At 46.3% G+C, this 221,285-nt stretch carries 175 protein-coding genes, 1 tRNA gene and 1 other RNA gene (1 of these 177 only partly in view); 102 read left to right on the top strand and 75 right to left on the bottom strand.

All coding sequences use genetic code 11. From position 1 onward, the window contains the following. Positions 1 to 819 precede the first annotated feature (819 nt). Positions 820 to 1,416, bottom strand: a complete 597-nt coding sequence (locus AC1RR2_RS05115) for an imm11 family protein (protein ID WP_493221212.1) — start codon at positions 1,414 to 1,416, stop codon at positions 820 to 822. 210 nt (positions 1,417 to 1,626) lie between these two features. Beyond that, positions 1,627 to 4,413, bottom strand: a complete 2,787-nt coding sequence (gene polA, locus AC1RR2_RS05110; RefSeq protein ID WP_493221211.1) for a DNA polymerase I — start codon at positions 4,411 to 4,413, stop codon at positions 1,627 to 1,629. A 13-nt stretch (positions 4,414 to 4,426) separates the two neighbouring features. Between polA and AC1RR2_RS05105 the strand changes: the two genes are divergently transcribed. The 4 genes from AC1RR2_RS05105 (at position 4,427) to AC1RR2_RS05090 (ending at position 7,540) form a co-directional block, all read left to right on the top strand. Then, positions 4,427 to 5,164 carry an LOG family protein gene (locus AC1RR2_RS05105; protein ID WP_493221210.1) on the top strand — a complete coding sequence of 246 codons (738 nt, stop codon included), beginning with the start codon at positions 4,427 to 4,429 and terminating at the stop codon, positions 5,162 to 5,164. A gap of 118 nt (positions 5,165 to 5,282) precedes the next feature. After that, positions 5,283 to 5,801 (top strand): hypothetical protein, encoded by a 519-nt coding sequence (locus AC1RR2_RS05100; protein ID WP_493221209.1) that lies wholly within the window; start codon positions 5,283 to 5,285, stop codon positions 5,799 to 5,801. 21 nt (positions 5,802 to 5,822) lie between these two features. Further along, complete coding sequence (locus tag AC1RR2_RS05095) at positions 5,823 to 6,791, top strand: homoserine kinase (protein WP_493221208.1); 969 nt, start codon at positions 5,823 to 5,825, stop codon at positions 6,789 to 6,791. A gap of 5 nt (positions 6,792 to 6,796) precedes the next feature. Continuing rightward, entirely contained in the window at positions 6,797 to 7,540 is a 744-nt protein-coding gene (locus AC1RR2_RS05090) for a BPSS1780 family membrane protein (protein ID WP_493221207.1), read from the top strand. Positions 7,541 to 7,628: 88 nt separating this feature from the next. Here AC1RR2_RS05090 and AC1RR2_RS05085 read toward each other — a convergent pair whose 3' ends face one another. Beyond that, positions 7,629 to 8,093: an OsmC family protein gene (locus AC1RR2_RS05085; RefSeq protein WP_493221206.1), complete on the bottom strand. Its 465-nt coding sequence runs from the start codon at positions 8,091 to 8,093 to the stop codon at positions 7,629 to 7,631. Positions 8,094 to 8,825: 732 nt separating this feature from the next. Between AC1RR2_RS05085 and rplM the strand changes: the two genes are divergently transcribed. Next, positions 8,826 to 9,254 carry a 50S ribosomal protein L13 gene (gene rplM / locus AC1RR2_RS05080; protein WP_186890749.1) on the top strand — a complete coding sequence of 143 codons (429 nt, stop codon included), beginning with the start codon at positions 8,826 to 8,828 and terminating at the stop codon, positions 9,252 to 9,254. A gap of 9 nt (positions 9,255 to 9,263) precedes the next feature. Continuing rightward, positions 9,264 to 9,656, top strand: a complete 393-nt coding sequence (rpsI, locus tag AC1RR2_RS05075) for a 30S ribosomal protein S9 (RefSeq protein WP_186890750.1) — start codon at positions 9,264 to 9,266, stop codon at positions 9,654 to 9,656. 255 nt (positions 9,657 to 9,911) lie between these two features. Here the strand turns inward: rpsI and AC1RR2_RS05070 are convergent, their stop codons facing one another. From AC1RR2_RS05070 to AC1RR2_RS04940, 27 genes are all read right to left on the bottom strand, one after another. Then, the gene (locus tag AC1RR2_RS05070) at positions 9,912 to 11,618 is read right to left on the bottom strand and encodes an alkaline phosphatase family protein (RefSeq protein WP_493221205.1); all 1,707 of its coding nucleotides are present in this window, start codon (positions 11,616 to 11,618) and stop codon (positions 9,912 to 9,914) included. 230 nt (positions 11,619 to 11,848) lie between these two features. After that, entirely contained in the window at positions 11,849 to 13,174 is a 1,326-nt protein-coding gene (locus tag AC1RR2_RS05065) for an acetamidase/formamidase family protein (protein WP_493221204.1), read from the bottom strand. Positions 13,175 to 13,443: 269 nt separating this feature from the next. Continuing rightward, complete coding sequence (locus AC1RR2_RS05060) at positions 13,444 to 14,217, bottom strand: enoyl-CoA hydratase (protein ID WP_493221203.1); 774 nt, start codon at positions 14,215 to 14,217, stop codon at positions 13,444 to 13,446. A 13-nt stretch (positions 14,218 to 14,230) separates the two neighbouring features. Then, a complete protein-coding gene (locus AC1RR2_RS05055) occupies positions 14,231 to 15,130 on the bottom strand; it encodes an alpha/beta hydrolase family protein (protein ID WP_493221202.1) in 900 nt (299 codons plus the stop codon). Between the two features lie 195 nt (positions 15,131 to 15,325). Continuing rightward, complete coding sequence (locus AC1RR2_RS05050; protein ID WP_493221201.1) at positions 15,326 to 16,522, bottom strand: acetyl-CoA C-acyltransferase; 1,197 nt, start codon at positions 16,520 to 16,522, stop codon at positions 15,326 to 15,328. Between the two features lie 263 nt (positions 16,523 to 16,785). After that, positions 16,786 to 19,185, bottom strand: coding sequence for a 3-hydroxyacyl-CoA dehydrogenase NAD-binding domain-containing protein (locus tag AC1RR2_RS05045; protein WP_493221200.1), 2,400 nt, complete (start codon positions 19,183 to 19,185; stop codon positions 16,786 to 16,788). Between the two features lie 236 nt (positions 19,186 to 19,421). Further along, positions 19,422 to 21,212 (bottom strand): acyl-CoA dehydrogenase C-terminal domain-containing protein, encoded by a 1,791-nt coding sequence (locus tag AC1RR2_RS05040; protein WP_493221199.1) that lies wholly within the window; start codon positions 21,210 to 21,212, stop codon positions 19,422 to 19,424. Between the two features lie 62 nt (positions 21,213 to 21,274). Continuing rightward, on the bottom strand, positions 21,275 to 21,877 hold the full coding sequence (locus AC1RR2_RS05035) for a TetR/AcrR family transcriptional regulator (protein WP_493221246.1): 603 nt from the start codon (positions 21,875 to 21,877) through the stop codon (positions 21,275 to 21,277). Between the two features lie 371 nt (positions 21,878 to 22,248). After that, entirely contained in the window at positions 22,249 to 23,949 is a 1,701-nt protein-coding gene (locus AC1RR2_RS05030) for a methyl-accepting chemotaxis protein (RefSeq protein ID WP_493221198.1), read from the bottom strand. 166 nt (positions 23,950 to 24,115) lie between these two features. Then, complete coding sequence (locus tag AC1RR2_RS05025; protein ID WP_493221197.1) at positions 24,116 to 24,496, bottom strand: RNA-binding S4 domain-containing protein; 381 nt, start codon at positions 24,494 to 24,496, stop codon at positions 24,116 to 24,118. Between the two features lie 19 nt (positions 24,497 to 24,515). Next, the gene (clsB, locus tag AC1RR2_RS05020; RefSeq protein ID WP_493221196.1) at positions 24,516 to 25,676 is read right to left on the bottom strand and encodes a cardiolipin synthase ClsB; all 1,161 of its coding nucleotides are present in this window, start codon (positions 25,674 to 25,676) and stop codon (positions 24,516 to 24,518) included. Then, positions 25,669 to 26,496, bottom strand: coding sequence for an endonuclease/exonuclease/phosphatase family protein (locus tag AC1RR2_RS05015; protein ID WP_493221195.1), 828 nt, complete (start codon positions 26,494 to 26,496; stop codon positions 25,669 to 25,671). The genes clsB and AC1RR2_RS05015 overlap by 8 nt, the downstream gene beginning before the upstream one ends. A gap of 42 nt (positions 26,497 to 26,538) precedes the next feature. After that, a complete protein-coding gene (nudB, locus tag AC1RR2_RS05010; RefSeq protein WP_493221194.1) occupies positions 26,539 to 27,006 on the bottom strand; it encodes a dihydroneopterin triphosphate diphosphatase in 468 nt (155 codons plus the stop codon). Positions 27,007 to 27,408: 402 nt separating this feature from the next. Next, the gene (gene aspS, locus AC1RR2_RS05005) at positions 27,409 to 29,211 is read right to left on the bottom strand and encodes an aspartate--tRNA ligase (protein WP_493221193.1); all 1,803 of its coding nucleotides are present in this window, start codon (positions 29,209 to 29,211) and stop codon (positions 27,409 to 27,411) included. Between the two features lie 127 nt (positions 29,212 to 29,338). Next, the gene (locus AC1RR2_RS05000; RefSeq protein WP_493221192.1) at positions 29,339 to 29,968 is read right to left on the bottom strand and encodes a DUF502 domain-containing protein; all 630 of its coding nucleotides are present in this window, start codon (positions 29,966 to 29,968) and stop codon (positions 29,339 to 29,341) included. Between the two features lie 29 nt (positions 29,969 to 29,997). After that, positions 29,998 to 30,348, bottom strand: a complete 351-nt coding sequence (locus AC1RR2_RS04995; RefSeq protein WP_493221191.1) for an FmdB family zinc ribbon protein — start codon at positions 30,346 to 30,348, stop codon at positions 29,998 to 30,000. A gap of 155 nt (positions 30,349 to 30,503) precedes the next feature. Continuing rightward, on the bottom strand, positions 30,504 to 31,925 hold the full coding sequence (locus AC1RR2_RS04990) for a high affinity choline transporter 1 (protein WP_493221190.1): 1,422 nt from the start codon (positions 31,923 to 31,925) through the stop codon (positions 30,504 to 30,506). 488 nt (positions 31,926 to 32,413) lie between these two features. Then, the gene (locus AC1RR2_RS04985; protein WP_493221189.1) at positions 32,414 to 37,231 is read right to left on the bottom strand and encodes a PAS domain S-box protein; all 4,818 of its coding nucleotides are present in this window, start codon (positions 37,229 to 37,231) and stop codon (positions 32,414 to 32,416) included. Positions 37,232 to 37,417: 186 nt separating this feature from the next. After that, complete coding sequence (gene pcp, locus AC1RR2_RS04980; RefSeq protein WP_493221188.1) at positions 37,418 to 38,068, bottom strand: pyroglutamyl-peptidase I; 651 nt, start codon at positions 38,066 to 38,068, stop codon at positions 37,418 to 37,420. Between the two features lie 13 nt (positions 38,069 to 38,081). Then, the gene (locus tag AC1RR2_RS04975) at positions 38,082 to 39,083 is read right to left on the bottom strand and encodes a DUF979 domain-containing protein (protein WP_493221187.1); all 1,002 of its coding nucleotides are present in this window, start codon (positions 39,081 to 39,083) and stop codon (positions 38,082 to 38,084) included. Then, on the bottom strand, positions 39,080 to 39,820 hold the full coding sequence (locus AC1RR2_RS04970; protein ID WP_493221186.1) for a DUF969 domain-containing protein: 741 nt from the start codon (positions 39,818 to 39,820) through the stop codon (positions 39,080 to 39,082). Before AC1RR2_RS04970 ends, AC1RR2_RS04975 begins: the two co-directional genes overlap by 4 nt. A gap of 232 nt (positions 39,821 to 40,052) precedes the next feature. Next, on the bottom strand, positions 40,053 to 40,874 hold the full coding sequence (gene pxpA / locus AC1RR2_RS04965) for a 5-oxoprolinase subunit PxpA (RefSeq protein WP_493221185.1): 822 nt from the start codon (positions 40,872 to 40,874) through the stop codon (positions 40,053 to 40,055). Next, on the bottom strand, positions 40,867 to 41,856 hold the full coding sequence (locus tag AC1RR2_RS04960) for a 5-oxoprolinase subunit C family protein (protein ID WP_493221184.1): 990 nt from the start codon (positions 41,854 to 41,856) through the stop codon (positions 40,867 to 40,869). Before AC1RR2_RS04960 ends, pxpA begins: the two co-directional genes overlap by 8 nt. Positions 41,857 to 41,875: 19 nt before the next feature. Then, positions 41,876 to 42,538, bottom strand: a complete 663-nt coding sequence (pxpB, locus tag AC1RR2_RS04955; RefSeq protein WP_493221183.1) for a 5-oxoprolinase subunit PxpB — start codon at positions 42,536 to 42,538, stop codon at positions 41,876 to 41,878. A gap of 41 nt (positions 42,539 to 42,579) precedes the next feature. Continuing rightward, positions 42,580 to 43,314 carry a hypothetical protein gene (locus tag AC1RR2_RS04950; protein ID WP_493221182.1) on the bottom strand — a complete coding sequence of 245 codons (735 nt, stop codon included), beginning with the start codon at positions 43,312 to 43,314 and terminating at the stop codon, positions 42,580 to 42,582. Between the two features lie 146 nt (positions 43,315 to 43,460). Further along, positions 43,461 to 44,867, bottom strand: a complete 1,407-nt coding sequence (locus AC1RR2_RS04945) for an MBL fold metallo-hydrolase RNA specificity domain-containing protein (protein ID WP_493221181.1) — start codon at positions 44,865 to 44,867, stop codon at positions 43,461 to 43,463. Between the two features lie 81 nt (positions 44,868 to 44,948). Continuing rightward, complete coding sequence (locus tag AC1RR2_RS04940; RefSeq protein WP_493221180.1) at positions 44,949 to 46,649, bottom strand: thiamine pyrophosphate-binding protein; 1,701 nt, start codon at positions 46,647 to 46,649, stop codon at positions 44,949 to 44,951. 281 nt (positions 46,650 to 46,930) lie between these two features. Here AC1RR2_RS04940 and AC1RR2_RS04935 point away from each other — a divergent pair, with 281 nt between their 5' ends. The 20 genes from AC1RR2_RS04935 (at position 46,931) to lpxC (ending at position 71,473) form a co-directional block, all read left to right on the top strand. Next, the gene (locus tag AC1RR2_RS04935; protein ID WP_493221179.1) at positions 46,931 to 47,548 is read left to right on the top strand and encodes a chalcone isomerase family protein; all 618 of its coding nucleotides are present in this window, start codon (positions 46,931 to 46,933) and stop codon (positions 47,546 to 47,548) included. A gap of 428 nt (positions 47,549 to 47,976) precedes the next feature. Then, an RNA gene (gene rnpB, locus AC1RR2_RS04930) (RNase P RNA component class A) lies at positions 47,977 to 48,356 on the top strand. Between the two features lie 281 nt (positions 48,357 to 48,637). After that, positions 48,638 to 51,826, top strand: coding sequence for a bifunctional diguanylate cyclase/phosphodiesterase (locus AC1RR2_RS04925; protein ID WP_493221178.1), 3,189 nt, complete (start codon positions 48,638 to 48,640; stop codon positions 51,824 to 51,826). 530 nt (positions 51,827 to 52,356) lie between these two features. Beyond that, positions 52,357 to 52,785 carry a division/cell wall cluster transcriptional repressor MraZ gene (gene mraZ / locus AC1RR2_RS04920; protein WP_493221177.1) on the top strand — a complete coding sequence of 143 codons (429 nt, stop codon included), beginning with the start codon at positions 52,357 to 52,359 and terminating at the stop codon, positions 52,783 to 52,785. Positions 52,786 to 52,794: 9 nt separating this feature from the next. Further along, positions 52,795 to 53,751 carry a 16S rRNA (cytosine(1402)-N(4))-methyltransferase RsmH gene (gene rsmH / locus AC1RR2_RS04915; protein WP_493221176.1) on the top strand — a complete coding sequence of 319 codons (957 nt, stop codon included), beginning with the start codon at positions 52,795 to 52,797 and terminating at the stop codon, positions 53,749 to 53,751. Next, positions 53,751 to 54,026 carry a cell division protein FtsL gene (ftsL, locus tag AC1RR2_RS04910; RefSeq protein WP_493221175.1) on the top strand — a complete coding sequence of 92 codons (276 nt, stop codon included), beginning with the start codon at positions 53,751 to 53,753 and terminating at the stop codon, positions 54,024 to 54,026. Before rsmH ends, ftsL begins: the two co-directional genes overlap by 1 nt. Further along, positions 54,023 to 55,786 (top strand): peptidoglycan D,D-transpeptidase FtsI family protein, encoded by a 1,764-nt coding sequence (locus AC1RR2_RS04905; protein WP_493221174.1) that lies wholly within the window; start codon positions 54,023 to 54,025, stop codon positions 55,784 to 55,786. Before ftsL ends, AC1RR2_RS04905 begins: the two co-directional genes overlap by 4 nt. Next, on the top strand, positions 55,786 to 57,345 hold the full coding sequence (locus AC1RR2_RS04900; RefSeq protein ID WP_493221173.1) for a UDP-N-acetylmuramoyl-L-alanyl-D-glutamate--2,6-diaminopimelate ligase: 1,560 nt from the start codon (positions 55,786 to 55,788) through the stop codon (positions 57,343 to 57,345). Before AC1RR2_RS04905 ends, AC1RR2_RS04900 begins: the two co-directional genes overlap by 1 nt. Further along, positions 57,345 to 58,727, top strand: a complete 1,383-nt coding sequence (locus AC1RR2_RS04895; RefSeq protein ID WP_493221245.1) for a UDP-N-acetylmuramoyl-tripeptide--D-alanyl-D-alanine ligase — start codon at positions 57,345 to 57,347, stop codon at positions 58,725 to 58,727. The genes AC1RR2_RS04900 and AC1RR2_RS04895 overlap by 1 nt, the downstream gene beginning before the upstream one ends. Positions 58,728 to 58,770: 43 nt before the next feature. After that, positions 58,771 to 59,940, top strand: a complete 1,170-nt coding sequence (gene mraY / locus AC1RR2_RS04890; protein ID WP_493221172.1) for a phospho-N-acetylmuramoyl-pentapeptide-transferase — start codon at positions 58,771 to 58,773, stop codon at positions 59,938 to 59,940. A gap of 60 nt (positions 59,941 to 60,000) precedes the next feature. Continuing rightward, positions 60,001 to 61,509: a UDP-N-acetylmuramoyl-L-alanine--D-glutamate ligase gene (murD, locus tag AC1RR2_RS04885; RefSeq protein ID WP_493221171.1), complete on the top strand. Its 1,509-nt coding sequence runs from the start codon at positions 60,001 to 60,003 to the stop codon at positions 61,507 to 61,509. 83 nt (positions 61,510 to 61,592) lie between these two features. Further along, positions 61,593 to 62,726: a putative lipid II flippase FtsW gene (ftsW, locus tag AC1RR2_RS04880; RefSeq protein WP_493221244.1), complete on the top strand. Its 1,134-nt coding sequence runs from the start codon at positions 61,593 to 61,595 to the stop codon at positions 62,724 to 62,726. Next, a complete protein-coding gene (gene murG / locus AC1RR2_RS04875) occupies positions 62,723 to 63,820 on the top strand; it encodes an undecaprenyldiphospho-muramoylpentapeptide beta-N-acetylglucosaminyltransferase (RefSeq protein ID WP_493221170.1) in 1,098 nt (365 codons plus the stop codon). Before ftsW ends, murG begins: the two co-directional genes overlap by 4 nt. A gap of 12 nt (positions 63,821 to 63,832) precedes the next feature. Continuing rightward, positions 63,833 to 65,215, top strand: coding sequence for a UDP-N-acetylmuramate--L-alanine ligase (murC, locus tag AC1RR2_RS04870; RefSeq protein WP_493221169.1), 1,383 nt, complete (start codon positions 63,833 to 63,835; stop codon positions 65,213 to 65,215). Between the two features lie 55 nt (positions 65,216 to 65,270). Further along, positions 65,271 to 66,215, top strand: coding sequence for a D-alanine--D-alanine ligase (locus tag AC1RR2_RS04865; protein ID WP_493221168.1), 945 nt, complete (start codon positions 65,271 to 65,273; stop codon positions 66,213 to 66,215). A 30-nt stretch (positions 66,216 to 66,245) separates the two neighbouring features. Then, complete coding sequence (locus tag AC1RR2_RS04860) at positions 66,246 to 67,019, top strand: cell division protein FtsQ/DivIB (protein ID WP_493221167.1); 774 nt, start codon at positions 66,246 to 66,248, stop codon at positions 67,017 to 67,019. Between the two features lie 90 nt (positions 67,020 to 67,109). After that, positions 67,110 to 68,342: a cell division protein FtsA gene (ftsA, locus tag AC1RR2_RS04855; RefSeq protein WP_186891981.1), complete on the top strand. Its 1,233-nt coding sequence runs from the start codon at positions 67,110 to 67,112 to the stop codon at positions 68,340 to 68,342. A 182-nt stretch (positions 68,343 to 68,524) separates the two neighbouring features. After that, entirely contained in the window at positions 68,525 to 69,721 is a 1,197-nt protein-coding gene (gene ftsZ / locus AC1RR2_RS04850; RefSeq protein WP_493221166.1) for a cell division protein FtsZ, read from the top strand. 188 nt (positions 69,722 to 69,909) lie between these two features. Beyond that, positions 69,910 to 70,416, top strand: a complete 507-nt coding sequence (locus AC1RR2_RS04845) for a peroxiredoxin (protein ID WP_493221165.1) — start codon at positions 69,910 to 69,912, stop codon at positions 70,414 to 70,416. A 121-nt stretch (positions 70,417 to 70,537) separates the two neighbouring features. After that, entirely contained in the window at positions 70,538 to 71,473 is a 936-nt protein-coding gene (lpxC, locus tag AC1RR2_RS04840) for a UDP-3-O-acyl-N-acetylglucosamine deacetylase (protein WP_493221164.1), read from the top strand. Between the two features lie 27 nt (positions 71,474 to 71,500). Here the strand turns inward: lpxC and AC1RR2_RS04835 are convergent, their stop codons facing one another. Continuing rightward, a complete protein-coding gene (locus tag AC1RR2_RS04835; RefSeq protein ID WP_493221163.1) occupies positions 71,501 to 71,992 on the bottom strand; it encodes a DciA family protein in 492 nt (163 codons plus the stop codon). A gap of 66 nt (positions 71,993 to 72,058) precedes the next feature. On the opposite strand from AC1RR2_RS04835, the gene AC1RR2_RS04830 reads away from it, so the two are divergent. Together AC1RR2_RS04830 and secA are read left to right on the top strand one after the other, a co-directional pair. After that, positions 72,059 to 73,015 (top strand): M23 family metallopeptidase, encoded by a 957-nt coding sequence (locus AC1RR2_RS04830; RefSeq protein ID WP_493221162.1) that lies wholly within the window; start codon positions 72,059 to 72,061, stop codon positions 73,013 to 73,015. 232 nt (positions 73,016 to 73,247) lie between these two features. Further along, complete coding sequence (gene secA, locus AC1RR2_RS04825; RefSeq protein WP_493221161.1) at positions 73,248 to 76,013, top strand: preprotein translocase subunit SecA; 2,766 nt, start codon at positions 73,248 to 73,250, stop codon at positions 76,011 to 76,013. A gap of 101 nt (positions 76,014 to 76,114) precedes the next feature. Here secA and AC1RR2_RS04820 read toward each other — a convergent pair whose 3' ends face one another. The 5 genes from AC1RR2_RS04820 to purB form a co-directional block, all read right to left on the bottom strand. After that, on the bottom strand, positions 76,115 to 76,495 hold the full coding sequence (locus tag AC1RR2_RS04820; RefSeq protein ID WP_493221160.1) for a MarR family winged helix-turn-helix transcriptional regulator: 381 nt from the start codon (positions 76,493 to 76,495) through the stop codon (positions 76,115 to 76,117). A 138-nt stretch (positions 76,496 to 76,633) separates the two neighbouring features. Beyond that, the gene (locus tag AC1RR2_RS04815; RefSeq protein ID WP_493221159.1) at positions 76,634 to 77,203 is read right to left on the bottom strand and encodes a YceI family protein; all 570 of its coding nucleotides are present in this window, start codon (positions 77,201 to 77,203) and stop codon (positions 76,634 to 76,636) included. Between the two features lie 88 nt (positions 77,204 to 77,291). Further along, positions 77,292 to 77,903, bottom strand: coding sequence for a YceI family protein (locus tag AC1RR2_RS04810; RefSeq protein ID WP_493221158.1), 612 nt, complete (start codon positions 77,901 to 77,903; stop codon positions 77,292 to 77,294). A gap of 2 nt (positions 77,904 to 77,905) precedes the next feature. After that, complete coding sequence (locus tag AC1RR2_RS04805; RefSeq protein ID WP_493221157.1) at positions 77,906 to 78,445, bottom strand: cytochrome b; 540 nt, start codon at positions 78,443 to 78,445, stop codon at positions 77,906 to 77,908. Positions 78,446 to 78,626: 181 nt separating this feature from the next. Continuing rightward, positions 78,627 to 80,054: an adenylosuccinate lyase gene (purB, locus tag AC1RR2_RS04800; protein ID WP_493221156.1), complete on the bottom strand. Its 1,428-nt coding sequence runs from the start codon at positions 80,052 to 80,054 to the stop codon at positions 78,627 to 78,629. Between the two features lie 303 nt (positions 80,055 to 80,357). Here purB and AC1RR2_RS04795 point away from each other — a divergent pair, with 303 nt between their 5' ends. Further along, positions 80,358 to 80,966: a glutathione S-transferase N-terminal domain-containing protein gene (locus AC1RR2_RS04795; protein ID WP_493221155.1), complete on the top strand. Its 609-nt coding sequence runs from the start codon at positions 80,358 to 80,360 to the stop codon at positions 80,964 to 80,966. 93 nt (positions 80,967 to 81,059) lie between these two features. Here the strand turns inward: AC1RR2_RS04795 and AC1RR2_RS04790 are convergent, their stop codons facing one another. Together AC1RR2_RS04790 and asd are read right to left on the bottom strand one after the other, a co-directional pair. After that, a complete protein-coding gene (locus AC1RR2_RS04790) occupies positions 81,060 to 81,707 on the bottom strand; it encodes an energy transducer TonB (RefSeq protein WP_493221154.1) in 648 nt (215 codons plus the stop codon). A 295-nt stretch (positions 81,708 to 82,002) separates the two neighbouring features. Beyond that, a complete protein-coding gene (gene asd / locus AC1RR2_RS04785) occupies positions 82,003 to 82,842 on the bottom strand; it encodes an archaetidylserine decarboxylase (protein WP_493221153.1) in 840 nt (279 codons plus the stop codon). Positions 82,843 to 83,265: 423 nt separating this feature from the next. Between asd and AC1RR2_RS04780 the strand changes: the two genes are divergently transcribed. Both AC1RR2_RS04780 and AC1RR2_RS04775 read left to right on the top strand, forming a co-directional pair. After that, positions 83,266 to 83,814 (top strand): peroxiredoxin, encoded by a 549-nt coding sequence (locus AC1RR2_RS04780; protein ID WP_493221152.1) that lies wholly within the window; start codon positions 83,266 to 83,268, stop codon positions 83,812 to 83,814. Between the two features lie 250 nt (positions 83,815 to 84,064). Then, entirely contained in the window at positions 84,065 to 84,586 is a 522-nt protein-coding gene (locus tag AC1RR2_RS04775) for a carboxymuconolactone decarboxylase family protein (protein ID WP_493221151.1), read from the top strand. Between the two features lie 185 nt (positions 84,587 to 84,771). On the opposite strand, the gene AC1RR2_RS04770 is transcribed toward AC1RR2_RS04775, so the two are convergent. The 3 genes from AC1RR2_RS04770 to AC1RR2_RS04760 form a co-directional block, all read right to left on the bottom strand. After that, entirely contained in the window at positions 84,772 to 85,893 is a 1,122-nt protein-coding gene (locus AC1RR2_RS04770) for a beta-ketoacyl-ACP synthase III (RefSeq protein WP_493221150.1), read from the bottom strand. Positions 85,894 to 86,121: 228 nt separating this feature from the next. Next, entirely contained in the window at positions 86,122 to 86,745 is a 624-nt protein-coding gene (locus AC1RR2_RS04765) for a YitT family protein (protein ID WP_493221149.1), read from the bottom strand. Between the two features lie 207 nt (positions 86,746 to 86,952). Beyond that, positions 86,953 to 87,933 (bottom strand): tetratricopeptide repeat protein, encoded by a 981-nt coding sequence (locus AC1RR2_RS04760; RefSeq protein WP_493221148.1) that lies wholly within the window; start codon positions 87,931 to 87,933, stop codon positions 86,953 to 86,955. A gap of 366 nt (positions 87,934 to 88,299) precedes the next feature. Between AC1RR2_RS04760 and AC1RR2_RS04755 the strand changes: the two genes are divergently transcribed. After that, a complete protein-coding gene (locus AC1RR2_RS04755; protein ID WP_493221147.1) occupies positions 88,300 to 89,586 on the top strand; it encodes a hemolysin family protein in 1,287 nt (428 codons plus the stop codon). Between the two features lie 35 nt (positions 89,587 to 89,621). Here AC1RR2_RS04755 and AC1RR2_RS04750 read toward each other — a convergent pair whose 3' ends face one another. Together AC1RR2_RS04750 and AC1RR2_RS04745 are read right to left on the bottom strand one after the other, a co-directional pair. Beyond that, complete coding sequence (locus AC1RR2_RS04750; RefSeq protein ID WP_493221146.1) at positions 89,622 to 90,749, bottom strand: 6-phosphofructokinase; 1,128 nt, start codon at positions 90,747 to 90,749, stop codon at positions 89,622 to 89,624. Positions 90,750 to 90,847: 98 nt separating this feature from the next. Then, entirely contained in the window at positions 90,848 to 91,708 is an 861-nt protein-coding gene (locus AC1RR2_RS04745) for an MBL fold metallo-hydrolase (protein WP_493221145.1), read from the bottom strand. A 213-nt stretch (positions 91,709 to 91,921) separates the two neighbouring features. Here AC1RR2_RS04745 and AC1RR2_RS04740 point away from each other — a divergent pair, with 213 nt between their 5' ends. Beyond that, positions 91,922 to 92,740, top strand: coding sequence for a sulfite exporter TauE/SafE family protein (locus AC1RR2_RS04740; protein WP_493221144.1), 819 nt, complete (start codon positions 91,922 to 91,924; stop codon positions 92,738 to 92,740). A 29-nt stretch (positions 92,741 to 92,769) separates the two neighbouring features. Here AC1RR2_RS04740 and AC1RR2_RS04735 read toward each other — a convergent pair whose 3' ends face one another. After that, positions 92,770 to 93,135: an ArsR/SmtB family transcription factor gene (locus AC1RR2_RS04735; protein ID WP_493221243.1), complete on the bottom strand. Its 366-nt coding sequence runs from the start codon at positions 93,133 to 93,135 to the stop codon at positions 92,770 to 92,772. A 326-nt stretch (positions 93,136 to 93,461) separates the two neighbouring features. Between AC1RR2_RS04735 and AC1RR2_RS04730 the strand changes: the two genes are divergently transcribed. Together AC1RR2_RS04730 and AC1RR2_RS04725 are read left to right on the top strand one after the other, a co-directional pair. Next, a complete protein-coding gene (locus AC1RR2_RS04730) occupies positions 93,462 to 93,974 on the top strand; it encodes a DUF1269 domain-containing protein (RefSeq protein ID WP_493221143.1) in 513 nt (170 codons plus the stop codon). 304 nt (positions 93,975 to 94,278) lie between these two features. Further along, entirely contained in the window at positions 94,279 to 96,903 is a 2,625-nt protein-coding gene (locus AC1RR2_RS04725) for a M14 metallopeptidase family protein (RefSeq protein WP_493221142.1), read from the top strand. A 178-nt stretch (positions 96,904 to 97,081) separates the two neighbouring features. Here AC1RR2_RS04725 and AC1RR2_RS04720 read toward each other — a convergent pair whose 3' ends face one another. Together AC1RR2_RS04720 and AC1RR2_RS04715 are read right to left on the bottom strand one after the other, a co-directional pair. Continuing rightward, a complete protein-coding gene (locus AC1RR2_RS04720) occupies positions 97,082 to 97,447 on the bottom strand; it encodes a VOC family protein (RefSeq protein WP_493221141.1) in 366 nt (121 codons plus the stop codon). A gap of 19 nt (positions 97,448 to 97,466) precedes the next feature. Beyond that, positions 97,467 to 97,982 carry a response regulator gene (locus AC1RR2_RS04715; protein WP_493221140.1) on the bottom strand — a complete coding sequence of 172 codons (516 nt, stop codon included), beginning with the start codon at positions 97,980 to 97,982 and terminating at the stop codon, positions 97,467 to 97,469. A gap of 146 nt (positions 97,983 to 98,128) precedes the next feature. Between AC1RR2_RS04715 and ybiB the strand changes: the two genes are divergently transcribed. The 8 genes from ybiB (at position 98,129) to AC1RR2_RS04675 (ending at position 108,687) form a co-directional block, all read left to right on the top strand. Then, complete coding sequence (gene ybiB / locus AC1RR2_RS04710) at positions 98,129 to 99,148, top strand: DNA-binding protein YbiB (RefSeq protein WP_493221139.1); 1,020 nt, start codon at positions 98,129 to 98,131, stop codon at positions 99,146 to 99,148. A 92-nt stretch (positions 99,149 to 99,240) separates the two neighbouring features. Then, positions 99,241 to 100,455: a BaiN/RdsA family NAD(P)/FAD-dependent oxidoreductase gene (locus tag AC1RR2_RS04705; RefSeq protein ID WP_493221138.1), complete on the top strand. Its 1,215-nt coding sequence runs from the start codon at positions 99,241 to 99,243 to the stop codon at positions 100,453 to 100,455. Between the two features lie 136 nt (positions 100,456 to 100,591). Continuing rightward, positions 100,592 to 100,804: a 30S ribosomal protein S21 gene (gene rpsU / locus AC1RR2_RS04700; protein WP_186891961.1), complete on the top strand. Its 213-nt coding sequence runs from the start codon at positions 100,592 to 100,594 to the stop codon at positions 100,802 to 100,804. A 223-nt stretch (positions 100,805 to 101,027) separates the two neighbouring features. Continuing rightward, positions 101,028 to 101,474, top strand: coding sequence for a GatB/YqeY domain-containing protein (locus AC1RR2_RS04695; protein WP_493221137.1), 447 nt, complete (start codon positions 101,028 to 101,030; stop codon positions 101,472 to 101,474). A 140-nt stretch (positions 101,475 to 101,614) separates the two neighbouring features. Then, positions 101,615 to 103,417, top strand: a complete 1,803-nt coding sequence (dnaG, locus tag AC1RR2_RS04690; RefSeq protein ID WP_493221136.1) for a DNA primase — start codon at positions 101,615 to 101,617, stop codon at positions 103,415 to 103,417. A gap of 1,103 nt (positions 103,418 to 104,520) precedes the next feature. Next, the gene (gene rpoD / locus AC1RR2_RS04685) at positions 104,521 to 106,713 is read left to right on the top strand and encodes an RNA polymerase sigma factor RpoD (protein WP_493221242.1); all 2,193 of its coding nucleotides are present in this window, start codon (positions 104,521 to 104,523) and stop codon (positions 106,711 to 106,713) included. 234 nt (positions 106,714 to 106,947) lie between these two features. Further along, positions 106,948 to 107,025, top strand: a tRNA-Ile gene (locus tag AC1RR2_RS04680). A gap of 204 nt (positions 107,026 to 107,229) precedes the next feature. Continuing rightward, the gene (locus AC1RR2_RS04675; protein ID WP_493221241.1) at positions 107,230 to 108,687 is read left to right on the top strand and encodes a DEAD/DEAH box helicase; all 1,458 of its coding nucleotides are present in this window, start codon (positions 107,230 to 107,232) and stop codon (positions 108,685 to 108,687) included. Positions 108,688 to 108,801: 114 nt separating this feature from the next. On the opposite strand, the gene gluQRS is transcribed toward AC1RR2_RS04675, so the two are convergent. Next, positions 108,802 to 109,701, bottom strand: a complete 900-nt coding sequence (gluQRS, locus tag AC1RR2_RS04670) for a tRNA glutamyl-Q(34) synthetase GluQRS (protein ID WP_493221135.1) — start codon at positions 109,699 to 109,701, stop codon at positions 108,802 to 108,804. A 170-nt stretch (positions 109,702 to 109,871) separates the two neighbouring features. Continuing rightward, positions 109,872 to 110,741, bottom strand: a complete 870-nt coding sequence (locus AC1RR2_RS04665) for a sulfurtransferase (RefSeq protein ID WP_493221134.1) — start codon at positions 110,739 to 110,741, stop codon at positions 109,872 to 109,874. Positions 110,742 to 111,051: 310 nt separating this feature from the next. Between AC1RR2_RS04665 and AC1RR2_RS04660 the strand changes: the two genes are divergently transcribed. The 8 genes from AC1RR2_RS04660 to AC1RR2_RS04625 all read left to right on the top strand — a co-directional run bounded on the left by AC1RR2_RS04660 (position 111,052) and on the right by AC1RR2_RS04625 (position 124,255). Further along, complete coding sequence (locus tag AC1RR2_RS04660) at positions 111,052 to 113,256, top strand: protein kinase domain-containing protein (RefSeq protein ID WP_493221133.1); 2,205 nt, start codon at positions 111,052 to 111,054, stop codon at positions 113,254 to 113,256. A 508-nt stretch (positions 113,257 to 113,764) separates the two neighbouring features. Then, on the top strand, positions 113,765 to 115,990 hold the full coding sequence (locus AC1RR2_RS04655; RefSeq protein ID WP_493221132.1) for a protein kinase domain-containing protein: 2,226 nt from the start codon (positions 113,765 to 113,767) through the stop codon (positions 115,988 to 115,990). Positions 115,991 to 116,082: 92 nt separating this feature from the next. After that, entirely contained in the window at positions 116,083 to 117,438 is a 1,356-nt protein-coding gene (locus AC1RR2_RS04650) for a hypothetical protein (RefSeq protein WP_493221131.1), read from the top strand. 238 nt (positions 117,439 to 117,676) lie between these two features. Next, complete coding sequence (locus tag AC1RR2_RS04645; RefSeq protein ID WP_493221130.1) at positions 117,677 to 118,141, top strand: hypothetical protein; 465 nt, start codon at positions 117,677 to 117,679, stop codon at positions 118,139 to 118,141. A 176-nt stretch (positions 118,142 to 118,317) separates the two neighbouring features. Then, entirely contained in the window at positions 118,318 to 119,406 is a 1,089-nt protein-coding gene (locus AC1RR2_RS04640; RefSeq protein WP_493221129.1) for a phosphotransferase, read from the top strand. Continuing rightward, on the top strand, positions 119,406 to 120,449 hold the full coding sequence (locus AC1RR2_RS04635) for a T3SS effector HopA1 family protein (RefSeq protein ID WP_493221128.1): 1,044 nt from the start codon (positions 119,406 to 119,408) through the stop codon (positions 120,447 to 120,449). The genes AC1RR2_RS04640 and AC1RR2_RS04635 overlap by 1 nt, the downstream gene beginning before the upstream one ends. Beyond that, complete coding sequence (locus AC1RR2_RS04630; protein ID WP_493221127.1) at positions 120,446 to 121,732, top strand: lanthionine synthetase LanC family protein; 1,287 nt, start codon at positions 120,446 to 120,448, stop codon at positions 121,730 to 121,732. The genes AC1RR2_RS04635 and AC1RR2_RS04630 overlap by 4 nt, the downstream gene beginning before the upstream one ends. A gap of 336 nt (positions 121,733 to 122,068) precedes the next feature. After that, positions 122,069 to 124,255 carry a serine/threonine-protein kinase gene (locus AC1RR2_RS04625; protein WP_493221126.1) on the top strand — a complete coding sequence of 729 codons (2,187 nt, stop codon included), beginning with the start codon at positions 122,069 to 122,071 and terminating at the stop codon, positions 124,253 to 124,255. A gap of 100 nt (positions 124,256 to 124,355) precedes the next feature. Here AC1RR2_RS04625 and AC1RR2_RS04620 read toward each other — a convergent pair whose 3' ends face one another. Then, positions 124,356 to 125,969, bottom strand: coding sequence for a sigma 54-interacting transcriptional regulator (locus tag AC1RR2_RS04620; RefSeq protein WP_493221125.1), 1,614 nt, complete (start codon positions 125,967 to 125,969; stop codon positions 124,356 to 124,358). 482 nt (positions 125,970 to 126,451) lie between these two features. Here AC1RR2_RS04620 and AC1RR2_RS04615 point away from each other — a divergent pair, with 482 nt between their 5' ends. From AC1RR2_RS04615 to AC1RR2_RS04595, 5 genes are all read left to right on the top strand, one after another. Beyond that, positions 126,452 to 127,873: an NAD(P)/FAD-dependent oxidoreductase gene (locus tag AC1RR2_RS04615; RefSeq protein WP_493221124.1), complete on the top strand. Its 1,422-nt coding sequence runs from the start codon at positions 126,452 to 126,454 to the stop codon at positions 127,871 to 127,873. A 401-nt stretch (positions 127,874 to 128,274) separates the two neighbouring features. Beyond that, positions 128,275 to 131,706 carry a DNA polymerase III subunit alpha gene (gene dnaE, locus AC1RR2_RS04610; RefSeq protein ID WP_493221240.1) on the top strand — a complete coding sequence of 1,144 codons (3,432 nt, stop codon included), beginning with the start codon at positions 128,275 to 128,277 and terminating at the stop codon, positions 131,704 to 131,706. A 1-nt stretch (position 131,707) separates the two neighbouring features. After that, a complete protein-coding gene (locus AC1RR2_RS04605; RefSeq protein WP_493221123.1) occupies positions 131,708 to 133,006 on the top strand; it encodes an O-antigen ligase family protein in 1,299 nt (432 codons plus the stop codon). 10 nt (positions 133,007 to 133,016) lie between these two features. After that, complete coding sequence (gene msbA, locus AC1RR2_RS04600) at positions 133,017 to 134,753, top strand: lipid A export permease/ATP-binding protein MsbA (protein ID WP_493221122.1); 1,737 nt, start codon at positions 133,017 to 133,019, stop codon at positions 134,751 to 134,753. Between the two features lie 40 nt (positions 134,754 to 134,793). Then, positions 134,794 to 135,828, top strand: a complete 1,035-nt coding sequence (locus AC1RR2_RS04595; RefSeq protein ID WP_493221121.1) for a M28 family peptidase — start codon at positions 134,794 to 134,796, stop codon at positions 135,826 to 135,828. Between the two features lie 30 nt (positions 135,829 to 135,858). On the opposite strand, the gene AC1RR2_RS04590 is transcribed toward AC1RR2_RS04595, so the two are convergent. The 4 genes from AC1RR2_RS04590 to AC1RR2_RS04575 form a co-directional block, all read right to left on the bottom strand. Beyond that, complete coding sequence (locus AC1RR2_RS04590; protein WP_493221120.1) at positions 135,859 to 136,572, bottom strand: substrate-binding periplasmic protein; 714 nt, start codon at positions 136,570 to 136,572, stop codon at positions 135,859 to 135,861. 613 nt (positions 136,573 to 137,185) lie between these two features. Next, positions 137,186 to 138,691 carry a M61 family metallopeptidase gene (locus AC1RR2_RS04585; RefSeq protein ID WP_493221119.1) on the bottom strand — a complete coding sequence of 502 codons (1,506 nt, stop codon included), beginning with the start codon at positions 138,689 to 138,691 and terminating at the stop codon, positions 137,186 to 137,188. Positions 138,692 to 138,891: 200 nt separating this feature from the next. Then, positions 138,892 to 139,656: a substrate-binding periplasmic protein gene (locus tag AC1RR2_RS04580; RefSeq protein WP_493221118.1), complete on the bottom strand. Its 765-nt coding sequence runs from the start codon at positions 139,654 to 139,656 to the stop codon at positions 138,892 to 138,894. A gap of 149 nt (positions 139,657 to 139,805) precedes the next feature. Next, complete coding sequence (locus AC1RR2_RS04575; RefSeq protein WP_493221117.1) at positions 139,806 to 141,632, bottom strand: DUF885 domain-containing protein; 1,827 nt, start codon at positions 141,630 to 141,632, stop codon at positions 139,806 to 139,808. Positions 141,633 to 141,937: 305 nt separating this feature from the next. Between AC1RR2_RS04575 and AC1RR2_RS04570 the strand changes: the two genes are divergently transcribed. The 9 genes from AC1RR2_RS04570 to AC1RR2_RS04530 all read left to right on the top strand — a co-directional run bounded on the left by AC1RR2_RS04570 (position 141,938) and on the right by AC1RR2_RS04530 (position 150,687). Next, positions 141,938 to 143,086 (top strand): serine hydrolase, encoded by a 1,149-nt coding sequence (locus tag AC1RR2_RS04570; protein ID WP_493221116.1) that lies wholly within the window; start codon positions 141,938 to 141,940, stop codon positions 143,084 to 143,086. 226 nt (positions 143,087 to 143,312) lie between these two features. Then, entirely contained in the window at positions 143,313 to 144,200 is an 888-nt protein-coding gene (locus AC1RR2_RS04565; protein WP_493221115.1) for an HlyD family secretion protein, read from the top strand. 27 nt (positions 144,201 to 144,227) lie between these two features. Further along, positions 144,228 to 144,686, top strand: a complete 459-nt coding sequence (locus AC1RR2_RS04560) for a beta-barrel domain-containing protein (protein ID WP_493221114.1) — start codon at positions 144,228 to 144,230, stop codon at positions 144,684 to 144,686. Positions 144,687 to 144,860: 174 nt separating this feature from the next. Further along, positions 144,861 to 145,250 (top strand): hypothetical protein, encoded by a 390-nt coding sequence (locus AC1RR2_RS04555; RefSeq protein ID WP_493221113.1) that lies wholly within the window; start codon positions 144,861 to 144,863, stop codon positions 145,248 to 145,250. A 153-nt stretch (positions 145,251 to 145,403) separates the two neighbouring features. Continuing rightward, entirely contained in the window at positions 145,404 to 146,276 is an 873-nt protein-coding gene (locus tag AC1RR2_RS04550) for a hypothetical protein (RefSeq protein ID WP_493221112.1), read from the top strand. 248 nt (positions 146,277 to 146,524) lie between these two features. Beyond that, positions 146,525 to 146,914 (top strand): hypothetical protein, encoded by a 390-nt coding sequence (locus AC1RR2_RS04545; RefSeq protein ID WP_493221111.1) that lies wholly within the window; start codon positions 146,525 to 146,527, stop codon positions 146,912 to 146,914. 98 nt (positions 146,915 to 147,012) lie between these two features. After that, complete coding sequence (locus tag AC1RR2_RS04540; RefSeq protein ID WP_493221110.1) at positions 147,013 to 148,185, top strand: hypothetical protein; 1,173 nt, start codon at positions 147,013 to 147,015, stop codon at positions 148,183 to 148,185. Positions 148,186 to 148,197: 12 nt separating this feature from the next. After that, a complete protein-coding gene (locus AC1RR2_RS04535; protein ID WP_493221109.1) occupies positions 148,198 to 150,336 on the top strand; it encodes a peptidase domain-containing ABC transporter in 2,139 nt (712 codons plus the stop codon). Between the two features lie 81 nt (positions 150,337 to 150,417). Continuing rightward, a complete protein-coding gene (locus AC1RR2_RS04530; RefSeq protein ID WP_493221108.1) occupies positions 150,418 to 150,687 on the top strand; it encodes a hypothetical protein in 270 nt (89 codons plus the stop codon). Between the two features lie 53 nt (positions 150,688 to 150,740). On the opposite strand, the gene AC1RR2_RS04525 is transcribed toward AC1RR2_RS04530, so the two are convergent. From AC1RR2_RS04525 to AC1RR2_RS04490, 8 genes are all read right to left on the bottom strand, one after another. After that, on the bottom strand, positions 150,741 to 152,210 hold the full coding sequence (locus tag AC1RR2_RS04525) for an N-acyl-D-amino-acid deacylase family protein (protein ID WP_493221107.1): 1,470 nt from the start codon (positions 152,208 to 152,210) through the stop codon (positions 150,741 to 150,743). Between the two features lie 286 nt (positions 152,211 to 152,496). Then, positions 152,497 to 153,801, bottom strand: coding sequence for an amino acid deaminase (locus AC1RR2_RS04520; protein ID WP_493221106.1), 1,305 nt, complete (start codon positions 153,799 to 153,801; stop codon positions 152,497 to 152,499). A gap of 29 nt (positions 153,802 to 153,830) precedes the next feature. Beyond that, a complete protein-coding gene (locus tag AC1RR2_RS04515) occupies positions 153,831 to 155,153 on the bottom strand; it encodes a sugar MFS transporter (protein WP_493221105.1) in 1,323 nt (440 codons plus the stop codon). A gap of 118 nt (positions 155,154 to 155,271) precedes the next feature. Continuing rightward, a complete protein-coding gene (locus tag AC1RR2_RS04510) occupies positions 155,272 to 155,571 on the bottom strand; it encodes a hypothetical protein (RefSeq protein WP_493221104.1) in 300 nt (99 codons plus the stop codon). Between the two features lie 472 nt (positions 155,572 to 156,043). Further along, on the bottom strand, positions 156,044 to 156,829 hold the full coding sequence (locus AC1RR2_RS04505) for an SDR family oxidoreductase (protein WP_493221103.1): 786 nt from the start codon (positions 156,827 to 156,829) through the stop codon (positions 156,044 to 156,046). After that, entirely contained in the window at positions 156,830 to 158,020 is a 1,191-nt protein-coding gene (locus tag AC1RR2_RS04500; RefSeq protein ID WP_493221102.1) for a hypothetical protein, read from the bottom strand. Between the two features lie 336 nt (positions 158,021 to 158,356). Then, entirely contained in the window at positions 158,357 to 158,749 is a 393-nt protein-coding gene (locus tag AC1RR2_RS04495; protein ID WP_493221101.1) for a RidA family protein, read from the bottom strand. Between the two features lie 106 nt (positions 158,750 to 158,855). Continuing rightward, entirely contained in the window at positions 158,856 to 159,857 is a 1,002-nt protein-coding gene (locus AC1RR2_RS04490) for a 2-dehydro-3-deoxygalactonokinase (RefSeq protein WP_493221100.1), read from the bottom strand. A 490-nt stretch (positions 159,858 to 160,347) separates the two neighbouring features. Between AC1RR2_RS04490 and gcvA the strand changes: the two genes are divergently transcribed. The 4 genes from gcvA to AC1RR2_RS04470 all read left to right on the top strand — a co-directional run bounded on the left by gcvA (position 160,348) and on the right by AC1RR2_RS04470 (position 166,013). After that, entirely contained in the window at positions 160,348 to 161,232 is an 885-nt protein-coding gene (gene gcvA, locus AC1RR2_RS04485) for a transcriptional regulator GcvA (RefSeq protein ID WP_493221099.1), read from the top strand. Positions 161,233 to 161,432: 200 nt separating this feature from the next. Next, the gene (locus AC1RR2_RS04480) at positions 161,433 to 161,831 is read left to right on the top strand and encodes a hypothetical protein (RefSeq protein ID WP_493221098.1); all 399 of its coding nucleotides are present in this window, start codon (positions 161,433 to 161,435) and stop codon (positions 161,829 to 161,831) included. A gap of 98 nt (positions 161,832 to 161,929) precedes the next feature. Continuing rightward, positions 161,930 to 165,322, top strand: a complete 3,393-nt coding sequence (locus AC1RR2_RS04475; RefSeq protein WP_493221097.1) for a TIM-barrel domain-containing protein — start codon at positions 161,930 to 161,932, stop codon at positions 165,320 to 165,322. Between the two features lie 178 nt (positions 165,323 to 165,500). Further along, a complete protein-coding gene (locus tag AC1RR2_RS04470) occupies positions 165,501 to 166,013 on the top strand; it encodes a type II secretion system protein (protein WP_493221096.1) in 513 nt (170 codons plus the stop codon). Between the two features lie 174 nt (positions 166,014 to 166,187). Here the strand turns inward: AC1RR2_RS04470 and AC1RR2_RS04465 are convergent, their stop codons facing one another. Together AC1RR2_RS04465 and AC1RR2_RS04460 are read right to left on the bottom strand one after the other, a co-directional pair. Further along, on the bottom strand, positions 166,188 to 167,768 hold the full coding sequence (locus AC1RR2_RS04465) for a serine hydrolase domain-containing protein (RefSeq protein WP_493221095.1): 1,581 nt from the start codon (positions 167,766 to 167,768) through the stop codon (positions 166,188 to 166,190). Between the two features lie 409 nt (positions 167,769 to 168,177). Continuing rightward, positions 168,178 to 170,265 (bottom strand): S9 family peptidase, encoded by a 2,088-nt coding sequence (locus tag AC1RR2_RS04460; RefSeq protein ID WP_493221094.1) that lies wholly within the window; start codon positions 170,263 to 170,265, stop codon positions 168,178 to 168,180. A 225-nt stretch (positions 170,266 to 170,490) separates the two neighbouring features. On the opposite strand from AC1RR2_RS04460, the gene AC1RR2_RS04455 reads away from it, so the two are divergent. The 5 genes from AC1RR2_RS04455 (at position 170,491) to AC1RR2_RS04435 (ending at position 177,661) form a co-directional block, all read left to right on the top strand. Next, on the top strand, positions 170,491 to 170,859 hold the full coding sequence (locus AC1RR2_RS04455) for a GntR family transcriptional regulator (RefSeq protein WP_493221093.1): 369 nt from the start codon (positions 170,491 to 170,493) through the stop codon (positions 170,857 to 170,859). Then, a complete protein-coding gene (locus AC1RR2_RS04450; RefSeq protein WP_493221092.1) occupies positions 170,856 to 171,710 on the top strand; it encodes an ABC transporter ATP-binding protein in 855 nt (284 codons plus the stop codon). Before AC1RR2_RS04455 ends, AC1RR2_RS04450 begins: the two co-directional genes overlap by 4 nt. A gap of 68 nt (positions 171,711 to 171,778) precedes the next feature. Beyond that, entirely contained in the window at positions 171,779 to 172,735 is a 957-nt protein-coding gene (locus tag AC1RR2_RS04445) for a hypothetical protein (protein ID WP_493221091.1), read from the top strand. A 185-nt stretch (positions 172,736 to 172,920) separates the two neighbouring features. Next, a complete protein-coding gene (locus AC1RR2_RS04440; RefSeq protein WP_493221090.1) occupies positions 172,921 to 174,615 on the top strand; it encodes a S41 family peptidase in 1,695 nt (564 codons plus the stop codon). 244 nt (positions 174,616 to 174,859) lie between these two features. Further along, the gene (locus AC1RR2_RS04435; protein WP_493221089.1) at positions 174,860 to 177,661 is read left to right on the top strand and encodes a M16 family metallopeptidase; all 2,802 of its coding nucleotides are present in this window, start codon (positions 174,860 to 174,862) and stop codon (positions 177,659 to 177,661) included. A 98-nt stretch (positions 177,662 to 177,759) separates the two neighbouring features. Here the strand turns inward: AC1RR2_RS04435 and AC1RR2_RS04430 are convergent, their stop codons facing one another. After that, positions 177,760 to 178,431, bottom strand: a complete 672-nt coding sequence (locus tag AC1RR2_RS04430; protein ID WP_493221088.1) for a hypothetical protein — start codon at positions 178,429 to 178,431, stop codon at positions 177,760 to 177,762. A gap of 134 nt (positions 178,432 to 178,565) precedes the next feature. Then, on the bottom strand, positions 178,566 to 179,807 hold the full coding sequence (locus tag AC1RR2_RS04425; protein WP_493221087.1) for a CaiB/BaiF CoA transferase family protein: 1,242 nt from the start codon (positions 179,805 to 179,807) through the stop codon (positions 178,566 to 178,568). A gap of 42 nt (positions 179,808 to 179,849) precedes the next feature. On the opposite strand from AC1RR2_RS04425, the gene ugpQ reads away from it, so the two are divergent. The 8 genes from ugpQ to AC1RR2_RS04385 all read left to right on the top strand — a co-directional run bounded on the left by ugpQ (position 179,850) and on the right by AC1RR2_RS04385 (position 189,427). Continuing rightward, complete coding sequence (gene ugpQ / locus AC1RR2_RS04420; protein WP_493221086.1) at positions 179,850 to 180,602, top strand: glycerophosphodiester phosphodiesterase; 753 nt, start codon at positions 179,850 to 179,852, stop codon at positions 180,600 to 180,602. A 165-nt stretch (positions 180,603 to 180,767) separates the two neighbouring features. Further along, the gene (locus AC1RR2_RS04415; RefSeq protein ID WP_493221085.1) at positions 180,768 to 181,091 is read left to right on the top strand and encodes a hypothetical protein; all 324 of its coding nucleotides are present in this window, start codon (positions 180,768 to 180,770) and stop codon (positions 181,089 to 181,091) included. 308 nt (positions 181,092 to 181,399) lie between these two features. Continuing rightward, on the top strand, positions 181,400 to 182,092 hold the full coding sequence (locus tag AC1RR2_RS04410) for a substrate-binding periplasmic protein (RefSeq protein ID WP_493221084.1): 693 nt from the start codon (positions 181,400 to 181,402) through the stop codon (positions 182,090 to 182,092). A 188-nt stretch (positions 182,093 to 182,280) separates the two neighbouring features. Beyond that, on the top strand, positions 182,281 to 184,893 hold the full coding sequence (alaS, locus tag AC1RR2_RS04405; protein ID WP_493221083.1) for an alanine--tRNA ligase: 2,613 nt from the start codon (positions 182,281 to 182,283) through the stop codon (positions 184,891 to 184,893). Between the two features lie 251 nt (positions 184,894 to 185,144). Beyond that, entirely contained in the window at positions 185,145 to 185,372 is a 228-nt protein-coding gene (locus AC1RR2_RS04400; RefSeq protein ID WP_186890300.1) for a sulfurtransferase TusA family protein, read from the top strand. A 354-nt stretch (positions 185,373 to 185,726) separates the two neighbouring features. Beyond that, positions 185,727 to 186,479, top strand: a complete 753-nt coding sequence (locus tag AC1RR2_RS04395; RefSeq protein ID WP_493221082.1) for an electron transfer flavoprotein subunit beta/FixA family protein — start codon at positions 185,727 to 185,729, stop codon at positions 186,477 to 186,479. A 91-nt stretch (positions 186,480 to 186,570) separates the two neighbouring features. Next, entirely contained in the window at positions 186,571 to 187,500 is a 930-nt protein-coding gene (locus AC1RR2_RS04390; protein WP_493221081.1) for an electron transfer flavoprotein subunit alpha/FixB family protein, read from the top strand. Positions 187,501 to 187,636: 136 nt separating this feature from the next. Continuing rightward, positions 187,637 to 189,427: an acyl-CoA dehydrogenase gene (locus AC1RR2_RS04385; protein ID WP_493221080.1), complete on the top strand. Its 1,791-nt coding sequence runs from the start codon at positions 187,637 to 187,639 to the stop codon at positions 189,425 to 189,427. Positions 189,428 to 189,694: 267 nt separating this feature from the next. Here AC1RR2_RS04385 and AC1RR2_RS04380 read toward each other — a convergent pair whose 3' ends face one another. Both AC1RR2_RS04380 and AC1RR2_RS04375 read right to left on the bottom strand, forming a co-directional pair. Continuing rightward, entirely contained in the window at positions 189,695 to 190,699 is a 1,005-nt protein-coding gene (locus tag AC1RR2_RS04380; RefSeq protein WP_493221079.1) for an alpha/beta hydrolase, read from the bottom strand. A 72-nt stretch (positions 190,700 to 190,771) separates the two neighbouring features. After that, positions 190,772 to 191,188, bottom strand: a complete 417-nt coding sequence (locus AC1RR2_RS04375) for an NINE protein (protein ID WP_493221078.1) — start codon at positions 191,186 to 191,188, stop codon at positions 190,772 to 190,774. Positions 191,189 to 191,411: 223 nt separating this feature from the next. On the opposite strand from AC1RR2_RS04375, the gene rpsP reads away from it, so the two are divergent. From rpsP to AC1RR2_RS04345, 6 genes are all read left to right on the top strand, one after another. After that, the gene (rpsP, locus tag AC1RR2_RS04370; protein ID WP_186890295.1) at positions 191,412 to 191,663 is read left to right on the top strand and encodes a 30S ribosomal protein S16; all 252 of its coding nucleotides are present in this window, start codon (positions 191,412 to 191,414) and stop codon (positions 191,661 to 191,663) included. Then, entirely contained in the window at positions 191,664 to 192,263 is a 600-nt protein-coding gene (gene rimM, locus AC1RR2_RS04365; protein ID WP_493221077.1) for a ribosome maturation factor RimM, read from the top strand. 47 nt (positions 192,264 to 192,310) lie between these two features. After that, positions 192,311 to 193,066 (top strand): tRNA (guanosine(37)-N1)-methyltransferase TrmD, encoded by a 756-nt coding sequence (trmD, locus tag AC1RR2_RS04360; RefSeq protein WP_493221076.1) that lies wholly within the window; start codon positions 192,311 to 192,313, stop codon positions 193,064 to 193,066. Between the two features lie 161 nt (positions 193,067 to 193,227). Further along, a complete protein-coding gene (gene rplS, locus AC1RR2_RS04355) occupies positions 193,228 to 193,602 on the top strand; it encodes a 50S ribosomal protein L19 (RefSeq protein ID WP_186923650.1) in 375 nt (124 codons plus the stop codon). Positions 193,603 to 193,689: 87 nt separating this feature from the next. Continuing rightward, entirely contained in the window at positions 193,690 to 194,379 is a 690-nt protein-coding gene (locus AC1RR2_RS04350; RefSeq protein WP_493221239.1) for a CoA pyrophosphatase, read from the top strand. 91 nt (positions 194,380 to 194,470) lie between these two features. Further along, positions 194,471 to 195,430 (top strand): CobD/CbiB family protein, encoded by a 960-nt coding sequence (locus AC1RR2_RS04345; RefSeq protein ID WP_493221075.1) that lies wholly within the window; start codon positions 194,471 to 194,473, stop codon positions 195,428 to 195,430. A gap of 126 nt (positions 195,431 to 195,556) precedes the next feature. Here the strand turns inward: AC1RR2_RS04345 and AC1RR2_RS04340 are convergent, their stop codons facing one another. The 3 genes from AC1RR2_RS04340 to gloB all read right to left on the bottom strand — a co-directional run bounded on the left by AC1RR2_RS04340 (position 195,557) and on the right by gloB (position 198,277). Then, positions 195,557 to 196,132 (bottom strand): elongation factor P, encoded by a 576-nt coding sequence (locus tag AC1RR2_RS04340; RefSeq protein WP_493221074.1) that lies wholly within the window; start codon positions 196,130 to 196,132, stop codon positions 195,557 to 195,559. Between the two features lie 125 nt (positions 196,133 to 196,257). Next, positions 196,258 to 197,436 (bottom strand): elongation factor P maturation arginine rhamnosyltransferase EarP, encoded by a 1,179-nt coding sequence (gene earP, locus AC1RR2_RS04335; RefSeq protein ID WP_493221073.1) that lies wholly within the window; start codon positions 197,434 to 197,436, stop codon positions 196,258 to 196,260. Positions 197,437 to 197,488: 52 nt separating this feature from the next. Next, positions 197,489 to 198,277 (bottom strand): hydroxyacylglutathione hydrolase, encoded by a 789-nt coding sequence (gene gloB / locus AC1RR2_RS04330; protein WP_493221072.1) that lies wholly within the window; start codon positions 198,275 to 198,277, stop codon positions 197,489 to 197,491. Positions 198,278 to 198,354: 77 nt separating this feature from the next. Between gloB and AC1RR2_RS04325 the strand changes: the two genes are divergently transcribed. The 3 genes from AC1RR2_RS04325 to AC1RR2_RS04315 all read left to right on the top strand — a co-directional run bounded on the left by AC1RR2_RS04325 (position 198,355) and on the right by AC1RR2_RS04315 (position 202,998). Then, on the top strand, positions 198,355 to 199,083 hold the full coding sequence (locus tag AC1RR2_RS04325; protein WP_493221238.1) for a class I SAM-dependent methyltransferase: 729 nt from the start codon (positions 198,355 to 198,357) through the stop codon (positions 199,081 to 199,083). Continuing rightward, positions 199,070 to 199,507, top strand: coding sequence for a ribonuclease HI (rnhA, locus tag AC1RR2_RS04320; protein WP_493221071.1), 438 nt, complete (start codon positions 199,070 to 199,072; stop codon positions 199,505 to 199,507). Before AC1RR2_RS04325 ends, rnhA begins: the two co-directional genes overlap by 14 nt. A 221-nt stretch (positions 199,508 to 199,728) precedes the next feature. After that, positions 199,729 to 202,998 (top strand): ligand-binding sensor domain-containing diguanylate cyclase, encoded by a 3,270-nt coding sequence (locus AC1RR2_RS04315; RefSeq protein ID WP_493221070.1) that lies wholly within the window; start codon positions 199,729 to 199,731, stop codon positions 202,996 to 202,998. Between the two features lie 186 nt (positions 202,999 to 203,184). On the opposite strand, the gene tal is transcribed toward AC1RR2_RS04315, so the two are convergent. Further along, positions 203,185 to 204,120: a transaldolase gene (gene tal / locus AC1RR2_RS04310; RefSeq protein WP_493221069.1), complete on the bottom strand. Its 936-nt coding sequence runs from the start codon at positions 204,118 to 204,120 to the stop codon at positions 203,185 to 203,187. 40 nt (positions 204,121 to 204,160) lie between these two features. After that, positions 204,161 to 205,240 carry a selenide, water dikinase SelD gene (gene selD, locus AC1RR2_RS04305; RefSeq protein WP_493221068.1) on the bottom strand — a complete coding sequence of 360 codons (1,080 nt, stop codon included), beginning with the start codon at positions 205,238 to 205,240 and terminating at the stop codon, positions 204,161 to 204,163. Positions 205,241 to 205,711: 471 nt separating this feature from the next. Between selD and AC1RR2_RS04300 the strand changes: the two genes are divergently transcribed. After that, on the top strand, positions 205,712 to 206,923 hold the full coding sequence (locus tag AC1RR2_RS04300) for a cation:proton antiporter (RefSeq protein WP_493221067.1): 1,212 nt from the start codon (positions 205,712 to 205,714) through the stop codon (positions 206,921 to 206,923). Positions 206,924 to 206,993: 70 nt separating this feature from the next. On the opposite strand, the gene AC1RR2_RS04295 is transcribed toward AC1RR2_RS04300, so the two are convergent. Further along, positions 206,994 to 208,433, bottom strand: coding sequence for a DEAD/DEAH box helicase (locus AC1RR2_RS04295; RefSeq protein WP_493221066.1), 1,440 nt, complete (start codon positions 208,431 to 208,433; stop codon positions 206,994 to 206,996). A 632-nt stretch (positions 208,434 to 209,065) separates the two neighbouring features. Here AC1RR2_RS04295 and modA point away from each other — a divergent pair. From modA to AC1RR2_RS04275, 4 genes are read left to right on the top strand one after another with little or no spacing between them, the layout of a single operon-like run. After that, the gene (modA, locus tag AC1RR2_RS04290; RefSeq protein WP_493221065.1) at positions 209,066 to 209,833 is read left to right on the top strand and encodes a molybdate ABC transporter substrate-binding protein; all 768 of its coding nucleotides are present in this window, start codon (positions 209,066 to 209,068) and stop codon (positions 209,831 to 209,833) included. Further along, complete coding sequence (locus AC1RR2_RS04285; RefSeq protein WP_493221064.1) at positions 209,830 to 210,249, top strand: TOBE domain-containing protein; 420 nt, start codon at positions 209,830 to 209,832, stop codon at positions 210,247 to 210,249. The genes modA and AC1RR2_RS04285 overlap by 4 nt, the downstream gene beginning before the upstream one ends. Further along, a complete protein-coding gene (gene modB / locus AC1RR2_RS04280) occupies positions 210,246 to 210,929 on the top strand; it encodes a molybdate ABC transporter permease subunit (RefSeq protein ID WP_493221063.1) in 684 nt (227 codons plus the stop codon). Before AC1RR2_RS04285 ends, modB begins: the two co-directional genes overlap by 4 nt. After that, complete coding sequence (locus AC1RR2_RS04275; RefSeq protein WP_493221062.1) at positions 210,926 to 211,813, top strand: sulfate/molybdate ABC transporter ATP-binding protein; 888 nt, start codon at positions 210,926 to 210,928, stop codon at positions 211,811 to 211,813. Before modB ends, AC1RR2_RS04275 begins: the two co-directional genes overlap by 4 nt. 37 nt (positions 211,814 to 211,850) lie before the next feature. Here AC1RR2_RS04275 and fabI read toward each other — a convergent pair whose 3' ends face one another. After that, positions 211,851 to 212,633, bottom strand: coding sequence for an enoyl-ACP reductase FabI (gene fabI, locus AC1RR2_RS04270; RefSeq protein ID WP_493221061.1), 783 nt, complete (start codon positions 212,631 to 212,633; stop codon positions 211,851 to 211,853). Between the two features lie 1,080 nt (positions 212,634 to 213,713). On the opposite strand from fabI, the gene AC1RR2_RS04265 reads away from it, so the two are divergent. From AC1RR2_RS04265 to AC1RR2_RS04245, 5 genes are all read left to right on the top strand, one after another. Further along, complete coding sequence (locus tag AC1RR2_RS04265) at positions 213,714 to 214,382, top strand: energy transducer TonB (RefSeq protein WP_493221060.1); 669 nt, start codon at positions 213,714 to 213,716, stop codon at positions 214,380 to 214,382. A 92-nt stretch (positions 214,383 to 214,474) separates the two neighbouring features. Next, positions 214,475 to 215,350, top strand: a complete 876-nt coding sequence (locus AC1RR2_RS04260; RefSeq protein ID WP_493221059.1) for a MotA/TolQ/ExbB proton channel family protein — start codon at positions 214,475 to 214,477, stop codon at positions 215,348 to 215,350. A 111-nt stretch (positions 215,351 to 215,461) separates the two neighbouring features. After that, complete coding sequence (locus AC1RR2_RS04255; RefSeq protein WP_493221058.1) at positions 215,462 to 215,893, top strand: ExbD/TolR family protein; 432 nt, start codon at positions 215,462 to 215,464, stop codon at positions 215,891 to 215,893. A 12-nt stretch (positions 215,894 to 215,905) separates the two neighbouring features. After that, the gene (locus tag AC1RR2_RS04250; protein WP_493221057.1) at positions 215,906 to 216,334 is read left to right on the top strand and encodes an ExbD/TolR family protein; all 429 of its coding nucleotides are present in this window, start codon (positions 215,906 to 215,908) and stop codon (positions 216,332 to 216,334) included. A 252-nt stretch (positions 216,335 to 216,586) separates the two neighbouring features. Continuing rightward, positions 216,587 to 217,837, top strand: a complete 1,251-nt coding sequence (locus tag AC1RR2_RS04245; protein WP_493221056.1) for a tetratricopeptide repeat protein — start codon at positions 216,587 to 216,589, stop codon at positions 217,835 to 217,837. A 142-nt stretch (positions 217,838 to 217,979) separates the two neighbouring features. On the opposite strand, the gene AC1RR2_RS04240 is transcribed toward AC1RR2_RS04245, so the two are convergent. Next, on the bottom strand, positions 217,980 to 219,524 hold the full coding sequence (locus AC1RR2_RS04240; RefSeq protein WP_493221055.1) for a transglycosylase SLT domain-containing protein: 1,545 nt from the start codon (positions 219,522 to 219,524) through the stop codon (positions 217,980 to 217,982). Positions 219,525 to 219,826: 302 nt separating this feature from the next. Here AC1RR2_RS04240 and AC1RR2_RS04235 point away from each other — a divergent pair, with 302 nt between their 5' ends. Continuing rightward, positions 219,827 to 221,285, top strand: the 5' portion of a protein-coding gene (locus AC1RR2_RS04235) for an amidohydrolase (RefSeq protein ID WP_493221054.1). Its footprint extends 254 nt past the window's final position; 1,459 of the gene's 1,713 nt are visible here — the first part of the coding sequence; it begins with the start codon at positions 219,827 to 219,829; its stop codon lies off the right edge, out of view.

The raw sequence follows: 221,285 nt of genomic DNA, 5'->3' as shown, positions 1-221,285 counted from the left end.
AAAGAAAATAATGGATCACCATAATCAACGTTCATACGGCGCAATACGCCTGCGGCTATTGACGCCTTACGAAAAGATTACGCAGGGTAGTGGAGTAACAAAGAAAAAGATTCGTGCCGTGAGTAGGGTGTGAGGCAAAGCCGTATTACACCGTCCGACAGTAAGACGAAAAATGGCGAAGCAATTTATTTGCAATTCAAACGCATTAAAGGAAATGATGGTTCGCCATGCTCAAGGTTCATGCGGCGCAATACGCCAGCGGCTATTGACGCCTTACGAAAGGATTGCAAAGGGTGGTGGAGTAGCAAAGGAAAATATTCGTGCCGTAAGTAGGGTGTGAGGCGAAGCCGTATTACACCGTCCGACAGTAAGGCGAAAAATGGCGAAGCAATTTATTTGCAATTCAAACGCATCAAAGAAAATAATGGATCACCATAATCAACGTTCATACGGCGCAATACGCCTGCGGCTATTGACGCCTTACGAAAAGATTGCAAAGGGTGGTGGAGTGGCAAAGAAAAATATTCGAGCCATACGTAGGGTGTAATAGGCGAAGCCGTATTACACCGTCCAAGGGAAAGTCGCTCAACGGCAAAACAATTTATTGGGAATGCAAACGCACCAAAGAAAATAATGGATCACCAAGATCAACGTTCATACGGCGCAATACGCCTGCGGCTATTGACGCCTTACGAAAGGATTACGCCTTACCGAGTTACGGTCCAAAAAAGGTGAAAAGAATAGAGGGCAGGGGGAGAGGTGTTCGTCGACAAACCAAGCAATCCGCGTGGGCACAAAATGCGTGCCCACAAGGCTGCGTTAGCGAAGGACGCCCGGATAGCAATTTAGGTCTTTACCAAAGAAAAGGTCGCGCATAGTTGGTTTGGTCGGATCCCAAAAACCAAATCCAGTGAGCTTGTGCTCGACGACAGCCTCTGGAATAGCTACAGTACATAGGGTATCTGAGGAAAATCGTCTTGGCAGCTTAAAAAGTGGTCGAGTCGGCAAATTACGAAATGCAAACCTGTAAACGGAAACAATTTCGCCCGACTCTGATCGCGTCACTTCTGATGCAGCTTCATCGAGTATGTCCTCAGCGGCGAGGACGTTCATGACGAAATATGGCTTGCCACCAATCATTGTGAAAAATCTGTATTCTGCGCAGTTTGGTGCAACATCATTAAGAATTTTCACCGCGCGTTCGGAAAGCAAAGGCCCAGGCATGTTGGATGCAACGCAATCTGATGGTCGGTAGGATGCACCTCGAATATAGTGTGGGGGTGGTACCCAACCTTCGGTGAGGGTTTGTCCATTAAAATTGTCTTTGAAATAGCCCCTAGGATGTGCATTTTCTAGCCAAACCGATGGTCTGCGGATTGAGCGCGATTCCAACTTGTAGATGTGAAGAGAAGTCATTTAACCACTACGAAACGTAATTTAAAAATCCAAAGATACTAGACCGCCACAAAAAGGCAATGGATTTCAGCATTAATGCTGAAAGCATTGTTTTTCTATCCCAGGCGCCTACGATTTGTGAACGAATTAGACTAGAAGTTTAAGGAGCGAACGATAAACCTGGATTCTACGTAACACAAAAATGCTTACGATTCGAAAATGACATAGCAATCAATGCGCCTCTTCCCAATTCAATCCAACCCCCACCTCGGCCAACAGCGGCACCTTCAACTCAGCCACTCCAGCCATTAACTCTGGAAGGCGACGCTTCACCAATTCCAACTCCTCAGCCACCACTTCCAACACCAATTCATCATGCACTTGCATAATCATTTTGGATTGCAAACCATCCGTCTCTAACCAACCCTGCACCGCAATCATCGCAAGCTTAATTAAGTCTGCCGCCGTACCCTGCATAGGGGCATTAATCGCCGCACGTTCTGCGCCTTGGCGGCGTGGGCCGTTGGGGCTGTTGATTTCTGGTAGCCAGAGGCGGCGGCCGAAGACGGTTTCTACGTAGCCGTGGGCTTTGGCTTGGAGTCGGGTGTCGGCCATGTATTGAGCGACGCCTGGGTAGCGTAGGAAATATTTGTCGATGTAGCTTTGCGCGGCGCTGCGTTCTATGCCTAAGTTGCCTGCTAAGCCGAATGCGCTCATGCCGTAAATCAGACCGAAGTTAATCACTTTGGCGTAACGTCTTTGTTCGCTCGTGACGTCTGATAATTCGACACCAAAAATCTCTGATGCTGTCGCGCGATGTACGTCTTCGCCGTCGGCAAAGGCTTTTAATAAGCTCGCGTCGCCCGAGATGTGCGCCATGATGCGTAATTCGATTTGGGAATAATCGGCAGAGACGATGCTATTGCCAGGTGCTGCGACAAAGGCTTCGCGGATGCGGCGACCTTCGGCGGTGCGTACTGGGATGTTTTGCAAGTTGGGATCATTAGATGCCAAGCGACCTGTGACCGCCACTGCTTGCGCGTAGTTGGTGTGGACGCGACCGGTATCACTGTTGACCATTCTCGGCAATTTGTCGGTGTAGGTCGATTTGAGTTTGGCGAGGCCTCGGTATTCCAACAGCACTTTGGGCAAAGGATAATCCTCAGCCAGTTTTTGCAACACTTCTTCATCGGTCGATGGTGCGCCTGACGGCGTTTTTTTGACGACGGGCAGGCCGAGTTTGCCGAAGAAAATTTCACCGAGTTGTTTAGGTGAATTTAAGTTAAACGGTTGCTCTGCTAGCTCGTAGGCTTTTTGCTCCAGCTCTAATAAGCGATTGCCGATTTCATGCGACTGCGTGGCGAGTAAATCGCGATTGATCAAGACACCATTGCGTTCTATTTTTTGCAGAACGACTGATGTCGGTAGTTCGATCTTATCGTAGATGAAGCGCAGCTTGTCGTAAGGTTCGACTTGTGGCCACATCGCTTGATGCAATTGTAAAGTGATGTCGGCATCTTCCGCCGCGTAAGCGGTGGCGCGTTCAATCTCAACCTGGTCGAAACCAATTTGGGATGCGCCTTTGCCGCAGACTTCTTCAAAGCTAATCGTTTTGCGTTCCAAGTGGCGTAGCGCAAGGCTATCCATGTCGTGCGATTTGTGGGATTCAAACACATAAGATTGCAGCAAAGTGTCGTGCAGAATGCCGCGTAAATGCACACCGTGATTGGCGAAAATGTGCGTGTCGTATTTGAGGTTTTGTCCTACCTTAGCTTTGCTGGTGTCCTCTAACCAAGTCTTCATTTTGCCTAAAACGATTTCACGATTTAATTGTTCGGGTGCGCCGGGATAATTATGTGCGAGCGGAATATACGCTGCTATGCCCGCTTCGCAGCACAAAGAAATACCGACCATTTGTGCATTCATTGGTTCTAGCGAGGTGGTTTCGGTATCGACTGAGGTGAGGGCGGCTTGATTGATTTTATCTAGCCAAGTATCGAGCTGGGCTTCGGTCAAAATCATTTCGTAATGTGTGACGGCGGGCGCGGCTGGGATTGCTGTGGGCGTATTGCTTGTGACAGCATTGTTGGCAGTGTCGTCGCCAAACAATCCCCCTTGCGCTGGCGCGGCTTTAGCTGGCGCAGAACCTGCGACCGGATCAACACCAAACTCACGCAATAAACTCTTGAAGCCTTGGTGCTGCAAGAAGGCGATCATTTCTTCGCGATTTTCTTCTTTGGCTTTCAGTGATTCATCGATGGAAATATGATGACCGGCGAGATCGCAATCGGTCTTTACGGTGATCAAGACGCGGCCTTGTGGCAGCCAATCTAAAGCGGCACGCAGATTGTCGCCGACTACGCCTTTGATCTTGTCGGCATTCGCGATCACGCCATCTAAGCTATCGTATTCAGTCAGCCATTTAACCGCAGTCTTAGGGCCACATTTGCTCACGCCGGGAACATTATCGACGGTGTCGCCGATCAGGGTTAAGTAGTCGATGATGCGATTCGGTGGTACACCAAATTTGGCGAGCACGCCCGCTTCATCGAGCTTTTCATTGCTCATGGTGTTGATCAGAGTCACGTTAGCATTGACCAATTGCGCCAGATCTTTGTCGCCGGTGGAGACGATGGTATTCATGCCGCGTGCGGTGGCTTCCACCGCCAACGTGCCGATTACGTCGTCGGCTTCTACACCTTCGACCATCAAGATAGGCCAACCCATCGCCGCGACTGCCTGATGGATAGGTGCTATTTGTAAGCGCAAATCGTCTGGCATAGGCGCGCGCTGTGCTTTATATTCTGGATACAGGTCGTCGCGGAAGGTCTTGCCCTTGGCATCGAACACACAAGCCATGTAAGCTGCGGGATAATCTTGGCGCAGCTTGCGCATCATATTGACCATGCCATGTATCGCACCAGTCGGTTCGCCGCGCATATTGCGCAAATCGGGCAAGGCGTGGAAAGCGCGGTATAAATAGCTGGAGCCGTCGACTAATAACAGAGTTTTTTGCATAAGGATTTTAGGTATGAATGACAGCAGAAAAAGAATTTTGAAACTGCGCCAGATTGCGGATAAAGACAAAGCAACAGCCCTTAAGGCACGCGAATCGTGGCATATGTTCACGATTATGGCAGAGTTTATTGAATCCACCGAACGTCTATCGGCGCTAGGTCCGGCTGTGACCATCTTTGGTTCAGCCCGATTGCAGCACGATAATCCCTATTATCAAGATTGTGTCGATGTCGCCAAACGCTTGTCAGATGAAGGATTTGCCGTGATTTCGGGTGGTGGTCCCGGGATTATGGAGGCGGCAAACCGAGGTGCATTTGATGGCGCTTCGGCCTCAGTCGGTTTAAATATTGAATTGCCACATGAACAAAAAACCAATCCTTGGCAGAATATTTCTTTAAATTTTCGTCATTTTTTCGCCCGTAAAGTGGCATTCGTTAAGTATGCGGATGCTTATGTTATTTTCCCCGGTGGCTTCGGTACTTTGGACGAATTAATGGAAGTGTTGACCTTGATGCAAACCGGTAAAACCAAGCGTATCCCGGTGATCTTGGTGGGTACAAGTTTTTGGCAGGGTTTTTTAGATTGGATACGGATGCAGATGGCGGATAAAGGTCTCATCGAGGATAAGGACTTGAATTTGGTGCAGATCATTGATGAGCCTGCCAATGTTGTTGATGCAATTTTCGCCTTTTACGAGGCGCATGATATCGAGCCATCGGATGAAGAGCGTCAGCGTATGCTGTATTTGTAAGATGTCGTTTCGTGATGGAACGATATTGCTTTTTCTCCTTGGAAGTCACTTGCTTTGCTACAATGTCGGACAATTCGCTGTATCTTTCTCGTATTTAAATGCATCTAAAGTGAAAATCATGAAAAGCTCATTGAAGTTAATCGCCAGTCTTGTGGCGGCCTGTTTTGCTATCTCTGCATCGCCTTTAGTCGCGGCGCAGGAAAAGACTGCACCGCCACCACCACCGCCAAAATTAGAAAAATTGGAAGAAGGCCCAGATTCCGATGTCAAGCTGATTAAGCAGGAGAGTAATAAGCTGAAAACCGTAGAGCGTAAAGACAACGGCAAGGTAACCGAGGTGCAGGTTCGTACCGGAAAGAGCACTTATACCGTGAAACCTAACAATGCACCAAAAGGTACGCCTGAAGGTGACGCTAATCGTGCGGCGCAGTGGAAGGTGATGGAATTTGGTGGTAAGAAGCAAAGCAAGGAAGTCGAATCCTTGCCAGTATTACCAGTTGGTCCAAACTCCACATCGAAGATTGGTTCTGCTAAATCCTTGCCAGCAAGCGCAACTGCCAGCGCAGCAGCTAGTGCAGCTAGCGCGGCGAGTGCAGCCAGCTCGGACGCCAAGGCGACTACACCCGTTAAAAAATAATCCTCTTTACGTAGAATAGACATGGCTGTATTTACATCGGTAACATTGCAGGACCTGGCACCTTGGATGACGCAATTCCCCTTAGGAAAAGCGTTAGCTATTCGCGGTATTGCATCAGGCATAGAAAATAGTAATTTCTTTATTGATACCGAAAAGGGTGAATACGTCCTCACCATTTTTGAAAATCTGGATTTTGATCAACTACCGTTTTACTTAAAGTTGATGCGGCATTTGGCTGATCGTGGTGTCTTGGTGCCGGCACCCATCGCAAATCTGGAGGGTGAATTGTGTGTCGCTTTGCACGGAAAACCTGCCGCTATCGTCAGTAAGCTAGAAGGCAGTTCACAAATGGCGCCTGCACCTGTCCATTGTGCGGAAGTTGGTACCATGCTGGCACGTATGCATTTGGCGGGCCAGGATTTTTCCATCCGTCAGCCGAATTTGCGTGGGTTAGATTGGTGGCAAATCACGGTGCCCCAAGTGCTGGAATTTTTATCCGATTCTAATCGTAGTTTGATGCAAGATGAGATCGCATTTCAAGCTGCATTTGCACAGACTGCCACGTATCAAGCGCTGCAAAGTGGCCCTGTGCATGCCGATTTATTCCGCAATAATGTGATGTTTGATGGCGAGCACTTGACTGGTTTTTTTGATTTCTATTTTGCGGGTTGCGATACCTGGTTGTTCGATGTCGCTGTGACGATTAATGACTGGTGCATCGATGTGGCGAGTGGCGAACTCGATATGGCACGTGTGAATGCCATGCTCAACGCCTATCATGCGGTGCGTCCATTTACAGTGGCTGAAGGCGAAGCCTGGCAAGCGATGTTGCGCGCCGCGGCGTTCCGTTTTTGGCTGTCACGTGTTTATGATTTTTATAAGCCACGCGATGCCGAGATGCTGACGCCGCATGATCCCGGACATTTTGAGCGTATTTTACGCTTGCGCGTCTCCCAGCCTACGCCGGCTTTACCTATTGCTCCCCAATAATTAGTATGAACACTCCTCAGGCAATTGCAGGCTGGCATTGGATACAACAAGGTTTTTCAACCTTCAAGAAGAAACCATTTGAGCTTTTGTTTATGTTCTTTGGTTTGATTTTTGTGAACTTGGGTTTAAGCCTGGTGCCGTTTATTGGCGCGCTGATACCCTTCGTTTTTGGGCCGACCTTGGGTATGGGCATTATGCATGCCTGTCGCGATATTGATGAAGGTAAGCCTGTCACAACGGGATCTTTGTTCATTGCCTTTCGCTCACCAGCATTTCGCACTTTGCTGTTGTTGGGTACTTTATATACATTGGCTTTGGTGGCGGCGTTGGCGAGTTCCATTCCTTTCGATGATGGAGCGCTGTGGAATTATATTTCCGATCCTGCTAAGGCAGACCCCAAAGCCTTGGTGAAGTCGAATATAGGTACGGGTATGCTCATTTTCTTTGCTGTGTATACTCCAGCAGCGATGGGGTTTTGGTATGGCGGGCCTTTGGTTATGTGGCACGGTATGGGGGCAGCGAAGGCGATTTTTTATAGTTTTTTTGCGGTATGGCGTGCTCGCAAAGCGTTTTTGGTCTATCTACTGGCTTGGTGCGGGCTGCTCAGTTTGGTCGCGCTCTTGATGGCATTAAGTGGCGGTAAGTTGGGTGTGTTGATTTTGCCTTTGATGCTGAGTGTTTCTTTGGTGATGTATTGCACGTTTTATTTCAGTTATAAAGACGTGTTTAGTCGTGAGCAGAGTGCATAAGAATCTGTTGGAAATCACTTGAATTTCTCGGGTGAAAAATGTCAAATGCCGGATTGTTTCCGGCATTTTTTTTGGTGATTTTTTTCGCTTATTCGGCTTTCGCATTACGTTCGTGTTCTGATGGCAAGTTCAGATCATCGATTATTTCATAGCTATGCGTCATTTCGGCAGTCTTGCTCAGCATAATCGACGCCGAGCAATATTTTTCGTGAGACAAAGCAATCGCACGTTCGACCAGATTGGCTTTTAAATTGCGACCAGTGACGATGAAGTGGAAATGAATTTTGGTGAACACTTTAGGTTCTGTATTTGCACGTTCGGCTGATAATTTGACTTCGCATCCACGCACGTCTTGTTTGCCTTTACGCAAAATCAGTACGACGTCGTAGGCTGAACAGCCGCCTGTACCAAGTAAGACCATTTCCATAGGGCGAGGCGCTAAGTTATGCCCGCCACCTTCAGGGGCACCATCCATCAAAACCGCATGACCGGAGCCGGTCTCAGCCAAAAAACTCATGCCGGATACACCGGTCCAACGTACATTTGCTTCCATTGAAACTCCTGCCTTGTTAATGAGCAACTTTAAGAAATCAAACTTCGTTCTGATATCTCGATGCGAGCGAAATTCTGAATTCTTAGTGCTGCCCTGATTGCTATTGTGCTTAAGTGAATCGGATATTGTAACTGAGCTGCCCTTATTCTTGTTTGGGACTTTTGGGCACCTTGTCCTTATTCCTGTATTGAGATCTCTGCACGCGCTGCCGCTCAGGCTCAAACTTTGACTGTTTGCCAGGCATGTGCAAAGGCCTCTCTTTGCCTCATCTAATGAAATTCGAAAATTCTTTATGAGCTGTTTTTCTACTGATTACACGAGAAATCTTGATAAAAGTTCGCTTATTGCTATTTTCGGGCGCATTTTCTGCTACTTTCTAGATTGCATTAAGTTTTCCTGGCGCAACATGATTTCTTGACCTAGTATGAAGGCAGTTGTTTTCTTTGCCTTTACTCGTATCTCCTCCGTCACTCCTAGTGACTTAATCCCGAAGCAAGACTTCGGGTTTTTTTTGCCCGAGCAAAACATAACAATTGTCGATAAGTTCTTCAGGGAACTGCCTAAAACTTAAACAGTGCTTGCACTAAGTCTTTGAAAATACTATAATTTCCGACTCTCTGTTCGCCCAGGGGAGAATTTAACAAGGGAGCGTCTGCTAGGCGCGGTTAGTCTGAGCATTAGCAGAACCACCGAAATCAGGGTGTTTTTAATATTTTTTATTTAGGATTCAACATGAAAACCTTTTCCGCTAAGGGCCATGAGGTTCAGCGCGACTGGTTCGTGATTGACGCGACAGACAAAGTTCTCGGACGTGTTGCCAGCGAAGTGGCACTCCGTTTACGCGGCAAGCATAAACCAGAATTTACTCCACACGTCGACACGGGCGATTTCATCGTCGTAGTTAATGCAGCTAAACTGCGCGTGACTGGTACTAAAGCTCTGAACAAGATTTACTATCGTCATACTGGATACCCAGGTGGTATCTACGAAACGAACTTCCAAAAAATGCAAGCTCGCTTCCCAGGTCGCGCATTAGAGAAGGCTGTTAAAGGCATGTTGCCTAAAGGCCCGCTCGGTTACGCAATGATCAAGAAGTTGAAAGTGTACGCAGATGCAACGCATCCGCATGCAGCTCAGCAACCACAAGTACTCGATATCTAAGGAATAGCCATGATCGGTAATTACAACTACGGAACTGGCCGTCGCAAGAGCGCAGTTGCTCGCGTATTCCTGAAAACAGGTAGCGGCAAGATTGTTGTCAACGGCAAACCAGCTGACGAATATTTCTCTCGTAAAACTGGCTTGATGGTTATCCGTCAACCACTCGAGTTGACTAATCACCTCGAAACATTCGACATTATGATCAATGTACACGGTGGTGGTGAATCTGGCCAATACGGCGCGGTTCGTCACGGTATCACACGTGCTTTGATCGACTACGATGCAACTTTGAAATCTGAATTGTCCAAAGCTGGCTTCGTTACTCGTGATGCTCGTGAAGTTGAACGTAAAAAAGTTGGTTTGCGCAAAGCACGTCGCGCAAAGCAATTCTCCAAGCGTTAATTTGCTTATTGCAGATTTTTGCTGGAACAAAAAAACCGCCAAATTTTGGCGGTTTTTTTTCGCCCGGGATGAAGCTATCTTTCGCAGGACAGGGATGTGGATCATCGATACTCTTAGTTTGGCTTGCGATCTACCAAATCCGGAGTCAGGCGGTTTTGAATCGGCTCAAACATGGGTGGATGCCAAAATAGGAATCAAAAAAAAGCTGCAAAGCCTCGTCAGGTTTTGCAGCTTTTTGTTTGGTGTGAAGATCGATTACTTGAGTGTCTCTGTTAAAACCCGACCTTCAGCACCCGATGGCATCCTTATCCGTAACAGGTGCGACAGCGTTGATGCGATATCGACGACCTCGGCGTATTGACTATAGGCGCCCGCTTTAATCCAGGGTTTGCCCATGAACATCAAAGGCACATTGGTATCGTAGTTGTAAGGGGTTCCGTGTGAAGTGCCTGAAGGCGTACTGCCAAAATACCAGAACGGTTTTACCACGACCGTCACATCACCCGATAATTGTTTATTCCAGCCGCGTTGCATTAATCGACTGATACGGTCATTCGGTATCATGCCATTTTCAAATTGACTGCGAGTGTAAGCGTTGGCAATGCCTTTGTGGTTCAGTAAGAAGCGTGCCGTTGCATTTTCCAATTCGCTGCGGGTAATTCCTTTGGCTTCAGCGGCGCTATAGTTTAAGAAAAAATACGGTGCGGACCATTTACGGACTAATTTTTCTACGCCAAATTTTTCTTGTAAGTGTTGATTCAAAGCCTGCGACATTTTGCTGCCTTCGAGACGATATGCATCGCGCTTCATACTTTGTGAAAACTCAGGCACATTGGCAAAACCATGATCGGCTGTCAGTACCACCAAGGTGTTGTCGAGTCCGACCTTTTTGTCCACATCGTTTAAGAATTTGGCGAGTAAGCGATCCAAACGTTGCAGGTGATCGTGCGACATTTTGCTTTCTGGGCCCCAGGTATGATTGACATAATCATGGCTGGATAAACTTACGCCCAATACGTCGGTCACGCCAGCCGGATTATTACCAAGCTTTTCACCATCGATAGCCGCTCTGGCAAAATCTAAAGTCAACTCATCGACATACGGCCCGGTGAATAATTTCTCATAATATTCAGCATCGGGTTTGCCGGATTTACTGTCATAGGTATAAGGGAAACGTTTGCTGCTGGTCGTATCGGCAGGCGCCACAATATCGTCATGTGCGTCATCGTGATACGCCTGCTCTGGCAACATAGGCGTCCATTGCTTGCCATAAAAACGATCCTGCGGTTTATCAGCGACAAATTTCTGACGCCACTCGGGATAGTTTTGCATGTAGTAGGTGCTGCTGGCGAAGTTGCCGGATTTTTTCATCAGCATATAGGCCGTGCCAGTTTTGCCTGCCAATAAAATGGCACCACGATCTTTACCCGACACGGTAATCACTTTTGACTGATTGCCAGTGGCATAACGTAATTCATCGCCAACCGTGCTGACTCTCAAATTGGCTGGAGACGTGCCATCGCTGGCTTTGGTATCTTCGTTCAGGTAACTGTGTTGAGTATCTTCGGTGCAGTAGACCGAAGTCAGGGTTTGCGGATCTAACCAATTATTCCCTATGATGCCGTGTTGATACGGATAGGCTCCAGTTAACACTGCTGTATGACCGACCGCAGTCACCGTTATGCCATGTGCTTGATGCGCATTGCCAAACCATGCACCTTGCTCTAACAGGCGTTTAAAACCACCTTCGCCGAATTGATGACGATAGCGTTGCACCTGCTCATTCGGCAGGCCGTCAACGACTAATACCAAAACTAACTTCGGTGCTTTGGCGACCTTTGTGCCTGGCTCATTGGCGGCAAAAGAGGTTTGGAATGTACTGCTAAATGTAAGCGCAGCCAGGCTGGTGAGTAGAGTACGGCGCAGTTTAGAGTGGCGGTTAAGTGAAGTGGATTTTGGCATCATGGGCGCTGATTAAATTAGATAATCTGTAGAAAATCAAAGTAAGCCATAGGATACCGCAAGTGGGGGCTTAGTTCGATTCTTCACTAGCAAATTTATCGTAGTCACGCATGGTCAGTATGCTTGTCGTTTGCCTTATTATCATCTCTCCTAAGCGTCCATCATCGGCATAGCAAAGTGTCTGCACCGTCTTTACTGTGAACGAACTTATTCATAATCGGCAAGCAAATCTACTTCACATTTTGGGGAATGTTTTTTAGCAAGCGCCTATCCACTTTTGCAGCCAGTCCGACGCTACGTCCTGCCAGATTGACGACGCGATATTCCATCGATGCTCCCAGTATTTGCGCGCTTTCCGATAAGCTCAATCCGTAATCCTCAGCCAGCCATTGCGTCATCCCACTGGTGGCCAGCTTAAGCGCTTCATCTAAAGAGCCGGCTTGGCCCAAGCTCATGAGGTGCGTTGGTGAGACTACACGTGGCATGGCAATTTGTTTGTGCTTGATCACTTCCACACTAAATTCCACATCCATAGACGTTTCTAAAGCGTATTGCGAAGTTTCGCCATCACCTTGCAGCGCATGGGCATCCCCGAGGTAGAGCAAAGCGCCTGGTTGGTTAACGGGCAGATAAACCGTATTGCCTGCGACGACTTCATTGAAATCCATATTGCCGCCGAAGTTGCCTGCGTCGCCTGTCGAGATGGCTGGCATGCCGTTGCCTGGCGCGACCGCTAATCCACCTAGCATAGGTTTCACCGGGACTTTGAAATTCTTCAACTTTTCACTCGCACTATCTGGGCTGGCAAGTCCGTGTTGTAAATCGAGTTTCCAGCGTACGGCTTGCCCCAGTTCTGTACTGCGAGATGCTAAGCGCGTGGTTTGGGCTTTGTGTACGATCATGTCCAAGCTATCTGCGTAGTCACGATTGAGTCGCAGACGCTTAATATGAATCGCCAGTACATCGCCCACATCGGCATCGGCGACATAGAAGGGACCCGTTTGTGGATTGCCATACAGTGCTACCGTCACGCCATGTTCATCAACGCCGCCAGAATCGACAGTTTTTGTTTGAACCGTGTCGCCAGACCAGATAGTTAAGACTGGCGAGCGGTCTGGTGAAAAGGTGTTTGAATACGAAGTTGGAACGTAGTGGTACGTACGCGGATTGCCATCAGGACGAGCTGGAATCTTGTTCGCGCTAAATGGATGTTGAACCCGCACTAGTGGCTGATTACTATCTGGGAAATCAGCGCTGCCGCTTAAACCATCCGGGGTGATTTTGGCGCGATAAGTGTAAGTCGTCTTATCTGCGGCCGTCGCTGTGAAGAGGTAAGTGTCGCCTGTGCGAACACCAACCAAGGGATCACGATTAATACTCCCGCTGATCTTGCCACCTTGTTCGTCGAGTTCGAGGCTTTGATAAATCGTATTGCCCCAACGATCTAGTTTCATGACGTAGGAGTGATGCAGCGCGTTCGACACTTGTGATTGCGCGATATTCGTGGACAGAAGCGTGCAGACGAAGATGATTGGTAGGGCGAAGACAGAGCGCATAGTTGATGTTCCCGATAGTGGAGGTCTCGATGCGAGAATACTAATCGGGGTTTGTGGAGGAATTGTGGAGGGACAGGGGGAAGTGTGATGCTGCGCGAAATGCTGTTCCTGTCAAGAACTAGGCGCTTGCTAGTAGATATGTGGATGAGGGAGTATGGCCTTAAGCCGATGTGAAATTTCACATCGGCTTCTTCGACATAGGCCTTAAGTTTGACATTTGCAATCGCCGTGACCCCGGCACGTTTTTTTGTAGGGGGTGACGATAGACCTTAATTGAATTGTTTAAAGTCTGGCTTACGCTTTTGGAAAAACGCCATCATTGCTTCGCGTGCTTCAGGCTGCGATAACATTGCGCCGAAGTGGGCGTTTTCTTCGTTCATTTTTTCGCGAATGGCTTGCGGTTGATTCGCCTTCATCAAGCTCTTGGTCAGGCGTATGGATTTTGCTGGTAACGCGGCGATCTTCGCAGCTTGTTTTTCTGCGTAGGGTAATAATTCTTCGAGCGGGAGAACCTTGTTCACTAAGCCCATTTCATGCGCTTGTTGTGCGCTGAATGCTTCGCCTAATAAGAGCATTTCCGCTGCGCGTTGATAGCCTGCGATTTGCGGTAAAACCATACTGGACGCGAATTCTGGGCATAAGCCTAATTGCGTGAATGGCATAGAAAATTTCGCATTGTCTGCGGCGTATACCAATTCGCAATGCATCAAGAGTGTGGTGCCGATGCCGACCGCGCCACCGGAGACCGCAGCGATCACGGGTTTTTGTGCATCGTTCAAGGCATGCATGAATTGATACACAGGAGGCATTTCTGTCGATGCCAAACTGCCAGCGTGTTTCATGAAGTCTTCCAGATCATTACCAGCAGTGAAAATTTCTGGTTTGCCAGTGATCAAAATCACGCTGACGTTTTTGTCGTCGTTCGATGCATTGATGGCGTTTGCCATCGCTTCATACATGCCAAAGGTAATGGCGTTTTTCTTTTCTGGACGGTTGAAGTTGATGGTCAAAATACCGTCATTAATGTGGGTCAGAATTTCCATGATGTCTTTTGAATTAAATGATGCGTTGAATGGAAGTGGTGCTGTCTTGTTGGCTCAGCCATTGTAAAGCTTGTTGCCATAAACTATGACGAAATTCAGGACGAAAGAAACCAAAATGTCCTATGCGTTTCACTTGAATATCTTGTGGCTGTATATAGTGTCGTTCAACTTCGGCATGGGTAAAATAATCGTGCAGACCATCGATATTTTTGCGTCCCATCATTTCATCATCGGTGAAGCTCAGGCTTAAGATAGGCGCACGAAATTGATGGTGATAAGTTTGCATGGCATTGCCGGTTGCATCGACAAAATAGCGGTGATCTTTGCACCAGCGCGACCATTGATAAATTACGCCCTTGGGAAGATTGCCGACTTTTCGCAATTTTTTTCCGGGGAAGTAACCGCATATGCCGGTATACAAGGGAACCAGAAAATACCATAGCAACCAAACGATGCGTTTGAGTTGCGGCGCGTTGTAGCGCCAATAACCTGTTCCCGAACCTATCGTCAGCATGCCATCGATCAAATGATTATCCGGCAGCAAACCAGCGAGTTGGCCACCGAGAGAATGCCCAATCACCAGCAAAGGTACTTTGTCATGCCAAGCGCGCGCCGCCAGTAGTGCCGAGTTGTAATCGAGTTCCGCCCAATCACTGAGATCGGCATCAAAGCCACGCAAGGAGCGGGTAAACTGAGGCGGCAATGATTCACCCATACCGCGATAATCAAAACTCAACACCGCAAAACCATGCTCACACAAAAACTCTGCAAAAGGCGCATAAAACTGCTGCTTCACACCCATCGCCGCAGGCATTAACACAACAGCACGTACCGGGGCCGAAGGAGAATACTTACGCCCGACGAGGCGAGTACCATCTTTCGCAATGACTACAATTGTCTCAATCCTACTCATGGTAACTCCGTAAAAAAACCGCACAGAATTCGGTGTGCGGTTTAGTTTTTTGGGTTTTTGGGGGAAACAAAAAATTGCCCTCAGAAATTCAATTATAGGGATGCTGCGCTAGGCGCAAGACGGAGCAATATGTCGATATTGCGAGTACTTGCAACAACGCGCAGCGCCCTAGAATTGGATTTATGCGGGCAATGACTACATGCGTTCAAAAATACCCGCTGCACCCATACCCGTTCCCACACACATAGTCACCATACCGTACTTCAACTTATTACGATGTAAAGCATGGATAGTCGTAGCAGAACGAATCGCACCAGTAGCACCGAGTGGATGACCCAAAGCAATCGCCCCACCCATAGGATTCACTTTAGCAGGATCGAGGCCGAGGTCTTGTACCACCGCCAAAGATTGCGCCGCAAACGCTTCATTCAATTCAAACCAGTCGATTTGGTCTTGTGTGATGCCCGCAGCTTTACATGCTGCTGGAATCGCTTCTTTAGGACCAATACCCATGATTTCTGGTGGAACACCGCGTACTGCAAATGAGGCGAAACGTGCGAGTGGTGTCAGATTGAATTGCTTCAGGATTTTTTCGCTGACCAAAATCAAGGCACCTGCGCCGTCAGAAGTTTGTGAACTATTACCAGCAGTCACAGAACCTTTAGCAGCAAATACCGCTTTCAGTTTTGCCAAACCTTCGAGTGATGTATCTGGACGTGCGCCTTCGTCACGATTCACTGTACGGGTTTTGAGTTCGATTTCGCCAGTGACCAAATTAGGTACACGGTCGATGATTTCGAACGGTGTCGTTTCTGCGTCGAAGTAACCAGCTGCTTGCGCCGCCAATGCACGTTGATGCGATTGCAGAGCGAAAGCATCTTGTGCTTCACGGCTAACCTTCCATTGCGTTGCAACTTTTTCTGCAGTCAAACCCATGCCATAAGCGATACCAGCGTTTTCATCTTTCAGAATCGCCATGTTCATCGATGGATTGCTTCCCATCATAGGGACCATGGACATGGATTCCACACCCGCTGCGATCATCACATCGGCTTGGCCAACACGGATACGATCCGCTGCCATGGCGACTGCTGTGATACCAGAAGCGCAGTAACGATTGATCGTTACGCCGCCTATGGTGTTTGGCAAACCTGCCAGCAGGATGCTCATGCGCGCCAGATTCAAGCCTTGTGGGCCTTCAGGGAACGAGCAACCAACGATGGCGTCTTCGATCAGTTTAGGGTCAAGATTAGGCACTTGTGCCAATGCGGATTTCAATACACCGACCAGCAAGTCATCTGGGCGTGTGTTGCGGAACATACCACGGCCCGATTTACCAATAGGGGAACGAGTTGCCGCTACGATGTAAGCGTCTTGTAATTGAGTAGTCATTGTATTCTTCCTCGTAGAGTAGTGATGCTCAGTTCATCACGAAAACCATAAAACCTCTCAACACAGAGACACAGAGACACAGAGGGAAAACGGAGGAATCCGTTTCAAATTAACCGTGAAGCTGTACCGCTCGCCCTTGATAAAGTTTTGGTTTGATCAAATTTCTTACAACCTTACAACCTTGAATTACCGAGACTCAGAGAATGCCTTTTCAATTTGCTTTTTCTCTGTGCCTCTGTGTCTCTGTGTTGAGAGGTTTTCCTTTAGTTTCTAACTGGTTTGCCTGTTTGCATCATGCCCATGATGCGCTCTTGGGTTTTTGGATGATTCAACAATTCCATAAACGCTTTGCGCTCCATGTCGAGCAACCATTGTTCGCTGACCATGCTGCCATTGTCGATGTCGCCACCGCACACCACTTCAGCAATCATCTTGCCGAGTTTGAAGTCATGTGCAGAGATGAAACCACCGTCACGCATATTGATTAATTGTGCGCCAATAGTCGCGATACCGTGACGACCGGTGACTGGTACCAGCTTGCGCATCGCTGGACGATAGCCGGCGTCAAACATCGCGCGTGCTTCAACTTTTGCGACATGCAATAACTCATAGGCATTGAAGACGATCACATCGTTTTGATCGAGGTAACCCATCTTTTGTGCTTCTAAAGCTGATTTAGACACATTCGCTGTCGCTGCATTCGTGAAGTAGTTCTTCAAGAATTGCAACAGGTCAGTACCTTTCGCATCTTTGGCTGCGCGCACCGCGGCTTCTTTTAAACCACCACCGCCAGGAACCAGACCGACGCCAACTTCAACCAAACCGATATACGATTCCAAAGCGGCTACACGTTTAGCTGCATGCATCATCAGTTCGCAACCACCACCGAGTGCCAGACCTGCGACTGCCGCAACGACTGGAACATTCGCGTATTTCAAAGCTTGATGCGCGTTTTGTAATTGTGAAATGGCCGGTTCTATCGCCTTCACGCCACCAGACATAAACAATGGCAACATTGCTTGCAAATCTGCACCGGCAGAGAAAGCACCGCCTTCAGCGGCATCTGCATGCCAGATCACCAAGCCTTTGAAGTTTTTCTCAGCTTCTGCAATCGCTTTTTCCATGCCAGCGACCACGCCTGGTCCAATCACGTGCATCTTGGTCTTGAATGACAAAATCAAGACGTCGTCGTTCTGATGCCAGATACGAACGGAATCGTCTTCGAAGAAAGTCACACCAGCCGTCGCACCTGTTTCTGCGCCAGCACCCATCACAGGTGCGCGGAAAGCTTGACGCTCGTACACGGCCAAACTTGAACGCGGTGCGAAAGTATTACGGCTGATAGACCATGAACCTTCTGGAGTATGTACACCCGCTTTGTCAGCCACTGGGCCTTCAAATACCCACGCTGGCAATGGTGTTGCGCACAGTGTTTTGCCTGCTTCGATATCTTCTTTGACCCAAGTCGCGACTTGCTGCCAACCAGATGCTTGCCATGTTTCGAATGGACCGACATTCCAACCGAAGCCCCAACGCATAGCGAAGTCGATATCGCGTGCATTGTCGGCAATCGTTGCGCCATGAATCGCGATGTAGTGGAATGCATCACGGAAAATAGACCACAAGAATTGTGCTTGTTTGTTGGTCGATTCACGCAAAGATTTCATCTTCTTAACTGGATCTTTTTCCTTCAAGATGCGAGCGACCAAGTCATCCGCTTTGGCGCCGCCTGGAACGTATTCACCACTGGCGAAATCCAAACGTAGAATATCTTTTCCGACTTTCTTGTAGAAACCTGCACCTGATTTTTGACCTAAGGTGCCAGCTGCTACTAATTTCGCCAAGACTTCTGGTGTTTTGTAGACAGCGAAGAATGGATCATCTTGCAAGTTATCTTGCATGGTTTTGATGACGTGTGCCATGGTATCGAGACCGACGACGTCAGCCGTACGGAAAGTACCAGAAGAAGCACGGCCCAATTTTTTACCAGTCAAATCATCGACCACGTCAACGCTCAAGCCGAATTGTTCAGCTTGATAAATCGTTGCCAGCATACCGAAGATACCAACGCGGTTAGCGATGAAGTTCGGTGTGTCTTTAGCGTGAACCACGCCTTTACCCAAAGTCGTCGTCAAGAAACCTTCGAGTTGATCGAGGATGTCAGAACGGGTCGCTGCAGTTGGGATCAATTCAACCAAGTGCATATAGCGTGGTGGGTTGAAGAAGTGGACGCCGCAGAAGCGTGCTTTCAATTCTGCATCGAAGCCTTCAGATAAAGCCGTGATCGACAGACCTGAAGTGTTAGAAGCGAAGATCGCATTTGGCGCGATATGCGGTGCGACTTTTTTGTACAGATCGTGTTTCCAATCCATACGCTCAGCAATCGCTTCGATGATCAAATCGCAGCCAGCTAAAACGTCGAGGTTATCTTCGTAGTTGGCGACTTCGATCAAGCCTGCATCGTCTTTATCACCGAGTGGTGCTGGATTGAGTTTTTTCAGATTCTCAATGGCTTTGAGAACGATACCGTTTTTCGGACCTTCTTTAGCTGGCAAGTCGAATAAAACGACAGGAACTTTGGCATTGACACAGTGCGCAGCAATTTGCGCTCCCATCACACCAGCGCCGAGCACGGCGACTTTTTTGACGATGAAATTAGGCATTGGATAACCTTTACATTAAATTCAAACTTGGTTGGGGGTAGTTCAAAACAATTGACCTACATTTCTTGTTCCCCTCTCTCGCAAGCGGGAGAGGGGGGAGGGGTGAGGGACGTTCAGCAAATCAAAAGCAATATGTATCGTGCTGTTTGAGTTCGCGAGATAAAAAATTTCATCTTTTCTGAAGCACCCTCACCCCAACCCTCTCCCGCTTACGGGAGAGGGGGCTTAAAAACTATTTAAAACAGGTCCGCTTCCAACGACAACAAATTCGCAGAACCAGAACGCGCCTGACGGATGCACATGGCTGTTTCTGGGTACAAGCGCGCAAAGTAGAAACGGATAGTCGCTAATTTCGCTTTGTAGAAAGTATCGCCAGAATCTTGTTTAGCCAAAGCGATTTTCGCCATTTGTGCGAAGAAGTAGCTGTACACTAAATGACCAGCAACACGCAGATACGGAACCGCAGCAGCGCCGACTTCATCTGGATTTTGGAAGGCCTTCATACCAATTTCCATTGTCAGCTTGGTGACTTTGTCGCCCAGTTCTGCGAGTGGCGTGATGAATTCTGACATCGCTTCATCCGTGCCATTTTCTTCGACGAAAGCTTGTACTTTTGCACCGAATTTACGGAGTTTTGCGCCATTGTCTTGCAAAATTTTACGACCTAACAAATCCAAAGATTGCACCGTATTCGTGCCTTCGTAGATCATATTGATACGGGCATCGCGTACATATTGCTCCATGCCCCATTCGGCGATGTAACCGTGACCGCCGAATACTTGTAAGCATTCAGAAGTCGCTGTCCATGCGTTGTCAGTGATGAAGGCTTTGATGATCGGTGTCAGCAAAGCGACTTCGTCCGCGCATTCTTTACGCACTTCTTCGTCTGGGTGATTCAGTTCTTTGTCTAGTTGTAAAGCAACATAAGAACAGAAAGCACGACCACCTTCAGCCCAGGCTTTTGCCGTCAATAACATGCGACGTACATCCGCGTGAACGATGATAGGATCAGCTGGTTTGTCTGGTGCTTTTGGACCGGACAAGCTACGCATTTGAATACGGTCTTTCGCGTAGACCAAGGCATTTTGGTAAGCGACTTCGGTCAAACCCAAACCTTGCATACCCACGCCTAAACGTGCTGCGTTCATGAACACGAACATCGCGTTCAAACCTTTGTGTGGTTGACCGATCAAAGTACCGACCGCGCCATCCAAATTCATTTGGCAAGTGGAGTTGCCGTGGATACCCATTTTTTCTTCGATTGCGCCGCAGAAGATAGGATTACGTGCACCGAGGCTGCCATCTGCATTTGGCATGAACTTAGGTACTAAGAACAGCGAGATACCTTTAGAACCTTCCGGTGCATCTGGCAAACGCGCTAATACCAAGTGAATGATATTTTCTGCGCAGTCATGTTCGCCGGCAGAGATAAAGATTTTCGCGCCAGTAATTTTGTAAGTACCGTCGCCTTGTGGTTCTGCTTTAGAACGCAACATGCCGAGATCGGTACCGCAGTGTGGTTCGGTCAGGCACATCGTGCCTGTCCATTCGCCAGAAGTCAGTTTCGGCAAATACAAAGCTTTTTGTTCTGGTGTGCCATGTTCATGCAAGCATTCGTAGGCGCCATGTGACAAACCTGGATACATAGTCCAAGCCTGATTACCGGAGTTCATCATCTCGTACATGGAGTTGTTCATCACCAGTGGCAAACCTTGGCCGCCGTATTCCGGATCGCAAGAGAGTGCAGGCCAGCCCGCTTCTACGTATTGTTTGTACGCTTCTTTGAAGCCTTTTGGTGTAGTGACAGTGTGATTAGTTTTATCGTGATGACAGCCTTCGCGATCACCGGAGTGATTGATAGGGAAAATCACTTCTGAGCAAAATTTACCGCCTTCTTCCATCACCTGATTGATGATGTCGGCATCAATTTCAGCGTATTTTGGCAATTCTTTGAGTGCCGCTTCTACTCCCAACAATTCATGTAAAACGAATTGCATATCGCGTAACGGAGCGATGTATTGACCCATGATTTTCTCCTCTGGACTAAATAAGTTCTAAATAAGTTCTAAAAATTTGCATCTATATTGTTTTATACGCTGGATTTGACTGGCGCATAAGATTGAATCATTCTTTCAAAACCTCGTTCCGCACGGTTCACGCTACCTGTTTTTTTCAAAAAACGTGCATCGTGATGTAAAGCTAAAATCAAACCATACATTTCATAGACTATCTGTTCAGGATCGATATCTTGTTGCAGATGTTTTAATTCTATGGCCTGAACGCTTGCTCGTAATAGGGCGCCTTGCCAGGCATTAACCATCGCCACCAGTGCATCGCGAATCGGACCCTGTCTATCGTCATATTCAGTGGCGCCACTGATGTAAATGCAACCGGATGCAATTTCATGCGTCACTCTTTGCACCCACAAACTAAACATAGAACGCAAACGAGGTAAGCCGCGAGCTTCTTTCATACTAGGATAAAAAACTTCCTGTTCAAACGTATGGTGGTACAACCTGAGTACTTCAATCTGTAAATCTTCGCGTGAACCGAAGTGGGCAAATACGCCCGATTTGCTCATATTCATTTGTTCTGCGAGCAAGCCTATGGTTAAGCCTTCCAGTCCATTTCGACTTGCTGATTCCAGTGCTGTTTCCAATATTGCCGCTCGGGTTAATTCACCCTTGCGCATAAATTTCGAAGTGATATTCATTGTTGTAATTGATTTTTTCTGAATGGGTACCGCGATTTCTGGACACTGGAAAATAGTCTGAGCTGTAAAAAAAGCACGCTCAAGAAAATAATCGAACGACCGTACTATTCAACATGCGCCTTTAAATGTCAATCAGAAAAAACTCATTAGAATGGAATACCTACAACCATGTGCGCGATTACGACAATGCCTGCTGACAGTCTTAAATTGTTCACGCTGATCGCCTGAAAATTCAGGCAATGTAAAGGCGCTGGTGGTATGCGCACAATTGAAAGTCAGATAAAAACGCCATCTGTGCCTGAGTTTAGGTACAGATGGCGTTGTCTTTGGGGACCACACAGTGTGAGACTTTAGAACTCTTCCCAAGCATCAGCACTAGCAGGAGCCGCTTTTGGTTCTGCTTTTAGGCGCGCAGTTTGAGTGGGTCTATTGGTAGAAGGGGCTTTTTTGGCAGCGGGGCGGCTACTGGATCTGGTGGCGGCCTTAGGTGGGCTATAGGCTTGTTGATCTAGTTTAAATACACTGACCACTTGTACCAGGTTAGCGGATTGTTCTTGTAAAGTGGCCGCTGCGGCGGCTGCTTCTTCTACTAATGCCGAGTTCTGTTGCGTGACGCTATCCATTTGTATGATGGCTTGATTGATTTGCTCTATGCCGCTGGTCTGTTCCTGACCCGCCGCCGTGATTTCACTGATGATGTCACTGACCCGTTTTACGCTGTCTACCACTTCTTGCATGGTGCTGCCTGCGCTATCGACCAGGCGTGTGCCCTGACCGACTTTTTCTACGGAGTCATTAATTAATTCTTTGATCTCCTTGGCGGCACTGGCAGAGCGTTGTGCCAAGCTGCGTACTTCCGACGCCACCACTGCAAAGCCGCGCCCTTGTTCGCCTGCACGCGCGGCTTCTACCGCAGCATTCAATGCCAGAATATTGGTTTGAAAGGCGATCCCGTCAATGACACTGATGATGTCGACAATTTTTTTGGAGGATTCATTAATTGAGGTCATGGTCGCGACCACTTCCGAGACAACGTTGCCGCCTTTCTCCGCAATTGAAGTTGCAGTTTGTGACAGGATATTGGCTTGTCTGGCATTGTCGCTATTATGTTTAACCGTCGAGGTGATCTCTTCCATGGAAGACGCCGTCTCTTCTAGGGAGCTGGCTTGTTCTTCGGTACGGCTGGACAGGTTGAGGTTGCCGTTGGCAATTTCAATTGCGGCACTATTGATTTGTTCTGTGCCAGCCCTGACTTCGCTGACGACGGTGAGCAAGCTGGTGTTCATTTCTGATAGCGCACGAATCAATTGACCAGTTTCACAGGTGCTCTCGACTTCAACACTTCTGGTCAAGTCGCCGGCAGCAATCGATTGCGCCAGACTGACCGCATTTCTGAGTGGTGCAGAAACAATTCTAGCCAGCCAAATAGCCATGGAAAAACCTATTGCTATGCTGGCGATTATGGCGATGATGATCATCATGCGAGCATTGAGAAATAGCTTATTACTATTGCTGGTCGCTGTCTGTCCTGCAACAATTTGCGCGTCGACTATCTTGTCTAACATGCCGCGCATTTTTTTATTGCTACTAGACGACTCTGTACGCAGAACCGCAACGGCTTCCTTGGTTTTACCCTCTTTGGCCAAACTGCTTATTTTGTTTGAGATCTGAGCGTATTCATTAAATGACAGCAATAACTCATCCAGCGCTTTTTTGTCTTCCGCGGTGTCGGCTTTTTTTAAGAATGCAGCATGATTCTTTCGGAATGCTTCTACCGCCTCATTGGTGCGCTCCCCATATTTCTTGGCTTCTTCAGGATTTTCTGCAGTAGCAAGCTGAGCTTCTTGCGAGCGCATACGAGAGACGCTCTCTTTCATGCCCATACCCGCAATTGAGCTAGGCATCAAATCATTGCTGATTTCATCCGTAGATCGGTTCAGGTTGGTTAATTGGAAGATGGAAAATACACCAAGAAAACAGGTGAGAAGTAAGACCGCAATAAAGCCCAGTATCAGCTTGGCGGCTATTTTTAGATCGTAAAACGCTTGCATTTGAATCTCCTTGGAGGATCACTACAAAGTCTCAGATAACTAAATAAAATAAAATTGTTTCAATGAAACAATATACATCTAAAGCGCAAGTGAATTGTAGAAAGATATTAAAAATCTTGCTCGAAACCGCTAAGTTGAGGCGAGTTGTTGCTTCTTTAGCCTAAGCTTATTCCAAGTGGATATTGCTCAGTTGTCGTCGCTGCCGTTTGGTTGGACGTTCGCTGATTTGGGCCGCTGGCTCTTGTTGGTAGCGCCGGTTTTCCGCACGCTGCTGGCGTTTGAGTTGGCTTTCGGGAGTCTCTGCGTAAAGCGTTTGAGCAATGCTGGCAGCACCTCGTACATCAGATAATTTCAACACTTCAACCAGCCACACTTGTTCCCCTTGATGAATTTCTAACAAATCGCCTATCTTGACATTGTGTGCTGGCTTTACTCTCTGTTCATTCTGCAACACGCGCCCTAATTCGATAGCATTCGTCGCCAAACTACGTGTTTTAAAGAAGCGGGCTGCCCATAGCCATTTATCGATTCGGATAGAGAGTGTCATGTTATTGATGAAATTTTAATTAACGGTATTCACCTAATGTTGCCAGTCGCATCAAGCTGCGATAAAACCAGTAAGCGAGCCGGTGTTTAAACCGTTTGATCCAACTCTGCTTTACCACACAATGCGGATCTACCTGAATCGCATCTTTTAGGCCTTGCACTAAATGCTGCTTGAGCTGACTGGCGAAATTTTGATCGAGCACCACAATATTCGCTTCATGATTGACGAATAAGCTTAAGCCATCAAAATTACTGGAGCCGACGGTGGCCCAGCTGCCATCTATTACGGCGACTTTAGCATGCAGATTGGTCTTGCGGTATTCATAAATTTTTATACCACTCGCTAGAAGTTTAGGATAGTACGACTGTGTTACTGCATCCTGCCAGTCGAATTCTCCCACACCCAAAAGAAGACTGACATCGACACCGCGTTGTGCCGCGCGGATAAGACCGTTACGCATTCTGCGTCCAGGTGCAAAGTAGGGATTGGCTAAAATCGCAGTCTGACGCGCCGAACCTAGGGCTTTTAAGTAGGCTTTTTGAATGGTGCTGCGATTGCGCAAATTGTCGCGTACCACCATTGCAGCTTGAGTTAAATGTTGACCGTTGCTCTTGATTTGTGAGCGCAAATCGACAGTTAGCTTTAGCCTTTGCAATAATTGTAGTTTACCCATCTTCAGCCATTGCGTGCTGATCTCTTTGTGTATGTTCTGCACCAGATTGCCATTTACTAGCACGGCGAAGTCCCAGCGCGGGAAAGGCAGGGGCGTATTTTTGCCATCATCCGACCTACAATCATCGATGATATTGATACCGCCAATAAACGCGATAGCCTGATCGACGACGGCTAGCTTTCTATGCGTACGTGCCAAGCCTCGTTTAAACCAAGGGTTAAACAGACGACATTGCACGCCTGCATTTAGGAAGTCTGTTTGCAATTGCTGAGTATGATTACCACCGCCCAACCAGTCGATGATAACTTGTACAGACACGCCACGCTGCGCCGCCTGACATAAGGCAAGCGTAATGGTTTGGGCAATATGATCTGTCGCGTAAATATAGGTTTCTAATAGTATTTCGTGCTGTGCTTTGTGTATAGCGTCAATCAAAGCAGCAAAATATTGCTCACCTGTGTGTAGCAATTGGACTTGGTTGCCATCGCTGAAAACCAGCTTAGCCATGGCGCAATTGCAGATGATTGAGTTTAAGGTCGACACAAATGGGCACGTGGTCAGACAGTTGTGACCATGGTTTTCCACTCAAGACCTGGGCTTGTTCTACATGAAAGCCGCGCAGATAGACGCGATCTAAACTTAGCCACGGCAGGCCGGCGGGAAAAGTACGTGCATGATTTGATTTGGATTGAAATAAAGTCTTTACCGATGCCATAGCGCTGCGCTTTAGTGGCAATTCCGCGTGATGGTGAGTTGCGACATCGAATGCCTCTATAACGCCTAACTCTTTGTACAGAGTGTGACTCAGTCTTTGGCTCCAATCATTGAAATCACCGGCAATAATCAAGGCCTGATCGGGCTCGACCTGCTCTTGAATTTGTGCAATCAAGGCTTGAATCTGACGCCTTCGACTGGCTGCAAACAAACCTAGGTGTATCACAAAGCAATGTGTCAAGACCTGACCTAATTGCACCCTGACATGCAAAATGCCGCGCTGCTCATACGCATGATCGGAGACGTCATGATTGCTCGCATGCAAAATGGGTAAGCGGCTTAATAGCGCATTGCCATGATGACCATGCTGGTAAACCGCATTCATACCATAAGCCGATGTGTGAGAATCGCCTGCTAAAAATTCATGTTGCCCTTGCTCAGGCCAGTCCGCATGTTTTTTAGCATGATGATCGTGTTGACCTTGAACTTCTTGGAGAAATACCAGATCAGCATCGAGCAATTTGATAGCTTCTTTTAAGTCATGAATATGCGCCTTGCGTCCGAACGCACTCACACCTTTGTGGATGTTGTAGGTGGCAATACGTAGTTTCATGATCTTGCCTTTGATGGTGCGAATTGAATTTGGATGAGGAATTTAAATCTGCTTATCGCCATTGTTGCAGCGCTGACGCAATTGCAAAATCGCTTCGGCATTTGAGGCGGAAAAGCATAAGTCAGCCGCTTCTTGTAGTGGTAACCATTGATAGCGTAAATGTTCTCTCGGCGCTAGTGTAACCGAGGTGTTGCGTGGCACACAAAGGCCAAAGACATATTCTTTGTTGTGGGTCACACCCGGCGCATAACGATGACGCCAGGTTGGATAAATTTCATATACATTCGAGAGCTGCCAATCGCTTAAGTGGTGAGCTTGTGTATCTATCCCGGTTTCTTCCATCACTTCACGTTGCGCAGTCCATTCCAAAGCTTCATTTAAACTGTCTTTGGAGCCTGTGACGGACTGCCAAAAGCCAGGTTTATCGGCGCGTTCAAGTAATAGAACTTCGAGTTCTGGCGTGTAGATGACGACTAAAACGGATTCGGGGATTTTGAAAGTGCTGCTCATGATTTTTTTGATGATTGCGCTTGGCTAGATGTGTCCATAGTATGCCATAAAACCATCTGTTGATAGTTCAGGAGCGGTAAGAAGTCTAAGGCAATCACTTGAAGAAAATCATGAGAGAAATTTTTGAAAAAAACATGAAAATCCCAATAAAACCTCACCGCAGAGGCGCAGAGCACGGAGAGAAAAACTGCCTTTCTCTGCGCCTCTGCGGTTAGCACTTTTTTCATTCGTTTGATTCGCATTAGCTTCATACGATTGCCTTGGTACGAATTCGACTGATCGTTTGACTGTGCGTTCGATTGTGATGTGCATATAAAACGTCACAGGGCAAAAAAAACGGCAGAATGATCTGCCGTTTTGATTTGTCGCGACATACAGCGCCTTGACGCCGTTTTAAATCACTTAAACGACTTTAGGCTCCGCAGCACGCAAACGAATATGCAATTCTTTCAATTGCTTTTCGTCGACTTCAGACGGTGCTTGTGTCAACAAACATTGTGCGCGTTGTGTTTTCGGGAAGGCGATCACGTCACGGATCGATTCTGCACCGGTCATCATTGTCACGATACGATCCAAGCCGAACGCTAAACCGCCATGTGGAGGCGCGCCATATTGCAGAGCGTCGAGCAAGAAGCCGAATTTCAATTGCGCTTCATCGTCGTTGATCTTCAAAGCACGGAATACTTTGCTTTGTACATCAGCGCGGTGAATACGTACGGAACCGCCACCGAGTTCCCAACCGTTCAAGACCATATCGTAAGCTTTGGCGATACATTTGCCCGGATCCGTTTCCATCAAATCTTCATGACCATCTTTGGGTGCGGTGAATGGATGGTGGGTTGCGGTCCAGCGATCGTTTTCTTCATCGTGCTCGAACATAGGGAAGTCGATCACCCACAATGGCTTCCATGCGTCTTCGAACAGGCCATTATTTTTGCCGAATTCGCTATGACCAATCTTCACGCGTAAGGCGCCAATCGCATCGTTGACGACTTTCGCTTTGTCCGCACCGAAGAAAATCAAATCGCCATCATTGGCGCCAGTCAATTCCAAAATTTTTGCCAAGGCGGCATCGTGCAAATTCTTCACGATAGGCGCTTGCAAACCATCGCGACCAGCGGCTTTGTCATTGACTTTGATGTAAGCCAGGCCTTTCGCGCCGTAAATGCGAACGAATTGATCATAAGCGTCGATTTCAGAACGTGGCATACTGCCGCCGCCTGGAACTAACATACCAACGACGCGGCCATTGTGCATATTGGCTGCGTTGGAGAAGACTTTGAAATCCACGTCTTTCATGACTTCAGTCAAATCGGTGAATTGCAATTTAACGCGCATATCCGGTTTGTCGGAACCATACAGACCCATGGCTTCAGCGAAATCCATGACTGGGAATGGGTTAGGCAAATCGATATCCAAGGTCTTCTTGAATACCCCACGGATCATGCCTTCAAACATATCGCGAATTTCTTGTTCGTTCATGAACGAAGTTTCGCAATCGATCTGCGTAAATTCTGGCTGGCGATCCGCACGCAAATCTTCATCGCGGAAGCATTTGGTGATTTGGTAGTAACGGTCAAAGTTCGCCACCATTAATAATTGTTTGAACAATTGTGGTGATTGCGGCAAGGCGAAGAAATTGCCTGCGTTGACACGGGATGGCACTAGATAATCACGTGCGCCTTCTGGTGTGGATTTGGTCAACATCGGTGTTTCGATATCGATGAAGCCATTTTCATCGAGGAACTTACGCACTTCCATTGCGACCTTATAACGCAGACGCAAATTGTTTTGCATTTGAGGACGGCGCAAATCCAAGACGCGGTGTGTCAAGCGGGTTGTCTCAGATAAATTGTCATCATCGAGTTGGAATGGTGGCGTGACGGATGGATTCAGAATTTCCAATTCGTGGCACAGAACTTCGATTTTGCCTGACTTTAAATTATTGTTGATAGTGCCGTCTGGGCGATTGCGTACGATACCGGTGATGCGCAAACAGAATTCATTACGTACCGTCTCTGCATTTTTGAAGACTTCAGCGCGATCAGGATCGCATACGACTTGCACCAAACCTTCGCGGTCACGCAAATCGATAAAAATCACCCCACCGTGATCACGACGGCGATGCACCCAGCCGCACAGGCTGACGGTTTGGCCGAGTAATGCTTCAGTAGTAAGGCCGCAGTAGTTGGTACGCATGGACATAATTTCTTACCTGTCTTCTTAAAAGTTAATAGCTTTGATGTTAATTCGTCGAGTTTAATTTGCTAGTTTTAATTCACTATGTATTAATTTACTATGTATTAGCTTTGCTCAAGCTGCATTGCTAATCCTAGTTACAAATCTTATTTTGTGCCGCTGCTACTTGTTCTGCCACTTCTGGCGCGACGACACCCATAGAAACTACGTATTTGAGTGCCGTATCGACACTCATATCAAGTTCAATCGCATCCTTTTTGGGGATAATCAGAAAATACCCAGATGTTGGGTTAGGGGTAGTTGGTACGTAGACACTAATGAAGTCGCCATCGAGATGTTGAGCCACAGCATGGCCTGGTTTGCCGGTCAGAAAAGCGATAGTCCAAGAGCCTTCGCGTGGATATTGAATCAACAGTGCTTTACTAAAGGCATTACCCGATGAAGAAAACAGCGTGTCAGAAACTTGCTTGACGCTGGAGTAAATGGAGCTGACGATGGGGATGTGATTAAGTAATTTTTCCCATAAACTGACAACATATTTACCAATAAAGTTTTTGGTCAAAAGGCCGGTAAAGAAGATGATCAATACGGTAAGCACTGCACCTAAGCCAGGAATCTTAAAACCAATTAAGGCTTCGGGACGCCACTGTTCTGGCAATAAGAGTAAGGACTGATCCATGGTGCTGATGACGGCATGCAGTACCCACGCGGTGATGGCGAGTGGGACAAGTATCAATAAACCAGTAATAAAATATTTACGCATGGATCTTGGATCTTTTCGGTTTGATGTGCTTATGCTGCTTTGTTGTCGCTGGTGCTGCTAGTGCTGCTTGCTGAACTGCTGTCGCTACTTGATGAGCTAACCGCTGGTGCAGCGCTACTTGGTGCATCTGATGTTTTAGATTCACCGCTTTTATCTTCATTTTTTGCAGCGACACCGGTCGCTGCAGCATTACCTGTTCCACCACGGAAGTCGGTTACATACCAACCCGAGCCCTTTAATTGAAAGCCCGCCGCGGTGACTTGTTTTTTAAAGCTAGCCTGATGGCATTCAGGGCAAACCGTGAGTGGGTCTTCCGACATTTTTTGCAGCACATCTTTGGCAAAGCCACAGGCATCGCAGCGATAAGCGTAGATAGGCATTTTTATCCTTAGGAAAACTTGTAAAACCCTGAATTATAACGGTTTACCGGCAATTTTTGCAGAATTGCCTAAGGGCTTAAGAATATCCTAAGGATACTTGACTGGATTTGAATTCTAAATTGCCATGTAAAAGTGAATTCCTTCGGCGAATTTGTTTAATAGGCAATCTTGGTCTTAACTTGCGGTAGAAGTGAGCCGAACAGCATCCCCGCTAAACTCATTAAGACACCGACTAATTGGGGTGGCCAGAATTCTTCGGGTGCATTAATTTCCAATAAAATCCAGGAACTTAATCCCAAAACGATAGACAAAAGCGCCCCTTGTCGTGTTGCATGCTTCCAGTAAAGACCAAATGCTAAAGGTATGAACGCAGCGACTAAAGTGACTTTGTAAGCGTTTTCGACCATTTTGTAGATACTTGCCTCGGTATTCATTGCAAAATAAGTCACGATGACGGTGAAGACCAATACCACGGCTCGCATCATGAATAAGAATTGCTTATCGCTTTGCGCTGGTAATAAAGGCTTCAGAATATTTTCAGAAAAGGTCACCGATGGCGCTAGCAAAGTCGCGCTGGCGCAGCTCTTGATGGCTGATAGCAACGCACCAAAGAACATGACTTGCGCCAATAATGGCATTTTTGTCATGATTAAGGTGGGCAAAATCATCTGTGAATCTGTGCCTATCAATCTCGCCACCATCTCAGGATCAATCAAGGTCGCGGAATAGGCGAGGAACATAGGAATGAAGGCAAACAAAAAATACAAACTACCGCCGAGTACCGCTGAATTGGCCGCTGCGTTTTCAGAATGCGCTGAGGCCACGCGCTGGAATACGTCTTGTTGCGGTATCGAACCTAGCATCATGGTAATCCAGGCGGCGAAGAACCATAGCACCTCGCGTGAGGTCGGTGCTGGCCAGAATTCCATTTTGCCCGCATTCACCGCATGCGTAATGACAGTGCCGGCGCCACCCACCATGTTGGAGACTTCCCAGCCCATATACAACATGCCTATCATGATGATGATCATTTGCAGAAAATCAGTAATCGCCACCGACCACATACCCCCCATTAAGGTATAGATCAAAACGCTGCCGGCACCTATCATCATGCCCATATCCATGCTAACCGCACCACCAGAGACTACGCTAAATACTAATCCTAGTGCTTTGATCTGAGCCGCTACCCAGCCCAGATAAGAAACAACGATACACAGCGAGACCAAAATTTCGACAGTACGACCGTATTTTGCTTTGTAATAGTCGCCTATGGTTAGCAAATTCATGCGGTAGAGGGGGCGGGCGAAGAAGAGTCCAACGAAAATCAGACACAGCGATGAGCCAAAGGGATCGGCTACTACGCCTTTCAATCCTTCTTTGACGAAGGTAGAGGAAATACCCAAAACCGTTTCTGAACCAAACCAGGTGGCAAACACGGTTGCGGTGACGATATACATGGGCAGAGAACGACCCGCCACTGCAAAATCTTTTGAGTTCTTAACATAGCGGGCGGCATAAAGTCCTATGCCCACAGAAATAATCCAATACAGAACGACCAGCCAAAGCAAAGTATTCATGGGAAAAATCGTAAAAAAAAGGAAAAAGAATAAAAATGCCCGCGTCATTTTTGCGGGCATTATAAGACAATTCGCTTAGGATCAGCACAGTGTCAGTTCATGCCGAGATTCTATCGAAAAATTGTGTAAGTTGGTGTTCAACTGCCAACAAATGCTTTTAAATTAGGCAGGTTTAGGGGTAATGCCGTTCAGTGAAGACGAATATGAGGACATCTCAATGCGAAAAAGCGAGATTTTATCCGGAATAAAAAACCTAAACGGCTAGAATCTGAGGCGCGGAGATACGCAGAGAAACGCAGTAAAATCTTCGCCTTTCTCTGCACTCCTTATCGACTCTGCGTCTCGGTGTTGAGGGGTTATGACGCACAATTAAGCACCTTGTCCATTAACGATCATTGGTCCGATTTTTTTCCACGATACTGGTTTTGTAGAACGATTTTGCAGTCCTTTTAGAAAATGCTGACTTGATCAATGCAACGAAAGCTTTTTTAGTGTTGGCGTTTCAGTTTTTTCTCCCAGGCGATTTTCCAATCGATGAACTCATTCGCAGGCATTGCTTGTGCGACACAGAAACCTTGAATTTCATCGCAACCTGAGTCCGCAATGAAATCCCAATCCTGTTGTGTTTCTACGCCTTCAGCGACCAGATTTAAGTGAAATATTTTGCCCAGTTGTATGCTGGAATTCATAATGGCGCGGGCCGCTTCGTCATCCCCTGCACCATTGACAAAAGCGCGATCGATTTTCAATTCCGTAAACGGTAATTGCTTGAGATTTTCCATCGTCGAAAAGCCAGTACCAAAATCGTCAATGGACAGTCCGAATCCCTTCAGTCGCAAGCGTGTCAAAATTTCCAGACTGACGGTTAAATTTTCCATCAAACGAGACTCGGTCAACTCCAATATAAATTGTGAAGGACGCACTCCTACGGCTTGCAAAATCGCTTCAAATTGCTCGGGTAAATCCAGTTGATTTAGATTATCCATAGAGACATTGACGGCTAATTTGATCTGATGTCCTTGCTTATACCACTGACGTAATTGCAAGGCGCTTTTTTCTAAAATGATTTTACTCATCGTATCGATCAAACCATGCGACTCGATCACGGAGACAAAGGCAGCCGGGCCCAGCAGACCACGTATAGGATGACGCCATCGCGCCAGACATTCAGCACCGGTAATACGCTTGCTACTGATAGAAATTTTGGGCTGGAAATGAATTTCCAAGCAATCATCAATCAAACCTTTCTGCAACTCATCCAAAGAAAGTAAAGTTACTTTTGAGACCTTATTTGGATGGATGGGCAGCGAAGACTGGCGCGCTACCGTTTCCAGCATTTCTTCTTCAATTAATGGTTTGTGCAGTGAACCCAGTAAATGTAAGCCATACGCACGCACTAAATTCTCAGTAGCCTTAATGACACTACGATCTGCCGAACTCAGGATCACGATACCACCCTGATAAGCACTTTCTGCGACGATACGTAAAAAACTGACGCCGTCCATGCCAGGCATGGTCAAATCGCAAAAAATGATTTCGGGTTGGTAGGTACTCAGTACGGCGAGGGCCTGAGGCCCGTTTTGACAGTTGGAGATGCGATTGATACCCAGCTTTCGCAAAGTGGTACAGGCAATCTCCATATCGATAGGGTCGTCTTCTAAAACCAAGACATGTAAGTCTGGCTTTGGTGTGAAACGAAGTTCTGACTTTGGCTGAGCCTTAATCTTGACTGGACTGGCGACTTTTTGTTGATTGTCGTTTGGATTGAGATAATGTTGGATCTCAATGTCTATCTGTGCCAGCATAGGGCTTAGTTGGGCAATTAACTGATCTGCCTGGCTCAGCGTACCTGCATGCTGTAAGTTCTCCAACTGATGGCAAAGTTCACCGAATTGCATCGCGCCCACGGTACGTGCGCTCGATTTTAATCGGTGTCCTAAAGCTGTCAGCGCCGCAAGATTTTTTTCCTGTTGCGCAGCCTCAATTTCTTGCATGCCACGCTTGGCGGAGTCTAAAAATTTTAATGCGAATTTACCGATTTTTTCCGGTACATTGCCCACTAATTTTGCCAGTACGTTTAAGTCAATATAGCGAATTTCCGTCATGCCTTCAGATGACTTATCTAACCCGGTCTCATTTTCCTCCTCCTCACTGATAAGTGCCGTATCCTGATCCACCCAACGTAATAGCGTCGCGTATAAAAGATCGGGAGAGAAGGGCTTGGGGATAAAGTCATTCATACCCGCCGTCAGACAATGCAGGCGATCTTCTTTCATGGCATTGGCGGTGATAGCGATAATCGGTAATTCGGCAAATTCAGGCAAAGCACGAATCTGTCGAGTGGCTTCCAAGCCGTCCATCACTGGCATTTGTATATCCATCAAAACACAATCAAATTTCTGTGTTTTTTGTTTGACCAAGTTGACGGCTTGTAGACCGTCGGCCGCTAGTATCACAGAGCAGTTTGCCGATTCTAAAAGCTCGGTGCCAACTTGTTGATTGAACTCATTGTCATCTACAAATAAAATCTGAATCGCTGGCTGGTTTTGATTGATGGCTTTTAATCGTGCAAATGGATTGTATTGGTTGAGTTTGCGTGCCGCATCGATAGCCGGTAACTTGGTTTGTTCTAACATGGCGGAAAACCAGAACGTGCTGCCTTTACCAAGTTGACTGGAAACGCCTACCTCACCGCCCATGAGTAATGCCAGTTGTTTGCTGATTGCTAAGCCTAACCCTGTACCGCCAAACTTACGGGTGGTTGAACTGTCGGCCTGTTCAAAAGACTGAAATAATTTACTCTGCTGTTCCTCACTCATACCGATGCCGGGATCTTCGACCTCGAAACGAATCAACCATCCACCGGGTAAGTCTCGTACGCATTTAACCCGAATTTTTATTTCACCACGCTCGGTAAATTTGATCGCATTATTCGTGTAATTGATTAAGATTTGGTTGAGTCTATGTGGGTCGCCGTGCATTTGACGCGGAACATCTGCGTCCACATGTATATTCAATTGCAACTGACGTCCTGCCACCTTGGTGTTGACGAGGTTGAGTAGTTTGCTGAGCAAGTCGTCGAGACTGAAATCGACACCTTCTATCGTCATTTTGCCGGCTTCAATTTTTGAGAAATCCAGGATGTCGTCAACAATATGCAGCAGATGTTGCCCCGATAGGTGAATTTTTTGCAGATAGTCGCGCTGTTTGGGATCGGTTGCCGCTGCGAGGGCCAGATAGGTCATGCCCATCACCCCATTCATAGGCGTGCGGATTTCATGGCTCATATTCGCAATGAAATTACTTTTTGCCTGATTCGCCGCTTCTGCTAATTGTCTTGCGACCGCTAATTCCCTGGTGCGGCTTTCAACTAACTCTTCTAAATGATGGCGATGTTTATCCAATTCCTCGCCTAACTTTTTCTTTTCATTGATGTCTTCCTGGGTCGACACAAAATGGGAAATGATGCCATCGGCCTGACGTAGAGGAGAAATAGTGGCGTACTCGAGTGACAAGCTGCCGTCTTTGCGACGATTGATCAGCTCACCTTTCCAGGTATTACCGGCACGTATGGTTCGCCATAGCATGGTGAAGGTTTCTGGTGCGGTCTGACCCGAATTCAGTATGTTCGGGTAGCGACCTATGACTTCCGCTTTGCTAAACCCTGATTTCTTGACGAAGGTATCGTTGACATATTCGATTTTGCCTATGACGTCAGTGATAATGATCGCTTCGGTACTTTGTTCTACCGCTTGTGACAATTGATTCAAATGCGCTTCTGCACTCAGGCGTTGTGTGATATCTTGAATTTGGGTGACGAAGTTGAGTGGCGTTCCTTCGGTATCGCGCAATAAGGAGACATTTATTTGCAACCAGATCAAGTTACCGTCTTTGTGATAATAGCGCTTGTAGATTTCGTAACGCTCTATTTGACCACCTAACAATTGTTGTAGCAGGTGCTTATCATTTTGAATGTCATCTGGGTGGCTGAATTTTCGCCAGTCACAGCCTAAAAGTTCATCGACACGGTAGCCGAGCATGACACACAAAACGCGATTAACTCTGAGAAATTTTCCCTGAATATCAATTAATGCCATGCCTATAGGTGAGCTACCAAATGCTTGTTCCATCAAGGCGTGATTTAAGCGGCGTTCCTCTTCTTCCTGTTTGCGCTCGGTTATATCTTGTACCGTGCCGGTCAGGCGAATGATTTTTCCATGAGCATCCTTTTTCTTGCGACCTGTTTTAGCCCAAATCAGGCGTATGCTGCCGTCGGGTAAGAAGATACGATACTCGAAAGGATGATAGTCCTCTTTAGATTCAAAGGCTTCTTTGCACGTAGCAATCACAAGCGCTTGGTCTTCAGGGTAAACGGTGCGCTTGATCATCTCAAATAAATCGCCGCCAAATTCTTCAGGATCGCGCTGCCAGATTCGCTTCATCTCATTTGACCAAGCGATTTTGTTTGTCTCTGCGTCCCAAATCCAATGCCCCACATGACTGGAGTTTTCCGCTTCTAATAAATCTTGTTCACTTTGCCGTAATGCTTCTAAAGTGTTTTTTCTGTCGGTGACATCGCGGGTGATTCCTACAAAATGGGTTAATTGCCCTTGATCGTCAAAAGCTGGTGTTATGCTTAGTTCGTTCCAAAACGTACTGCCATCTTTGCGGTAATTGAGTATTTCACCGTTGTAGGCTTGTACCGCACTGAGTGCTTCACGTATAGCTAATCTAGATTCCTTGCTAGTTAAGGGACCCTGAATCAGGCTGCAGGTTTTACCCACGATGTCCTGACTGCTGTATCCAGTTTGTCTGGTAAATGCTTCGTTGACCGATAGAATGACTTGATCTGGGGTGGTGATGATCACACCCTGAGAAATAACCTTGAGGGCGAGGTCACTGATTAATAAGCGAGCCTCCGCTTTATGCTTATACAAAGCCATTTCGATCACAGTACGTAGCTCTTGATCGGAGAAAGGCTTGATGATGTAGCCAAATCCATTGGCTCGGGTGCTACGCTCTAATTCTTCATCGGAGCGTTGATTCGTCAAGAAAATCACGGGCACGGTGTAATGCTTGCGGATTTGCTCGGCCGCGGTGATACCGTCAACATCGCCCGCTAATTGTATACTCATCAAAATTAAATCAGGCTTTAACTCGCAGGCCAGACGAATCGCGTCTTCACCACGAGTTGCTTGTCCTATAGTTTGATAACCATATAGTTCTATTTTGAGCTGAATGAAAATCCTAACCAATTCGTCATCTTCGACAATCAGGATTTTCGGTTTATTCAACGAACCCAGCATGGTGGACTCCGCGATGACATGGACAGGGAAGAGTAGAAAGACAGCGAGCGTTTTCGGGCAGTTTCTATTGTACTGCCCAGCATGCTAAAAAGTCATAATAAAGTCGATTCCTATCTTTAGTTCGCAAACCGTTTATCCGATTTTTTGAAAATAATTGCACTAAATTTCTATCCATTTTTGATTGGACTAATGCGTGGCACCCGAGCCGAAACGAATGTCCTTTTCTTGAGAAATGCTGGTTTCTAAGAGGAGATGGAAGGCTTTTTCCAAAGAGTCTAGGGACATACTTGGGGCACCTGGATGGGCACTGGCCTGGCTGGGCAGGTAAGGAATATGCACAAATCCCGCACGTAATATATGAGCATTTTTGTTGGCATAATGCATCAAACCATAGAAAACATGGTTGCAAACATAGGTGCCTGCAGTCTGTGAAACGCTGGCCGGCGTACCGGCTTCTCGCAAATTTTTGACTATGGCTTTGATCGGCAATGTACTGAAGTAGGCGGCTGGTCCGTCAGGATCAATGCTCAGGTCTACCGGTTGTGCGCCAACATTATCGGGAATCCGGGCGTCATCAATATTGATCGCGATACGCTCCAGGCTGATGTCGACCCGACCACCCGCTTGACCTACGCAAATAACGATTTCTGGTTGAATCTGAGTGAGTAGTTTGGTTAACACGGTATTGGCTCTACCAAACTCACAGGGTAATTGTGCGATGTGGATAAGATGAGTTTGGCGGATTTTTTTGCCTTCGAATAGCTTTACTACTTCCCAGGCTGGATTGGTGGTCTCATTATTGAAGGGTTCAAACCCGGTGAGTAAGATGTGTGGCATAGCGTAGGTCAATTTAGACGATAAAATACATCAAGCCGATATTGCAGATTAATACGGCGATAGCAGTTGGGATTTGATACTTAATGACTTGGTATTTGTCTTTCAGCTCGAGTAAAGCAGCGGGAACAATATTGAAATTCGCCGCCATAGGCGTCATCAAGGTGCCACAGTAACCGGATAGCATGCCCATCGCTACCAGCGGTGCAGGATTCGCGTGATGCTGTTGTATCAAAAAAGGTAGTGCAATACCGGCCGCCATGACGGGGAATGCGGCGAAAGCATTTCCCATAATCATGGTGAACAAAGCCATACCCAAGCAGTAAATAATAATTAAGGCTAAACGACTATCCGGATTGACCATTAAGCTAACCAGAGTCTGTATCGACGCGCCTGTTTTGGCTGTGACAAATACACCGCCTAACATGGCGAGCATTAAAGGCAAAATTAAAGCCCAACCGATTGCATCAACCAGACGACGTGATTCTTGTATGGCGTTGACAGGTGTGCCGCCGGTAATTTTGCAGGCATACAAAACGCTGATGATACAGGCTAAAGTCAGGCAGGCGAGTGTCAGATTTTTAGGGTCGAGCAAAGCATAGTTTCCTAAGACCACATCTTTCCCCGCGATACTCAGGATGACGGTAATAATAGGAATACAGATGGCAGGTAAAAACAGTTTGTTGCCTAGGCGTTGCGCAGAAGCTGACTTGGCTGCATCGGCCGTGGCTTTATCAATGGTATTGTATTTGCCACCACCTAAGAGATTGAATCCGGCCAGCAAGGCCAAGAGCAAAACCACGATACCCTGCAGTCGATTGGTCAGCGTTTTGCCTAAATACATTAGCATCAGATCGCCGAATAAAAATCCTAAACCAAACAAAAACCAAAACAGCGCGGTCGTCAGGCGTTTAGGATTGCTAAGATCACGCCAGCTCATCCAGGCGATCGCCATGACGATGAATCCGATCAAATAAAAGATCAGGTTAATGCTAATTAAGGTCTGCGGTGAATTCATGATGTTTGCTCCGCGCTGTTGCTAAGTTCTTGCGAACTTGAGCGATTCCGGTATTCCTCAAGCTCACGCGCGATTTTTGCATCTAACAATGACAAACGGAACAAGTGAATAATTAAAGCGCAAAGTCCAGTTGGGATCGCCCACAAGCCGATCGCGAGTGGCTCGACATTGCTGATACCGTTTTCTTTGAGAAATCCACTCATGAGTAGTACCGCACCAAAAGCAATGAAGATGTCTTCACCAAAAAATAAGGCAACATTATCGCAAGCGGCAGCATGGGCAGCGATGCGGTCGCGTAATGCTTCCGGCAAATCGCCATATTGACTAGTTGCAGCGCCTTCTGCCATAGGAAATAGTAGGGGCCGCACCGTTTGTGCCTGGCCGCCCAGGCTAATCAAGCCCAGCGAGCAGGTGAACTGACGTAAGACCATATACAACATCAGTATGCGTCCCGTGGTTGCGCTACGAATTCCGGCCACCCAGTTTTGGGCTCTTTCTTTGAGGCCGAATTTTTCCAACAAAGCGATGACCGGTAAAATGAGCACGATGCTGGCAAGCTGTCGGCTATTCATAAATTTTTCGCCGAAGGTTTCGAGCAGTAAACCGAAATCCATGCCCACAGCCAGGCCTGTGGCTAAGCCCGCACTGACAACAACCAATAAGGGATTAAATTTCAGGGCGAAGCCCAGCACAATAATGGGAATGCCGACTAAGGGAAGTAAGGTTGCCAAGTCCATCTGTGTCTCCGTACGGTTTGTTGTTTGACTTTTTTTGTTTGTTTTTTACTAGTTACAGGTAAATGATGCGCCAATAGGGGAATCGTCAGGAAGTATTTTGAAGCAAACGAAAGACAAAAGCCTTCGCCGCAGAGACCCAGAGAGTGCGGAGAGCGCAAAGAAAGGCAAAGCCAAGTTTTTTCTCTGTGCTCTCTGCGCCACTGCGGCGAGATTTTTCTGAGGGCATCTGATTTCAATAATTTCGCTTGTGATTGTCTTCATGCGCTTGTGTTGAACTCGTGTTGACCGGACTCTTGACTTCTATATGGCGTTCATCAAATGCTGCTCTTAATGCCTGTATCGTCGCGAGTGCATGTACTCCATCGCCATGGACGCAGATGGTATCCGCCTGTACTTTAATTATGTCTCCGTCAGCGCAAACCAGCTGATGCTTTTCTATGAGTTGCAAACTTTGTGCTACGGCCTCGTCGCTTTGCTCTATGCAAGCATGCACTTGCGAACGTGGCACCAGGCTGCCATCAGATCGATACCGTCGGTCTGCAAATGCTTCGCGAATGACACGTAGTCCAGCAGCTTGTGCTCGTGCGACTATAGGACTACCCGCTAATGCGACCAAGGCGAGCTGAGGTGCGATTTCTTGCATGACTTGGATAACAATGTCCGCCAGAACCGGGTCGAAAGCCGCTTGATTGTATAAAGCACCGTGTGGTTTTACGTGCTGTAGTTGCGCGCCTTGTTCCGCAGTAATCCGCATCAACGCATTAATCTGATCGCGTAGATCTTGCGCCACATGATCATAGGGCGGCGCTTGAATTTTTCGCCCAAAATTTTCTCTGTCAGCGAAGCTGGGATGCGCGCCTATGGCAACACCATAGTGCTGCGCGAGTTGAACTGCGACACGCATACTGTCACCGTCACCAGTATGCCCACCGCAAGCGATATTGGCTGAGCTGACTAGTGCAAGTATTTGCGCATCACAATTCGCGCCTTCGCCCAAATCCGCATTTAAGTCAATGGAGTAGAGTTGTCTTGGGTTGGATTGCGGTTCAGGCATGAATAATCCAATCAATGCGAGCAAATTCTTTGCGCCATTTTTCCTGCGCCATAGTCGCTGTATCTCTGTCTACCGGGATAAAACAAAAACTATGACCGGGTGGAGTCTGCGCCACTTTCCACAGATCGGCTTCGATAACGCAAGCAATTTTCGGATAACCACCTGTTGTTTGCGCATCGGCTAATAAGATGATGGGCTGGCCGTTCGGCGGGACTTGTACCACGCCGGGCAAAACACCGTGCGATAACAAATCCTGCGACACCGTCCGTTGTAAAGCCACGCCTTGTAAGCGACTACCCATACGATTACTTTGCGGGCTGAGTTTCCACGCTTGCTGCCAGAATTGCTGGCGTGCGGCTGGGCTGAATTGTTCATATTCTGGGCCGGGGATGGCGCGAATTTCTGGCGACCAGATGCGCTGCTGCACGCCTATGGTTTTTTGTAAATGGTGTGCCGGACCTAATTCCAGAACATCTCCAGCCTTTAAAGCGCGCCCTTGATAGCCGCCGAAGCCGGCCTGCATATCGGTTGAGCGCGAGCCTAAGAGTGGAGGAACTTCTATGCCCCCATCAATCGCCAGATAGGCTCGGGCTTCTTTGAGCGCGCCTGATAGTCGCAGAATTTGACCCGCTTTGGCAAAGTGGCGCCATGCTTTGGCGACCGATACGCCGTCAAGCTGCGCAGCAAAATTAGCACCGCCTATGGCAAACCAACTATCGCGTAGATATTGAATTTCTACTGGTCCGATAAAAATCTCTAAGCCCGCACTATGCACGGTATTGCCGACTAATTTATTCGCTAACATCAGCGAATAGCGGTCAAGCGCACCGCTTTGGCTAATGCCTAAGTGCCGTTGTCCGTGCCGCCCCAAATCTTGCACCGAGGTCTGTATGCCCGCTTTAATGACACGTAGCTGATCCGACGGACCCTTTTTGCCAGAAGCGCTACTTGCATTTGCATTGTAGTGTGGGCTGATGGTCATAGGTATTCAGTCTGTCTTGTTAAAACTGGATGTGCTCGGCAACAAAACGAACGGTGTCACCCGGTTGCAAAAGCGTCGGTGTGTTCTGCTGTGTATCGAAAAGTTTGAGCGTCGTATGACCAATCAATTGCCAACCACCTGGGCTAGCAGCAGGGTAGATACCGGTTTGATTGCCACCAATTCCTACCGAGCCTGCCGGCACACGCAAACGCGGCTCGCTACGTCTTGGTGTTGCCAAATTTTCCGGCAAACCACCTAGATAGGCAAAGCCGGGTTGGAAACCTAAAAAATACACGACATAGTTAGCAGCACAATGTTGTTTGACGAGGCTTTCCGGTGTTAGCCGACAATGTTCAGCGACGAATGCTAAATCGGGTCCAGCATCGCCGCCATAATGTACTGGAATTGCCACTTCACGCCCGCCCTGAAATTCGTCTTTGCTACGCAGAAACAGAGCCTTCAAAGTGTGCAAAATCTCATCGCCAGAATGCTGTACCGGATCGAAAATCGCTGTCAGATTATTCATCCCAGGCACGATGTCGATGCAGAGATTCAGATCTCGCAATTGCTGCGCCACATGCCATATTTTTTTCTGATAAATCAGATCTATTTTGTCCGTATGGGCTTGCATGACGACAGCACGTTCGCCCAGACAAAAATAGGACATGGTTGGCGCAGACATAGTCGATGGCGTGGTTTAGATTGAAATAATCGACATCAGATTTACCAGCGAAAGCCTACTTTGACGCTGAGTGTATCGTTGTCACCGGTACGGTCCAGCTCAGCCGCCAGATTCACAAGGCCCAAATTGGCGTTAATGCCCGCGAAAAGTTTATTCGCTGTTGGTGATACTCTTTGTAAGCCCGCGACGTTCGGTGTGACAGCGCCCCAGACACGACCTATACCAACATAGGGCGTAAACATGACGAAACCCTTGGAGGCGAGCAGTTCTACACTTTTGGTATTTGCAGCGAATTGGCTGACACCAGACAATTTACTGTAAGCACCGCGTATGGCGACAGCAGGAATGGCAACGCCACCTTCGATTAAAGCGTAGCGCGCTTCCATACCGAATAATTTAATATCAGAATCAGGCACTGCGCTGAGCGAAGCGCCGACATCAATGTTAAATGGTAAACCTTTGTGCACGTGAATCTTAGGGACGAACAAAGTGGAGACATCGGCACCTGCTTTTTTCCAGACGGCGCTATTGTCTAATCGGGTGGAACTCAATTCGCCACCAATATCAAAGCCGGTGATGCCTAAGGGGGCAGCTGGCGTTACACCTTTATAACTGCTAAGCGAAGTAAAGTCGGTTGCGAGACGATGGAATTCGCTTTGACTCAAACTCTTCAATTGCGTGAAATCAGTACCGGCCAATGCAGGTGTTGCGACACCTGCCATCACACTAGTGACTAAGCAAGCGCACACGGTTTTGAAAATCGGTTTAGCTATCATTGTTACTCCAAAAAAGTGAGTGTCGTGCTGCTGAGGGGGGGCTAGCTCTGGCAGCAGTACAGGCAAAAATGCGATTTTACTCTGCGCTGGTGATTCCACCTAGTACTCCGCTAGGTATATGGCCGGGTGTTGAGCATTATTTGAGCCTAGATCTCATTGCCAAGTTCAAATACCTGAGATTTAGCGGGGATGATGACGTCGCTTTTGCTTGCCGCGTTGAGATTTTTGGCAAAAATATGCATCACTTCTTCTTCGCCGTGTACTAAGAAAGTTTTTTTCGCTTGCGTTTGTTGATGCCAGGCCAGTAACTCATCGCGGTCAGCGTGGGCTGAAAATCCATTGATGGTATAGATGTTGGCATTTACAGAAATATCTTCACCGAGAAAATGCACGCTGCGTGCGCCATCGATAATTTTGCGTGCCAAGGTGCCGTGTGCCGCGAAGCCAACGAATATCACACTGGCGTTTTTGCGCCACAGATGGTGCTTGAGATGATGCCGCACCCGACCACCTGTACACATGCCTGATCCAGCCATAATTACAGCACCGCTATTGATACGATTAATTGCCATACTATCGGCCAGATCGCGCGTGATATGCAAATTCGATAAATGAAATGGATCTCTGCCTTGTTTAAACAGCGCAGCGCTCTCTTCATCGTAGCATTCAGGATGCTGACGGAAAATTTGGGTTGCAGATATGGCCATCGGTGAGTCTAAGAACACATGCATAGATGCGGACAAAATGCCGCGCTCTACGCCTTCTCGCAAATACCAAAGGATCTCTTGTGCACGTTCTAGTGCGAAGGTAGGAATGATGACATTGCCACCATGGGAAAAAGTATCATTGATAGCTTGGTAGAGTTCTGCCACTGAATCGTCTAAGGAGCGATGTAAACGATCACCGTAGGTGGTCTCCATCACGACGATATCTGCTTTAGGCGGTTGGGCGGGATCGCGCAAAATCTTTCTGCCATTGCTACCTAGATCGCCAGAGAATAAAACACGTGCATGTTTGCCTTCTTCTTTTAGGTCCAGATAAACACAGGCCGAGCCTAAGATGTGACCAGCCTCGTAGAAGGTGGCACTGATCCCATGTGCAATATGGATGCTCTGTCCATATTCTGCCTCCCGGCCAAAATAGTCAAAACAACGGGTGGCATCATACAGCGTGTATAAGGCTTCTGGCGGCGGTGCGTCGCTGTGCCGTGCAAATTTTTTTGCTTGAAATTTTGCTTCAGATTCTTGCAAGTGGGCGGAATCGAGTAAGACTAAGCGCGCTAAATCTTTAGTCGCGGAAGTAGCAATAATCTCGCCACGAAAACCGCGTTTCGCCAATAAGGGCAAGCGTCCACAATGATCGAGATGAGCGTGCGTTAGCAGGACATAATCGATTTCGCTGGCAACAAAGCCAAAGTCTTCTGCATTCTCTTCAGATAAATCGCGACCACCTTGGAACATGCCGCAGTCGATTAAAATTTTTTTACCGGCACATTGAATTAAGTGGCAAGAGCCAGTGACATCCTTGTCTGCACCATGAAATGAAATTCTCATTACGTCCCCTCATTGTTTTTTGAAAACCGCTTGAGTGTAGTCTGCTATTTCGTGAATGCCTTTAATCTGGCGCAGGGAATGTCAAGTTAGATTTTTGTTCACCAAGGCTTGCTTTCGCAGAGTTTGCAGACTAGCACCGGGGGTAATTAAATTGCCGTCGTAGCGCAGTTCTATCAATACAGGTAAATTCTGCTCTCGCGTATGTGCCAATGCACGGGCTAAAGCTGGGGCGAATTCCTCAGTTTTTTCCACAATCTCGCCGCTCGCACCATAAGCCCTGGCTAAGGCGGCGAAATCAGGATTGTGTAATTCGGTACCAGACACGCGGCCAGGAAATTCTTTCTCCTGATGCATGCGTATGGTGCCGTACATGCCGTTGTTGAACACCACAATTATGACACCCGCTCGATATTGCACAGCGGTGGCCAGTTCTTGCCCATTCATCAGATATTCGCCGTCACCCGCGAATACGACTACTGTGCGTTCGGGTTGCACTATTTTTGCTGCAATCGCTGAGGGCATGCTATAGCCCATCGCACCCGAGGTGGGGGCTAGTTGGGTACGGAAACCACCATATTGGAAATAACGGTGTGCCCAGGTCGCGTAATTGCCCGCGCCATTCGTGATTATGGTGTCGGCAGGACAGGCTTGCTGGATGCTGCGGACAACTTGCCATAAATTGAGTGGTGCTTGTTCTTGGGTAAAGAGTGCAGGTTCGGTTTGCCATGCGCATAATTCGGCTTTGGCCTCGACCACGGTGTTGCGCCAAGCGTCGCTGTTGACCGGCTGCATTTGACTTAAAACCTCGGCGATCTGCGGCATACCGCTATTGATCATTAATTCGCCTTGATAAACCCGGCCTAATTCCAATGCGTCGCTGTGTATGTGTATCAGTTTTTGTTTGGGCACTGGAGCATCCAGCAAGCTGTAGCCGCTAGTCGTCATTTCACCTAAGCGTGGCCCTATGGCTAAAATCAGATCAGCTTCCTTAATCCGCTGTGCTAATTTCGGGTTAATACCAATACCAATATCACCGATGTAATTAGGATGCGAATTCGGCAGCAAATCCTGAAAACGAAAAGCACAGCCTGCGGGTAAGTGATTCGCTTCGATAAAATGAGCAATCTTGGCACAGGCTGCTGCATTCCAACCGCCACCTCCTAAAATCACAACAGGTCGTTTTGCTTCTGCCAAGTAATGTCTGATCTGTGCCGTTTGTGCAATTGAAGGGGCGGCTTGAATTGCTGTATAAGCACGGGTGTCGGCAACGCTGGCTTGCGCTGCCAGACAGTCTTCTGGTAAGGCGAGCACTACAGGTCCGGGGCGACCGCTGGTTGTGACCTGAAAAGCGTGGGCAATGTATTCAGGTATTCGGTCGGCGCGATCAATTTGTGCTACCCACTTCGCCATCGTTCCGTACATGCGTCGGTAATCGATTTCTTGGAATGCTTCGCGCTCGACAAAATCATTGCCGACTTGACCAACGAAAAGGATCATTGGTGTGGAATCTTGTTGCGCCGTGTGCACACCTATCGCAGCATTGGTCGCACCCGGACCGCGTGTGACAAAGCAAATCCCGGGTTTGCCTGTCAGCTTGCCGTAGGCTTCCGCCATAAACGCAGAGCCGCCTTCCTGCCGGTTGATGATGAAGCGGATAGGGCTATCATGCAGCGCATCGAGGACGGGTAAATAACTCTCACCCGGGACACCAAAAATAAACTCCACACCATGCACTTGCAGGGCATCGACGACTAATTGGCCACCAGATCGGGATATAGACATAGAGATTTTGAATTGTGATGATGAAGCGAAAAGGCGAAAAGTAATACGCTAACAGAATTGTAGTTGTTTCGACAAACTCGATGCAAAAGGCTGGGCTAAGATTATAGAAATTCGATAAAAATGATTTTTTACTACTTTTGGAGGGATCATTCGAAAATTCTGCTTTTCAGAATGATTTGCTTGCGTGTAATTGGGAATTTCACTATCTTTTACTAACGAAAAAATACGGTCGTTCGAAAAATATTTTTTTGAAATGACTTTTAAAAAACCTAGGAGACACCATGAACTTCGTATCATTCACCAAGCATCGTTTGACGCATCAGTTGGCACTACTCAGCCTTGCCTGCGCCGCTTTTTTATCCACGCCCGCTGGCGCTGACACGGTGACAGTATCCGGGATCAAACTCGACGAAACGGTACAGGTCGGTACTCAAGCCCTAAAGTTAAATGGTGCTGGCGTACGTTACAAAGTCTTTTTTAAAGTTTATGTGGCGGCGCTCTATTTACCCGAAGCAAAGTCAAGTACTTCAGATGTCTTGGCCTTGCCGGGCGCAAAACGCGTAACCCTGGTCATGCTGCGAGAATTGAGCAATGATGACTTGGGTCAGCGATTTATGGATGGTTTGAGAAATAATCTGGACATCGCCGAACGTTCAAAATTAGTGAAACCTATGATCACCTTCGGACAAATGTTCTCCTTGGTGCCGGTATTGAAAAAAGGCGATATCTTGACCTTTGACTGGATACCGGGCACCGGTATCGTGTGCCAGTTTAATGGCCAAAAAGTTGGTGAAACGATTAATGATGCCGCGTTTTATAATGCCGTTCTGAAGATTTGGCTAGGTAATGTACCTGCCGATGAATCCTTGAAGCAAAAAATGTTAAACGTGAAGAATTAGTTTTAGTATAGATGGGTTCTTAAGGAGCCAAGCTATGTTCTGTAATGCACTGCTTAGGTGGTAATGCCGTTCAGATAAGCGAACCAGGTAGTTAATTATGCTTCAAAACCCCTCAACGCCGAGACGCAGAGTCGCCGAGGAGCGCAGAGAAAAGCGAATATTGTACTGGGTTACTCTGCGTGTCTCTGCCCCTCAGCGCCTCGGCGTTGAGGGGTTTTCATTTTTGTCCAAAGCTACAAAGTCAATTCGAATAAATCTCGCATTTTCTCGCAGAGATGTTCTCATTTTCGCTTTAACTGAAAGGCATTACTGCTTCGACAGTGCATTTTTTCTTACATATATTATTTGATATAGCTATTGAAATATAGTTTTGTACTGATTGTTGCGATAGGTCGAGTCCACGCTTGCAAGCTGATACAATAGCGCCCGAAGCAGGCCAGACAATCGCTGGTTGCCGTGTTCGCACGGTGACGGGAGGAAGGTCCGGACTCCATAGAGCAGGGTGACGGCTAACGGCCGTACGTTGAAAGCTGAGGCGCAAGCTGAGGTATAAGACGAGGAATAGGGCCACAGAGACGAGTCTTTGGGGAGTAGCGGGCGCAAGCCTATGCTAAACCACAAAGGGTGAAACGCGGTAACCTCCACCCGGAGCAATTTCAAATAGGCACGCGTTGAGGTGGCTCGCTGAGCGTGCGGGTAGAAAGCTTGAGCGGCGGAGTAATCTGTCGCCTAGAGGAATGATTGTCATAGCGTGATGCAGCAATGTAAAGCGCCGTAACAGAATCCGGCCTACCGGCCTGCTTCAATTTTTATTCGCGATCTTGTATTGAACAAGATCCATCGCCAGTCCCACATACCCTAAGTTAATTCGAACCCTAGTTTTGCTCATTATCTCTTATGTTTGTTGGTACTCTGCAAATGCAGTGATACACTTTAACAAATAGATATTCTCCATATCGTTAGGCAATTTGTTGATATCCAAGGTTTATCAAGGATCACCAACAAGTCATGTCTATGCTTAAAATTACAAATACGCAAAATTGACTGAGTGGCATTCACAGGCCAAATTGGTTCAGGAAGAGGTGAAGCATGGCGAGTAGTAAGAAGAAACGCGAAGCTTGGGAAGTCCCGATTTGGGCTTTACTTTCTTGTGTCTTATTAATCGTTAGCGTCATAGTTGCGCAAACCTGGTGGTCGATAATTCAGGATAAAAGTCTGACCCTGGCGGCGGCCAATAGAAATAGTTTGCTTAGCGTTAGAATTTTAGAAGAGCATGCCAACCGCGTCTTAAACGATACGTCCAGAGTGGTGATCGCGATCGGTGAAGAATTACAGAGCAAGAATGAAAGCTTGCCACGTGACGAAGCTAGTGCACGTCAAATTCTCAGCCATCAGCGTCGTGATTCGCAGTTTATTTATGCACTTTCATTCATTGATCATCATGGGATGCTATGGGCATCATCGCTGCGCTTCCCGATTGATCCTGTCGATATGAGTGCGCAGACGCATATTGTCGCACTCAACAAAACGATGAATGCGTATCAACGCAACGTCCTTATCGGCCAACCTTTCGTGGTGAAGAAAACCAATCAATATGTGTTGCCAATGGCACGTAATCTATTCGATGCCAGTGGTCGACCCGTAGGGCAAGTGCAGGCTGATATCAGCCTCAGTTATTTTCAGGAATTTTACGAGCGAGTGGCAAAAGATGCCGGTGCCAAAATATCGCTCTACGATAAAGACGGCAAATTAATCGTGCAAGCCGGCAACGCCCACACCTCAAGCCGTGACCAAACTATAGATACAGCACTGGCGCAGAGTATACAAAATAGCTTTGCCGAAAATGGCAGAGTGGAAAATTCCCTATTGGGTAGCGATCAGGCGATGGCTTATACCTATCTGAAAATGAGTGATTTTTCTTTGGTGGTGGTGTTTGGGCGAGATCTGGACACGATACTGCTGGAGTGGCACAAACGCCTAGAACAAAAATTGCTGATCGCATTGCTGTCAATTAGTTTTACCCTGCTGCTTGCCTACCTGCTGTATCGCAAAGTAAATAGCCTGCGCTTGTCGCGCGAGAAGCTCAGTGAGAGTGAGCGTCGTTATCGTATGTTATTTCAGGACGCGCAAGATGGGATATTGTTGATTGATAAGAACTACAATTTTGTTGATGCGAATCAGAATGCATTAGAAATGCTTGCGGTCGATAGCAAAGCAGATTTAGTGATGCTCGATATTGGTGAGTTTTCGGCTGATCTGCGTTATACCCAACCCACTGTCGCCGCGAAAAAAGCGGAGTCGATTAAGAAATTTGTAGACTTGGCCTTTCAAAATAAGGTGCAAAAATTTGAATGGATTGCCCATAGGCGAGGTAAAGACTGGTACAGCGAAGTGACACTGAGCCGTGTCAAAATTGCGGTTGAACCTATGGTGTTTTGTGTCATGCGAGATATCTCTCAGCGCAAGCATGCTGAGCGCTTATTGCAAGGTCAAAATCAGCTCTTGCAACTGATAGGGAGCAGTGAAAGTCTGGATTCTATCTTGATTGACACCTGCCATTTTGTAGAGCGAAATAACCCGCACTGGCATTGCGGCGTGCAATTGTTGTCGCTGGATCAGAAAGTATTTACTGAGACAATTGGACATCATTTTCCGGAAATTTTACGACGTCAACTCACCGAAGCCCCGGTATGCTATGGCAATGGTGTCTGGAGTGAAGCCGTCATTGATGTGGTACCGGTCTGGACACAAGATATCCCACGCTCGCCTTCTATGGAATTTATCGCACAACGTAAGTTGCTGGCCAATTATGCAGCGGTTGGATCGTGGCCGATTATGGGAAAAACCGGATTAATTCTGGGCACATTCACCTTATTCTCCGAATCAACGGCAGCTTTGAGCAATGAAGACTTGAGCTTGATTAGTATTGCCACCGATGTCTCTAGTATCGCGATTGAGGGTAAGCGCGCAGAAGAAAAGGCCATACGTTTGGCACATTATGATGAATTAACTAAGCTGCCGAACCGGTTTTTGTTTAATCAGTATTTGTCCAAAGCCCTCATCTATGCTGAGGATACTAAGGGAAGTCTGGCGGTACTTTTGCTTGATTTGGATAGATTCAAGGCGATTAACGATAGCTTCGATCATGCAGAAGGCGACAACTTGTTGCGCGATGTTGCAATGCGTTTAAAGCAGAGTCTCTCTGAGTCAGATACGATCGCACGAGTGGGGGGCGATGAGTTCATGCTTTTATTGGATCGCTACAAGACGCCGCGTGAATTGACCGATATCGCGGATAAGCTTCTGCAGGCAGTCGTCACGCCCTTCGAGATCAATGGGCAAACATTGCAAATTAGCGCGAGTATCGGTATCGCGACGTTTCCTGAGGATGGTACCGAAGCCCAGGTGCTGATGAAAAATTCAGAAATTGCGATGTACCGGGCGAAACATAATGGCAAGAACAATTATCAGTTCTATGACGCAAATATGAACGTGCATACCACGGAGCGTCTGGCCTTTGAGTCGCAACTCAGGCGCGCATTGGATAATCGGGAATTCGTCGTACATTATCAACCCAAAGTGTGTATTCAGAGCGGGAAGATTGTGGGGGCGGAAGCCTTGGTGCGGTGGAATCATCCAGAAAAGGGCATAGTCTTGCCAAGCGAGTTTATTGGCTTTATGGAAGAGGCTGGGCTGATCGGCAAGATGGGTATGCAAGTTTTGGATATCGTTTGTCGTGATCTTGCCCAGTGTAAAACCAGCTCAGGCGAGTTTGGTCGAGTCGCAATTAATTTATCTGGCATGCAATTCAGTAATGAATTTTTATTGGATGAGCTGCAAAAAGTAATCGACTTTTGGCAAATTAAACCTGAAGATTTGGAATTTGAAATCACCGAGAGTATGGTGATGGATAATCATGAGCAAGTCATACAGCACATGCATGGCCTGAATGCTGCTGGTTATACTTTGTCGATTGACGATTTTGGTACTGGTTATTCTTCCTTGGCTTATCTGAAGCGTTTCCCAGTAAGTAGCTTGAAAATTGATAGGTCTTTTATTCAAGACATGCCTGCCGATTCTAATGACACGGCGATTGTTCTTGCTATCGTTGCTATGGCAAAAACTTTGGGCTTAAAAGTCGTGGCAGAAGGTGTGGAAAATGCACTCCAACTGACGACACTGGTATCGTGTCAATGTGACGAGTATCAGGGCTTCTTTTTTTCAGAGGCTATTCCTATCGATCAATTTATGAACTTGCTACTTAAAGAACGTAAATAAAGAGATAGGATCTTCATAGGTAGGGCATTCGTCGTTTGCGACTTGTACCTATAAGTTTCACGTAGATACTGAACTCATTATTGACTTGCACTTGTTCCTATCGGCATGCTTGGATTTGGCTTATCCAAGCACAGCCACAACGATAGCGCCATTTCCCTCGCTCCCCAATATTGCACATTCCTACTGGCGGCACTGTTATTAAACAGTGTGGCATTTATCGCCTTTAACGATATTCAGGGTCTATCCCTTAAACACATGGGTATAGCTGATGTCCTACTTTCAGTATCTTCCGTAAGTCCCTAATTTATTGAGATATTCTGTTCGTCTCTGGTTTAGCTATGTGCGCTAAGTCATTGACTTTATTCAATAATTTCGCATTTCACGTATAAATTTGCTTGACCATGCTCAAGTGATCCTCTAAAGTGGGGAAAAGTGTGAAAAAGTGTTTTTTTGTGGCATAAATTAGCAAGTCATGAAATAACTCAAATCTTCTAAAGGTATTTCTCGAAAGTAAGGATAAGGCCAAAACCGTGTTTCAAGGCGCGTCAGCACTCAATTTAGATGCAAAAGGCAGGATGTCTATACCGGCCCGGCATCGTGACGCGCTCGCTTTGCAATGCGAAGGTCGGGTGACTTTGACCCGTCATCCTCATGGCTGCCTCTTACTATTTCCTCGCCCAATCTGGGAATCGCATCGCGAACAGATCGCCGCCTGGCCTATGGCCGCGCGTGCTTGGCAACGTATTTTTCTCGGTAATGCTTCTGATGTGGAAATGGATGGTTCCGGTCGTATTTTGGTGACGCCTGAATTGCGTAATGCGGTCGGTATGGAGCGCGATGTTATGTTGCTCGGTATGGGTTCGCACTTTGAAATTTGGGATGCTGCCAAGTTAGCCGAAAATGAAGCGCAAGCCATCGCCGGTGGCATGCCCGAAGCACTCAGCAATTTCTCTTTCTGATAGCGCGTCATGACTGTGAATCATCAGGAAGAATTCATTCACCACACGGTGTTGTTGGACGATGCAGTTAACGCGCTCGAGATACAAGGTGTGCGTGCGAACGGGATTTTCGTTGACGGTACTTTCGGTCGCGGCGGGCATAGCCGCAAGATCTTAAGCCAGCTTGGTGCTCAAGGTCGACTGATTTCCTTTGATAAAGACTTATATGCGATCGCCAATGCGCAGCAAATTGCTGACGCGCGTTTCCACATCGTGCACGACAGTTTTGCCACTATGTCCGAAGCTTTGCAGGAGCAAGGCGTGGCACAAGTGGACGGTATTTTGATGGACCTCGGGATTTCCTCGCCACAGGTGGATGATGCGGAGCGGGGTTTTAGTTTTAGAAATGATGGCCCATTAGACATGCGTATGGATACGACACGCGGCATTTCTGCGGCGGAGTGGTTGGCGCAAGAGGATGAGCAAAAAATTAGGGAGGTCATAGAAAATTATGGGGAAGAACGGTTTGCTTTTCAGATTGCAAAGGCGATTGTTGCTCGCAGGGCGAGCGAGTCCATTTCAAGTACTCGGCAGCTTGCCGAACTCGTCGCACACGCCGTCAAAACTCGCGAGAAGGGCAAAGACCCGGCAACTCGCACCTTTCAAGCTATACGGATTTTCGTCAATAAGGAGCTTGAAGACCTCGAGATCGGTTTAGCAGCCGCCTATTCGAGTTTGGCTCCGGGCGGACGTATGGTGGTCATTAGTTTTCATTCGCTGGAAGATCGTATCGTGAAGCAGTTCTTCGCATCTAAAGCGAAGGTGGTACAGCCGGATCGTCGTCTGCCGATTCGTGAAGCTGATTTGCCTAAGCCTCAAATGCGCTTAGTCTCTCGAGTAAAACCGAGTGAGGAAGAAGTGCTGCGCAATCCGCGCGCACGTTCTGCCATCATGCGCGTTGCCGAACGTATTGCAGGAGACATGTAATGGGTGCGCGTTTGAATATCTTGTTAGGTGCCGCATTGGTAATTTGTGCCTTGACCTTGATTAATTCTCAGTATCAGGCACGTCGCTTGTTTATTGAGTTGGAACGCGCTCAGACTTTGAGTAAACAGTACGAAGTTGAATGGGCGCAGCTCAAATTGGATCAATCGACTTTTGGTAAGCATTCTCGGATTGAAGCGGTGGCCAATCAAGAATTGGGCATGGCACATGTGACGCCAGATCGCACGCAATACTTAACCGCCGAGGTGGTCAAGTGAGCCGCGTCAACTCAAATTCCCGTACCGCTGCTGGTAAAGGCGTTTCATTCTCATCGAATCCCGTGTTAGCAGTGAAATTGCCAGTTTGGCGTTCGCGCCTATTATTGTTCTTTTTGTTTGCAGCGTTTTTTGCACTGATGACGCGCGCCTTGTACTTGCAAGGTATGACGACCGAATTTTTGCAAAAGCAGGGCGAGAATCGGTACGCTCGCACCTTGGAGTTATCAGCAACTCGCGGCAAGATCACTGATAGACATGGTCAGGTATTGGCATCATCGGTGCCGGTAAAGGCTATTTGGGCGATCCCGGAAGATGTTTTGAATGCGCCAGACTCTAAGTTGCGTGAGTTGGCGACCTTATTGGATATGCCAGAAGCGGAGTTGAGAAAGAAGTTAGATTCAGATCGTCAGTTTGTTTACCTGAAACGTCAGGTGGAGCAAGCTGCGGCAGATAAGATAGTTGCACTCGGTATACCAGGCATAGAAACGCGTAAAGAATATAAGCGCTTTTATCCTGAGAGTGAAGTAATGGCACACGTCGTCGGTTTTACCAACGTCGAAGACAAAGGCCAGGAGGGCATTGAGCTCGCTTCTGAGAAGAATCTGGCTGGCAAGACGGGTAGTCGTCGTGTAATTAAAGATCGCCTCGGTCGTATCGTAGAAGATATTGAATCGATTCGTCCGCCGCATGATGGTAAAGATCTAAAGCTATCGATCGACAGCAAGATTCAATACATCGCTTATACGCATGTCAAAGAAGCGGTCGAAAAATTCAAAGCAAAAGCCGGTGCTGCCGTCGTCTTGGATGTACAAACGGGTGAAGTATTGGCGCTGGTGAATCTGCCTACCTACAATCCCAATGATCGTTCAGTTTTGACCGGTGCTCAATTGCGTAATCGTGTGATTACCGATACCTTCGAGCCAGGCTCGACGATGAAGCCTTTTACGATTGCTTTGGCATTAGAAACCGGTCGTGTCACACCAGAGACATTAATTCAAACCGCACCCGGCGCTATGACCATCGGTAGTCAAACGATACATGACGCGCATAAGCAAGGAACTTTGACGGTAGCGGGCGTCATACAAAAATCCTCCAATATTGGCACCGCAAAAATTGCATTGCAAATGCCACCAAAAGAAATGTGGGAAATGTTTGCAACCCTAGGTTTTGGGCAGCAACCCAATATAGGATTTCCTGGTGCGGTCGCTGGGCGTATGCGCAACTTTAAGACTTGGAAACCAATCGAGCAAGCCACTATGAGCTATGGTCATGGTTTGTCGGTTTCCTTATTGCAGATCGCACGCTCTTATATGATCTTTGCGCGCAAAGGGGATTTGATTCCACTCACCTTCCAGCAATCGAGCGAAATGCCGATCGGTACTCGTGTTATCTCAGAAGCGACCGCAATGAAAATGCGCGACATGTTGGAGAGTGTGACGCAACCTGGCGGCACAGCAACACAGGCACGCGTTCCCGGTTATCGTGTGGGCGGCAAAACAGGTACTGCGCACAAGATAGAAGGTGGTCGTTACGTGAATAAATATGTGAGCGATTTTGTCGGTTTTGCGCCTATGTCAAATCCACGCATCATTGTTGCGGTGATGTTAGACGAGCCAAGTAGTGGCGGCTACTACGCCGGTACGGTCGCAGGCCCGGTCTTCGCTGCGATTACCGCCAATGTTTTACGTTCTATGAACGTGGTACCAGATTCTTCAGTCATGAATATCATTCCTGAGCCAAGTGTGCCGGAGACATTGTAATGACGACTCAAATTATGATTCCAGTACAGATACAAGAAATAGTCGATTGGTTGCGCGCCAATGTGGCGGATGCAGCGAAAGCGCAATTAACGTCCGATTCCCGTGAGATTGGACCAGGCGATGTTTTTTTTGCTTTCCCTATTACTCCCGGTATCGCGGGTAAGGGGGATGGCCGTGCGTTTATTCAAAACGCTATAGAGCGCGGTGCTGCGGCCATTGTGTACGAAAAAACGGATGAACCAACAGCGCTGGAAATCAGCGTGCCGCATTTAGCTGTGGTGGATTTGATCAATCAACTTGGTGCAATTGCCAGTGCTTGGTATGGCAAACCTGATAGCGCCATGTTCAGCGTCGCCGTGACCGGAACCAACGGTAAGACTTCATGTTCGCAATGGATAGCAAAAGCCTTGTCCTTGCATAACACGCCATGTGCCGTAATTGGTACTTTGGGGGTGGGTACTTATCGTGACGGCATGGTCGCTAGTTTGCAAGAAACCGGATTCACGACGCCCGACGCATTGCAACTACAACGTCGCCTGGCAACATTGAAGAAAAATGGTGCAACTGGACTGGCGATAGAAGCCTCATCCATAGGATTACACCAAGGGCGTTTAAATGCCTTGCACTTCGATCTTGCTTTGTTCACGAATTTAACCCGTGATCATCTCGATTACCATGAGACCATGGAAGCCTATGCGGCGGCAAAACAAGCGCTGTTTCAATGGCCGGGTTTGCAAGCCGCGGTGATTAATGCCGATGATGTTTTTGGTCTAGAGCTAATACAAGGACTCTCTGCGAAGCAACCCGAACTTACATTGCTTGCTTACGGCATCGATAGTAGTTGGGAATTAAGCGTTCCGGCCCTGCGTGCGAGTCAATTGAAGACCACACACACAGGTACGCAGTTTTATCTGGAATCGCCATATGGAAACGGCGTAGTCAAAACGCAGACCATAGGTCGATTCAATATCAGTAATGTACTAGGTGTTCTTGGTGTGCTTTTGATACGCGGCATTGCTTGGGAACGCGCAATTTCTACGATTGAAAAATTGACTTCCGTACCAGGTCGTATGCAACAACTGGGTTCTGCAGGGCAGGCCATGGTCGTGGTTGATTATGCGCACACCCCCGATGCGTTGGAAAAAACTTTAACAGCCTTAAAGCAAGTCGCAGTTGAACGCCAAGGTAATTTGTGGTGTGTATTTGGCTGCGGCGGTGATCGCGACCCGGGCAAGCGTCCACAAATGGGGAAGATTGCGCAAATGGCTGAGCACGTGGTGGTCACCAGTGATAATCCACGAACCGAAGCGCCTGCAAAAATTATTCAAGATATTTTGCAAGGTATGAGTGGCACACCGCAAGCGATTGAGGACAGAGCCAGCGCAATCTTATTTGCAGTCAAACATGCCCAAGTCAATGATGTCATCTTGATCGCAGGGAAAGGTCACGAAACCTATCAAGACATCAATGGTAAAAAATGGCCGTTCTCCGATGAAGAACATGCGCTACTAGCACTCGCCACCGTCGCGACCAATAGCACTATGAGGAGAACAACGTGATTCGCTCTTCTCTATTAGCCCTACAAAAAGTGGTCGCGAATTCTATCGTGACGGCTGATGCGCAATTCAGTGGATTGAGTACGGATAGTCGCAAAGTTGAGCAAGGCAACATCTTCCTTGCCTTATGCGGTGAGACGTTTGATGCGCATGATTTTCTTAGTGAGGTTGTGAAGTCAGGCGCGGTTGCGGTGATTGCCGAACGTATTCCCGCCGATCTGTCTGTGCCAGCTCTGATAGTCCCCGACACCAAACTAGCACTAGCGGCCATCGCCACTTACTGGCGCCAACAATTTACTTTGCCCGTGATCGGTGTTACTGGGAGTAATGGCAAGACCACGGTGAAAGAAATGATCGCGTCTATTTTGCTTGCGCAGTTTGGCAGCGAACACATGATTTCTACCAAGGGTAATCTGAACAATGAGATTGGCCTGCCTTTAACTGTTTTTCGCCTAGACGCGCAACATCAGGCAGCCGTGTTCGAACTTGGAATGAATCATCCTGGCGAAATTGCCGTATTAAGCACGATAGCACAAGTTAATGTGGCCTTGGTGAATAATGCGCAGCGCGAACATCAAGAATTTATGCAAACTGTGGAAGCCGTCGCGATCGAGAATGGTGCGCTTATTCAAAGCTTGCCAACGGATGGCATTGCTGTGTTTCCGGCTGAAGATACTTATACCCCGATCTGGCGTCAATTTGCGGCGGATCGCCAGTGCATCACATTTGGCTTAAGCTCGACTTCAAACTCAACTTTAGGTAGTCAAGCCGAAGTACACGCTAGTTTTGTGCCACAAGATTTCGGTAGTGAATTACAGCTGTCTGTCCTGGGTGAAGTGATGACCGTGCAATTACGCGCAGCAGGTCAACACAATGTTCTCAATGCTTTGGCCGCCGCGGCATGCTGTAAAGCCATTGGCGTTTCAAATGAAAAAATTGTGGAAGGCTTACAAGCATTTGCGCCAGTGTCTGGTCGCTTGCAAGCCAAGCAGGCCGCGGCCGGTGCCTTGGTGATTGATGATACGTATAACGCTAACCCTGATTCCGTGAAAGCGGCGATTGATGTATTAGCTGCCGCAAAAAAAACAACGACTTTAGTGCTCGGTGATATGGGCGAAGTAGGTGCTGATGGTGCGGCATTTCATCAAGAAGTAGGGCAGTACGCAAAAACGCGCGGCATCAATTTTTTGTTCACGTTTGGCAACTTGGCATTGGCTTCGGCACAGGCATTTGGCAGTGGCGCACAGCACTGCGAAGACTTCGATCAGTTGCTAATGCAACTGAAAGACAAAGCACTAGCGGGTAATACGATTTTAGTAAAAGGTTCGCGCTTCATGAAAATGGAACGTGTCGTTGCGCATTTAGTCGCTGGCGAACCGGTTTAGAGATTTTAAAAAATAATTAGAAAAGAAATTAGGGAAAAATATTATGTTGCTTTGGTTGGCGGAACTTTTTAAACAAGACATCGGTTTCTTCCGCGTGTTCGGATTTATTACTTTCCGCGCGGTGTTCGCTACGATGACGGCGATCTCTATAGGCTTGATCGCGGGTCCTGCCGTGATTCGTATGTTGACACGTTTGAAGGTTGGTCAAGCGGTACGTACCGATGGTCCACAAACCCACTTGATTAAATCAGGTACTCCGACTATGGGGGGGGCTTTGGTCTTGATCTCGATAGGCATTTCCACTTTGTTGTGGTCAGACTTGAGTAATCGATTTGTGTGGGTAGTGTTGATTGTAACTTTGGGTTTTGGGGCAATCGGTTGGGTCGATGACTATCGTAAAGTGGTCTATCGTGATCCAAATGGGATGGCCTCACGCGAAAAATTTTTCTGGCAGTCTTTGATCGGTATTGTGGCAGCCGTATATTTGGCATTTTCCGTGTCGGCACCGACCAATACGAAAGTGATGGAATTGTTCGTGGCATGGGTGCAATCTGGATTTAGTATGGATTTACCACCCAAGGCGGATTTGATTATTCCTTTCTTCAAAACCTTTAACTATCCACTCGGCGTATGGGGTTTTATCGCACTGACTTTCTGCGTGATTGTGGGTACTAGTAATGCCGTGAATTTAACTGATGGTCTGGATGGCTTGGCAATCATGCCAACGATTATGGTTGGTTCTGCACTAGGCCTTTTCGCTTATCTGACAGGTCATGCGGGTTACTCCAAGTATTTATTGATTCCTTATATTCCAGGTGCGGGCGAGCTCTTAATTTTCTGTGGTGCGATGGCCGGTGCAGGTTTAGCTTTTCTGTGGTTCAACGCTCATCCTGCACAAGTGTTTATGGGTGACGTCGGTGCTTTGGCATTGGGCGGAGCGCTTGGTACAGTGGCCGTGATTGTGCGCCAAGAAGTCGTGCTATTTATTATGGGCGGCATCTTTGTCGTAGAAACTTTCTCAGTGATGTTGCAAGTGACTTATTTTAAATTCACTAAGAAAAAATATGGAGTGGGTAAACGTCTGTTTTTGATGGCACCGCTGCACCACCATTTTGAACAAAAAGGTTGGAAAGAAACGCAAGTCGTTGTGCGTTTCTGGATCATTACGATGTTGTTAGTGTTGTTAGGTTTGTCGTCATTGAAATTGCGCTAATCGCTCGTAGTAGGCGAACCGTAAATCAGGCTTGGATGTGGGTTGAAAATAAGGTTGAGCATGAATTCTTCGGATTTATTGAATAAGCAGGTATTGATCGTCGGACTGGGAGAATCAGGTCTGGCGATGGCACGCTGGCTGTCGCGCTGTGGCGCACATCTGCGCGTGGTCGATACGCGTGCGAATCCTGAGCGCTTGCCAGCTTTGAAGGACATGGCACCAGAGTCTGAATTCTTTGGTGGTGAATTTCAGGCGGAACATGTCGAAGGTGTAGATCTGATCGTATTGAGTCCAGGTTTATCACCGCAGGGTGAATTGCAAACAATTTTGCAGCGCGCACAGGAATTGGGATTGCCAGTCTGGGGTGAGGTGGAGTTGTTTGCGCAAGCCTTGGCTGAACTGAAATCGACTAATAGTTATGCGCCGAAAATGATTGCGATTACGGGCACCAATGGCAAAACAACGGTAACCAGCCTGACCGGACAATTGTGCGCTCGTGCTGGCATGAGTGTCAAAGTTGCCGGGAATATCAGTCCGGCCATGTTAGATGTTTTATGCGAATGCATCGCCACAGAAAGTCTGCCGCAAGTCTGGGTCTTGGAGTTGTCGAGTTTTCAGTTGCACACCAATTTAAGTCTAAATCCTGATGTCGCGACGGTATTGAATGTGACCCAAGATCATCTGGACTGGCACGGCGACATGAAGAATTATTGCGCTGATAAAGCTAAAATTTTCGGCGCCACCACTTTGCGCTTGCTGAATCGTGATGATGAACAAGTCATGGCGATGCAAGCTGCCGACGGTCACTTTTTAAGTTTTTCCTGTCACGCGCCACAGCACGATGGCGAATTCGGTTTGTTGAATGAGCAGGGTATGACTTGGCTGGCAGTTGCTACTGCAGATGAAGATGAGCAGCCCGTATCACGCAAACGTAAAAAAGAAGTAATCGAAGTTCCCGTCACGATTACCCGTCTGATGCCTGCCGATGCCCTGAAAATTCGTGGTCAACATAATGCGAGTAACGCGCTCGCTGCGTTGGCTTTGTGTCGCGGTATTGGTCTTCCCTTGGCACCCTTGTTGCATGGGCTGCGCGAATACAAGGGTGAACCGCATCGCGTTGAATTAGTAACGACCATCGCTGGTGTGGATTATTTTGACGATAGCAAAGGCACGAACGTCGGTGCCACTGTTGCTGCGTTAAAAGGTCTGGGCGAAGAAGCGGGTGGTGCGGAGAAGCGAATTATTTTGATCGCAGGTGGTGACGGCAAAGGCCAGGATTTTTCTCCTTTGGCAGAACCAGTGTCGCGCTATGTCAAAACGGTTTTACTGATTGGTAAAGATGCGCGTGAGATTCAAACTGCTTTAGAAATTACATCCGTAGACATGCGTAGTTTCGATAGTCTGGAAAACGCTGTGATCAGTGCCGGTGAAACAGCACAGGAAGGCGATATCGTCTTGTTGTCGCCAGCATGCGCCAGTTTGGATATGTTTAGAAATTACGCGCACAGAGCGCAGGTGTTTATCGATGCTGTGCGTGAGATTGCTTTAAATCGCGGTGAGATTTGCTGATGAAGCAGTTACTCCTGAATTTGAACCCATGGCGTTCGTCTGGCAGTAGTCAGAATGGAACTCATTTTGTACAACGTTCAAAAATGATGGAGTACGACCAGGCTTTAGTATGGGTGACTTTGATCTTGATGGTGTTTGGTATGGTGATGGTGTACTCAGCGTCTATCTCATTACCGGATTCGCCGAAGTATGCAAACTATAAAAACAATCATTTTTTAGTGCGCCAAGCGATGTTTGTCAGCTTCTCTATTTTGATGAGTTTTATTGTTTTTCGGGTGAGAGTGGAAGACTGGCAGAAAGCTGCACCTTACCTGTTCATATTTACTTTGGTTTTGTTGGTGTTGGTGTTAATCCCGGGCTTAGGCAAGGGCGTGAACGGCGCAAAGCGCTGGTTGTCATTCAAGGTGTTTAATCTTCAGCCTTCGGAATTGATGAAATTATTTATGGTCTTGTACGCTGCAGATTACACCGTGCGTAAACAAGAGTATATGCATAAATTGACCAAAGGTTTTTTGCCTATGATGGTGACGGTGGCGGTATTAGGCCTGCTTTTACTATTGGAGCCCGATCTCGGTGCTTTTGGTGTGATCGTTTGTATTGCGATGGGTATTCTATTTTTAGGTGGGATTAACGGTATTTGGTTTGGTGGTATTGCGACTACGTTAGTTGGGATTTTTGCTTCGGTCATTTTGCTTTCACCATGGCGTCGCGAACGTATTTTTGCCTATTTAAATCCTTTCGAAGAAGACAATGCTCTAGGCAAAGCGTATCAATTGACACATTCGTTGATTGCATTTGGTCGCGGTGAGTTATTTGGTGTCGGCTTAGGCGCTAGTGTGGAAAAGCTGCATTACTTACCGGAAGCACACACCGATTTTTTGTTAGCGGTGATCGGTGAAGAGCTTGGCTTTGTGGGTGTCGTTACAGTAATTTTTATGTTTTATTGGATAGTGAAACGAGCATTTGATATTGGACGTCAAGCCATAGTATTGGATGCGACTTTTGCGGGACTGGCGGCGAAGGGAATTGGTATCTGGATCGGTGTGCAAACCTTCATCAATATGGGCGTGAATTTAGGCTTGTTACCAACCAAGGGTTTGACTTTGCCTTTAATGAGTTATGGTGGTTCCGGTGTTTTAATTAACTGTATAGGTTTAACTCTGTTGCTCCGTATCGATTATGAAAATCGACGCATGATGCGTGGAGGGCGAGTATGACGAATTCAAATAGAGTGAAAAAAAATTTAATGATAATGGCCGCCGGTACGGGTGGACATATTTTCCCCGGCTTAGCGATTGCCGACGAAATGCAAAGCCGTGGTTGGAATGTGTCATGGTTGGGAACTAAGACTGGTATGGAATCCGAGATCGTCGCAAGGCACGGCATCTCCATGGATCAACTAGATTTTACGGGACTGCGCGGCAAAGGCTGGAAACATAGTTTGACTGGTGCTTATAAATTAGTGGCAAGTTTTTTTTCATGCATTGATATCGTCAGAATACGCCGTCCCGATGTCGTGCTTGGTATGGGCGGTTATGTGACTGTGCCGGGCGGTGTTAGTAGTGCGTTGATGGGTAAACCTTTGGTGCTGATGAATGCGGATGCTCCATTGCTTTTATCAAATAAGACTTTAAAACCATTCGCAAAAAAACTGATGTTTGGTTTGCCTTCCAATGCGCCTATGCAAGAACGCAAATTTGTATTCACAGGAAACCCTATCCGTCGCGAAATTTGTGATCTGGATTTGCCGCAGCAACGTTATGCACAGCATCAAGGGGCATTAAGAATTTTGGTGGTCGGTGGTAGTTTGGGTGCGCGCGTTTTGAATGAAGCTGTACCCGATGCATTGGCATTAATCCCTGAAGCGCAACGCCCGCTGGTTACGCATCAATCGGGCAAACAACATGTAAATGATTTGCGTCAGCGTTACGAAAAAAATGGCGTACAGGCTGAAGTGGTAGATTTTATTAATGACATGCCGCATCGTTATGCGGAGGCCGATTTGGTAATTTGCCGTGCCGGCGCCATCACAGTATCAGAATTGACCGCAGCGGGCGTCGCTAGTGTGTTGATACCTTTGGTCGCCTCAAGTACCTCGCATCAAAAAGCGAATGCAGAATGGTTGAGTGGTGCGGGCGGCGCGCTTCATTTGCCACAAACAGAATTAAACGCTGCGAGTTTGGCGCAGCTCATACAAAGTATGACTCGCGAACGTTGTTTGCAATTGGCTGCAAAAGCCTACGATTTAGGGAAACGCGATGCGAGTGCGACGATAGCAGCGATTTTAGAAGAACTAGTTAATAAGAAATAACAGAGAAATATTATGAAACATAAAGTGAAGCACTTACATTTTGTCGGTATTGGTGGCTCAGGGATGAGTGGCATCGCCGAGGTGCTATTGAATCTCGGTTATGTGATTTCTGGTTCGGATTTAAGTAGTAATGTGGCTTCACAACGTTTAGCGAGTTTAGGTGCAAAAGTAACGGTAGGTCATGCAGCAGAAAATATTGAAGGTGCGGATGCCGTGGTGACCTCAACTGCGGTCAAGTCGGACAATCCAGAAGTGATTGCTGCACGCGAAAAACACATTCCCATCGTGCCACGCGCTTTGATGTTAACCGAGCTGATGCGTTTAAAAAGCGGTATTGCGATTGCTGGAACACATGGCAAGACCACGACGACTAGTCTGGTCGCGAGTATTTTGGCTGAAGGTGGTCTGGATCCTACTTTTGTGATTGGTGGATTGTTGAACAGTGCGGGTGCCAATGCAAGGCTGGGTAGTGGTCAATACATTGTGGCTGAAGCGGATGAATCTGATGCATCATTTCTAAATCTTTTGCCGATGATAGAAGTGATCACGAACATCGATGCCGATCATATGGAAACTTATGATCACGATTTCGCTAAGTTGAAACAAGCTTTCGTCGATTTCACTCAACGCTTGCCGTTCTATGGCGTTGCGATGCTGTGCATGGATGATCCAAATATTCGCGAGATCATGCCGAGAATAACCAAGACCATCGTCACCTATGGTTTTCACGAAGAAGCCGAAGTGCGTGCAGTCAACGCAAGTGCTGCAAACGGCAAGATGCATTTCACCGTAGTACAAAAAGGCTATGAAGATATGCAGGTGAGTTTAAATCAACCTGGTATGCATAACGTACAAAATGCCTGCGCCGCGATAGCCATTGCGCGTGAAGTCGGCGTTGAAGATAGCGCTACACAAAAAGCCTTGAGTGAATTCAATGGCGTGGGACGTCGCTTCACTCGCTATGGAGAAATTGCATTGGAAAGTGGCGGTAGTTTTGCTTTGGTTGACGATTATGGTCATCATCCAGTGGAGATGGCAGCGACGTTGGCGGCGGCACGCGGTGCCTATCCTGGTCGTCGCCTGGTCTTGGCTTTTCAACCGCATCGCTATACCCGTACCCGCGACTTATTTGAAGATTTTGTAAAAGTGATTTCTACGGCTGATGCTGTGGTATTAGCCGAAGTCTATGCAGCAGGGGAAACAGCGATCGTCGCAGCTGATGGACGTGCCATGACGCGCGCATTGCGTGTGCTGGGAAAAGTGGAGCCTATTTTTGTCGAGCAAATGCAAGAAATGCCAGAAGCTTTGTTGGCGATGTTGCGCGATGGCGATGTACTGATAGTGATGGGCGCGGGTTCAATCAGTTCGGTGCCGGGAAAACTTGCGGGAAAATAAGGGTGAGCAGTGAAAGTAAGTCACTATAAAAATTATTGAATTGGATGGGTGCAAGATGAAAGATTTAGGCAAAGTTGGTGTGTTATTCGGCGGTCGTTCCGCCGAGCGTGAAGTGTCTAACATGTCAGGCACGGGTGTGTTGAACGCCTTAAAGAGTCGCGGTATTGATGCCCATGGCTTTGACCCTGCAGAGCGCAGTCTGGCAGAGTTAGCTGCAGAAAAATTTGATCGAGTCTTTATCGCATTGCATGGTCGTTATGGCGAAGATGGCAGTCTGCAAGGCGCGCTGGAACAACTAGGCATTCCTTACACAGGTAGTGGCGTGATGGCATCGTCGGTGGCGATGGATAAAATTTTTACGAAAAAAATATGGCTCTATCATCAGCTCACCACACCGAAATATGCAGTGTTGAGTGCCGACAGTGATTTGGCTCAAGTCACTCAGGAACTTGGACTGCCATTGATCGTCAAACCACCGCACGAGGGTTCTACGATAGGTATCACTAAAGTAAGTGCGGCCGAGGCTTTACCTGGCGCTTATCAATTGGCTGCGCAATTCGATGAAGAAGTGTTGGCAGAAGAATTTATTCAAGGTCGCGAATTGACCGTCGCAGTATTGGGTCGTGGCGCTGGTGCACGTGCATTGCCACTCATTGAAATCGTGGCACCTGATGGTAATTACGATTACCAAAATAAATATTTTACTGACGATACAAAATATCTGTGTCCAGCACCTTTGGATGAATCCTTGACCTTAGAAATTCAGCGTATGTGCGAAGAAGCCTATCGTGCCGTGAATTGTGAAGGTTGGGCACGTATCGATGTTTTATTACGAGCGCGTGATAACCAACCGTTCTTGATCGAAATTAATACTTCGCCCGGTATGACTGGACACTCTTTAGTTCCTATGGCCGCCAAGGCAGCTGGGATGAGTTATGAAGATGTTTGTGTTGAGATTTTAAAGACCGCGCGATTGAAGATCGCAGCAGATTCTCAATAATTTGTTGCCCGAAAGAGTGTAAAAGAATTTATGTGGCAAGACGCAAAATTGCTAAATGCAACCGCCAATGTTCTATTTAGCATCGTGTTGCTTGCCATGTTGGTGTCAGGTGTCTGGTGGGTGATTCATCGCCCTGTATTTGCCTTGCAGATAGTACGGGTGGAAAGCGAAAAAGCTGGCGTGAAGCAAACCGAGTTAAGGCATGTGAATACCTTAACGATACGAGATCAGGCTGTGCCAAAAATCACTGGCAATTTTTTTACGACAAATTTGGAAGAGGTGAAGCAGGCTTTTGAAGTAGTGCCATGGGTGCGCAAAGCGAGCGTACGACGAGTTTGGCCAGACACCTTAGTAGTACAGATTGAAGAACACGAAGTACTGGGAACTTGGGGCGAAGATGGTCGCCTGATTTCGGTGGCAGGTGATGTCTTTACTGCGAACTTGGCCGAAGCGGAAGAAGACGTGCAACTGATAGCATTTTCTGGACCCGATGGCAGTGAGAAGGAAGTCGTGGCGCAGTATCTGCAATTTAAACAGTGGTTCGCCAGTTTAAGTCTGGAGCCAGAAGCGGTGCAATACTCGAGTCGTTATGCATGGAGCGTCAAGCTGAACAACGGTTTGCAAGTAGAGTTGGGCAAAGTGCAGGACGCGACTGCTTTGAAGAGAAGGGTGGATCAGTTGATTAAGGTCTATCCGCAGTTAGTGACAAGATTGCAGGGCAGTATTGTCAGTGTCGATATGCGCTACCCGAACGGCCTGGCGTTAAAGACCAGTAATCAGTTCGTTGGACCAAGTCGTAAGTAATAGAAATAACAAAACTAGTAGCGCAAAAATAGAGTAATCAAGTGTCATTCGGAATGTAACGAGTACCTTAATATAAGTAAGTGGAAGACTATGACAAAAGACGCAAAAAACCTGATCGTTGGCCTCGATATTGGCACATCGAAAATTGTGGCGGTCGTTGCTGAAGTGATGCCAGACGGTCGTCATGAAGTAATCGGTTTAGGTCAACATGAATCGAAAGGTTTGAAAAAAGGCGTGGTCGTGAATATCGAAGCGACTGTCGAATCGATACAACGAGCCTTAGAAGAAGCCGAATTGATGGCGGACTGCAAGATACGTACGGTGTACACCGGCATTGCAGGGAGTCATATTCGCAGTTTTAATTCTAGCGGCATGGTCGCGATCAAAGATAAAGAAGTCACTGCGGCCGACGTATCGCGCGTGATCGAAACAGCGAAGGCCGTGAATATTCCTACCGACCAGCAGTTGCTGCACACTTTGCCGCAAGAATTTATCGTTGATAGTCAAGACGATGTGCGTGAGCCTATAGGTATGAGTGGCATACGGCTCGAAGTCAAAGTGCATATCGTGACCGGTGCAGTTTCCGCAGTTCAAAATATTGTGAAGTGTGTGCGTCGTTGTGGACTGGAAGTGTCCGATTTGATTTTGCAACCGATGGCATCTGCAGATGCGGTATTGACCAATGACGAAAAAGAATTGGGCGTGGTGTTGATTGATATCGGCGGCGGTACGACGGATGTCGCGGTATTTAGTGAAGGCTCGATTCGTCACACCGCAGTAATTCCGATTGCTGGTGATCAGATTACGAATGATATTGCAATGGCTTTGCGCACACCTACTTCGGAAGCCGAGGAAATTAAAATTCGTTTCGGTGTTGCGAAACAAGTGCTGGCTGATCCCGCAGATACCCTTGAAGTGCCAGGCTTAGGTGATCGTGGTCCACGTTCATTATCACGTCAGGCATTGGCCGCAGTGATAGAACCGCGGGTTGAAGAATTGTTCGCCTTGGTGCATCAGGTCGTGCGTGAATCCGGGTACGAAGACGTACTGTCATCGGGCATTGTGTTGACGGGCGGTTCATCCACCATGCAAGGCATGGTAGAAATGGCCGAAGATATTTTCTTGAAGCCGGCACGTTTGGGTATGCCAGCTTACTCAGGTCAGTTAGCTGATGTGGTGCGCAGTCCGCGTTATGCGACCGTTTTAGGTTTGTTGTTGGAAGCGAAGAAGCAGTACTTACGAGGTCATATCGTGACGCGCCAGGCAGGTTCGGCAAGTGCAGTTTGGCAGCGTATGAAAGAGTGGTTTCAAGGGAATTTTTAATTCCATCTTTTGTTTTGAAAAATAGTGTTTGTTTTATAGACGAAATGAGGCGATTTGCAGCAGATTTTTTACTATAATTTGCTGCAATCATTTTATAATGGTGTGAATTACAGTTTTTATTCGCTAGGCGTCACATAGGGTGAGGATTAGCGACTGAAAACTGCCTACTTGGGGGATTCATGATGGAGTTCGATATGGTCGATAACGCTACGCAAGGCACAGTGATCAAAGTCGTTGGTGTCGGTGGCGCAGGTGGTAATGCAGTTCAGCACATGATTAACAAAGGTGTTTCAGGCGTCGAGTTCATCGCTGCGAATACTGATGCGCAAGCGCTGACGCAATCTAATGCACATAATGTGATACAGATCGGTGAAACTGGTTTGGGCGCAGGGATGAAACCAGAAGTAGGCCGTCAATTGGCGGAAGAATCTCGTTCACGTATTGAAGACGCTTTGCGTGGTTCGCACATGGTGTTTATCGCTGCTGGTATGGGTGGCGGTACAGGTACTGGTGCGGCACCTGTGGTCGCACAAATCGCTAAAGAATTGGGTGCATTGACTGTTGCGGTGGTTTCCAAACCATTTTCTTACGAAGGTAAGAAATGCATGGACATCGCTGATGAGGGTTTAGAGGCACTGTCCAAACATGTCGATTCTTTGATCATCATCTTGAATGAAAAACTCGAAGAAATTTACGAAGACGACAGCATGATCGAATGGTTAGGTCATGCAGATAACGTGTTGAATAATGCGGTCGCTGGTATTGCAGAAATCATCAATGTGCCTGGTCATATCAACGTCGATTTCAATGACGTGAAAACGATCATGGGCGAACAAGGTAAGGCGATGATGGGAACGGCTACTGCTTCTGGTGTTGACCGTGCACGTATCGCAGCCGAACAAGCTGTGGCTTCACCATTGTTGGATGGTATCGATTTGTCTGGTGCGCGTGGCGTACTGGTCAACGTAACGGCCAGCCGTGGTTTGAAGGGTAAAGAAATCAAAGAAGTGATGGCAGCAGTGCGAGCATTTGCAGCACCTGACGCTTCTATCGCTCAAGGTATCGCTTACGATGAAAGCATGGGTGATGATATTCGTGTGACTGTCGTTGCGACTGGTTTGGGGCGCGGCAAGAAAAATATTCAATTGGTACAAACGCCGATGTTACGTACCGGTACGCATGATGAACCGATGATGATGGCAACGCCGGTAGCTGCCGCAACTTCGGGTAAAGCAAGTACTTCCGTCAGTGCTGGTTTTGATAGTTTGACTAAGCCTGCAGTATGGCGTCATTCTGCAACTGAACAAGTACGTGCCTTAGAAAAGAACGGCATGGAAACTTATGATATTCCTGCATTTCTGCGTAAGCAAGCGGACTGAGTAAGTAGAGCAAGCAGAGTAAGTAGTGTTTAATTGAGTTAAAGTAGGAATCAAGCAAAACGCCAGTCGATTGACTGGCGTTTTGCTTTCTGCAGAAATTTTTTGTTTAAGGCATACTTGCACACTTCCCTGCATCGCATTTGATCAGGTGAGAGTCCACTTATTATTTCATTTTTAGGGAGTTCGTTATGAGCATCAAGATTGGTGACACATTACCAGCAGGCAGCCTGGCCGAGTTTATTGAAGTGGAGTCTGAAGCTTGTTCTTTAGGCCCGAATACTTTTGATGTCGCCGAATTGACGAAGGGTAAAACCATTGCTATTTTCGGTTTGCCTGGTGCATACACACCAACTTGCTCCGCTAAACATGTACCTGGTTACGTAGAACATGCTGCTGCTTTGAAAGCAAAAGGCGTGGATGAAATCTGGTGTATCTCCGTCAATGATGCTTTTGTTATGGGTGCCTGGGGTCGTGATCAAAAAGCGACTGGCGTTGTGCGTATGATGGCCGATGGCAATGCGACTTTCAGTAAAGCTTTAGGCTTGGATGCAGATTTTAGTAAGTTTGGTATGGGCGTGCGCTCACAACGTTATTCACTGCTTGCTGTGGACGGTGTGGTAAAACATTTGAACGTGGAAGAGGGTGGTAATTTCGCGGTTTCAAATGCGGAAACGATGTTGGCACAGTTGGCATAATCGAATTTTGCTTAGTCATGAAAATGCGCATCGCTTGGTGCGCTTTTTTTTGAAATTTATTTTTAGTTGATCCGTTTTGTAATTTTCTGCGTAAATTGGCTTTGCGAATTATAATCTCGGGATGTTAAAACAAAGAACCATACAGCAAGAAGTGAAAACAATCGGTGTCGGTGTGCATTCCGGCACCAAAGTAACACTGACTTTGCGTCCCGCTCCCATTGATAGCGGCATCATTTTTACGCGGGTAGATTTACAACCTCCGGTGGTATTTCCTGCGACTGCTTTAAATATTGGTGATACCAAGATGGCATCTACGCTGACGATGGGCGGTGCCAAAGTATCTACCGTAGAACACTTATTGTCGGCCTGTGCTGGCTTGGGTATTGATAATCTATTTATTGATGTCAGTGCGGAAGAAATTCCGATTATGGATGGCTCAGCCTCATCGTTTGTTTATTTGTTGCAGCAAGCTGGTTTTGCTGAGCAAAATGCGGCTAGAAAATTTATCCGAATTTTAAAGCCGATAGAAATCCGCGAGGGAACGGGTAAGTCGGAAAAGTGGGCCAGACTTGAGCCATATGATGGCTTTAAATTGCATTTTTTCATAGAATTTAATCACCCCGCGGTCGACGGCACTATGCAAACAGCCGAGGTTGATTTTGAAAAAGTCTCTTATGTAAAAGACGTGGCGCGCGCCCGTACTTTCGGCTTTATGCAAGATGTGGAGATGTTACGCGGCATAGGTTTGGCGCGTGGTGGTTCTTTGGAAAACGCGATCGTGATGGACGAATATCGCATTTTGAATGCGGATGGTTTGCGCTTCGATGATGAATTCGTACGACATAAAATTCTGGATGCGATTGGCGATTTATATCTGATCGGGCATCCTTTCCTGGCGAGTTATACCGCGCATAAGTCAGGTCATGGCTTGAATAATCAATTGCTGCGTGTCTTGCTATCACAGCCAGATGCCTATGAGATCGTTACTTTTGATGAGGCCAGACAGGCACCTGTTTCCTATTTTGAGCAAGAGCAGCGAGAATGGGCACTTAACTAAGTTGGGCGTGACTCAAACATATACTTGCTAAGCATTTCTTCGTAAAAGCCGCTCTAGTGCGGCTTTCAAATCGGCATTCTGCGGCGTCGTCGGCAGACTGCTTTCCAGACTGGCAAAAGCTGAAAGCGCCTTGCTGCTTAATATTGCCTGTTTGACAGGTACCTGCTTTTCTACCGTTCGTTTGACTTGTACTTTAATCTTGATTGCGTTAATCTGCCAACCTCGCTGCTGCAGATGAGCTTGTAATTTAGGTAATTGCTGCTTGAGTTTGCTGGCAATTGAGGCATTTGGTGTGGAGAGAACTAGCTGTTCATCAGCCAAGTTCAATACTTCACAGCTATCAAAGATCGGTGGGAGTAAGCTCCCACATTCTTTTTGTAGCGAAAGATTTCGCTTAATAGTAGGTAATAGTGGAGAGAGTTTGTCGCTTTGTTGTAAGAAGGCAGCGACACCACTGGCATCTGTGAGCTTTTTGCCACGCTTGATATTTAATCGATAAGGTTGTTGAGGTGCTTGCATAGTCGGCACATTACCACAATTCATTCTTGTTGATCATGGGGGTATCAGTTAATGCAAGTGATTATTATGCATTCGCGTCTAACGCAAGCCAAGTCGCTTACGCTGACGTCCAAACATTTGGCGATTTTTATATCCTTATTTGTTTTATTCGCCTTCATTATTTCTGTTTCGGTCATTAATTTAACGGCTCGTTACAGCACCAGCGATTCACTGCTAGTTAAAGCCATATTGCCAGCTGCATTGCAAAATGGAGGGGGGCTTGGCCTCACTTCAAATGATAAATATTTGAAAGAAAATCTCGCTGCAATGGCAGTTAAGCTTGGTGAGATGCAGGCTCAACTTATACGTTTAGATGCTCTAGGTGAGCGTGTACAGGGCTTGGCCGGCGTAAAACCGGAAGAATTTAACTTCAAAGATTCGCCCGGGCGTGGTGGTGCCGAAGTGAGTGTGGCGGGGGGGAGAGCCGAGTCCAACCTCGTGGATTTTCAAGCCAGCCTGGATATGTTGGCAAAAGATGTTAGTTATCGTTCAGATTACTTTAACGTTGTCGAATCTAAATTGATGAGTTTTAAATTGCAGGCAAAACTTTTGCCGACTATTGTGCCAGTGAACGTTGGTTACAACGCATCGACTTTTGGTCGTCGTCTGGACCCGTTTTCGGGACGCACCGCATTTCACGAAGGTTTGGATTTTTCTGCGCCGAACGGCACCCCGATAGTGGCAGCAGCGGGCGGTGTCGTAGTTTCAGCCGAATATCACCCCGATTTTGGGAATATGTTGGAAATTGATCATGGCGGGGACATGATTACTCGTTATGCGCATGCGTCGAAGCTATTTGCCAAAGTCGGCGATATTGTGAAGCGTGGACAGCACGTTGCGAACATCGGATCCACAGGCCGCTCCACCGGTGCGCATTTGCATTTTGAAGTCAGGATTAAAGGTATTCCTCAAAATCCCCATAAATTTTTGAATGCCGGCAATGAGGGGGCTGATATTTCCAAAATTGCTAGCTTAGTACGCTAAGCAAGTTGAATCAAAGGCTTTCTAGAGGGAAATTCATATCCTTACTCTTGTTTTTGTCTGATTTAACACCAACTCCTATCTAATCTTCCTGTTGGCCGCTCTGGATTTTCTAGAAAGGCACGTCAGGCATGTTAAAATAAAAAGTTAATCACATTTGCTGCGTTTTGAATCTCATCCGAATACTTTAGATGAGATTGTCGCAGTGTTTAAGAACCCAAAACTCAATCAAAGCATGTCATTCCTGACCAAAATATTCGGTAGCCGTAACCAACGGCTCTTGAAACAATATCAAAAAACTGTGCGTGAAATTAACGCCTTAGAGCCAAAGTTGGAAGCTTTGACTGATGAGCAATTAAAAGCGAAAACTCCTGAATTTAAGGAGCGTTTGGCGAAAGGCGAAACCTTAGACGCCTTGTTGCCTGAAGCTTTTGCTGTTTGCCGCGAGGCCAGTAAGCGCGTCTTGAAAATGCGTCATTTTGACGTGCAGATGATGGGCGGTATGGCTTTGCATTTTGGTAAAATTGCCGAAATGGGTACGGGTGAAGGTAAGACCTTGATGGCAACTTTACCGATTTATCTGAATGCTTTGTCAGGTAAAGGGGTGCACGTTGTTACTGTCAATGATTATTTGGCGCAACGTGACGCGGATCAGATGGGCGAGCTGTACGGTTGGCTAGGTTTGACGACGGGTGTCAACCTGTCCCAGTTAGAGCACGATGCAAAACAAATTGCCTATGGCTCTGATGTTACCTACGGCACGAATAATGAATTTGGTTTCGACTATTTGCGCGACAACATGGTGTATGAAGCCAAAGATCGCGTACAGCGCTCTTTGAATTTTGCCGTGGTCGATGAAGTCGATTCGATTTTGATCGATGAAGCACGTACACCATTGATCATTTCTGGTCAGGCAGAAAATCATACCGAGCTATATTACAAAATTAATGAAGTACCAAAGCTCTTAACTTTACAAATTGGCGAGGAAACGCCGGATGGTAAGGGTGTGGTTGAGGTACCTGGCGACTATACGAAAGACGAGAAATCACATCAGGTTTTATTGACCGAAGCAGGCCACGATAAAGCTGAACGTATTTTGACGCAGATGGGTTTATTGCCCGAAGGTGCGTCCTTGTACGATGCCGCGAATATCTCTTTGGTACATCATTTGTATGCTGCGTTGCGCGCTCATGCGCTGTATTTCAAAGATCAGCACTATGTGGTACTGAATGATGAAATCGTGATCGTCGATGAATTCACTGGCCGTATGATGACCGGTCGTCGTTGGTCGGACGGTTTGCATCAAGCGGTGGAAGCCAAAGAAGGTGTTCGTATTCAAAACGAAAACCAGACTTTGGCATCAATTACCTTCCAGAATTATTTCCGTATGTACACCCGCTTGTCTGGTATGACGGGTACTGCGGATACTGAAGCTTACGAATTCCAAGAAATTTATAATCTTGAAACCGTGGTAATTCCACCGAATCGTCCTTCAGCTCGTAAAGATAGACAAGATCAGGTTTATAAATCTGCTGAAGAAAAATACGGCGCGATGCTAAAGGATATTCAGGATTGCTATGAACGTGGTCAACCAGTTTTGGTCGGTACGACCTCGATTGAAAATTCTGAATTATTGTCAGGTATTCTAGAAAAAGCGAAATTGCCGCATAACGTTTTGAATGCAAAACAGCATGCACGTGAAGCCGAAATTATTGCCCAAGCCGGTCGTCCAAAAGCGATTACTATCGCTACTAATATGGCAGGTCGTGGTACCGATATCGTCTTAGGTGGCAACGTCGCTAAGCAAGTGCAATTGATAGAAGCGTCTGAGTCCTTATCTGGTACTGAAAAGCAGATGCAGTCGCAAAAATTGCGCGATGAATGGCAATCTCTGCACGATGCAGTTGTTGCTGCGGGCGGCTTGCATATCGTCGGTACTGAGCGCCATGAATCACGTCGCGTTGATAATCAATTGCGTGGCCGTTCTGGTCGTCAGGGTGATCCGGGTTCTTCACGTTTCTATTTGTCTCTAGATGACGCCTTGCTGCGCATTTTTGCTGGTGATCGCGTACGTGCGATTATGGATAGATTGAAAATGCCGGAAGGCGAGCCAATCGAAGCTGGCATCGTCAGTCGTTCAATCGAGTCCGCACAGCGCAAAGTAGAGGCACGTAACTTTGATATTCGTAAGCAACTGTTGGAATACGATGACGTCGCGAATGACCAGCGTAAAGTGATTTACCAGCAACGCAATGAATTGCTGGAAGCGCAAGATATGTCTGAAATGATTGCCTCTTTGCGTGATGGCATGTTCCATGACTTGGTGCGTCAATACGTGCCGCATGAAACTGTCGAGGAGCAGTGGGATCTGGCTGGTTTAGAAGCCGTACTGGCAAGTGAATGGGCCTTGGATTTGTCCTTAGTTAGCTTGTTAGAGACAGAAAAGAATCTAACAGACGAAGATATTTTGGATCGCGTAGTGGCTGCGGCAAAAGCGGTTTACGATGCCAAAGTTGAAGTGGTCGGCAAAGATAGTTTCGCGGGATTTGAACGCAGTGTGATGTTGCAAAGCATTGATAGTCATTGGCGTGAACATCTGGCAGCACTGGATCATCTGCGTCAAGGTATTCATCTGCGCGGCTATGCACAGAAGAATCCGAAACAGGAATACAAACGTGAAGCCTTCGAATTATTTGGTCAAATGCTAGATATGATCAAAAACGAGGTAGTGCGTATTGTAGTGACGGTACGTATTCAATCGCGCGAAGAGATCGAAGCTGCTGAGCAACAGATGGCACAATCTCAAATAGAAAATGTCCATTATCAACATGCGGAGTTCGATGCCAATGCCTCACCAGAGGAAATGTTAGCGCCGTCACCTGTTGCTGGAAGCGATGTGCAGGAGCCATTTGTAGACCAAGGTTGGAAAATAGGTCGCAACGATGCTTGCCCATGCGGTAGCGGTAAAAAATATAAACAGTGTCACGGTAAATTAGCTTAGGCGGATATGAGCTAGTTCAATGAACTGTTTACGATGTGGTTAAAAAAAAGACGGGTTCGCCCGTCTTTTTTTTGTGGTTTACGTTGAGAGAATTTCAGTGATTAAGTGCGCGTTAGCGTTGCTTTCAACTTTAAGAGTTGGGCTTCTAGTGCGTCGAAATCTTCAGCTTGATATTCACTGAAAATGGCACGGCCTTGTTTCACGACCTCCGGAAATGCAGTGGCGAATTGTTGTTCACCTTCAGCCGTTAGCTTGATAAATAATTGACGCCTGTCCTCACCCCGTTCTCTTTGAATTAAGCCTTTTTGTTCTAGCCTGTCCAATACGCCAGTCAAGGTTCCTTTTGTAATTAAGGTCTTTTCACCCAACTCCTTGCATGTCATCCCAGGTGTGTTACCTAAGGTTGCGATGATGTCAAATTGTGAGTCGGTAAAGCCTAAAGAGCGTACTCGTTTGGAGGAGCTTTTTTCGAAGGATTGCATGCATTCTGAGAGTAAGCGAATGCTGCGTAAGTAGCGCTTTTCTAGCATGGGAGATAGTTTGAAACTGGTTACAGTTTGAAGAAGATTGAAATGGCAAAGGTGACTGACTAAAGTCAGTCACCGTGTGCAGAAGCAAGTTTAATTCATTTTGCTGGCTTCAACCTGAATTGATAATTTGACGTCAGGAGAGAAACCCCAGTTTAATGCGAAATTCATACCGAAATCGGAGCGCTTAAATTCTGCACTTGCATCGGCGCCACAAATTTCTTTTTTCGTCATACCATCTTCAATACATTTGAACTTGTTGATCGTCAAAAGCACAGGCTTGGTGACACCCAGTAAAGTCAATTCGCCCTCTACTGCAACCAGTTTGTCGCCTTCAAACTTCATCGATTTTCCGACATAAGTAATACTTGGAAACAGCGGTACATTGAACATGTCTTTGCTTTTCGCGTGATCATTCATTTTGGCGTGACCAAAATCCAAAGAGTTCGCATCGATGGTGATGTTCATAGTACCTGTTTTTGCTGCCCGATCTAAAGTGATGGTGCCTTCAGTCTTGGTGAACTTCCCGCGCCAGAAAGAAATGCCCTTGTGGTCGGCTTCAAAGCTCGGATAGGTATGGTTAGGATCGACTTTGTAAGTTTGAGCGAAACTTGGGGCTGCAACTGCGAACAATGCGATAGCGAGGATGTTGGATAACTTCATAGTGATGCTCCTGTAAAAGATCTGTAAATTAGAGATGTCGGGTACTACAGAGTGAATCATTGGTGCTTTAGATTGTTGCTTAGTAGAACTATTGCTTGGTGACGACTTTAAATTTGATAACAACTTCGTCGGCGATCATGTCAGTGTCTTTCCACTCACCTTCGCCAATGTTAAATGCCAGACGTTTGATGGGTAAGCTACCTTCAAAGCTGACAGATTTTCCTTCTGTTTTAATGCTTAAGGGAAAATTGGCGGTGATAGTTTTACCTTTGATGGTCAGATTGCCAGTTACATCTAATTTTCCCGGGCCAGAAGATTTCATCGCGGTTGAAGTAAAACTAGCTTTCGGAAATTGTGCTGCGTTAAACCATTCTTTTTTCAAAACTTCAGCGTTGTACTCAGGTGCTGGCAAATTCAAACTACCAGCATCAATCTCAACTTGTGCTTTAGAGTTTTCGGGTTTAGCGATGTTGTAGTCGATGTTTGCCGTAAATTTTTTGAATTGCGCTTGGACTGGCACATTCATTTGTTTGAAGACCACATGCACGGTGCTTTTTGCGGTATCGATTTGTACATTGGCAGCGTGACCAGAAGTGCTGCTTAAGCTGATAGCAGTCGCGATTATTAGCGTTGTTGTCAGGCTCGTGGCACTGAGCATCTCCGTAATCGGTAGTCGAATTGCTTGAGTAAGATTTTTCATGCTTATTCCTTGTTGGAGAAATCAGGCCACATTCTTTTTAAGATGTTGTCCTTGTTGATAAACTGATGTTTGAGCGCGGCTGCGATATGTAATAAGACGAGTAACAACATGCCATTAGTTAATACTTCGTGCAGCTCTTTGAAATTGTCTTTCATGTCAGGATCAGGCGTTATCAATGCGGGCAGTTCAATTAGGCCTAAATAAACCACAGGGAAACCTGCGGCGTAAGAGTAAAGATAGCCAGAAAGCGGTACCGCGAACATTAATACATACAGCGCAATGTGAGTCAGGCTTGCAAGCTGTTTTTCCCATGACTTCATACTGTCAGGATAGGCTGGCGCGGCACTGAGCAGGCGCACCAACAGACGAAGGGCAACCAAAGCCAAGACGGTCACACCTATCCATTTATGCCATGAATACAGTTTCAGTTTCGTGGGGCTGATTTTTAAATCGGTCATATAAGTACCCAAAGCAAATGCGGCAATGATCAGAACAGCGACCAGCCAATGCAATAAGACACTTTTCTTAGGATACGCTTGCATAAATTCTCCTAAAAAAGGAAATTAGTTCGAAGTAGAACTAATATAGCAAAAAAAAGCAAAGTCTGCACAACCGCATTGAAAAGCGACTTTGGTTGGTACAAAGACAAAAGTCCGCAGAATTGCTTCTGCAGACTTTTGTCTTGTTGAACATCATTGGCTTGAATGAGCCAAGTGAATTAAATTAGATCGCTTTTGCTAATTTCGCTGCTATGCCTGTGTAGTTTGCTGGTGTCATCGCTAACAGCAAGTCCTTGGCATCCTGTGGAATACTTAAACCGAGGATAAATTCACGCAAAGCTTCTTTAGAAATACCCTTGCCACGGGTTAATTCTTTTAATTGCTCGTAAGGATTCTCCACGCCATAACGGCGCATGACAGTTTGCACAGGTTCTGCTAAAACTTCCCAGGTATTGTCTAAATCTTCCGCCAGGCGAGCTTGATTAGTTTCTAGTTTATTCAAACCACGTACACAGCTGTCATAGGCTAATAGAGTGTAGCCAAGCGCCACGCCAATATTGCGTAACACCGTGGAGTCTGTTAGGTCGCGCTGCCAGCGCGAGATTGGTAACTTTTCAGATAAATGTTTGAGCAGGGCGTTCGCTAAGCCTAAATTGCCTTCAGAATTTTCGAAGTCAATAGGATTGACTTTATGCGGCATCGTTGAAGAACCAATTTCGCCTGCCTTAGTTTTTTGTTTGAAATAGCCGACCGAAATATAGCCCCAGATATCGCGATTTAAATCGAGCAAAATCGTGTTAGCGCGCGCGAATGCATCGAACATTTCTGCCATGTAATCGTGCGGTTCGATTTGGATAGTATATGGATTGTAGCTTAGGCCTAGGCGTTGTTCGATGACATTCTTGGAGAAGCTTTCCCAATCATGATTGGGATAGGCAGACAAATGGGCATTGTAGTTACCGACGGCGCCGTTCATTTTACCCAGGATTTCAACTTGCGCGATGCGTTGCGCCGCACGCTGCAGACGCGCGACCACGTTGGCCATTTCTTTGCCTAGTGTGGTTGGGCTCGCAGTTTGACCGTGTGTGCGTGACAGCATAGGTACGTCCGCATTGTCGTGTGCGATGTCGGTTAAGCGGGAAATCAATTTTTGCAATGCAGGCAGCATGACGCCATCACGTGCTGTTTTCAACATCATGCCGTGGGAGGTGTTGTTGATATCTTCGGAGGTGCAGGCAAAGTGGATAAATTCAGCAGCGGCTTTTAGTTCCGCTGTAATTTCAGGTGCAATGTTCAAGCTGCGCTGTGGCAGGTGATTGTAGCTTTCTGGAAGCGCCAAACCCACAGATTCTTTTAACCAGTATTCAACGGCTTTCACATCATGGTTAGTTACTGCTTCTATCGCTTTGATACGCGCCGCGTCATCTTCTGAAAAATCATTGGCAATACGATCTAACAATTCATTAGCTGCGGCAGAAAATGGTTTAATTTCCGCAAAGCTTGCTAAAGACAAAGCTTGCAACCAAGAGATTTCAACTTTAACGCGATGATGCATGAAGCCAGCTTCAGACAAAGTCGCGCGCAAAGCATCGACTTTAGATGCGTAACGTCCGTCTAGAGGGGAGAGGGCAGAGAGAGTAGAGAGAGACATGATGAAGAGTTGAATAGTTGAGGAAATTGAAGGGGAAATGCGTTTGGCTACTGAATTTACTGAAAGCAGTATTCTGTTTGCGTCAAGTGATCGTCATCTCGCGATGATGGGCTGTGAAAGGCAATGTCAGCCCTTAAATTTTCAGTTGAATCGAAATAAGCTGAGATTTTACCATTTTTAGACTCTTAATTCTTAGCTTAATTATTATCATTGTGATATTTATGTGGTGTGGTTTAGACTTTGATCTGGATCAGCAATGATATAATTTCCCTTGGTAAAAAACTTTGATCATGTGAAAGTACTATGAAACTCATTGGCTCCCTTGCAAGTCCTTACGTTAGAAAAGTTCGCGTGGTGATGGCGGAAAAGAAACTGGACTACGCTTTGCTGTTGGAAAATGTCTGGGCCGCTGATACTACGATCCAGCAATCCAATCCACTTGGCAAAGTACCGTGTTTATTGATGGAAGACGGTGGTGCGATGTTTGACTCGCGCGTGATAGTCGAATATTTGGATACCTTGACGCCAGTGGGTAAATTGATTCCACCACATGGACGTGAGCGTGCCGAAGTAAAGAATTGGGAGGCCTTGGCCGATGGTATTTTGGATGCCGCAGTGTTAATTCGCGCCGAACGCACGATGCGTGACCCTGCACAGCAGAGTGAAGCCTGGGTGAATCGGCAGTTGGATAAAGTGCATGCCGGTCTGAAATCCATGTCACAAGGATTGGGTGAGTCAGGCTTTTGCGTTGGTAATCATTTGACTTTAGCCGATATTAGCGTCGGTTGTTGTGTCGGCTGGCTAGCTTTCCGTTTTCCAGAAATCAAATGGCACGATGATTATCCTAATCTGGCTAAGTTGTTCGATAAATTGTCTGAGCGCCCTTCATTCAAAGAATCGATGCCTGAATAAATTACTCATCTCGGATTTTTAAAGCAAAAAAAAGCATGTGGTGTACATGCTTTTTTTCGACTTAGACTTAGATTAAGCGTTAGACCAAAGCGTTTATCCACGCAATGAAAAGTTGATGCTGGCCGTGGCAAGTACCATCGTTGCTTTGCCATCTTCAATATAGGGTTTGAACAGTGCGCGCAATAAAGCTGATTTAGCAGACTCGTCTAGGCGCGCAAAACCTGATGATTTCAAGATCTCTACTTTTTCAGCCCGACCCTTATCGTTAACCAAGACTTGCATCACCACCCGGCCTTCTTCGCCTAGGCGGCGTGCTATTGCTGGATACTCTGCTTGCGGTGCATTGATGTATTCCACAGCGCTCACTACTTTGGGACCGCTGGGTTCCGCTTTGGCAATTATCGGTGTGTTCACCACGGGCGTTGGGTTAGGTGGTGCTGGAGTGTCAGCAACTGCGGGCGCAAGCTGAATCGCATTCTCATTGTCACTTTTTATCGCCATCTGCGGTATCACAGGTGTCACCACATTCTTAGCCGGTGGTGTCTGTTCCGCTTTCGCAACGGGCACAGGTGGTTGCGGCAACATGCTTGGTACCATCATCACAATGGTTTCTTTTGCTTTGTTCTGGAGGCGTTCAACAGGATTTAATATGATTAAACCAAATACGACCAAGTGCGCGATTGCGATCAATGTTCCGGTCGCAAATTGACGAGGTAATGGTGCCTGTTGCAGCGTATTCATGATGTTCTGCCTTAGTGATAGGTGACTCAAGCCTGCTTGAGTATGGATTTAATCTAAATAAGAATAATTCGTATTTAGATTATGTATCAAATTGTGGCGAACTGCAAGAAATTTGTGCGCTGCAGAAGTTGATGTTTGTGATCGCTCAAAGGTAAACATTTGCTGCGATGCATGACTGTAGTTCAGAATAAAAGCAGCCGGTTAAGCTGCTTTATTGATTGCAGAGTTTGAATCTTGTAAGTCAAAACTGGGTTTGACTTTCATTGATTTATATTTTTTATAAATTTTAAGCCTTTCAACTACCCATTTCCTCACCCAAGCGAACTGCGCCGGCGGGCTTCCATGCCGGGTTAAATTGCATACTATCCTTGGCGAAAAGCATGACGACAGTTGAACCTAGAAGGAAGCGACCCATTTCTTCGCCTTTTTTCAATTGGATATCTTGATCGGTATAAATCCATTCTCGTACCTTATCGGTACGCGGCGGGTTGACGATGCCGTGCCAGACGGTTTGCATGCTACCAACAATGGTCGCACCTACTAGTACAAGGATAAATTCACCATGGGGCGAATCAAATACACAGACAACACGTTCATTACGTGCGAATAGACCAGGGACGCCGCGTGCAGTGGTGGGATTGACCGAGAATAATTCGCCAGGCACATAAATCATGCGTTTCAAGCGACCATCGCAAGGCATATGTATACGGTGATAGTCGCGCGGACTTAGATAAATATTGGCGAATTGACCGTCGTGATATTTTGCAGCGAGACTAGCATCGCCACCGACTAAAGCGGTGGCCGAAAAATAGTGCCCTTTTGCCTGAAAGATTTGTCCTTGCTCTATCGTACCGAATTCACTGATGGCGCCGTCGACAGGGCAAGCGTATTTTGAGGCGGAAATAGGGCGAGCATCGGCACGAAGTGGACGGGTAAAAAACTCGTTAAAGCTGGCGTAGCTGGCCGTGTCAGGATTGGCGGCTTCTTGCATATTTACATGATATTTTTTGACGAACCAATTGATCAGGCGGGTCGTGCGTTTGCCGCCTCGGTCATTGGCAACCAGACCCGCAAAAGCAGTTAATAAGTATTTAGGTAAAAAATATTGCGGTAGCACAGCTAAGCGGTCGGACACGGCGAACTCATTGTAGAAATAAAGAATCGCGATTATAGCCGCAGAGTGTTTGAGAAAAGCGGTTTTAGGCTTTGTATCCAATAATTTGTGAATCCACCACCTGTGCGGACAACATAGTCAGAATAGTTTTTTTGGAATTGAGTCAGCCAGAAAGAAAATTCAATCTGTCATAGACTTTTAGTGAATCTCAATTATGATGGTTCGGATTCATAGTTGTAGAGGAAAGCGCTGGGTAAAAATGGCGCATTAGCTGTTCCCTAAGAGATATTTAGAAATAATCTATTGGATTGTGGTATTTGATAGTGATAAGCTTCGTTTTAATGCAGTTCAAACGATGCTGCCGACAAATTCCTTGCTGGATTAGAGTATAAGATCCGGCGAGATTTAAACTGAAACACCCATGTTCATCATCAGGAGAAATCAATGAAAACAGTAGGACAAAAACTCGATGCATTTAGCGTACCAGCAGCTAAGCCAGGATTTAATCATCACGAAGAAAATGGCGTATCCGCTTTTGAAACAATTACTGAAGCGTCTTTCCCTGGTAAATGGAAAGTCATCTATTTTTACCCAAAAGATTTCACATTTGTTTGCCCAACTGAAATCGTCGAATTCGCAAAATTGGCGAGTGATTTCTCTGACCGTGATGCGGTTTTGATGGGTGGCTCTACAGATAACGAATTCTGCAAATTGGCATGGCGCCGTGAACACAAAGATCTGGACAAGTTGAATCACTATGCATTCGGCGACGCGACAGGTTCTTTGGTGGATATGTTGGGTGTACGTGATGTCAACGCAGGCGTGGCTTTGCGCGCAACTTTCATCGTTGATCCAGACAATGTCATTCAACACGTTTCTGTGAACAACTTGAACGTCGGTCGTAACCCAACTGAAATTCTGCGTATTTTGGATGGTTTACAAACGGATGAGCTCTGCCCATGTAATCGTACAGTAGGCGGTTCGACATTATAAATTCAATTGTAGGGGACATGGCATTGTTGCTTGTCCTCGCAATACTTGTGTATTGCTGTGGGAAGCGCCTAGCCCTGTCCTCCTAAAATTGAATTTCTAATTGCCGATCTGTTCAGCTTTGGTCGTCATTGCGACAAAGTCTTCGGATAGTCTGAAGTTATGAAGCACTTACTTTTAGCCGTTGCTTCAGCTAAAGTACAATCAACCCGCTCCGGCGGGTTTTAAAAACGCTTTTTGATAGGTGAAAACTATGGAATTTCTTACTTTGATTAAAAATAGCATTCCAGATTATGCTAAAGATATTCGTTTGAATGTAGATAGCACGATTGCGCGTTCTAGTTTAGAAGCTAACGATGCTGTAGCGGTTGCCTTGGCGGCGGCGTTTGCGACGAAGAGTAAAACCCTGATCGACTTGATCAAAAACTCAGGTCATATCGCGCCGGAAGAAGTGCAGGCGGCGATGACTGCGGCGGCGTTGATGGGTATGAATAATGTCTGGTATCCATTCGTGGAAATGGCCGATGATGAAGACTTGAAGTCTCAAGGTGCGCAATTGCGTATGAACGCCTATGCGACTAATGGCGGCGTTGATAAACGTCGCTTTGAAATGTACGCGCTGGCGGCTTCTATTGTTGGTAAATGTCACTTCTGTGTGAAATCGCACTTTGATTTATTGCGTAAAGAAGGCATGTCCACCACGCAGTTGCGTGATGTCGGCCGGATTGCCGCCGTGATCAATGCAGCGTCCCAAGTAATTGCTGCTGAAGGCTAATTTGAAGAGCTTAACAATAAGTATTAAGTTCGAATTTGCTGATGAAAGGAGCTGCCGAGATGCGATCAAATTTTGTTGCCTGCGTATTGCAGATATTGACCGAAATTGGTGGTGCTAAATAAAACAAAGCCGACACTTCGTCGGCTTTTGTTCACGCATACTGAAGTTCATACTCACTTAAAGAATTACAACCTCTTCACCACGACGCAGCCGATGGAGTAACCCGCGCCAAAAGAACAAATCACGCCTATCGCATCTTTGCTCAAATCATCTTGATATTTGTGGAACGCAATGATGGATCCGGCAGAAGAGGTATTGGCATAGGTGTCCAAAATGGTCGGTGATTCTTCTGGTGTTGCATCGCGGCCGAGTATGAGTCTGGCGATGAGCAAGTTCATATTTAGATTCGCTTGATGTAACCAAAAGCGTTGAATTTGACTGATTTCCAAACCAGAATTTTGCACGGTAGTCGTAATGGTTTCGGCCGCCATAGGACAGACTTCCTTAAATACTTTACGACCCTGTTGCCGGAATAATTTGTCCGGTTTGCCGATGCCTGTTTCATCGGCACGATTTAAGAAGCCAAAATTATTCCGGATATTATTTGAAAATTGCGTCTTGAGTTTCATACCCAAAATCGCGAATTGGTGGGGCGAAGTTGCCAGATCAGCGCGCTCCAATAAAATCGCAGTACAGGCATCGCCGAAGATAAAATGGCTATCGCGATCACGCCAGTTCAAGTGGCCGCTGGTAATTTCCGGGTTTATCACCAATACGGCACGCGCCTGACCGCTTTGTATTGCACTCATCGCGGCTTGTATGCCAAAAGTCGCTGAGGAGCAGGCAACATTCATATCGTAGCCATAGCCGTCAATACCAAGCGCATTTTGAATCTCTACTGCCATGGCTGGATAGGCACGTTGCATATTGCTGGCAGCACAAATCACTGCATCGACATCAGCTACCGTTTTGCCCGCACGTTCTAAAGCCTGAAAGGCCGCTGCGACTGCCATCTGGCACATAATCGAAGGCTCATCGTCAGAACGTTCTGGAATGCGCGGGACCATGCGATTAATGTCGAGCAAGCCTGCTTTATCCATCACATAGCGTGATTTGATGCCAGATGCCTTTTCGATAAAAGCGACACTGGAGGGTTCTAGAGCGGTCACACTGCCATCGCTGATCGCGTCCGCATGTTCGGCATTGAACTGCTCGACGTAAGCATTGAAGCTGGCGATTAGTTCTTCGTTAGAGATTGATTGTTCGGGTGTGTATAGGCCAGTGCCACTGATGACAACTTGATTCATCTGGGTTTCCTCGGTTGGATGTGGGTGAGGTAGATTGCGCTGCTTCTTATGCTGAATAGAAATCAAAAACTAATACTCTCTGATTGCTTCCTACTCAATACTGGCGACGCTTAGCCTTCTGATTCTACACAAGTCCAGAGTGTTTACTGTTGAAACACAAAAAATTTAGAGGACTTATTCCAACAAAATCAGCGTTCCTATTTGAGCTAAATCCGGGCTAAATCCGGGCTAAACCGCCATATAACGCCCAGGTCTGTGATTCAACATGATAGCCAGATTAAGCACAATAGCCCCCAGTATAGATGCCAGCATAGCCATAGGCGACACCACCATAAACGACGCCAACACGATACAAACATCCATGCCCATTTGTAATTTGCCAGCACGAATGCCGTGCTTGTCTTGCAAGTACAAACTCAGAATATTGATACCACCGAGGCTGGCTTGATGACGAAATAAAACAATAAAACCCACGCCCATCAAGGAGCCGCCAAGCAGGGCTACATAAAATGGTGTCAAGCTGCTTAGTTGAATTAATTTGGGATGTAATCCAGACAGAACAGAGACCAGCGCTACAGAACAAAAAGTCTTGAGCGTAAATTTCCACCCCATACGTTTCCAAGCGAACCAGTAAAACGGTATATTCAAGAGGAAAAAAACCAAACCAAATGAAAGCCCGGTTGCATAATGAATCAGGAAGGCGAGGCCGGCGGTGCCACCGGTAAATAAGCCCACTTGATTAAACAAGGCGACGCCAAGCGACACTAATAATGTGCCGGTAAGAATGGCGAGTACATCTTCGACTAAATTATGCGGAACGGCGGGAGTTGGGATAGGCATTGCAGTTTTCATACAAAAGTCGTTCTATAGCAGCTTGATGAGCCGAGAACACGATTGTAACTTTGCTGCTACTGCCAGAAGCGCACTCAGATGATTTATCTGCGCTTTGCTTGATGCGGCTCAAACACACTTGTTTGCAGGCAAAGCGAGATTGTCTGCAAACAAGTTTCATGTAAAGACGGGATTCTGCGGTGTCGCTATTGCCAAAATTACTTGTGTTTAAGTTTTTAACGATTTAATCAGGTCTTCTACTTCAGACTTGGTTTTTTTGGGTAATTCGGGTTTGAAATTTAGGGCTTTTTCAAACGCAGCCAAGGCTTTCGCTTTGTCACCTAACATCTGCCAAGCTTTTCCTAAGCGATAAAATATGCCCGCACTGGCATCGATCGCCATCGCTTTTTCCAAGTGAGGAATGGCTTCTTTAGCTTTGCCTTGTTCTTGTAGCGTTTTTCCTAAACCAAAATAGCCATGCACAGCATCGGGAAAGCGTTGCGTTACTTCGCGGAAAATTTTCTCTGCATCAGCAAATTTTTTCTCGTTAATTTGAGCATGGCCTATGCTAGCCAGAATGTTTCTTTGTTGACGCGCAAGTACCTCTGAATTACTGGTATTGACGGCCAGAGCACCAGAGGCGGCGCGGTCAATATTGTCGTCCTGCAGATCTAAGCTGGCCTGCAATAAAGCACCGGCAGCTGGGCTGAATTTGATGGTTTCTACGACCAGATCTTTGGCCTTGCCTGTGCCACCGCCAACAAAGCTGGGGGCTTGTAAATAGAACTGCATCAAAGAAGAGCGAGCGCTGAAATTACTTGGATCGAGCTCTATCGCTTTCTTGAACGAGTCACGGATCTTACCCACATAACTGATTGCCGACATAACGCCACCTTTTTGCGCTTTGGTGCCGAGTACATTACCCAGGGCTTCATGGCATTCAGAATTTTTAGGATGGGCGCTAATACATTGTTCTGCATATTTGCTCGCTTCGTCGAGACGGCTTTCCTTCCCTTCGATCAAAATAAGTTCAGTCTTCGCGAGCAGGGCGTCTGGATTGCTGGGTTCACTGGCTAACTTTGCCGCGACTGCTTTTTCGACTTCTGAGTACTTTTTTGCTTTGAGCAAAGCATCATATTCATGCGCCGAAGCGATGTTGCAAGTGAGGAGTGCGGCTAATATGGGTAACAAAGTCAATTGCGGTTTCATTGGCAAATCCTGTAAAAAAGAGAAAAATACATGAGGCGGGCAGAGTGTCACTTTTGCATTAACGATTGTCAATGAAAAAGCGATGACACACAATTTAACAATGATGAAGTGCTAAAAAAATGGCGCGAACGGATTTGTAATTTTGTGCTTCTTCTAGTGGCAATGATTTGAATTACCAGGAATGCATTGACTAAATACTATGTCAACAGACCCTGACACTTCGTAAAATTTTTTAGGCTTTTTGTATTGCAAATTGAAATTCTGAGAAGCTTTCGCATCGTTTGTCATAACCAAGCCTTAATTCTAAGGTAAAGTTATGACTTCTTCATTTCGGAAAGTTGGTCGTTGGATAATCTTCTTTTGATCATGGCAGCGCTGTTTTTGGTGTTGCTCAATGGTTTTTTTGTGGCTGCCGAATTTGGTTTAGTCAAGCTTCGTCAAACCCGGGTGCGCAGTCTGGCAAAGGTCAATGGCCTGCGAGGTCGCCTGCTTGCGACTGTTCATAATCATTTAGATGCTTATCTTTCAGCCTGTCAGCTGGGCATCACGCTTGCTTCATTAGGTCTCGGTTGGATAGGTGAGCCTGCGTTTGCCCGCATACTAGAACCAATACTCATACAAGTAGGTGTTGAATCGGCCAAGCTGGTACACGGAATTTCCTTTTTTTTCGCCTTCTTCGTTATTTCTTTCTTACACATCGTGATTGGCGAGTTAGCGCCTAAATCAATGGCGATTCGTATGCCAGAGCGCGTGTCGTTGTGGACGGCGCCAGCTTTGTACCTATTCTATTGGGCGATGTTTCCCGTTATCTGGGTTCTCAATAATAGTGCCAATACGATATTGTCGTGGCTGGGTTTAGATGCCAGTCATGGACAGGACGCCCATTATTCACCTGAGGAATTAAAGATGATTTTGCGTGGCAGTCATGCCAGCAAAAAACTCACGCCTGATGAGTGGAGCATCATGGCGCAGATGTTGGATTTTGGTGATTTGGAAATTTCAGATTTGATGCGTCCGATTAATGAAGTGGTCGCCATGTATAAGGATGCCTCATTAGAAGAAAATATGGCGACTGCTGCGCGCAATCGGTTTAGCCGTTACCCTTACATCGATAGTGATGGTGAAACGGTCTTAGGTACACTGCATTTAAAAGACTTATTTTTGGCGCAGCAAAGTGGTAAATCTTTGCAAGACTTGGGTAAACATTTGCGTCACGTTGAGTATGTACCACCGAATATGCCGGCATTGGAGTTGTTCCGCCGTTTCCGTAAAGGTGCGCCGCATTTCGCGATGGTCGGATATCGCGACAGCAAACCAGTGGGTTTTTTGACTTTAGATAATTTACTGAGTGCCTTGGTGGGACAGATTCGTGACGAATTCCGTCAGAATGATAACGACTGGACGCTATTGGATGACGGTACTTTAATTGGCAAAGGAAGTCTGCCTTTGTTCACTTTAGGCATCGCGCTTGGTATCGATTTGGATAGCGAAGAGGTTGAATCTATCGGCGGTCTGATTATGCACGTCTTAGGAGACCTACCAGAAGAAGGTCAGAAAATTGAATTTCCACAATTTGATGCCGTCGTCAAAAAAATGAACGGCCCTCGCATAGTGCTGGTTCGCATACATCCAAAAGCGGGTGAAGAAATGTAATCTGGCTTTCTTGCCGCTAAGTGTCAATGTCCAAATTAATCACCAAGACAGATGCCAATATCCCGTGCTGTTTGTAAGGTGTCGCCATCTAAAGGTACACCTTTCATGCGACCTGCGACTTCAGCCAGATTTACATATTTTACATTCGGAAAATCGAGTGCGACCATAATCCCTGAATAACCTTGCTGCAAAGCGCGGACAGCTGCAGCGCCAAAACGCATGGCCGACAGGCGGTCAAAAGCGGTAGGGCTACCGCCCCGTAAGAGATGGCCTAGCACAACAGCGCGTGCTTCTTTTCCAGTTTGCTTTTGTAATTGCTGTGCTAATTGTTCCCCGATGCCACCAAGACGTTCAACCGAACCTAATCCTGCTACTTGCTCCAGATGATGCTGTCCCTCTTTCGGTAGCGCGCCTTCGGCAGCAACGATAATGCTGTAATGACGTCCCGCCTTGGTTCTGGCTTCAATTTTCGCAGCGATTTTTTCCAGGTCATATGGAATCTCAGGAATCAAGATAGCATGTGCGGTGCTAGCCATGCCAGCATGCAGTGCTATCCATCCTGCATAACGTCCCATGACTTCTACCACCATAATTCGCTGGTGACTTTCTGCCGTGCTATGCAGTCTGTCTATGCATTCGGTCGCAAATGCGACCGCCGTGTCAAAGCCAAAGGTGGTATAAGTTTTGTCTAGATCATTATCAATTGTTTTGGGCACACCAATTACGCGCAAACCTTGTGCTATGCCGCGTTCATGTAGTGCATTGGCAATCGTTAATGTGCCGTCACCACCGACGCAAATCAGCGCATCAATTTGCCTAGATCTTAGTTGTTGAATGACCTCTTGGCCACGATCGACTTCTTTCTGTTCGCCATACTCATCCGTCACCACAAAACGCAAAGGATTGCCATGGTTGGTTGTCCCGAGTATGGTGCCGCCCAGATGACTGATGCCGCGTACCAAATCTTTGTCTAATGCGAAAACACCATTTTCAGGATAACGACCAGGGCACAAAATGCCATTAAATCCCTCCCGTATGCCAAAGCACTCCCAGCCAAGGCGGGTCGCTGCTAAAACTACAGACCGTATCACCGCATTGAGGCCAGGCGCGTCACCACCACCGGTAGAAATAGCGATACGACGTATAGGATTTTGGGTTTGCATATAGCGATGAATTTCCGTGTGAAGTCGCCTGAAGTCTGATTGAAATTAAAATTAAAACTAATTGATGGCTTCAGCTGGCGTGTTGTGTCACTGACTTTTTATATGCCGTTCAAAGGAATTTTTAAATAGCTGATCCCATTTGCTTCTGGCGGTGGCGGCATACCTGCACGTATATTAATTTGTACCGAAGGCAGTATTAATACTGGCATGTCCAATGTGGCATCACGTGCCTTGCGCATGGTAACGAAATCTTCTTCACTGATGCCATCATGTACGTGAATATTGTTACGTTTTTGTTCTGCGACACTGGTTTCAAATCGAATCGCACGACCATTAGGGGGATAGTCATGACAGATAAAAATACGTGTCTCGTCCGGCAAGCTCAATAATTTTCTTATAGAGCGATATAACATGTGGGCATCACCACCCGGAAAATCGCATCGTGCCGTGCCGACATCAGGCATAAACATGGTGTCACCGACAAACAATGCGTCCCCAATTTGATATGCCATATCCGCCGGCGTGTGGCCGGGGACATATATAGCTTTTGCCTTTAATGCGCCGATAAAAAATTCTTCGTCTTCGGCAAATAAGTGATTGAATTGCGAACCGTTGACGGCAAATTCTGATTCTAAATGGAATAATTTTTTGAAGACATTTTGTACTTGGTTGATATGGGCGCCAATTGCAATTTTGCCGCCCGCTTGTTGCTGCAGATAATGTGCGCCTGATAGATGGTCAGCATGTGCGTGGGTTTCTATAATCCACTCTAAGCTTAATTCTTGATCGCGTAAGGCATGCAGCAATTGATCTGCGCTTTTCGTTTTTGTGCGACCAGATTTGGGATCGTAATCAAGCACGGGATCAATAATCGCAGCATGGCCGCCAACTTGATCGAAAACCAAATGGCTAGCGGTGCAAGTGACAGTGTCAAAAAAACTTTGGATATGAGGAGTCATGGGAAATAGGGATGAGTAATACCAATTGACTTGCATAATATCAAACCATAAAATGAACGCAAGACAATTTCTGTTCAATGCGGTGTTATGACCCAAATCAGCTCGTAAAGCTAGGGTAGCAAACTAAACAAAACTAAGTTCGCCAAGTTTGCATTAGTGCTACATGTAAATGCTGAGTTTCTCCGCTTCTTTTCCCTCCTTTCAAGATTGATTATGACCATCATGGCCCTGCTGTTAGCTCTAGGTATTGGAATTGCTGTGGGCGTGATTATGGGATTGACTGGCGCTGGTGGCGGCATGCTAGCGGTACCTGCTCTAGTCTACAGTCAGGGCTGGAGCATGCAGCAAGCGATGCCGGTTGCTTTGCTTGCGGTGAGCCTTGGAGCCTTGATTGGCGCGATTGATGGATTACGTCGCAAGCAAGTGCGTTATAAGGCCGCCACTTTGATGGCCGTCGCCGGTGCGCCAATGACTTCGCTTGGTATTTTTGTCGCAAAAAGTATGTCCCAGCGCTGGCTGATGTTGGCGTTCTCCACCGTCTTATTGATTGTGGTCGTGCGTCTGATTTTTCAGGTCAGAGTGCAATCGGGGGGGGAGCCACAAGTCGCTGAGCGGCAAGATGCGCTGGCCTGCGTGAATCGTCAAACAGGGAAATTTGACTGGACTGTAAAAACTGCCAGCGTGATTAGTTTGATAGGTGCCTGTGCTGGTTTTTTTACTGGATTACTTGGAGTAGGGGGCGGCTTTATCATTGTTCCACTACTAAGGCATTTTACTAATTTATCGATGCAAAGTGCCGCTGCCACCTCTTTGATGGTAATTGCCTTAGTTGGTTCAGTCGCAGTCGCTTCGGCGATTTTGCATGGGGCTGAGATACCGCTGTTGTTTTCTTCGGTATTTGCATTGGCATCAGTTGCGGGTGTCTTGTTGGGACGACGTATAGCGAATTTATTACCGTCGGCGACAGTGCAAATGATTTTTGCCGGAATGTTAATTTGCGTCGCGATCAGCTTTTTGGTGAAAGCCTTGTGATTTATAGCTCAAGCTCAGCTTGGGTGAGTTTATTTTTTCGGCGCAGGTAAATTTGCCGGGCTTTGCGAACCCAAGGAACTTAGCAAGGCCGCCTGATTTTCCAACTGTCGTGCAACGTTGCCGCACACCAGATCGCATAAGGCATAAATACCGGAGTCTGCAATCCTGTAATAAACCGAAGTGCCGCGCCCCTCTCGTGCCACCAAACCGTGTTTGGCTAGGGTCGATAAATGACGTGATACATTCGCCTGGGAACAGGCGCAGGCTTCGGCCAGCTCGCCCACATTTTTTTCCCCGTCACGTAAATAGTTCAAAATACGTAAACGGCTAGGCTCTGCTAATGCAGAAAAATATTGAGCAACCTGGCTCAGTGCTTGTTCGGATAGACCTTCCATGTTTTCATTTGCCTTATTGATGTTGGGCATAATGTTACCTCTTTTATTCTTGCCTTGGGTCTTTAGCGAGTTTTTTGTTCGGGTATCTGATCGTAGAAAGTGCTCTTGGATTTGATTGCACTCAGGTTTGCTTTGTGTTTCGAACACGCCTGCCATTTTTTCTGTTTGCAGTTTGCGCAAAAATGACTATAACTAAAAGACAGGCACTCGCTAGTGCGGTCTGTTGTCTTGTTTGTATTGGCAAGTTATGAAGTTTTTATTCAGTCTTACCAGTTTATGAAAGCGCTGGTGTTTGCCTCCCGATAATCTTGAACTTGGAGGCAATAATGAAACGACGTTTATATTACATGCTGCCCGATGTGCCAAGCGCCCGGGCCATGTTAGATGAGTTGTTGTTAGCACGGGTGGAAATTGGGCGCATCCATTTTTGTGCTAAAGAAGGCAGCTTGCCATCAGATATGCCAGAAGCAAATTCATTTCAAAAAACCGATTTGGTGCATGGCGCAGAAGTTGGGATTTTGATTGGCGCAGTGTCGGGATTGATTGCGGCGTCTCTGTTTCTACTTTTCCCTTTAGATAGTTTGGAGTCGCGCTTAATTGGCTTTATGGCTGCTATCGGGATGGGGGCTTTCTTTGGATCTTGGGTCTCGGGTATGGCGGCCGCGGCGATACCGAATTCTAGCCTCAGCCGTTTTCAAGATCAGATCGCCCAGGGACAAGTTTTATTGATTGTGGATTTGCCCTACCATAGAGTTGCAGAAATCGAAGATATGATGGCAAGACGGCATCCAGAAGTAAATTTTGGTGGTGTCGATCCGCATATTCCTATTTTTCCATAAATTTACTTAAACCTATTCCTGATTTACTTACTAAAATTAACAGCTTCAAGGTTCTAGCCTGAAGCTGTTTTTTTATCCTCCCTCGCAATAATGGCATGAAGTAAGGCGAGGCGGGGACAAGTAGGTCAGCATCTAATTTGTGTAAATTACAATAAATTGTTTTTTTTTGAAACTGAGCGCTTAAACAAACTTCATAAGTTGAACTATTGACGTAAAACTTACTCCAAAGCAAATGGCTTAAGTCTTACAAAAACATAGTCCAAATCGGAATTCAATTTACACCCCCCAAAATAAGGATAAATTCATGTCCCCTAAAAAAATCGTGCAAGTGATAGGCCTCGCTTTTTGTATTTCTCTTAGTGCTGTGCCATCCTATGCCGCGACACCGGCTTCTGTATTGCCTGCGCATGCTCGTGCCGACAAAATTACGGCACCGGCAGCGAGTCTGGGATTTGAATTGGGGGAATGGCATGCGCGACCAGAACAATTAGTCTCTTACTATCAATTATTAGCAAGCCAGTCACCGCGGGTGCAGGTAAAAATTGTTGGCTACACCCATGAGCGTCGCCCGATACTGAATGTCATCATTACCAGCCCCAAAAATCAGGCCCGTTTGGCAGAGATAGAAGCAGCTCGCGGACGCGGTGAAAGTGATACGCCATTGGTTGTTTATCTTGGCTATAGCGTGCACGGTAATGAACCTAGCGGCGCAAATGCGGCGCCTGCCGTTGCATGGCATTTAGCGAGTTCCACAGATACTTCAGTGAGCGAAATGCTGGACCGCACCGTGGTAGTGATAGATCCCATGTTGAATCCTGATGGCTTAGCGCGGTTTGCGTCATGGGCGAATGCCTATCGAGGCCAGACCTTAGTCTCAGACCCGAATACTTTAGAACATAATCAAAGTTGGCCGAGTGCACGTGGTAATCATTATTGGTTTGATTTGAATCGTGACTGGTTATGGTTGCAGCATCCTGAATCACGTGCACACGTCGCAACTTTCCAAACTTGGCGTCCGCATGTATTTGGCGACTTTCATGAGCAGGGTACAGACGCTACCTATTTTTTTCAGCCTGGCGTACCTTCGCGCACACATCCTTTGACGCCACAAAACAATCAAAGCCTGACAGAAGCCATCGCAAAATTTCATGCGAAGGCATTTGATGCTCGCGGAGAATTCTATTTCAGTCGCGAAGGTTTTGACGATTTTTACTACGGCAAAGGTTCGACTTATCCGGATGTCCAAGGTAGTGTCGGTATCTTGTTTGAGCAAGCCAGTTCGCGCGGGCACGTCCAGGAATCTCGCAATGGCATTCTAAAATTCGAACACACTGTCGCCAATCAAATCACCACATCTTTAAGCACTTTGCAAGCAGCTGATGCGATGCGCGAGCAATTAATTTCGCATCAAAAAAACTTCTTTGAAGAAGCGAAAAAAATGGCTGCCGCCGACGCTAATCGTGCCATGTTATTTGCTGCAGAAGGCAATCCCGCACGTCTGCGTGACTTTGCCCATTTATTGAAACAGCATGGAATTGCCGTCCATCAGGTGAAGGGTAGCGTCAGCATCAATGGCCAGCGTTACGATGCACGTAATGCGATTGCGGTACCACTCAATCAGCGTCAAAATCGTTTGCTAGAAGGCATTACTGAGCTACGCACTCAATTTAAAGACAATACGTTTTATGATGTGTCGGCATGGAGTGTGACCAAGGCATATGACCTGGCAAGCGCGAAGAGTGCAGGCGATGTGATCGGTGAGCCAGTGCAGATTTTGCCAAAAGCAAATTTGAAAGCAGAATCGAATATTGCTTATGCTTTTGCTTGGGAAAATGATGATGCAGCACCTTTATTGGCGGAACTGAGCCAGACCGGTTTGCGCTTGCGTACGGTCACTAAACCGATGCGCATACAAACTAGCGAGGGTGCAAAGGATTTGGGAATTGGCAGTATCATCATTCCAGTCGCAATGCAGAGTATGTCATCGGCAAATGTAGCAGAAATCGTACGTAAAGCGACAGCCAATTATAGTGTCGATGTGATGGCATTGACTTCAGGTTCGGGCAGTACAGGTGTTGACCTGGGAAGCGCTAGTTTGAAGTCGGTAGAGCGCCCGCGCGTCGCCATGTTGACCGGAGCAGGTTTGGACTCGACCTCAGTTGGGGAGCTGTGGCATTGGCTAGACACACATTTGCATTTGCCGGTGACGCAGTTGAATCTGGATCGTGTCGCTAGCATGCAATTAGAGCGTTACACCCATATCGTGATGGCAGACGGAAATTATCGTATGTCAGATGAAGCGAATAAAAATATTGAACGTTTCGTTAAGCAGGGTGGTGTTGTGATCGGGGTAGAGGGCGCTTTGAAGTGGGCTAGCGGTCAGTCATATCTACATACGAAGTTGGTAAAAAATGAGGGCGCAAAAAAATCTGAGACTGATGATAAAAAATCTGATGATAAGAAGCCTGACGATAAGAAAGTGGATGACAAAAAAGCGAAAGACACCCGACTCGCTTACAAAGATCAGGACACAAACGCAGCAAAGGAATTGGTGGCGGGCGTGATTTTTGAAACCGATATCGATCGTAGTCATCCTTTGGCTGCAGGTATCCCACGCGATCAGCTGCCCGTATTTCGTGCGCAGGCCGATGTGTATAAATTAGAGGGAGATCGTTATGGAACGGTCGCTGCGTATAGCAGTAATCCAGTGATCAGTGGTTATGTATCGGCGGAGAATGCCAAACGAATTGCCGGTTCCGCCGCTTTCACAGCTGAGCGAGTTGGTAGTGGTAGCGTGATTTTGGCGAGCGCCGCTTTAGGTTTTAGAAGTGGCTGGTTAGGCAGTCGTCGCCTGTTGGAAAATGCCTTATTCTTTGGCAAAGCATTTGAAAAAGCAAGGGTAGAGGGTAACGAAGCAAATGAGGACTGAGCTACAGTTTAGATTTTTTGTGTCTGGTTTTTTTGTGTTGATTTAGTAAAAAATAGCCGTCTTATGCAAAACGCCTTTTCCAGCAAATGCTGTGAAAAGGCGTTTTGTTTTGTATGAACAGTCGGTTTATCGCGCACAGATTACAGGCAATTTTAAATTTTGATCTAGGCTAGCGAATTCAACGTACCGCACTTAAATCAAAATGTGGATTTTGAATTATGCCGAATCGATTACCAAATGGATCGGTAACTGCTGCGACACGAATTCCACCACCGACTTCGGTTACGGCTTCTAGAGCCGTCGCTCCTAGAGAAAGTAAGTGCGCGAAAGCTGTGTCTGCATCTGCCACACCCCACAAAGCCTGGCTGCCGGCAATGCCAGAAACGCCATCGGGTATTAAGCCTAATTCAAAACCACCAACGGCAAATCCCACATAGAAAGCTTCATCAAAGTAAGGAGCTTGTCCCAGCACTTCGCTATACCAAGCTTTCGCGGCCGCAATGTCATTGACGGGATAAATAGTAGTGCGTAAGCCTAAGATCATGGTTGCTCCTGTGTTTTCTCTAAAGCATGAAGCGTTTGAATAAACTAGGTTTATTCATTGGGTTGACTGTATTGGCTTTAACCAAATCTAACATCGCTATAATTTTGTCATGCGTGATAGGTTTTTCAAAGCTGGCATGTACTTTTAAGCCTTGAATACGCGCAATTTTTTCCGCGAAATTGAGAATCGGACCATTGTAATTGGAAAGCGATAAATGGTTGTCTACAGGCGGTATCAAGTTGTGTCCAGAAATTATCAAGATATCTGCCTGACATCCATCGAGCGCCAGATGGCTGAGCAATTCCATACCGCCTAATTGCGGCATACATAAATCGCAAATAATCAGGTTAGGTCGTTGCGTTGCCTGGCGATAGGCGTTCAATCCTTCCAAACCATTGTGTGCCAACTTGATCGAACCTACACCGAGATCGCGCAAGGCGACGCTCAGTAGCTCTAATAAAAACTGATCGTCATCGACCAGCAAAACATGTAAGCCCGAGTAATCCACATCGGGATTTAGGGTGGTGGTATTCATGATTTTTCTTAGTTAGGTGGGGTGTGTAAAGTATAGCGAAATTTCTACTAAATTAACAATATTTGCGATATGCGGTCTCAGTTTTACGATTTTCTGTTGCATAGCGATGTTTTGCCAGTCTGGCGGTCCCAGTGTAAGCTAGCGCTATGGAAAATAATTTACAAACGAATTTACAAGCCGCCCAGCCTCTAGAGTTTCGGGCAGCGCGTTTTATCAAAGAGATAGGGCGAGGTAAAGAGGGGGCGCGCAGTTTGTCGCGTCAAGATGCTTTTGACTTATACAGCGCGATGTTGGATGGCCGCGTTTCCGATTTGGAAATGGGGGGCATTTTGCTCGCGATGCGGATTAAAGGCGAATCGATCGATGAAATCAAAGGTTTTTTGGAGGCGGCTATTGCAGGAGCGGTTCTGCCCATGCAAGCGCCAACAGAAAGTGAATTTGCTCCTATTGTGATCCCTAGTTATAACGGCGCCCGAAAAAAACCAAATTTGACACCCTTGTTAGCGTTGTTGTTAGCGCAGGCTGGTGCACCCGTGGTAGTGCATGGCGTTATGCGTGATGTGGGGCGAGTTGCCAGTGCCGAAGTTCTGCAGGCCTTAGGTGTAGAGCCAGCGCAGAGCGTGGGGCAGGCGCATAGTCAGTTGCAGCAGAAGTGCCTGACATTTTTGCCCATACAAGTTCTGGCACCTAAAATGCATAGAATTTTGGCGATGCGCGCCGTGCTCGGGGTGCGTAATTCTACTCACACTTTGGTGAAGCTTCTGCAGCCATTCGTATTCTCCGGGCATCCCGCTCTGCGTTTGAGTTCGTACACGCATCCAGAATATCAGCTCATGTTAGATGCTTATTTGCGAACCCTGCATACACCGCAGCTTGGAGCCACTTTCTTGATGCGAGCTACTGAAGGAGAAGCCGTTGCCAGTACCGGTCGGGCTCAACAAATAGATTGCTATTACATGGGGCAGCACAGACGTTTGTGCGAAACTGAGGCACAACTAGGTACATTGATGGAAGATTTGCCATCAAGTGCGGAGGCTTCCGTGACAGCTGCCTGGACGCAAAAAGTCTTGGCTGGTGAGATCGCCGTTCCTGCCAATATTGCCCGTCAGCGTGATTTGTGTCTGCAAGTCGCAAGGGAAATTAAATTAGTCAAATTGATTTCTTAATCTATTCTATGACGTCTATTCGGATGTTTTGGCTAGGCTTAAATAAGCTTATGCCAGTCTTGCCGTTTTGAACAAGTATTTGAAACCATAATATGAATCAAGAAAATTCTAAGTCGCATTTTGATCTGATCGTTATCGGCGCCGGCGCTGCAGGTATGATGTGCGCAGCAACGGCAGGACAACGGGGCAAGCGTGTTCTATTGATCGATCATGCGGCGAAATTGGCGGAAAAAATCCGCATCTCTGGTGGAGGTCGTTGTAACTTTACGAACTTACACGCAGGACCTCTAAACTTCCTTTCAGAGAATCCACATTTTTGTAAAAGTGCGTTGTCGCGCTATACGCCCCAAGATTTCTTAAGCTTGGTGAAGCGTTATAAGATTGGATTCCATGAAAAGCACAAAGGGCAGCTATTTTGTGACGATAGCGCGGAAGATATTATCCGTATGTTGAAATCGGAATGCGATCTGGGTAAGGTGCAGTGGCGCATGCCTTGCTCGGTGCACACTATCGTAAAAGCAGAACAAGGATTCGAAATCCAAACAGATCAAGGAGCGGTGTCTAGTAAGAATGTTGTGATCGCAACCGGCGGCCTGTCTATCCCTAAGATAGGTGCAAGTGACTTTTCTTTCCGTGTCGCCAAAGAATTTCAATTGAAAGTGGTAGAGCCAAGGCCTGCCTTGGTGCCACTGACGTTCGATGCGAATAACTGGGAGCCGTTTGTGCCTTTATCCGGCATCTCTTTAGAAGTCGATATAGAAACGGGCGAGAAAAAGAACAAGGCCGTATTTCGCGAAGATTTGTTATTTACCCATCGCGGACTATCTGGACCAGCTGTGTTGCAGATATCTAGCTTTTGGCAGCAGGGGCAGGCCATTCGGGTGAATTTATTGCCTGAAGTCGATGTGGCGCAGGATTTGATCGATGCGAAAAGCACCACGAAGAAAAATCTGGCAAATTATTTGGCTGGATTTCTGCCGGTACGCTTAGTTGACGGTTTATTGTTGGCCCACGGATTTGATGGAAGTTTGAGAATCGCGGATATGCAGGATAAGCGCCTTCGTCTTTTGGGTGAAAAACTTAACCGGTGGGAGTTGTTGCCGAATGGCTCTGAGGGATATCGTAAAGCTGAGGTCACGCGGGGCGGAGTAGATACGCGCGAATTGTCGCAACAAAGCATGATGGCCAATAAAGTGCCGGGCTTGTACTTTATCGGCGAAGCGGTTGACGTCACGGGCTGGCTCGGTGGTTTTAACTTTCAATGGGCATGGGCATCTGGCGTGGCGGCAGGAGCGGCAATCGAGTAATTTGCCGGGCTGTCGTAAAAAAGCCGCAATAGTAAATCGACTTTTTGCGTAAGTTTTCATCAGTTAACTTCCCTATTTGCAAATTTGCTGTTATTATTTCGGTCTTCCTATAAATTTTTAATTGGTTCGAACTTACATGACCACAATTCGCCTTAAAGAAAACGAGCCGTTCGAAGTCGCCATGCGTCGCTTCAAGCGCACCATCGAAAAGACCGGTCTGTTGACCGAATTGCGTGCTCGCGAGTTTTACGAAAAACCAACTGCAGAACGCAAGCGTCGTTTAGCTGCTGCTGTTAAACGTCACTACAAACGTATTCGTAGTCAGCAATTGCCTAAGAAAATGTATTAATCCTTTTTGGCATTGAGTCGGTTTTAAATCAACTTAATGCCTGATAGAGTTGATCAGTTTTAGGTTTGCATGCCCGCTCCGGTGTACCGCAGCGGGCTTTCTTATTTATATTGTTTAATTTGTTGTTTGCTTCTTCTTGAGTTTTATGGCCTGTGATGGCAATTGTAGTTTGCGCACTTGCCTCAATATTGATGAGAGGAAGTCAGATTTTTTAGAGGATATTATGAGCTTAAAAGAACAAATCACCGAAGATATGAAATCGGCAATGCGTGCCAAAGATACGGCTAAGCTTGGAGCTATCCGCTTGATTACTGCTGCGATGAAGCAAAAAGAAGTCGATGAGCGGATTGAGCTTAATGATGCCATGGTGTTAGCGATCATAGAAAAAATGATTAAACAGCGCAAAGATTCCATTACGCAATTTGAAGCGGGTGGTCGTCAAGATTTGGCGGATATCGAAAAGGCTGAGTTAGTCATCCTCGCTGCGTATATGCCTGCTGGATTAAGTGATGCTGAGATGCAAGCTGCGGTTAACGAAGCGGTTGCTGAAGTTGGTGCAACGGGGCCGCAAGATATGGGTAAATTGATGGCGGTTTTAAAACCAAAACTGGCCGGGCGCGCTGATATGACGGTGGTTTCGGCGCTGGTAAAAGCAGCTTTGGCGAAGTAATTTGCTTGCATTTTTATTTTTCTTGGCGAACTTGAGTTTGTTGCCAAATATTTGAACGCTGTCTCTGATCTATCATAACGCGGCTTCGGAGGTTTGTTCTTCTCGAAGCCGTATCTGTCTTATTGCATGGGATTTTTTACGTGATTCCTCAAAGCTTCATTCAGGATTTGCTGGCCCGCGTTGACATTGTTGATGTCGTGGGTAAGTACGTGCAATTAAAAAAAGGCGGCGCAAACTACATGGGTTTGTGTCCCTTCCATAACGAAAAATCTCCTAGTTTTACGGTGAGTCCGACTAAGCAGTTTTATCATTGCTTCGGGTGCGGTGCACATGGTACCTCTATCGGTTTCTTGATGGAGTATTCCGGCATGAGTTTTGTCGATGCTGTGAAAGACTTGGCGCTAAATAACGGCATGATAGTGCCCGAAGATGATAGGCTTTTACCTGCCCAGCGCGCTGAAGTGACTGCGAAAAGCCTGGCTTTGAGTGAGGTAATGACTAAAGCTTGCGACTACTATCGTCAGCAATTGCGTGGTGCGGATACGGCGATTCAATATTTGAAGCGGCGTGGCGTGACTGGTGAAATTGCGGCTCGATTCGGGCTGGGTTATGCGCCTGATGGCTGGGATAGTTTGCGCTCCGTATTCACGGAATATAACGCATCGGCCTTAGCTGAGTCCGGCATGGTTATTGATAAAAGTGATGACGAAGGTGCTCATCGCAAGCGTTATGATCGTTTTCGTGATCGCATCATGTTCCCAATTCGTAATACAAAAGGACAGGTAATCGGTTTTGGTGGACGTATTTTGGATCAAGGCGAGCCTAAATATTTGAATTCACCAGAAACACCGCTCTATCAAAAAGGCTTGGAGTTGTACGGTTTGTTTGAGGCGCGGCAGGCAATTCGTGAAGCGGGTTATGTTTTGGTCACTGAAGGTTATATGGATGTGGTGGCTTTGGCTCAACTCGGATTTCCGCAAGCTGTGGCAACTTTGGGAACGGCTTGTACGCCGACCCACGTGCAAAAATTATTAAGACAAACTGACCACGTGGTGTTCAGTTTCGATGGTGATAGCGCAGGACGTCGGGCGGCGAGACGGGCATTGGATGCCTGTTTGGCTCACGTGAATGATAATAAAATCATCAAATTCTTATTTCTGCCTGTCGAGCATGATCCTGATAGTTTCGTCCGTACTTTTGGCGCGGAAGCTTTCGCTGCGGAAGTACAAGGTGCAATGCCGCTGTCCCAGTTTTTTATTAAAGAGGTCAGCGGCGAGAATGATTTAAGCACAGCGGAAGGGCGTGCCAAGACTCAATTTGATGCAAAGCCTTTGCTGCAACAAATGGCGCCATCTGGATTGCGTCTGCAATTAGTGCGAAATCTGGCACAAATTACCCAGTCGACTGCGGCAGAAATTGAGGCCTTGTTTGAGTTGACCCAGCCGGTGGCGCGAGTCAAAATTGCACCACCTAAGAGCCGGCGTAGTGCACCTGTTGGTTTGGAGCGACAAGTTTTGCGGATTTTGGTCGCGCATCCTTCGCTAGCTGTCATGATGACTCCAGCGATGATGGATGATGCAGCGAAAATTGCACCGGATGGTGCTGAAATGTTAAGACAGTTAGTGTTAATTGCGCAGCCTATGGGTGATCAGGCAAATTTTGCGGCTTTGGCGGAAAATTTGCGGGCGAGTAGTTCAGATTTTGATCCCTTAATTGCTGAAATTGCTGAGCAAACGGAATCGGATATCGATGTTGTGGCTATGGAGTTGGCAGGTGCTTTGCGGCAAATACGAACCCAGGTACTCAAGTTGGAAATGGAGCAGCTGGCACAGCGTGGTTTGCGTGAGGCGCAAGATATAGCCAGATATAGGGAGATTATGCAGTTGCAGGAGGCTATCCGGCGTGAGGCTGAAGTGGAAGCGGCGGGACGTCCTGTAAACTGATCGGTGGATAAGGTGCTTGGCTGAGGCTTGGCTTAAATCTTGCTAAGAATTTGCCTTAAATTTAAGCAGTAAAATGATAGTTAGTTTGTGTAAAAAGCTAAAAAAATTGCTTCAGTGAAATGCGTAATCTATAAGCATTTGATTGAGTAAAAGAGAGGCAAGTGCTATAATTAAAGGCTTTCGATTCAAGGTCTTAGGTTGTTTTCATTCTTTGTTGCGGCCATCAAGGTTGTTCATAACAGGAATGTGTTGTTTAGGTGAGCGTAGGCTCCTCCGAGTAACCCAAAACACCGATGCAAAGACAAGTGTGGTTTGAATGAAGAAATGTCGCGCTGTCCCGCAGGGTATTACTGTCGGCGGTGCTTTGTTTTTTTATATGATTCAACTATTTTGTTTGTGTCGGTTGGTTTGATTCAATGGCTAGTGCAATGAAGAAACCCGCGAAAAAACTGACACCCGTAGTTACGAAGAGTTCCACTAAAACGATTGCCGCAAAAAAAACGGTATCGGCTCCAGCTAAGCCAAGTGCTAAGCCAGCTAGTAAAGTCACCAAATCTGCAAGCAATGCAGCCAGTGTGAAATCGTCCGCTAAGCCTGTGGCGAAAAAAATAAGCGCAAAAGTTCCTGCAAAACCAGTAGCAAAAGCACCAACAAAGGTCACAGCAAAAGTGGCGCCAAAGCCAGCTGCAACAACGCTTGCTACAGCAAAGATCACAGAAAAGTCTCAAGTGAAATCGGAAAAAGCGAGCACGGGTGCGGCTAAAGTCTCTGAGAAAAAAGTCCTTGCGAATGGCGTTAAACCGCCTAAAGTAGAACTAAAGCCTACAAAATTGGCTGAGAGCAAGATTTCAAGTAAAGATGTAAAATTGACGGTGAGTAAAAAGGAAGTTGAAGTGCCAAAAACACGTGCCACAAAAAATGAACCTAAAGCGGAACCGAAGTTGAGCAAGAGTGTCGAAAAGAATTCTGCAAAACAAGTTGAAACGCCGTCACCTGCAACAAAGAAAGCCTCTGTGATTACCAAAGCATCAAACGCAAGCACTAAAACTGAAAAAGCCGATCACGCTGAAGAAAAAACAGCGAAAAAGTCAGCTAAGGCCGCAGTGAAAACTGAAAAGGCACCTGAAGTGCAAGAGATTAAATCCGGGTCTGCGCCAACAGTGAGTCAAACCACAGATGCTGCTTTGTTGGCGAGCATTGATACCTCTGGCTATGTGTTGCCAGGTGTTAAAGTGCCTGGGCGTCGTGGCCGCAAACCAAAAGAATATCAGCCTGAGAATGAAGAGATGGCAGCACTTAACGCGGTAGAACGCGCTGAGATGAAAGCCCTCGACAAAGCTAAGGCTAAAGACCGAAAGGCGAAAGAAAAAGCTTTATTAAAGGATGCTTTCTCTGCAGATCCAGAAGCGACTGCAGAAGAATTAGAGCGTCGTCGCCAACGTCTTAAAACCTTGATTAAGATGGGTAAAGATCGTGGCTATCTGACTTTTGCAGAAATCAACGATCACTTACCGGAAAACGTTGTCGATCCAGAAGCGATTGAAGGCATTATCAGTACGTTCAATGACATGGGTGTTGCGGTCTACGAACAAGCGCCTGATGCAGAAGCCTTGCTGTTGTCGGATAACGTAGTCACAGTCGCGAGCGATGATGATGAAGTTGAAGCTGCTGCTGAAGCTGCATTGTCTACGGTCGATTCTGATTTCGGCCGCACCACAGATCCCGTGCGTATGTATATGCGCGAAATGGGCACGGTCGAATTGTTGACACGTGAAGGCGAGATCGTTATCGCCAAGAAGATCGAAGAAGGTCTTAAAGACATGATACAAGCGATTTCCGCTTGTCCAACTACAATCGCAGAAATTCTCGCCCAAGCAGAGCGCATCGCCAGTGATGAAATTAAAGTTGACGATATCGTCGATGGTTTAGTCGATCCTAATGCGGAAACTGAAGAAGAAAAAGCACCGATTGTTGTTGCCGAAAGTGACGAAGACGAAGAAGAGGAAGAAGACGAAGACGAGGAAGAAGAGGAAGAGGAAGATAGCGCCGCAGTCGCTGCGGGTATCTCAGCAGAACAGCTGGAACAGTTGAAGCGTGACTCACTCGCCAAATTCGCGATCATCTCCGAAAACTTTGACAAGATGCGTAAGGCTTTCGAAAAAGAAGGCTACAACTCTAAAAATTATATTAAAGCGCAAGAAGCGATTTCCAGTGAATTACTTGGTATTCGTTTCACGGCCAAAGTGGTTGAAAAACTGTGTGATACTTTGCGCGGCCAAGTAGATGAAGTACGCCATGTAGAAAAACAAATTTTGGATGTGGTGGTGAACCGCTGTGGTATGCCACGTTCCCATTTCATCAAAGTTTTCCCTGGCAATGAAACTAATTTGGCTTGGGTTGATGGTGAAGTAAATGCAGGACATTCTTACAGTGCGATCTTAGGTCGTAATGTGCCTAGCGTTCAGCAATTGCAGCAAAAACTAATCGACTTGCAAGCACGTGTGGTCTTGCCTTTGCCAGACTTACGCGGCATCAATAAAAAGATGTCTGCAGGTGAAATGAAAGCGCGCAAAGCGAAACGTGAAATGACCGAGGCGAACTTGCGTTTGGTGATCTCTATCGCAAAGAAATATACCAATCGTGGTTTGCAATTCTTGGATCTGATTCAAGAAGGTAATATCGGTTTGATGAAAGCGGTTGATAAGTTTGAATACCGTCGCGGCTATAAATTTTCAACGTATGCAACTTGGTGGATTCGTCAGGCGATTACGCGTTCTATAGCAGATCAGGCTCGTACGATTCGTATTCCTGTGCACATGATAGAAACGATCAATAAAATGAATCGTATTTCGCGTCAAATTTTGCAAGAAACTGGCGCAGAACCAGATCCAGCAACTTTGGCGATCAAGATGGAAATGCCAGAAGATAAAATCCGCAAGATCATGAAGATCGCGAAAGAACCGATCTCCATGGAAACGCCTATTGGTGATGATGATGATTCCCATTTGGGCGACTTCATCGAAGATAATCACACTCTAGCTCCGGCTGATGCTGCTTTGCACGCCTCTATGCGGAATGTGGTGAAAGATGTTTTAGATTCTTTAACACCGCGCGAAGCAAAAGTATTGCGCATGCGTTTTGGTGTAGAAATGTCGACTGATCATACTTTGGAAGAAGTGGGCAAACAATTTGACGTAACGCGCGAGCGCATTCGACAAATAGAGGCAAAAGCGTTGCGTAAGCTGCGCCACCCTTCACGCTCAGATAAGCTGAAGAGCTTCCTCGAAGGGAATTGATCAAACTCAATGTCGCGAGCGAGTAAGAAGCTTGTCCGTAATTGAATGTGATAAAACCGTACAATTGAAAGATTGTGCGGTTTTGTTTTTTTGTGTAGAGCTCGAATTAAACCTAAGCGCATTTGAATTGCTCGAAGAATCGCGCTTTTATAGTCTGTAAGCCTTGTGTCAATTGCGCCTAATGTAATACAATGAGCGCTCATTTTCTGGGGCGCGTTCGCGCTTTAGCAAATAGGGCCTCTAGCTCATGTTGGTTAGAGCAGCGGACTCATAATCCGTTGGTACCGTGTTCGACTCACGGGAGGCCCACCAATTTATCGATGTTGTTAATGCGATACCGTCTAATTTTTAATCAATAATTCTTCGATTCTGCTTCGAAAAGAAGATATCAACACGCATAGTGTTATAATGCGCGTCTATTGAAATACACCCACGCCTTTACTTTTGCTGACGCAACATCACGAATTTCCTCACTTGATGCCGTGTTAGACCCACGGGAGGCACACTATGCAAAACATGACCGATACCCCGTTACAGACAGCCGCTGAGCCAGTCGCTGATACCCTTCGTTTTGATTCCTTTGGTTTGGCACCAGAAATTTTACGTGCCTTAAATGATCAGGGCTATGTACATCCAACACCAATTCAAGCGCAGGCGATTCCTGTCGTCTTGCAAGGTCGTGACGTTATGGGAGCGGCACAAACCGGGACAGGTAAAACAGCGGGTTTTTCTCTGCCAATAATTCAGTTGTTGATGGCACATGCAAATAATAGTGCATCGCCTGCACGGCACCCTGTGCGCGCTTTGATTTTGACACCAACTCGTGAGTTGGCGGATCAGGTCGCGGAGAATGTGAAGGCTTATTCGCGTCATACTCATTTGCGTGCGACGGTGGTGTTTGGTGGCGTAGATATGGCACCGCAAACTGCGATTTTGCGTAACGGTGTTGAGATCGTGATCGCGACGCCTGGACGCTTGTTGGATCATGTGCAGCAAAAAACCGTGAATCTGTCGCAAACGCAAATCCTGATTATGGATGAAGCAGATCGCATGTTGGATATGGGATTTTTGCCGGACTTGCAGCGTATTATTAATCTGCTCCCAAAGCAACGTCAAAATTTGATGTTCTCCGCGACGTTTTCGCCAGAAATCAAAAAACTGTCAGCCAGTTTTTTAAATGACCCTGTGACGATAGAAGTGGCACGTAGCAATGCGACCGCTGAAAATGTGACACAAGTTTTATACAAAGTGGCAGAAGACGAAAAACGTGATGCAGTTGCATTTATTATTCGTGAGCGTGGTTTGAAGCAAGTCATCGTGTTTTCAAATACCAAGATTGGTGCTTCACGGGTCGCGGTGCATTTGGTTAAGCAAGGTATCAAAGCGACGGCAATTCACGGTGATAAATCACAACAAGAACGGATGGCGGCATTAGAGGCGTTTAAACGCGGTGAAGTAGAAATCTTGGTTGCTACGGATGTTGCTGCACGCGGTCTGGATATTTCCGAAATGCCTTGTGTGATTAACTTTGATTTGCCATACAACGCAGAAGATTATGTGCACCGTATTGGTCGCACGGGTCGTGCGGGAGCCAAGGGTGATGCAATTTCTTTACACACCGATAAAGACGAACGTTTGTTAATCGATATTGAGAAATTGATTAAACAGAAAATCGTGCGTTTGCAATTAGCCGGATTTATCGCAACCTCGCTACATACTGAGCGTAAAGTCGTTTCGTTTGCCGACCGCAGTGACAGGGGTGATCGTAATGAGCGTGGTAGTTCAAGTAAACAAGTTGATCGTCCGGCACGCAGTTATCAGGCGCCGCGTGAAAAAGTTGATCCATGGTTTTTGAAGCCTTATGAGCCTAGTGCCAGTCCAGCGCAGGTAACTGTTGCTTTAGGTGCTAAGGCGGATCCTGCGAAACCGCAAAAGAAAGCCGCTCTATTGGGTGGATTTGGAAAAATGTCGTAATTGAATTTGATTTACTGTTACCGATGAGGACGCTATTGCGTTGGTATTAGTAATCGTCGTTTAAGAAGAACCGGAAAACCTAGTTTGGTTGCCGGTTTTTTTATGTCTTTTTGATTAATTACTGTGTTCAACATTGAGATATTGTAGAGACCAGGCTAAGGTCGCATCTCGCCAAAAAGTGTTCAGGTCTTTGCTACAGGTCGACAATTGCAATCCGAGAAATTGCGCGGCAGGGAGCAAAGCGTCTTTTAATAAATCATTGTTGCCCTTATCAAATGCCAAAGCGCCGGTTTGCTTGGATAATTTTTCTCCGGCTTGATTGATGACCACAGGAACGTGTAAATAGCTGGGAGTTGGTAGTTGCAAAAGTTGTTGCAAATAGATTTGTCGGGCGCTGGAGTCTAATAAATCTGCGCCTCGCACAATGGCGTTAATTCCTTGTGCTGCATCATCTACCACGACCGCTAGTTGGTAAGCCCAAAAACCGTCGGCACGCTTTAAAACAAAATCTCCTACCTCACGACTAAGATCCTGGCTTTGCATACCTAACAGGCGATCATGAAATTGAAAGATGGCCGCATCGCCATCTGGTACCCGCAGGCGAAATGAGCGCGCAGCCTTGCCATTCTGTATGCCGGCACGGCAAGTGCCAGGATAGATTTGACTCTCCTCTAAACCTGCACGCAGACGTGAATCTGCAATTTCTTTACGTGAACAGCTACAGGCAAAAACCTGCGTGCTCAATTTGTCTAATGCTTGTTGATACAAAGTTGTGCGTTGACTTTGCCTGGTAATCTCGCCATTCCATTGCATGCCACAACGATGTAGCGAAGCGATGATGCTTGTATCTGCGCCAGGTACATTACGATCAAAGTCGAGATCTTCGATGCGTAATAGCCATTCTCCATGATGGGCTTTGGCATCCAGATAGCTTGCCATAGCTGCGACCAAAGAACCGAAATGCAGAGGGCCAGTAGGGGAGGGGGCAAAACGGCCGCGATAAGTGACTGGCATGCAAGTGAGTGATGACTATGGAATGAAAGGACCTAAGCAGTAAGTCTAACAAAGGTTTGCACGCGCTTTGCTTACTCGTACATTTAAATTTCTTGAATACAAAAAAAGGCAGCCATGAAGTTCATAGTCGCCTTTTTTTCAGTATTTATTACCTAGTTAGGCTAAAGCACTTATTCTGATGGCACTGTCTCTCTGCTCATTTTCTTGCAGTGAGGACAGGACTTCGCTTCAATATACCAAGGAGACAATTGTTCGCGTGGCGTAACAACAGCGCGGCAGGCAAAACATTGCTTGGTATCGGTTGCTTCGAGTTTTGGGTTCAAAGCGGTGCGGTAGTCAAACACAAAGCAGTCGCCATGGTAATGATCGCCACCGACTTCCTCAAAGTATTTCAAAATGCCGCCTTCAAGTTGATAGACGCTCTCGAAGCCGACGTTTTGCATATGAATCGCGGCCTTCTCACAGCGAATGCCACCGGTGCAGAAGGTGACCACGGTTTTATCGTTTAAGGCATCGCGGTTGGCTTCGATTACGGCGGGGAATTCTGTGAATTTACTAATCCTGTAATCAATCGTGTTATCAAAGCTACCGACATCGACTTCAAAATCATTGCGCGTATCAACCATGACGACTGCTTTGCCATTGTCATCATGGCCTTGATCCAACCAGCGTTTCAGCGTCTTTGCTTCGACAGACGGCGCACGTCCATCTTCCGGCTTAATCAAAGGCATACGCATGGTGATGATTTCAGGCTTAATTTTTACCAATAATTTAGTAAAAGGCTGATGGTCTGAGAAACTTTCTTTCGCGACGATATCGGCAAAACGAGCGTCACTGTGTAACCAGTCCATGTAGGCGTCAATTTCGTGGCGTAATCCGGCCAAAAACATATTGATGCCTTCAGGTGTCAAGAGTACGGTGCCTTTCAGATTTAATTCTTGGCATTTCGCAATAAATTCAGGTCGTTTTTCTGCTGTATCGCTAAATGTGATGAATTTGTAGGCAGAAATATTAACGTAAGGAGTGGTAGCAGATTGCATGAGAAACTTTAAGTGAAAAATTAATTAAGTCTTTGATTTTCCAGCATTATAAGATGAAAGTAGGCGCTTAGTCATGCATGCTTAGGTGGATGCTTACGATACTTTGCTGAAACCTTATAAAAAACGAGGGGTAGGTTGGTAAAGTAATCTTGCTAGTCAGTACTTTTATCTGAATGACATTTTTTCTGAGAACTATTTTTTTAAAAGCGACATAAAGGATGGGCAGGATCACTAGTTTCTCAGGTGTAAGTTCATTTTGATGGTAAAGTTAAAAACTTGACCTTCGGCAATAAAAATGTAGTGCAAAAAAATGAATTCAAATTCTACTCTTGATGATATCGCTGAAAAACCTGCTGGTTATGCAGGCTTGGAGTCGGGGGCGATTAAACACTATGAGTTGCGCGCTTGTTTGAAAGTCACGTCGTCGACGCAAGTGTTTGAAGCTTGGGATACGCAGTTGCACCGAACGGTTGTTATCAAACACATCAAATATGCTCATTTGTCTCCAACGGCACAACGGATGTTGCTTCAGCAATTGCGTTTGTCCGCCTCCTTAAAGCATCTCGCTTTTGTCAAAATACACGCTATCGACGAGGATGGAGATAGTTTGTTTATTGTGATGGAAATGGTGACCGGGCTTAATCTAAAAGACTGGGTGCAAGCTCACCGTGGTAATGAGCGCATGGCTCTAAGGCATATTGTGAGTTTGCTGGCAGCAATGCAGGAGGCGCATCTACTAGGCTTGGGGCAAAGTGAAATGAAGCCCACTGATTTAATCATCGATAGCTCGGGAAAGATTCGCATCTTGAACTTCGGCTTAGAGACGCATGCTGAGTTTCAAGCAGAGAATCAGTCAGGAACGAGCACCTCCACAGATCTAACTATCGCCGATAGCTGTATTGCGTATAGGGCGCCAGAAAGATTGAAAGGAAACGCTGTTACCCCGGCGACTCATGTATTTACTATCGGTAGTATCTGGTACGAAATGCTATGCGGAAATTTGCCTCATGCTGATTTGCAAGGTTTAGCCTTGATCGTGGCCTTAGTGCAGACTCCTTCGGATCAATGGCCTTGGCCGCCATCAGTTTCGCCTGAGTACAAGCGCCTCATATTGGCAATGACCGCACAAGAAGCTACGCTGCGATGTACAAATGGATATGTGATCGAGCAAATCAAATTATTGACTGCATCTGATCCCCTGTCTCAAAGTGCGGATTTGACGGAATTGATAGGGCTAGGTCAGCAATTAAACGCGCGTAAAGCCAAGCTTCGTTACTACCTGTTAGCGGGCATTATCGCTCTGTCGCTGGTCGGTGGCTTGAGCATATGGCAGTTGAATCCGAATTGGAATCAGATCACCAAGACACTTATGCCCTTCTCAGTGTCACAGCAACTTGAGTTGGGTATGCAGGCTTTATCCCAATATGACAAGCCCAAAATGTTGGATAAAGCGGCAACTCACTTCAATGCTGTGTTGCAACGCGATCCCGATAACGCGCGTGCGGTTGCCGGATTGTCTATCGTCTATGGGCACCATTTTCGAAGCAGCAATCGTGACGAAGTATGGCGCGAAAAAGCATTAGCAAGTGCGCAGCAAGCGATCAGTTTGAATCCTGATATTGGAGTTGTACAAACTGCCTATGCTCTGGCTTTAGATCCTCAACAAAATTTTGAAACCGCCATGAAGGCAGTTCGACGAGCTAAAGAACTTGAGCCGAATAGTTTGTTGGTGTGGCAAAGTGAATTAAGGATTTTGCTTTATGCGCGTCAATTTGCTGATGTAATTTTGATTGCGGATCAGGCATTAGAACTATTTCCAAACGATTGGTTAATTTTGAATCTTAAAGGCATTGTTTACTTGAACCAAGCCAAATACCAAATGGCGGAAAATATTTTTAGGTCCAGTGTCCAGCACCATCCTGAGGTAACGCTATCTTATAGCTCTTTGTCTATGGCTCTGGAGTCGCAGGGGCGTATCGAAGAGTCCCTGCAGGTCTTGCAGCAAGGCTTACAGATCCGACCTGATGTAAATCTGTATAAGAGAATTGGGCAAATCAAATTTAGTCAGGGCGACTATCAGGCGGCAGTCGATATTTTAAGAAGTGCGACGCTTAGTAGTCCGGGACAATTTGAAGTTTGGCATTCGTTCGCTGATGCCTTGATGCAGATTCCGGGAAAGGAGAACGAGGCACTATCAGCCTATCGCAAGACTCAAGAATTGCTGGAGATTGTGCATAAACGACGCCCAAATGATGGTTGGTTTGTGGCGACATTGGCGCTTGTCGAAGCGCGATTGAAAAACCTGAGTTATGCGCGAAAATTAATTCGTCGCTCACTGGAGTTGACCCCAAATAACCCTAATGTGTATGTGCTGGCAGCAAGTGTCTATGAATTAAATGGACAAAGAGCTGAAGCGCTCGCTGCGCTACAAACTGCACGTAAGTTAGGGTTTAGTGAGGCGCAGTTGCAAGCAGATCCCGTGTTCAAAGAATTACGAAAAGACCCGGCTTACTAGGTTCGCCCGAATCGTTGCTGGTGTTTGTCTATTTTGTTTGTCTCTGATTGAGATTAAACCGGCACAGAATCGCGCCGTAAATGAACAGTGAAAAAAGATTTTGAGGGCTGAGATCGCTCGCCATAGCTAACTCTTCATATCTAATGCTACAGTGAAAAATAGCTCTACGGTAATGAATCCAGTTTTCGCTGAGCTCGAATTAAGGCGCCGCTCACCCGCTGCATTTGCTTCGCCAGCACAAAAATAGACCTTACAGTTGATGCATGAAAAGTGATGAAATCACTTGTTGCCTCTACGTTCAAGTCAAGAAGTCGAATGTGAAAGCAAGCATTGAGCGTCGAGAGAAAAAGTTATTTGCAGGTTTTTACATGTCAAACTAAAAGGAGTTTATTTGTAAAAAACACAGTGAACATGTAAAGTAAGCTGGAAAAGCATGGAACGATCACTTTTGCTGTTAAAGTCGACTTAAGTCTAAAACTATAAAAAAATTGAATGAACTGCAGAAATAATGAGCTTAATGAATTCCGGTCATAGTCAAGTTGCACAAAACGAGGCAGGCGATAAAGTGATCTTGGGCGTATTTAAGCACTATGAGCTGCGATCACTTCTAAGTACGACCACACATACTCAGGTGTATGAAGCTTGGGATACACAATTGCATCGTGTGGTCGCCATCAAGCAGGTACTACAAACCGATCAATCCGCAGAATCAATCGCAGCACAAGAGCAACTATTAAAAGAAGCACGTCTGGCTGCAGGATTGACGCATTCTGCTTTCGTAAAAATCCATGCACTTGAAGAGGAACAAGACAGCTTATTCATCGTGATGGAATTGGTGGCAGGGACAAGCTTGAAGGATTGGATAGCCGAACATCATGGCAAAGACCGCTTGGCTCTTGGACAGGTATTGCAAATTGCTAATGCAATGCAGGAAGCCCATGCTACTGGATTAATGCATGGTGATATGAAGCCGTCCAATTTGCTTGTGGATAGTTCTGGAAAAATTCGCATCCTCAACTTTGGATTAGCGAGTCATCAAGAGAAAGCCAGATCTGAATTGCCGGATTTTACGGATCCGAATACGAGTATTCCTTACATGGCACCAGAGCGATTTACACAAGCCCATGCGAGCACGGCCGGTGATATTTTTGCATTAGGGACGATTTGGTATGAAATGCTTACAGGGGTATTGCCGCATGCAAAGTTGCAGGGATTAGCCTTGGTAGCAGCGCAAGTGCAAATAAGCTCGGAACAATGGACATGGCCTAAATCAATTGCTGCTAGCCAGAAACAATTGATACTTGACATGACGGCGCGAGCAGTGGAAAAACGGCCTACGAGTGCGCAGCTCGTGGCCGAAATTAAATTATTGACGGCAAATGATCCACTTTCAAATAGTTCCGCCTCTTTGGGTTTGAGCACATTGCTCGAAGAAATTGCAAAGAAAAATCAAAAGAAGCGTAGGAATAGGGTAGTACTGTGCGTTCTGCTGTTTGGCCTCTTTGGCATTGCAGCTTGGCAGGCAAAGCCTTCCTGGCCGAGGATAGTAAAAGCACTTAAGCCCTATTCCGAATCTAGAGAAGTAGAGCAAGGGGCTGAATATTTAGTTCAATACACCATCAATAGATCGAATGACACGCTCGACGCAGCGAGCGCTCATTTTACGACAGTGTTGGAGCGCAACCCTGAACAAGCCAAGGCGGTAGCTTGCATGTCATTGATTTATCTGTTTCGTTATAACGCAGAAAAAAGAGATGAAATTTGGCTGCAAAAAGCGAAAGCAAGTGCACAGCAAGCACTGAAAATTGATCGTAATTTGTCATGGTCACAAATTGCGGATGCGCAGATATTGATTCATCATAATAAGTTACCGCAAGCACTAGAAGCAGTGGAGAAAGCACTTTTTCTAGAGGCGAAAAATGTCGTTGCCTGGCAAACGAAAATGACGGTCTTATTATTGCAAAAGCGTTTTGAGGACGCGATACAGTGGGCAGATCGTGGTGCGCAAGAATTTCCTAGAGATCGCTTTCTATTGGAATTAAAGGCGGCGATTCAGAATCAACAGGAAAACTATGTTGGCGCCGAGCAGACTATACGTCAAGCTTTGCTGAGACAGCCGGACTCGTCAAATGCTTACGCTATTTTGGCTGCGGCGCTACAGGGTCAAGAGCGTATTTCCGATGCATTGCAGGCATTGCAGCAAGGCTTGCAAATCCGTCCGTCAGCGATGCAGTATTCGATGATGGGAGGAATAAAATTACGACAAGGTGAATACGGCGCCGCAGCAGCGGCATTCAAGAATGCCGTATCACCGAATCAGGGTGTTTCAGGGAGCTATTTGCGTTGGATGCAATATGCGGAAGCATTGATGTGGACCAGCGACGGCCATGATGAAGGGATGAAGGCCTATCAAAAAGCGAAAGACCTTTTAGAGCTGCGCCTTAATCGTGCGCCAGACGATGCCAATTTATTGATGCATATGGGACAGATTGTGTTGAGACAGGGTGATCATAGTGCTGGTCTTAACTATACCAAACAAGCTTTGGAAATCTCACCAGATAGTGGTGAAGTCTTGGTCGGTGCCGCAATTAATTACGCCTTAATAGGGGATAAAAACAAGGCCTTACAGTTGATAGCGCAAGCGAAAAAACACAGAATTGAGTCGAGTTTGTTCTCGCATCCCATTCTGACTTCATTAAAAAGCGAAGTACACGCTAGGGTTGAGGGAAAGTAGGCGGCGTGGTCTGACCTTACGAGCGAATGGAAATGGCATACTAATTGCTATCTTCGCATCAATACAATTTTTTGAACAGGATACTCGAGGAAATGGCTACGCTTAATCATTCTAAGATTCGTTTTATTGGTTATGCTGTTTCAACTTTTCCCGCTCATCTCGGTGATGGATATGGGGGCGGCACCTACCTTGGCAATTCAGATATGGCGGTCGATATAGCATCGCGAATTGCCATTTTGAAGAATGCGGTTGATACCGCGCAAGCCCAGTTACCTGCCGATCAAAATGACGATGTGGTCACCAATGTTTTTATGGCGCCTGAGTTCTTTTTCCATGGGCCACAAGGGCCATACATTTATCCTAGTGCTGATAAGGACCCGATTGCCGAAATATTAGATGCGTTGCTAGCGACCTTTAATGCCACTGCATACCCAAATTGGACATTCGTATTTGGTACTGTGTTGACTGCTCAGATTGCCAATCCGGAGAAATTGTTTCTTTCTGAAAGCGTGAAAGCACGTAACGAAGTCGTAAAATTCTTAGTCGCGCAGGAGAAGAAATCGGCGAGTGGCATTGCCTTGGTCGTGTCGAATACACTAAAAAGTTTTATTCGCGATTGTCAAAATTATCCCGATGTGATTGTTCGTGACAGAGCACTGATCGTGAGCAATATTCCGCTCGACTCACCCACTAAGTCATTACAAACGAGGCAGATGACTACCGAAAAATATTTCATTTCGGGCGAAGATTTTGTTTTGTTTGATACCGAAGGTAAGCATAATGTCGTCACCGAACAGATGGTGGCATATCGCCATATAGATTTGTCGAATGGCGATTTGAAACAACGTCCTGATGATTCGTATGCGATTTTTAGGCAAAATTATGGCGCCAATAATTTTCCGAATCATGTCGATTTTGGTGTGGAAATCTGCCTCGATCATGATGATGAACGATTGCGTTTAAATTTAGGTCAAGAGCCCTTTCCTGAGCCAGATGATGCCGTGCATGTACAGTTAATTCCTTCCTGTGGATCAGCGATCGCAGGGCCTAGCGTAGTCACCGACATGTTTGGTTTTGTCTTCAATTGTGATGGGCAGTACCCGTTAGATGGGACGCATGATCAAGTTCAGCAAGGTAGTGTGGGTGGCGTGCAAAGTGTCTATGTAAATTACAATCCCGACCCGTCAGGCGCTTATAATTATCATTCAGCACACACACAGTTAGCGCGCGTACAAAATCCAGCCCTAGGCAATAATCCAAATCTCAATTCCGCCAGTTTTCTTACTTTGGAAACGGGCGATATAGCGAGTGTCGCCGTGCCAGAACCCAAATTGGCCGTAGGTACATTTAGTGATTATTTTGCGGGAGGATATGGTGCTGTACATATATATGGTTTGAGTCAAGCTTACGTGTTGTATCCAAATACAGATACAGATGCGGTCAGTTGATAAATGGGGTAAGGTAAAAAAAATTGGAGAACTTGGCATGTTGTTTGCTTTTGACTTTAAGTCGGCATTCTGAGATTATTTTTCTTATCGATACTTTGGTCATTTAGACGCAGTAAGGCTAAGATTCAATAAATTTCAGGTATTCGGGTCAATGTTTGTGTAAGTCACTTTGCCAAGCAAAAGATTGATTTAATTCCTATCACTAGTATTTTACAGTTCGTACAACGGAGATCAAATTATGACAACGCAAGATTCAGGTAGTAATACGAAAAACGCTCCACCGACCGCCGACACGACGCCACAATGTTGTAATCAGCAAAGCACGCTCGCTGTGCCGCCGACAGCCGATACCACGCCACAATGCTGTGGCAATAATAGTTTGCATGCGACGGCACAAATGCCGCCCACTGCCGATACCACGCCACAATGTTGCGGGAACAATGTGGTGCACGCAACAGCGCAATCTGCACCCACAGCCGATACCACACCACAATGTTGCGGGAACAATGTGGTGCACGCAACAGCACAAACAGCACCAACCGCCGACACGACGCCACAATGTTGCGGCAATACTAGCGTGCACGCGACTGCACAATTGCCTCCGACCGCAGACACCACACCTCAATGTTGCAATCAACAAGCGGTGCATCCAACGCCGAAATCGATGCCAACTGCCGATACAACGCCACAGTGTTGTGACTAAATAGTCCTCGCCATTGGGTGGATGTTTTGAATTTTAGTGAGTATTCAGAACTAGGTATTGATCATTTGTATAGTTATAAATTGCAAGGCACTTTTACTAAGTGTCTTGCAATTGTTTTGTTCGTTTTGATATAGCGGACGTAGCAATGCTTTTCGTTCTGAAAGTCCTCAATCTATATGTTCTTAACCGCTTCGAATCTGGTTCACTATTTAATTGAGCGGGACACGGTCGATATAAACAGCCTCATGGACGGTCAGTTTATGGTGATAGAGGCTGGACGGCGCAATCGCAATTTTAAGGTCTTCCAAAAGGCCGACCTAGGTTTGTTTATTAAGCAAATTAAGGCGATTGATCCGATTGAGAATGCGACCTTACGACGGGAAGCTGAATGTTATCGTTTGGCGCAACAGTATGCTGATTGGTCTGCATTGATGCCACGTTTCGTCGATCACGATCCAGCGCGTCATTGTCTGACTATAGGTTTGCTCGATGCAGCCGAAAATCTAACGGAGTTTCACTGGCGCTTACAACAATTTCCGACGCCTACAGGCGAATTGTTGGGAGATGCCCTAGGCCGTTTTCATCAAATTACTAGTGACCAGCTCGTTGAGTCCGTTGCGCGCACTTTTTTCCCAAAACGCATTCCCTGGATTTTTGCATTTCATCGTGACAACAATCGAGTCAGTGAAGCGGTAATTTCGCTCGGGGAGATCGTTAGAAAAAATGAAAATTTGCATTTGAGTATGGATCGATTGCGTGATCAATGGCGATTTAGTGGCGTGATTCACGGCGACACTAAATGGGATAATTGTGTTGTCTATATGAACGCAAGCAATCAACAATGCCTAAAAATTGTTGATTGGGAGTTGGTCGATTTTGGTGATTGTGCTTGGGATTTTGGCGGTGTCTTGCATTCCTATCTGGCGCATTGGATTGCCATGATGCCGTTCGCTGAAACAACTAACAAAGAAGAATTAATACAAGGTTCGAACGTCATGCTGATGCAGATGCAGCCGGCGATGCAAGCATTTTGGGCAGCTTACTCCAAGACTTGTAATTTAAATGGATCAGCTCAACGAGATTTTCTCAAACGCGCTTTGGATTACGTCGCTGCGAGATTGTTGCAAACGGCATTTGAGTATTCTTATTACGCTTCTCAAATTTCTGAACACGTATTGATGTTAGTGCACATTAGTCAAACCATATTAAATGATCCGAAAACGGCTGCGCAGGAATTATTTGGATTTGAAATGGAAAATGTTTAATGATCACCGCGACGATCATAGAGGAAGTTGAGCAGGTCTGTCGTGATCTGCAAATTTTCAATCAATCTGCCTATGCGTTTCGTGGGGAGGTAACACAACTTGAGGATCATAGCTCGGATATTCAAATCAGTTCTCCGCAAGCAGGTTTCACGAAACAGAGTGTGGACGATACGCTCGTGAATAGCTTACGGGATTTGTTTTACAACAAATGCTATGTCAGAGATTACGTACTTGATGTTGCTACTTTGGTCGAGCCAAATCATTTTTTAGTGGAATTGAGACGCGCGAATAATACTTTGGACACTTGGGATGAAGGCTGGAAAATTTATCAAATGGATCCCAATGGGCGAGTCTCAGTACAGAAGGCGGAACGTAGTCGTAGTGCCAATCCTGGCGAATTTACCAAACATCGTTATACGGGACAAGCATTAAAAATTGGTGACATCGTGAGCCTGCGGGTTTATCCAGGATCGAGCGATATGAGTGACAATTTTTATTTTGCTTTTGGTGCCACCTTAACGGATCAATTTGATGAATTTTCATTGTTACGATTTTATTTTAATGTCGCCTCAGAACATGCCGCTGATCTGCTTGCTTGCTTGAGTCGAGCTTTAAATTATTATGCCATTCCATACCGCTTTAAGACACTGTCCATGCCCCAATTGTACCGACGTGCCGATGGTGCTGTGCTATATGTGGCGCGCCGTTACTATCCTATTCTAGCGTCCTTATTGAGTGAGTTAGCGCCAGACTTAATGCCTAAATTGAGAGCACAAGTTCCCATGTTTTGTAAAACGTTTTTACCTGGCATAGGTTTGGCGGAAGATCCTCGCAATGGAGAAAGTTTTGGCATGCACCGATGCCGCTTGATGGCTCTCGGCATATTGAATGCTTGGCGCGCAGATACGCAAACAGTCGAATCACGTCTTGCCGCAATACGCGATAGTTTTTCGTGCCAAGGCATTGATTTGGAAAGACCTTACTTGAACTCGCGTTCCTCAGAGTTGCAAATGCCGGATGTGCTGCTGGGGAGTGCAGTATGATGGATAGTTTGTGCATTCAGAAAAATCAGTCAAATAAAGGACATTTTCTCGAAGCTGCGGATAAGATAGGCCGAAAATTATGCCGCGATGCCGTCTGGAATGCTGGTCGTTGTACTTGGTTGGGCTGGTCGATTGAAACCGTAAACCATCAATGGGTGACGGTCTACCGATCTTTGCGTCATGACTTATATGGCGGAACTAGCGGTGTCGCTTTGTTTTTAGCAGAGCTCTACCAGTTCACGAAGGATAAACAGCAGCTGAAAGTAATTGATGGCGTACTCAAGCAAATTTTCTCGCATATCTCCGCGACATCTTCGTCTCAGAATTACGGTTTCTATGCGGGTCCTGCAGGTATAGCTTATAGCTTAGTGCGCATCGGTCACTTGTTGCAGCGAGAGGATTTTGTTATCCGTGGTTTGAATATGATGGAAGAACTCGCTGTCGTAGCGCCAAGCGATGCTCAACTGGATGTGATTAGCGGCAGTGCAGGCATGATTCCTGTTTGCTTGACTTTAGCGAAAACTTATCAGCGACCGAGGCTATTGGAGATGGCGGAGCGACACGGTACACATTTATTGCGGTGTGCGCAGCAAAGTGACACTGGTTGGTCTTGGGATACGATGAAAGTGCCTGGCCAACAGAACTTGACAGGGCATTCTCACGGTGCTGCAGGCATTGTGACTGCGTTTCTCGAATTAGCTGAGGCGACCGGCGATGTGGCTTTTCGACATGCTGCGATGGAAGGTTTGCGCTATGAGCGACATTTGTTTAATCCGGAAGTCTGCAATTGGCCCGATTTGCGCATTATGCCCAATACTAATCAAACTGCAAAAATGCCAGCTCAAAATTATTACATGGGTTGGTGTCATGGTGCTCCAGGGATAGGTTTGTCAAGGCTAAGAAATGTTCAATTGCTGCCTGATTGTGTAGAAATTAGCGAAGACCTAGAAGCCGCCTTAAAATCAACTGTGGCGTCATTTACCGAAAATTGGACGGCAAGCGATTGGAACTATTCTTTGTGTCATGGTGCGGCGGGCAACGCTGAGTTACTGATATTAGCTGGACAGCGCTTTCAGCGCCAACCACTTATCGACATTGCGGAAAAAATTGGTCAGTATGGTATTGATACTTACGCCAAACTAGGTGTGCCTTGGCCGTGTGGCAATGGCGGCGCTGGTGAAACGCCAAATTTGATGTTGGGTACAGCTGGCATTGGTCATTTTTATTTGCGTTTGTATGACAGTGCCGCCGTCCAACCGATTTTGATTATCATGCCTCAGTAGCGGAAAACGCCCCATTAAATGTCTAATGAATTTCGTTGGCTAGCCCCTAGCGCTTGATGTTCATGAGATAGAAGTGTTCCCTGGTGGCGGGAGCAGACGCTGTGATGGCGAGGCTATCAATATGAATCAATGAAATTTAAACTGTTGTATTTGCTTCCTTAATTATTTATTTTTTGATATACCTTGAGGCCTGCAATAGCTAAGGTGACTTAGTTTTTATCTGCGAAAAACTACTGAACTGTTCCTGATTCGCCGAATCGTCGTGTCTGGATTACACAATCCGAGTTAGAATAAACCTTGCGTCGTATTAACTCGGCTTTTGTATTGAATGTCCTCATGTCCGCATCAACAGACAATGTCACCAACACGAAACAATTATTGCATTATCAACTAGGCGAAAGCCTGGGTGAGGGGGGCTTTGGTCAGGTATTTCGTGCATGGGATACCAAATTGCATCGTCAGGTCGCTATTAAATATCTGAAGAACGTTGCTGCTGGTGTTGATCTGGTAAAAGAAGCTCGCTTGGCTGCCTCATTACAGCATCCAGCTTTTGTAAAAGTGCACGCCCTGGAACAGGCAGAAAATTGCCAAGCCATCGTTATGGAGTTGGTGCCTGGCAGAACTTTACGTCAATTGATGGAGATGCAGCCTCCAGGAATTCCAGAAATATTGGATATCGTCCGACAAATCGCGCAAGCAATGCAGGAGGCGCATAGCGCCGGTTTAATTCACGGCGATCTTAAACCTTCAAACCTGATGCAAGAACCTGGCGGTGTGGTACGTATTTTGGATTTTGGTTTGGCAACTCAAGCCGATAGAGATGCAACTACCTCTCTGGTGCAGTCCGATCCTCAGGGAACGATTGCTTACATGGCACCGGAAATTTTAACCGGTTCGTCATTGCGTCCAAGTGCAGATATTTATGCCTTGGGAGTGATTTTCTATGAATTATTGACGGGTGGGCGGCCATTTTCTCATTTGTCTGGTTTGGCACTGGCCGCGGCCTTAATGCAGTCAAATTCTGATCAGTGGCCCTGGCCCGATCATTTGCCTTTTTCATTGCGTCAATTGGTGCGCGTTATGACTGCCCGTCAAATGGATCAGCGTTTGAATAGTATGCAGGAAGTCGTGCTCCAGTGCGCACACTTAGCGGCGCTGGATCCGCCCTCGCTCAGTTCCATGTCGCTTGACTTGAAGTCGCTCAGATTAGCCGCCTTGCCTAATCCTGCGCCACGCGAAATAGATTGGCAGCAATTACGTAAGCCCTTACGACGCGGTTTGTTAGGATTTTGTTTGATCGCTGGACTGATGGGGCTTTGGTATTCTCAGCCCTATTGGCAGCAAATTGCCGTTAATCTCCAGCCCTATTCCGAGGCGCAAGAAATGCAGAAAGGTCTGCAGGCTTTAGAGTATTTTGACCAACAAGATATGATCGAACAAGCAGAGCAGCATTTCGCTCAAGTCTTATCTCGTTCGCCAGAAAATGCCGCAGCGATGGCAAGCATGTCACTCATTTATAGTTCTCGTTTTGCCAACAGCGGACAAGACATGGTTTGGCTACAAAAAGCAGAAGCCAGCGCACAGCAGTCCTTAAAATTTAATGATTTTCTCGCGCTAAGCCATATTGCAAATGCTAAAGTATTTTCGCTACGCGATCAGTATTCTCAAGCGCTAGCAGAATTGGAGCGAGGACTGGCGCTGGATCCAAATAGCCATTTGGCTTGGAGCTTGAAAGTAGACGTGCTGATTCGTGCCAAGCGCTTGGACGAGGCCTTGCAATTAGCAGCGCAGGGCGCACAACGGTTTCCGCAAGAGCGACTGTTCCCGGGACAGATAGGCCAGATATATGCACTTCAAGGAAACTACAAAGATGCCATCGATGCCTACGCATTGAGTGTTAAGTTGAAACCTGATGCCAGCTTTGCGTATATAGGTTTGGCTCAGGTTTTCATGCGTCAGAATCGCGCCGATGATGCTGTCCAAACTTTACAGTCAGGATTGAAAGTGCGTCCCAGTGCCGAGTTGTCGGCCGCTGTTGGTAATGTTTTGTTTTCACGTGGCGACTATGTTGCTGCAGCGGCGGCATTTGAAAGTGCTGTGACTGCAGGAAAAGGCAATCCGAATGATGATCTTGGTTGGGCAAGGTTGGCTGATACTTTATCGTGGTTGCCCGGTCGAAGTGATGCCGCCAACAAGGCTTATGATAAGGCCCGTTCCCTATTGGTGCAGAGAATAAATCAATCGCCCAACAACGTCGATTTATTGTCGCGTTTGGCTTTGTACGCTGCCAAATTGGGTGATGCCGCTGAGAGCCTGGCAAAGTTGCAAAGAGCATTGACATTGGCGCCAGAAAATGCGGAAGTGCAATTTCGTGCGGCGGTTAGCTATGAAATTTTAGGTAAGCGCAAAGAGGCTTTACTTGCGCTGGCAAAAGCAAAAACTTTAGGATACTCAAATAAATTGATCGAAGCTGAGCCCGAGTTGTTAGCGCTCAGGCGCGATCCTAAATATCTGCAATCTTGAGCGTTATCGCCAAAGCAGACCGCATCAAAACCACATTGACCTATCGGCCAAGTTCGCAGCTGACAATCACATTAAATTCAACTTCGCTTGAACGGTTAAGCTAAGCAATCCAGCCCAGACCTTTCAGGTGACGACGTAAGGCTTCACTTGGCGTCTTTAATCGCGATGCACATTGCTCGACATGATTATTTGCTAGCTGTAATTGCTCGCGGATTTCGTCAATTGGGATTTGCTCTATGCGGCGGATTTGGCTATTGCTTTCTATGAGCTTATACATAGAAGGACGTGAGATACCCAGATCGTCAGCGGCATATTGTATGGTCCAACCGTGATTGTCCATCGCATTGACGATATCCTCTTCTGTCAAGTCGCGGATTTTTTTACGCTCTACTGGTGCTGCATCATTTTCCTTGCCAGTGTTATTCAGGCTGCTGATGCTGTTAGTATTGCCGCTAGTTGGTGCAGAACTTGTCATTGAAGCGAGCATGTCGGATGGTGCTGCATCGCGTGTTTGGCGTAGAGCTGCACTGACGCCCGCCGTCATTTTGGGACGCTCTATGATATTGGCGAGTACAGGAAATTCTCCTAGTTGTATCGATAATAGGGCGCGTTTAAATGCATTACCTAATTGACGGACATTGCCTGGCCACTCAAAGTTAAGCATATCGCTGATCAAGCTTGATGGGATTTGATTAATTTCAATATTCGCTAATTTATTGTCTTTGAAAAGATGCAGGATAAGTAGCCCTATGTCTTCTCTGCGGGCGCGCAAGGGGGGGATGCGGATAATAAAACTTTCCAGGCGACGCAATAGGGCGTGATTAAAAGTTTCATCATAAAGATCTTGGTCGGTTGCTGTGACCAAACGCGCATTTGAACGCGTATCGCGCGCGGCACCCAGTGGACGGTATTCCCCGTTTTCTAACACGCGCAATAACATAGGTTGTATTGCCGCAGGCGTATTGCCAATTTCATCTAGAAACAAAGTGGAGTTTTGCGCTTCGCTGAAAAAACCATCGCGTGTCGTTTGCGCGCCCGTATAAGCACCTCGTGTAGCGCCAAACAAATCAGCCGCAGCCAATGATTCATTCAAGGCGGCCATGTTGACTGATACCATCTTGTGCGCATTGCGTTTACTTAGATTGTGTATGCCTTGTGCCGCAACCTCTTTCCCCGTGCCTGTTTCGCCAAGTAATAAAACCGCATTGTCATTCGTGGCGGCGAGACGTATCAAATCGCGGGTTTGTATTGCACTGCTACCTACACCCAGGAAACCATCTACAGGATTGTTTTTTGGGAGGCATCGCATCCAGTGCAAACAGATAAAAACTGCACGCCCTAAGCCGAGTATGGCACCCGCTTCAATTTGTGCTGCGCTCAGAAAAGTCGGATTTTGTACTTCCTTACCATTGATCTCAACCACCATCCTGCTGTTTGGTGGGCAAATAGTGACGCCATCATTGGCGTCGCGCACAATTTTTACTGGGTCTCGCGAAATTCCGCCATGACCGATAGGCAATGCCTCGCCATTTAATGGCTGAAAAATAGGAGTGAAGCGACTCAACTCAATTGCCGCAGCTTCGGTACTTCCTATGTATTGATCACCGATTCGCGTCAAATCAGGATGCCAGGCAATGGTCAAACCTAAAAGGTGGCGGCTGTTCTGTGTGGTCAGCGCAACCGGAGAGGTAATGGTGTAATCAACTGTGCTCATTGGTGACCGTAGGTGTAATAAAACTGGTTATGGGTTTAAATTTTACACGTAAAAGAGAATTTTACATGTGCAGGTTTTTTGCTTCAGTTTATCGATCATTATCGCTCGAATCTTAGTATATATGAAAGGTATTTGTAGCATTTTTTGTCTTTGCAAAAAGCAGGCTACAAGTGAGTTTATATATCTCTGCTTTAGAAAATTTGCAGCCCTGCTGTACGCACACTTTGGCTAACTTATCTTTCGGCAAGGGTCACGCCATGCTAGGCAAATTTGTATGTAAAACACAACAGCGAGCTGACGGCCGTAGGTCGAAATTCTGATGATGCCAAGGGTAGTAATTCAAAGTGAGGTGAGCGCGGACATCAATCGGAGCGTGTAAAAAACTTGATTTTAATTGTATGAGGAAGATTGGCACGCGAATTGCTTTATCTGGATTGCGACACCTCTTTTCACTCTAATTTTTTTTGCAAGCAAGGGTCTTCATGGATACGCCAAATACACTTAGCTCTAGCTATATCAAGCACGTTGATGTCTTGGTACTTGGTGGCGGCCCTGCCGGCAGTTCTGCTAGTTTGAATTTGTTGAAGCGCGGCGATCTGAGTGTAATGATGGTCGAACGTGGAGACTATTCAGAAGCCAAGTTCGGTGAATCGATTTCTTCTGGCGTACGTTCGACTTTGGAATATTTGGGCATTTGGGACGACTTCGCAGCATCTCAGGATTTGAGCGCTTTTTATAGCAGTGTGGCATGGGGAAGCGATTTGCCCAAGCAGATTTCTTACATGTTCACCCCGAATGGCACAGGTTGGAATCTTGATAGATTGTGCTTTGAACGAATGTTGGCCGATCGATTTGTCGCATGTGGCGGAGAGTTATTGTGTGACAGTCAGGTGGTCACCTGTGTGCGCCAGAAGCAGCGCGGATGGGAAGTAGAAGTAAAGTCAAAAAATCAAGAAATACAAACCGTTTTTTGCAAATACATCATAGATGCCTCTGGTCGGCGCGGAGTTATGCGTACCAATTTGAATTTGGCGTTGAGTGTACATGATCGTTTGATCGGCGTCGGTTGCATAGGTGAACTAAGTACAAACTCAAAAGTAAAAATTGAAAATCAGGTAGAAGCTTGCGAATACGGTTGGTGGTATATCACTGCCATGTCCGATAATCGGGTTTCTGTGGTTTTGATGAGTGACCCCGATATCGTGAATAAGATGCAGGCATGCCATCTCGACGTTTGGCGTGCCCTGCTGTCGAAAATAACCAACCTCAATCCTTCAATACGGAGTGCAGTTTTCAGCGAAAAGCCCCGGTCTTTTCCTTGTTATTCATCGTATTTGAATGAAGCTGGTGGGAAAGATTGGGTTGCCGTTGGCGATGCTGTGGCGTCTTATGATCCAATCTCCTCTTCTGGTATTCCTCGCGCTCTGTCTAGTGGCATACATGGTGCATTTATTGCTGTTGATAGTCTATTTTCCAGAGGTGAGTTGCTGGCGACCTACGCTCAGGCGATAGAGCAGGATTTTAAACAATACCTACAAACACAGTGGCAATATTATCAACGAGAAACTCGCTGGCCAGAATCTGTTTTCTGGGCGAGACGAAGAGCAGTAATAGGAATTTCAAAAGAATCGACAGTACGCTTGACGCATTTTTATTCACAAAGAATTAACCGCATGCCGATACATTTGAAGGCGAGCGAGGAACAAGAGTTGTGGCTTTTGTGCGAGTCTGGCAAGACCTTAAAACAAGTAATTGCCGAATTTTCAGAGCAATATATACATTTGCCAGAATCGAAAATTATTTTGGGTTTGCAAGAACTGATCGAATCGGGTTATCTGGAAGTCTCTATAGAAGAGGAAGAAGATTGTGTGTTCTTTAATACCGATCGCCTTTACTTTAACTAAGTTCGACTTATTCAAGCTAACTTCACTTGAAGTTGTCTGAAGTTGCCCAACAACGAAACGCTAATTTACGATTTTTATGCAACACGATTAATTTCAAGCACGATGTAATAACAGTTGAGAGTTGCTAGACTTGTCTTGAGTGTAGGTTTTAGGTTTCCTATTCTCAGTTCTCCCCCAGAACTAGCGCTCCTTTTTAGCTGTTGGCATTGAAACCCAGTGTTGCAGCTTTTTATTCGGAAAGTGTCCTGTGGGCACACGCTAAGTACGCTACAAAGTGTAGTGCAACACGGTAAAATAGCGGGATGAATACAGAACTCGCTATTAATCTCCAAATTGCCCCAGAGGCAAATATTCTCAAACCAAATCCGGCAACTGCGTTTCCTCAGTTTGTGCATTTGCGTATGCACTCCGAATACTCGATAGTGGACGGCCTGGTACGCATAGACGATGTCGTTAAAGCCGCGGCTAAAGATAAGCAAGCAGCGCTAGCTCTGACCGATTTGGGTAACTTATTTGGCTTGGTTAAATTTTATAAAGCAACGCGCGGCAAAGGCGTCAAACCAGTGGCAGGCTGCGATGTCTGGATCACTAATGAGAACGACAGAGATAAACCATCACGCTTGTTATTGTTAGTCAAATCGCGTCATGGCTATCTGCGGCTATGTGAATTACTGGCAAGAGCTTGGATAGAAAACCAACATCGCGGTCGCGCTGAGATCAAATTTGAATGGCTGCAAGAACTGTTCGAAAACGATACAGAACAAGGCCTGATTGCGCTGTCTGGCGCGCATTTTGGTGATATTGGCATTGCTATTGATAATGGGAATTTGGATCTGGCAGAGCGCAATGCACAGCGTTGGGCAAGTATCTTCCCGAATCACTTCTATATCGAAATTCAAAGAGCCGGTCAGCCGAATATGGAGCCGCATGTCAAGCACGCGGTGAAGCTGGCACAGCGTCTGAGTTTGCCGGTGGTTGCCACGCATCCTATTCAATTTTTAAGCAAAGACGATTTTACGGCGCACGAAGCGCGTACCTGTATTGCCGAAGGCGAGATGCTGGCGAACGGTAGACGTGCGCGCAAATTCAATGATCAGCAATGTTTTAAGTCACGAGATGAGATGCTGGCTTTGTTTGCTGATATCCCCGGCGCCCTGGCCAATTCGGTGGAAATCGCTAAGCGTTGCAATTTGAAATTAGAACTCGGTAAGCCGAAGTTGCCAGATTTTCCAACGCCCGAAGGCATGACAATTAATGACTTCTTGGTGTTTGAAGCGAAGCGTGGTTTGGAATTCCGTTTAGAAAATCTGTTCCCAAATCCAGAAAAGCGCGAACAAAATCGTGAACGCTATGAGGCACGCCTGAAGTTTGAAACCGACACCATTATCAAAATGGGGTTCCCCGGCTACTTCCTGATTGTTGCGGACTTTATTCAATGGGCAAAAAATAACGGCGTGCCGGTAGGGCCAGGCCGTGGTTCTGGCGCAGGTTCCTTAGTTGCTTATGCACTCTTGATTACCGATCTCGATCCGCTGCAATACAATTTGCTGTTCGAACGTTTCTTGAATCCAGAACGCGTTTCCATGCCCGACTTTGATATCGATTTTTGTCAGGAAGGTCGTGATCGTGTGATTCAGTATGTGAAAGATCGTTACGGTAAAGAAGCGGTGTCGCAGATTGCCACCTTCGGTACCATGGCGGCCAAAGGTGCGATTCGTGACGTCGGTCGTGTGCTTGATTTTGGGTATATGTTTTGCGATGGCGTGTCGAAATTAATTCCCTTCAAACCGGGTAAGCAAGTCACGATAGCCGAAGCGATCGTCGAAGAACCTTTGCTGGCTGAACGTCAAGAAAACGAAGAAGAGGTTAAAACCTTGCTCGACTTGGCGCAACAAGTCGAAGGTATCACGCGTAACATCGGTATGCATGCCGGTGGCGTTTTGATTGCACCAGGTAAGCTGACCGACTTCTGTCCTTTGTATACTCAAGGTGGCGATTCGGGTGTGGTGTCGCAATACGATAAAGACGACGTCGAAGCCGTTGGTCTGGTGAAGTTCGACTTTTTGGGTTTGACCACGCTAACGATTTTGGATCGTGCCGTACGCTACATCAAAATGCTCGATCCAGCCATGGCAGATTTTGATTTATCCAAATTGCCGTTAGACGACAGAGCTTCATACGAGTTACTCACCAAAGCGAAAACTGTCGCCGTCTTCCAGCTAGAAAGTCGCGGCATGCAAGGCATGTTGAAAGACGCGCGTCCTGATCGCTTTGAAGACATTATTGCGCTGGTGGCTTTGTATCGCCCGGGTCCTATGGATTTGATTCCTGACTTCTGTAAGCGTAAGCACGGTGAAAAATTCGATTATCCTGATCCGCGGACTGAAGGCATTTTGTCTGAAACCTACGGCATCATGGTGTATCAGGAACAGGTTATGCAGATGGCGCAGGTGGTCGGTGGCTACTCACTTGGTGGCGCGGATTTGCTGCGGCGTGCGATGGGTAAAAAGAAAGCCGAAGAGATGGCCGAACATCGCCAAATTTTCCGCGATGGTGCGGCCAAAGATGGCTTGCCACAAGAAAAAGCCGACGAGATTTTCGACTTGATGGAAAAGTTCGCGGGCTATGGTTTTAATAAATCCCATGCTGCTGCATACGCTTTATTGTCGTATCACACCGCGTATCTGAAAGCCCATCATCCTGCCGCGTTTATGGCTGCCAATATGTCGCTGGCGATGGATGATACCGACAAGGTGAAAATCCTGGTCGAAGACGCGATTGATATCTGCAAGTTGAAAATGTTGGCTCCGGATATCAATCAATCCGACTATCGTTTTATGCCGGTGGGCGAAGCGGGCAAAAAGGCGACGCAAATTCGCTACGGCTTGGGTGCAGTTAAAGGCTCGGGACAAAATGCAATTGAGAGTATCGTTACTGCTCGTAATAATGGTGGCCCATTCACCGACTTATTTGATTTCTGTAAACGTGTTGATAAACGTCAGGTTAACCGTCGCACCATAGAATCTTTGATACGTGCTGGTGCAATGGATAGCTTAAAACAAGATAGAGCGGTGCTGTTGGCAACTGTGGATTTTGCTTTAACCGTGGCGGAGCAGGCGGAAGCCTCGGCGAATCAGGTTAGCTTATTCGGCGACGATGATGACATGATTCCGCCGCCAGAGTATGTGAAAGCTGAACATTGGTCTGATCGCCAACGTTTGCTGGAAGAAAAACAGGCACTTGGCTTCTATTTGTCTGGCCACTTATTTGACGCTTATGCACCCGAAGTACGGCAGTTTATTAAAACGACTTTGGCAAAGGTAGAACCTTCGCGTGACTTGCGTTTGATCGGGGGCGTGATTGCTGGATTGCGTACGCAAATGACGCAGCGTGGACGTTTGTTGATTGTGACATTGGATGATGGTACCGCTGTCGTCGAAGTCACGGTATACGGCGAATTGGCAGAAGAATTCAAAGGTATTTTTAAGGAGGATGAATTCCTCGCCGTGATGGGTAAGGTGTCGGAAGATAGATTCAACGGCGGCTTACGCATCACCGCTGAAAAAGTGATGGACATAGGCAGAGCACGTGTGCAATTTTCTCAGGGTTTGCGTGTGAAACTTGATGCCAAGGCAGATACCAAAAAACTCGCCGAGATCTTACAAGCGCATTTGAATAATGAAGGTTGTCCCGTATTGATCGACTATGCAAATGCAACTGCAGCAGCTGAATTATATTTGTCAGACGCTTGGCGCGTGAATCCCGACGATCAATTGCGAAAAAAACTCGGAGATTGGCTAAGCCCAGCGAACGTGAAGATAGAATATAACTGATATGTCCATGCCAAAAACCATCGCGAGTCCTGATTGGCGCCAGCAATTGCCAGCGCTAATTTTAAGTTACTTGCCGCTCAGCTTATTTTTTCAAGTGGGCTTAATGTATGCAGGATTGGCCTTGTTTTTATTAGCCTGGACTGTGTCCGGTGATTGGCAGAATAAGTTAGCTCGGTTTAGATCTTCGAGCTTGCTTTGGCCAGTCCTTGGCCTAAGTTTTGTTTCAGTACTGATCAGTCTCATTCATCCACATCCAGCTGGCGAATTCGCGGCCGCGTTCTCGCATTATCAGACGTATTGGTTTTTGTTTCCTATGTTGAGCGTAGGCAGTGGCGCGTGGCAACAAAAAGCCGTGCGCAATTTTTTCTTGGGTGCAGTGATCGCCGCTAGTTTGTTTTATTTGAATAGTCTGGGCGCGCTGCCTGACATTAAGCTGTTTAGAAGTTATGTTTTGTATGAAGGTAATAAGTCCATCTTATTGGGTTTGCTACTAGCGATAGCGGCGGCATGGATGTTGCACGAATGGCGCTTGCGTAAAAACTTCGCTGTGTGGCGTGCAATAAGCTTTGTGTACGTGCTGATTGCCCTGGTCGTATGCACCAAATCGCGTACGGCTAGTTTGTTGTTTGTAATCTTGTGTGGCTTGCTGGTGTTCCGGAATTTTAGTTTCCGCTGGTGGCAAATGGCCACAGTGGCAGGTCTCGTGTTCCTGGCGATTTTAGCAGTGTCGCGCGTTGCGCATTTACCTGCGCCGGTAACTTGCCTGGCGAAAGAAATGAACGATGTGTACAAGATGAGTGGCGCGCAAATTTTGCTTAATCGCGGTATCTGCACCGTGCATCAGGTACGTGACTTTGGTCAGGCTAAGCAGGTGACAGAAGACGGCATGCGCTTAGAACTGTATATGAATACCTGGCAAATGATCACGCTAAGCCCTTGGGCCGGGCACGGCATCGGTAATTGGCTACCTATGTATCAGCAAAAAGCCCAAGGACAAATCAGTGCAAAAATGACGACACCGCACAATGATTATTTGCTGTATTGGTTTGAACTTGGCATTACTGGTTTGCTGGCATTGCTAGCGATATGGGGAACGCAACTGCGGATCGCCCGTCAAATGGTCATCGGTGAACATCACGAACGTGCCATGCTGTTGGCGATGTTGACAGTAGGAATGATGTTCGCTGCCTGTTTTAACGCGATATTGCGCGACGGCGTGTTTGCTTTTGCGATGTTGATCTTGCTAGCAATACCCTTAGCAGGCATGGGTGATCATGCAGTGCACCGTACAACTAATTGAATAAAAATACATGGCTAAATTAAATACTCCGATTTTGAAGCGTCTATGGACTTCGGTGATTCAATATCGTGCCTATCTGACACTGACGGTGTTGACGATGTGTGGCACTGCATTGACCGAAGTTGCCTTGCCTTGGGGATTGGGGAAATTACTGGACCATGGGTTTAAGGGCGAGCAAATGGATTTTCCGCTGTGGTACGTGCCGGCAATCTTGATCGGCATCTTCGTCCTTCGCGGTGCCTGTACTTTCACCACCAGTTATTTAATGAGCCGCATTTCGGTGAACTTATTGAACGAATTAAGGGCGAAAGTTTTCGATAAATTGTTGCATGTGCCAGTCGGTTTTTATCATGCCGAATCGAGTGGGCGCATCATCAATACCATTATGTTTGAAGCGCAACAAATCGTCGAAATGGTGAAGGTATCGATCACGACTTTGTTCCGGGATTCACTGACGGTGGCTGTCTTGATGGGGTATCTGATTTGGTTGAATTGGAAGTTGACACTGGTGACCCTCATCCTGATTCCGGGGATGACCATTCTAGTGCGTGGCGTTAGCAAACGTCTGCGTAAGCTCAATCATCAGTCTTTAGAAGTCAGTGGCGAATTGACACAAGTGATAGAAGAAACGACGCGCGCCCATCAGGTGATACGTATTTTTGGCGGACAAGATTACGAGCAACAACGTTTTGAAGCCAAGAACAAAAAGCTAGGTAGCTATACGATGAAGAGTACGGTAGCAGTTTCATTTACTACGCCACTCACACAAATTCTGGCCTCACTGGCAGTTGCCATCGTCATCATGCTAGCTTTGGCGCAAGCACGTAAGGATGCCACCACGGTAGGCGATTTTGTGACCTTTATTACTGCCATGATGATGCTCTTGACGCCACTTAAACGCCTGGCGGATTTGAATGGCCCATTGCAACGAGGTATGGCCGCGGCCGAATCTGTGTACGGCATGGTCGATGCGATTCCTGAAGACGAGAGTGGTCAGGTAATTGCTGGACGAGCCATAGGACAATTGGAGTTTAAAAATCTAAATTTCACGTATCCGGGGCAAGAGCAGCCGGCTTTAACCGATATTAATTTGCAAGTGCAGGCTGGTGAAACGATAGCGCTGGTCGGCATGTCGGGTGGTGGCAAGACTTCCTTCGTTAATCTGGTTCCTCGATTTTATGAGCCTAGTAGCGGACAGATTTTGCTAGACCGTGTTGCACTCGCAGAGATCTCGCTGAAAAGTCTAAGGCAGCAAATAGCAATGGTCAGTCAGAATGTGATTTTGTTTGACGATACGGTAGCCGCCAATATCGCTTACGGAGATCCAACGCCAGACGCGACACGTATCTCATATGCAATTCAAGCCGCACATCTACAAGATGTGGTTAATGAAATGTCTGAGGGCAGCAATACCATGATCGGTGATAACGGCATGCGTTTGTCAGGTGGTCAGCGTCAACGTTTAGCGATTGCCCGCGCTATTTATAAGAACGCGCCGGTATTGATTTTGGATGAGGCGACATCGGCTTTAGATAGTGAATCCGAACGCGCGGTGCAGGCTGCTTTAGATGAGTTGATGCAAGGTCGCACCACTTTGGTTATCGCACATCGTTTGTCGACGATTGAACGCGCCAGCCGGATTGTGGTCTTAGTAGAAGGAAAGATCGTTGAGGTAGGCACGCATGCCGAATTATTGGCCAAAGAGGGTGCTTATGCGAATCTTTATCGCTTACAGTTTGCTGTATAAGTTTGCCGTCTAAGTTTGCTATATAAATTAGGGAGTTTGCATGTCTAAGTTGTCTGGTTCCTGGCTCATAGCTTTGTGTGTTGGTGCTGCTTTTACTGTACCTGCGAGCGCGGCGCCGTTCGAAAGTAATTTGGATAGTTCAAAGAATGTAGAGCAATTCAGTGTCACAAATATTGCTCAAGCCATGCAGCGCTTTACTCGTGTTGCGCACCCTATGGCCAGCAGTGAGCAGAAAAAGCTCGCTTTAGAGATTAAAGCGGGTTTAGTGAAGCAAGGCTGGGACACGCAGATTCAAAAATTTAAAACCAAAATCCCTAATTTGGCGCACGATAAGTTAGGTGGTAAAGATAAAAATGCGGCACCGGTGAAAGAAGTCGAGGGCGAGAATATCATTGCGGTTTCTAAAGGCAGTGAGCGTTGCATGTTGTTGATAGGCGGGCATTACGACACGAAGATTTTTAAGGACTTCAAATTTGTTGGCGCCAATGATGGAGGGTCTTCTACTGCCGCGATGCAGGAGTTAGCACGGGTAATTAGCCAAATTCGTAGACAGGAATCGGGTATGAAAGCCGCCATGCCTGAGACGGGACGTTTTCTTGATTGCAGTATCGGGCTCGCTTTCTTTGACGGCGAAGAAGCGACGCTGCCTGAATGGAGCGACGGTGATCGTTTGTTAGGCATACAGGATAATATTCACGGCTCACGGGCATTTGCTGCGACATTAGAACGCAAGTTTGATGGGATTAGTTATCAGGGTTTGCCAGTGAAAGCGGTGTTGGTGCTTGATATGATAGGACACAAGAATCAAAATCTGTTCATCACCAATGGTTCTCATCCACAATTGGCGCAGAAATTTTTAACACAAAAAACGCTGACTAAAATCGCCGTGGCTAATGTGGCGATAGAAGATGATCATTTACCATTCGCTCAGCTTGGACTGCCTTTTCTGCACATCATAGACTGGACGAATTTGTCAGAGTGGCATACGCCTAAAGATACTTTGGACATCATTTCGAATAAAAACATTGCTGATTTTGGCGATATGTTGGTGCGATTTTTAAAACAGAAACGTTGATGAGCAGGTGCCAGTCGATCATTTCGACGACTATCTGCTGGGATTGAGAATACGATTAATTTCACCGTTTTTCTTACCACGAGCAAGGGCGATGTTGATCCGTTTTATCAAGTCGCCATATTTATGTAAGCTCACGGCAAAATGTAGTTCATCGATACGCAGAGGTTTGCTTAGTACCGTGAACTCCGATTCAGATGTGTCCAATACATGTGAACGATCGACGTTTTGCATATGATGTAGTAGCGCTTCGACCTCAATTGAATTAGTCTGCCTAGCGCCAAACAGCATAGCGTCCATGCGTTTCATCGCTAGCTTTTTTAGACGCGCTACATGAGAGGCTGTATCTTCCTCCACAGTAAATACCTCATTCTTCTTTTGATCAAACTCGTCACCGTAACTGACGCCGCGCATCACTCCTATCGTTTTTCCTTTTAGGTCATCGATAGTCGCGAACGGAAAGACATTATTTTTACGCGTCACTATCCATACGTAGTTTGCGTAAATCGGCTCAGAAAAGCGCATTGTTTCTAAACGCTCGCTATTTTTCGAAAGGCCAAAGCCGAGGCCGTCACCATTTTTGACCTGACTCAGCAAGCGCGCCATGGGATAGTATTCAATCTTAAAGCTGACATTCGCTTCGCGTTCCAAAAATAGCAAGAGCTGGCGGATATCCTCTTTAATCGGTATCACATCGCCTTTATCGTTGCGTAACTCGCGTATCAGCAAGCTGACTTTTTCAGGCATGATGGCGTGGCAATTGGGACTACCGCTGAACGTAAAAAAAATGAGACAAAATAAGGCAGACAGGCTTACGCACAGTTTCCCGCGGGTGCAGTGATAGATCTGTGAAAAAGTAATTTTGTACACAGTCGGCTGTCTACTTGAAATTGCCACTTACGCTGAGGGCGTATCCTGAGCTGATTTGATTTAACTGCCGGGCGAAACGTGTTTCTGTAAGAAAAGTATAGCGATGTTTGAAAAGAAGTCCAAAGTATTTACCGAGTAGCCTCAAATTAAAGCCAAATCAGAGTCAAAAAAAATCGTCATCGCAACCGAGGCTGAGATGACGAAAAAGGGAGGTTGAAACAATGCCTAGTTGCCAGAGCTGGACTTACACTAGTATTGAGACAAGGCTAGTTTGCTTTTCTTTCTGGCATTGGGCAATGACTTTGGGATAAACGGCAGTTTTTTCGGGCTGAACTGCAGGAAACTGGACGCGAATCTCATCTCGATTTTGTACAAACTAAGGTTTTAGCTCGCATCGCCAATAGAGCAACAATAAAGCAACAATAAAGCAACAATAAAGCAACATTAAATGCTGCGATGCGAGATCTCTAACTCGAGTGGCCGTAGGAAATTAAAAAGCTTGCCCGAAGATTGACTGAAAACGTTTTTGGTCTGAGGGCTTGGCCTTCAGATCTTTTAGCAAAGTGTGCTCCAACAATAAGTACTGTTCTAAACGCAGTCCCAAAGCGCTAAAGCTGGGCTGTAGATCAATTGCCGTTTTGCTTTGTACCAATTGCTGAAAAATGATGTCGAAATTCTTTCCGGTAAGCTGCTGTGCAATTCTTTGCAAATCGCTTAATTGATAGCTTTTTCCTGGCTTTGCAAATTCCGCGTAAACCGCTTGCATGAATTCTTGAATTCCGATTTTCTCATTGCTGGCACGTCGCAATTCTAAGTCTAAGGCCAGACCAGCAATGCTGCCGCCGCCATATACTAACAACCAGTTTTGATGTTTATTTTTTGCGGCATCCCTAACGCTATCTTGTATACCTTGAGCACGACGCGCCACCATTTGTCCGCGACTTAAATTTTCTAACCATTGCTGTAAGTAGTTTTTATCAATGAGTTTATTTCTGCTCATGGTCATGATAGTTAAATAGTCGGTGACGCCTTCTTTAAACCATTCTTCCTGATCAGAACTGGGTATCAAGGACAAACCATTCCAGAAATGCAGTAATTCGTGTGCGAGCACTCGACCCCAGATTGGGCGTGTTTGTAATTCCGCATCGCCGCGCAAGAATTGACTGAAGCTACTCGAAAAAGCACCGCCATCACCACTATCACCTTGGTTGATAATAATTAGGTAGCGAGGCGCCAATGGTTTGTTACCAAACAAGTCGAGATAAGTCTGTAATTGCTTGGTGAGTAGTTGTTTGAACATAGCGCGTTGTGGCCAGTAGCGCTTGCCTAGAACTAGCGATAATTGTAGCCCGCCAGCTTCAAATTGCTCTGCTTGAGCAGTCCCAAAAAATAGCGCATTGCTGAGTAATTCACGACGGGTGTGCGCGATAAATACGGGTTTGCTTGAGGTGCTTTCTTTCGTCAGATGTTCTAGTGCCGTGTTGGCGCGCCATCCTTCTGGGAGGCGGAATTCAACTTTGATGTCACCTGTCATTTTCTCTGAAGGCGCGAGAAACAGACTAAAACCAGTCAGCATTATTCCTTCTTCGGTGTGGTAAAGAACCTCTTCATTTCCCGCTGGCCAATTGAGCTTGTCGTGCTCTAAGCGTACTTCATAGCTGAGGTTGACCAATTGATTGCCTGCCAGTTCATAATCGCCTTCGCCTTTATTTTGCACAGGCAAGATTTGGCCTTTGCTGTCCCTTACCTGAATTTTTTCGATGAAGTCCGCCTGTCCATTCGGATAGCCGGGCATGGGATTGACGTTGAATAGACTGAGTTGATTTCCTTCAAGATAGAGCTGAGCTTCGACAAGTGCTTTGTTAGTATTCTTATCGATGCTGACCCGATAGAGATGCTTGATGTTTTCTTGTGCAAAACTGCTAGCAGTAGTGAGGGCGAGCAGCAATCCTAGCGTGATATTACGTAAGTTGATGCGACATAGATGACGGGCCATAAATTCCTCCTGACGATACGATATTTTGTGTTGGACTTATTGTGTCGGGCTTGCTGTTCTATCTCAAACGCAAGCCAGATTTCGGACTTTAATAGGCTTAAATAGTCTATGCCAAGCGCCGTGCGATAGGATGACAAAATCGGGGAATAGTCTGCATCGCCTAAATGGGCTAGCGGGTAGGAATCTTGCTGTAGCGAAATTTATTTGTAACTATCAATAATCTTTTGATAGCTGCCATTTGCGCGTATTTTTTTTAAGCCTTCGTTGAATTGATCGCGCAATGCCGCTTGGTTGAAAACAACGGCGTAGCTGGTTTTTGACTTAATCAAATCGTGATAGGTGAGTGGGACTGAGGTGTCGAATTCTTTACTCAATATGCTTTTATGATGTTCGAAAATGGTCTTGTCAATGATGATCAGTTGCACTCTATCGGCCCAAAACATTTTGTTTTGACTTAATTGATTAAATGCCTGATTGTAGTTTTTGGGAAAAATCCCGTTTGCGTCTGGGCGATATTCGGCTTCAAAATCGGGTCCCAAATTGCGCCAGCCATCTTGCCAGATAATGAAGCTGTAATTCTTCAGTTCGCTCATAGACTTGAGCTTGATATCGTGCTTTGCCTTGCTGATGACGGTGTTTTGAAAATCGAGATAGCGATCAGAAAAAAACAACTTGTCGTCACTGATTTCTTGTACCGTTGCTCCTGCATCGACTTCTTTTTCTCTAACGGATTTTATCAGGCGGATTTTTGGTATGGTGACGACTTTCACCGTATGTCCCGCATTGCTCATAATGAGTTTGACTAAATCGATTTCTATGCCGACATCTTGACCATTTTGCCGAAAACTAAATGGCGGCCGATCTCCCGCGAATGCGACAATAATCTCCGCTGCGTAGCTTGATTGCACTGGCACAGCACCTAGCAGCACCAAAGCACTAAGCAACAGACAATTAATGTGTCGCATTCTCATGTTTCTGCCGTTTTCGGTTTGAGAAAGAAGGGAAAGTGTATACCTTCATTTCTTTCTCCGCTGCCAGATAGGTGCACTGATTTATTCATTACAGCCTTATACTTTCCAGTATCGACTTACTCAGATAACTAGCGCTAAATCGTTTACTTCGCGGTGGCGATCCAACGATCAACTTGTGCTTCCAGGATAGGCATAGGTAAAGTGCCATCGCCGATTACGATTTCATGAAATTTTGCCAGACTAAATTTCTGACCTAAGGCTTTCTCTGCTCTTGCACGTAATTCTAAGATTTTACGTGCGCCGATTTTGTAGGCCAGTGCTTGTCCAGGCAAAACCATATAACGTTCTATTTGATTCTTCGCTCTGGCTTCACTATAGCCTAAATTCTTCTGCATGTAGCTAATTGCTTGTTCGCGCGTCCAGCCTTTGGCATGCATACCAGTATCGACAACCAAACGCACCGCGCGCAATAGTTCATCATTCAAGTGTCCAAAATAATATTCTGGATTGTCATACAGACCTAGTTCTTTGCCCAAAGTCTCGGAGTACAAAGCCCAGCCTTCAGTGAATGCTGCGCTGTTCAGATTTTCAGTATTAAATTTTCTGTATAAAGGCAGGTCGATTTCTTTTAAAAGCGCTGCATGCAAGTGATGTCCTGGCTGACCTTCGTGCAAGAATAAAGTCGCCATGCCAACCCGGCTGTATTTTTTAGGGTCATTTACTACTGGCCAAAAGATACCAGGCACTGAGCCATCTGCCGCCGGTGGTGTGTAGTGATCGGAGGCGGTGGCACGACTTAATTCGGGTTCCAACTGTAACTCTAATTTTCCTTTCGGTAGCAAGTTGAATAATTCAGGCAATTTTGCACGTACTTTTGTGTCGATTTGGCGATAAGCTTCTAGCACTTCGGCATCGGTCTTGAAGGATTTGAACTTATCTTGTGCCTCTACCCACTGTGGTAATTCAATCGCGGGTCCGGTATAGCCTAGGCGTGGTCCAAGTTCTGCCCATTGCTGTTGAATACGCGCTACTTCTTGCAAGCCCAAAGCATGAATTTGTTCTGGTTTTAAATCGGTGGTGGTGTGGTCTTTGATGCGCATCGCATACCAAGCAGCACCATTAGGTAAAGCACTATACCCAGTGCTATCACGTCCCGCTTTCAGGTAGTCAGTTTCTAAGAAGTGCAGTAGTTGGCTTAATGCTGGATTGAGCTTTGTTTGTATGGTTTGCTGATAGGCAGCAGTCAGTTTTTGTTTATCGTCAGCAGAAAATTGGGCCGGGAAATGCTTGATCGGCGTGTAGTAAATACTTTGTTCTGCGGTCTTCGCAACCAGTTGCCTAAATTGCGGCAACATAGTTTGAATGATCGATTTCGGATGTACGATGCCACGACGTATACCTTCTTGCATATTGGTTTTCGCTTGTGCTATCCAGACCGGTAAGAGTTCTAGACGTTTTAGATAGGCATAATATTGCGCCACGGTCGTCAATGGTTGGGCACCATCACCACTGGCAAAGTTCGCCAAAGTGCTGGGTACGTTATCCATCTGATTGATAGGCAACAGATGTTCAGGGAAGTGCTCAAAATGCAGTGCGCTGTCGAGTTCGAAAGCGAGCAGATCATAATTGAGCTGATCTTTTTCGGCTAAATGATTGCGTTTAATTTGCTTCAACTGTTTCTGCATTTTATGCATCAGCGCAAATTGTCTAGCGCGATTTTGTGGCGCGATATTGATGCCGAGTTGATCGTTGAAACGACCATCACCATTGATCGTGGCGAACTGCAAAGGATCAAATTTAACGCGGGCGCTATAAAACGCGTCGGCTAATTGTTCAAGTTGCTTTTTGCTCTTGATGACTTCTTGTACCTGTACCACATTTGCTGCCATGCTGACTGGTGCGAACATTACCGTACTGCTGAACAGAGCTGCGGTCAGACTGCTTAGTTGTAAATATTTTTTGAAAGACATAATCATATCCAGTTGAAGATGAAAAGAAATTGTTTTATACAAGTGCCATTTAATTGCAAAACGCGACGAGCCTAGAATACCGTAAATTGTAGTGGTATGGCATGAAAACCAGCCTTCGACTAGACATGGCACAACAGCTTGCTAGGTATTGCTAAGTGATATGGGGGCGTTAATAAGCCTGAATAGAAGTAAGTGTTGGTAAATAAGTGTTCCGCGCTGTAATGATTTGTAAAAAATCATGCCGCACAGTATTTCATGATTTAACTTTTAGTTATATCAACCACTGTATTGACGCGGGACTCATCATGCAAACTCAAACGCATCTCAAACTTGCTAAGGCATTTGCTCACTCGTGGCCGGACAAACTCGCTCGAGTATTTGCTACGATCTTGAGTGTTAGCGTGTGCAGTGCTTGCGGTGGCGGTAGCGATAGTACTGCGAGTGCAGCAAGGGCGGTCAACTCGCCGGTGACAAACTGTTCTGTCACGCAGTTAGAAACTGAGATGAATAATCAACTCGCTCAGCTCAGTACCGATACCGATTTCTCTTTTGCGGTGGAACGCGATGATGGACGGCGTTATATGTATCAACGTGGCAGTTCACGGATGCAAACTTTGTATGAATCGGCATCGACTTCGAAATTAGTTAGTGCGGTCATTATTTTACGTCTGGTGGAGCAAGGCTACTTGAAATTAGAAGACAAACCGCAAGATCGCATCAGCATTTGGCCGATAGCAACCGAATCAACCTTAGCGGCGATGAATCTGGCGAATCTGCTCAGCTTTACTTCTGGCTTGACCGAAGAACCCATGTGCATCAATACGGGATTCATGAATTTCGAATCCTGTGTGAACACGATTGCGAGTACAAATGCGAATAATCAAATCGTGCCTGGCACCGAATTTTATTACGCCAGCACACATCTACAAGTCGCAGGCTTAATGGCTATCAAAGCGCGCGGCGTCGCCTCTTGGCAAGACGTTTTTAGCGAATTTAAACAGCAGACCGGCTTGTTCAAAAATGCCAGTTACGATTTACCGTCATTGAACAATCCGCGTCTAGCCGGTGGCATGCATTGGAGCGGTGAAGAGTATTTAGATTTCTTATCAGCCTTGAAAAAAGGACGATTGTTAAACGCCGCATCGATGGCACAACTGCTGACCGATCGCACCGCCAATGCCAAACTGGTGTACTCGCCAGCGGCAGCTTTGGGTGAGGTTTGGCATTACGGTTTTGGCTCCTGGCATGAATGTCAAAGCAGTAGTTTTAACTGCACACCAGCGACGCGTATTTCCAGCCCCGGTGCGTATGGCGCTTATCCCTACTGGGATAGAAACAAGTCCTATGTTGGCATACTTGCGCGTCAGGGGGACTTAGGGACGTTCACCAAAGGTGTTGCGGTAGAGCGGGCAATACGGCCTAAGGTTGAGGCTTGGTTGACTTGTTCTGCTTGATTAAACTGTAACCGGATGTCGACTTAGGATGATCGGATTGACCTCTGGGACACAAATTTTGAATGTAAATTGCAAGTATCCATCAACGAATTTTTTGTTCTGTATTCAATATTCGATTTTCATATATTTATTGTGTGAATTAATAATTTTAAAAAAAATAGTCTTTTTATTAAATTTATGATTTAATTCAGAAAGTGAAGCATCGCTAACTTTCTTTGAATTAGAAATGAATTCAATAATGACTGCACAGCCGTCCACACCTGAGCCGAAAACGAAGGCGCTTGAAAGTCCACTTTTTCGTTCCCAAGTCACCGCCGCCTTGGGCAGTAATTGGATGGGCGCTATTCGTTTGGCGCAACCTGTTTCCTCTTGGCTGATTGCCAGCATTGCACTTATCCTAGCTTTTGCTCTGATTGCCTTCTTGAGTCTGGGCAGTATGACGAAGAAGGCTCGGGTTACGGGCATCACTGTACCAAGCGCAGGCAATATCAGTATCGCCGCGCCTAATGCAGGTGTATTAGCCCAAAGTCATATCAAAGAAGGCGATGTTGTACAGGCAGGACAAGTTTTATTTACTTTGTCCACGCAAAGACAAAACAGCCAAGGTGAAATCACCGCTCTGATCGCCAGCCAGCTTCGTTCTAGGCAAGTTACTTTGTCGACGGAACAGCGCTTGCGTGAAAGCGCAGCACAAGAGAGGAAACTGGCTTTGCAGCAAAGGCTCGCCAATCTCCAGGTCGAATCAGAACAAATTGATCAAGAGATCCTGCTTGCCAAACGTCGTTTACAGTTGTCGCAACAAAGCATCGATAAATTCCAAACACTACAGAACAGCGGCTATGTGTCAGCCGCCCAGACACAGCAAAAAATAGAAGAAAATATCGATCTCTCTACACGGCTAAGTAGTCTCCAGCGCAATAAGACCCAACTACAAGCGAATCAGTTCAGTGTGCAAGCAGAAATGAACACGCTAGCAAATAGTCTCGCGACTGAGCTAGCGCAACTGAACCGAGCCAAAGCCGGTTTGCAACAAGAAATCGCCGAAAATAATAACCGTCATTCCAGTCAAATCGTGGCACCTCAAGCAGGTATGGTCACCGCCATCACCAATTAAACCGGACAAAACATCAATGGCGGACAGGTGCTGGCCACACTCATTCCTACTGTGGACAGTAACGACTCAAAAGAGCAGCAAGCCTTAGAAGTGCATCTGTATGCACCGAGCAAAACGGCTGGCTTCGTGAGTGCCGGACAGCAAGTCCTCATACGCTACAACGCTTACCCCTACCAAAAATTTGGACTGCAGGCAGGGACGGTGATCGATGTGAGCAAAACACCGTTTGCGCCGAACGAATTACCGCAGCATCTTGCCAGCACCATCTTAAGTAATGCTCAGCAAAATATCCTTGGCTTTAACAGTAACGAAGCCTTGTACCGCATCAAAGTACAACTTAAACAACAAACCATCAACGCCTATGGACAAGCGCAAGTAATTAAACCAGGCATGACTTTAGAGGCAGACGTGGTGCAGGACAAACGCAAGATTTGGGAGTGGATAATCGAACCCGTGCTGGCGGTAACAAAAACGGCAGCGCTCTGAAACAAGTTAAGTAATGAAAGAAATTGGCGCTAATCAAAATTTGCAAGTGAGTGAGCATAAGCCCACTCACCGCAAAAAACCGTACACAGGTCACTACACCTTGTACGGAGGCAGTAAAACCCATCGGTATAGGATCGATGGGTTCAACTTAACCATGTATAGGAGTAACACAAAATGCGTTTAATTACAAATGAAGAGTTGGGCAATGTCAGTGGTGGTGCGACAAAATTAACTGGTGCTCAAACCACAATTAATGCGGTAAAGGAAAGCGCTGTTGAAATCTGGAATAGTTTTACTAATTGGATTAGCGCCTCCTCCGATTCAAGTGGCGGTGGAGTGAATAGTCCAATCGAAGATCTTCGCGAAAAAATTAACTATTCAAAAACTGTCGCGGGAGAAGCAAACGCTGTTGGATGCAAAGCATTCGTCTCATTTGCGGGAGATACCAGTGCTTTTTCTGTTAATGCTGGCGGCACAGTTGGTACAGCAAATTCTGCCAATGGAGGAGCTGCTACCACGCGAAGCTCGCAGCGGCCTAGTGTGACTATTGATTGTAACCAATAGAAATAAGACTTTGTGGCAAGTCGGCAATAAGGTAACGACTTATTTTCACTTTCTAAGTTTGAGCCTCAATTTCCTTAACTATGGATTAAAGGTGAAAGCTTTATTGCCGTCCATCTACAGAGCTAATGTTACCAAGAGAAAGATCTATATTAAATGAAAAATCATATTAATCCATCTTACTTGAAGTGGTTCTTAGGCGCTCTTTTTTTCTTGATGGTTTTTTCTTTATGCATTGCATATACAAGGATTAACCAAGATGTTTCATTGGTAAAAAAAGATATTTTGCCTTTTCAAGATCAAACATTGATTTTTGTAACTAAATCCCAAAAGCAGATCAGATTGATTGGAGACATTTATCCATCAAGTGTAGAAATTCTAATAAAAATACTTATTGAAAACACGGGTGTTAGAGAAGTGTCGGTAGATACCGCAGGTGGTGACGTTAAAAGTGCATTGAGAATCGCCAAAATATTGAGAACCAAAGATCTGATGTTGGTTGTGAATGGAAAGTGTTTTTCGGCCTGCGCACTTTTTTTATTTCCGTCAGCCCCTAGAAAAAAAATTATGCCTCAGTCCTTGGTTGCAATTCACGGATTTCGATATTGGATAAATAAAGATGGCATTAGACAGGAGATTCAAACAAATGAGTTACATGATATGGCGAGTTCGATTGCGGAGGCGCAGCCTTACCTTGAGTATAAGAAAATTGTGGAAGCTTTAAACGAATTTTATTCTCTCTCAAAAATAAATGTCGGTTACATAAATTCTTTCAATGATTTCTTAAGTCGAAAAAAAAGTTACTTTTTAACGCTGAGAAACACCGCTGAAGATGTAAAAAACTGTCCAGATATCGAATTTTGGGGTATGGATCAAAGAAAACTTGAGGAACTTGGAGTTAGAGGAATTATGCTTGCTTGGTATCCCAACAATGCGCAAGAAAAGGATGAACTATTTAAGAAATTAAATTTGGATAAAACCCAATTTTTTTGGGGTGAAAAAGAAGAAATTGATAATTTTTGTCGATGAGTTAAATGCAGATTTTTCTGTCGGATTTAAAAATTTGAAAGCCAAGCCATATTCTAGGGGCGAAAGAGACAGGCGAATGAGTCAAATAATGCAAGTAATGTAAGAATTTTAAAATTTGTATGTGAATGAGCAAAGCCCACTCACCGCAAAAAACCGTACACAGGTCACTACACCTTGTACGGAGGTAGTAAAACCCATCGGTATAGGATCGATGGGCTCAACATAACCATGTATAGGAGTAACACAAAATGCGTTTAATTACAAATGAAGAGTTGGTGTTTGTGGCGGGCGGTTCAACGGTAGAAGGGGGAGACGGTGGGGATTTTGAAGAGGATGGTGATGTCGGCTTCGATAGTCCAGATGGCCCACCAAAAACAAAACCTAGGCGTGCGGACTCTTCAGGTGGTGGCTCAGCAACAGTATCGACACCGACGGGATCTGGCACGGTTGAGTGCCCGTCCGGTACTGTTCCAGTTATCTCGTCCTTTACTACTACGACAACTGGATCGGGCGGTGGAATGTTATCTTTTGGTACGATTGCAACACAAGGTAGCGCATCTGGACAAGGTTCAGGTAGCTCGACAAATAGTAAAACTGAAGCGACTTGTATTCCAGGTACTTCAGGCAAGAAGAAGTAATTAATTACTAGTCAATCGATGTGGAGCGACTAAGTGTCACTATATGCTTAGTCGCTACTAAGAAATCGTATGAAAATGCAATTAGGCCGCTTTAGCAAATGAAAATTCTCACGATCTTGTTCTTAATCTTTGTCAGCCCATTGGTTCTTGCAAAGCAAAAAACACTTTTTGTAAAATCGCGTTATGGAGGATGGGTAACTGAGGTCTCGGTCGCCTTTCCCAAGAACACGCCTATAGTCAAGGGTTTGGTTGTATTGATCCCCGGTTCAGAAAGTGTAGGGGAACCTGCAATTGAGGATGCCTTGGGGAAAAATCCAAAATTAATTAGCCAAATGTCTGTAATGGGACAGGCCATTCTTGATGATGGTTTTGCCTACGCTTCGTTCAACACACGCGGCATGCACCCGTTGCGTACCTGCCTTGATGAGCGTGATATAAAGAATCGTATCGATGCTTTCATTAAAAAATGCATCGATCCGCGTATCAGAACCCATCTCGATTGGATTAATATCGAATCAGATATCGTGGATATTTATGAAGCATTGAAAAGCCAAAAGGAATTTAAGAACACTAAAATCATCGCATTAGCCCGATCCGAAGGGGGAATGCATATCAGCCGATTAATACGATTAAAAAAAATACGTCCAGATGCCTTGGTTGGCTTAGGTGTGCCTACAGAATCACCTTTTGAGAATACACGCTTACAATCGACCTTATCCATCTATCTGGCGAGAATCGTCGATGACATGGAAAAATTTAAGATGCCTGAATTTAAAAGGGAACGTTTAAAAGAAATTTTCCCCTCGACTTTACCCGCGCATGAAGCAGCTCTCCAACAATTGATTGGTAACGGAGGCCTAAGCATGGAAAGGTTAGAACAGTATAGTGCTACAGCGAAAGGAGATTTTTCTTTGTATGTTGACCGTGTTTTCAAGGCGAGGCGCTCAACTCCTGCAGACGGCAATGTTATGGGAAAGAGAATTGCGATTTTTGGATCTGCAGGATGGTGGGCCGACGCGCTATCCGATAAAATCGACCTATCCACATCAATCAAGGACTATCCGGGCAAACGCATTTTCTTTTTTGGAGAATATGACTTTTTGGTTGCATACAATCGACAAACTGCATGTGGTTCGTCAGAAGATACTCACAATTGCGCACTGCGCATTATTCCAAAGGCAGGGCACTCATTGGAAGATACCAAGGATGGTTTTTTGAGCAAAGCGACGGCAAGTGCAATTGTGCAAGCGATCAATGAAGTCATTCAATGAAGTGACTCAAAAATGACCCCCATCCTCCAAACCGAATCCAGCGAATGCGGTCTAGCCTGTCTAGCCACGATCGCCAGCCACTTCGGCCACCACACCGATCTAGCCGACTTACGCCGTCAATTCTCCATCAGCTTAAAAGGTGCGACGCTAGCACAATTGATGCGGCATGCGTCTGCTATGCATCTCAACTCTCGTCCTTTGCGACTGGAGTTAGACGAAATGGCAGAGTTAGCCTTGCCATGCATTTTGCATTGGAATTTGAATCACTTTGTGGTGCTAAAAAAGGTCAAAAAAGATTTGCGTGGTCGTATCACTTTGGTCTTGCTCGACCCGGCGGTAGGTGAACGTAGAGTCTCTTTGGAGGAGGCCTCTCAGCATTTCACTGGCGTGGCCTTAGAGCTGAGTCCTAACCCTGAATTCAAAGCCAAGGACGAACGTAAGCAAGTCAATCTGCGTGATCTAACGGGGCCTATCGTTGGCCTGCGTCGTGCGATTGTGCAAGTGATTGCTTTGGCATTTGCTTTAGAAATTTTCGCCATCATGTCACCTTTGTTTAATCAGTTCGTGATTGATGATGTGATCGTCAGTGGTGATAGAGAATTGTTGGTGGTGTTGGTGTTTGGTTTCGCATTGTTGATGGTGACACAAACGGCGATTGGTCTGGCGCGTAGTTGGTTTCTCATGCGCTGGAGTATGGATGTGAGTATGCAATGGTCGGCACGCGTATTGGCACATCTGGTGCGTTTGCCTGTCAGCTATTTTGAGAAGCGACATTTGGGTGATGTGGTTTCACGCTTTGGTAGCATAGGTGCGATTCAAGGTACTCTAACCAGTATGTTTTTGGAGACGGCACTGGATGGCCTCATGGTGCTCATGGCGCTGGTCATGATGGTCATGTATAGCGTGAAGTTGACTTTGCTGGTGGTAGCTGCTGTGTTTATTTATGCGCTGTTGCGTTGGGCGTTTTATCAACCGTTTCGCGAAGCATCGCAAGAGCGTTTGGTTTTATCAGCGAAAGAAAGTAGTCATTTTTTAGAAACCATGCGAGCGATCACGCCTTTGAAATTGTTTGGTCGAGAAACCGAGCGTTTAGCGCGTTGGCAAAATCTGAAAATCGACGTGCAGAATCGCGATATTAAAACGCAAAAGTTGTCGATACTATTTAGCGTAAGTAATACCTTTATTTTTGGTGTACAAGGTTTGTTACTGTTCTATATCGGTGCCGGTCTGGTGATGCAGAACGCGCTCACGGTCGGTATGTTGATGGCGTTTTCTAGTTACGCCAGTACTTTCACAGGGCGTATTTCTAACTTAATCGGTTTATTTGTTAGTTACAAAATGTTGAGTATGCATAGTGAACGTCTGGCCGATATTGTGTTGGAAGAGGCGGAAAGAGATTCTCCATTAGAAACTGACGTATCGAGAATACAAGCAAGTATCACGCTGAAGAATGTGAAGTTTCGTTATGCAGATGGTGAACCTTGGGTCTTAAATGGCGTGGACTTAAGCATCCCTGCGGGTCAAAGCATTGCTTTAGTTGGTCCGTCAGGCTGCGGTAAAACAACTCTGTGCAAAATCATCTTAGGCTTGTTAAAGCCGACCGAGGGTGAAGTGTTGATCGATAACATCCCGATCACGCAATTGGGTTTAAATACCTACCGCCAGTTGGTAGGAACGGTGATGCAAGAAGACGTTTTGTTGGCTGGATCGATCAGCGACAACATCGCTTTTTTTGATAGTCATAGTAATCAGACGCAGGTCGAGCAATGTGCACAAGCTGCTGCGATTCATCAGGACATTGTGACTATGCCTATGGGTTATCAAACCTTGGTCGGCGATATGGGAAGTAGTTTATCGGGTGGACAAAAGCAGCGGGTCTTATTAGCGAGAGCTTTGTACAAGCAACCGAGAATCCTTGCACTAGACGAAGCGACCAGTCATCTCGATATTGAGAATGAACACAAGGTAAATCAAGCGCTGGCGCAATTGTCTTTGACGCGCATTATGGTGGCGCACAGACCGGAGACGATCAATGCGGCAGAGCGTGTTGTGATGTTGAAGGAGGGACGTGCGACTGAGATTCGTGCGGCTGTAAACTCGCTTGCAAATTGTCATGTTGCGAAAGGCGAAGACGAAGTTCTGGTAGCCTGATAAGGTCAGGTAGATGACTGTTCAACTACAGAGAATTGCGTCATTGTCAGTGAATTCTGATTGGTGATAGTTAAAATTAAAATGAACGAAACTATTTTTATGGGCGTGCACTCCTTGATGGGCTTTCTATTCCCAATGTGTTTGCTACCTTGGCTACTTAAACGAGGCCATTGGGTCTTGTCGGTGATACTCCCTATAGGTGTTTTTTTGATTTTGGCACAGCTAAATCCAAGTAATTTCGATTTTATGCAACGGCTTTGGCGTGGATTTGCCATCGGGGGCCTTAGCGTGACATTGGGTTTCGCTTACTACTATCTATTGAAACGCACACCGAAAAATTCTAAGTCGTAAAAACGCGAAGCAAAGCTTGTATGAAGTTAGCTTGCTGTAGCTTCTAATTCAATTTACGCCGGATAGCGTTCGCTTTGTCTATCCAAGAAGCGACCAGTGCGACCAGCTCTGTTCGCATTCGGCTTACCATTCGCCAGCGCAATCGCGCCGTTGACCAAGACCCAATGTATGCCAGTAGCCGCCTGTTTAGGCGAAGCAAAAGTGGCTTGGTCGGAAATTGTAGCTGGATCAAATACCACCAGATCGGCCCAGCAATGGAGTGCGATCCGTCCGCGTTGTTTTAAACCAAAATGATCGGCAGAGAGTGTCGTCATGCGGCGTACCGCTTCGGCTAAGGTGAATAATTTTCTCTCACGACTGTAATGCCCCAATACTCGTGGAAAAGCGCCCCATAAGCGGGGATGTGGATGGCTATCATGCGGCAATCCATCCGAACCTATCATCGTATGTGGATAGCTTAAAACACGTTCCACATCATCTTCACGCATTTGGAAATACACGGCTCCGGCAGGATGTAAGCGGCGTGCTGCTTCTTTCTGATCGACTTGCCATTCGGCTGCGATGTCAGCCAGATCGCGTCCTTGCATTTCTGGATGTGGCTGTGAAAAACTGATCATGATGCGAATCACACCATCGACATAATCGGGATCGAGTACGGTGGAGCCCGCGGTGTAGGGATAGGCATCGAGGCCGATGGCTTGGGTTTTGCGGCGTTCGGCGACGTAGGCCAAGGTTTCTGTCGTCCGTCCCCAGTTCGCCGGACCTGCGCATTTATGATGCGACAAGATGACCGGTAATTGCGCTTCTTTGCCCGCATCGCAAGCTTCGGCTAAGGCATCAAGTACGCCGTTGTATTCGTCGCGTATATGCGAGGTGTACACGCCCCCTGCGGCGGCACTGATTTTTGCTAATGCGATGACTTCAGCATTGTCTGCGGCTTTGCTGGTTTGATAGAACAAGCCTGAGCTAAAGCCTAATGCGCCTGCATGCATGCCTTCGGCTAGCAAGTCTTGCATGATTTTGATCTCGTTCGCATTCGCGCCGCGATTCAAATCGGCGACGGCATTCACACGCAAAGTCGAATGCCCGATCAGCATGCCAACATTCACCGCGGGCTGCGCTTGTTTGACCGCTTTGGCGTAATCTTGGACGCTGGCATAGCGGTAGTCTTTTTGCGTGCCAATCAAGCTCAGTGGTGCGGGCGGTGCTTTGTCTGCCTGCCATGGCGATAAGCTGATGCCGCAATTGCCAGTGATGACGGTGGTCACACCTTGCGTCAGTTTTGGCAGCATCGCTGGTGCATCTAAAACTTCTCTGTCGTCGTGGGTGTGGACGTCGATGAAGCCGGGTGCGACCGCCAGACCGGTGGCGTCGAGTATTTCATAGCCATGCAAACTCAGCGCTGGTGCGATCGCGACGATTTTTTGGTCGGCGATTGCGATGTCGGCGCGATACGGCGCAGTGCCGCTACCGTCGATGACGTCAGCGTTGCGGATGATGATGTCGTAGGTTTGCGTTTGCATGGTTTTGTAGGGCGGGTGCAACCCGCGCAGTGGTTGATAAAGTGTGGCGGCGCGGGTTTCTTCCCGTAGGCGCTAACCAAAATCAGAAAGTCGAAACCAAAACCTCTCAACACAGGTAAGCAGGATGCTGCGCACCACAGGCGCAGAGAAAGGCAGGAGAAGGCTAATATTATCCAATTTTCTTCAGCTAGACATTTCCTCTGTGCTTTCTCTGTGTCTCTGAGCCTCTGTGGTTAGTGGTTTTAGAATTTGCTTAACGCCTATGGGGTTTCACCCGTCCTACATTTTAGAAAAATGTATTGATAGCGGATTGCACTTGGTAGTCATCATCAACTACCAAAATCACAGGCCATTTATCAAAGGTAGTACATGGATGCGAAATGCCACAAGCAATCAAATCACCAACTTGCAGAGTTTCGCAAATCGCACTTGCTCTCGGTAAGCGCAAATAAGCGTGCTGGTCGTTCATTTTTTCTATCTTGCAGCCTGCGGGTAAATTGTGCGGTGTAGATGCGCTGCCCGGTCTGTGGGTTTGTACTGGGAAAGGTAGGTCGATGTCGTACGAAGCATCGCGTTTACCCATGGTCAGGATCGCCAAATCTGCTTCCGGACGCGACTGCACCATGCTCCAGACTTCTAAGGCCGGACGCAGATTGTCGATTTCAACGACGCTTTCCCGCGCCTGCATCTCGTGCAATAAGTGATGGTAAAAGCCATGGTCATGGGTCACATAGCAGCCGCTACGCAGAATGGCAGTGACGGGGCGCGAGAGATGCAAAGTCTGCTCAAAACCACGTCCTACCAGATCAAAATAGGCTGAGCCGCCAGCCGACAATAAAATATTTTCGCTGCCAAATAGACCTTCGACATCGGCTTGCTTTGTGAGTGTGATTAAGTCATTGATGAAAGCTTTAACGGCGACCAGATCTTGATCTCTATGCTTGCCGACGAGTAGACCTTCATAGCCTTCTATGCCTGCTAGTTGCAAGTAGGGACTTTGATGAATTGCGCGTGCGACCGTTAAGGCCTCGACTTGACTACGGCAGCCAGTACGACCACCTGCAAAGCCCAGCTCAACTAACAATGGAAGAGGGCGATCTAAACCTGCTGCTTGCACTTGTTCCGCCATGCGCTGCACACCTTCCAGCGAATCAGTCAATGCGAAAAATTCAAATTGTGGATCCGCTTTCATTAAGGCCAGCACCGCTTGTGTATCACTGCGACTGATGAGTTGATTTGCCAGTAATACGCGTTTTACGCCAAAGCGATGGGCGATCAAAGTTTGGTTGACTGTAGCGAGCGTAATTCCCCATGCACCGTTTTCTAATTGCATGTCAAAAAGCTGCGGTGACATCGTGGTCTTGCCGTGAGGTGCAAGTACCACGTGCATGGTGTCGCAGAATTTTTTCATCCATTGCAGGTTGTGTTGCAAGGCGGATTGTTTCAACACGGCGACCGGAAAACTGGTGTCGGCATTTAGCATATTCCAATGTTGTCGGACAATGTCCTGTTGCTGCAAAGGCTGGCTTAATGCCAGGCCTTTGGTGCCGGGTAACAGGGTTTGCTGAACTAATGTGCTGAGATTTAACATGATGCTTAAATTGAGTAAAAAATGAGAGATTATTTCCAGCTACTGATTTTGTGACCTTTAAGCGCATAGAACAAGATCATCGCATAACAAGGCAACATGACCCAGTAGGCGCTTTGTGCGCCGCTGGAATCAGAGAAGTGCCCGTAAGCCATAGGCAAGATCGCACCGCCTGCAATGCCCATGATCAGCAAGGCGGAACCAGCTGCAGTGTATTTGCCCAAGCCTTCGAGTGCGAGCGGCCAAACCGCAGGCCAGACCAGTGCGTTGGCGAAACCTAACATGGCCAAAAACATGACTGAGTTTGGCACCACAGGAACACCAGCCCAGCCTACCAAGGCTTGTGCGATGCTACTGTCGGTGGAAGAGCTATTGATGACCCCAAGGGCAAAAAACAAACCGCATGCCGCCGACAAAAATAGCGCATTTTTTTGCGACAAAAATTTAGGAATCGCGACCGCGCCCAACAAATAACCCAAGACCATAAAACCCATCGTATAAGAAGTGAGTTTCAAAAAATGTTGTACGCCCAGATGTTGTCCATATAGACCAATTGTGTCACCTGCGATGACTTCGACACCGACATAAGCAAACAGCGTGAGCGCACCGAAAACCAATTGTGGAAATTGCAGAACCCCAAAGCGCGTGGTGCTGCTTTGATCTTCATTTTGTAAATCTAAATCAGGTAAAGAAGAGAAATGGATGATAGCCATAAAAATCACCAAACCGATTGCCATCACGATATACGGTGTCACCAAACGTGATGCCAGATCGGCTCGCAAAGCTTCACGCGCTGCTTGATCCATCGCTGCCAGTGCGGCGGTAGAAGTTGAGGATTGATCGATACCAGACAAGATTAAAGCTGTGAACACCATAGGCACCACGATGCCCGCCCCCTTGTTGAATAAACCCATAATACTAATACGCATCGCCGCACTGTCGCGTGAACCTATACAAACGATGTAAGGATTAATTGCCGTTTGCATCAAGGTCATGCCCGTTGCAAGTGTGAATAATGCGAGTAAAAACAAGCCGTAATAACTGGTTTTTGCCGCAGGGATAAACATCAAAGCACCCACTGCCATCACACCGAGGCTGGCGGTCATGCCGTTCTTGTAGCCGATTCGACTGAGCACCGCGGCGGATGGTAAGGCCATGACGGTGTAGGCGATGTAGAAAGCGAAGGTGACCCACAGTGCTTGGAAATCATTTAGGTTACAAACGATTTTGAGGAAAGGAATCAGAGAACCATTGAGCCAGGTGACGAAGCCTAGAATGAAGAAGAGTAGGGCGATGAAGAACATGGCGACTACGACTTGTTTTTTTGATTGTGATGCTGGTGCGTTGTGGGTCATGGTTTGTCCGTTTTTTGTTAATGGTGTCTCGTTGGATTGAAACGGTCTCTTGTGTTCATTTTTGTTCATACATCCTGATTGTCTCTATAATTTGTTATTTTTGTAGGGTGGGTTAGCGCTAGCGTAACCCACCGCTCAAGGCTCCAGCTACTTTTATCGTTTGCTTTACTGTTTGTGAACCAGACGCTGAATTTTCTGTTTCAAATTTACCTTCAAACATTTTTATCGTTCGCAGGTCGGGTGTGGCCCGACAGCCAATTACCTTTTTTGCTTCGCCAAAAAAGGTAACCCAAAAAAGGCGACCGTAGACTCGCCCCTGCGGGGTGCTTACGCTACGCTTCAGCATAATTTGTGCATCACAAAAAATGGGAAAGTGTTGAAACTCGCTTCGCTCAAACAGCAACACTTTCTTATCCATTTTCTGTGACGCACAAATTACATCGTCTCGAACGGGGGCAGGTAAAAGGCAGAGTCAAAAACAAAAACAAAAACAAAATCAAAGTCAAGGTCAAAAGCAACGACCTACTACTGCTATAAGAAAAATGAACGACCGTCGGTACTGATTGTTTTGGTGTTGCCGTTGCTTTTGATCTTGTTTTTGATTTTGACCTTCATCCACTTCTGACACTGCCAATTGTGCAGGACAGAAAATGGATAAAGAAAGTGTTGTTGTTTGAGCCGAAGGCGAGTTTCAACACTTTCCCATTTTTTGTCCTGCACAATTGGGTAGCCGAAGGCCAGTGGCAGCGTGGTCGCCTTTTTTGGGTTACCTTTTTTGGCGAAGCAAAAAAGGTAACTGGCTGTCGGGCCACTCCCGACCTACAGACCCATCAGAAATCAAAAACATCCAAAACATCCAAAAAGCAAACAACTCAAAACAAACAAAAAACCTAAATCTCCTCCTGCGTCAATTCCCGAGCAAACACCTGATTCCCCGCCATCAAACCACCATCCACCGGCAACACCACCCCAGTAATCACCCTAGCCGCATCAGACGCTAGAAACATCACAGCATCCGCAATATCTTCAGGCGTAGCAAAATCGCGCAGCGGATACCATTTCTTCAAATCCTCAAACACCTGCGGATTCTTATCCACGCGCGCTTGCCACGCTTGGGTTTTTACCGTGCCAGGGCAAACCATATTTGTCCGTATCCCAAACTTGCCAAACTCCATCGCCAGTGCTTTGGTATAACTGATCAAGCCTGCTTTCGCCACGCTATATGCCGGATGCCCGAATGAAGTCATGCCATTCACGCTACCGATAATCACAATATTACCTTTGCCAGCAGCCTGCATCGCCGGGCGCACCGCTTCCACCGTATGGAAAGTCCCATTCAAGTTGAGATCCATATCTGACTTCCAGCTTTCTTCTGTTGTGCTTTGTAAAGTTAATGCCTGCGCTGCACCTGCATTGGCGACTAAAACATGCACCTCGCCGTGTAACGCAACGACGCTACTTAAGGCTTGTTTAAGTTGATTGGCATCAGTGATATCGGCCACTACTGCGCTGCAATTATCTGCACCCAACTGCGCAACTAATTCCGCTAATTGCGTCGCTTCACGATCTTGTGCATAGACGAAATCGCCAGCGTTGACAAAGGCTTGGCAAAGTGCGCGACCTATGCCGCCGCAAGCACCGGTGATGAGAATATTACGTGTCACTGTATTGGCCATTTAAAAGGTTTCCTTTAATGTCTTTGCCAGATGATCAAGCTGATATTGCGGTAGTAAACCATAGTTATAAAACGCAAAATCCTTGATACCTAATGCTTGTATTCCAGCCATCGCCGCGCCTAGTTCTGCGCCTTGATTTAAGTCTGGCAGGCCTGGCCGTAAAATGGCGCGTACTTTTTCTGGATGGCCGATTTGGCGCAAGCTTTCCCAGGCATCGGCAATCGCACGATTTGAGTTGGGTTCGTAGAATGGGATTTCTATGTAATCTGCTACTTCAGAGAGGGCTTTCAGATCACTGCCCTCAGTCCAGCAAGCTGAGGTGGGTCTTTGTACTGTCGGGATCACAGCGAGTTGACAACTTGCTGGAATCGCTGCGCGAATCTCTGCAACTAACTGGGTAACGCGGTCTTGACGCATGCTGATGAATGCCAGTAAATCAGCATCGCTGAGTAAATCCGATTGCGTCCAGCTGGCTGCTTGATCGGCATTCGCGTCGGCAGGTAAAGCCAGATAGTTTTTGATATTGTCTTGTATGCGTGTTTGCAAAGCGTCGATGGCGATGCCTTTTTCTTTCGCGGCAGTTTTGCAGGCATCGCAAAAACACATGCCCAGCATATTGTCTAACCAAGCGTTCGTGGCGACTTGTGCGAACTCGTGATGATAGCCGTGACCATAGGGTTGCCAGCCTGGTGATTCTAAGATAATGCTACTCATTGCATGTTGATGTGTGAGATCTGCACATAGATTAACGGCGTAATCGAACACGGCAGTTTGCATGGGGCAGAGGCTATACACATAGCCATCACCAAAGGCATTCTTGACTGTGTATTGGGGAAATGCCGCGCCAAGACGCGTGTTATGTAAGAGCACAGTCCAACCATGCACTTTGACTCTGCCATCGTTCAATAGCGCTGGCAATATCGCACGAATCGTATCTTCGCTGTGCGCTTGTGGTTTGATGTCGCCATAGCGACTGAAATCAGGATCGAAGTAGGTGACTCCATCTTCAGGGAAAACCACATAAGGTGGTTTTTTTGCATGCGGGCGAATAAATTTGCCGGCATGATAGGCGGTCGCCAGGGTCACATCGGTAATACCCATGGCGAGCACTTCGTCAACAAATTGTGTGACGCCGATATCGGCGATGTCCCATGCGTAGGTGTAGAGTGAACGGTAAGCGGGAAGTGTCATTGCATCCTCATAACTAAACTGCTAGCGTAAGTATTTGCATCAGGTGAGCGAAGTTTTACGCGCGATTGGCCCTACGTTTTTCATCCTTAATTTAATTGCCGCGAACTACATTAGCGCGGGATCATTTATTAAGGTTTTCTGTTTAAAGCTCCCTTCTCCCGCAAGCGGGAGAAGGGTTGGGGTTGAGGGGCATTCAGACTCGGATAAAATTGCTAAGGGCGCAAATTTGTATCTTGATTTATGGTGCCTAAAGGCTTTCGCGTTTCTGAATCACCCTCACCCTAGCCCTCTCCCGCGCCTGCGGGAGAGGGGATGTTATCGTACTAATATGGCTCTTTACACTGGCTTATAAGCCGTCACTTCTATCTCCACTTTGCAATCCACCATCATCGCCGATTGCACGCAAGAACGTGCTGGTGGATGGTCGCCAAAGTATTCTGTGTAAATACGATTGAAGGTCCAGAAGTCGCGCGTGTCGTCGAGCCAGACGCTGACTTTGACGACGTCGCTTAGTTCACAGCCTGCCAATGCCAGTACTTTCTTCACGTTTTCCATGGTGCGGCGGGTTTGTGACTCTATACCGCCTGTTTCGATTTCACCGTTTTCTTTCATCGCGACTTGACCTGAGCAAAATACAAAATCCCCAGCTCGTACTGCGGGAGAAAATGGCAAGCGCTGGCCGCCAGCGCCTGAGGGAATATTGCCGAAGCGGGTGATGTCTTTAGTCATGTTGTACTCGGAAGTTCTAGGTTTATGAATTTGGGTAGTAGCCGAGACTAAGCATACTTGTCCCGCATTGGATAGTCGTATGGGTATATTCCCTTATTTACTTCATTTACTTGATCAAGCCGCGTGCAGTAGCGACCAAGATCGCGCCTTGTCCCGCCAGATGTGCTTGCGTTTCATCTGATACGACCGTGATTTTTCCGGAAAAGTAATCATCGTTTTTGATCAAAATCGCCAAGGCTTCTTTCATAATCGGTTTGCCGCAGATCACGACCGGTGTACCTGGCATCATCTTGATTGCGGTACTGTTTTTCAAGGTCAGCAAATCCGCACCGAGGATGGCGCCGAGTAAGAAGTTGGCGCGGTCGTTTCGTTCGTAAATCGTAAATTGATCGAGGGTGCGCACATTGAAACAAGTACGACCAAGGCCTATCGTTTGCGCGGATTGTGCACCCGCTAATAACATTTCTTCGTTGATAGATGTCGCAAACTGTGAATCCAAAGATTGCGCCAAAATTGTATTGTGCGTGATCACGTACATCAGTTCGCCGGCTAAGGTCGTGACACAACCTGTGATGCGATTTTTATCGTCGATGCAGACAAATTTGGAATGCGAACCTGGCATCACCATCATGGCCGGACCTGTGATCGCCAATTGTTCAATCACGCTCATGACTTCGACTTCTTCGCCGCGCATCATGTCCATGGCTTCGCAGTTATGCAAGCCGATATTGTCGACCACATTGCGCACACCGGGCACAAACCAGATCGGCTTAGCGAAGACTTCGGGTATCGTTACCGATACCATGCCGCGCGCTAATTGTTGTAAGCCAGCTGGTGCCAATACATGGGGTAATTCAAACAGACCAACGTTGGAGCTGATCATGCCCGAGCCTATGACCAGATCGATTTGCTCTTCAGTCACTTGGGCGGCGGCCAGTGTTTTGTTAATCGTATCGCGTACGCCGTTTTGTAGTTTTTCGCGCTTACCAGTAATCGCGGTATCGCGCACACCCACTTCGCATGCTTGATGTGCCAGCACGACGCCGTCCTGCCACAGCGTTACGCGGGTATTGGTCGTGCCTGTATCGATAGTAATAATATGAGTCATGTCAAATAAGACCTAAGTGAAATTTTGGGTGACGCACGGAAGAAGCCGATTTGAATGAATGTTGACGCACACGTATTTCCCATTGTTTGTTGGTGTGTATAGAGAGGCTACAGCGGAGAGGCTACAGCGATCATCAATGACATCTTCATTCAAGCTGACTTCAACAGATTGATCGCAGCTTAACGGGCTAGGGCGGGCTGAGCAAGCGAGGAATATTTGAGATGTCATTAAAAAATATTTGAGGAGAAAATTTTAATTTACTGATTATTTTGATAATTATCTCGATTTTTCGCTGATTGTAAGCCTTGATCAGGGCTCAATTTAGGATTTTCACAAGAGCCGATTTTTCTGATTTGAAATAATTATGATCAAAATGTTAGCACCATTGGGGGTATCTTAGGCTGCATTCGCACAACAATTAAATTTCAAGCTTTCATTAAGTTTTATTAAATGAACTTCTGATATGGTATCGTTTTTCAATGAGGGTACTATGTCCAAACGTCTTCCACCACTAAACGCATTAAAGGTTTTTGAAGTCGCGGCGCGACGCTTGAACTTCACGCGTGCGGCGGAAGAATTGCATGTGACGAATGCGGCGGTCAGTCATCAGATTAAGTTGCTGGAAGATTTTCTCGGTTTAGACCTGTTCCAGCGCAGTAATAATGTCTTAAAACTGACAGAGGCGGGCGAGCGTTATTTGCCACGTATACGCGAAGGTTTCAAAATTTTTCAACAAGCAACGGACACGCTGCTTAATGATAATAATGTTTTGTTGCGCGTTGGCGTGCCACCTTCGTTTGGTTCTAAATGGCTAGTACCTCGCCTCTATCGTTTTTTAAATCGCCATCCGCAGGTTCGTGTTGAGATTGTGTCGGAGGTGGATCGTAGTTATCGCGATTGTGATATTTCTATTGATTTTCGGCGTACGCAATTTGCTGATTTTCGGATTGAACCTTTCATCGTGACTGAAGTATTTCCGGTGTGCAGCCCTGCGATTGCTAAGGCGATGACCACACCAGCGGACTTGAGCAAACAAACTTTGTTGCACGAAGTCAGTGCCATGAATGATCCCGATTATCCTAGTTGGCAATCCTGGTTTTCTACGCTGGGCGTGAATGATAAAGATGTGCGCAAAGGACCCTTGTTTACGCTGGCATTAATGGCCTTGCAGGCCGCGATTGATGGACAGGGCGTCGCACTCGGACAGTCCTTATTAGTCGAATACGATATTGCCGCCGGACGTCTGGTGCGCCCGTTTAATGTAGAGACGCCATTGCGCCTTGATTACTACTTAATTTATGCCGCGGACATGAAAGAAAACGCGGCTTTTCTCGCTTTTCATCAGTGGCTAATTAGTGAAGCGCAAGCGCGTTAAGTCTGCACCATCGTATGAGAAAAATCAGAAAATAAATCGTTGATCGAGAGTGAAAATTCTAATAAAACCTGCCGCAAAGGCGCAGAGAGCGCAGGGAATGGCAAGAGCCAAAATTGTCTTTGCGTCCTCTGCGTCTCTGCGGCTAGCACTAAGTTTTAGGTTTTAATTTTTCTACGACCGAAAAGTTTCAAATATTTTTTATGCCCCTATTTCAAAAAGATGTGCTGTTATTGAGTAGCGAAAAAGTTTTACTCGAAACTTTTGGCGCAGGTTTTTCTAAGGATCAGTTACGGCAAGAACTGTGTTCAAAGATTTTGAATGTGAGTTTTTCTAAAGAGTCTGCGACTCATCGTTGTGTGGTGTTCGCCTTACCGAAGAGTGCAGACAAAATTTCTACAACGCAGGCGCAATTCGAAGAGCTCGCCTTTTTCGGTGATAGCCAGCAATGTGTAGATTTGGCACTCGCTTGTGCAAAACAAGCAGAGAAAATCATTGTGATCGGCACACGTTCACGTGAAAACGTTTCGCGTATGACCCAGCATTATGTACATCGTCTGTGTGGCCCTCAAATATCGAAGTTAAAAAGGCTAGACCTTTAGTTCAATTTGATGAGCATGGAAAAAAATGTCGCTGTTGATAATGTTCGTTTCGTTTTACAGTTTAAAGACTATTCATCTTCTTTACCTTAAATCTCAATATGTCCGCAACTACCCATTTATTTACACGAAGCCTGATGCAAGTTGCAGTCGCGGCTGTATTTGCTACGAGCGTTGTCCTGCCAGCGAATACGTATGCCGCAGCAGTCGGCAATCTGCGTCAGATTGAAACACCCGCCAACGCTAGCAGCATCAAGATAAGCACCGACAAAGGCCATTTATTGGAAATTAATTTGCTGCGTCCAGATATGTTTCGTGTGTGGGCTGGCAGCGAAGGCAAGTTGATCGGTGCTGGCGATAAGGCCGCGCCAATAGTACTTAAGAAAGACTACGCTAAGGTTGATTATCAACTCAGCGATAAGGGTGATTACCAATTATTGCAAACCGCCAAAATGGCTTTGCGTATCTACAAAAAGCCGCTGCGTTTAGCCTTGTATAAGGCCGATAACAAGACGCTGTTATGGCAAGAAATGCAGTCACTGGACATCGCCGAGAAAAGTAGTTTTCAAACTTTATCGACCACGCCGGATGAAGTGTTTTTTGGCGGTGGTCAGCAAAATGGCAGCTATGCTTTTAAAGGAAAAACTTTAGAAGTGTCGTACTCAGGCGGCTGGGAAGAGAACGACAGGCCAAGTCCCGCACCGTTTTATATGAGTAACAAAGGCTATGGCGTGTTACGCAATACTTGGAGTAATGGCAGCTACGATTTTCGTGCCAATGATTTCATCACCACCAGTCACAATGAAAAGCGTTTTGATGCCTATTACTTTGTTGGCGATAACATCAAAGACGTGTTGAATGCTTACACAGAATTAACTGGACGCGCCAAGATGTTGCCGCGTTGGGCTTACGAATATGGCGATGCCGATTGCTACAACGATGGCGACAATATTAAGAAACCGGGCACGGTGCCAAAAGGCTGGAGTGATGGCCCAACTGGCAAAACGCCAGATGTGATTCAGTCGGTCGCAGCGAAGTATCGTGAACACGATATGCCCGGCGGCTGGATATTACCGAATGATGGTTATGGCTGCGGCTATACCGATCTCGAAGGCGTCGTTGCTGGCCTAAAGAAATTTGGTTTCCGTACCGGTCTCTGGACAGAAAACGGTGTCGATAAAATTAAGTGGGAAGTCGGCACCGCGGGTACACGTGCGCAGAAGCTTGATGTCGCTTGGACCGGTGCTGGTTACCAATTTGCACTCGATGCAAATCAAGCCGCCGCGCAGGGTATTTTGGATAATTCCAACTCCCGCCCATTTTTGTGGACGGTGATGGGATGGGCTGGTATGCAACGCTATGCTGTGACCTGGACTGGTGATCAAAGCGGTAGCTGGGATTACATACGTTGGCACATCCCGACCATCATCGGGTCTGGCTTGTCGGGGCAAGCGTATGCGACCGGCGACGTGGATGGTATCTTTGGCGGTAGTCCAGAAACTTTCACGCGTGATTTGCAATGGAAGACGTTCACTCCGGTGTTGATGGGCATGTCAGGCTGGTCGCAAAATTCACGCAAACATCCTTGGGCATTCGACGAGCCGTATCGCAGTATCAACCGCGATTACCTAAAACTCAAAATGCGCTTGATGCCGTACATGTACACCTTGGCGCAAGAAGCTGAGCAAACCGGTGCGCCGCTAGTGCGTGGTTTGATGTGGGATCATCCACACGATGCGAATGCCAATAACGAAGCCTACAAATACCAATTTTTCTTAGGAAGAGATTTGTTAGTCGCACCTGTCTATCGTAGTCAGGCTGCGAGTAAAGGCTGGCGTAAGGGGATTTATTTGCCGCAAGGGCAATGGATAGATTATGCCGATGGACGTGTACTCGATGTAGGTGCTCAGGGTAAAGTGATTGATTATCAGGTGAGCTTGGATCGCTTGCCCGTATTCGTGCGTGCAGGCGCGATTTTACCTATGTACCCTAGTGCTTTGTATGATGGCCAGGTCGCCAAAGATGTTTTGACCTGGGATATTTATCCACACGGCGATTCGATTTATACCTTGTATGAAGACGATGGCGAAAGCCGTCAATATCAGCAAGGTGAAAAAAGTACGCAAACTTTACGCGTGACTGCACCGCGTGGGGCAGCGGGTGACATCACTTTGCAACTTGAGGGCGTGCAAGGTCAGTATCAAGGCATAGAGAAAATACGGGTACAAGAATTTCAAATTCATACACGCGTAAAACCTCAGCAAGTGTTCTTACAAGCGCAAGAATTAGCTGAAGCAAAGTCACGTGCCGAATTTGATGCTGGGAATGCAGGCCTGTGGTTTTACGACGCAACTCAAAAATACGGCGTGGTGTATGTAAAAACGAGTAAGCTCGATATCCGCCAAAGTGTACAAGTGCGATTGGCGATAGCCGCGAATGCAAGCCTTGCAACAACAGATGACTATCCTGCCGCACCAACTAGCGGTGACGTAGTGGCGACAGATACTTTGATCGTACTGAATCGCCCAGCCGAAGAACCTGGTCATCCTTTAGAAAACGCTTTCGATGGCAAACCTGGAACCTGGTTCCGCACCTTGCGTGATCAATCGCAAAAAACCGGTGCGCATGAATTCACGCTGGCATTGGGTGAGCGCCGCATGATCAGAGGTTTTGAAATCGCGCCACGTAATGACAAACATTGGGAAGCAGGTCAGGTCAAAGACTTTGAAATTTATCTGGCCGATACTAATGGTGAATGGGGTAAGCCCGTATTCACCGGGCGTTTGAAAAAACAAGAAGGCAAACAACGTGTTGAATTTGCTGCCAAGGCGGGGCGTCTATTTAGATTCCGTATTTTGAGTACGCATGATCAGGATGAAGGCGGCAATGCGCAAGATCCCATGGTCTTAACGAGTAATGATGCCGCGACTGCGCCACGTGCTTATAACGCCTTTACACCATTGGCAGTGCCGCCGATTACGATTTCTGAATTTGCCTTATTAGAACAGCAGAGCCCCGATCAACCCGTGCTGCAATTGTTTTTGTCAGATCAGATTGCGCAGCTATCCAAACGCGTGCAAAAACAAAGCGCAGTGTTGAAAGACAAAGTGAACAGCAAAAAGCCAAGTAATGCCGAAGGCATGATGCAAATGAATGGCTTGAAGTTCCGTAAAGGTTTAGGCGTGGCTGACGCCAGCGACATCACGTATCGCTTGCAAGGTAATTGGCAAACATTCCGCGCTGATGTCGGTATTGATGATGCCTGTCGTGACAATGGTGGCTTGCAATTCCAAGTCTATGGCGATGGGCGGCTCTTGTTTGATAGTGGATTGATGGTCGCGCCGGCTGTGGTTAAGCCTGAATTGGATATTCGTGGCATTGAGTATTTACGTTTGACAACGACAGGCGTGAAGAAAAAATCTGGCGCGGCCGTGTGTGCAAATTGGGCCAATGCGAGCGTGATAGGATTTCGTGGAGATAAGTTGCTGAAATAGAGTGCCACAATAGAGTGCCACATCGTTTGCAATACAAAAACGCTGATCGACTTATGATCAGCGTTTTTCTTTGCGCTTGTTATTCTTTGCTATGTAAGAGATACTGGAAGCAAATAGTAAGGTTTTCTGTACTTATAAACATATGTGGTAATTCAATAATTTTTTAATATTTATAAAAATGAAAAATAATTTAAGCTTAAACAAACAGTCTGGTTTTACGCTCATCGAATTGATCGTCGTTATCGTCATTCTTGGCATACTTGCCGCCACTGCCTTACCAAGATTTGCCGATTTAGGTAAAGATGCACGTATCGCTTCCTTAAATGCCGTGCGTGGTTCGCTCAATGCGGTGTCTGTCATGGTGAAAGGCAAATATCTGCTCACCACGCCTGTGCCAACTACGGTGACTTTGGAAGGCGTCATTGTGACCTATTCTAGTTCCGCGTCCGGTTATCCAAAAGCTGAAACGAATTTAGGTACTGCCGCGGGTTTGAGTAGTGCGGACTACACGACAGTGGCACCGAGTAGTGCTGCTACGGCAAATTCGCCTGCGACCACGGCGACTGAGATTGCCTTTATTCCTGTGAGTGTTGCCGGATCGCCCAAGGGGCTGACTTGTTATGTGAAATATGCCGAGCCGGCATCGGCCTTACTTAGCCCGACGGTTGTTGTCGTCACTTCCGGTTGTTAAAAATAATGTTGCCCAAAAAAGCCAGATTTTGATCTGGCTTTTTTTACACCGTAGTTATCTAAATCCAAATTCAACTTGCTTTGCTCAAGCCTCTGTACATCCGCCGCTCGTAGTCGAGGTTTGGATCAAGAAGCGCAGCTGTTCGAGCTCTACATACCCTAGCGCTGTGGTGTTTTAGGGACGATTTGTTTTGCTGATATTGATAAATTGTACTTTAGGGTCTGGCTCTGGTGTGAGAGTGAACGACACGAGTAACACACCGGATTCGCCTTTCACTTCAAAGCTGCCACGCAATTGATTTTCGGCTTTGATTTCACCCACGCTCAGAATTTTTCCTATCGCATCTAGGTGTTTTTTGCTTTCTATCATCCAGTCTTCGCGGCTGCGATCCATAAACAAATTTTCAGCAGCGATGGTTTCACTCAAGCTCTTATCCCAAGTTTGAATTAATTGCGCCACCTGGCTCTGCCGCTTTAATAAGATTGCTGAGGCTTGTGTACTTCTGGCGGGTAAAGCTGCTTTTTCAATCAAGAGATTGAGTGCCTTTCCTGTTAGGGCATAGACCGGCCCATAACGCAAATTACTAAATGCTATGACGGCTATGCCGTGGTCCGGTGCGAAAAAAAATTGACTGCCATAACCAGGCAGGCCGCCACCATGGCCGACCGTAATCACATTCTGGCCATCACGTGTTGTGCGTAATCCATAGGCGTAGGAGATAAAACGAGGGTTAGGTGTGACCCCATCTAACATGGTTGCTTTTGTTTGCATACCTGCAAAAATTTGCGCTTGCTGCATTTCACGCAAACTGGCGCGTTTGACAGGCGCATGATCGGCCTCATTACGTGCTGGCCACGCTGAAAGATGCAAGGCGGTGTACAAGGCGAAGTCTTCTATGGTGGTGATTAAGCCGCCCATTGCGGCAGCGTCACCATCGTGCAAAATCGGCTCGGCTTCCCATTGATTGTTACGCCATTGGTAGCCCAGTGCAAATTGGCCGACTGGCGCTTTCGTGTATTCCCAAATAGTATCTTTCATCCCTAGCGGTAGCAGGATGTTTTTGCTTATGTAATCTTGAAAGCGCATCTTGCTTACTTTAGAGATGACTTTACCTAATAGAACGTAACCAAGATTGCTGTACTCAAAAGTGCCGCCCGGGACATTTGAAAAAGACAAACCGCCGCCAACAAATCGCTCCAGACTAGGATTGTTCAAAGCCATTTGGCGGTCACCCCAAGGATTATCTTCGGGCAGACCTGTTGTCATCGTCATCAAGTGTCGTATCGTAATAGCGGGTGAGTCTATGGTCGGCAAACGGACATTGCGTAACTCGGGTAAATAGAGACTCACAGGGTCATCGAGTTTTAATAATCCTTGATCTCGAAGGCGCAGTGTCGCCATCGTGGCAAAGCTCTTGGTCATGGACGCGATTCGAAATTGGGTTTTACTTGTCACAGGCGTTTTGCGTTCCAGATTCGCCATACCTTGCGAGTAAGTATGAATCAGTTTGCCATCCATCACGATGCCATAGCTTAAGCCGGGTAAATGTTCGGCACTTGCCAAGTCTACATAAAGCTTATCGACCTCGGGGATTAATGCCATGACTTTTTGTAGTCGGTTTGTATCTTTGAATTCTGCGGGTGCGTAAGTTTGTGTCGGTGCTTGTGCAGTTGCGGCGAGCGGTGTTAGCCAGCATGAAATCGCTAATGTCAGTGTTAGTAGACTCTGCAATTGATTGGGTGTAAAAGAGGACATCGAATTTCTCCGGTTGAGATTAGGGCCTGTTAACATTTAAATTGGGAGTGCGAATGCGGAAAAACGGGCACAGGGCTAGGCGTCAAGGCGCGCCTCAGTGCGAGCACTGTAAGCGACTTGCAACAACGCCATGTGCCCGTTTTACCCATTCCCGAAGGGTTCAAGCCAAAAGGCGCGATGGACAGCGTTGCAGCTCTTGCCGAGGCATCAGCCTCGGCGGCGAACTACGCCTTGCCATCCCACCTTTTGGCTTGAACGCATCTCCCGATTTAAATGTTAACAGGCCCTAACTTTCTGTGATCGATCTTAACACCGACTTTCAGTCGATTTACTAACGTTTCTCCCCTCAATAGCAATAAAAAAAGGGAGCCAATTAATCGCTCCCTTTTTTAAAACTCATTAAAGCTAATTATCTAGGCAAATATTTCCCCATCCAATTTAGCACAGTGTGATGCCAGAACAGGGAATTTGCTGGTTTCAAGATGTGATGATTCTCATCTGGGAAGGTCAGCAGTTGACTTTCAATACCGCGACGCTGCAAGGCCGTGAATGCGCCAAAAGATTGCGTACTTGGAATGCGGAAATCCATTTCACCTTGCGTTACTAACATCGGCGTTTTCCAGTTTTTTACATAGCTAACTGGATTGAACTTTTCATGCTTGGCTGGAACGTCGTAGTAGGTGCCGCCATTTTCCCATTCGTTGAACCACAGTTCTTCGGTCGAGTAATACATGGCGCGGGTATCAAATACGCCAGCGTGATTGACGATGCACTTGAAGCCATCGTTCCAGTTGCCTGCAATCCAGTTCATCATATAGCCACCGTAGGAGGCGCCTAGTGCACAAGCATTTTTACTGTCTATCCAGGAGAATTGTTTGGCGGCAGCAGCCATACCTAATTTCAGATCGACCAACGGTTTACCACCCCAATCTTGACTGATCGCATCGGTGAATTTTTGACCATAGCCGAGTGAGCCGTGGAAGTCGATAAACACCACAGCATAACCAGCGCCTGCGTAGACTTGCGGATTCCAACGATAACTCCAATTATTGGCAAAACTGCTTTGGGGCCCACCGTGAACGATGAAGGCGACAGGATATTTCTGACCTGCTTTCGCGTTCCATGGCTTCATCACGTAGCCATACACTTTTTCACCTTTGGCACCAGCATAGCTAAATTGTTCGTATTCACCGAAACGCACATCAGCTAAGGCCTGTTGGTTGACGGCGGTGACCGGCTTCCACGCAGCTTGGTTGACATTGGTGGTGAACAGTTGCGCACCAGAACCGAGATCGGCCTTGGCAATTACCGCAGTGTTGCCACGTACATCATAGCCAGCGACCGAACCTTTATCGCTTAGCGCTTTGACCGTGCCATTGTTTGCGTCAATTGCGAACAGTCGTAATTGACCGAGATCGAAGGCGCTGGTGTACAAGGTTTTGCCATCTTCTGACCACGTCAGCTTGCTTGCGGAGCGATCCCATTTTTCCGCTAAAGCCTGTTTTTTGCCAGTTTTCACATCCATCAACATGATTTGGAAACGATCAGCTTCAAAGCCTGGACGTTTCATCGCCAGATAAGCGAGTGTATTACCGTCAGGTGAAAACGCTGGTTTCGCATCCCAAGCTGGATTCTCAGCAGTCAGATTCTGTGGCGCAGCACCGCCTGTCGCGGGTACTTTGAAAAGGTCGAAGTTGGTGGACCAGGACTCGGTTTTTCCAGCGATACGTGCTGAGAATACGACGCTATTGCCGTCAGGGGTGAAGGCGTAATCTTCCTGATCGCCATCGGGCTTGGAATGAACGTCGGCTTCTAAAGCGCCCGATAAGCTGACTGGCGTCTTACTAGCGACATGATTCGCATCTAAGCTGGCGGAGTACAAAACATTGCGCCGGCCATCAGCCCAGGTATCCCAATGACGGATAAATAGTTTGTCATGGATCTTACCAGTCGCTTTGACTTTGGATTTGGCTTCTAATTTATCCTTGGTGCAAGCCAAATCAGCGCAATCGCGAAATACTTCTATCGCCATGGCGATGCGATTTTCAGTAGGCGAGACTTTGAAACTTTCCACATCGAGTGGTAAGTCCGTGACTTTTTGTGCTTCACCACCCGCCACGGCTAAACGCCAGACCTGACCGCTACCAGAACGGCTAGAGATAAAATAAATTGCGTCACCCTTAGCCGACCACTGCGGACCGGAGTTATTACCTTCATTGTTGCTAGCAAGGTTGGTGAGTTTTTTTGGTGTTGGTGTCGCATCTGTCAGATTGATCATCCACAAATCCCAGCGCCCGCGATTCTTGTCTAAGTCTGTCGTACGCTGTGCATATACGACTAATTTGCCATCGGGTGAAACTACCGGGCTGGCAACGCGTTCCATTTTGACCAAATCTTCAACCGTGAAGCCACGTTGATCTGCAAGGGCGACGGAACTCATGTTAATGCTAGCCAATGCCAAGGCGGCTGCGCTCAAAACAAAATTTCTTATTTTCATATCTTCTCCTGTGGGAATACTTGCCCGCTGCTTAGGCTAAATTGCGCGGGACGCAGCATTTTAGCCCTAAGGCTTGGTTTTGACTTTGAGGAGATATAAATATTTTGTAAAACGATGTGTATTTTTTTGAATGTTAGTGTTATAGTTAACTACAACAGTGATTTTATGATGTTTTTTGAAATCATCGTTTAATTTTCCAGCAAGCAAAGAAGCAAAGGACGCCTTATGGCAACAGCATGGAATGACAATGCGCCGATATATCGGCAATTGAAGGAACAAATCGTGGCAATGATTTTGGACGGTCGTTTAAAGACCGGCGACGCTCTGCCATCAGTACGTCAGATCGCTGCGGATTTTCAATTGAATCCTATCACTGTGTCACGTGCTTATCAGGAACTAGTCGACGAGAAAGTCGTAGAAACAAAAAGGGGACTCGGTATGTTTGTACTCGATGGCGCCAGCGATAAATTGCTAGCCAGTGAACGTGAACGTTTTCTAAACGAAGAATGGCCAGCGATGTTGCAACGTATCGCTCGTCTGGGTTTGACGGTAGAGAAATTGATCGCCGATAAAGCGACTAAGGAGGATGCATGAGCACCATTATTTCTGCTCAAGGTTTAGGTAAAAAATACGGTGCTAAGACCGTACTTAATCAAGTTAATTTTGAGATTCAGGCTGGACGTATCGTGGGTCTGATTGGCCCCAATGGGTCTGGTAAAACCACAACGCTCAAGGCGATCTTAGGATTGACTGCTTTTGATGGTGAGTTGTCCGTCTTGGGTATGAATCCACGTACGCAACGCGACGCTTTAATGAACGATGTTTGCTTTATTGCCGATGTCGCGATTCTGCCGCGTTGGTTGCGCGTCAGTGATGCGATTGATTTTGTGGAGGGTATACATCCAAAATTTAATCGAGAAAAAGCAGAGCGCTATATTGCGGCGACCAAGCTACAAGCTTCTATGAAAGTGAAAGCAATGTCCAAAGGTATGGTCGTGCAATTGCATCTGGCCTTAGTCATGGCAATTGACGCCAAAGTGCTGGTCTTAGATGAGCCGACTTTGGGCTTGGATATTCTGTATAGAAAGATGTTTTATCAGAATCTGTTGGAAGACTATTTTGACGAAAACAAAACCATCATTATTACCACGCATCAGGTAGAAGAGGTCGAACATATTTTGACCGATTTATTACTGATACGTGAGGGTGAAATCGTTCTCAACACATCGATGGATGAAGTCGCGGGACGCTTTGTTGAGGTCTTGGTAGACGCTGAGCATAAGCAGGCTGGCTTGGAATTAAAGCCCTTGGATCAACGCAGTGTATTTGGCAAAACCATCATGCTGTTCGACGGCGTGTCACCAACACAATTGGCACACTTGGGCGATACCAGAACGCCAGGTGTCGCAGATTTATTCGTCGCTTTGATGAAAGGAACTTACTGATGACTACGCAGGCAATCACAAATCATTCTCACGCAAAGAGCGCTGCTTCCACTAATGGATTGAACACCATGCGATGGTTAATAAAGCGTGAGTTTTGGGAAAATAAAGGTCTGTTTGTTTGGGGACCTGTTGCAATTGCAATTAGCATTTGTCTTGCTTATTTTGCGACTGCAATCATTGCTAGCCCGTGGAAAATGCAAGCAGGTATTTTAAGTAACGCGAAGTTAATGGAGCGAGACCCTCATGCCGCCTTAAGTTTCGCTACTTACTTTATCGCGACGATGAAAGAGTCAATTCCCTTGACCTTGCAAATGCTGATCTTTCTGATGCTATGTGTTGGAGGATTTGTTTCGATTATCTATTTGATGAGCACATTACATACGGAGCGAGCCGATCGCAGTGTTTTGTTTTGGAAATCCCTACCGATCTCTGATTGGCAAACAGTATTTTCTAAGAGCTGTTTTCCGCTATTCATTTTGCCATTGATGTTGTGGGCCATCGCTAGCTTACTATTTTTCATCTTCATTTTTTTGTACGCAATCGTATCGACATTTACTTCATTAAATTTATTCGGCGCTTTGATGCTCAATCCTGATCTATATGCTTTGCCGTTCCGGGTGTTAGCTTTGTTTCCGGTTTATGTGCTTTGGGCTTTGCCATCGGTAGGTTGGTACTTGATGGTCTCAGCATGGGCAAAATCGAGGGTGTTTCCGTTTGCGATAGGATTGCCAATTTTGACAGTGGTGATTTCACTTTTCTTAAATAAGAGTTTTCATCTTGAATGGGATGTGCGTTGGTACGCGACGCATATCGTGGCGCATCTGGTTGGGGGCGTTTTTCCCGCTGGTTGGTTGCTTGAGCAAACGAATATAGATTTACCTCAGCACTTCTTCACATTGGAGAATATTTCTAAGCAGGCTTGGCTGGCATTACAAGGAACGGGAATCTGGCTAGGCGCAATCGCAGGCGCCTTGATGTTGGCTATCGCCATCCGCATACGCCGCTTTGGTGATAGCGACCGTTAACTAGTTCGCCCTGCGGGCACCGGTTAGTAGTGAAGAACTGGTGCTCACCATGCGCATTTAAGTAAAATCGGAAAAACACTTTATCTGGGAAGCCATGCACTACGCAAGGCTCGCAGTAGTTCGTCTTTCAACTTTAAAAAAACAGTTTAATTTTCTGTCGAGAAACTTATATAAAAGGAGTCTATATGTCGGTCGTAAAAAAAACAAAAAATCTAGTTGTCTTCATGTCTTTGTTTGCGGCAGTCAACGTGAGCGGCTACCCGCAAGAGCCAGCACCTAGCACAGCCATCTCGCAAAAAAACGACAATATTAGCGTGCAGGATTTAATGCAGTTAGCAAAGGAAGCGCTTGCGCAAGAAAAATTTGCAAGTGCCGCCAATTACTATGTGCGTCTGGCCAGTATCGATACACTAAATGTGAATCATCACTACAATGCCGCGTGTGCCTTCGCTATGGATGGGCAACGTGATTCTGCGTTTACTTGGTTAGATAAATCAATTAAAGCGGGATATCTTGATTTAGAACATCTGAAGAAAGACACAGACTTAGTGTCACTGCATAAGGATGGCAGATGGCAAGTTTTACTCGATACGCTGAACGAAAAACGGAAGAAAGACGCTCGTCTGTGGGACTCTGACGTTTGGAAAATACCTTATAGCGATCAGCTTAGCGAAGATCAAAGATTAGCAGGACTGGCGAAGTTGTGGTCTGAAGTTAAGTATGGCTTTGTCTTTACCGAGAGCCTTAAAGAGCTAGACTGGGATGCGCTATTTTTTCAATATCTCCCTAAAGTCAAAGCAGCCACCAAGACAGAACAGTATTATCGATTGTTAATCAGCATGGCAGCCATGTTGAAAGATGGGCACACTCGTGTGATCCCACCAAAAGAATTGATTGATCAGTCTTTCGCAATGCCCTTGCTACGTGCTAGCTTGATCGAAGATCGTGTGATTTTGACGGAGGTCGCTGATGAGCTATTGCGCACTCAAGGTTTGGCGGTAGGTATGGAAGTACTACAGGTAAACGGTGAACCAGTAAAGCAATATCTGCAGCAACATATAGCGCCTTTTATCAGTGCTTCTACGCCGCAAGATATGCAACGACGCTTGTATGTCTCGCAGTTTTTGATGGGGCCCTTGAATGAAAGAATTGAGCTAAGCGTTCAAGATCAACACGGCAAGAAGGCGAAATACCTGGTACCGAGAGTTGATACAAAAAAGCGATCAGAATTGATGCCGGCACTGCCCGCTTTCTCCTGGCGTATGTTAGACAACAATATTGCCTATGTGGCTTTGAATTCATTCGGGACTGACGCTGCAGCGCGAGAATATCTGTCGGCTTTTCCACAAATCGCAAAAGCAAAAGCGATTATTTTTGATGTACGTAAAAACGGTGGTGGGAATGGAAGTGTGGGTTACCGAATCTTAAGTACACTGACGAATCAGCCATTTGAGGTTGGCGCGTCCAGCACCCGTGACTATAAACCCGCGATCCGTGCTTGGGGACGCACTGAACCGGCTTTTAAATTTGAAACCCGCAAAATACCCGCTGATGCGCAACTTCATTTCGCTGGCAAAGTAGTGGTCTTAAGTGCTGCGCAAACATATTCAGCGGCTGAAGATTTTTTAGTGGCTTTTGATCTGATGCAGCGAGGTATGATTATCGGGGAAGCATCGGGCGGAAGCACTGGTCAACCATTGCTCATCAATCTTCCAGGAGGGGGAATGGCAACGATCGTTAGCAAGCATGATACCTATCCAGATGGCAAAGCTTTTGTTGGCGTTGGTGTGCAGGTAGGCCGTCGCGTCTTCCACAACCTGAAAGATTTTCGCGCGAATCGAGATACGGTGCTAGAAGCTGCGATTGCTGAACTTAAGTAGTTGGTGTTTGACGCATTTTTAATCGGCAGTGTTTGCGTAAGTCTTTTGATCCCGCTTTATCTAAATTTCGTCCTCAAAAAAACTATTTTCATCTGAAATCACCTCAGAGTATGTCAATTTTGATATGCTAGAAACTTCGTTTTATTAAACGAACGATAAGAAATTTATTATTTGACATAGAGCAACAAAATAGTCGTTTTATATAATTTTTAAATGCCACAATTTTTCTACCAATGGGAACAATATGAAACTTAAACCCGTCTGTCTCGCCTGTGCATTGGCGTTTGGTTCTGCTTCTTTATCTATTTCAACTTTTGCGCAAGACGCAAAAGCGCCAGCTGCAAAGGCAGTAAAAACAACGAAAGCCGCGCCAGCTGCCACAATTCACACCTCAGTTGAAGGTATTACTGAATATCGTCTCGCAAATGGTTTGCGCGTCTTGCTGGCACCGGATGCCTCCAAGCCAACGACGACTGTCAATGTGACCTACCTGGTCGGCTCACGTCATGAAAGCTACGGCGAAACCGGGATGGCGCATTTGCTCGAACATTTATTGTTTAAGGGCACTAAGACCAGCGGTAATTTGATGGACCAATTGAGTAAGCGTGGTATGCAGTTTAATGGTACGACCTTTTATGACCGTACCAACTACTATGAGACTTTCCCAGCCAGTGAAGATAACTTGAAATGGGCATTGAACATGGAAGCGGATCGTATGATCAATTCCAAAATCGCCCGCAGTGATCTGGATACTGAGTTTTCGGTGGTACGCAATGAGATGGAAATTGGCGAAAATAATCCTTTCCGTGTGTTGTGGAAGCAATTAGCCGCCGTCACTTTTGATTGGCACAATTATGGTAATAACACCATAGGTGCGCGTGCTGACGTTGAAGGCGTCAAGATCGACAATCTGCAAGGTTTTTATCGTAAATTCTATCAACCTGACAATGCAGTATTGATGGTGGCCGGTAAGTTTGATACGACGGCGACTTTGGCACTGATAGAAAAAACATTTGGTGGGATTGCAAAACCTAGCCGTCAACTTGAAAAAACCTGGACGCGCGAACAAGCGCGTGATGGCGTCCGTGAAGTGACGGTTCGACGTGTAACTGACCAACAAATGGCAGCAGTGTTGTATCCAACAGCTGCGGGTAGTCATGCTGATGCAGCAGCCATTGCTGCTTTGGGTGATATCTTGGGTTCCGCACCAAATGGACGTTTGCATAAACAATTGGTGGAAACTAAGCAGGCGGTAGGCGTGGCCAATGTGACCTTCCAGTTGGCCGAGCCAGGCTATGCGATGTATTTGTCGATTCTGAGTAAAGATCAAAATGTTGATGCCGCGAAGAAAACTTTGATAGAAACAGTGGAGGGCTTGGAGAAAAATCCAGTCACGGAAGCAGAGCTAAAGCGCGCGAAAACAACGCTCTTGAATGAATTAGAAAAGACACTAAACGATCCACAACGCTTGTGCGTCAGCATGTCAGAATCGATAGCGATGGGCGATTGGCGTTTATTCTTTATTCAACGTGATCGTATTGAAGCATTGACGTTGGCAGACATTGCGCGCGTCGCGAAGAATTACTACAAGCAAGACAATCGTAGTTTTGGTCAGTTCATTCCAGTGGCAACACCTGATCGTGCTGAAATTCCTGAGGTGCCAGATGTTGCGAAATTAGTCGACGGTTATAAAGGTCGTGCTAAGGTTGAAGCGGGTGAGACTTTCGAAGCAACGCCAGCGAATATCGATAAGCGTACCGAGAAATTCACCTTGGCTAATGGTGCGAAAGTGGCATTGTTAAGTAAGAAAACACGTGGTGAAACCGTCAGTGGCCGTTTGAATTTACATCTGGGCGATGAAAAATCTTTGTTCGGCAAAGTGGTTCCTGCCGATATCGCTGCAGATATGTTGATGCGTGGTTCGAGTAAATTTAGCCGTGCCGAGTTGGATACGAAATTGGGTGAATTAAAAGCCAAATTGTCTGTATCAGGTGCTGGGCAAAACGTGATGATCAGCTTTGAAACTGTCCGCGCCAATTTGCCAGCTTTGTTGGACGTTATACGTGAAGTTCTACGTGCGCCAAGTTTCCCTCAATCTGAATTTGATTTGCTGGTGAAGGAAAACTTGTCGGGTCTAGAAAGTTCCCGTAATGAGCCACAAACTGCTGCTTCTGAAGCCTTGAAGGTCAAGAAAAATGCACCGTACAAAAAAGGTGACGTACGTTATGCCGCGAGCATTGACGACGGCATTGCTGAGTACAGTGCAATTAAGCTTGATGCGGTTAAAGATTTTTATAAGAACTTCTATGGCTCGAGCGCAGCAGAGTTTAGTTTAGTCGGTGATTTTGACACGGCCTTAGTGAAAACTAAATTGGCAAGTCTGATTGGTGATTGGAATAGCCCAACAAAGTTCACCCGCGCGCCGAACTTATCTGTAACTGCAGAAGCTGCTGTAGTTAAGTTGGAAACGCCGGATAAAGCAAATGCCTTCTATCTGGCCGATTTACCATTTGAATTGAATGATCAGGCCCCAGAATATGCGGCCTTATTAGTCGCTGATAATGTGCTGGGCGGCGGTATTAAATCTCGTTTGTTTGGACGTTTGCGTCAAAAAGAAGGTATCAGCTATGGCGTAGGTAGTGGCGTATCTATTCCTGCCCTAGATAAAAATGCGAGTTTGACTTTGTATGCGATGTTTGCACCACAAAATTTAGAGCGTTTGCAAAACGGCTTTAAAGAAGAGTTGGCATTGTTTGTCAAAGACGGTATCAACGCAACAGAATTGGCTGATGCAAAACAAGCTTTGGCACAGACTTTTGCCTTACGACGCGCGCAAGATCCCGCTTTGGCAGGTGCTCTGCGTAGTCAATTGTTCCTCGGTCGCAGCATGGCCTTCGACGCGGAATTAGATGCGAAGATTGCTGCGTTGACCTTAGATCAAGTTAACGCGGCAATTCGCAAATTTATCAAGCCTGAAAGTATTGCGCATTACTACGCCGGTGATTTCGCCGGTGCTGCTAAGAAAGCGGCTGCAGCAGCTAAGTAATTTGTGAGATTTGGTAAGTAAGTTGTAGCACAAAAGAAAACGCGGTGGGAGAAATCACACCGCGTTTTTTATTGAATACAAAGAAATTTTTGGCGTTTTTACATAATCACTAAACGTCCATTTTGATTCGCCACTCTGACTCGGTCACCAACGCGGAACTGCCCTGGATTATCCATCAACACTGCTTGCGTTCTGCCGTTGGCTAAGCGCAGAGTGATTTCGGTGCGCGAGACTTGTTCAGATGAAGAACGATCAACTTCGTTCCCAATCAGGCCGCCGATAATGGCACCACCGACCGTTGCTGCAGCACGGCCGCCCTCATCGTTGCTATGACTGCGACCATAATAACGACTATTGCCTCGACGGTCATAACGTGAACTGCGAGAGTGATGGTCATCGCCGCGTGCCAATTGATTGCCTATGATACCGCCTAAAATGGCACCGACGACGGCACCACCGCCGCCAGTCTCGCGAACTTGAGCAATATTTCGGATTGCTACGATTTGCGCGATATCCGAATTGTTTTGATAACTTGAATTGTAATTGTCTTGATAAGCGTAGTTATCCTGATATTGCCTTGATACCTGAGGCGCCTGCGATGCATATGGATCCCGATATACTTCTTGATATTGAGTTTGATTGGCGTATTGATTACTGTAGGCGTCGTTAGCGTTGTAATTTCTCGCAGCCGAGCTGTGATAACGATGTGCAACACAGCCTGTCAATTGGCTAAGTATCAGTACCGCAGCAATTATGATGATTTTTCGCATGATTTTTTCCTAAGAGAGTAGCGGGATAGCGCTATATGCCAACAACGCGCTCGCGATGACCGCAGTTGACGCTTATCCCCGGTATATCCCTAATCGAACTTACACAGTATTGCGCTACGCACTGCACAGTCGCTTTAAATAATCCCACTTGCCTTTAAGTTGGCTATTTTTGCATCATCGAAATTGAGCAAAGTGCGCAGGCAATGCTCGGTGTGCTGTCCTAATAGTGGCGGCGCTTGTTCATATTGCACGGGTGTTTTTGATAACTTCATTGGGCTGCCGACCAGGCGCACGCTGCCCGAACTTGGATGCGCCATCTCAACTTGCATTTGACGTGACTGTACTTGCGGGTCGTGAAATACTTCATCTAAATTATTGATGGGGCCGCAAGGGACACCTGCTGCCTCTAGTGTGCTGATCCATTCCGCTTTTGTTTTAGTTTTTACCATGTCCGCTAAGATGGGAACTAACACGTCGCGGTGTTCGACCCTTAGTGGATTGCTTAGAAAGCGCTTGTCTTCAGCTAACTCCCCGCGACCACCTATTTGTACGAACTTACGATACTGCGCATCGTTACCTGCAGCGACGATAATATGCCCGTCTGCAGTAGCAAACGTTTGATAGGGGACGATGTTTTGATGTGCATTGCCCCAGCGTTGCGGCGCTTTACCGCTGTGTAGATAATTGGCGCCCATATTGGCCAGCATAGCAACCTGAACATCGAGTAATGCCATGTCTATGTATTGACCTTCACCTGTTTTGTCTCTGTGCGTGAGTGCGGCTAAAACGGCAATCGTGGCATACATGCCGGTCATCAGATCGGTGATGGCAACGCCGGCTTTTTGTGGCCCACCACCCGGTAAGTCATCACGCTCACCAGTTAGAGACATTAAGCCTCCCATACCTTGGATAATGAAGTCATATCCAGCGCGTTGGGCATAAGGGCCGTCTTGTCCAAAGCCTGTGATGGAGCAATAGACTAGGTCAGGTTTAATTTGTTGTAACGAGGAGTAATCCAGTCCATATTTTTTGAGCTGACCAACTTTATAGTTTTCCAGCACCACATCCGATTGCATGACCAGAGCACGAATAATTTCCTGACCTTCGGCTGTGGAAATGTCGATAGTAATCGCCTGTTTGCCACGATTGGCCGCCAGATAATAAGCGGCCTCGCTTGTGTCTTTGCCTGCACTATCTTTCAAATAAGGTGGTCCCCAACTGCGCGTGTCATCGCCACAACCTGGACGTTCGACTTTAATCACTTCAGCCCCCAGATCCGCCAGATTTTGTGAGCACCAGGGGCCGGCCAGAACGCGCGTCAAATCTAATACTCGAATATGTCCCAATGCGGTCTTGTGTTGTGGGGAGTTCTGCATATATGCTGTCTTCATTTCACTGGATTGTTGAGGGAGTATCTGATGTGGCCATATCCTAAAATCGTAGCACACCGTGGTGGTGGTAGTTTGGCACCGGAGAATACCTTGGCTGCGATGCAGTGTGGCTTAGATTATGGTTTTCGTGCAGTCGAGTTTGATGTGATGTTATCAAAGGATGGCGTGCCTGTGCTAATGCATGATCCTGAATTTGGCAGAACAGTGGCAGGAACAGGCGCGGTGGCAAGGACCTTGGCGCAAGATTTAATGCAGATGGATGCTGGCTCTTGGTTTGCTTCGCGTTTCGCGCAAGAGCGTGTACCTAGTTACGAAGCGGTCTTCTCATTTTGTCAGGCACATCAGATTTGGATGAATGTAGAGATTAAACCAGCGCCGGGATTTGAAAAAGAGACGGGTCAGGTTGTTGCTAGTCTGACGAGAGAATTACTTCAAGCAGGTGACTCTGCTTTGGTGCCGCCCTTATTTTCTTCATTTTCTTTTGACGCACTGCTGTCAGCAAAGCAAGCCGCTCCTGAAATCGCCCGTGGCTACTTATTAGATGACTATGAACTCGACTGGTTAAATTCCTTACGTGAATTAGAGGCGGTCGCCTTACATACGAACCAGAAAAAACTAACACCAGTGTGGGCAAAAGAAATTAAAGAAGCAGGCTATGGATTATTTTGTTACACGGTGAATGCGCCTGAACGAGGACGTGAAATTATGTCTTGGGGTGTCGATGGATTTTGTACTGATCGTATTGATTTGATCGGGGCTGATTTTGCTGAACGTACCTAAGAGTGTTTCTCCGTACTTACAAATGCTTACTTTCCTTACAAAAATAGGGTCATCATTTCATCGATAGTCGCGTTATAGTTTTCATCAGCAAAGTGCTGAAATTAGAAGTCAGAAATGAGAATACTCTCTATCACTTAATTTCATATTGATGAAAAAGGAAAGAACATGAAAATGACAAACAGTATTGTATTGTTACTTGCAAGCGCACTCACTATCCCAGTGTTCGCACAAACAACTGCAACGCAGCATGTAGGTAAGCGCCAGGTGGCGCAACAAAAACGAATTGCTGATGGCGTTCGGTCTGGTGAATTGACTGCGAGAGAAACCGCTCATTTGGAAATGCGTCAGGCCAAGATTCAAGCGGATAAAAAAGCCGCTAAAGCCGATGGTGTGGTGACGGATGCTGAACGTGCGAAGCTACAGTCTGAGCAAAACCGCGCCAGTAGAAAGATCTACAACAAGAAGCATAACGGGAGAAATTCGCAGTAACTCCGGTTTCGTTTTACGGTTTCTTTGTTTGCTTAAGTGCTCAATACAAAATAGGCGGGCTATTTGTATTGAGCGCGTCAGAGCGGCATGTGTCGTCGAATTGGCGACACAAAATTGCCAAAAAAGGCACAATAGTGCCGTATCGTAATATTTCAATTGACCAATAAAATAAACGGTTCATACTTCCCGCGTACAGTCAGAACTGATTTTTTCCTATGTCAATATTGCGATTTATTCGTGTTTGTTCACTTGTCTTTATTGCTCAATGTAGCGCGTCTTCCTTTGGGCAGACTGCGCAGAGTGTTAATTTGTACTACCCGGAAGTTTTGGATGCAAAGGGCAAAGCGATTCCACTGACGCCACAAGTGAACAAAGTGTTTCAATATTTTGAGCGAGAAGCGGGTCTGAAATTTTCCATTGTTTTTTTGCCATGGAAACGTGCTCAACTAGAGGTCTTAAAGGGCAATGGCATCATTTACGGTTTTTCAAAATCCAGCGAACGACTTGAGTCATTTCGGTTCTCTTTACCGGTAGTTCATTTGCCCGTATGGGCTATTTCTTATGGCCCAGAAAACGCGAAATTATCGGAATTAAAAGATTTAAAGTCTAAGGTGGTAAGCGCCAATGTGGGAATTACGCATGGCATTGAGTATGACAGAGCGCGCACTACGATTTTTACAGTGCAGGAAGATTTATTGTCCTATCAAGAACGATTTAGAAAATTGATTTCACGGCGCAGTGACATCATCTTTGTGCCATTTACGATCCATGTCAGTCGCGAGCAGATAGAGGAGGCGATCAATCGAAAAGTTGTGCCGAGTTTTAATGATCCTGAGCTTACAGGTCGGACTTTTAATGTTTCGCTCAATCCTATTTTTCTCGACACTATTCATTTCGCAAGTTCTAAAACACGACAGCAAGATGTGATGGGAAAGATTGATGCTGCAATAGAGCGGGGTGTGAAAAATGGGTCTTTGCCTAAATTGTTGATCGATTATTAAAATTCGACCGCCACCTATTGAGCCTACGTTGTTGAATGTTGAAAACCGCAAGTCGAAGATAAAAATGAAACCCGCTGGAGTGTGCGCACTAGGCGGGTTTTTTGTTTTGGCGACGAAAATGCCTGCGTCTTCACGTATAATCAAAGGTTAAATTCACTTTTTGCATGGCCTTTGCCTCTATATAAACTATGAACTCGTCAGAAATTCGCGAAAAATTCCTCAAATTCTTTGAATCTAAAGGACATAGCATTGTCCGCTCTTCCAGCTTGATTCCGGGCAATGATCCAACCTTGTTGTTTACCAATTCAGGCATGGTGCAATTTAAAGACGTGTTCCTGGGACAAGATAAACGCAGCTATACACGTGCAACGACTGCGCAGCGTAGTGTGCGCGCTGGCGGTAAACATAATGACTTAGAAAACGTCGGTTACACCGCACGTCACCATACTTTCTTTGAAATGCTGGGTAACTTCTCGTTTGGCGATTATTTCAAACGCGATGCGATTAACTACGCTTGGGAATTGTTGACAGTCACTTATGGTTTGCCAAAAGAGAAGTTGACTGTCACTGTGTATCAAGAAGATGACGAAGCCTACAACATCTGGAAAGATGAAATCGGCGTACCAGCTGAGCGCATTATTCGCATCGGCGACAACAAAGGCGCGCGTTACGCATCGGACAATTTTTGGCAGATGGCAGATACTGGCCCTTGCGGCCCTTGCAGCGAAATTTTCTATGATCATGGGGCAGAAATTTGGGGCGGCCCTCCGGGTTCTCCTGATGAAAATGGTGATCGTTTTATTGAAGTATGGAATCTGGTGTTCATGCAATTCAATAAAGATGAACAAGGTGTTTTGCATCCATTGCCAAAACCATGCGTCGATACCGGCATGGGTTTAGAGCGTATTGCAGCGGTTCTGCAGCACGTACATTCCAACTACGAAATTGATACCTTTCAGGCTTTGATCAAAGCGGCTGCACGTGAAACTGGCTGTGCCGATTTGAAAAATAACTCTTTGAAAGTGATCGCTGACCATATCCGTTGCGCAGGTTTCCTGATTGTCGATGGCATCATTCCAGGCAATGAAGGTCGCGGTTATGTGTTGCGCCGTATTACCCGTCGTGCGTTGCGTCATGGTCATAAACTCGGTCAAACCAAACCATTCTTCTACAAGTTGGTGGCTGATCTCGTAAAAGAAATGGGCGTTGCTTATCCCGAATTAGCAGAGGCAGGTGAGCGCGTTGCACAAGTCTTAAAGCAAGAAGAAGAGCGTTTCGGCGAAACGCTGGAACACGGGATGAAGATTCTCGAAGGGGCACTGGCCAAAGATAGCAAGAATCTGGATGGCAATACGGCCTTCACTTTGTACGATACTTACGGCTTCCCATTAGATTTAACGGCCGACATTTGCCGTGAACGCAATGTAGTGTTGGACGAAGCGGGCTTTGATGCTGCAATGGCCAATCAAAAACAAATGGCACGTGCTGCTGGTAAGTTCAAAATGAACACCGCAATTGAATACAACGGTGAGAAATCAAAATTCGTCGGGTACGAGCAATTAAGCTATGACAGTAAAGTCATTGCCTTGTATGTCGATGGCGCAGCGGTACAAAAGATTGACGCAGGCCAGGCCGCGATTGTGGTGCTGGATGTAACACCGTTCTACGCTGAGTCCGGTGGACAATGTGGCGACGCTGGTGTCTTGCAAGCGGCGAATGGTGTGGCTTTCGACGTCGCTGATACACAGAAAATTCAAGCTGATGTGTTTGGCCATCATGGTGTGTTAGCCGCTGGTAGCATGGCTGTTGGCGATGCAGTCAGCGCTCAAGTCGATAAAGTATTGCGTGGACACACTATTCGCAATCACTCTGCAACCCACTTGATGCACAAAGCTTTGCGCGAAGTTCTGGGCGCACACGTTGCACAAAAAGGTTCTTTGGTCGACGCAGAAAAAACCCGTTTCGATTTTAGCCACAATGCACCGATGACCGCTGAAGAAATTCGTCAAGTTGAAGTCATCGTGAACCGTGAAATTTTAGCGAACGTCGCGACTCAGGCGCAATTGATGTCCTTCGATGACGCGGTAAAACATGGCGCAATGGCTTTGTTCGGTGAAAAGTATGGCGATGAAGTACGCGTCTTAGACATAGGCACGTCACGTGAATTGTGCGGTGGTGTACACGTGCATCGTACTGGCGATATCGGCTTATTCAAGATCGTCGGTGAGGGTGGTATTGCGGCTGGTATTCGTCGCGTTGAAGCGGTGACTGGTGAGGTTGCATTCAAGTTGGTACAAGATATGGATGCAAGTATCAGTCAAGTTGCAGCAACGATGAAAGTGCAGCCAGAAGACATCGGTTCACGCCTGAGTCAGTGGCAAGATCAAATGAAGTCGTTGGAAAAAGAAGTCGCTGCATTGAAATCAAAATTGGCCTCTAATCAAGCGGATGCAATGTTGTCACAAGCACTGGATATGAATGGCGTGAAAGTCTTGGTCGCGACTTTTGATGGTGCAGATGCGAACGCTTTGCGGGATTCCGTCACGCGCTTAAAGGATCAATTGAAGACCGCGGTAGTTGTTTTGGCCTCAGTGATCGACGGCAAAGTGAGTTTGACTGCAGGCGTGAGCGCAGATTGCACAAGTAAAGTTAAGGCTGGTGATCTGGTGAATTTTGTAGCGCAACAAGTCGGTGGTAAAGGTGGTGGTCGTCCGGACATGGCACAAGCAGGTGGCACGCATCCAGAAGGCTTACCAGCTGCTTTGGCGGCAGTTCCTGCCTGGTTGGCAGCAAAGCTGTAAGCCAGAACAATAGTCATAGCGTTAAAGCAGTGAGGGAGCACTTGAAGAACGTGCAAATACAAGTATTTAAGTAATCCCTTGTATTAATTATTATTGTTATTACAGTTAAAGTAGATTAGAAGCAAAAGTAAAACATGTTTTGCTTGTTGCGTTGCACAATTCGTGGGAATTTCCGGTAGAATTACTCGCATCAAGTTTTAACAGTTTATTGGTTTCTTAAAAGCTATTTTTATTTTGTAACAGGTAAAATCATGCAATTCAATAAAGAACTGGATGCTCGTGGATTAAGTTGCCCGCTTCCTATCTTAAAAGCAAAAAAAGCTTTGGCCGAAATGATCACGGGCGAAGTCTTGCGCGTGATTGCAACTGATCCGGGTTCGGTACGTGATTTCAAAGCTTTTTCCAAGCAAACTGGTAATGAATTGTTGTCGCATATTGAAGTCAGCAATGAATTTGAATATTTCTTGAAGCGCAAATAGATCAGGCGATCTGCACAGAATATCTACTTAACATAGTGTTATTTGAGTGTTTGAAATAAGTTCAAAATGACAAAGTCTTAAAAAACCACAAATATTTTTGTGGTTTTTTTTTATCAAAACCCAAGGATTTCATAGAAGAATTCATCAGTTTTCAAAAAAAGAACGAACGTTCTAAAAATGCAGACGCGTTTCCTGTTAACATCTATAATCATCTACTTTACGTTTACGTCAATTAGCGAGTTTTAGTCCGAACTCAGCGTAGACTAGCAACAGCATTCTTAGGTTTTATTATTCGTTTTTCATCTTATTTATTTTTATCTTATTTACCCTAGCAAGCACAGTAAAGGCAAAACTATGAAAGTCTTAGTACCAGTTAAGCGCGTGGTTGACTATAACGTTAAAGTCCGCGTCAAATCCGATGGCTCTGGCGTTGATGTTGCCAACGTCAAAATGTCGATGAACCCATTCGATGAAATCGCTGTAGAAGAAGCGACCCGCTTAAAAGAAGCTGGTGTGGTGACTGAAGTGATTGCTGTGTCTTGTGGCGTATTGCAATGTCAGGAAACGCTGCGTACTGCGATGGCGATTGGTGCTGATCGCGGTATCTTGGTCGAAACCGACGCAGAACTTCAACCTTTAGCAGTGGCTAAATTGCTCAAAGCTTTGGCAGATAAAGAACAACCACAATTGATTATCTTGGGTAAGCAAGCGATTGATGACGATTGCAATCAAACGGGTCAAATGTTGGCAGCCTTATTGGGCTGGCCACAAGCGACTTTCGCATCTAAGGTGGTAGTCGCGGATGGCAAAGCAACGGTGACACGTGAAGTGGATGGCGGCTTGGAAACTTTGAGCCTGACATTGCCAGCAATTATCACAACTGATTTGCGTTTGAATGAGCCACGTTATGTGACTTTGCCGAACATCATGAAGGCGAAAAAGAAGACTTTGGATAACGTCAAACCAGCCGATTTGGGTGTCGATGTGACTTCCCGTATCAAGACTTTGAAAGTCACAGAACCAGCAAAACGTTCTGCCGGCATTATTGTTCCTGACGTCGCGACATTAGTTAGCAAACTAAAAAACGAAGCTAAAGTGATCGGCTAATTCTTCGTTTGTGAACTTTTTTCCTTATTCATTTCAATCAAATTTTTAAGCAAATTCATTTGTGAATTTGCGGAAACAAGTGGAAACCATCATGACTACACTCGTCATCGCTGAACACGATAATGCTAGCCTCAAAGGCAGCACACTCAACACCATCACTGCCGCGACTCAATGCGGTGGTGACGTACATGTTTTAGTTGCAGGTCACAACGCGGCAGCAGCAGCACAAGCAGCAGCGCAAATTGCTGGCGTAGCAAAAGTATTGCACGCTGATGCAGCTTACTTCGCTGAAGGCTTGGCAGAAAATGTTGCCGAACAAGTTTTAACCATTGCTTCAGGCTACAGCCATATTTTGGCGCCAGCAACAGCCTACGGCAAAAACATTTTGCCGCGCGTCGCCGCTAAATTGGACGTTGCGCAAATTTCTGAAATCACCAAGATCGATAGCCCAGACACTTTTGAGCGTCCGATTTATGCAGGTAATGCGATTGCCACTGTGCAGTCGACTGATGCCATTAAAGTGATCACTGTCCGTACCACAGGCTTTGATGCGGCAGCAACTGGCGGTTCTGCTGCGGTTGAAACACTGGCAGCAGTTGCTGATAGCGGTAAGTCAGCTTTCGTCTCACGTGAAGTTGCTAAATCAGATCGTCCAGAATTGACAGCAGCGAAAGTGATTGTCTCCGGTGGTCGCGGTATGGGCTCTGCCGAAGCGTTCAAAGTATTGGAGCCATTGGCAGACAAACTCGGTGCAGCGATGGGTGCTTCTCGCGCGGCGGTTGACGCAGGCTACGTGCCAAATGACTGGCAAGTCGGTCAAACAGGTAAGATCGTTGCGCCAACTTTGTACATTGCAGTTGGTATCTCTGGCGCGATTCAACATTTGGCTGGTATGAAAGATTCCAAAACGATTGTTGCGATCAACAAAGATCCAGAAGCACCGATCTTCTCCGTTGCTGATTACGGCATCGTTGGTGATCTGTTTGAAATCGTGCCGCAATTAGTTGCTGAGCTGGGTTAAGCGCTAGTTTAAGAAGATGCTGTGAAATTCAGGCACAAAAATTCGTGAACCGCAGAGGGCGCAGAGAAAATAAAGACATTCTCTGCGCCCTCTGTGCCTCTGCGGCGAAAAATTATTTTTTATATTTGGAGATAGTATGAGCTACGTAGCACCATTAAAAGACATGCTGTTTGTAATGAATGAACTGGCAGGCTTGGATGAAGTAAGTGCTTTACCAGGTTGCGAAGACGCGACTGCTGAAACGGCCGAAGCGATCTTAGAAGAAAAGGCACGTTTTACCAGTGAAGTGATCGCGCCTTTGAATTGGGCTGGCGATCAAGAACCTAGTTATTGGAAAGATGGCCAAGTCTTCACGACTAAAGGATTTAAAGAAGCTTTTAAGATGTTTGCTGAAGCAGGCTGGCAAGGTGTGCAGCATCCTGCTGAATTTGGTGGGCAAGGCTTGCCAAAATTGCTGGCAACACCTTGCATAGAAATGCTGCACGCAGCCAATTTGTCTTTTGCGTTGTGTCCTTTATTAACGGATGGTGCGATTGAGGCTTTGTTGACTGCCGGTAGTGATGCAGATAAAGCGACCTACTTGCAAAATCTGATTTCAGGCAAGTGGACAGGCACCATGAATCTGACTGAACCACAAGCGGGCTCCGACTTGGCGATGGTGCGCACCCGTGCAGTGCCGCAAGATGATGGCACTTATAAAGTATTTGGCACGAAGATTTTTATCACATATGGTGAGCACGATATGGCTGAAAATATCGTGCATCTGGTGTTGGCGCGTACGCCAAATGCGCCAGAAGGCGTAAAGGGTATCTCGCTGTTTATCGTACCGAAATTTCTGGTCAATGCGGATGGCAGCCTTGGTGCGCGTAACGACGCACACTGTGTATCGATTGAACATAAGCTCGGTATCAAAGCCAGTCCAACTTGTGTCTTGCAATTTGGCGATAACGGTGGCGCGATTGGAACTTTGGTCGGTGAAGAAAACCGCGGCTTGGAATACATGTTCATCATGATGAACGCAGCGCGTTTTGGTGTTGGTATGCAAGGCGTGGCGGTGGCGGAACGCGCTTATCAAAAAGCCGTGCAATACGCAAAAGATCGCGTGCAGTCGCGTGACTTGGCAGGTTCTGCGGGCCCGGTGAGCATCATTCATCATCCCGACGTACGTCGCATGTTGATGTCTATGCGTGCGCAAATCGAAGGCTCGCGTGCTTTAGCCTATGTCGCGGCGGCGATGAGTGATAAAGCGCATCATCATCCTGATGCAGAAGTGCGCAAACAAAATCAGGCAGCGTACGAATTCTTGGTGCCTATCGTGAAAGGTTGGTCAACCGAGTTGTCTTTGGATGTGACTTCAACGGGCGTGCAAGTGCATGGTGGCATGGGCTTTATCGAAGAAACTGGCGCGGCTCAACATTATCGTGATGCGCAGATTTTGACGATCTATGAAGGTACGACGGCGATTCAGGCGAATGATTTGGTAGGACGTAAAACCTCTCGTGATGGTGGTGCAGTGGCGAAACAATTCATCGCGCAAGTGCGTGCGGTTGAAGCAGAATTGAATGCGACTGGTGATGCCAATCTGAAAGCGATTGCAGCGCAATTAGCTATCGGTGCGAAAGCGATGGAAGATGTCGTTGCCTTCGTTGTCGCTAACTTTAAGTCTGATATCAAAGCGGTGTTCTCTGGCAGCGTACCGTATTTGAAATTGGCAGGCGTCGTATTGGGCGGCTGGCAAATGGGTCGTGCGGCTCTGATCGCTCAGGCGAAATTGCAAGCGGGTGAGGGTGATACTAGCTTCAATCAAGCGAAAGTCGCAACAGCACGTTTCTTCGCTGACCACGTCTTAAGCACAGCGCAAGGTTTGCGCTCTTCTATTGTTGATGGCAGTGCGGGTGTGTTGGCTCTGACCGAAGATCAATTCTAAGATTTTGTTTTAGACTTGGTAGTCAAAATGGCGCGAAGTGTCTCACTTCACGCCATTTTTTTTGGGTTTTGAAAAGCGCTTAGCCGTATGCATTATCAGAATGCAGTGCGTAAATGAGATTAGTTGAATGTAATTGCACGCATGTGCTTAATTGTGCATATATTTAACTTTGATGAGTCAAAGTGAGTATTTGTATTGTGTACGTAGACACGGGTTTGGCAATTTTCGTATGTGCTATACGTGCGATTATGCTTTGCAGCTACAGTGCTAGTTTTTCGATGCCTTTTGTAAAGGTGGAAGTACCTCAATCGCCTCAAGCCATTTTTCTACAAGGGAAGGCCAAGATGAAATGGGTTGTTGCTTGCTCCGCAGGCCGAAAGCATGCCCTCCCTTTGCAAATAAATGAACTTCGGCTGGCACACCTGCAGCGCTTAAGGCTTTTGCATACATGGTGCTGTTGCAAATATTGTCTACGGGGTCGTCCCATGCTTGCAATAAAAATGTTGGCGTCGTTTGATCCGTTACTTTGATTGATGTATCAAATGATACACGATTACGGCAAAGATGGCCGGGGTAAAGTGCTATTGCAAAGTCGGGTCTGCTGCTGATTTTATCGATCGCATCCACCGGTTTGTAGGCAGGCTTAAAGATATTGCTCGTTTGCGCGACCAGATAGCCACCTGCGGAGAATCCAATTACACCAATCTTTTTGGGGTCGATGCCGAGATCGTTTGCCTTGGCACGAAGCAGTTTAATTGTTCTTTGGGCGTCTTGAAGAGCGAGGGGGAATTTAGGTGTTATATGACATTTACAATCTTTGTCCCAATAGTGGTTCCCTTTGGGGACTCGATACTTAAGTAGAATGCAGGTAACGCCTCGTACGGTAATCCAGTCACAAATTTCACTGCCTTCAAGATCGATTGCAAGTATCCGAAATCCTCCGCCAGGGAAGACCACCAAAGACACGCCCGTATTTTCACCTTTCGGTGGGAATATAGTGATGGTTGGCTTTGAGACATTGAGTATTTGCGTGTACTCTCGACCTGGGCTCACTTCAGGCGGTTTCTTGAGTAGAGTGGTTTCAATAACAGGTATTGCTTGAGGTGAATTCGGAGCATTTTCTGGCCAGATGGGAATTTGTTGAAGTCCCGCAGGCGGCTTCCATGCTTCCAAAACTTGCTCTTTCATCTGAGTTTGAAGTGCTGGTACTGCATTTGCAAGGCCGGCGCCAAAAGTTAGAAGTATCGGTAAGATCAGTTTTAGTAATGACATGCTTAGCGCGGGCGGAACCTATTGATTTGTTAAAATGATGCTGAATGTGAGGTCGGCAGGTGTCGTGCCCGATTACCCATAAGCTCCACCGGTATAAAGCAAATCAAACGCCCGTGCCATGATGCCGATTAAGACAATCGCGCCACTGGCCACTGCGAACACTAAAATCAAAGCTAAGAACCAGTGAGAATTACTTTTTTGTGCTGACTCCGCGTTAAATTGCGCATCCCATTTCTCATCGGATTTTAATCCCAAGACCAAGCTCATAAATAGGGCGGCTAGTAATGACGCCAGCCAGGGACCGTAGGTAACGAAACCATTTAGATTGAAATAGAGCTTAGATAACATGAATGAGATAGGCAGGCTTAAGGCGTGTAGCCAGGCGATGGGGTCACGTTTGCCATACAAATAAAAACGATGTGCGCCTACACTGCCAAGGCTGAAACTTAAGAAGGTGGCAAGTGTTTTGTTTTTGTGCGGTGTTGTCATTTTGAATCAATTTAGGCGCGGAAAGGGCTGATTCTAGCCGATTTTTCTCCTGAGATAGACTTCCATTGGTATTTCAAGGAGAAAAGGACGCGAAAGTAGCGTCAATTTCGCGTAAAATACGGGCTCTTTTCTTAGTGCGTGTCGGATAAGCCTTGCAAGAAATTGGTTTTGCACGTTATAATTTGCGGCTTTTTCCGTCCTTTGACAATTTTTTGGAAATATTATGGTCGTTATTCGTTTAGCTCGTGGTGGTGCAAAAAAGCGCCCTTTCTACAATATCGTTGCTGCTGATTCACGTAATCGTCGTGATGGTCGTTTCATCGAACGTATCGGTTTTTACAATCCAGTAGCTACTGGCAATGCTGAAGAAGTTCGTGTTGCTGCAGATCGTTTGGCTTACTGGCAAGGCGTAGGTGCTCAATTGTCACCAGCTGTTGCTCGTTTGGTTGCTCAAGTAGCAAAAAAAGCAGCTTAATTGTCTGCTTTAACTGAAGTAGGGCAGGCAGTGCAAGTATCTGCAAATCAATCTGCTCCTGATGATTTAGTCATAGTTGGCTATGTCTCAGGGGCATTTGGTCTTCAAGGGTGGGTAAAAATTCGCCCTTATTCGACCACGGCGGATGCCTTGTTGGATGCACCTTCGTTCTGGCTGGAAAGTGCGGCGCAAGCTGGCATTGCTTCGAATCTACGTGAAGTCAAACGTCTGAGCTCTAAGATTCATGGCGAAGATGTGGTGGCGAGGTTAGATGAAGTGCCAGATCGCACGGCTGCAGAAGCCTTAAAAGGTACTGTGGTGAAAGTCTCGCGTCAGGCATTCCCGGCGCTTGAGCAAGACGAGTATTATTGGGTCGATCTGATCGGCTTAGCAGTACAGAATTTACAAGGTGAAGACCTTGGCGTTGTCCGCGCATTGATGGATAACGGTGCGCAATCAATTTTGCGGGTCGCTGCTAGCGATGTGCCTGAAACAGAATTGATGAAGCATGAACGCTTAATTCCTTTTGTCGATCATTTCGTTAAAGAAGTGGATCGCGAAGCGAAAAAAATCGTGGTTGACTGGGGCAGTGATTATTAAGTCCCTGTGTAAAGAATCGCCGTTGTTCGCATTGTGGAGCGTGATGGATGCAATTTGATGTCATTACGCTGTTCCCCGAAATGTTTGCTGCGATTACCGAATCCGGTGTGACGCGACGGGCATTTGAGCAAAAGAGATGTGCATTGCAGTTTTGGAATCCGCGTGATTTCACGATAGACAAGCATCGTACCGTGGACGACAGGCCGTATGGTGGTGGTCCTGGTATGGTGATGATGGCCAAGCCTTTACAGATGGCACTCCATGCGGCGAAAGCCCGGCAGCAGAATCTGGGATTGGTAAAGCCTAAAGTGCTGTATTTATCGCCGCAAGGCAAGTCCATGAATCACACGCGTGTGATGGAGTGGGCGCAGCAAGATGGCTTGGTTTTGTTGTGTGGTCGTTATGAAGCTGTCGATCAACGTTTGCTGGATCGTGAAGTTGACGAAGAAATTAGCCTCGGTGATTTCGTTTTGTCCGGCGGTGAATTGCCGGCAATGGCCTTGATGGATGCAGTGATACGTCAGTTGCCAGGTGTTTTGCATGATGAAGCGTCGGCAGTCGAAGATAGTTTTGTCAATGGTTTGCTGGATTGCCCGCATTACACCAGACCAGAAATTTTTGAAGATCAGGCTGTGCCGGCAATTTTGATGGGCGGCAATCACGCAGAGATCGCGAAGTGGCGACGTCAACAATCCTTGCTGGTGAGTTGGCAAAAACGTCCAGAGTTAATAGAGCAAGCACGTCAAGCGGGTTTGCTAAGTAAGGTGGATGAGCAATTTTTAAAAGTGCTCGATCCTAAGTAAAGAATTCGTGACTTTATGTACGAGTAAGCATGCTGAAATAACGCATGTGTTTAGAGTGAACCGATGTAACAAGGAGTTCACATGTTTAACCCCATCCTCTACTGAGCGAGTTTGTGTAAGCAAACTTCGACGTCAGCAAGATGGTATCTGGAGTGATAAAAATGGATTTGATCCAAACATTAGAGCAAGAAGAAATTGCTCGCTTAGGTAAAAATATCCCAGCGTTTGCGCCTGGTGATACAGTCGTTGTTAACGTTAATGTCGTTGAAGGCACACGTAAGCGTGCACAGGCGTACGAAGGCGTTGTTATTTCTCGTCGTAACCGTGGTTTGAATTCGAACTTCATCGTTCGTAAAATTTCTTCCGGTGAAGGCGTTGAACGTACATTCCAATTGTACTCACCATTGATCGCTTCTATCGAAGTGAAACGTCGTGGTGATGTACGTCGCGCTAAGTTGTACTACTTGCGTGAGCGTTCAGGTAAATCTGCTCGTATTAAAGAGAAATTGCCAAACCGCAAAGCAGCAGCTGTTTAATCATAGCAATGCTTGTTTTGTGAGTCTTAAAGAAGGGGTGCCAGCGGCATCCCTTTTTTGCTTTTGCCCACCTTTATTGTCTTGATTATCGTGACCACGAGCTTTGATCCTCAGTTGTTGGTAATTCATTCTTATGCAGACGAGCCAGTTTTGCCATCTGCCAGAATCTCACTGGATTTTTTGCGCTTTCGATTTCAGCAAGATATTCTTTGGTTACCTGAAAATACTGAGGAATCCAGTTTATTCAAGGGGGATGCTTCTAGACCCGCTTCGGTACTCATGCCCATTATCGCGCGTCAGCACGGTTTGCAAGTATTGCTAACGCAAAGAGCGGCACACTTACATCATCATGGTGGGCAAATCAGTTTTCCCGGTGGTCGGGTTGATGCGGCAGATACATCGGCAGAGCATACTGCTTTGCGTGAGGCACAGGAAGAAATAGGTTTGGCTGAGGAGCAGGTGGAAGTCTTGGGCCGCTTGCCACAATATTATACAGGTACCGGATTTGCAGTAACACCGGTGGTGGCACTGGTGCATCCTCCTTACGAATTTAGATCGGATCCATTTGAGGTCGCATCAATTTTTGAAGTGCCTTTGGATTTTCTGATGAATCCACGTCACCATCAACGCCGTCAGATTGATTTTCCTGGCGGTAGCGGCAAGCGCAGCTTTTATGCCATGCCTTACCAAGAATATTTTATCTGGGGTGCCACCGCGGGCATGCTGCGTAATTTATTCCATTTTTTACGCGCTGATCTGCCTGATCTACCTGATTGAGGTTCCGACCTACTTCATAAACCTCGCAATTCAGTTTACACTGGAGTTCTTTTCTAAGTCAGCCCTCAATCGGGAAGTTTGAAGACCCACTATGACATTTCTCTCCATACTCTTCGCGCTCTTGATTGAGCAACTCAAGCCACTGAGAGTGGATAATCCGGTATATACCCAAGTGCAGCAGTTTGCGATCAAGGTAGAGAGCTGGTGTAACGCAGGTAAGGCGCATCACGGGCGTACAGGTTGGTTTATTGTGGTGGGTGCATTGACGATACCGACCGCCTTGGTTTATTGGTTATGCTTGCGCTTGAATCCTTTTGCAGCCTTTATCTGGAATGTCATTATTGTTTATCTGACCTTGGGATTTCGTCGCTACAGCCATTATTTTACCTCGATACAAATTGCTTTAAATTCGGGTGATGATGATGCAGCACGTAAGCATTTGTCGGATTGGATTAATAAGGACTGTTCTGGCATGGATGCTACTGATATTGCCCGTAGTGCCGTTGAACGATCCTTGATTGCCTCGCATCGCAATGTATTTGGTGTGTTTTTTTGGTTCTTGATGCCAGTCGGCCCAGCTTGTGCAGTGATGTATAGGATGTCTGAATTCTTGTCGCGTGAATGGTGCGAGCCTGAACATATGCAAAATGAAGAATTTGGACAGTTCGCAAAGAAAGTTTTTTATTGGATCGATTGGGTGCCAGCGCGACTGACAGCGGTCGCTTTCGCTGTGGTGGGTAATTTTGAAGATGCGATTTATTCTTGGCGTAATTACGCCAGTCGCTGGACGGATGAGTTGCTGGGGATTATTTTGTCTGCGGGTGGTGGCGCAATCGGCGTGCGTTTGGGCGAGCCAGAGGCGAAGGCGCTCGTGGTCTTGAATGCGGATGCTAGCGCAGTTGACGTCGACAGTCTTGAGATGGAAGCTCAACCTGGAGTGGAAGCGAGTCCACGTGCTTTGCAAAGTGCAGTGGGTTTGGTCTGGCGAGCTTTGTTGCTGTGGATGTTGTTGTTATTACTTTTGTCTTTTGCGGTTTGGTTGCCGAACTAGCCTATTGAAATTTAGCACCAGAAGCAAAAAAAAACGCCGATGATAAATTCATCGGCGTTTTAATTTGAGGCGTAAAAAAGCCTCGATCAACTGGTGCTGATCGAGGCTTTTTGCTAGGCCGCTAAATTAGTTGCGTACTACGCGCTTGTATTCATTAGTGCGTGTGTCGATTTCGATGATGTCATCTTGGCTCACGAATAAAGGCACTTGCACGATATGGCAGTGTGCTTCAATCGCATTTTCGATTTTCGCTTCTTTCAATACGTTGCCAGAAGTGTTGCCTTTAACAGCAGGCTCAGAATAGATAACTTGGCGCGCAATTGTTGTTGGCAATTCTACCGATATTGCTTTGCCATCGTAGAAAACCGCTTCGCATTCCATACCATCTTTTAAGTAATGTAATGCATCACCCAAGTTTTCTTCTTCGATTTCGTATTGATTGTATTCGGCGTCCATGAATACAAATAATGGATCTGCGAAGTAAGAATAAGTGACTGGCTTTTTGTCCAATACAACTACGTCAAATTTGTCGTCACCGCGGAAGACGTTTTCTTGTGGGCTGTTCGTCAACAAGTTTTTCATTTTCCACTTGTAAGTGAAGCCAGTACGGCTAGAACCGTTGACGTCAGAGCGGAGAACGATCATAGGCTTGCTGTCGACCATAATAATGTTGCCGACGCGAATTTCTTTTGCAGGTTTCATAGTAAATATAGGTAAAAAGTAGGTTGCTTAAAAATCATCTGTTGCCTACTGGCCTATTCTTAAATAGTGCCCTGCAAGCTTACGTTTGATTGAATTGAAAATACATTAAAAATTAACCGCACATTTTAACCTATTTTTTGCTGTATTGATCGTTTCATGTTGACGAAGCTCAATAAATTTGATGCCAAATCACCAATTGTATTCATCTTCGCTAGCCAGCCTGTGCTTAGTACTTCTATCGTGCTAAGGTCGGCATCCAAACCGGACCACAAGCTTGACCAATCTTGAGCTGTCTGAGCGCCATTCCATGATAGTGAAAGTGCGCGACTGCTGTCGGTCGCCGCTTCGTGAGTTTGTAAAAATGCCTTTAATTTTTTGTGATGTAAATTGTCGTCTTGCGGATAAATGTGCCAGATGAAAGGTTTGGACGCCCATTGTGCTCGCACGAAAGAATCCTCGCCGCGCACAAAATTAACATCGCAAGACCACAGTAGCTTGTCATAATCAGCCTGTGGCATAAATGGGATTACACGTACTGTCAGAGAACCTCGCTGATACTGATTGCCCGCGACGAGAGCGGTACCAGAAAATTTATGTAGTGCCTCGCTTGCAACTCCCTCAGGTACCAGACAGAGTACGCGCTGTTGATGGCAAGCCCACGCTCTAAATAGTTCTTCGACCGGCGCATGCGGATAGCAGAATAAAGAGATTTTTTGCGACTGCATTTCTTCAGGCAAAACACCGAGTTGAGTCAAGAAGTTGGTTCTTGTTTGCTCATCTGCCAGAAAGTCGAGTCGTTGCTGATCTAATGCGCGTTCATGCAATAGACCGCCGGTTTTTGCGTTAAATCCGGGAAAGAAGAAATATTTTGTCAGCGGAAGAGTGGGATGAGGGGAGGCTAGGGTGTGGCATCCTTCTACCCATTCTTCAGCGCTTAAACCCTCTAAATTGATCCAGACAGGCGCGCTATCACTTTGCGCCATCGCAGCAATATGGCCGGGTGGAATGTCACAAGCAAAAAACTCAATGACAATGTCGGCGATGGCTTCCTTAGTAAATACACCATCTTGATTGAGCCAATGTTGTACCTGAACACCTTCTATCATCTGCAAATCCTGATCAGTTTGCACCTGAGGACAAATCCTCTGAAAACTGAGCAAATCATCCACCCATAAATGCACCTGAATATCATATTCATCAGTGAGCTGTCGCGCCAGGCGCCAACAAATGCCGATGTCGCCATAGTTGTCCACGACTTTGCAAAATAAGGCCAAAGAGGTGCTGGTGATTTGATTTGCGGACATAATAGATTTTCAATGAGACGGTGCGTGTTCGCAATTTGTGCAATTAAGCGCTTCAGCGGTAATTATTTTTCCATTCACGCAAAGCAGCAAAATTGCTTGCATCATCTTGGCCTGGCATTATTTTTCCGGCGGCAAGCAGACGCTCTAGTACCGTAGCTTCGCGTATGCGCAAGAATGGATTGGTCTGCTTTTCCAAACCAATTAGACTTGGTACTGTAGGAATATTCTGCTCACGTTTTGCCTGCTCACTTTGTACGCGCAGCGTTAAATCCGGATTGCCAGGTTCAACTTCTTGGGCGAAGCGCAAATTTGACAGCGTGTATTCGTGCGCGCAATAAACCGCAGTATTGTCAGGTAAGGCAGCGAGACGATCTAGAGAATTTAACATTTGTGCTGGCGTCCCTTCAAACAATCGACCACAGCCACCCGCAAATAAAGTATCGCCGCAAAACAACCAGGCGTGCTCAGCTGAAAAATAGGCGATATGTCCCAAAGTATGACCAGGCACAGCGATGACTGTTAACCGCAAATCCAGTTCAGCGATGTCGATGCTGTCACCATCATTTAATGCATGGTCTATGCCCTTAATTCCATCATTTGACGGTCCATACACAGGGACTTTAAATTTTTCAACTAAAGCAGGCACGCCACCGATATGATCAGAATGATGATGTGTCAATAAAATGGCGCTTAATTGTAAGTGATGCTGAGTCAAAGCTTGTACAATCGCTTCGGCATCACCCGGATCGACTACGACGGCATGTTGGCCATTGTGTGCCAGCCATAGATAATTGTCGTCAAATGCAGGTACAGTCAATATACTTAAGGGCTGAGTCGTCATGATTGCTAAAGTGAAGTGAAGAAGTGAACGTATTAAATTCTACGCAAGCGCCCATTATAGACCTAGGTGAGTGGTTGATGCAGCCAGAGGGGTGCTATATCCGTGCTTGGGAGCAGGCGCAGTTTGACTTGCTAACGGCGGATATTTTTGGCTTCCATGCCCTGCAATTAGGCTTGCCCGAGCTACCTGCGCTTGCGGCAAGCCGCATGCCGCATCGTTGGCAGACCGCTAGTAGTGTACCGAAAAATAAATCGACTTTATCGCAGCAAGTCGTCTTGGTACACGATTTTGCCGAATTGCCATTTGATAGCCAAAGTATCGATCTCCTTGTCTTGCCTCATGTATTGGAATTTGCCGCGGAGCCGCATCAAATTTTGCGTGAAGTCGATAGGGTTTTAATACCAGAAGGGCGGGTCATAATCAGCGGCTTAAATCGCACCAGTCTTTGGGGTGCAAGACAAGTATTGGGGCGCCATACCGGGCATCATTTCTTGCCTGAAGAGGGCGAATTTATCAGCCCGCATCGCTTAAAAGACTGGTTGAAATTGCTTAGTATGGAAGTGAGTCAAACCAGATTTGGTTGTTATGCCTTGCCGGTTCGTAATGCACAGTGGCTGGAGAATTCGCGTTTGATGGAAAGTATGGGACAGCGCTGGTGGCCTTATTTCGGTGCAGTGTATATGTTTGAGGCGGTCAAACGGGTACGCGGTATGCACTTGATCGGTCCTGCATTTAATCGAAAAGCAGTTAAGCGCGGCAGTGCAGTGCCAGTGACCAATAAAATTAAAGAACATGGACAAAATTAAAATTTATACCGATGGTGCCTGTAAAGGAAATCCAGGCGTGGGTGGTTGGGGCGCTTTGTTGATCGCCGGACATAAGGAAAAGGAGTTATTTGGTGGAGAAAAAGACACCACGAATAACCGTATGGAATTGATGGCGGTGATCCAGGCTTTGGGTGCATTGAAGCGCCCCTGTGAGATTGCTTTGCATACGGATAGCCAGTACGTATTAAAAGGAATTACCGAATGGATAGAAGGCTGGAAGGCCAAGGGCTGGAAAACCGCTTCTAAATCTCCGGTCAAAAATGTCGATTTGTGGCAAGCATTGGATGCAGCAAAAAACACCCATAAGATTGAATGGATCTGGGTACGTGGACATGCTGGGGATATTGGGAATGAGCGTGCCGATCAGTTGGCAAACCGGGGTGTTGACTCGGTGCAGAATTGATTTCGTTCTAAGGGCGTTGAAACATGCAAAAACAGGCATGGGTATCTGGATTGATGGCATCGCCAACTTATCAAAATGTTGTATTCAGTAAGCATTGGTGGAAGTTTTGTACAGAGAGTAAGAGTTTCGAATATTTCAATGGTAAATTAGGGTTCTGCTGTCGGACTGATAATTAATTTCCGATATTTTGAATTTTAATGAGGTAACTCAGGAGCTTTTGCATGGGTCTTTTGCGCAATGTCTTTGCTCAATTACAGCATTTTTACTCGCCCCTACTCTTCGCCTTTAGCGCGCTTATTTTTGGATTAACTTGTGCCCCTGTCGGTGCATCCAGTGCCACAGCGGATCTGCCTATACTTGGCGCCCCGTTCATTCGTAATTTTGATTCGAAACTGTACAAAGCACACAGTCAGAACTGGGTCGCTTTGCAAGACCGACGTGGGGTGATGTACTTTGGAAATTCCGATGGCATTTTGGAATACGATGGGCAGCGTTGGCAAAATATTGTGGTGAGTGGTGCTGCCACGGTGCGATCTATGGCGATGGCGACGGATGGCACGATTTTTTATGGTTCAGTCGGCGATTTTGGATTTCTAAAAGTATCCGAATCTGGAAAAGTGATGGCGGTTTCTCTTAAGCATCTGGTCGCAAAAGATGAAGCTGTCTTCAACGATGTCTGGCAAATCGAAAATACTAATCAAGGCGTCGTTTTCTTAACGCGTAGTCGCATATTTCGTTTTTTTGATGGCAAAGTGACTGCAATTGCGGGCAAATTCGCCCCCTCACAAGCGACCGTGCTCAATGGCGTTCTGTTTTATGCTGATATAGACAAAGGAATTAGTTTACTGGATGGCGATAAGGTCGTGCCCATTCCTCAATTAGCAGGTGTTTATGATAATAAGCGGGTCGTCATGACCGCAGCTGGAAAACATGAGATTTTGATAGGGCGCATTTCTGGCGACTTTCGCCTATTGAATCTAGCTTCCCTGTGGGATCCCGCCAGCCAGAGCTATCAAGTATCACGAACGGCTGATAATTTAATACAAGCCTTTCCTACCGAATTAGATACGCGATTAAACGAAAGTCGCATGTATTTGTACAAATTGATCGCTTTGAATGCGGACAGATTCGCAATCAGTACCATCAAAGCAGGTGTGATAGTGTTTGATCGTCAAGGCAAAGTTTTAAGAGCCTTCAATAAAAACAGCGGCTTACTTGATAATACCGTCGCCGGTATCACGCTCGACCGCTCGAATAATTTATGGGCTGCCACCAATTCGGGTATTTCACACATAGAACTCAGCGTGCCTCAGTCTATCTTCGGTGCCAAAAATGGCTTGGAAGGCGTCTCAATCGCGAGCACTTATTATCAGGGCCGATTCTATGTCAGCACTTTCCAAGATTTGTATTATCAAACGCCATTTAATTACGACATAAAAAATGACATACCGCAGTTCTCGCCTATGCGCGAAAGTACCAGTGAAGTCTGGCAGTTTATGGAAGTTAGTGGCGATTTAATGGCGGCCTCGGGGCGTGGTTTGTATCGCATAAAGGAGGATGCCGCATTTAAGATTCCAGACTCTTCGGGCAATGCGTATTGCCTGGCAGTTTCTCCGCTTTGGCCAGACCATCTTTTCGTTGGACTGATGGGCGGGGTTGAAGTTTTTAAACGTGAGGCTGGTGTTTGGAAGCTTGTCGGTCGCATGGATGGAGTGAAAGATAACATCCGTAGAATTACGACTGACACCAATGGGCAATTATGGCTCAACACTGAAGTGCAAGGCGTCTTGCGCGCCCAATTCACCGGTGACAAAGCTACTCAGGTTGAAACCCATCGTTTAGGTTTAGAGCATGGCATACTTAATTTGACCGCTAGTCATACGACTTTAGTTGATGGTAAATTGTACTTGTTAACACCAAAAGGTTTGCGCCGCGCGAATATCGCGAAATGGCAATCAGGCGTCGGTGATGCAACACAGTTTTCACCTGAACCTGGCTTTGGTACGCAATTTTCTGATGGCAGCCTCGAAGTTAACGAACTGATGTCAGACCAACTTGGCGGATATTTTATTAAAACTTCTCAAGGAGTATTTCAACTAAAACCTAAGAAGACCGCATCTGAATCCGGTGTAGCAAGTGTTACTTATGAAATCGTTAGCGGTGCTTTTAGAGGATTAGACATTCCTGATGACAGTTTCTATGTGCATCCGCAAGGTGGCGTCTGGTTCCCCGGCGAAAATCTGATACGGGTTGATACCAATGCGAGGAAAGACTATCAGCAAAGTTTTGAAGTCCTGATACGTAGAGTCAGTAGTGGTGGTAAACATAATTTATTTGAGGGGACACATGCTGAGCCAGGCAAAACAGTGGCAGGCATAACGACGGTGTTTAAACCTTCGCAAAGTAAAGAGGCAATTCCTAAATTGCCTTATGATCAGAACGCTTTAGTGTTCGAATTTGCCGCAGCATTTTATGAAAAAAGCAGTGCGACACGTTTTCAATATCAGTTGGAAGGTTTTGATAAAGCCTGGAGTGAATGGGATAGCGCTTCTTCGAAAGAATACACCAATGTGCCTGAAGGAAAATATCGTTTCCGAGTCCGTGCGAAAAACGTGTATGACACTTCGGGGCAAGAAGCGGTCTATGCGTTCGAAATTTTGCCACCTTGGTTCCGCACCTGGTGGGCTTATTTGATCTGGATTGCGGGTGCATCGCTTAGCTTACTCGGCATCGTACATTTTTACACCTTGCGTTTGAAACGTGAAAAAATTCATCTGGAAGAATTGGTCGCGCAACGTACCCAGGAATTAAAAGATGCGACCTTGACCGACCCTTTGACAGGCTTGCGTAATCGCCGATTTATTTCAGAAGTTTTGCAGACTGATGTGCTGGCTTTTGCGGGCTACAAAAACTACATCATGAATTCAAATAATCATCGTGAGGGCTTGACGGGGGAGGAAGTGTTTGGTGTGTTCTTGCTTGATATGGATCATTTTAAACAAGTGAATGATACTTATGGACACGATGCTGGTGATCAGATTCTGAAACAGTTTGCTGAAATTCTTAGTGCCTCAGTGCGTAAAGATGATGTGATCGTTCGCTTAGGTGGCGAAGAATTCTTAGTCGTATTGAAAAAAACCAAACCAGACTATATTCATACTTTCGCCAAGAAATTATTGGAGACTGTTGCGGAAAAAGAGTTCGATATTGGTGATGGAACTATCATTCGTAAAACCTGTTCTATTGGTTATGCGCATTTCCCATTTTATGCTGAACAGCCTAACCTGATCACCTTTGAACAATGCATTGCAATTGCAGATATGGGCATGTACCACGCTAAACATACAGGACGCAATCGCGCGGTACTCTTGTGTGAAAGCGCATGTATCCCCGCGGATGAAGATATGTTGAGAAAAGCCAGTAGCTCGTTCGAGTTTGCCTTACAGCGAGGGTTTCTCCAAATTGGACGCGTACAGACATTGGATGAGTGAGTCGCCCTAGGACGTGTCAACCTATATTTTAGGCAGGCAAATGAGCGCAAATGAGCACAGAGAGTATCGCAGATTCAAAATTGGGTCGCGTACTAGTATGTGCAGAGCGCTCTCTAGCACAATTGAAATGTAAAAAAACCGCATAGATGATGCATGCGGTTTTTTTATCGCGATTAGCTGATGGAATTAGCGCATGCCAGCAATCATCTGCTCCAACTTGACCGTATCGGCACAGAATAGTCGTATGCCTTCGGCTAATTTTTCCGTCGCCATGGCATCTTCGTTTAAAGCGAAACGGAAGGATTTTTCGTCGACTTCTATTTTTTTCAAATCACTGGCCAAAGCTGCCTCTTTATTTAATTTCGCGCTGACGGCATTCGTCGAATCGCTGAGTTTTTGTAAGAGGTCGGGGCTGATGGTTAGCAAGTCACATCCAGCTAACTCTAGGATTTGTGACGTGTTACGGAAACTAGCGCCCATAATCTCTGTCTTGTAACCGAACTTGCGATAGTAGTTATAAATCTTCTTGACGGATAAAACACCAGGATCTTCTGCACCAAAAATTTCTTGACCGGTCTGCTTCTTGAACCAGTCATAAATACGACCGACAAACGGTGAGATCAATTGCGCACCTGCTTCAGCGCAAGCAGCAGCCTGTGCCAGGCAGAATAGTAAAGTCATGTTGCAGCGTATGCCTTCTTTTTCCAAAATTTCTGCAGCCCGTATGCCTTCCCAAGTTGATGCGATTTTGATTAAGACACGTTCGCGTGAAACACCTGCTGCCTCGTATAAAGCAATCAATTGACGGCCTTTTGCGACGGTCGCTTCAGTGTCAAACGATAGCCTTGCATCCGTTTCAGTAGAAACGCGACCAGGTACGATCTCCAAAATTTTTAGGCCAAAACTAATCAGTAATTGATCGATGATTTCGTCGCTAGATTTACCGCCATTTTGCGCCACAGCTTGTGCAAGCAAGGGTTGATATTCTGGCTTTTGCACAGCTTTCAAAATCAGCGATGGATTGGTCGTCGCATCACGTGGCGTGTAGGCCTGCATGGATTGAAAATCGCCGGTGTCAGCAACCACGGTGGTGTATTGTTTCAGTTGTTCGAGTTGGTTCATAATGGGTATGAGTTAAGGATCGCAAAAAGTAAGTAAAAAATTAGCGGGACAAGACTTGAATTTGCGCAGGGCCAGCGACGATTTCGCCTATTACTGCAGCATCTTGAAAATCACTCTTATGAAATATTTCCAATACTTGTTCCAGTGCTTCGGGCGCGCAGGCCACTAAAAGTCCGCCGGAAGTTTGTGGATCGGTTAATAAGGCTTGCGTAATGACATCTTCATGGCTGAAACGCACGTCTTCACCATAGGCTGCAAAATTACGGGCAGACGCGCCCGTGACACAGCCTGCCGCTGCCAGTTCTTTGACTTGCGGTAGAAAGGGAATATCAGCGACGCGCAGCGTGGCGCCAACTTGCGCACCACGGCAGATTTCTAATAAATGCCCTAGCAAACCAAATCCAGTCACATCCGTCATTGCGTGCACAGCATCGAGTTGCGACAGCGCCTGACCTGGCTTGTTTAGTTTGGTGGTATTGGAGATCATGCTGGCATAGCCTTCAGCATTTAATTGTTGCTTTTTTAAGGCCGCAGAGAGCACACCGACTCCCAGCGGCTTGCCCAATATTAATTGATCGCCGACGCGCGCGCTGGAGTTACGTTTAACCTTGGACGGATGGATCAAGCCCATCACCACTAAGCCATAGATAGGTTCGACTGAATCGATGCTATGACCGCCCGCAATCGGAATACCAGCTTCGCGACAAATACTTTCTCCGCCTTCAATAATTTTGCCGATAACATCGAGTGGAATTTGATTGATAGGCATGCCAACCAACGCCAGCGCCATAATCGGTGTGCCACCCATCGCATACACGTCCGAGATTGCATTGGTCGCTGCGATACGGCCAAAATCATAGGGATCATCAACAATGGGCATGAAGAAGTCGGTCGTGGCGATTAAGGCTTGCTCTTCATTGAGTTTGTAGACGGCCGCATCATCCGAGGTTTCTATGCCTACCATCAGTGCAGCAGGAATAGGGAAGCCTGTGGATTTTTTGAGTATCTCAGCTAGTACACCCGGCGCTATTTTGCAGCCGCACCCACCACCATGGGAAAGCGAAGTCAATCGAATTGGGTTTGCCTTAGTGTGAATGTCGGTGCTGATGCTATCGTTCATGAAAGTGTCTGACAGTTGGTTGTGAATAGTTGATTATAGAATACTGCTGGGAAGCTGGAAGTTTAAATTGAGCTATTGGCTTAGTAAGTTCCGGACGAAAACAGAACCAGATCGAATAATTTTTAGCATGAAATCAGTTAATCTAAAAGCAGAAAAACAATTATCACGTATTTTGTCTAAACCTATGGCTTAAGTCTAAAAATTTTTGTAAGCTCAGTTTTGCTATTTACTAGGGGTTGTTGACATCCCGCATTTTGATTGGAAGGCTTGCCTAAAATATAGGTCAACAGGCTCTAGCCATGCAGCTAATTTTATTTTTTCGTTTGCATTTCAAAATAAATGCTGATTAAATATGGAATCGTTTCCAATGTGTTTTTGGGAAGACAAAAAAATTGCTAAAAAATCAGTGAAGCACAAGTAAGGGCCAGACAAGAGCAATGAATAATTATTTTAGAAGATGGGGGAGCACTTATGCATCAAACAATGACGACTACCGAAATTTTTTTATTGGCAATGCTGCTAATTTTCACCATCCCATATTTGATATGGCGAATCTGCAAAACTGATTATTATGCGCCACTGGTTGTCGTTCAAATTATTACAGGCATTTTGTTAGGGCCTGGCGTCTTAGGTGCTGCGTTTCCTGACTATTATCAATTCGTTTTTAATCCTGCGGTGATTCAATCATTAAATGGTATAGCCTGGTGGGCAGTGATGATTTTCGTTATGATTGCCGGCATAGAGCTAGATTTGGTTCAGGCATGGGAGCACCGCTTTGAAAGTGGTGTTACTGCGGGTTTAGCTCTGGGCATGCCTTTGTTATTTGGTTCTGCGGTGGCGCTCGGTATGTTGGGGTATGTCGGATGGATGGGGCCAGGCGCGCAAAGTTGGCAATTTGTTCTAGGCGTGGGAATGGCGTGTGCCGTTACCGCTTTGCCGATTCTAATTTTGCTGATGGAAAAATTAGAAATTTTGCGTCAGCCTATCGGCCAGCGCATTTTGCGCTATGCCAGCGTTGACGATATTGCGATTTGGGGTGTGCTGGCGCTGATTATGCTAGATTGGGATAGAGTTGCGCGCCAAATTGGATTTTTACTGGTGTTTGGCGTCGTCACGATATTTTATCGACGAATCATGGCCAAGCTACAAGAAAGTGATCGCTGGTATGTCGGTTTGATCTGGTTAGCGGCTTGCAGCTTTGGCGCAGATTGGGCTGGATTACATTTTATGGTCGGTGCTTTCTTAGCTGGTGCTGTGATGGATGCGCATTGGTTTAATCAGGAGAAAATGGACTTGATGCGCCATCACGTATTGCTAGCGATCATGCCAGTGTTCTTTTTAAGTACCGGTTTGCGCACTAATTGGGCCATGGGTGGATCGGTTGTTTTTATTGTGGCAGCAGTGCTCTTAGTGGCATCCGTCAGTGGTAAATTAATTGGGATACAGCTCGCTGGAAAAATTTTGAAATGGGAAAAAGGTGAAGCGAGCATCATAGGTTGGCTGTTGCAAACCAAGGCTTTGATCATGATTATTTTTGTGAATATTTTGCTCGACAAAAAAATCATTACCAGTGAAACTTTCACCGCTCTGTTGTTGATGGCAATTGCCAGCACGATGTTGACCGTGCCTATTGTCGCGCCGAAATTGCAGCGCATGCGAGAGATTATTTTCAGATCCAAATAGTCGATTGCATACAAAAAAGCGACCCATGCAGGTCGCTTTTTTTCAAGTCTACTCAGCTACAGTCGCTAGATTAACGATCGCCAAAACTACGACGATTGCCATTTGCATCACCAAAGCGTGATTTAGCAGCACCGCCGCCGAAACCGCCACCTTCACTGCGCGGAGCAGCGTTTGGTTTACTGAAACTACGTTGGCCTGGTTTGCTATTACCAAAACTATTGCCTGTCGTGCGCTTGTCGCCTGGTTTCCAGCCACTTGCTTTGCGTGCTGGTGCACGTGCAGCCATAGCGGTTTTCTTAGGCTCAAAACCTTCGATGACATCGACTGGAATCAATTGCTTAGTAAAACGTTCGATGCGTTTCACGTTCATGCTTTCCGCATGATTCACCAAAGATACTGCCAAGCCTTTACGACCTGCACGCCCAGTACGACCGATACGGTGTACGTAATCTTCTGGGAACTTCGGCAAATCGTAGTTGAATACGTGGGTAATGCCAGGCACGTCGATACCGCGTGCAGCGACATCCGTTGCTACCAAAACGCGTACTTGACCGCGACGCAGGGAATCTAAAGTGCGGTTACGTGCACCTTGATGCATGTCGCCATGCAAAGCAGCTGCTGCGAAACCAGCGATATTCAAACGGTCTGCAATGGTATCCGCATCACGTTTAGTCGCGGTAAATACCACCGCTTGATCCAAAGAGTCATCGCGCAACAAATGATCGAGCAAACGATTTTTGTGGGATAAGTCATCGACGAAATGGACTTTTTGTTGAATATTTTCATGCTTGGTTGCAGAACCAGCGATTTGAATAATCATTGGGTCTTTGGTGATGCGACGCGCCATATTGCCAACGACGCCATCTAAAGTGGCAGAGAACAGCATGGTTTGACGTGTTTCTGGTGTTGCCGCAACGATTTTTTCAATATCGTCGATAAAGCCCATGTCCAACATGCGATCAGCTTCATCTAATACCAAAATTTGTAATTCGGAGAAATCAATCTTACCGGATTCCATATGGTCTATTAAACGACCTGGTGTTGCCACGAGGATTTCTGGATTACGCGATAGAAGTTGCATTTGTTTTGGGTAAGGCATGCCACCCAAAATGGAGACTGCCTTGACGCGACGTGAGTACGCGCTATATTTGTCAGTGGCTGTCGTTACTTGCAATGCCAATTCACGTGTCGGTGTCAACACCAGCATTTTTGGCTTCGCTGCTTGAAAACGTGGACGATCGCCACGGGCTCGAGCGGCCTGGCGTTCTTGATTCGGTGTTTTAGCGGATGCGTTAACATCCATTACTTCTGCCGCTGCAGCAAATTTGTGCAAAGCAGGTAACATAAAGGCGGCAGTTTTGCCTGAGCCTGTTTGTGAGGACACCAGTAAGTCACGACCTGCGATAGCAGCAGGAACTGCTTGTTCTTGAACTGCTGTTGGTGTTGTATAGCCAGTATCAGCAATTGCGCGCAGAATGGACGTATGGAGGCCTAGTGATTCAAAAGTCATTTAATCTATCTTTCGTTGTAATTCAAATAGCTTATTGAAACGACCATTGCATCGCATAGTTTTTGGCTATGCCGCACATGATTGCGTTTGAATACGCTCTGAATAAATTAGCGCTAAGCTAAAACCTAGCGCGCTAAAAAGCAGCGTCAACCAAACGAAATGAACAAAGAAAACCAGTACCAAGATGGTACAAATGAGGTATGCGATGAAATTTCGGCACAAAAGCTTTGCGCCGGGACGATGTCTATGTGTGAAACCAGACATACAGGGCGGGAGGGCTTTACATTGCAGTATCAGCAGTTCTCGATACGCAAGGGCTACGGTGCTACTTGTTACTAATTTGTTTCTTAATTATGCAAGGCGATATTTATATTGCAGTGCAAAAACGAGACTATACAGGAAATTTCTTGAGCTTGCACTAGATTATTGATTTAGTTCAAGTCGTTTAAAAAAATGCTTCGGTTGAATCCGATTTTACGATTTAATAATATGCTTATAAGAAATACGAGAAAATTAGAGCTATTTAGAATAGCTTTAGCTGCCATGTACTGCGATATTTCTGGTTTGTATCGCAGATAAATTCGCCCAAGTGCGGGGGCAACAAAAAGCAGGGAATAAAGAATGAGGATGCAATGAAATCGAGAGTCACGAGCCAAACACTATTTTTTGTCAGTGCTCTATCTTTTTTTAGTATGTCTGCGAATGCCGATACGCTTTCGGTCGCGGTCGCTGCCAATGTGCAATACGTATTTGACAATTTGCGTGCAGAATTTAAAAAAGAGAGCGGTCACGATCTGCAGGCTGTCTTTAATTCCTCAGGTAAGTTTGTCAGCCAAATTAGTAATGGCGCCCCCTTTGATGTGTTTATGTCGGCCGATATGGAGTATCCAACCGCGCTATATCAGCAAGGTTTGACCAGTACTCGCCCGAAGATTTATGCCTATGGTGCGCTGGTGTTATGGACCATGAAAAATCTCGATCTGACACAATGGCAAAGTTTATTGCAAAGTCCTCAGATCAATAAAATTGCGGTGGCCAATCCGAAAACAGCGCCCTATGGCCGAGAAGCAATCAAGTTACTCAAGTACTTTCAGATCGAACAGCAAGTGACTGATCGTATGGTGTTTGGTGAAAGCATTTCACAAACCAATCAGTATATTTTTTCCGGTGCAGTTGATATTGGTTTTACTGCGAAATCAGTCGTCATGTCGGAAGAAATGAAGGGCAAGGGGCGTTGGATAGATATGCCCGCAAATGCCTATGCGCCAATTGCTCAGGGGGTCGTGATACTCAAGCATGGGCAACAACGTGCACCGCAATTAGCACAGCAATTTTATGATTTTCTGTCCAGCCCTAAGGCGAAAGCCATTCTTCAAAATAATGGCTATGGTGTTCCGTGAATAGCTTACCCGGTGTATTAACTGAAATAGAGTCTGAGGGTAGTATCGCCTTGTTAAATGTGATGGTGGGCGAACAGGCATTTAGTGCCACTCTATTGGGAAACCAGGATGATTTTTCTGATTGGCAAAGCGGAATGTGTGTACGACTATCGTTTAATGAGATGGAAGTGGCGATCGCCAAAAATCTTCAGGGACAAATCAGTTTACGTAATCGACTTCCTGGCGTAATTCAACATATTGAAGTGGGGAAAATATTGACCCGTGTTCATTTTTTGATGCAAGCGTTCACGATCTCCGCTGTCATCACGACCCGTTCTGCACGTGCGCTTCAGCTAGTCGTCGGTGACCATATTGAAGGCCTGGTGAAATCGAATGAGATGAATGTAATGCGGGTCAATAAGGAGGCGAATTTATGAGTCTTTTTGCCTATGATTGGCAGCCTTTATGGCTGACATTTCGTCTTGCTTTGCTGACTGCAGTGATTCTTTTAGTCATAGGAATTCCGATTGCTTACGCTTTGGCTTTTTCACGCAGCCGATTTAAGCCTTTATGGGAAGCTATGGTAAGTATGCCATTGGTCTTGCCGCCTTCAGTGTTGGGTTTTTACTTGCTCATCGCATTTAGTCCAAATGGATACTTAGGCTTGACTCTTCTACAGCATTTTGATGTGCGACTGGCTTTTAGTTTTGCCGGGTTGGTTATTGGCTCCGTTATTTTTAGTTTGCCATTTATGGTGCAGCCTATTCAAGCTGGTTTGCAAGCCTTGCCATCCGATTTAAGTGACGCAGCATACACTTTAGGCCAATCAAGATGGCAGACTTTATGGCGTGTCCTTTTGCCGAATATTAAACCTGCCTTGCTAACGGGTTTGGTATTAAGTTTCGCTCATACTATAGGTGAATTTGGTGTGGTGTTAATGATAGGTGGGAATATTCCCGGACTCACCAAAGTTGCATCGATCGCGATTTACGACGAAGTTGAGAGTCTGAATTATGCAGCAGCACATTTTTATTCTGCGGTGTTGGTGATGGTGAGCTTTATCGTTTTATTGTTGGTTTATCTAGGGCGACGCCGATTTCCGGAGCGCATGTTATGAGTGCTAAGCCAGTATTAGAAGCCTACGTGCGCAAGCAATTGCAGGGTGCCCGAGGGACTATGGATTTAGATGTTCAATTCGAATTAGCACCAAACGATCTATTGAGTTTGTACGGTGCATCAGGTGCAGGCAAAACAAGCATTTTACGTATACTGGCAGGATTGGCTGAGGCTGACGCTGGGCGTATTATTTTTGATGGAGAAGTTTGGTTTGATTCCGAACGCCAAATTAATGTGCCGCCACAAAGACGTTCGATTGGTTTTGTGTTTCAAAATTATGCCTTATTTCCTCACCTCAATGTCCGTGAGAATATTGCATTTGCGGCGAAATCAGAACCGCGTGCGTGGATTGAAATGTTATTGTCCTTAACCGATTTGCAGGACATGCGAGATCAGTCGGTAGCACAGCTTTCAGGTGGACAAAAACAAAGAGTGGCATTGGCGCGCGCCTTGGCACGCAAGCCCCGCTTGCTGTTGTTAGATGAGCCTTTGTCAGCACTTGATCAAAGCACCCGAACTGGTTTGCAAGATCAACTTTTGCGGCTGCATCAAGAGCTAGGATTAAACACAATTTTGGTGAGTCATGACTTAGGCGAAATTTTTAAAATGTCACAAAAAGTTTTACACCTTGACGCTGGAAAAATAATTGCAAATGGCGTCCCGAATGAGGTCTTCTTGCAGCAAGCTGTGCTTGGAAAATTAAATTTACAGGCGCAAGTTTTGGCGATTCGGGCTGAAGAAATTGTTTATGTTTTGTCGCTGCTAGTCGGCCAAGAAATTATCGAAGTGATCGCCTCAGAGGATGATGTAAAAGGGCTGAAAGTTGGAGAGAGAATTGCAATCTCAACCAAAGCTTTCAGCCCTCATATCTTGCGTACTTCTTAGAAAATTTTGCCTACTTAAGACGTCTGGAATGTATAAATTAGTCCGGTGTCAAACCCATGACATGTGAAAATCCACCATCAACATAAGTGATTTCACCTGTGATGCCGCTGGCTAATGGCGACAATAAGAATGCAGCAGTATTACCAACTTCTTCTATCGTTACGTTGCGGCGTAAAGGCGCGTGTTCTGCAACGAAACCTAATAAAGTACCAAAGTCTTTAATGCCACTGGCAGCTAATGTCTTAATTGGGCCAGCAGAAATACCATTGACCCGTATGCCTTTTTTACCGAGATTTTCAGCCAGATAGCGCACGCTCGCTTCTAAAGATGCTTTTGCTAAACCCATAGTGTTGTAGTAAGGGATCGCACGGATCGCGCCGAGATAAGACAAAGTGAGCAAAGAAGAATTTTCATTCATCATAGGTAATGCTGCTTTTGCTAAGGCAGGGAAGCTGTAGGCTGAGATATCGTGTGCGATACGGAAGGCTTCACGTGAAAAACCATCTAAGAAGTCGCCAGCAATTGCCTCACGTGGCGCAAAGCCAATAGCGTGTACAACGCCATCTAATTTATCCCAAGATTTTGCCAAATCGGTGAACACCGCAGCAATTTGCTCATCGCTACTGACGTCGCAATCAAATACCAATTCGCTATTGAATTCTTTAGCGAATTCAGTGATGCGGTCTTTAAATCGTTCGCCGACATAGGTGAATGCCAACTCAGCGCCTTCGCGATGACAAGCTTGAGCGATGCCGTAGGCAATTGATCGGTTTGATAATAAACCAGTTATTAGAATTTTCTTGCCTTGCAAAAATGCCATATTAACTCCAGGTGTTACCGTAAAATTAGCCTCATCTCTGTACTATATCGCACAGCGACTACGCTCATGTTACGCTAAGGTTGTAGATGAAAGTGACCGTCAACTTTTGCTATCGTGATTAGACTGAGCTTACTTATTTTTTACTTACTTATCGAGTTGAACAATTTATCGTAAATATTGTCAATCAAAGTGTAATTGCTCGAAATAGCACAGTTGCGGAATTTACTGACAGGTCGGAATTGTAGTTGCTCATGCACGTTAGGGCAAATAATAACTAGCAGCATGGCAGGCCGTACCCAATTGGAAGCTTTAATATATCTATTTAAGTAAATTCTGTTGCGATGCGGAAATAATTAATTTCATAACGCAATTGAAGATAATTTTCAAGTATTTTTGCGTAATGTGATGCATTTTAGCAAATCCCACACGTTTTAAGTATTTCCCATTAGAATCATTGCCTCGCTTGGCTAAATGGTTTATTTGCTGATTGATTGTGTTGTGTTGAACGCTTAATTTAGTGTTTCAACATAGCCAAAAATAATTGCTCGTTTTGATACGGTAATATGATTAAATAAGCATAGTGAAAAACAAAGTGCTTGCTGAGTTGTAAATTTTATGCTGCAAAGCAGCATAAAAGCAACTTCCAATCTGCGCTTTGTTTGTGTCAAAATAGACGCTGTTTTTCGGAAAGATTTTAAAAAAACAATGTTTTGTTGGAAGCTATTTGGGGTAGGTTTTCTGAATTTCAAGTGACAAAGCAGCCGCTTCAATTTTTGTAGTATCTTTTAAGATATAAAGTTGAATTTGTCGTTGGCTCTATACAGTTTGGGCAAACGTCTAAAGGTGACTAAACGATTTGTAAGTAAATAAATACCCACATGAGTATGTTGAGACCAAGGTTCTGACAGTTCAGCGTGAGTATGGGGGGGCAAGCAATATCGGTGCTGTTTTGCTGATGAGCGGATTGGCTGCTTTTTTGATTATTTGAATCGGGTTTTGTAATTCCGGGAAAATGATTGATGGCTCAAATCTCGTGCGTTTGAACCTAATTGAAATTGTTGTGGTATTGGAGGAGTAGGTATGGATTTTTCAGGACGCCAACAGGAACCGGGAAAGAAATTTTTTGGTTTAGGTGTGGTAATTGTTTTTCACATTATTCTTGGCTGGGCGTTGATGAACGGCTTAGGTAGTAAGTTAGTTAAGTTTGTTCAAAAGCCGATGGAAGCAGTAGTGAAGGAGACACCTCCGCCACCACCGCCACCACCAGATACACCGCCACCGCCGCCACCAAAATTGATGACGCCGCCGCCACCGTTTATTCCTCCTCCAGAGGTTCAGGTTGCGCAGCAAACGCCATCACCAAATGCGATCTCTACGGTGTCGAACGTAAAGCCTGATAGCAATACGATGACAAAGACGGTAGCACCGGTAACCGAAGCGCCTAAAGCTGCTGCGGCACCCGTTTATGTTGCTGCAAAGATCGACTTTGAACAAGCTGGCTGTAAGCCAGAGTATCCACGAGCTTCGTTGCGTAATGAAGAAACAGGTGTAACCACATTGTCTGTGACCACAGGTGCAGATGGCTTGGTGACAGCAGTAAATATTGTCAAATCTAGTGGTTTTAGAGGTCTTGATAATGCAGTTAGAGCGCAGTTGTTGTCTGGTTCTTGCAGAAACAAACCAGGTACGATTGACGGTAAGCCTCAAGAAACTACGACTCAAGTTCAATACGTTTGGAAGCTTGATTAAAACAGAGCCAACATGCAACAAGAGTCATAAAAAAGTAACGTTTTACTCACAACCAACGTAAGTATTAAATTTTTTTTAAAGGAAGTATCTACATGAAAACCCGCGCTAAAGTAAGCACATTCCTGGCGGCAATTTTATTTGCATTAACAGCCACAATGACAACCGCACCTGTATTCGCACAAGAAGCATCTGCATCCGCATCTGCAACGACAGAAGCTGCTGCCAGTGCTCCTGATACTGCCGCAGCGCCTGTTGCTGATGCATCATTGCCAGCTGCTGAACCGAAACCAGCAGTAGAAGATCCGTACAGCTTGGCGCATTTGATCAAACATGGTCATTTGGTCGATCAAATTACATTGGCAATCATGGGTTTGATGTCTATGTTCAGCTGGTACATCTTGATTACTAAAGTAATTGATTTGGCTAAACTGAGCGGCCAAGCTAAAGAAGCTCGCAAGTTCTGGAAAGCGGCAAACGTGTCAACTGGTTTGTCTACTTTGAAAGAAGGCAGCCCATACCGTTTCATCGCTGAATCTGGTTTGAATGCTAGCGAACACCATGAAGGTGCTTTGTTAGAGCAGATCGATTTGAATTCATGGGTAACTATGTCTATTCAACGTTCAGTTGATAAAGTTCAAAGTCGTTTGAGCGAAGGTTTGACATTCTTGGCGACAGTAGGTTCTACAGCACCATTTATCGGTTTGTTCGGTACGGTTATGGGTATTTATAACGCCTTGGTTGCGATTGGTAGCTCAGGTAACTCTTCTATTGATAAAGTTGCGGGTCCAGTGGGTGCCGCTTTGATCATGACGGCGATCGGTTTGGCGGTAGCGGTTCCAGCAGTTTTGGGTTACAACTATTTGTTGCGTCGTAACAAGTCTGTTATGGAAGATATCCGTGCATTCGGCGCTGATTTGCACTCTGTAGTATTGTCTGGCGCGATGAGCAAAGCTAACGCAAATAAATAATCTAGGTAATTAAGACGACTATCGTTTTTATTATTTCAATTCTGTCCCATCAAGTAGGTGCTGGCACTTACTTGATGTTCAGTGAATAGAATTAACCGAAGAGAAACAATTATGGCAATGCAAATCGGCGGTGATAGCGGTGAAGATGAAGTCAACAGCACGATTAATACCACGCCACTCGTGGATATTATGTTGGTGTTGCTGATCATCTTTATCATCACGTCACCCGTAGTATTAAACTTGACAAAAGTTACTCTGCCTGCAGAGAAAAATGATCCATACAATCCTGACGCAAAAAACGTAATTATCACAGTCAATAAAGATGGTGATATTTATTGGCAAGGTTACCGTACGCCAATCGCTTCTGATGAAGAGTTGTTTGATAAGATGTCAAAAGAAGCAGTGAAAGTGCCGCAACCTGAAGTGCATATTCGTGGCGACCAAAATGCGCGCTATGAGTCTATCGGTAAAACGATTTTGACGGTGCAACGGTCAGGCATTGCAAAAGTTGGTTTCGTTCTTGAACCGCCACCAAAAAGCTAAAAGGAGAATCGCATGGGCATGAATATGAGCTCCGGTTCTGGTGGTGATCCAGAACCGATGATGGAAATGAATATGACACCGATGATCGACGTTATGTTGGTATTGATCATCATGTTTATTACGACATTACCAATCGCCAATCACGCGGTGAATTTGAATATGCCGCAAAATACGAATCAACCTCCGCCAGATGTTTTGCCTACTGTGGTGAAAATCGATGTGGACTTTGACGGTACTATGACATGGAATGGTGAAGTTGTTAGCCGTTCCCAATTAGATGATCGTTTTGTGGCAGCTGCTGCGATGAATCCGCAACCCGAGATTCATTTGCAACCAAATCGTTTGGTTGCTTATCGTTCAGTTGCGGCAGTGATGGCATCTGCGCAAAGTCGTGGCATCACCAAGTTGGGTATGATTGGTAACGAACAGTTCTTGAAATAAGACCATTAATTTGAATTAAGATTTTTCTTAAATTCGGATAGATGTTTAAAGAAAGAGGGCAGGGATTTCCCTGCCTTTTTTTGTATTATGCGTTATGCTTAAACTTAAATCGTTTAAATCGTTTAAATCGTTTAAATTGTTTAAATCGTTTAGATTTTGGTATGAGTGAAATCACTCAGTGAGAACACGTAAGCAAACTCTTTAGTTTGTTAAGCTTAAATTTATTAATTTTTGTTGATTGAGAGATCAAATATGAAGCACCTACGCTTATCACAACTGGCAATTCTTATCGCTGCTATTGGTTGTGCAACAGTTCCTGAATTAACTGGTGTTGCTGGCAATATGGCTTACGCACAAGAAGCGATGCGCGCCGAAGTCGGCAAAATCGTCCAGCAAGCAGGCGATTTGTATAAAAGTAGAAAGTTCCGCGAAGCGCTTACAAAATTGCAAGAAACGGATCGTGTAGGTAATAAAACGGTCAATGAGACTTTCACGATTGAGCGTATGCGTTTATCGGTCGCTTCAGCTGCTGGTGATAATGAAGCAGTGATTCGTTCAGGTGAAATTATCGTTGCTGCAAATAAATTGCCAAGCAAAGATCAGTTGCAACTGATCTTGGTATTAGCAAACTCTTACTTCAAGGCGAACAACTACGCTAAAGCAGCAAAGATGTATGAGCGTTATTTCAGTGAAGGCGGTACTGATACCTCGGCTCGTCAATATATGATTCAGGCAAAATCCTTAGGTGGCGATAGTGCTGGCGCATTGAAGGAAACTAAAGCAGAGATTCAGGCTGCTGAAAAAGCAGGTCGTGTGCCAAGCCAATCTACTTTGGAAACTTATGCTTATGCAGTGCAAAAGAGTGGCGATAAGACGGCTTACTTAGCGACTTTAGAAAAACTCGTGATGTACTATGGTAAGAAAGAATATTGGGTTAATTTGCTTAATAGCGTAGAGCGCAAGCAAGATTTTTCCAGCCGTTTGACCATGGATCTGTATCGTTTGAAGTTGGCAGTAGGTCAATTGAATAAGACTAGCGATTTCATGGAAATGGCACAGATTGCGATTCAAGATGGCAATTCCGCAGAAGCCTTAAAAATTATTGATCAGGGTTATAAGGCGGGTGTATTGGGTACGGGTGCAGAAGCAGCACGTCATGGCCGTTTGAAAGACTTAGCAACCAAGCGTCTGGCTGAATCTAAGGCAGCGCGTGCCGCACTTGAAGCAGATGCTTTGAAAAATAATGATGGCATGGCTTTGGCAAATTTGGGTTTTTCCTACGTGACTGGTGGTGAATACGATAAAGGTATTAGCCTGATGGAACAAGGTGTGAAAAAAGACAATCTGAAACATCCGGATGATGCTAATTTGCACCTTGGTATGGCTTATCTGATGGCGGGTAAAAAAGCGGCTGGCTTGAAAACTTTGAAATCAGTTCAAGGTAAAGATGGCACGGCGGACTTGGCTCGTTTTTGGACTATCTATGCAAATCAAGCGAAGTGATGATTGGTTTGAGTGATTTGATTTGTTAGTTTGATTTGAATTGAAAAAAAGCAGCCGATGGCTGCTTTTTTTTGTGATGCATTTCAGTGCCTATGTAGGTGGCTAATCTTCACTAGGTCATTGACTAAGTCCACCTCAGCAATTAAACATTCTTTTTACGTTTTTTGTTGTCATTGCTAGAAGCCAGGCGTTTCGCGTTCTTCTTATTTAGCTGGGTTGAATTGTGCGTGATCAAACCGCGTTTTTGAGCATTTTTGGTGGCAGTTGCTAATTGCCTGGTTTTACCTTTAATTGGGATTTGCAAAGCGAGTTTAGTACCTGGTGAAACTTGATCTTTGCGTAGATTATTCCATTCTTTGATATCGGCAACGCTAAGCTTGTAGCGCTTTGCAATTGTTGCCAGATTCTCTTTTTTGCCCAGCTTAACGTAAATTTTACGTGTGCCAGCGCTACCTTTTTCTATGGTGAGTTGAGCTTGTTCTGCTACTTGGGTCGGGATGTTTTCTTCGCTAGAACGTGCTGATTTCGGGACTAGAATTGTCGAGCCTGCTTTGACATACATCTTGGCTGGAATCGCATTCACATCTCTGACTACGTCTGGCTTGAATCCAAAACGGGTGGCTAAGGATTCGACGCGTTCAGTCTTGTTGACATTGAGTGTGGTCCAAGAAGATAGCGGACCTTTCCAAGTCAATAGATTGTTTTGAAACATGGCCGCATTCTCGATTGGCAACAGTATCGTTGTGCGATTGCCGCCGGTAATGACAGGCCGGTTAAATTGCGGATTGAGGGCCTTGAATTCACTAATTGGAAGTTCTGCTAATTGCGCAGCTAGATTAACGTCGATATCGCGATTTTTCTTGATGCTGGTGAAATAGGGAACGTTGTCCAGGCGAGGGAGATCAATATTAAACTGTTCTGGGTGTCCGATGATGTTCTTTACAGCCTGTAACTTGGGGACATAATTTTTGGTTTCGCTAGGCATATGCACCGATAAACTATCAAAATCGATCGGTAGTCCTAAAGCTTGCTGTTTCTTGATGGCACGCTGTACTGAGCCTTCACCCCAGTTATAAGCGGCAAGTGCCAACTGCCAGTCGCCGAACATATTGTAAAGTCGCTGCAGATAATCGAGGGCGGCCTCAGTTGAGTCCAAAACACCGCGTCGGTCATCTTTGAATATCGTTTGTCTTAAATTAAAATCACGACCCGTTGCCGGCATGAATTGCCACATGCCAGAGGCTTTTGCTGAAGAGATTGCTTGTGGGTTAAACGCGGATTCAATAAATGGCAGTAAGGCCAAATCGGTAGGCATGCCACGTTTATCTAAGGCTTCGACGACGTGATACAGATAACGAGATCCGCGCTGTATGATGCGCTGCAAGTAGTCGATTCTCGCGCTATACCAAATGGTTTGCACATTGACCAAGCGATTTTCCAGATTAGGAATTGCATAGCCGTTTCGAATCCTGCTCCACAAATCGGATTCCGTGATCGTTAATGATTCTTCGGTGCTGGCAGGGTCTGTTAAGTCTGACTCGGTTGTAGGGCGTTGCTGAGCTAATGCCGTCTCACTTAAATTTTTTGTTAGTTTAAGTGTCTCGCTGCTTTGTCCGTAGGCGTTGTTATTCGTAATGCCTAGGATGGCTAATGAAAGGGTAGTGAGACAGTAACTAAATCGTTTCATGATGAGAAAAGAATCGATACAATCGACTGTTAGTTGGGCAACAGCGCAGTGTACGCAAACGAGTATTTGCAGGTCAAGGGAAAACTGAGGTGATCATGGGTAAAATAGAAAAGTAAACGACATTAGCTGCTTGTTTTGCTGTGGTGAAACATAAGTTGTATGGAACTTTGTTTATCTTGAACCTGTCTGTTTAACTGGTCTGTTGATTCCAAGCTTCATCCGAAGTTAGACAAAAGAACAGAACGACTGGTGTGTAGCGCTGTGAAAATTAGAATCTATATAAATCGACTAGGGAGTGAGACATGAAGAAGAACAGTGAGACGGCAAGATTAGCGCGAAGAAAATGGAAAAAAACCGTACAAGCAGTTGGAAAAATAAGCCTGTTGAGCCTGACGGCAATGAGTCTTAGTGCGGGCGCACAGACACTGTTTGTTAAAGCAAATGGCTATACCTTGAACAATAAGAATCAGTTGCAACGCTTTGATGCGATGTTGATTGACGCAGAGGGCAAGGTTGTCTCAACCGGCACACAGAAACAGTTAGAGAAAAAATTTGCACACGTAAAACACGTCGATTTAGCAGGTAAGACGGTATTGCCGGGCTTGATTGACGCCCATGGGCATATTTTTAGCTTAGGACAAGCCGAGAGCCAATTGGGCTTGCGTAATACGACCAATCTGGCTGAGGCGCAAACTGCGATTGCTCAGTATGCAGCAAAATTCCCGCAGCAGCAGTGGATCTTGGGCGGCGAATGGAATCAGGCGATTTGGAAGCTCGGACGTTTCCCAACCGCGCAAGAGATAGACGCGGTGCTTGCCGATAGACCAGTGTGGTTGCGTCGAGTTGACGGTCATGCTGGCTGGGCAAATAGTAAGGCGATGCAATTGGCGGGCATCAAAAAGGAAACACCTGATCCTGTTGGCGGTAAGGTTGAACGCGATGCCAATGGTCAGGCGACAGGCATTTTCGTAGACAGTGCCATGCATTTGATTGAGCGTGTCATTCCTGCCAAGAATGAAGCAGAGCGTCGCTTAGCTTTGGATGCCGCCTTAAAGCAAATGCGTAGTGTAGGTTTGACCAGCGTACACGATGCCGGAGTCGATGCGCAGGCGGATGCCTTGTTTCGTGAATACGCTAGCAAACATAGTTTGACGACACGCGTTTATGGCATGATCAGCGGTGTTGACCAGTTCTTTGATAGCGTGTCTAAGCAAGGGCCTTTGTTGGGAATGGCGGATGATCGCTATGCTTTGCGCGCGGTTAAACTGTATTCTGATGGTGCATTAGGAAGTCGTGGTGCTGCTTTGTTAGCGCCTTATAGTGATGCTCCGCATACCAAAGGACTATTATTTTCAGCGGATAAAGATATGCAGGCGATGGTGCAAAAAGCCGCTTCACGTGGTTATCAGGTGAATGTACATGCGATTGGTGATGCTGGTAATCGTCAGGTAATTGACAGCCTTGCGACGATACCAAAAGCACAGGATGCCAGTGTCTTGCGCCACAGAATAGAGCATGCTCAGGTCTTGGAACTGAGCGATATTCCGCGCGTTGCTAAGTTAAAGATTATTCCGTCTATGCAGCCTACACACGCGACCTCTGATATGAATATGGCAGAAGATCGAGTCGGCAAACAACGAATTAAAGGTGCCTATGCCTGGCGTACTTTCTTAAAACAAGGTTCCACTATTCCATGTGGATCTGATTTTCCCATTGAAAGTCCAAATCCGTTTTGGGGTATTTACGCAGCGGTTAGTCGTC

Source organism: Undibacterium sp. GW821-FHT11H02 (genome assembly GCF_058808015.1).
This window is presented reverse-complemented; position numbering and strand designations above follow the sequence as displayed.

Bases quoted from the DNA above. Each gene is read 5' to 3' on its own strand.
- AC1RR2_RS05115 (WP_493221212.1), bottom strand. From the start codon at position 1,416: ATGACTTCTCTTCACATCTACAAGTTGGAATCGCGCTCAATCCGCAGA.
- polA (WP_493221211.1), bottom strand. From the start codon at position 4,413: ATGCAAAAAACTCTGTTATTAGTCGACGGCTCCAGCTATTTATACCGC.
- AC1RR2_RS05105 (WP_493221210.1), top strand. From the start codon at position 4,427: ATGAATGACAGCAGAAAAAGAATTTTGAAACTGCGCCAGATTGCGGAT.
- AC1RR2_RS05100 (WP_493221209.1), top strand. From the start codon at position 5,283: ATGAAAAGCTCATTGAAGTTAATCGCCAGTCTTGTGGCGGCCTGTTTT.
- AC1RR2_RS05095 (WP_493221208.1), top strand. From the start codon at position 5,823: ATGGCTGTATTTACATCGGTAACATTGCAGGACCTGGCACCTTGGATG.
- AC1RR2_RS05090 (WP_493221207.1), top strand. From the start codon at position 6,797: ATGAACACTCCTCAGGCAATTGCAGGCTGGCATTGGATACAACAAGGT.
- AC1RR2_RS05085 (WP_493221206.1), bottom strand. From the start codon at position 8,093: ATGGAAGCAAATGTACGTTGGACCGGTGTATCCGGCATGAGTTTTTTG.
- rplM (WP_186890749.1), top strand. From the start codon at position 8,826: ATGAAAACCTTTTCCGCTAAGGGCCATGAGGTTCAGCGCGACTGGTTC.
- rpsI (WP_186890750.1), top strand. From the start codon at position 9,264: ATGATCGGTAATTACAACTACGGAACTGGCCGTCGCAAGAGCGCAGTT.
- AC1RR2_RS05070 (WP_493221205.1), bottom strand. From the start codon at position 11,618: ATGCCAAAATCCACTTCACTTAACCGCCACTCTAAACTGCGCCGTACT.
- AC1RR2_RS05065 (WP_493221204.1), bottom strand. From the start codon at position 13,174: ATGCGCTCTGTCTTCGCCCTACCAATCATCTTCGTCTGCACGCTTCTG.
- AC1RR2_RS05060 (WP_493221203.1), bottom strand. From the start codon at position 14,217: ATGGAAATTCTGACCCACATTAATGACGGTATTTTGACCATCAACTTC.
- AC1RR2_RS05055 (WP_493221202.1), bottom strand. From the start codon at position 15,130: ATGAGTAGGATTGAGACAATTGTAGTCATTGCGAAAGATGGTACTCGC.
- AC1RR2_RS05050 (WP_493221201.1), bottom strand. From the start codon at position 16,522: ATGACTACTCAATTACAAGACGCTTACATCGTAGCGGCAACTCGTTCC.
- AC1RR2_RS05045 (WP_493221200.1), bottom strand. From the start codon at position 19,185: ATGCCTAATTTCATCGTCAAAAAAGTCGCCGTGCTCGGCGCTGGTGTG.
- AC1RR2_RS05040 (WP_493221199.1), bottom strand. From the start codon at position 21,212: ATGGGTCAATACATCGCTCCGTTACGCGATATGCAATTCGTTTTACAT.
- AC1RR2_RS05035 (WP_493221246.1), bottom strand. From the start codon at position 21,877: ATGCGCAAGGGTGAATTAACCCGAGCGGCAATATTGGAAACAGCACTG.
- AC1RR2_RS05030 (WP_493221198.1), bottom strand. From the start codon at position 23,949: ATGCAAGCGTTTTACGATCTAAAAATAGCCGCCAAGCTGATACTGGGC.
- AC1RR2_RS05025 (WP_493221197.1), bottom strand. From the start codon at position 24,496: ATGACACTCTCTATCCGAATCGATAAATGGCTATGGGCAGCCCGCTTC.
- clsB (WP_493221196.1), bottom strand. From the start codon at position 25,676: ATGGCTAAGCTGGTTTTCAGCGATGGCAACCAAGTCCAATTGCTACAC.
- AC1RR2_RS05015 (WP_493221195.1), bottom strand. From the start codon at position 26,496: ATGAAACTACGTATTGCCACCTACAACATCCACAAAGGTGTGAGTGCG.
- nudB (WP_493221194.1), bottom strand. From the start codon at position 27,006: ATGAGCAGCACTTTCAAAATCCCCGAATCCGTTTTAGTCGTCATCTAC.
- aspS (WP_493221193.1), bottom strand. From the start codon at position 29,211: ATGTCCATGCGTACCAACTACTGCGGCCTTACTACTGAAGCATTACTC.
- AC1RR2_RS05000 (WP_493221192.1), bottom strand. From the start codon at position 29,968: ATGCGTAAATATTTTATTACTGGTTTATTGATACTTGTCCCACTCGCC.
- AC1RR2_RS04995 (WP_493221191.1), bottom strand. From the start codon at position 30,348: ATGCCTATCTACGCTTATCGCTGCGATGCCTGTGGCTTTGCCAAAGAT.
- AC1RR2_RS04990 (WP_493221190.1), bottom strand. From the start codon at position 31,925: ATGAATACTTTGCTTTGGCTGGTCGTTCTGTATTGGATTATTTCTGTG.
- AC1RR2_RS04985 (WP_493221189.1), bottom strand. From the start codon at position 37,231: ATGCTGGGTTCGTTGAATAAACCGAAAATCCTGATTGTCGAAGATGAC.
- pcp (WP_493221188.1), bottom strand. From the start codon at position 38,068: ATGCCACACATCTTACTCACCGGGTTTGAACCCTTCAATAATGAGACC.
- AC1RR2_RS04975 (WP_493221187.1), bottom strand. From the start codon at position 39,083: ATGAATTCACCGCAGACCTTAATTAGCATTAACCTGATCTTTTATTTG.
- AC1RR2_RS04970 (WP_493221186.1), bottom strand. From the start codon at position 39,820: ATGGACTTGGCAACCTTACTTCCCTTAGTCGGCATTCCCATTATTGTG.
- pxpA (WP_493221185.1), bottom strand. From the start codon at position 40,874: ATGCCTGAACCGCAATCCAACCCAAGACAACTCTACTCCATTGACTTA.
- AC1RR2_RS04960 (WP_493221184.1), bottom strand. From the start codon at position 41,856: ATGACCATCAGCCCACACTACAATGCAAATGCAAGTAGCGCTTCTGGC.
- pxpB (WP_493221183.1), bottom strand. From the start codon at position 42,538: ATGTCTGCGCCAACCATGTCCTATTTTTGTCTGGGCGAACGTGCTGTC.
- AC1RR2_RS04950 (WP_493221182.1), bottom strand. From the start codon at position 43,314: ATGATAGCTAAACCGATTTTCAAAACCGTGTGCGCTTGCTTAGTCACT.
- AC1RR2_RS04945 (WP_493221181.1), bottom strand. From the start codon at position 44,867: ATGAGAATTTCATTTCATGGTGCAGACAAGGATGTCACTGGCTCTTGC.
- AC1RR2_RS04940 (WP_493221180.1), bottom strand. From the start codon at position 46,649: ATGTCTATATCCCGATCTGGTGGCCAATTAGTCGTCGATGCCCTGCAA.
- AC1RR2_RS04935 (WP_493221179.1), top strand. From the start codon at position 46,931: ATGAACTTCGTATCATTCACCAAGCATCGTTTGACGCATCAGTTGGCA.
- AC1RR2_RS04925 (WP_493221178.1), top strand. From the start codon at position 48,638: ATGGCGAGTAGTAAGAAGAAACGCGAAGCTTGGGAAGTCCCGATTTGG.
- rsmH (WP_493221176.1), top strand. From the start codon at position 52,795: ATGACTGTGAATCATCAGGAAGAATTCATTCACCACACGGTGTTGTTG.
- ftsL (WP_493221175.1), top strand. From the start codon at position 53,751: ATGGGTGCGCGTTTGAATATCTTGTTAGGTGCCGCATTGGTAATTTGT.
- AC1RR2_RS04900 (WP_493221173.1), top strand. From the start codon at position 55,786: ATGACGACTCAAATTATGATTCCAGTACAGATACAAGAAATAGTCGAT.
- mraY (WP_493221172.1), top strand. From the start codon at position 58,771: ATGTTGCTTTGGTTGGCGGAACTTTTTAAACAAGACATCGGTTTCTTC.
- murD (WP_493221171.1), top strand. From the start codon at position 60,001: ATGAATTCTTCGGATTTATTGAATAAGCAGGTATTGATCGTCGGACTG.
- ftsW (WP_493221244.1), top strand. From the start codon at position 61,593: ATGATGGAGTACGACCAGGCTTTAGTATGGGTGACTTTGATCTTGATG.
- murG (WP_493221170.1), top strand. From the start codon at position 62,723: ATGACGAATTCAAATAGAGTGAAAAAAAATTTAATGATAATGGCCGCC.
- murC (WP_493221169.1), top strand. From the start codon at position 63,833: ATGAAACATAAAGTGAAGCACTTACATTTTGTCGGTATTGGTGGCTCA.
- AC1RR2_RS04865 (WP_493221168.1), top strand. From the start codon at position 65,271: ATGAAAGATTTAGGCAAAGTTGGTGTGTTATTCGGCGGTCGTTCCGCC.
- AC1RR2_RS04860 (WP_493221167.1), top strand. From the start codon at position 66,246: ATGTGGCAAGACGCAAAATTGCTAAATGCAACCGCCAATGTTCTATTT.
- ftsA (WP_186891981.1), top strand. From the start codon at position 67,110: ATGACAAAAGACGCAAAAAACCTGATCGTTGGCCTCGATATTGGCACA.
- ftsZ (WP_493221166.1), top strand. From the start codon at position 68,525: ATGGAGTTCGATATGGTCGATAACGCTACGCAAGGCACAGTGATCAAA.
- AC1RR2_RS04845 (WP_493221165.1), top strand. From the start codon at position 69,910: ATGAGCATCAAGATTGGTGACACATTACCAGCAGGCAGCCTGGCCGAG.
- lpxC (WP_493221164.1), top strand. From the start codon at position 70,538: ATGTTAAAACAAAGAACCATACAGCAAGAAGTGAAAACAATCGGTGTC.
- AC1RR2_RS04835 (WP_493221163.1), bottom strand. From the start codon at position 71,992: ATGCAAGCACCTCAACAACCTTATCGATTAAATATCAAGCGTGGCAAA.
- AC1RR2_RS04830 (WP_493221162.1), top strand. From the start codon at position 72,059: ATGCATTCGCGTCTAACGCAAGCCAAGTCGCTTACGCTGACGTCCAAA.
- secA (WP_493221161.1), top strand. From the start codon at position 73,248: ATGTCATTCCTGACCAAAATATTCGGTAGCCGTAACCAACGGCTCTTG.
- AC1RR2_RS04820 (WP_493221160.1), bottom strand. From the start codon at position 76,495: ATGCAATCCTTCGAAAAAAGCTCCTCCAAACGAGTACGCTCTTTAGGC.
- AC1RR2_RS04815 (WP_493221159.1), bottom strand. From the start codon at position 77,203: ATGAAGTTATCCAACATCCTCGCTATCGCATTGTTCGCAGTTGCAGCC.
- AC1RR2_RS04810 (WP_493221158.1), bottom strand. From the start codon at position 77,903: ATGAAAAATCTTACTCAAGCAATTCGACTACCGATTACGGAGATGCTC.
- AC1RR2_RS04805 (WP_493221157.1), bottom strand. From the start codon at position 78,445: ATGCAAGCGTATCCTAAGAAAAGTGTCTTATTGCATTGGCTGGTCGCT.
- purB (WP_493221156.1), bottom strand. From the start codon at position 80,054: ATGTCTCTCTCTACTCTCTCTGCCCTCTCCCCTCTAGACGGACGTTAC.
- AC1RR2_RS04795 (WP_493221155.1), top strand. From the start codon at position 80,358: ATGAAACTCATTGGCTCCCTTGCAAGTCCTTACGTTAGAAAAGTTCGC.
- AC1RR2_RS04790 (WP_493221154.1), bottom strand. From the start codon at position 81,707: ATGAATACGCTGCAACAGGCACCATTACCTCGTCAATTTGCGACCGGA.
- AC1RR2_RS04780 (WP_493221152.1), top strand. From the start codon at position 83,266: ATGAAAACAGTAGGACAAAAACTCGATGCATTTAGCGTACCAGCAGCT.
- AC1RR2_RS04775 (WP_493221151.1), top strand. From the start codon at position 84,065: ATGGAATTTCTTACTTTGATTAAAAATAGCATTCCAGATTATGCTAAA.
- AC1RR2_RS04770 (WP_493221150.1), bottom strand. From the start codon at position 85,893: ATGAATCAAGTTGTCATCAGTGGCACTGGCCTATACACACCCGAACAA.
- AC1RR2_RS04765 (WP_493221149.1), bottom strand. From the start codon at position 86,745: ATGAAAACTGCAATGCCTATCCCAACTCCCGCCGTTCCGCATAATTTA.
- AC1RR2_RS04760 (WP_493221148.1), bottom strand. From the start codon at position 87,933: ATGAAACCGCAATTGACTTTGTTACCCATATTAGCCGCACTCCTCACT.
- AC1RR2_RS04755 (WP_493221147.1), top strand. From the start codon at position 88,300: ATGGCAGCGCTGTTTTTGGTGTTGCTCAATGGTTTTTTTGTGGCTGCC.
- AC1RR2_RS04750 (WP_493221146.1), bottom strand. From the start codon at position 90,749: ATGCAAACCCAAAATCCTATACGTCGTATCGCTATTTCTACCGGTGGT.
- AC1RR2_RS04745 (WP_493221145.1), bottom strand. From the start codon at position 91,708: ATGACTCCTCATATCCAAAGTTTTTTTGACACTGTCACTTGCACCGCT.
- AC1RR2_RS04740 (WP_493221144.1), top strand. From the start codon at position 91,922: ATGACCATCATGGCCCTGCTGTTAGCTCTAGGTATTGGAATTGCTGTG.
- AC1RR2_RS04735 (WP_493221243.1), bottom strand. From the start codon at position 93,135: ATGGAAGGTCTATCCGAACAAGCACTGAGCCAGGTTGCTCAATATTTT.
- AC1RR2_RS04730 (WP_493221143.1), top strand. From the start codon at position 93,462: ATGAAACGACGTTTATATTACATGCTGCCCGATGTGCCAAGCGCCCGG.
- AC1RR2_RS04725 (WP_493221142.1), top strand. From the start codon at position 94,279: ATGTCCCCTAAAAAAATCGTGCAAGTGATAGGCCTCGCTTTTTGTATT.
- AC1RR2_RS04720 (WP_493221141.1), bottom strand. From the start codon at position 97,447: ATGATCTTAGGCTTACGCACTACTATTTATCCCGTCAATGACATTGCG.
- AC1RR2_RS04715 (WP_493221140.1), bottom strand. From the start codon at position 97,982: ATGAATACCACCACCCTAAATCCCGATGTGGATTACTCGGGCTTACAT.
- ybiB (WP_493221139.1), top strand. From the start codon at position 98,129: ATGGAAAATAATTTACAAACGAATTTACAAGCCGCCCAGCCTCTAGAG.
- AC1RR2_RS04705 (WP_493221138.1), top strand. From the start codon at position 99,241: ATGAATCAAGAAAATTCTAAGTCGCATTTTGATCTGATCGTTATCGGC.
- rpsU (WP_186891961.1), top strand. From the start codon at position 100,592: ATGACCACAATTCGCCTTAAAGAAAACGAGCCGTTCGAAGTCGCCATG.
- AC1RR2_RS04695 (WP_493221137.1), top strand. From the start codon at position 101,028: ATGAGCTTAAAAGAACAAATCACCGAAGATATGAAATCGGCAATGCGT.
- AC1RR2_RS04675 (WP_493221241.1), top strand. From the start codon at position 107,230: ATGACCGATACCCCGTTACAGACAGCCGCTGAGCCAGTCGCTGATACC.
- gluQRS (WP_493221135.1), bottom strand. From the start codon at position 109,701: ATGCCAGTCACTTATCGCGGCCGTTTTGCCCCCTCCCCTACTGGCCCT.
- AC1RR2_RS04665 (WP_493221134.1), bottom strand. From the start codon at position 110,741: ATGCAATCTGCTACCACTCCTTACGTTAATATTTCTGCCTACAAATTC.
- AC1RR2_RS04660 (WP_493221133.1), top strand. From the start codon at position 111,052: ATGAATTCAAATTCTACTCTTGATGATATCGCTGAAAAACCTGCTGGT.
- AC1RR2_RS04655 (WP_493221132.1), top strand. From the start codon at position 113,765: ATGAGCTTAATGAATTCCGGTCATAGTCAAGTTGCACAAAACGAGGCA.
- AC1RR2_RS04650 (WP_493221131.1), top strand. From the start codon at position 116,083: ATGGCTACGCTTAATCATTCTAAGATTCGTTTTATTGGTTATGCTGTT.
- AC1RR2_RS04645 (WP_493221130.1), top strand. From the start codon at position 117,677: ATGACAACGCAAGATTCAGGTAGTAATACGAAAAACGCTCCACCGACC.
- AC1RR2_RS04640 (WP_493221129.1), top strand. From the start codon at position 118,318: ATGTTCTTAACCGCTTCGAATCTGGTTCACTATTTAATTGAGCGGGAC.
- AC1RR2_RS04635 (WP_493221128.1), top strand. From the start codon at position 119,406: ATGATCACCGCGACGATCATAGAGGAAGTTGAGCAGGTCTGTCGTGAT.
- AC1RR2_RS04630 (WP_493221127.1), top strand. From the start codon at position 120,446: ATGATGGATAGTTTGTGCATTCAGAAAAATCAGTCAAATAAAGGACAT.
- AC1RR2_RS04625 (WP_493221126.1), top strand. From the start codon at position 122,069: ATGTCCGCATCAACAGACAATGTCACCAACACGAAACAATTATTGCAT.
- AC1RR2_RS04620 (WP_493221125.1), bottom strand. From the start codon at position 125,969: ATGAGCACAGTTGATTACACCATTACCTCTCCGGTTGCGCTGACCACA.
- AC1RR2_RS04615 (WP_493221124.1), top strand. From the start codon at position 126,452: ATGGATACGCCAAATACACTTAGCTCTAGCTATATCAAGCACGTTGAT.
- dnaE (WP_493221240.1), top strand. From the start codon at position 128,275: ATGCACTCCGAATACTCGATAGTGGACGGCCTGGTACGCATAGACGAT.
- AC1RR2_RS04605 (WP_493221123.1), top strand. From the start codon at position 131,708: ATGTCCATGCCAAAAACCATCGCGAGTCCTGATTGGCGCCAGCAATTG.
- msbA (WP_493221122.1), top strand. From the start codon at position 133,017: ATGGCTAAATTAAATACTCCGATTTTGAAGCGTCTATGGACTTCGGTG.
- AC1RR2_RS04595 (WP_493221121.1), top strand. From the start codon at position 134,794: ATGTCTAAGTTGTCTGGTTCCTGGCTCATAGCTTTGTGTGTTGGTGCT.
- AC1RR2_RS04590 (WP_493221120.1), bottom strand. From the start codon at position 136,572: ATGCCTGAAAAAGTCAGCTTGCTGATACGCGAGTTACGCAACGATAAA.
- AC1RR2_RS04585 (WP_493221119.1), bottom strand. From the start codon at position 138,691: ATGGCCCGTCATCTATGTCGCATCAACTTACGTAATATCACGCTAGGA.
- AC1RR2_RS04580 (WP_493221118.1), bottom strand. From the start codon at position 139,656: ATGCGACACATTAATTGTCTGTTGCTTAGTGCTTTGGTGCTGCTAGGT.
- AC1RR2_RS04575 (WP_493221117.1), bottom strand. From the start codon at position 141,632: ATGTCTTTCAAAAAATATTTACAACTAAGCAGTCTGACCGCAGCTCTG.
- AC1RR2_RS04570 (WP_493221116.1), top strand. From the start codon at position 141,938: ATGCAAACTCAAACGCATCTCAAACTTGCTAAGGCATTTGCTCACTCG.
- AC1RR2_RS04565 (WP_493221115.1), top strand. From the start codon at position 143,313: ATGAATTCAATAATGACTGCACAGCCGTCCACACCTGAGCCGAAAACG.
- AC1RR2_RS04555 (WP_493221113.1), top strand. From the start codon at position 144,861: ATGCGTTTAATTACAAATGAAGAGTTGGGCAATGTCAGTGGTGGTGCG.
- AC1RR2_RS04550 (WP_493221112.1), top strand. From the start codon at position 145,404: ATGAAAAATCATATTAATCCATCTTACTTGAAGTGGTTCTTAGGCGCT.
- AC1RR2_RS04545 (WP_493221111.1), top strand. From the start codon at position 146,525: ATGCGTTTAATTACAAATGAAGAGTTGGTGTTTGTGGCGGGCGGTTCA.
- AC1RR2_RS04540 (WP_493221110.1), top strand. From the start codon at position 147,013: ATGAAAATTCTCACGATCTTGTTCTTAATCTTTGTCAGCCCATTGGTT.
- AC1RR2_RS04535 (WP_493221109.1), top strand. From the start codon at position 148,198: ATGACCCCCATCCTCCAAACCGAATCCAGCGAATGCGGTCTAGCCTGT.
- AC1RR2_RS04530 (WP_493221108.1), top strand. From the start codon at position 150,418: ATGAACGAAACTATTTTTATGGGCGTGCACTCCTTGATGGGCTTTCTA.
- AC1RR2_RS04525 (WP_493221107.1), bottom strand. From the start codon at position 152,210: ATGCAAACGCAAACCTACGACATCATCATCCGCAACGCTGACGTCATC.
- AC1RR2_RS04520 (WP_493221106.1), bottom strand. From the start codon at position 153,801: ATGTTAAATCTCAGCACATTAGTTCAGCAAACCCTGTTACCCGGCACC.
- AC1RR2_RS04515 (WP_493221105.1), bottom strand. From the start codon at position 155,153: ATGACCCACAACGCACCAGCATCACAATCAAAAAAACAAGTCGTAGTC.
- AC1RR2_RS04510 (WP_493221104.1), bottom strand. From the start codon at position 155,571: ATGGATAAGAAAGTGTTGCTGTTTGAGCGAAGCGAGTTTCAACACTTT.
- AC1RR2_RS04505 (WP_493221103.1), bottom strand. From the start codon at position 156,829: ATGGCCAATACAGTGACACGTAATATTCTCATCACCGGTGCTTGCGGC.
- AC1RR2_RS04500 (WP_493221102.1), bottom strand. From the start codon at position 158,020: ATGACACTTCCCGCTTACCGTTCACTCTACACCTACGCATGGGACATC.
- AC1RR2_RS04495 (WP_493221101.1), bottom strand. From the start codon at position 158,749: ATGACTAAAGACATCACCCGCTTCGGCAATATTCCCTCAGGCGCTGGC.
- AC1RR2_RS04490 (WP_493221100.1), bottom strand. From the start codon at position 159,857: ATGACTCATATTATTACTATCGATACAGGCACGACCAATACCCGCGTA.
- gcvA (WP_493221099.1), top strand. From the start codon at position 160,348: ATGTCCAAACGTCTTCCACCACTAAACGCATTAAAGGTTTTTGAAGTC.
- AC1RR2_RS04480 (WP_493221098.1), top strand. From the start codon at position 161,433: ATGCCCCTATTTCAAAAAGATGTGCTGTTATTGAGTAGCGAAAAAGTT.
- AC1RR2_RS04475 (WP_493221097.1), top strand. From the start codon at position 161,930: ATGTCCGCAACTACCCATTTATTTACACGAAGCCTGATGCAAGTTGCA.
- AC1RR2_RS04470 (WP_493221096.1), top strand. From the start codon at position 165,501: ATGAAAAATAATTTAAGCTTAAACAAACAGTCTGGTTTTACGCTCATC.
- AC1RR2_RS04465 (WP_493221095.1), bottom strand. From the start codon at position 167,768: ATGTCCTCTTTTACACCCAATCAATTGCAGAGTCTACTAACACTGACA.
- AC1RR2_RS04460 (WP_493221094.1), bottom strand. From the start codon at position 170,265: ATGAAAATAAGAAATTTTGTTTTGAGCGCAGCCGCCTTGGCATTGGCT.
- AC1RR2_RS04455 (WP_493221093.1), top strand. From the start codon at position 170,491: ATGGCAACAGCATGGAATGACAATGCGCCGATATATCGGCAATTGAAG.
- AC1RR2_RS04450 (WP_493221092.1), top strand. From the start codon at position 170,856: ATGAGCACCATTATTTCTGCTCAAGGTTTAGGTAAAAAATACGGTGCT.
- AC1RR2_RS04445 (WP_493221091.1), top strand. From the start codon at position 171,779: ATGCGATGGTTAATAAAGCGTGAGTTTTGGGAAAATAAAGGTCTGTTT.
- AC1RR2_RS04440 (WP_493221090.1), top strand. From the start codon at position 172,921: ATGTCGGTCGTAAAAAAAACAAAAAATCTAGTTGTCTTCATGTCTTTG.
- AC1RR2_RS04435 (WP_493221089.1), top strand. From the start codon at position 174,860: ATGAAACTTAAACCCGTCTGTCTCGCCTGTGCATTGGCGTTTGGTTCT.
- AC1RR2_RS04430 (WP_493221088.1), bottom strand. From the start codon at position 178,431: ATGCGAAAAATCATCATAATTGCTGCGGTACTGATACTTAGCCAATTG.
- AC1RR2_RS04425 (WP_493221087.1), bottom strand. From the start codon at position 179,807: ATGCAGAACTCCCCACAACACAAGACCGCATTGGGACATATTCGAGTA.
- ugpQ (WP_493221086.1), top strand. From the start codon at position 179,850: ATGTGGCCATATCCTAAAATCGTAGCACACCGTGGTGGTGGTAGTTTG.
- AC1RR2_RS04415 (WP_493221085.1), top strand. From the start codon at position 180,768: ATGAAAATGACAAACAGTATTGTATTGTTACTTGCAAGCGCACTCACT.
- alaS (WP_493221083.1), top strand. From the start codon at position 182,281: ATGAACTCGTCAGAAATTCGCGAAAAATTCCTCAAATTCTTTGAATCT.
- AC1RR2_RS04400 (WP_186890300.1), top strand. From the start codon at position 185,145: ATGCAATTCAATAAAGAACTGGATGCTCGTGGATTAAGTTGCCCGCTT.
- AC1RR2_RS04395 (WP_493221082.1), top strand. From the start codon at position 185,727: ATGAAAGTCTTAGTACCAGTTAAGCGCGTGGTTGACTATAACGTTAAA.
- AC1RR2_RS04390 (WP_493221081.1), top strand. From the start codon at position 186,571: ATGACTACACTCGTCATCGCTGAACACGATAATGCTAGCCTCAAAGGC.
- AC1RR2_RS04385 (WP_493221080.1), top strand. From the start codon at position 187,637: ATGAGCTACGTAGCACCATTAAAAGACATGCTGTTTGTAATGAATGAA.
- AC1RR2_RS04380 (WP_493221079.1), bottom strand. From the start codon at position 190,699: ATGTCATTACTAAAACTGATCTTACCGATACTTCTAACTTTTGGCGCC.
- AC1RR2_RS04375 (WP_493221078.1), bottom strand. From the start codon at position 191,188: ATGACAACACCGCACAAAAACAAAACACTTGCCACCTTCTTAAGTTTC.
- rpsP (WP_186890295.1), top strand. From the start codon at position 191,412: ATGGTCGTTATTCGTTTAGCTCGTGGTGGTGCAAAAAAGCGCCCTTTC.
- trmD (WP_493221076.1), top strand. From the start codon at position 192,311: ATGCAATTTGATGTCATTACGCTGTTCCCCGAAATGTTTGCTGCGATT.
- rplS (WP_186923650.1), top strand. From the start codon at position 193,228: ATGGATTTGATCCAAACATTAGAGCAAGAAGAAATTGCTCGCTTAGGT.
- AC1RR2_RS04345 (WP_493221075.1), top strand. From the start codon at position 194,471: ATGACATTTCTCTCCATACTCTTCGCGCTCTTGATTGAGCAACTCAAG.
- AC1RR2_RS04340 (WP_493221074.1), bottom strand. From the start codon at position 196,132: ATGAAACCTGCAAAAGAAATTCGCGTCGGCAACATTATTATGGTCGAC.
- earP (WP_493221073.1), bottom strand. From the start codon at position 197,436: ATGTCCGCAAATCAAATCACCAGCACCTCTTTGGCCTTATTTTGCAAA.
- gloB (WP_493221072.1), bottom strand. From the start codon at position 198,277: ATGACGACTCAGCCCTTAAGTATATTGACTGTACCTGCATTTGACGAC.
- AC1RR2_RS04325 (WP_493221238.1), top strand. From the start codon at position 198,355: ATGCAGCCAGAGGGGTGCTATATCCGTGCTTGGGAGCAGGCGCAGTTT.
- rnhA (WP_493221071.1), top strand. From the start codon at position 199,070: ATGGACAAAATTAAAATTTATACCGATGGTGCCTGTAAAGGAAATCCA.
- AC1RR2_RS04315 (WP_493221070.1), top strand. From the start codon at position 199,729: ATGGGTCTTTTGCGCAATGTCTTTGCTCAATTACAGCATTTTTACTCG.
- tal (WP_493221069.1), bottom strand. From the start codon at position 204,120: ATGAACCAACTCGAACAACTGAAACAATACACCACCGTGGTTGCTGAC.
- selD (WP_493221068.1), bottom strand. From the start codon at position 205,240: ATGAACGATAGCATCAGCACCGACATTCACACTAAGGCAAACCCAATT.
- AC1RR2_RS04300 (WP_493221067.1), top strand. From the start codon at position 205,712: ATGCATCAAACAATGACGACTACCGAAATTTTTTTATTGGCAATGCTG.
- AC1RR2_RS04295 (WP_493221066.1), bottom strand. From the start codon at position 208,433: ATGACTTTTGAATCACTAGGCCTCCATACGTCCATTCTGCGCGCAATT.
- modA (WP_493221065.1), top strand. From the start codon at position 209,066: ATGAAATCGAGAGTCACGAGCCAAACACTATTTTTTGTCAGTGCTCTA.
- modB (WP_493221063.1), top strand. From the start codon at position 210,246: ATGAGTCTTTTTGCCTATGATTGGCAGCCTTTATGGCTGACATTTCGT.
- AC1RR2_RS04275 (WP_493221062.1), top strand. From the start codon at position 210,926: ATGAGTGCTAAGCCAGTATTAGAAGCCTACGTGCGCAAGCAATTGCAG.
- fabI (WP_493221061.1), bottom strand. From the start codon at position 212,633: ATGGCATTTTTGCAAGGCAAGAAAATTCTAATAACTGGTTTATTATCA.
- AC1RR2_RS04265 (WP_493221060.1), top strand. From the start codon at position 213,714: ATGGATTTTTCAGGACGCCAACAGGAACCGGGAAAGAAATTTTTTGGT.
- AC1RR2_RS04260 (WP_493221059.1), top strand. From the start codon at position 214,475: ATGAAAACCCGCGCTAAAGTAAGCACATTCCTGGCGGCAATTTTATTT.
- AC1RR2_RS04255 (WP_493221058.1), top strand. From the start codon at position 215,462: ATGGCAATGCAAATCGGCGGTGATAGCGGTGAAGATGAAGTCAACAGC.
- AC1RR2_RS04250 (WP_493221057.1), top strand. From the start codon at position 215,906: ATGGGCATGAATATGAGCTCCGGTTCTGGTGGTGATCCAGAACCGATG.
- AC1RR2_RS04245 (WP_493221056.1), top strand. From the start codon at position 216,587: ATGAAGCACCTACGCTTATCACAACTGGCAATTCTTATCGCTGCTATT.
- AC1RR2_RS04240 (WP_493221055.1), bottom strand. From the start codon at position 219,524: ATGAAACGATTTAGTTACTGTCTCACTACCCTTTCATTAGCCATCCTA.